The 230,686-nt window shown below is 39.8% G+C and carries 200 protein-coding genes and 1 pseudogene (2 of these 201 only partly in view); 77 read left to right on the top strand and 124 right to left on the bottom strand.

Features of this window, described 5'->3' with window-relative positions; all coding sequences use genetic code 11:
* A protein-coding gene (locus VOI17_RS05750) for an alanine/glycine:cation symporter family protein (protein WP_416376044.1) crosses the window boundary here: on the top strand, positions 1-826 show its 3' portion. It extends 587 nt beyond the left edge of the window; 826 of the gene's 1,413 nt are visible here — the last part of the coding sequence; its start codon lies beyond the left edge, outside the window; the stop codon is at positions 824-826.
* 74 nt (positions 827-900) lie between these two features.
* Here VOI17_RS05750 and recN read toward each other — a convergent pair whose 3' ends face one another.
* The 6 genes from recN to VOI17_RS05720 all read right to left on the bottom strand — a co-directional run bounded on the left by recN (position 901) and on the right by VOI17_RS05720 (position 7,482).
* A complete protein-coding gene (gene recN, locus VOI17_RS05745) occupies positions 901-2,550 on the bottom strand; it encodes a DNA repair protein RecN (protein WP_323756287.1) in 1,650 nt (549 codons plus the stop codon).
* A gap of 37 nt (positions 2,551-2,587) precedes the next feature.
* On the bottom strand, positions 2,588-3,505 hold the full coding sequence (locus VOI17_RS05740; RefSeq protein WP_323756286.1) for a DUF4835 family protein: 918 nt from the start codon (positions 3,503-3,505) through the stop codon (positions 2,588-2,590).
* The gene (gene coaBC, locus VOI17_RS05735; protein WP_323756285.1) at positions 3,477-4,682 is read right to left on the bottom strand and encodes a bifunctional phosphopantothenoylcysteine decarboxylase/phosphopantothenate--cysteine ligase CoaBC; all 1,206 of its coding nucleotides are present in this window, start codon (positions 4,680-4,682) and stop codon (positions 3,477-3,479) included. The genes VOI17_RS05740 and coaBC overlap by 29 nt, the downstream gene beginning before the upstream one ends.
* Positions 4,683-4,688: 6 nt before the next feature.
* Positions 4,689-5,012: a DNA-directed RNA polymerase subunit omega gene (locus tag VOI17_RS05730; protein WP_068417991.1), complete on the bottom strand. Its 324-nt coding sequence runs from the start codon at positions 5,010-5,012 to the stop codon at positions 4,689-4,691.
* Between the two features lie 2 nt (positions 5,013-5,014).
* Positions 5,015-5,845 (bottom strand): outer membrane protein assembly factor BamD, encoded by an 831-nt coding sequence (locus tag VOI17_RS05725; RefSeq protein ID WP_323756284.1) that lies wholly within the window; start codon positions 5,843-5,845, stop codon positions 5,015-5,017.
* Between the two features lie 107 nt (positions 5,846-5,952).
* On the bottom strand, positions 5,953-7,482 hold the full coding sequence (locus tag VOI17_RS05720) for an OstA-like protein (RefSeq protein WP_323756283.1): 1,530 nt from the start codon (positions 7,480-7,482) through the stop codon (positions 5,953-5,955).
* 44 nt (positions 7,483-7,526) lie between these two features.
* On the opposite strand from VOI17_RS05720, the gene tilS reads away from it, so the two are divergent.
* The 3 genes from tilS to mdh all read left to right on the top strand — a co-directional run bounded on the left by tilS (position 7,527) and on the right by mdh (position 10,394).
* Positions 7,527-8,843, top strand: coding sequence for a tRNA lysidine(34) synthetase TilS (gene tilS / locus VOI17_RS05715; RefSeq protein WP_323756282.1), 1,317 nt, complete (start codon positions 7,527-7,529; stop codon positions 8,841-8,843).
* 3 nt (positions 8,844-8,846) lie between these two features.
* The gene (locus tag VOI17_RS05710; RefSeq protein ID WP_323756281.1) at positions 8,847-9,395 is read left to right on the top strand and encodes a cyclic nucleotide-binding domain-containing protein; all 549 of its coding nucleotides are present in this window, start codon (positions 8,847-8,849) and stop codon (positions 9,393-9,395) included.
* Positions 9,396-9,464: 69 nt separating this feature from the next.
* The gene (gene mdh / locus VOI17_RS05705; protein ID WP_323756280.1) at positions 9,465-10,394 is read left to right on the top strand and encodes a malate dehydrogenase; all 930 of its coding nucleotides are present in this window, start codon (positions 9,465-9,467) and stop codon (positions 10,392-10,394) included.
* A 97-nt stretch (positions 10,395-10,491) separates the two neighbouring features.
* Here the strand turns inward: mdh and VOI17_RS05700 are convergent, their stop codons facing one another.
* The 4 genes from VOI17_RS05700 to typA all read right to left on the bottom strand — a co-directional run bounded on the left by VOI17_RS05700 (position 10,492) and on the right by typA (position 15,385).
* A complete protein-coding gene (locus VOI17_RS05700) occupies positions 10,492-10,893 on the bottom strand; it encodes a hypothetical protein (protein ID WP_323756279.1) in 402 nt (133 codons plus the stop codon).
* Positions 10,894-10,965: 72 nt separating this feature from the next.
* The gene (locus tag VOI17_RS05695) at positions 10,966-12,255 is read right to left on the bottom strand and encodes a serine hydrolase domain-containing protein (protein WP_323756278.1); all 1,290 of its coding nucleotides are present in this window, start codon (positions 12,253-12,255) and stop codon (positions 10,966-10,968) included.
* 117 nt (positions 12,256-12,372) lie between these two features.
* The gene (locus tag VOI17_RS05690; RefSeq protein WP_323756277.1) at positions 12,373-13,467 is read right to left on the bottom strand and encodes an ATP-dependent 6-phosphofructokinase; all 1,095 of its coding nucleotides are present in this window, start codon (positions 13,465-13,467) and stop codon (positions 12,373-12,375) included.
* A 115-nt stretch (positions 13,468-13,582) separates the two neighbouring features.
* Positions 13,583-15,385, bottom strand: a complete 1,803-nt coding sequence (gene typA, locus VOI17_RS05685; RefSeq protein WP_323756276.1) for a translational GTPase TypA — start codon at positions 15,383-15,385, stop codon at positions 13,583-13,585.
* A gap of 321 nt (positions 15,386-15,706) precedes the next feature.
* On the opposite strand from typA, the gene VOI17_RS05680 reads away from it, so the two are divergent.
* The gene (locus VOI17_RS05680; RefSeq protein WP_323756275.1) at positions 15,707-16,759 is read left to right on the top strand and encodes an AI-2E family transporter; all 1,053 of its coding nucleotides are present in this window, start codon (positions 15,707-15,709) and stop codon (positions 16,757-16,759) included.
* Between the two features lie 23 nt (positions 16,760-16,782).
* Here the strand turns inward: VOI17_RS05680 and VOI17_RS05675 are convergent, their stop codons facing one another.
* The 5 genes from VOI17_RS05675 to hrpB all read right to left on the bottom strand — a co-directional run bounded on the left by VOI17_RS05675 (position 16,783) and on the right by hrpB (position 23,765).
* A complete protein-coding gene (locus VOI17_RS05675; RefSeq protein ID WP_323756274.1) occupies positions 16,783-17,373 on the bottom strand; it encodes an SCO family protein in 591 nt (196 codons plus the stop codon).
* Positions 17,374-17,417: 44 nt separating this feature from the next.
* On the bottom strand, positions 17,418-18,203 hold the full coding sequence (locus tag VOI17_RS05670; protein WP_323756273.1) for a formylglycine-generating enzyme family protein: 786 nt from the start codon (positions 18,201-18,203) through the stop codon (positions 17,418-17,420).
* A 12-nt stretch (positions 18,204-18,215) separates the two neighbouring features.
* Entirely contained in the window at positions 18,216-19,682 is a 1,467-nt protein-coding gene (gene nirK, locus VOI17_RS05665) for a copper-containing nitrite reductase (protein ID WP_323756272.1), read from the bottom strand.
* A 190-nt stretch (positions 19,683-19,872) separates the two neighbouring features.
* Positions 19,873-21,144 carry an alginate export family protein gene (locus tag VOI17_RS05660; RefSeq protein WP_323756271.1) on the bottom strand — a complete coding sequence of 424 codons (1,272 nt, stop codon included), beginning with the start codon at positions 21,142-21,144 and terminating at the stop codon, positions 19,873-19,875.
* A 137-nt stretch (positions 21,145-21,281) separates the two neighbouring features.
* The gene (hrpB, locus tag VOI17_RS05655; RefSeq protein ID WP_323756270.1) at positions 21,282-23,765 is read right to left on the bottom strand and encodes an ATP-dependent helicase HrpB; all 2,484 of its coding nucleotides are present in this window, start codon (positions 23,763-23,765) and stop codon (positions 21,282-21,284) included.
* Between the two features lie 158 nt (positions 23,766-23,923).
* Between hrpB and VOI17_RS05650 the strand changes: the two genes are divergently transcribed.
* Positions 23,924-25,231 (top strand): M28 family metallopeptidase, encoded by a 1,308-nt coding sequence (locus VOI17_RS05650; protein ID WP_323756269.1) that lies wholly within the window; start codon positions 23,924-23,926, stop codon positions 25,229-25,231.
* Positions 25,232-25,465: 234 nt separating this feature from the next.
* On the opposite strand, the gene VOI17_RS05645 is transcribed toward VOI17_RS05650, so the two are convergent.
* The 5 genes from VOI17_RS05645 to mog form a co-directional block, all read right to left on the bottom strand.
* On the bottom strand, positions 25,466-26,200 hold the full coding sequence (locus VOI17_RS05645; RefSeq protein WP_323756268.1) for a YoaK family protein: 735 nt from the start codon (positions 26,198-26,200) through the stop codon (positions 25,466-25,468).
* 97 nt (positions 26,201-26,297) lie between these two features.
* The gene (gene dcd, locus VOI17_RS05640) at positions 26,298-26,825 is read right to left on the bottom strand and encodes a dCTP deaminase (RefSeq protein WP_068417952.1); all 528 of its coding nucleotides are present in this window, start codon (positions 26,823-26,825) and stop codon (positions 26,298-26,300) included.
* A gap of 4 nt (positions 26,826-26,829) precedes the next feature.
* Complete coding sequence (cysS, locus tag VOI17_RS05635) at positions 26,830-28,341, bottom strand: cysteine--tRNA ligase (RefSeq protein WP_323756267.1); 1,512 nt, start codon at positions 28,339-28,341, stop codon at positions 26,830-26,832.
* Complete coding sequence (gene folE, locus VOI17_RS05630; protein ID WP_323756266.1) at positions 28,338-29,030, bottom strand: GTP cyclohydrolase I FolE; 693 nt, start codon at positions 29,028-29,030, stop codon at positions 28,338-28,340. The genes cysS and folE overlap by 4 nt, the downstream gene beginning before the upstream one ends.
* A gap of 179 nt (positions 29,031-29,209) precedes the next feature.
* Complete coding sequence (mog, locus tag VOI17_RS05625) at positions 29,210-29,737, bottom strand: molybdopterin adenylyltransferase (protein WP_323756265.1); 528 nt, start codon at positions 29,735-29,737, stop codon at positions 29,210-29,212.
* Positions 29,738-29,818: 81 nt separating this feature from the next.
* On the opposite strand from mog, the gene VOI17_RS05620 reads away from it, so the two are divergent.
* Positions 29,819-30,952, top strand: a complete 1,134-nt coding sequence (locus VOI17_RS05620) for a DEAD/DEAH box helicase (protein WP_323756264.1) — start codon at positions 29,819-29,821, stop codon at positions 30,950-30,952.
* Position 30,953: 1 nt separating this feature from the next.
* Here the strand turns inward: VOI17_RS05620 and VOI17_RS05615 are convergent, their stop codons facing one another.
* The gene (locus tag VOI17_RS05615; protein ID WP_323756263.1) at positions 30,954-31,787 is read right to left on the bottom strand and encodes a hypothetical protein; all 834 of its coding nucleotides are present in this window, start codon (positions 31,785-31,787) and stop codon (positions 30,954-30,956) included.
* A gap of 148 nt (positions 31,788-31,935) precedes the next feature.
* Between VOI17_RS05615 and VOI17_RS05610 the strand changes: the two genes are divergently transcribed.
* Positions 31,936-32,523, top strand: a complete 588-nt coding sequence (locus VOI17_RS05610; protein ID WP_323756262.1) for a peptidylprolyl isomerase — start codon at positions 31,936-31,938, stop codon at positions 32,521-32,523.
* A 3-nt stretch (positions 32,524-32,526) separates the two neighbouring features.
* Here VOI17_RS05610 and VOI17_RS05605 read toward each other — a convergent pair whose 3' ends face one another.
* The 4 genes from VOI17_RS05605 to VOI17_RS05590 all read right to left on the bottom strand — a co-directional run bounded on the left by VOI17_RS05605 (position 32,527) and on the right by VOI17_RS05590 (position 37,261).
* Positions 32,527-33,012 (bottom strand): SRPBCC family protein, encoded by a 486-nt coding sequence (locus tag VOI17_RS05605; RefSeq protein WP_323756261.1) that lies wholly within the window; start codon positions 33,010-33,012, stop codon positions 32,527-32,529.
* Positions 33,013-33,064: 52 nt separating this feature from the next.
* Positions 33,065-34,243: an MFS transporter gene (locus VOI17_RS05600; protein ID WP_323756260.1), complete on the bottom strand. Its 1,179-nt coding sequence runs from the start codon at positions 34,241-34,243 to the stop codon at positions 33,065-33,067.
* A 61-nt stretch (positions 34,244-34,304) separates the two neighbouring features.
* Positions 34,305-35,021 (bottom strand): TlpA family protein disulfide reductase, encoded by a 717-nt coding sequence (locus VOI17_RS05595; protein ID WP_323756259.1) that lies wholly within the window; start codon positions 35,019-35,021, stop codon positions 34,305-34,307.
* A gap of 206 nt (positions 35,022-35,227) precedes the next feature.
* Positions 35,228-37,261 carry a M3 family metallopeptidase gene (locus VOI17_RS05590; RefSeq protein ID WP_323756258.1) on the bottom strand — a complete coding sequence of 678 codons (2,034 nt, stop codon included), beginning with the start codon at positions 37,259-37,261 and terminating at the stop codon, positions 35,228-35,230.
* Between the two features lie 443 nt (positions 37,262-37,704).
* On the opposite strand from VOI17_RS05590, the gene VOI17_RS05585 reads away from it, so the two are divergent.
* Entirely contained in the window at positions 37,705-40,800 is a 3,096-nt protein-coding gene (locus tag VOI17_RS05585; protein ID WP_323756257.1) for a T9SS type A sorting domain-containing protein, read from the top strand.
* 1 nt (position 40,801) lies between these two features.
* On the opposite strand, the gene VOI17_RS05580 is transcribed toward VOI17_RS05585, so the two are convergent.
* Together VOI17_RS05580 and trpS are read right to left on the bottom strand one after the other, a co-directional pair.
* Positions 40,802-41,344 (bottom strand): hypothetical protein, encoded by a 543-nt coding sequence (locus VOI17_RS05580; RefSeq protein WP_323756256.1) that lies wholly within the window; start codon positions 41,342-41,344, stop codon positions 40,802-40,804.
* 83 nt (positions 41,345-41,427) lie between these two features.
* On the bottom strand, positions 41,428-42,396 hold the full coding sequence (gene trpS / locus VOI17_RS05575) for a tryptophan--tRNA ligase (protein ID WP_323756255.1): 969 nt from the start codon (positions 42,394-42,396) through the stop codon (positions 41,428-41,430).
* A 112-nt stretch (positions 42,397-42,508) separates the two neighbouring features.
* On the opposite strand from trpS, the gene VOI17_RS05570 reads away from it, so the two are divergent.
* Positions 42,509-43,543: a DUF1573 domain-containing protein gene (locus VOI17_RS05570; RefSeq protein WP_323756254.1), complete on the top strand. Its 1,035-nt coding sequence runs from the start codon at positions 42,509-42,511 to the stop codon at positions 43,541-43,543.
* 5 nt (positions 43,544-43,548) lie between these two features.
* Here VOI17_RS05570 and VOI17_RS05565 read toward each other — a convergent pair whose 3' ends face one another.
* Positions 43,549-44,334, bottom strand: coding sequence for a hypothetical protein (locus VOI17_RS05565; protein WP_323756253.1), 786 nt, complete (start codon positions 44,332-44,334; stop codon positions 43,549-43,551).
* 121 nt (positions 44,335-44,455) lie between these two features.
* Here VOI17_RS05565 and ppk2 (VOI17_RS05560) point away from each other — a divergent pair, with 121 nt between their 5' ends.
* Together ppk2 (VOI17_RS05560) and ppk2 (VOI17_RS05555) are read left to right on the top strand one after the other, a co-directional pair.
* Positions 44,456-45,355 (top strand): polyphosphate kinase 2, encoded by a 900-nt coding sequence (ppk2, locus tag VOI17_RS05560; protein ID WP_323756252.1) that lies wholly within the window; start codon positions 44,456-44,458, stop codon positions 45,353-45,355.
* The gene (gene ppk2, locus VOI17_RS05555; RefSeq protein ID WP_323756251.1) at positions 45,355-46,137 is read left to right on the top strand and encodes a polyphosphate kinase 2; all 783 of its coding nucleotides are present in this window, start codon (positions 45,355-45,357) and stop codon (positions 46,135-46,137) included. Before ppk2 (VOI17_RS05560) ends, ppk2 (VOI17_RS05555) begins: the two co-directional genes overlap by 1 nt.
* Before the next feature lie 13 nt (positions 46,138-46,150).
* Here the strand turns inward: ppk2 (VOI17_RS05555) and VOI17_RS05550 are convergent, their stop codons facing one another.
* Both VOI17_RS05550 and VOI17_RS05545 read right to left on the bottom strand, forming a co-directional pair.
* Positions 46,151-47,347 carry a 6-bladed beta-propeller gene (locus tag VOI17_RS05550; RefSeq protein WP_323756250.1) on the bottom strand — a complete coding sequence of 399 codons (1,197 nt, stop codon included), beginning with the start codon at positions 47,345-47,347 and terminating at the stop codon, positions 46,151-46,153.
* Between the two features lie 49 nt (positions 47,348-47,396).
* The gene (locus VOI17_RS05545) at positions 47,397-48,593 is read right to left on the bottom strand and encodes a 6-bladed beta-propeller (RefSeq protein ID WP_323756249.1); all 1,197 of its coding nucleotides are present in this window, start codon (positions 48,591-48,593) and stop codon (positions 47,397-47,399) included.
* Positions 48,594-48,740: 147 nt separating this feature from the next.
* Here VOI17_RS05545 and VOI17_RS05540 point away from each other — a divergent pair, with 147 nt between their 5' ends.
* Positions 48,741-50,318 carry an NAD(P)/FAD-dependent oxidoreductase gene (locus VOI17_RS05540; RefSeq protein ID WP_323756248.1) on the top strand — a complete coding sequence of 526 codons (1,578 nt, stop codon included), beginning with the start codon at positions 48,741-48,743 and terminating at the stop codon, positions 50,316-50,318.
* 314 nt (positions 50,319-50,632) lie between these two features.
* On the opposite strand, the gene VOI17_RS05535 is transcribed toward VOI17_RS05540, so the two are convergent.
* The 4 genes from VOI17_RS05535 to VOI17_RS05520 all read right to left on the bottom strand — a co-directional run bounded on the left by VOI17_RS05535 (position 50,633) and on the right by VOI17_RS05520 (position 54,051).
* The gene (locus tag VOI17_RS05535; protein WP_323756247.1) at positions 50,633-51,292 is read right to left on the bottom strand and encodes a hypothetical protein; all 660 of its coding nucleotides are present in this window, start codon (positions 51,290-51,292) and stop codon (positions 50,633-50,635) included.
* A 4-nt stretch (positions 51,293-51,296) separates the two neighbouring features.
* Entirely contained in the window at positions 51,297-51,827 is a 531-nt protein-coding gene (locus VOI17_RS05530) for a sigma-70 family RNA polymerase sigma factor (RefSeq protein WP_323756246.1), read from the bottom strand.
* Positions 51,828-52,029: 202 nt separating this feature from the next.
* Complete coding sequence (locus tag VOI17_RS05525) at positions 52,030-52,728, bottom strand: aspartate/glutamate racemase family protein (protein WP_323756245.1); 699 nt, start codon at positions 52,726-52,728, stop codon at positions 52,030-52,032.
* 114 nt (positions 52,729-52,842) lie between these two features.
* On the bottom strand, positions 52,843-54,051 hold the full coding sequence (locus VOI17_RS05520; RefSeq protein WP_323756244.1) for a thioredoxin fold domain-containing protein: 1,209 nt from the start codon (positions 54,049-54,051) through the stop codon (positions 52,843-52,845).
* A 102-nt stretch (positions 54,052-54,153) separates the two neighbouring features.
* Between VOI17_RS05520 and VOI17_RS05515 the strand changes: the two genes are divergently transcribed.
* On the top strand, positions 54,154-54,519 hold the full coding sequence (locus VOI17_RS05515; protein WP_323756243.1) for a CoA-binding protein: 366 nt from the start codon (positions 54,154-54,156) through the stop codon (positions 54,517-54,519).
* Between the two features lie 104 nt (positions 54,520-54,623).
* Positions 54,624-56,579 (top strand): DNA topoisomerase (ATP-hydrolyzing) subunit B, encoded by a 1,956-nt coding sequence (gyrB, locus tag VOI17_RS05510; protein WP_323756242.1) that lies wholly within the window; start codon positions 54,624-54,626, stop codon positions 56,577-56,579.
* A 205-nt stretch (positions 56,580-56,784) separates the two neighbouring features.
* Here gyrB and mnmA read toward each other — a convergent pair whose 3' ends face one another.
* The 7 genes from mnmA to VOI17_RS05475 form a co-directional block, all read right to left on the bottom strand.
* Positions 56,785-57,987 (bottom strand): tRNA 2-thiouridine(34) synthase MnmA, encoded by a 1,203-nt coding sequence (mnmA, locus tag VOI17_RS05505; RefSeq protein WP_323756241.1) that lies wholly within the window; start codon positions 57,985-57,987, stop codon positions 56,785-56,787.
* A gap of 189 nt (positions 57,988-58,176) precedes the next feature.
* Positions 58,177-58,959 (bottom strand): GNAT family N-acetyltransferase, encoded by a 783-nt coding sequence (locus VOI17_RS05500; protein ID WP_323756240.1) that lies wholly within the window; start codon positions 58,957-58,959, stop codon positions 58,177-58,179.
* On the bottom strand, positions 58,956-59,498 hold the full coding sequence (locus tag VOI17_RS05495) for a TetR/AcrR family transcriptional regulator (RefSeq protein WP_323756239.1): 543 nt from the start codon (positions 59,496-59,498) through the stop codon (positions 58,956-58,958). The genes VOI17_RS05500 and VOI17_RS05495 overlap by 4 nt, the downstream gene beginning before the upstream one ends.
* Before the next feature lie 453 nt (positions 59,499-59,951).
* A complete protein-coding gene (locus VOI17_RS05490) occupies positions 59,952-60,419 on the bottom strand; it encodes an NUDIX hydrolase (protein ID WP_323756238.1) in 468 nt (155 codons plus the stop codon).
* Entirely contained in the window at positions 60,409-60,930 is a 522-nt protein-coding gene (locus VOI17_RS05485) for a hypothetical protein (RefSeq protein WP_323756237.1), read from the bottom strand. Before VOI17_RS05485 ends, VOI17_RS05490 begins: the two co-directional genes overlap by 11 nt.
* Positions 60,920-61,702 carry a 1-acyl-sn-glycerol-3-phosphate acyltransferase gene (locus VOI17_RS05480; RefSeq protein WP_323756236.1) on the bottom strand — a complete coding sequence of 261 codons (783 nt, stop codon included), beginning with the start codon at positions 61,700-61,702 and terminating at the stop codon, positions 60,920-60,922. Before VOI17_RS05480 ends, VOI17_RS05485 begins: the two co-directional genes overlap by 11 nt.
* On the bottom strand, positions 61,683-62,333 hold the full coding sequence (locus VOI17_RS05475; RefSeq protein WP_323756235.1) for a hypothetical protein: 651 nt from the start codon (positions 62,331-62,333) through the stop codon (positions 61,683-61,685). The genes VOI17_RS05480 and VOI17_RS05475 overlap by 20 nt, the downstream gene beginning before the upstream one ends.
* A gap of 321 nt (positions 62,334-62,654) precedes the next feature.
* Here VOI17_RS05475 and VOI17_RS05470 point away from each other — a divergent pair, with 321 nt between their 5' ends.
* Positions 62,655-64,316, top strand: coding sequence for a sodium/sugar symporter (locus VOI17_RS05470; protein WP_323756234.1), 1,662 nt, complete (start codon positions 62,655-62,657; stop codon positions 64,314-64,316).
* Positions 64,313-65,464, top strand: a complete 1,152-nt coding sequence (gene galK, locus VOI17_RS05465) for a galactokinase (RefSeq protein ID WP_323756233.1) — start codon at positions 64,313-64,315, stop codon at positions 65,462-65,464. The genes VOI17_RS05470 and galK overlap by 4 nt, the downstream gene beginning before the upstream one ends.
* A 17-nt stretch (positions 65,465-65,481) precedes the next feature.
* On the opposite strand, the gene VOI17_RS05460 is transcribed toward galK, so the two are convergent.
* The 3 genes from VOI17_RS05460 to VOI17_RS05450 form a co-directional block, all read right to left on the bottom strand.
* Positions 65,482-65,934 (bottom strand): polymer-forming cytoskeletal protein, encoded by a 453-nt coding sequence (locus VOI17_RS05460; RefSeq protein WP_323756232.1) that lies wholly within the window; start codon positions 65,932-65,934, stop codon positions 65,482-65,484.
* Positions 65,935-65,946: 12 nt separating this feature from the next.
* A complete protein-coding gene (locus VOI17_RS05455; RefSeq protein WP_068417881.1) occupies positions 65,947-67,002 on the bottom strand; it encodes a hypothetical protein in 1,056 nt (351 codons plus the stop codon).
* A gap of 110 nt (positions 67,003-67,112) precedes the next feature.
* The gene (locus tag VOI17_RS05450; protein ID WP_323756231.1) at positions 67,113-67,988 is read right to left on the bottom strand and encodes a hypothetical protein; all 876 of its coding nucleotides are present in this window, start codon (positions 67,986-67,988) and stop codon (positions 67,113-67,115) included.
* Positions 67,989-68,282: 294 nt separating this feature from the next.
* Here VOI17_RS05450 and VOI17_RS05445 point away from each other — a divergent pair, with 294 nt between their 5' ends.
* Genes VOI17_RS05445 through VOI17_RS05435 form a run of 3 tightly spaced genes read left to right on the top strand, consistent with a single transcriptional unit; the run spans position 68,283 to position 71,092 of the window.
* Positions 68,283-70,004 carry a GMC family oxidoreductase gene (locus VOI17_RS05445; protein ID WP_323756230.1) on the top strand — a complete coding sequence of 574 codons (1,722 nt, stop codon included), beginning with the start codon at positions 68,283-68,285 and terminating at the stop codon, positions 70,002-70,004.
* Positions 70,005-70,007: 3 nt separating this feature from the next.
* Positions 70,008-70,709, top strand: coding sequence for a gluconate 2-dehydrogenase subunit 3 family protein (locus VOI17_RS05440; protein ID WP_323756229.1), 702 nt, complete (start codon positions 70,008-70,010; stop codon positions 70,707-70,709).
* The gene (locus VOI17_RS05435) at positions 70,706-71,092 is read left to right on the top strand and encodes a rhodanese-like domain-containing protein (RefSeq protein ID WP_323756228.1); all 387 of its coding nucleotides are present in this window, start codon (positions 70,706-70,708) and stop codon (positions 71,090-71,092) included. The genes VOI17_RS05440 and VOI17_RS05435 overlap by 4 nt, the downstream gene beginning before the upstream one ends.
* 112 nt (positions 71,093-71,204) lie before the next feature.
* Here the strand turns inward: VOI17_RS05435 and VOI17_RS05430 are convergent, their stop codons facing one another.
* Genes VOI17_RS05430 through VOI17_RS05410 form a run of 5 tightly spaced genes read right to left on the bottom strand, consistent with a single transcriptional unit; the run spans position 71,205 to position 74,229 of the window.
* Positions 71,205-72,083, bottom strand: coding sequence for a helix-turn-helix domain-containing protein (locus VOI17_RS05430; protein ID WP_323756227.1), 879 nt, complete (start codon positions 72,081-72,083; stop codon positions 71,205-71,207).
* Position 72,084: 1 nt separating this feature from the next.
* Positions 72,085-72,690 (bottom strand): pyridoxamine 5'-phosphate oxidase family protein, encoded by a 606-nt coding sequence (locus tag VOI17_RS05425; protein ID WP_323756226.1) that lies wholly within the window; start codon positions 72,688-72,690, stop codon positions 72,085-72,087.
* A gap of 9 nt (positions 72,691-72,699) precedes the next feature.
* Positions 72,700-73,113 (bottom strand): nuclear transport factor 2 family protein, encoded by a 414-nt coding sequence (locus VOI17_RS05420; protein WP_323756225.1) that lies wholly within the window; start codon positions 73,111-73,113, stop codon positions 72,700-72,702.
* A 58-nt stretch (positions 73,114-73,171) separates the two neighbouring features.
* The gene (locus VOI17_RS05415; RefSeq protein WP_323756224.1) at positions 73,172-73,636 is read right to left on the bottom strand and encodes a YHS domain-containing (seleno)protein; all 465 of its coding nucleotides are present in this window, start codon (positions 73,634-73,636) and stop codon (positions 73,172-73,174) included.
* A 50-nt stretch (positions 73,637-73,686) separates the two neighbouring features.
* Positions 73,687-74,229: a carboxymuconolactone decarboxylase family protein gene (locus VOI17_RS05410; RefSeq protein ID WP_323756223.1), complete on the bottom strand. Its 543-nt coding sequence runs from the start codon at positions 74,227-74,229 to the stop codon at positions 73,687-73,689.
* 369 nt (positions 74,230-74,598) lie between these two features.
* On the opposite strand from VOI17_RS05410, the gene yaaA reads away from it, so the two are divergent.
* Both yaaA and arfB read left to right on the top strand, forming a co-directional pair.
* Complete coding sequence (gene yaaA / locus VOI17_RS05405; protein ID WP_323756222.1) at positions 74,599-75,363, top strand: peroxide stress protein YaaA; 765 nt, start codon at positions 74,599-74,601, stop codon at positions 75,361-75,363.
* A gap of 11 nt (positions 75,364-75,374) precedes the next feature.
* On the top strand, positions 75,375-75,794 hold the full coding sequence (gene arfB, locus VOI17_RS05400) for an alternative ribosome rescue aminoacyl-tRNA hydrolase ArfB (RefSeq protein WP_323756221.1): 420 nt from the start codon (positions 75,375-75,377) through the stop codon (positions 75,792-75,794).
* 53 nt (positions 75,795-75,847) lie between these two features.
* Here arfB and VOI17_RS05395 read toward each other — a convergent pair whose 3' ends face one another.
* Entirely contained in the window at positions 75,848-77,401 is a 1,554-nt protein-coding gene (locus tag VOI17_RS05395) for a M20/M25/M40 family metallo-hydrolase (protein ID WP_323756220.1), read from the bottom strand.
* Between the two features lie 106 nt (positions 77,402-77,507).
* Entirely contained in the window at positions 77,508-79,052 is a 1,545-nt protein-coding gene (locus VOI17_RS05390) for a hypothetical protein (protein ID WP_323756219.1), read from the bottom strand.
* A gap of 170 nt (positions 79,053-79,222) precedes the next feature.
* Between VOI17_RS05390 and VOI17_RS05385 the strand changes: the two genes are divergently transcribed.
* From VOI17_RS05385 to VOI17_RS05365, 5 genes are all read left to right on the top strand, one after another.
* Positions 79,223-80,386, top strand: a complete 1,164-nt coding sequence (locus VOI17_RS05385) for a 2-isopropylmalate synthase (protein WP_323756218.1) — start codon at positions 79,223-79,225, stop codon at positions 80,384-80,386.
* A 1-nt stretch (position 80,387) separates the two neighbouring features.
* On the top strand, positions 80,388-81,782 hold the full coding sequence (gene leuC / locus VOI17_RS05380) for a 3-isopropylmalate dehydratase large subunit (protein ID WP_323756217.1): 1,395 nt from the start codon (positions 80,388-80,390) through the stop codon (positions 81,780-81,782).
* A gap of 1 nt (position 81,783) precedes the next feature.
* The gene (leuD, locus tag VOI17_RS05375) at positions 81,784-82,371 is read left to right on the top strand and encodes a 3-isopropylmalate dehydratase small subunit (protein ID WP_323756216.1); all 588 of its coding nucleotides are present in this window, start codon (positions 81,784-81,786) and stop codon (positions 82,369-82,371) included.
* 5 nt (positions 82,372-82,376) lie between these two features.
* Positions 82,377-83,483 (top strand): 3-isopropylmalate dehydrogenase, encoded by a 1,107-nt coding sequence (leuB, locus tag VOI17_RS05370; RefSeq protein ID WP_323756215.1) that lies wholly within the window; start codon positions 82,377-82,379, stop codon positions 83,481-83,483.
* 206 nt (positions 83,484-83,689) lie between these two features.
* Positions 83,690-84,421 carry a YebC/PmpR family DNA-binding transcriptional regulator gene (locus tag VOI17_RS05365; RefSeq protein WP_068417852.1) on the top strand — a complete coding sequence of 244 codons (732 nt, stop codon included), beginning with the start codon at positions 83,690-83,692 and terminating at the stop codon, positions 84,419-84,421.
* A gap of 146 nt (positions 84,422-84,567) precedes the next feature.
* Here the strand turns inward: VOI17_RS05365 and VOI17_RS05360 are convergent, their stop codons facing one another.
* The gene (locus tag VOI17_RS05360) at positions 84,568-84,855 is read right to left on the bottom strand and encodes a hypothetical protein (RefSeq protein ID WP_323756214.1); all 288 of its coding nucleotides are present in this window, start codon (positions 84,853-84,855) and stop codon (positions 84,568-84,570) included.
* A 371-nt stretch (positions 84,856-85,226) separates the two neighbouring features.
* On the opposite strand from VOI17_RS05360, the gene VOI17_RS05355 reads away from it, so the two are divergent.
* From VOI17_RS05355 to VOI17_RS05340, 4 genes are all read left to right on the top strand, one after another.
* Positions 85,227-87,998 carry an alpha/beta hydrolase family protein gene (locus tag VOI17_RS05355; RefSeq protein WP_323756213.1) on the top strand — a complete coding sequence of 924 codons (2,772 nt, stop codon included), beginning with the start codon at positions 85,227-85,229 and terminating at the stop codon, positions 87,996-87,998.
* Between the two features lie 291 nt (positions 87,999-88,289).
* Positions 88,290-88,700, top strand: coding sequence for a hypothetical protein (locus tag VOI17_RS05350; protein ID WP_323756212.1), 411 nt, complete (start codon positions 88,290-88,292; stop codon positions 88,698-88,700).
* A 255-nt stretch (positions 88,701-88,955) separates the two neighbouring features.
* A complete protein-coding gene (locus VOI17_RS05345) occupies positions 88,956-90,716 on the top strand; it encodes a DEAD/DEAH box helicase (RefSeq protein WP_323756211.1) in 1,761 nt (586 codons plus the stop codon).
* A gap of 423 nt (positions 90,717-91,139) precedes the next feature.
* Entirely contained in the window at positions 91,140-91,334 is a 195-nt protein-coding gene (locus VOI17_RS05340) for a cold-shock protein (protein ID WP_053224098.1), read from the top strand.
* A 138-nt stretch (positions 91,335-91,472) separates the two neighbouring features.
* Here the strand turns inward: VOI17_RS05340 and VOI17_RS05335 are convergent, their stop codons facing one another.
* Positions 91,473-91,625 (bottom strand): hypothetical protein, encoded by a 153-nt coding sequence (locus tag VOI17_RS05335; protein ID WP_323756210.1) that lies wholly within the window; start codon positions 91,623-91,625, stop codon positions 91,473-91,475.
* A gap of 234 nt (positions 91,626-91,859) precedes the next feature.
* Here VOI17_RS05335 and VOI17_RS05330 point away from each other — a divergent pair, with 234 nt between their 5' ends.
* Positions 91,860-93,110, top strand: a complete 1,251-nt coding sequence (locus VOI17_RS05330; protein WP_323756209.1) for a DEAD/DEAH box helicase — start codon at positions 91,860-91,862, stop codon at positions 93,108-93,110.
* Between the two features lie 40 nt (positions 93,111-93,150).
* Positions 93,151-94,422: a DUF2130 domain-containing protein gene (locus VOI17_RS05325; RefSeq protein WP_323756208.1), complete on the top strand. Its 1,272-nt coding sequence runs from the start codon at positions 93,151-93,153 to the stop codon at positions 94,420-94,422.
* A 140-nt stretch (positions 94,423-94,562) separates the two neighbouring features.
* On the opposite strand, the gene VOI17_RS05320 is transcribed toward VOI17_RS05325, so the two are convergent.
* Positions 94,563-95,099, bottom strand: coding sequence for a YceI family protein (locus VOI17_RS05320; RefSeq protein ID WP_323756207.1), 537 nt, complete (start codon positions 95,097-95,099; stop codon positions 94,563-94,565).
* Positions 95,100-95,277: 178 nt separating this feature from the next.
* On the opposite strand from VOI17_RS05320, the gene VOI17_RS05315 reads away from it, so the two are divergent.
* The 7 genes from VOI17_RS05315 (at position 95,278) to VOI17_RS05285 (ending at position 106,576) form a co-directional block, all read left to right on the top strand.
* Positions 95,278-96,615: an SWIM zinc finger family protein gene (locus tag VOI17_RS05315; RefSeq protein WP_323756206.1), complete on the top strand. Its 1,338-nt coding sequence runs from the start codon at positions 95,278-95,280 to the stop codon at positions 96,613-96,615.
* An 8-nt stretch (positions 96,616-96,623) separates the two neighbouring features.
* The gene (locus tag VOI17_RS05310) at positions 96,624-99,551 is read left to right on the top strand and encodes a DUF6493 family protein (protein ID WP_323756205.1); all 2,928 of its coding nucleotides are present in this window, start codon (positions 96,624-96,626) and stop codon (positions 99,549-99,551) included.
* Between the two features lie 110 nt (positions 99,552-99,661).
* Entirely contained in the window at positions 99,662-102,709 is a 3,048-nt protein-coding gene (locus VOI17_RS05305) for a WD40/YVTN/BNR-like repeat-containing protein (RefSeq protein ID WP_323756204.1), read from the top strand.
* 94 nt (positions 102,710-102,803) lie between these two features.
* Entirely contained in the window at positions 102,804-103,940 is a 1,137-nt protein-coding gene (locus VOI17_RS05300; RefSeq protein ID WP_323756203.1) for a Re/Si-specific NAD(P)(+) transhydrogenase subunit alpha, read from the top strand.
* 3 nt (positions 103,941-103,943) lie between these two features.
* Positions 103,944-104,258, top strand: a complete 315-nt coding sequence (locus VOI17_RS05295; protein ID WP_323756202.1) for an NAD(P) transhydrogenase subunit alpha — start codon at positions 103,944-103,946, stop codon at positions 104,256-104,258.
* A gap of 9 nt (positions 104,259-104,267) precedes the next feature.
* A complete protein-coding gene (locus VOI17_RS05290) occupies positions 104,268-105,680 on the top strand; it encodes an NAD(P)(+) transhydrogenase (Re/Si-specific) subunit beta (protein WP_323756201.1) in 1,413 nt (470 codons plus the stop codon).
* A 14-nt stretch (positions 105,681-105,694) separates the two neighbouring features.
* A complete protein-coding gene (locus VOI17_RS05285) occupies positions 105,695-106,576 on the top strand; it encodes a zinc-dependent peptidase (RefSeq protein ID WP_323756200.1) in 882 nt (293 codons plus the stop codon).
* Between the two features lie 73 nt (positions 106,577-106,649).
* On the opposite strand, the gene VOI17_RS05280 is transcribed toward VOI17_RS05285, so the two are convergent.
* The 4 genes from VOI17_RS05280 to VOI17_RS05265 are packed head-to-tail and all read right to left on the bottom strand — an operon-like array spanning position 106,650 to position 113,607.
* Complete coding sequence (locus tag VOI17_RS05280; protein ID WP_323756199.1) at positions 106,650-109,757, bottom strand: type I restriction endonuclease subunit R; 3,108 nt, start codon at positions 109,755-109,757, stop codon at positions 106,650-106,652.
* Positions 109,754-110,947: an AAA family ATPase gene (locus VOI17_RS05275; RefSeq protein ID WP_323756198.1), complete on the bottom strand. Its 1,194-nt coding sequence runs from the start codon at positions 110,945-110,947 to the stop codon at positions 109,754-109,756. Before VOI17_RS05275 ends, VOI17_RS05280 begins: the two co-directional genes overlap by 4 nt.
* Positions 110,948-110,950: 3 nt before the next feature.
* Positions 110,951-112,063 carry a restriction endonuclease subunit S gene (locus VOI17_RS05270; RefSeq protein WP_323756197.1) on the bottom strand — a complete coding sequence of 371 codons (1,113 nt, stop codon included), beginning with the start codon at positions 112,061-112,063 and terminating at the stop codon, positions 110,951-110,953.
* The gene (locus VOI17_RS05265) at positions 112,060-113,607 is read right to left on the bottom strand and encodes a type I restriction-modification system subunit M (protein ID WP_323756196.1); all 1,548 of its coding nucleotides are present in this window, start codon (positions 113,605-113,607) and stop codon (positions 112,060-112,062) included. Before VOI17_RS05265 ends, VOI17_RS05270 begins: the two co-directional genes overlap by 4 nt.
* Positions 113,608-114,189: 582 nt before the next feature.
* Here VOI17_RS05265 and VOI17_RS05260 point away from each other — a divergent pair.
* The gene (locus tag VOI17_RS05260; protein WP_323756195.1) at positions 114,190-114,741 is read left to right on the top strand and encodes an REP-associated tyrosine transposase; all 552 of its coding nucleotides are present in this window, start codon (positions 114,190-114,192) and stop codon (positions 114,739-114,741) included.
* A gap of 192 nt (positions 114,742-114,933) precedes the next feature.
* Here VOI17_RS05260 and VOI17_RS05255 read toward each other — a convergent pair whose 3' ends face one another.
* From VOI17_RS05255 to VOI17_RS05245, 3 genes are read right to left on the bottom strand one after another with little or no spacing between them, the layout of a single operon-like run.
* Positions 114,934-115,362 (bottom strand): DUF1801 domain-containing protein, encoded by a 429-nt coding sequence (locus tag VOI17_RS05255; RefSeq protein ID WP_323756194.1) that lies wholly within the window; start codon positions 115,360-115,362, stop codon positions 114,934-114,936.
* Positions 115,355-115,828, bottom strand: a complete 474-nt coding sequence (locus tag VOI17_RS05250; protein ID WP_323756193.1) for a GyrI-like domain-containing protein — start codon at positions 115,826-115,828, stop codon at positions 115,355-115,357. Before VOI17_RS05250 ends, VOI17_RS05255 begins: the two co-directional genes overlap by 8 nt.
* A 56-nt stretch (positions 115,829-115,884) precedes the next feature.
* Positions 115,885-116,595, bottom strand: coding sequence for a YafY family protein (locus VOI17_RS05245; protein WP_323756192.1), 711 nt, complete (start codon positions 116,593-116,595; stop codon positions 115,885-115,887).
* A gap of 214 nt (positions 116,596-116,809) precedes the next feature.
* Between VOI17_RS05245 and VOI17_RS05240 the strand changes: the two genes are divergently transcribed.
* Positions 116,810-117,811 carry a hypothetical protein gene (locus tag VOI17_RS05240; protein ID WP_323756191.1) on the top strand — a complete coding sequence of 334 codons (1,002 nt, stop codon included), beginning with the start codon at positions 116,810-116,812 and terminating at the stop codon, positions 117,809-117,811.
* 225 nt (positions 117,812-118,036) lie between these two features.
* On the opposite strand, the gene VOI17_RS05235 is transcribed toward VOI17_RS05240, so the two are convergent.
* On the bottom strand, positions 118,037-118,930 hold the full coding sequence (locus VOI17_RS05235; protein WP_323756190.1) for a hypothetical protein: 894 nt from the start codon (positions 118,928-118,930) through the stop codon (positions 118,037-118,039).
* 84 nt (positions 118,931-119,014) lie between these two features.
* On the opposite strand from VOI17_RS05235, the gene VOI17_RS05230 reads away from it, so the two are divergent.
* From VOI17_RS05230 to VOI17_RS05215, 4 genes are all read left to right on the top strand, one after another.
* Entirely contained in the window at positions 119,015-119,425 is a 411-nt protein-coding gene (locus VOI17_RS05230; RefSeq protein WP_323756189.1) for a DUF2177 family protein, read from the top strand.
* Positions 119,410-120,180 (top strand): DUF1295 domain-containing protein, encoded by a 771-nt coding sequence (locus VOI17_RS05225; protein WP_323756188.1) that lies wholly within the window; start codon positions 119,410-119,412, stop codon positions 120,178-120,180. The genes VOI17_RS05230 and VOI17_RS05225 overlap by 16 nt, the downstream gene beginning before the upstream one ends.
* Positions 120,181-120,294: 114 nt before the next feature.
* On the top strand, positions 120,295-122,292 hold the full coding sequence (locus VOI17_RS05220) for a M1 family metallopeptidase (protein WP_323756187.1): 1,998 nt from the start codon (positions 120,295-120,297) through the stop codon (positions 122,290-122,292).
* Between the two features lie 160 nt (positions 122,293-122,452).
* Positions 122,453-122,812 (top strand): GIY-YIG nuclease family protein, encoded by a 360-nt coding sequence (locus tag VOI17_RS05215; protein WP_323756186.1) that lies wholly within the window; start codon positions 122,453-122,455, stop codon positions 122,810-122,812.
* Between the two features lie 270 nt (positions 122,813-123,082).
* On the opposite strand, the gene VOI17_RS05210 is transcribed toward VOI17_RS05215, so the two are convergent.
* Entirely contained in the window at positions 123,083-124,720 is a 1,638-nt protein-coding gene (locus VOI17_RS05210) for an ABC-F family ATP-binding cassette domain-containing protein (RefSeq protein ID WP_323756185.1), read from the bottom strand.
* A gap of 351 nt (positions 124,721-125,071) precedes the next feature.
* Here VOI17_RS05210 and VOI17_RS05205 point away from each other — a divergent pair, with 351 nt between their 5' ends.
* Complete coding sequence (locus VOI17_RS05205; protein WP_323756184.1) at positions 125,072-125,770, top strand: queuosine precursor transporter; 699 nt, start codon at positions 125,072-125,074, stop codon at positions 125,768-125,770.
* A 33-nt stretch (positions 125,771-125,803) separates the two neighbouring features.
* Here VOI17_RS05205 and VOI17_RS05200 read toward each other — a convergent pair whose 3' ends face one another.
* Together VOI17_RS05200 and VOI17_RS05195 are read right to left on the bottom strand one after the other, a co-directional pair.
* Positions 125,804-126,166 carry a response regulator gene (locus tag VOI17_RS05200; RefSeq protein WP_323756183.1) on the bottom strand — a complete coding sequence of 121 codons (363 nt, stop codon included), beginning with the start codon at positions 126,164-126,166 and terminating at the stop codon, positions 125,804-125,806.
* 174 nt (positions 126,167-126,340) lie between these two features.
* Positions 126,341-127,318, bottom strand: coding sequence for a zinc-dependent alcohol dehydrogenase family protein (locus VOI17_RS05195; protein WP_323756182.1), 978 nt, complete (start codon positions 127,316-127,318; stop codon positions 126,341-126,343).
* Between the two features lie 115 nt (positions 127,319-127,433).
* Between VOI17_RS05195 and VOI17_RS05190 the strand changes: the two genes are divergently transcribed.
* A complete protein-coding gene (locus VOI17_RS05190; protein WP_323756181.1) occupies positions 127,434-128,258 on the top strand; it encodes a glucose 1-dehydrogenase in 825 nt (274 codons plus the stop codon).
* 266 nt (positions 128,259-128,524) lie between these two features.
* Here VOI17_RS05190 and VOI17_RS05185 read toward each other — a convergent pair whose 3' ends face one another.
* Positions 128,525-129,715, bottom strand: a complete 1,191-nt coding sequence (locus VOI17_RS05185) for an aspartate aminotransferase family protein (protein ID WP_323756180.1) — start codon at positions 129,713-129,715, stop codon at positions 128,525-128,527.
* 131 nt (positions 129,716-129,846) lie between these two features.
* Between VOI17_RS05185 and VOI17_RS05180 the strand changes: the two genes are divergently transcribed.
* Positions 129,847-131,424, top strand: a complete 1,578-nt coding sequence (locus VOI17_RS05180; RefSeq protein ID WP_323756179.1) for an ArnT family glycosyltransferase — start codon at positions 129,847-129,849, stop codon at positions 131,422-131,424.
* 2 nt (positions 131,425-131,426) lie between these two features.
* Here VOI17_RS05180 and VOI17_RS05175 read toward each other — a convergent pair whose 3' ends face one another.
* From VOI17_RS05175 to VOI17_RS05165, 3 genes are all read right to left on the bottom strand, one after another.
* Positions 131,427-131,801 carry a response regulator gene (locus VOI17_RS05175; protein WP_323756178.1) on the bottom strand — a complete coding sequence of 125 codons (375 nt, stop codon included), beginning with the start codon at positions 131,799-131,801 and terminating at the stop codon, positions 131,427-131,429.
* A gap of 299 nt (positions 131,802-132,100) precedes the next feature.
* Positions 132,101-134,368 carry an aconitate hydratase gene (locus VOI17_RS05170; protein ID WP_323756177.1) on the bottom strand — a complete coding sequence of 756 codons (2,268 nt, stop codon included), beginning with the start codon at positions 134,366-134,368 and terminating at the stop codon, positions 132,101-132,103.
* Between the two features lie 143 nt (positions 134,369-134,511).
* Positions 134,512-135,861 (bottom strand): short-chain fatty acid transporter, encoded by a 1,350-nt coding sequence (locus VOI17_RS05165; RefSeq protein WP_323756176.1) that lies wholly within the window; start codon positions 135,859-135,861, stop codon positions 134,512-134,514.
* Between the two features lie 190 nt (positions 135,862-136,051).
* On the opposite strand from VOI17_RS05165, the gene VOI17_RS05160 reads away from it, so the two are divergent.
* Positions 136,052-136,438 carry a hypothetical protein gene (locus VOI17_RS05160; protein ID WP_323756175.1) on the top strand — a complete coding sequence of 129 codons (387 nt, stop codon included), beginning with the start codon at positions 136,052-136,054 and terminating at the stop codon, positions 136,436-136,438.
* A gap of 70 nt (positions 136,439-136,508) precedes the next feature.
* Here the strand turns inward: VOI17_RS05160 and VOI17_RS05155 are convergent, their stop codons facing one another.
* Together VOI17_RS05155 and VOI17_RS05150 are read right to left on the bottom strand one after the other, a co-directional pair.
* Positions 136,509-139,802, bottom strand: coding sequence for a VPS10 domain-containing protein (locus tag VOI17_RS05155; RefSeq protein WP_323756174.1), 3,294 nt, complete (start codon positions 139,800-139,802; stop codon positions 136,509-136,511).
* A gap of 114 nt (positions 139,803-139,916) precedes the next feature.
* Entirely contained in the window at positions 139,917-140,594 is a 678-nt protein-coding gene (locus VOI17_RS05150) for an outer membrane beta-barrel protein (RefSeq protein ID WP_323756173.1), read from the bottom strand.
* Between the two features lie 125 nt (positions 140,595-140,719).
* Between VOI17_RS05150 and VOI17_RS05145 the strand changes: the two genes are divergently transcribed.
* The gene (locus VOI17_RS05145) at positions 140,720-141,511 is read left to right on the top strand and encodes an XRE family transcriptional regulator (protein WP_323756172.1); all 792 of its coding nucleotides are present in this window, start codon (positions 140,720-140,722) and stop codon (positions 141,509-141,511) included.
* Between the two features lie 6 nt (positions 141,512-141,517).
* On the opposite strand, the gene VOI17_RS05140 is transcribed toward VOI17_RS05145, so the two are convergent.
* Positions 141,518-142,537: an AMP-binding protein gene (locus VOI17_RS05140; RefSeq protein ID WP_323756171.1), complete on the bottom strand. Its 1,020-nt coding sequence runs from the start codon at positions 142,535-142,537 to the stop codon at positions 141,518-141,520.
* Positions 142,538-142,604: 67 nt separating this feature from the next.
* Between VOI17_RS05140 and VOI17_RS05135 the strand changes: the two genes are divergently transcribed.
* Positions 142,605-143,729 carry a carboxypeptidase-like regulatory domain-containing protein gene (locus tag VOI17_RS05135; protein ID WP_323756170.1) on the top strand — a complete coding sequence of 375 codons (1,125 nt, stop codon included), beginning with the start codon at positions 142,605-142,607 and terminating at the stop codon, positions 143,727-143,729.
* A gap of 9 nt (positions 143,730-143,738) precedes the next feature.
* Here VOI17_RS05135 and menD read toward each other — a convergent pair whose 3' ends face one another.
* Genes menD through VOI17_RS05120 form a run of 3 tightly spaced genes read right to left on the bottom strand, consistent with a single transcriptional unit; the run spans position 143,739 to position 147,088 of the window.
* Positions 143,739-145,442, bottom strand: coding sequence for a 2-succinyl-5-enolpyruvyl-6-hydroxy-3-cyclohexene-1-carboxylic-acid synthase (gene menD / locus VOI17_RS05130; RefSeq protein WP_323756169.1), 1,704 nt, complete (start codon positions 145,440-145,442; stop codon positions 143,739-143,741).
* Complete coding sequence (locus VOI17_RS05125) at positions 145,439-146,665, bottom strand: chorismate-binding protein (protein ID WP_323756168.1); 1,227 nt, start codon at positions 146,663-146,665, stop codon at positions 145,439-145,441. The genes menD and VOI17_RS05125 overlap by 4 nt, the downstream gene beginning before the upstream one ends.
* 3 nt (positions 146,666-146,668) lie before the next feature.
* Positions 146,669-147,088: a hotdog fold thioesterase gene (locus VOI17_RS05120; RefSeq protein WP_323756167.1), complete on the bottom strand. Its 420-nt coding sequence runs from the start codon at positions 147,086-147,088 to the stop codon at positions 146,669-146,671.
* Between the two features lie 60 nt (positions 147,089-147,148).
* Between VOI17_RS05120 and VOI17_RS05115 the strand changes: the two genes are divergently transcribed.
* Positions 147,149-147,766, top strand: coding sequence for a histidine phosphatase family protein (locus VOI17_RS05115; RefSeq protein ID WP_323756166.1), 618 nt, complete (start codon positions 147,149-147,151; stop codon positions 147,764-147,766).
* On the opposite strand, the gene VOI17_RS05110 is transcribed toward VOI17_RS05115, so the two are convergent.
* The 3 genes from VOI17_RS05110 to VOI17_RS05100 are packed head-to-tail and all read right to left on the bottom strand — an operon-like array spanning position 147,744 to position 151,126.
* The gene (locus VOI17_RS05110) at positions 147,744-149,228 is read right to left on the bottom strand and encodes a tetratricopeptide repeat protein (RefSeq protein ID WP_323756165.1); all 1,485 of its coding nucleotides are present in this window, start codon (positions 149,226-149,228) and stop codon (positions 147,744-147,746) included. The two genes, VOI17_RS05115 and VOI17_RS05110, sit on opposite strands and share 23 nt — an antisense overlap.
* A gap of 10 nt (positions 149,229-149,238) precedes the next feature.
* A complete protein-coding gene (locus VOI17_RS05105; protein WP_323756164.1) occupies positions 149,239-150,018 on the bottom strand; it encodes a zinc ribbon domain-containing protein in 780 nt (259 codons plus the stop codon).
* Between the two features lie 10 nt (positions 150,019-150,028).
* A complete protein-coding gene (locus tag VOI17_RS05100; protein ID WP_323756163.1) occupies positions 150,029-151,126 on the bottom strand; it encodes a Nif3-like dinuclear metal center hexameric protein in 1,098 nt (365 codons plus the stop codon).
* Between the two features lie 41 nt (positions 151,127-151,167).
* On the opposite strand from VOI17_RS05100, the gene lpxK reads away from it, so the two are divergent.
* Positions 151,168-152,226, top strand: coding sequence for a tetraacyldisaccharide 4'-kinase (gene lpxK / locus VOI17_RS05095; RefSeq protein WP_323756162.1), 1,059 nt, complete (start codon positions 151,168-151,170; stop codon positions 152,224-152,226).
* A gap of 64 nt (positions 152,227-152,290) precedes the next feature.
* Positions 152,291-154,168, top strand: coding sequence for a putative porin (locus VOI17_RS05090; RefSeq protein WP_323756161.1), 1,878 nt, complete (start codon positions 152,291-152,293; stop codon positions 154,166-154,168).
* Positions 154,169-154,278: 110 nt separating this feature from the next.
* Here the strand turns inward: VOI17_RS05090 and VOI17_RS05085 are convergent, their stop codons facing one another.
* A complete protein-coding gene (locus VOI17_RS05085) occupies positions 154,279-155,181 on the bottom strand; it encodes a DUF3078 domain-containing protein (protein ID WP_323756160.1) in 903 nt (300 codons plus the stop codon).
* Between the two features lie 133 nt (positions 155,182-155,314).
* Between VOI17_RS05085 and VOI17_RS05080 the strand changes: the two are divergent.
* Positions 155,315-155,920: pseudogene (locus tag VOI17_RS05080) on the top strand (tRNA-(ms[2]io[6]A)-hydroxylase).
* Between the two features lie 36 nt (positions 155,921-155,956).
* Here VOI17_RS05080 and VOI17_RS05075 read toward each other — a convergent pair.
* On the bottom strand, positions 155,957-157,222 hold the full coding sequence (locus VOI17_RS05075) for an asparagine synthetase B (protein ID WP_323756159.1): 1,266 nt from the start codon (positions 157,220-157,222) through the stop codon (positions 155,957-155,959).
* A gap of 115 nt (positions 157,223-157,337) precedes the next feature.
* Between VOI17_RS05075 and VOI17_RS05070 the strand changes: the two genes are divergently transcribed.
* Both VOI17_RS05070 and VOI17_RS05065 read left to right on the top strand, forming a co-directional pair.
* Complete coding sequence (locus VOI17_RS05070; RefSeq protein ID WP_323756158.1) at positions 157,338-158,573, top strand: ABC transporter permease; 1,236 nt, start codon at positions 157,338-157,340, stop codon at positions 158,571-158,573.
* A gap of 72 nt (positions 158,574-158,645) precedes the next feature.
* Entirely contained in the window at positions 158,646-159,044 is a 399-nt protein-coding gene (locus VOI17_RS05065; protein WP_323756157.1) for a hypothetical protein, read from the top strand.
* Here VOI17_RS05065 and rsmG read toward each other — a convergent pair whose 3' ends face one another.
* From rsmG to VOI17_RS05050, 3 genes are read right to left on the bottom strand one after another with little or no spacing between them, the layout of a single operon-like run.
* Positions 159,045-159,674 (bottom strand): 16S rRNA (guanine(527)-N(7))-methyltransferase RsmG, encoded by a 630-nt coding sequence (rsmG, locus tag VOI17_RS05060; protein ID WP_323756156.1) that lies wholly within the window; start codon positions 159,672-159,674, stop codon positions 159,045-159,047.
* 25 nt (positions 159,675-159,699) lie between these two features.
* Complete coding sequence (locus VOI17_RS05055; RefSeq protein ID WP_068417682.1) at positions 159,700-160,308, bottom strand: RNA polymerase sigma factor; 609 nt, start codon at positions 160,306-160,308, stop codon at positions 159,700-159,702.
* Positions 160,299-161,408 carry a glycosyltransferase gene (locus VOI17_RS05050; RefSeq protein ID WP_323756155.1) on the bottom strand — a complete coding sequence of 370 codons (1,110 nt, stop codon included), beginning with the start codon at positions 161,406-161,408 and terminating at the stop codon, positions 160,299-160,301. The genes VOI17_RS05055 and VOI17_RS05050 overlap by 10 nt, the downstream gene beginning before the upstream one ends.
* 73 nt (positions 161,409-161,481) lie before the next feature.
* Between VOI17_RS05050 and tgt the strand changes: the two genes are divergently transcribed.
* From tgt to VOI17_RS05035, 3 genes are read left to right on the top strand one after another with little or no spacing between them, the layout of a single operon-like run.
* Entirely contained in the window at positions 161,482-162,612 is a 1,131-nt protein-coding gene (tgt, locus tag VOI17_RS05045; RefSeq protein WP_323756154.1) for a tRNA guanosine(34) transglycosylase Tgt, read from the top strand.
* Entirely contained in the window at positions 162,613-163,695 is a 1,083-nt protein-coding gene (locus VOI17_RS05040; RefSeq protein WP_323756153.1) for an LptF/LptG family permease, read from the top strand.
* Entirely contained in the window at positions 163,695-164,612 is a 918-nt protein-coding gene (locus tag VOI17_RS05035; protein WP_323756152.1) for a DMT family transporter, read from the top strand. Before VOI17_RS05040 ends, VOI17_RS05035 begins: the two co-directional genes overlap by 1 nt.
* A gap of 89 nt (positions 164,613-164,701) precedes the next feature.
* Here the strand turns inward: VOI17_RS05035 and VOI17_RS05030 are convergent, their stop codons facing one another.
* The 10 genes from VOI17_RS05030 to VOI17_RS04985 form a co-directional block, all read right to left on the bottom strand.
* Positions 164,702-165,910 carry a hypothetical protein gene (locus VOI17_RS05030; protein WP_323756151.1) on the bottom strand — a complete coding sequence of 403 codons (1,209 nt, stop codon included), beginning with the start codon at positions 165,908-165,910 and terminating at the stop codon, positions 164,702-164,704.
* A gap of 570 nt (positions 165,911-166,480) precedes the next feature.
* A complete protein-coding gene (locus VOI17_RS05025) occupies positions 166,481-166,831 on the bottom strand; it encodes a VOC family protein (RefSeq protein ID WP_323756150.1) in 351 nt (116 codons plus the stop codon).
* Between the two features lie 7 nt (positions 166,832-166,838).
* Positions 166,839-167,492, bottom strand: a complete 654-nt coding sequence (locus VOI17_RS05020; RefSeq protein ID WP_323756149.1) for a hypothetical protein — start codon at positions 167,490-167,492, stop codon at positions 166,839-166,841.
* Positions 167,493-167,562: 70 nt separating this feature from the next.
* On the bottom strand, positions 167,563-168,111 hold the full coding sequence (locus tag VOI17_RS05015; RefSeq protein WP_323756148.1) for a Crp/Fnr family transcriptional regulator: 549 nt from the start codon (positions 168,109-168,111) through the stop codon (positions 167,563-167,565).
* A 110-nt stretch (positions 168,112-168,221) separates the two neighbouring features.
* On the bottom strand, positions 168,222-168,779 hold the full coding sequence (locus VOI17_RS05010) for a molybdenum cofactor guanylyltransferase (protein ID WP_323756147.1): 558 nt from the start codon (positions 168,777-168,779) through the stop codon (positions 168,222-168,224).
* A gap of 13 nt (positions 168,780-168,792) precedes the next feature.
* Positions 168,793-171,585 (bottom strand): formate dehydrogenase subunit alpha, encoded by a 2,793-nt coding sequence (gene fdhF, locus VOI17_RS05005; RefSeq protein ID WP_323756146.1) that lies wholly within the window; start codon positions 171,583-171,585, stop codon positions 168,793-168,795.
* 11 nt (positions 171,586-171,596) lie between these two features.
* A complete protein-coding gene (locus VOI17_RS05000) occupies positions 171,597-173,246 on the bottom strand; it encodes an NADH-ubiquinone oxidoreductase-F iron-sulfur binding region domain-containing protein (RefSeq protein WP_323756145.1) in 1,650 nt (549 codons plus the stop codon).
* Between the two features lie 15 nt (positions 173,247-173,261).
* Positions 173,262-173,624 (bottom strand): DUF7009 family protein, encoded by a 363-nt coding sequence (locus tag VOI17_RS04995; protein WP_323756144.1) that lies wholly within the window; start codon positions 173,622-173,624, stop codon positions 173,262-173,264.
* Positions 173,621-174,463 (bottom strand): formate dehydrogenase accessory sulfurtransferase FdhD, encoded by an 843-nt coding sequence (gene fdhD / locus VOI17_RS04990; protein WP_323756143.1) that lies wholly within the window; start codon positions 174,461-174,463, stop codon positions 173,621-173,623. The genes VOI17_RS04995 and fdhD overlap by 4 nt, the downstream gene beginning before the upstream one ends.
* Before the next feature lie 12 nt (positions 174,464-174,475).
* Entirely contained in the window at positions 174,476-176,158 is a 1,683-nt protein-coding gene (locus tag VOI17_RS04985; protein WP_323756142.1) for a formate--tetrahydrofolate ligase, read from the bottom strand.
* A 400-nt stretch (positions 176,159-176,558) separates the two neighbouring features.
* Between VOI17_RS04985 and VOI17_RS04980 the strand changes: the two genes are divergently transcribed.
* Complete coding sequence (locus VOI17_RS04980) at positions 176,559-177,926, top strand: hypothetical protein (RefSeq protein ID WP_323756141.1); 1,368 nt, start codon at positions 176,559-176,561, stop codon at positions 177,924-177,926.
* A 165-nt stretch (positions 177,927-178,091) separates the two neighbouring features.
* Here the strand turns inward: VOI17_RS04980 and VOI17_RS04975 are convergent, their stop codons facing one another.
* The 8 genes from VOI17_RS04975 to VOI17_RS04940 form a co-directional block, all read right to left on the bottom strand.
* Positions 178,092-179,129, bottom strand: a complete 1,038-nt coding sequence (locus tag VOI17_RS04975; RefSeq protein WP_323756140.1) for a serine hydrolase domain-containing protein — start codon at positions 179,127-179,129, stop codon at positions 178,092-178,094.
* 61 nt (positions 179,130-179,190) lie between these two features.
* Entirely contained in the window at positions 179,191-179,625 is a 435-nt protein-coding gene (locus tag VOI17_RS04970; protein ID WP_323756139.1) for a lipocalin-like domain-containing protein, read from the bottom strand.
* Positions 179,626-180,091: 466 nt separating this feature from the next.
* Positions 180,092-180,304 (bottom strand): hypothetical protein, encoded by a 213-nt coding sequence (locus VOI17_RS04965; RefSeq protein ID WP_323756138.1) that lies wholly within the window; start codon positions 180,302-180,304, stop codon positions 180,092-180,094.
* Positions 180,294-181,133, bottom strand: a complete 840-nt coding sequence (locus VOI17_RS04960; RefSeq protein WP_323756137.1) for a class I SAM-dependent methyltransferase — start codon at positions 181,131-181,133, stop codon at positions 180,294-180,296. The genes VOI17_RS04965 and VOI17_RS04960 overlap by 11 nt, the downstream gene beginning before the upstream one ends.
* Before the next feature lie 675 nt (positions 181,134-181,808).
* Complete coding sequence (locus VOI17_RS04955; protein WP_323756136.1) at positions 181,809-182,261, bottom strand: SRPBCC family protein; 453 nt, start codon at positions 182,259-182,261, stop codon at positions 181,809-181,811.
* Complete coding sequence (locus VOI17_RS04950) at positions 182,258-182,605, bottom strand: metalloregulator ArsR/SmtB family transcription factor (RefSeq protein ID WP_323756350.1); 348 nt, start codon at positions 182,603-182,605, stop codon at positions 182,258-182,260. Before VOI17_RS04950 ends, VOI17_RS04955 begins: the two co-directional genes overlap by 4 nt.
* A 369-nt stretch (positions 182,606-182,974) precedes the next feature.
* Positions 182,975-186,256, bottom strand: a complete 3,282-nt coding sequence (locus tag VOI17_RS04945) for an ABC transporter permease/M1 family aminopeptidase (RefSeq protein ID WP_323756135.1) — start codon at positions 186,254-186,256, stop codon at positions 182,975-182,977.
* A gap of 2 nt (positions 186,257-186,258) precedes the next feature.
* Complete coding sequence (locus VOI17_RS04940) at positions 186,259-187,146, bottom strand: ABC transporter ATP-binding protein (protein ID WP_323756134.1); 888 nt, start codon at positions 187,144-187,146, stop codon at positions 186,259-186,261.
* A gap of 212 nt (positions 187,147-187,358) precedes the next feature.
* On the opposite strand from VOI17_RS04940, the gene VOI17_RS04935 reads away from it, so the two are divergent.
* Positions 187,359-188,150 (top strand): sensor histidine kinase, encoded by a 792-nt coding sequence (locus VOI17_RS04935; RefSeq protein ID WP_323756133.1) that lies wholly within the window; start codon positions 187,359-187,361, stop codon positions 188,148-188,150.
* Entirely contained in the window at positions 188,150-188,848 is a 699-nt protein-coding gene (locus VOI17_RS04930; RefSeq protein WP_323756132.1) for a response regulator transcription factor, read from the top strand. The genes VOI17_RS04935 and VOI17_RS04930 overlap by 1 nt, the downstream gene beginning before the upstream one ends.
* A 128-nt stretch (positions 188,849-188,976) precedes the next feature.
* Here VOI17_RS04930 and VOI17_RS04925 read toward each other — a convergent pair whose 3' ends face one another.
* From VOI17_RS04925 to VOI17_RS04885, 9 genes are all read right to left on the bottom strand, one after another.
* Positions 188,977-191,370 (bottom strand): ABC transporter permease, encoded by a 2,394-nt coding sequence (locus VOI17_RS04925; RefSeq protein WP_323756131.1) that lies wholly within the window; start codon positions 191,368-191,370, stop codon positions 188,977-188,979.
* Positions 191,371-191,500: 130 nt separating this feature from the next.
* Complete coding sequence (locus tag VOI17_RS04920) at positions 191,501-192,475, bottom strand: NAD(P)-dependent alcohol dehydrogenase (RefSeq protein WP_323756130.1); 975 nt, start codon at positions 192,473-192,475, stop codon at positions 191,501-191,503.
* Positions 192,472-192,834 carry a hypothetical protein gene (locus VOI17_RS04915; protein WP_323756129.1) on the bottom strand — a complete coding sequence of 121 codons (363 nt, stop codon included), beginning with the start codon at positions 192,832-192,834 and terminating at the stop codon, positions 192,472-192,474. The genes VOI17_RS04920 and VOI17_RS04915 overlap by 4 nt, the downstream gene beginning before the upstream one ends.
* A gap of 191 nt (positions 192,835-193,025) precedes the next feature.
* Positions 193,026-193,607, bottom strand: coding sequence for a Crp/Fnr family transcriptional regulator (locus VOI17_RS04910; RefSeq protein WP_157716263.1), 582 nt, complete (start codon positions 193,605-193,607; stop codon positions 193,026-193,028).
* A 352-nt stretch (positions 193,608-193,959) separates the two neighbouring features.
* Positions 193,960-194,247, bottom strand: coding sequence for a YdhR family protein (locus tag VOI17_RS04905; RefSeq protein WP_323756128.1), 288 nt, complete (start codon positions 194,245-194,247; stop codon positions 193,960-193,962).
* A 100-nt stretch (positions 194,248-194,347) separates the two neighbouring features.
* Entirely contained in the window at positions 194,348-195,277 is a 930-nt protein-coding gene (locus tag VOI17_RS04900; RefSeq protein ID WP_323756127.1) for a hypothetical protein, read from the bottom strand.
* 159 nt (positions 195,278-195,436) lie between these two features.
* A complete protein-coding gene (locus VOI17_RS04895) occupies positions 195,437-196,084 on the bottom strand; it encodes a class I SAM-dependent methyltransferase (protein ID WP_323756126.1) in 648 nt (215 codons plus the stop codon).
* Between the two features lie 74 nt (positions 196,085-196,158).
* Positions 196,159-197,175: an alpha/beta hydrolase gene (locus VOI17_RS04890; RefSeq protein WP_323756125.1), complete on the bottom strand. Its 1,017-nt coding sequence runs from the start codon at positions 197,173-197,175 to the stop codon at positions 196,159-196,161.
* A 674-nt stretch (positions 197,176-197,849) separates the two neighbouring features.
* Complete coding sequence (locus VOI17_RS04885) at positions 197,850-199,076, bottom strand: adenylate/guanylate cyclase domain-containing protein (protein ID WP_323756124.1); 1,227 nt, start codon at positions 199,074-199,076, stop codon at positions 197,850-197,852.
* 200 nt (positions 199,077-199,276) lie between these two features.
* On the opposite strand from VOI17_RS04885, the gene VOI17_RS04880 reads away from it, so the two are divergent.
* On the top strand, positions 199,277-199,438 hold the full coding sequence (locus VOI17_RS04880; protein WP_323756123.1) for a hypothetical protein: 162 nt from the start codon (positions 199,277-199,279) through the stop codon (positions 199,436-199,438).
* 409 nt (positions 199,439-199,847) lie between these two features.
* Here VOI17_RS04880 and VOI17_RS04875 read toward each other — a convergent pair whose 3' ends face one another.
* From VOI17_RS04875 to VOI17_RS04855, 5 genes are all read right to left on the bottom strand, one after another.
* The gene (locus VOI17_RS04875) at positions 199,848-200,360 is read right to left on the bottom strand and encodes a hypothetical protein (protein ID WP_323756122.1); all 513 of its coding nucleotides are present in this window, start codon (positions 200,358-200,360) and stop codon (positions 199,848-199,850) included.
* Positions 200,361-200,531: 171 nt separating this feature from the next.
* Positions 200,532-201,191 carry a hypothetical protein gene (locus VOI17_RS04870; protein WP_323756121.1) on the bottom strand — a complete coding sequence of 220 codons (660 nt, stop codon included), beginning with the start codon at positions 201,189-201,191 and terminating at the stop codon, positions 200,532-200,534.
* Between the two features lie 476 nt (positions 201,192-201,667).
* Positions 201,668-203,509: a Xaa-Pro dipeptidyl-peptidase gene (locus tag VOI17_RS04865; RefSeq protein WP_323756120.1), complete on the bottom strand. Its 1,842-nt coding sequence runs from the start codon at positions 203,507-203,509 to the stop codon at positions 201,668-201,670.
* 373 nt (positions 203,510-203,882) lie between these two features.
* Complete coding sequence (locus tag VOI17_RS04860) at positions 203,883-204,392, bottom strand: MepB family protein (protein WP_323756119.1); 510 nt, start codon at positions 204,390-204,392, stop codon at positions 203,883-203,885.
* A 192-nt stretch (positions 204,393-204,584) separates the two neighbouring features.
* Entirely contained in the window at positions 204,585-206,147 is a 1,563-nt protein-coding gene (locus tag VOI17_RS04855; protein WP_323756118.1) for a GmrSD restriction endonuclease domain-containing protein, read from the bottom strand.
* Between the two features lie 348 nt (positions 206,148-206,495).
* Between VOI17_RS04855 and VOI17_RS04850 the strand changes: the two genes are divergently transcribed.
* The gene (locus VOI17_RS04850) at positions 206,496-208,751 is read left to right on the top strand and encodes a Tex family protein (protein ID WP_323756117.1); all 2,256 of its coding nucleotides are present in this window, start codon (positions 206,496-206,498) and stop codon (positions 208,749-208,751) included.
* Between the two features lie 252 nt (positions 208,752-209,003).
* Here VOI17_RS04850 and VOI17_RS04845 read toward each other — a convergent pair whose 3' ends face one another.
* The 4 genes from VOI17_RS04845 to VOI17_RS04830 form a co-directional block, all read right to left on the bottom strand.
* Positions 209,004-209,984, bottom strand: coding sequence for a GSCFA domain-containing protein (locus tag VOI17_RS04845; RefSeq protein ID WP_323756116.1), 981 nt, complete (start codon positions 209,982-209,984; stop codon positions 209,004-209,006).
* Positions 209,985-210,108: 124 nt separating this feature from the next.
* Positions 210,109-210,615 (bottom strand): energy transducer TonB, encoded by a 507-nt coding sequence (locus tag VOI17_RS04840; RefSeq protein WP_323756115.1) that lies wholly within the window; start codon positions 210,613-210,615, stop codon positions 210,109-210,111.
* Positions 210,616-210,715: 100 nt separating this feature from the next.
* The gene (locus VOI17_RS04835; protein ID WP_323756114.1) at positions 210,716-212,278 is read right to left on the bottom strand and encodes an FMN-binding glutamate synthase family protein; all 1,563 of its coding nucleotides are present in this window, start codon (positions 212,276-212,278) and stop codon (positions 210,716-210,718) included.
* Positions 212,279-212,420: 142 nt separating this feature from the next.
* Positions 212,421-213,071 (bottom strand): head GIN domain-containing protein, encoded by a 651-nt coding sequence (locus tag VOI17_RS04830; protein ID WP_323756113.1) that lies wholly within the window; start codon positions 213,069-213,071, stop codon positions 212,421-212,423.
* A 191-nt stretch (positions 213,072-213,262) separates the two neighbouring features.
* On the opposite strand from VOI17_RS04830, the gene VOI17_RS04825 reads away from it, so the two are divergent.
* Genes VOI17_RS04825 through VOI17_RS04815 form a run of 3 tightly spaced genes read left to right on the top strand, consistent with a single transcriptional unit; the run spans position 213,263 to position 215,753 of the window.
* Positions 213,263-214,447, top strand: coding sequence for a folylpolyglutamate synthase/dihydrofolate synthase family protein (locus VOI17_RS04825; protein ID WP_323756112.1), 1,185 nt, complete (start codon positions 213,263-213,265; stop codon positions 214,445-214,447).
* A complete protein-coding gene (trmB, locus tag VOI17_RS04820) occupies positions 214,448-215,116 on the top strand; it encodes a tRNA (guanosine(46)-N7)-methyltransferase TrmB (RefSeq protein WP_323756111.1) in 669 nt (222 codons plus the stop codon).
* Positions 215,106-215,753, top strand: coding sequence for a phosphatase PAP2 family protein (locus tag VOI17_RS04815; protein ID WP_323756110.1), 648 nt, complete (start codon positions 215,106-215,108; stop codon positions 215,751-215,753). Before trmB ends, VOI17_RS04815 begins: the two co-directional genes overlap by 11 nt.
* A gap of 16 nt (positions 215,754-215,769) precedes the next feature.
* On the opposite strand, the gene VOI17_RS04810 is transcribed toward VOI17_RS04815, so the two are convergent.
* Positions 215,770-217,347 (bottom strand): glycosyltransferase family 39 protein, encoded by a 1,578-nt coding sequence (locus tag VOI17_RS04810; protein WP_323756109.1) that lies wholly within the window; start codon positions 217,345-217,347, stop codon positions 215,770-215,772.
* Positions 217,348-217,570: 223 nt separating this feature from the next.
* Between VOI17_RS04810 and VOI17_RS04805 the strand changes: the two genes are divergently transcribed.
* Both VOI17_RS04805 and VOI17_RS04800 read left to right on the top strand, forming a co-directional pair.
* On the top strand, positions 217,571-220,111 hold the full coding sequence (locus tag VOI17_RS04805; protein WP_323756108.1) for a PIG-L family deacetylase: 2,541 nt from the start codon (positions 217,571-217,573) through the stop codon (positions 220,109-220,111).
* A 136-nt stretch (positions 220,112-220,247) separates the two neighbouring features.
* Positions 220,248-221,969, top strand: a complete 1,722-nt coding sequence (locus tag VOI17_RS04800) for a sodium:solute symporter (RefSeq protein WP_323756107.1) — start codon at positions 220,248-220,250, stop codon at positions 221,967-221,969.
* On the opposite strand, the gene VOI17_RS04795 is transcribed toward VOI17_RS04800, so the two are convergent.
* The gene (locus VOI17_RS04795) at positions 221,941-222,780 is read right to left on the bottom strand and encodes a restriction endonuclease (RefSeq protein WP_323756106.1); all 840 of its coding nucleotides are present in this window, start codon (positions 222,778-222,780) and stop codon (positions 221,941-221,943) included. The genes VOI17_RS04800 and VOI17_RS04795 overlap by 29 nt on opposite strands.
* 47 nt (positions 222,781-222,827) lie before the next feature.
* On the opposite strand from VOI17_RS04795, the gene VOI17_RS04790 reads away from it, so the two are divergent.
* From VOI17_RS04790 to msrA, 6 genes are all read left to right on the top strand, one after another.
* Positions 222,828-224,204, top strand: a complete 1,377-nt coding sequence (locus VOI17_RS04790) for an exonuclease domain-containing protein (protein WP_323756105.1) — start codon at positions 222,828-222,830, stop codon at positions 224,202-224,204.
* Positions 224,205-224,412: 208 nt separating this feature from the next.
* Complete coding sequence (locus tag VOI17_RS04785; RefSeq protein ID WP_323756104.1) at positions 224,413-224,607, top strand: hypothetical protein; 195 nt, start codon at positions 224,413-224,415, stop codon at positions 224,605-224,607.
* A gap of 145 nt (positions 224,608-224,752) precedes the next feature.
* The gene (locus VOI17_RS04780; RefSeq protein WP_323756103.1) at positions 224,753-225,661 is read left to right on the top strand and encodes a methyltransferase domain-containing protein; all 909 of its coding nucleotides are present in this window, start codon (positions 224,753-224,755) and stop codon (positions 225,659-225,661) included.
* A gap of 77 nt (positions 225,662-225,738) precedes the next feature.
* Entirely contained in the window at positions 225,739-226,281 is a 543-nt protein-coding gene (gene msrB, locus VOI17_RS04775; protein WP_323756102.1) for a peptide-methionine (R)-S-oxide reductase MsrB, read from the top strand.
* A 62-nt stretch (positions 226,282-226,343) separates the two neighbouring features.
* Entirely contained in the window at positions 226,344-226,820 is a 477-nt protein-coding gene (locus VOI17_RS04770; protein ID WP_323756101.1) for a hypothetical protein, read from the top strand.
* Between the two features lie 51 nt (positions 226,821-226,871).
* On the top strand, positions 226,872-227,534 hold the full coding sequence (gene msrA / locus VOI17_RS04765; protein WP_323756100.1) for a peptide-methionine (S)-S-oxide reductase MsrA: 663 nt from the start codon (positions 226,872-226,874) through the stop codon (positions 227,532-227,534).
* 52 nt (positions 227,535-227,586) lie between these two features.
* Here msrA and VOI17_RS04760 read toward each other — a convergent pair whose 3' ends face one another.
* The 3 genes from VOI17_RS04760 to VOI17_RS04750 all read right to left on the bottom strand — a co-directional run.
* Positions 227,587-229,446, bottom strand: coding sequence for a cation:proton antiporter (locus tag VOI17_RS04760; RefSeq protein WP_323756099.1), 1,860 nt, complete (start codon positions 229,444-229,446; stop codon positions 227,587-227,589).
* Between the two features lie 140 nt (positions 229,447-229,586).
* Positions 229,587-230,087: a DUF6265 family protein gene (locus VOI17_RS04755; protein ID WP_323756098.1), complete on the bottom strand. Its 501-nt coding sequence runs from the start codon at positions 230,085-230,087 to the stop codon at positions 229,587-229,589.
* A 48-nt stretch (positions 230,088-230,135) separates the two neighbouring features.
* Positions 230,136-230,686 carry the final stretch of a DEAD/DEAH box helicase gene (locus tag VOI17_RS04750; protein WP_323756097.1) on the bottom strand. The gene runs 775 nt beyond the window's last position, so 551 of the gene's 1,326 nt are visible here — the last part of the coding sequence; its start codon lies off the right edge, out of view — the gene reads right to left on this strand; it ends in the stop codon at positions 230,136-230,138.

Genomic DNA, 230,686 nt, shown 5'->3' with positions numbered 1-230,686 from the left:
TGCATCATTTGTTACTGGGCTTATTTTAATGGTTTTGGTATCGATGGTGATCTTTGGTGGAATTAAAAGAATTAGTAGTGTAGCTGCCAAATTGGTGCCTTCAATGGTAGTTTTGTATTTCGGTTTAGTGGTTTATATCCTACTTCAAAATGTAGCAGGTATTCCTGATATTTTCGCTTCAATTTTCGAAGAGGCATTTTCGGGTAATGCCATTTTGGGTGGTGGCATCGGTGCGGTGATTATTATAGGCGCTAAAAGAGCTGCTTTTTCAAACGAAGCAGGCATTGGAACCGCGCCAATGGTACATGGCGACACAAAAACAGAGGAGCCTGTACGAGAAGGTCTTGTAGCCATGCTCGGGCCAGCGATTGATACACTTTTAGTCTGTACACTTACCGCATTGGTGATTTTAGGTACTGGAGTGCATCATGAATTTATTGGTGCGGCCGACACTGGTTTGCTTGGTGTTACCTTAACATTGAAGGCTTTTAATGCCGCTATCCCGGGAGTTGGAGGTTATTTATTAGGACTTTGTATCTTGGTATTTGCTGTGTCTAGCTTGCTTTCTTATTCTTATTATGGAGTGAAGAGTGTATCCTACTTGTTCGGAGCTAAAAAGGGAGAGCTCTACAATTATGTATACATCGGTACAATTATTCTTGGAGCCGTAGCCTCTTTGGGTTTTGTAGTGAATTTGATTGATGGTAGTTTTGCTTTGATGGCGATTCCTACCATGGTTTCAGCACTGATTCTAGCCCCTAAAGTAATGAAGGCTACAAAATCTTACTTTGCTCGCCATAAAGCAGGTGAGTTTAAGAAGAATTAGGGTTACAATAGAAAAATGAGAAAGTCGGTTTGGTTTCCAAATCGACTTTTTTTGTTTTTAGGAAAAAGGAAGATTTACTTCATTAGCTCTCTGGCGCTCTCTAATGAACTTTCAGAGAATTGCTTACCACCAATCATTTGCGCCAATTCAGACAGGCGTTCATCATGATTGAGCTTCCTAATGTTGCTTGCTGTCACGTCTTGCGCATTGTCTTTATATACATAGTAATGCGACTTCCCTCTTGCAGCAATTTGCGGTAGATGTGTAATGGTAATCACTTGATGGTTTTGTGCCATCTTGTTCATCATTTCGGCCATCTGAATGGATATTTCTCCTGAAATACCAGCGTCAATCTCATCAAATACGATCGTAGGCAAAGCCGTTTTGTCTGCGAGAATGTATTTCACGGCAAACATCAATCTAGAGAACTCACCACCAGAAGCCACTTGCTTTAGCGGCTGTGGTGCAATTCCTTTGTTAGCGGAGAAGAGTAAATTGATTTTATTAACTCCAGACTCAGAAGGTGTTTGCGTCTCGTGTTGAATGGCCAGTTTGGCGTGGGGCATTCCGAGGTCATCGAGTAGCACACCAATTTGCTTTTCGAAACCAGCAAATACTGTGGTTCTAGATAGGCTTAAGGCTTCGCCAGAAGTTTCAACCAACCCAAAAGCTTTATCGGCTTCCTTTTCAGCTGCTTCAATGGCTTCGTCCAAATTGCCCACCCTTAGCACTTTATTTCCCAGTTCCTCATAAATGGAAAGCAGGGAAGCAATATCAGAAACTTGATGTTTCTGCTGTAGCTTATAGATCAGACTTAGTCTTTCTTGTACCTCTTCGGCCCGTTTTGGCTCGTATTCGACTTGCTCTTCCTCACTTTCTAGTTCGGAAATAATATCTTTCAACTCAATCCAGCTGCTATTCAGTCGTTCGAAAAGGCTTTCGTATTCTTTCGCGAACTTATTGATTTGACCCAAAGCTGTTTTTGCCCCTTGCAGCATTTGATTGGCGTTAATCTCCGACTGATCTAGAGCACTTAAGGCTTCATTCAATTTGAATTTGATTTCTTCTGCATTCTCAAGCTTATTTAATTCTGCCTCTAACGTTTCTTGCTCATCTACTTGAAGCTGTGCTTTGTCCAATTCATCAAATAGAAACTGGTGGTAATCTGCCACTTTCCTTAACTCAGCAGACTCTGACTTAAGTTGCCTAAGGATCTCATGTTTTTCACGATAGTCGGAAAAGGCGTTACTATATTTTTGTAACAAGACCTTGTTTTGGGCAAAAGCATCAACCAAACTCAACTGATAGCTATTGGCGCCTAAAAGCAGATTGTCATGCTGCGAATGAATGTCCATGAGTCGTTTCCCCAGTAACTTAAGGAAGTCAAGATTGGTCAATCCATCATTTACAAAAGCTCTTGATTTACCACTGGTGCTAATTTCTCGCCTTATGATGCATTCTGGATCGTAATCCATGTCATTTTCTTCGAAGAGGTTTTTAAGCTGATAGGCAGAAATATCGAAGGCACCTTCAATAACGCATTTTTTGTCTTGGTCGAGTAGTGATTTGGTATCGGCACGATTACCAAGAAGTAATCCCAAAGCTCCTAAAATAATAGATTTTCCAGCGCCAGTTTCACCCGTAATGATATTCAGTTGAGCATCTGGGTTGATCTCTAGCTGTTGAATCAGTGCGTAATTTTCAATACTCAGGCGTTGAAGCATATCACAAATGTATCAATTACATGGACTTGTGACAATACTAGTTTTGAACGATTTTTTGGTATTTATTTCTTCGGGTAGGATCGAGTTTTAACAGCTCATTGTATACCTCTTTTCTGATGTTCGTTTGGCCTTCTGAAAAAATGCTTGTGATCTCTTCATTTTTAGTGTCTAAAAATGCGGTAATCAATATGGCGTTGGGAAGTATCTCGTTAACGGTTTGAATATTCTTTATCACTTGGCTGATGGTTTCCCTACAAGCTTTTGGGTCGTCTTTGAATTTATCTAAACCATTAATATGGTAATCGTAGAGCCCTTTTCTCACAGGTTCATATTGGCTATTGATGGCTAGATTTTCCACCAACCAATATCTGTTTCTTCTACTTTGAAATTGTCCCCAACCAGTGCCTCCATTATTTTGTGCATTGTTAACCACATTTAGGGCTGATCTGAAATAAGGCGTTCCACCTAAAGGACTAAAAGAATCGTAATCTAAACCAATAGCGATGTAGGCATAGAAACCTAACAGGGAAGAGATGTTATTAATAAACCTATTTTCACTAAAGTCCATGTTTTGTCCTTGGCTGAATTGAAACTCCCAATCTCGGTCGGCAAAATTTAAAAGTAGTGTTTCATAGGAAGCTCCATACACAGGTCTAATGATCTGGATTTGCGCATTTGCCTTAAACTGACCAATAGAAGGTTGGTCTTGAATATTGAGGATTAGATTGCCTTTGATTTTTTCGTTGGCTTGAAAGCTATCATCTGTCCAAGTCCTATCGTTGAAGAAACGCTGCATGGCTGTTTCCATTTCAGAAAAAATAGCCCTTTCAGTAGTTTGAACGTTCGATGCATTAACACTCACCGTAAAGTCAAGCTCTTGAGCGACCATGTGGAGTGGGAGTGTGGCTAAGAATAACCCTAAGAAACTAAGCTTCCAGTTTTTGAACGATAGCATTGATGATGTCTTTGGCAACTTCCCTTTTTGACTTTAACTCAAAATGCTGAATATTATTTTGATTGTCAATGATCGTAATCTTATTCGTGTCGTGACCAAACCCTGCACCCTTGTCGTTGAGAGAATTAAGTACTATGAGGTCGAAATTCTTGCTTTTTATTTTTTGTTGAGCATGTTCTATTTCAGCTTCAGTCTCTAGTGCAAAACCCACATTGAGCTGATTCTTTCTTTTAATAGCACCTATCGATTTGGCGATATCAGTAGTCTTCACCAATTCAATAGTCATTTCATCGCCTTTCTTCTTTATCTTTTGGTCTGCTACTATTTTGGGGGTGTAATCCGCCACAGCAGCGGCCATGATATTTATGTCCGTAGTTTGATTTGCAGTAGAGCAGGCATCATACATCTGATCACCAGATTTTACACGAATAAGCTTAATCTTCGCATGATCAATGGTGAGGTGTGTTGGTCCTGTAATTAATGTAACTTCTGCGCCTTGGTCGGCCGCTTCTTTCGCTAAAGCAAAGCCCATTTTTCCAGTAGAGTGATTGCCAATAAAGCGGACTGGATCAATTGCCTCATAGGTTGGTCCTGCCGTGATCATTACCTTTTTGCCTTTCAGTGTAGATTTCTTTGAAAAAAAATCTGAAAGATAAGCAATAAGATTTTCTGGTTCGGCCATTCTGCCTTGCCCTATAAGTCCGCTGGCCAATTCGCCATGTTCGGCTTCAATCAAATGATTTCCAAAAGAAATAAGCTTCTGAATGTTGCCCAATACCGATGGATGTTGGTACATATCCAAATCCATAGCTGGTGCAAAAAACACTGGGCATCTGGCTGAAAGGTAGGTGGCTAAAAGTAGGTTATCGCAAAGTCCATTGGCCATTTTACCAATGGTGTTGGCACTGGCAGGTGCCATAATTATGGCATCTGCCCAAAGCCCTAAATCAACGTGATTATTCCATTCGCCCGTTTTGTCTATTTGAAAATCAATTAGAACAGGGTTTTTGGAAAGGGTAGAAAGGGTTAGGGGGGTAATGAAATCAGTGGCAGCTTTGGTCATTATGACTTTAACTTCTGCTCCGTCTTTCACTAGTAACCTAACGAAAATAGCAGCCTTGTAAGCTGCTATACTTCCGGTTACTCCCAGAATAATTTTCTTACCCTTTAATAACATTGGGTATTATTTTGTTTCAGTAGCTTCTTCAGCTTCATTCATTCTCCAATAGATTTCGTCATTGGCGAACTCCTCTATGGCCATAGCAGTTGGCTTTGGCATTCTTTCATAGAACTTAGAGATTTCAATTTGCTCTCTGTTTTCAAAAATTTCTTCGAGATTATCTACGGTAGAAGCAAACTCTGAAAGCTTTCCGTTTAGCTCTTCTTTCATATCAGTTGCAATTTGCTTTGCTCTTTTAGAGATCACTGCAATTGATTTGTAAAGGTTACCAGTTGACTCACCTATCTTGTCTGTGTCTCTAGTAATGATTGATGCGCTTGCGGCCATAATTATTGCGTTTTATTAAGTTCTTTTAATTCTTTTAATGACTGGTTATACCAGCTTGATACTTTACTCATGTATTCGCTTTCAGGGTATCTTTCTGAAAACTCCTTGTAGAAGGCTACGGTTTTATTGTATCTCTCTTTTTTTCTAGACTGAATACTATTATCGGCCAGTTTAAATTCTGTTTCAACGGCCAAGTAAAGTAGTTCTTCGTTGAATTTTGAATCTGGAAAGTCATGCTTAAATGCCTCAATAGTAACGATGGCAGCTTCCAAATAGTTTTTATATGATAACCCAGTAGTGAGTTTATGATAAAGCTTGGCCTTTAAATAGGCTTTTGTTTCAAACCTCACTTGTAACTCGTCAATGATCGTGTTGGCTTCGTCATAATATTTTGAGGCCGGCCATCTGTTCAAGAAGTTCTGCATAGACACTACAGCCTCTTCTGAACTGGTTTGGTCTAAGTTTGCGTCTGGCGCATCTTTATACAGAGAATATGCTGACATGTACTCAGACTCTTCTGCATACTGGCTTCTTCCATAAGTCTGATAGAAAGTTTTGAATCGGAAAGAGGCCAGTTGATAAAGCCTTTGATAGTATAGACTGTAGGCCCAATAGAATTGAACTTTCTCTGCTTCAATATTACCTCGATAATAAGGAGATATTTTTTCGAAAAGTATTTGTGCCTTGCTGTATTTACCTTGTTCGTAAAAAGCAATGGCCCCTTTGTATAGTTCTTCGTAATCATCACTTTTTTCAAGCTTCGCCAATCGGTTGGCGCAACTTGATAAAGAAATCATTACTGCGAAAAGGGTTAGAAATACCGTTTTTTTCATAAGCCTGCAAAGTTATTAGTAAAGTCCGATAATTCCAATCTTATTGAACTCTCTTACTGGAGCAAATAAAACGAGTTTTTTGGCTTCTATTCAGCGATTAACCATTTTTAACGCTGTTTAATTTTTTCTCTTTGTACTAACTTCCGGTTCCCAGTGATGCCTTCAAGGGTAGGTTTTTGATCCAAGAGCCATTTAAAACCCTTGAGTCTACGGTCAGGTTGAACGATTTGAGGTCCAGGAATAAGCCTGCCGTCCACTTCGCGGTAAGTTCTTAGCTCAGTCACCACATTATTGTTGAAGTAGAGCGCCATGTTGGAACAACTCAGTTTGTTCATGGTTAAAGCTCCATTTTTATCGAAAGCGAAATAGATACTTTCTCCATTTCCAAAAACATCTGTTTTGCTAATGAGGCCTTCATTAAAGTCCACCACCATTTCTCTTCCTTTTACCTGATTGTAGTTTTCGGAAGAATCTTGTGAGATGACAAAGGAGTTTTGATTCAAAAACATTTTTGAGATCCGATTATTGGCCAATTGGATTTTAATAGAGTCAGCAGAAATTTGGCTGTCTGCATTCCAAATTAAAGGGGAGTTATACATGTAGATGGTCGAGTCCATCATATTATAAGAAAGTGAGTCGGCTGCGCCTTGAAAATCAGATTTGTACAACTGCACATTATGGAATGCTGTGAGGTATTTCTTGCCAATTTCTTCGTTCTGAACTGATTTGATAGTATCGCCTTTAATAAAAAGACTATCACCTTTCATCAATTTCTTTAAATAGGCATTGTCATAAATCAGTGCAGTGCTTTCAATTTTATTGTAACGTACATGATCACCATAGGCGGTCAGTGAATCGGAGAATGTTTCCATTTGTACATTCATGTCGCCTTGATAGTACTTTAGGCTATCATCTGCTATAAGCTTATCTCCATAGATACGATAATCTTCTGTTTTGATCCAGCCAAAATAAACTTCGCTGTATTTCTCTTGAGACTTGTAAAGAAAACCAACATTGGTAGAAAGCGAGTCACCATCCGCAGAAACGGCCAAGGTTCTTCCTTTGGTAATGGCAACTTTTTCAATTGTAGCATATTCTAATGAATCCGTATTGAGAAGAAAATCTGGATTGGTGAGTTCTACCGAGTCAAGGAAAAGAGTCGATTTGGTTTCTGAATAATAATAACCTCGTTTACTTGTCAATACATTTGTGCTGTCTACCAGTTTACCACCATTATAATAATAGCCTGTCTGCGTGCTTCGATCGTAATCCAGAAAGTCGGTGTACAGGTTTGTGCTATCGTCCTTTAGTACTACGTTTTTGCGCATTTTGGCTATTCCATTGCTTCCTGTGTACTCCATGTAATCTCCAGAAAGGTCTAAAGCGTCTACGGTGTCAATAATTCGGACATGACCATAGGCTACGGCTGTATTAGTTTTTGTGTAGAGATATGCTGAATCACAATAAATTATTGTACTGCCTTGTACCAATTTGACTGCGCTAATCAGTCTTTGAAGCGGTTCTCCGTTCTGAGTTCCTTGATATAGGTATCCAGCCGTATCGATTCGCACCCTCTTTTGGGCAGAGGCCCAAGTAGTGGTAATTAGAAATAAAAATAAAAATAAGGGTCTGATCATGTTTTCGAAAGTGCAAAATTATCGATTTATGCTAATTTTGATTCATGTTGAATAGGTTTTTGAGTTTTATCAAAAAGCATGCCCTCAATTTGGAGGGGAATAATTGGCTGTTGGCAGTGAGTGGGGGCATGGATTCTATGGCGCTTTTGAAACTTTGTCATCAGGCTGGTTTTAATATTTCCGTAGCGCATTGCAATTTCAATTTGAGGGGAGAAGAGTCTGATGCGGATGCTCAATTTGTGAAAGATACTTGCTTTAAGCTTCAAATACCCTATTTCGAAAAACACTTCGACACCAAGGGATATGCTTCAGTTCATGGGATTTCTACTCAAATGGCCGCGCGCGATTTACGCTACGGATGGTTCAATGAACTTTTGGATGAGCAGAATTTGGATCAATTGGCCGTGGCGCATCATGCCCAAGATAATTTAGAAACCGTGTTACTTAATTTAGCCAGAGGAACATCAATTTCTGGTTTAAGGGGAATGTTACCGAAGTCGGGGAGTATTATTCGTCCTCTTTTAGACTTTGAAAGAGAAGAAATCGAAAACTTTGCAAAGCAAGAAGGAATTGAATGGAGAGAGGACAGCTCAAATGCATCGGACAATTACAAACGCAATTATTTACGTCATCAGGTTATTCCGTTATTCACCCAATTGAACAAAGGTTTTTATGCTACTTTTAAAAGTACACTGGAAAAGAATTTAGAGGTTGAAAAGGTTTTCCAAGAGAAGATTAATGTGTTAAAGCCTTATATCGAAGAAGTAGCCAATGGCTACCGATTTTCAAAAGATCAAATCATTCACAGCGGGATTGGCGCTTTTCAACTTTCAGCGTTGTTAAAGCCCTTCGGTTTGAATTACGAGCAGAGCAAGGAACTTTTAGTGGCTTTAGCAGGAATTTCGGGAAAAACATTCAATACCAGTTCACACCAATTCCTAGTAGACAGGGAGTATGTCTTTATCACAGCACATCAAGCCAACGAATTTGAGCCCTTTTTAATTGAGGAAGGAGAGGAGCGGTTTATTCTTTCGGAACAGACATTTGAAATAGAGCGATTGGATGCCGATAGTGAGATGGACAGAAATCCCACAAATGCATTTCTAGACTGCGATAAACTGACTTTTCCTCTGGAGGTTAGGGCTTGGAAAGAGGGTGATTACTTTTTCCCTTTAGGAATGAAAGGCAAAAAAAAGCTGAGCGACTTTATGATTGACCAGAAAATTCCTCTAAACTTAAAAGACCAGATAAGAGTATTAACTTCTAAGGAAAGCATTGTTTGGGTGATTGGTTATAGAATTGACGACCGATTTAAAACCAGCGATCAAACTAAAGAAGTTTTAAGGATTAGCCGAAATTAGATAATGTATAACCCATTTAAGAAAACATATAGTCAGTCCGAAAAGGAGCAAATTAACTTTTTGAAAGGGGTGGGGCCTTTTAGAAAACTAACGGATGACCAGCTTTTTGCTTTTGTACCCTATTTGTATACTAGAAAATACAGAAAAAATGAGGCAGTTTTCTTTACCAAAGATCCTAGTCAGGCCGTGTATATTGTCAATCATGGAATAATTTCGCTGAGTTTAGAGCGCAATGGATCTTTTGAAGAATTGGATCAGGCAGGGAAAAAAGAATGTTTTGGAGATAACGCTTTCATTTTGGACAATCACCGATTGTATAGTGCGATTGTGTCCAGCGAGGATGCTGAGATCTTTGTTTTGCCCCAAGGTAATATTATGGATATTTTCGAATCCTATCCAGAAATTAAAGCGTCTGTGCTGGAATGTTTGATTGAGCGATACAATCATTACACAGAGAGCTTGTTTAAGGCATACAAAGAGTCCTTCGGGTTTTTTGAATTAAAACAAGCCTATTCCGATCATCACAATTCAGAAAGAAACCGTAGCCTCTAAGTTTCATTTAGAGGTTTCACTTGTTATCTTTGTTCATCGAATTAATTTAAATCAAATCCAGTATACCCTATGAAAGTTACAGTAGTCGGTGCCGGAAATGTAGGCGCAACCTGCGCAGACGTTTTGGCCTACAGAGAAATTGCCAACGAAGTGGTGCTTTTGGACATTAAAGAAGGTGTTGCAGAAGGAAAAGCATTAGATATTTGGCAAAAAGCTCCTATCAATCTTTATGACACAAGAACAGTTGGTTCTACCAACGATTATGCAAAAACAGCCGGTTCTGATGTTGTAGTTATCACTTCGGGTTTACCAAGAAAACCGGGTATGACCAGGGATGATTTAATTCAAACCAACGCTGGTATTGTTAAAAGTGTAACTGAAAATGTTGTAAAACATTCTCCAGATGCAATCATCATTATCGTTTCAAATCCTTTGGACGTAATGACTTACCAAGCGCACATTACTTCTAAATTTCCAAGAACTAGAGTAATGGGTATGGCTGGTATTTTAGATACAGCAAGATACAGAGCGTTTTTAGCCGAGGCTTTAAACGTATCTCCTAAAGACATTCAAGCAGTATTGATGGGCGGTCATGGCGACACTATGGTGCCACTTCCTCGCTATACTACTGTTGGCGGTATTCCCGTAACTGAGTTGATCGGTAAGGAAGAACTTGACGCTATTATCCAGAGAACTAAAACTGGTGGTGGAGAATTGGTGAAACTAATGGGTACTTCAGCTTGGTACGCACCAGGATCTGCGGCTGCTCAAATGGTGGAAGCAATTGTAAGAGATCAGAGAAGAGTATTCCCTGTTTGTATTCAATTAGATGGTGAATACGGAATCAAAGATTGCTACTTAGGAGTACCAGTTATTTTGGGTAAAAACGGTGTTGAGAAAGTAATTGAGCTTGATTTGAACGCTGAAGAAATGGCGCTTTTGAAAGTTTCAGAAGGACACGTAAAAGAAGTAATGACTGTATTGGATAACTTAGCTTAACCAATACTGATTTCTGATAAAACATAAATCCCGATTCGTAAGAGTCGGGATTTTTTTATTCTATCGAAGAAGTTCAAAATTGGTCAATTTGAGATTTTTAATTCTCCTGTTTGTTTTTTCTAATAAACTTTTTCGATCGAATTATGATGGCACCGTTTGTTGCAAGGGTGCTATATAAAGCCATTAAAGAGGAGTCTCCTTTTTGAAAGACTTCAATCGATCCAACCTGTCTTAATTTATAGTTATTAAGTTCTTCCTTTTTAACTATTTCACCATCCAAAATAATCATTGGGGAAGGGTTCGATGGAAACTGCGAAACACTACGAATAACCAATTTTGAGTTAGAAGTCATGTTAATCACATCAGTCGTAGAGTCATAATTATACTTAATCTCATGGATTATTAATGAGTCTATACGGTGATATAGATCAGACTTATGTTGTCCCAAAGCTCCAGATGAAAAAATGAGAGAGAGTATAATTATGTAAATCTGTTTCATTTACTTCTATGTAAGATTTTATTTAGAGAATGATAATTCATCAAGCCCAAATTTCACCTGAGTAACAATTATCTATTCTTCTAAAGCCTCATAAATGAGCTTGTACATGTCATTCCAGAAAGCATTGTCATTGAAGGGTACAATCTGCGTCATACCCACAAACACCATTTCTTCTTTAGGGTCAATAAAGAACTTGGTGTTGAAATATCCACTCCATTCGTAAGTGCCTGCCGATTTCGGACTTCTTTTATTTTCGCTATCCAAATACACTGTAAAGCCTAAACCGAAGGATTGTCCAGCATTGTTGTCTTTGTAATCGTTGATTACATTCGGCATTTGGTCACTCGACATTTCTGTCAGGGCTTCAGCGCCTAAAATATCTCCACCGCCCAAGGCTAGTGTATTGATAAATTTGGCGTAATCCATTGCGGTAGAAGTGAGTCCACCACCTCCTGAGAAAATGTTTCTCGGCCCTTCCATAGGGTAACTGGCTTGAGCAGATAAACCCAGTTCATCCATGGTGATGAGTTTTCCTTCTGCCTTGGTGTAAACGGGCACCAAACGCCCAAATTTCTCTTTCGGTAGGTAGAAGTAAGTATCAGTCATTCCAACCTTATCAAAAATATGCTGCTTAAAATACTCGTCTAAAGGTTGACCAGAAACGACTTCAATCACTCTCCCTAAAACATCCATGCTAAGCCCATAAGAGAACTTTGCGCCTGGTTGATGTGCCAAAGGTACTTTGGCCAGTTTGTCAATCCATTCTTCTGTGGTCCATGTAGGGTGAGAGAAGCCTACATTCATATTGTATTTTTCATACACAGCCATCAGCTTTCCAGGGTTGAAGCTGCCATAAACAATTCCTGAAGTATGTGTAAGTAGGTTGCGAATAGTGACTGGTTTTTCCACTGGTACCGTAGTGAAACTGGAATCGGAAGGCTCGAAAGTGTCGAGGACCACTTGATCTTTAAACGAAGGGATATATTTATACACAGGATCATCCAAGCCAATTTTCCCTTGCTCATAAAGCTGCATAATACTTACGGCAGTAATGGCCTTGGTCATTGAGGCAATTCTATAAATGTCATCGTTTTGGTATGCTTTCTCGTTTTTTGAAGTTCGATAACCAAAGCTTTTATTATACACCACTTGGCCGTCTTTTGCCAACAAAAACGTTCCTCCGGGCAGTTTCTTTTCATCAATGGCTTTCTTAATAAGTTGGTCAATTTCTGCCAGTTTTTCTGAGGAAACACCAACACTTTCAGTTTCAAAGCTTCCAGGAGAATGGACTTTTAGCTCAGTGCTTTTGGTACAGGAATAGATTGAAACACAAAGGAGGAGAAGTAAGGCTGTTTTTTTCATTGGTGTAATATTTGAGGAGAAGATAAGGACAATGGTTGGAAAGAGTTCTACCTCTTACCAATTTCCTAAGAAGGTCGTAGCTGTTAAATAGTGATAGCGCTGGTAGCGTGAGTTATGCTAGTCTCCAAAGGAAATCCCGACCCCTTTGGCTGCATGTACCAAATAGGAGAGCGGGTCTACGTTATTGTAGGCCTCGGTAGCGGCCTCTAATGACACTGAACTGATATCATTGTTTTTGAAGGTCACCATTCTACCGAATCCTCCGGCCAAAGCCATTTCCATCGCTTTCACCCCGTATTGTGTCGCCAAAACTCTGTCGAAGGCATTGGGTGTGCCGCCTCTTTGTAAATGGCCAAGTACCATTTCACGGACATCCGCTTTGCAACCGGCTTCTTTCAGTTGTTGGGTGAGTTGGAAGGCAACGCCTCCCAAACGGAGGTTTTGGTAGCCTGCCTCATTGCTTTTTCTAGCCGTAATGGTTCCGTCTTTAGGTTTGGCGCCTTCTGCAATAACGATGTTCACAAAGCCTCTACCATCTTTGTACCGCGATTCGACTCTTTCTTTGACTGCTTCAATATCATATGGGATTTCTGGAATAAGGCAGATTTCAGCCCCACCAGCTATGGCAGAATGAAGTGCTATCCAACCTGCACTTCGCCCCATTACTTCTAAAATGATCACTCTGTGATGGCTTTCTGCAGTGGAAACCAATTTATCTACTGCATCGGTAGCTTCTTGTACAGCGGTTTGAAAGCCGAAGGTGTAATCGGTAGCAGAGAGGTCGTTATCAATCGTTTTAGGAACGCCTACTACAGGCATACCTTTATCGAATAAAGCTTTGCTAATGCGTTGAGAACCATCGCCTCCAATACTGATCACGCAATCGAAGCCCAGTTCTTTGATCATTTTTACCATTTCATCCGAACGATCTATCGTTTCTACTTCTCCGTTTTCTTTGGTTACGGTGTAATGGAAAGGGTCGGATTTGGTGGTTGTGCCTATAATAGTTCCACCTTTTACGTGAATACCGGCCACGGTTTTGTTAGTGAGCCTGATGATTTCTTGCGGAGAGCGAAGCACACCATTGTAAGCTTCTATACTGCCGTATACTTCTACATCGCCTTCATGATCGGCTCTTTTCACGATTGCTCGGATGACGGCATTTAAACCAGGACAGTCGCCACCTCCAGTAAGTACAAGTATCTTTTTCATATGCGCTGTTTATTCTTTGGTACGAGACAAGCTTACTTTTTCTCTAGGGTGTAATAAACAAAAAAACTCCTGAAATTGATTTCAGGAGTTTTGAATTTTGGTGGTTAGAAAGGAATTAATCCTTTTTCGCCATTCTTAAACGAGTGCTCTCGTCTAGCCATATTTTTCTCATTCTTATCGACTGAGGAGTGATTTCTAAGTATTCATCCTTTTGGATGTACTCCATAGATTCTTCTAAAGAGAACCTACGCGGAGGAACAATTTTGGAGTTATCGTCAGAACCTGATGCACGCATGTTGGTCAGTTTCTTTCCTTTCTGAATGTTTACTACGATGTCATTTTCACGGCTATGCTCACCGATTACCTGACCTGTGTAAAGTTCTTCACCCGGAGCAACAAAGAATACGCCTCTGTCTTGTAGTTTATCAATTGAATAAGCGGTTCCAGGGCCATTTTCCATAGAGATCAATGATCCTACTGAACGTCCTTTGATTTCGCCTTTCAATGGTTGGTATTCTTTGAAACGGTGGTTCATAACGGCCTCACCAGCAGTAGCTGTAAGTACGTTGTTTCTTAAACCGATCAAACCTCTTGAAGGAATTTCGAACTCTAAATGTTGTTGGTCGCCTTTTGGCTCCATAATCTTAAGCTCACCTTTTCTTTGGGTAGCCAATTCAATTACTTTACCTGCAACGTTATCTGGTACATCTACTACCAATGTTTCAATTGGTTCGCATTTCTTACCATCAATTTCTTTATAAATTACCTGTGGCTGACCTACCATAAGCTCGTAACCTTCTCTACGCATGGTTTCGATCAATACAGAAAGGTGAAGAATACCACGGCCGAATACTAAGAACTTATCTTCAGAATCAGTTTCCTGAATTTTAAGTGCTAGGTTCTTTTCAATTTCTTTGTAAAGTCTTTCTCTCAAGTGTCTTGAAGTCACGAATTTACCTTCGGTACCAAAGCCAGGAGAGTTATTGATGGTGAACAACATGTTCATTGTTGGCTCATCAATTTTAAGTCTTTTTAGTGGTTGTGGGTTGTCAAAATCAGTAAGCGTATCACCAATTTCAAAACCTTCAAGTCCTACTACTGCGCAAAGGTCACCTGCTTTAACTTCAGTAACTTTTACTCTACCCAAGCCTTCAAAAACTTGTAGTTCTTTAATTCGAACTCTTTTTACAGTACCGTCAGCTTTGGTTAAGCCCATTGCTTTTCCTTCTTCAATTTTACCTTGGTATACTCTACCAATAGCAATTCTACCTACGAAAGAAGAATAGTCAAGAGAAGTCACTTGGAACTGAGGAATACCTTCTGGAGAAGGTGCTTCTGGAATTACCTCTACAATTTTATCTAAAAGTGCGAAGATGTTGTCTGTTGGCTTTTGCCAATCAGTGCTCATCCAACCATGTTTAGAAGAACCATAAATGGTATGGAAACCTAGTTGCTCTTCTGTAGCATCAAGGTTGAACATTAGGTCGAAGACCTGCTCATGAACTTCGTCAGGTCTACAGTTTTCTTTATCCACTTTGTTTACTACTACAATAGGAGTTAAACCAAGGTCTAAGGCTTTACCCAATACAAATCGAGTTTGGGGCATTGCACCTTCAAAAGCATCAACAAGCAAAAGAACGCCATCGGCCATTCTTAAAACACGTTCTACTTCACCGCCAAAATCTGCGTGACCAGGAGTGTCAATAATGTTGATCTTAACCCCCTTATAAACAACAGATACGTTTTTAGAAAGAATTGTAATTCCTCTTTCACGCTCTAAGTCGTTGTTATCCAGTATTAAGTCACCAGTTTCTTGATTCTCTCTGAAAATCTGAGAAGCGTGGATGATTTTATCTACCAAGGTTGTCTTACCGTGGTCAACGTGTGCGATAATCGCGATGTTTCTTATGCTTTGCATGACAGCTTAAAATTGAAGCCGCAAAGGTAGGGATTCCGATTTAATAATTATGTTTTCTTTATTAAATGAATATTAGCAAGTCGATTCATTGCTTAATAGGATGAATGGAGTGTGTTTAGACAACTGCTGGCTTTCAAAAACTTTAGTAAAATATGATTATTTACAATGTTTTAAGCGATATTTTAGAGTTCAAACTCTGTTTTAAGAGTCGCCAAAAATACCCAAGTGGGGATAAATTACTCCGTTGCAGAACTAATAAAATGTGTTTTTCAGAGAATTGAGTACTTTTGATTATGGCAAGATTTTAGAAATAATCCGACTATGAAGATCTCTCTACAAAAAACCGCCTATGCATTAATTGTCATTGTTCTTGGTGTACTTATTCTCAAACAAGGAGGATTCTTATTTATCCCTCTTGCTTTTTCATTTATTGGCGTTTCTTTCTACCTAAGGCCAGTACAATGGTTGGAGTCCAAAGGATTTAATTCCATCTTGTCGATTTTTATACCGCTGTTGATAGGGAGTATTATCGTTTTTTTTGTGGGGTATTTTATGACTTCTCAGATTGTACAAGTGGCGAAATCTATGGATTCTGATGTAAATATCGAAAATGCTTCAGAAAAAATTGCTGAATTTTTTAATGATAAAGTGCCACCAGGAATGATGTCAGTTGATGAGGAAGAGGTCTCTGAAAACATGAAGAACATGTTAGGTGATGTGGGAATGCCGCTGGTCGGAGGAACGTTTAAAGCTACGGGTTGGGTGGTGAGTAATGGTGTTTTAGCACTTGTTTTTACTTTTCTTATTTTACTTTACCGAAGAGGTATAGCTGATGTGATAACTCATTTAGGCAGTAAAACCAATGCCAAAGAGCATACTCAGTTACTATTGAGGTTAGCTAAAACAGGGCAACAGTATATGTCTGGTTTGGGCTTACTAATTGTTATTCTCACCACACTATATACTATCACTTTTTATGCATTTGGTCTGGAATATTCACTCGTATTTGCTTTTATAGCGGCTACGCTGGCCATCATTCCGTACATTGGGACAACACTTGGGGCTTCGTTACCAGTGATTTACGCTTATATTTCATATGATAACCATTATATCGCATTAGGCCTTATTGGGGCTATTATTCTCATTCAAAGTCTTGAGGGAAATTTCCTTACCCCCAAAATTGTAGGTGGAAGTATGAAGTTAAACCCAATGGCTTCACTTATGGCCTTGGTGATTGGTAATTATATTTGGGGACTTGCTGGGATGATTTTGTTTTTGCCTTTAGCCGCTATGGCACGCATTGTTATTAAAGAAATTGAACCCTTAAAGCCGTTGGCCGAATTGTCTGGCGATAAAATCACCAATACGGAATAATGAAAGTATGGATACCGTGATGTTTACTTTGCTAAGTCAATAATGGCCTGTATCGTTTCTCCATTGTTAACCCCCAGCCCTTCTTTTTGGTGAACCAACTCGCCCTCTTGATTGAAGACACTGATGATATTGGAGTGAGAAAAATCTATTGGAGAAATTTTCTTGTAGTTTACGGCCAATACCGCAGCAAACTCTCGAGTATCTTCTTCTGAACCTCTTAAGAAAAGCCATTGGTCTGAATCCATTTGATTTTCAATGGCGAACTCTTTGAGTCTTTCAGGGGTGTCGGTTTCTGGGTCGATGCTGACCAATACAAACTTCACATTATCCTTCTTGTTATTGGGTAGTTTAGACTCAATATCCCTCATGTCGGCTACCAGTCTTGGGCAGGCTACTTGGCAAGTAGTGTAAATCATTACCATCACCAAAACGTCACCTCTGAGGTCTTTTAGTTCAGTCTGTTCATTGTTTTGAGACGTCCAAACCGAAGGGAGGTTGTAGATGGACAGTTCAGAAATTTCTTTCCTCACTTCTGTTGTTTCTTGATTGTTTTGACTTCCGCAGGAAGACATTAGAATGGCAAAACTTATGGCAAATATGGAGAGCTTTTTCATAATGAAGGTTTTTAGTCTATGCTTACCGCTTCTATTAAAATAAGTTATTGATTTGTATTGACATCTTGAATACACCTAAAGCCAAGATTTTTAATCGAATAACGCGCCTTAATACTACCTCTGAAGGCGTATCTCATAAAGGCTGCGTAATTCATTAAGTCTGAAGCACCTACCGCAGCACTGCCGCAAAACAGGTCACTGTCTTTATCTACATCTTTCCTTGACTCGCCTGAAATTAGTACAGAGTTGAAGTCTAATGTCCATTCCCAAGCGGCACCATGCAAGTCGTATATTCCCCAGTAATTTTTGAAGGTGGAGCCGATAGGGTTTTTGATTGTATTGGAGGTCTCATACCAGCTCAAAATGTACTTATTGTAATTCTCCTTGGTTCTGGCATCCGCTGTGGTTTCATCGGCCATTGCGGCATATTCCCATTCATCCACCGTGGGAAGTCGTTTCCCCTGACATTCACAATAGCTTTTAGCAGCAAACCACGAAACGCTCGTAATAGGGGCATTGGGAAGGTAGTCTTTATTGAAAGTACTGTCATTTTCCCAGTCCGCTAAATAGCTTTTATCCGCAAAAAGCTTGAGCGCTTTACTTTTTCTCCACTTAGGGTGATCGATTACAAATTGGCGGTATTCAGCATTTGTAACCGGATATACATCCATTAAAAATGAATTCACTTTTACGGTAGCAGAATCGACTCCGTATAGGGGTATAAATTCACCACCTTTTACCAAAGCCATATTTTCTTGCTGCCCTAAAGCAGTGAGTGGAATAATTAGGCAAAGCCAAGTGGTCACTATCTTTCCGTAAAAGGAATTCATTTTGATCATCTTTTATTTAGCGTTTCTTCTACTTTTCACCATCGCACCAGTAACCTCTGATTTGTTGTTGCCCCAGCTGTTATAGACAAAAGTCAATACGCTGGCAATTTCATTGTCTGTTAAGGTTTGTTTGGTCATCACACTGTTATACTTTGTTCCGTTTACAGTAATCTCACCAGACTTTCCGTGCAATACAATATCGATTGACCTGTTAACATCTGCATTCAAATAATCTGATTTGGCCAACGGAGGGAAGATGGTCGGAATACCTTGACCTTCTGGTTGATGGCAAGCAAAACAGGTTTGTTGATAGACGGTTTTACCAAGGTTAAGCCTTTCTGCCAACGACAATTCTTGAGGAGCTTCTTCCTTGGCGGTAGCCGTAGATGGCATTGTCTGGATTCCACTACCTTCAGGTAAATAAATACCTTCCATTTGTGTTCCAGAATACACCTTCTCATCCTCTTCGCCTGAAACTTTTAGCATACCTAAAGCTCCTTTGTTGAATGCTCTGAAAATTGAGTGATCAACCAAAACGAGTGTACCAGGTACATCCACTTTAAATTCGACCATGGCAGCACCACCGGCTGGAATTAAAGTGGTCTGGACATTTTTGTTGATCAAAGCACCACCTTCAACAGCTACTTTGTCGAAAATTTCACCAATCACATGGAAAGAAGATACGAGGTTAGGACCTCCATTTCCTACAAAGAGCCTTACAGTTTCACCCACATTTGCAGTCAGTGCATTGTCGCCAGTAAGTCCATTTACTTTTCCGTTGAAAACCACATAATCCGCATCTTCATTTACTGCTTTTTGCATATCGAAGGCTTGCAAGCCACGCTCACCGTTGGCGCCTTTTGTATAGAAGTCGCCTTGCATTACATAATACTCTTTATCTACAGGAGGTAAACCACCTTCTGGCTCCACTAAGATTAGACCATACATTCCGTTTGCAATATGCATTCCCACAGGCGCTGTAGCACAGTGGTAAACATATAAACCCGGGTTTAAGGTTTTAAAAGAGAATGTTTTTTCGTGACCTGGGGCAACGAAAGAAGATTCTGCTCCGCCACCAGGGCCAGTTACGGCATGCAAATCAATGTTGTGAGGCAATTTGTTGTCTGGGTGGTTTGATAAGGTAAATTCAACCTCATCACCAACACGGGTTCTAATGAAGCTTCCTGGTACTGAACCACCGAATGTCCAGTATATGTATTTAACTCCATCGGTCATTGTGCCTTCTTGTTCAAGGATTTCCATATTCACAATTAGCTTTTTCGCTTTTCTATCGCCAATTGGCACTGGGACATGAGGTGGCGAGGTAAGGTCTGCAATGACTTGGCCTGTTACCAGCATGTCTTTGGAGTTTGTCGTTTTTTGCTTGTCATCTGAACAAGAAGAAAGGACCGCAAAAAAAACAGCCAATATCATGGCCTTTTTGATGTGTATAAAAGAGTGGTTAGTGGTGTTTTTCATAACGCTGAATTTAACGGTATAGAATTGACATATTTATTTATATAAAAGTAAAACACATACCTGTTCTACTATATGATTTAGGTCATGTTTTAGGGTGATTTATACCATATGATAGTGATGTAATTAACTGACTTTTAGGTGTATAAATTCAATTTTTACTTAAGTTAAGTAAGAAATGATATTTCTGCAATTATTGGCCAATCTCTGTATTTTTGAAAAGCGTAGGTGTGATGTCCAACATCACCCATGCCCAATTGTTCGCATTACTGTCAGAATTACCTTTTAAAATCTCCATACCATCAGAAGCGAAAAGTTGTGAGTAGCCCAATTTCAAGGATATGCTTTTTTGTACCGCATGAGAGAACACCAAGTCAACTTCGTTGCCCAATTGCTTTTTACTGCTACCTGCTATATCTGAAGCTGCTGAGAAATTATGTAGGGTAATTGATAGGCTGCTTTTTGTGTTCAATTTGGTGGTATTGGTAAGGTAAATATCGGTCAAGCCTGCGTTGGGGTAATGGTTGCCCACATAGAAATAGTCCATAAAGCCATTGAACTTATGGTTGGTGCCATACAGTGGGTTGAAGGCTTTGTTCTTTTGGTTATTCGGCACTCCATTATCATTGCCACTAATCAACTCACCTCCAAGTACTGTACTCCATGTGTCTGATAGTTTATAGTTTGCAGATAATGCCATTAAATAAGCACTTAAGCTAAGGTCTGCAGCGTCTTTTCCTCCTTGATAAAAGAGATTTGATGATAGCCCGAGTTTGTCTTTTTTGTAATTGGAGTGTAGTCCAATGGTTTGGCTGTATCGTACTTCGTTGTTTTGGCTGTTCGCGTTATCAATGTATTGTAAACCATTGTTCAGCATCAAAAAACTTGTTGAAAAATTAGACCAATCCTTGTGAAGCCAGAGGTACTGAAAGGTTTTGTAACTGCCTAAAATGTTATAGTCGTTTCCTGTGAGTTGCTCATTTACTTGATTGTACGCCAAGCCAACATCGAGTTTGAAACCCTCATTTTGCCATTTCAATTGCAAGGCATCATGGCTTCTTCCTTGGGTGGCCCAATCCACATTGCCAAAAATCCGGCTGTCGTCATATATAATTTCTTGACGACCAGCCTTAATCGCAAATGTTTCGGTCAAATGGATCTTTGCCCAAGCCTGATAAATCATGAGGCCATTTCTATCCGAGGTGTTTAATTGCGGAACATCGCCCCAAACGCTGATGTTTTGAAAGCTCAGTAATACATCGAGTTTTTCAGTCTTATAATCAACGTTCAAGCGGGTTCGCTGCCCAATAAATGCTGCTGGGTCTGTATTGTTTGGAAATAACGTTTTGTAACCGTGTCGGTATTCAAATCGACTTCTCAGCTGCGCGTCTACACTGATCTGTGCATGGAGGTTTGAAAAATAGAGTAAAAAAAACACTACGGATATTCCTTTCAGTATTCTCATGACATTTTGGTTTTATTGTCTGAGACAAAAGTTGGAGGAAAAGTCAATGTACACTATGATTTATATCAGCTGACGAGATGATATAGAAGGGTAGAATTAAGATGATTTTGAATTTATTCGAATTATAGGCTTGTTCCTTAATATTTCTTTTTCACCCCACTAATCGCAGGTTCATTCCATGGGTCATCGGGCCAAACGTGTTTTGGGTAACGCCTTTTGAGTTCTTTCTTCACTTCAAAATAAGCATCAGACCAAAAGCTTTTTAAATCGGAAGTGATTTGAACCGGCTTAAAACCAGGGGAGAGCAAGTGCAGCAAAATGGATTGTTTGCCTTCATTCACTTTTGGTGTTTCGGCCAAACCAAATACTTCCTGAATGCGAACGGCCAATACAGGTGGCTCAGCATTGTCGCGGTACATTAATTTGACTTTAGAGCCACTGGGTACGTTTATGTGCGTTGGAGCGTGTTTGTCTAAACTTTGCTGTTGTTCAAAAGTAAGGCTGTGTTGCAACACTTCCTTTAGGTTGATTTTCTTTAAATCTTCAGGTCTTTTTACATTGGTCAAGTACGGACTCAGCCATTCAGCATTGGTTTGTAAAAGACTCGATGTGCTCACCTCTGGCCATTGCTCTTGCGGATTCCACTTCCTCAAACTCAGAATTCTGTTTTGCCATTGCTGAACATCTTCGTTAAAATCTAGAAGTTGTTCACCTTCTTTTTTTAAGGCTTCGGAAATGGCAGCCAGCCTATGACTTTCGTCTGGCGAGGGCAGGGGCTTGCTTTGCAATACAATGCTGCCAATGCGTAAGTCTTTGGTGGCAATCAGTCCACCTTCACTGGTATCCCAAGTAATGACTTCCGTTTCTTTTACCAAAGGTGCCAAATCACGTGGATTCAAAGGCGAAGCCATAAAGATTTTCCCCATGCCTTCACGGGCATCAATATGGCAAATGGCCAACCAAGGCTCATCAGCCAAATCCTCACGGTGGCCTGCCATGGCATAGCGTCCGTTGGAAAGCTGGAATTGGGCATTGTTGCCAGGGCGTGCAAAAGCAATTCTTTCGGGGTAAGCGCGGGTAATGAGCACGCCTGTTTCAAAAGGATCAACACTGCTATTGTCAGATTCAATATTGAAAAGACTCCGATACTGCTCAGCAATTTTTTCAATCCGGCCCATTTTCCGATTGTCTCGATTTTCACGCCTGTGGACTCTGAGCGCCTCAATTCTGGTGTTGATGTCAATGCCTGCCTCTCGACCCAGCGGATCCCTTTCTTCTAATAAAGCCGCAATGTCAGTCGCTAACTCCAGTTGATCATCTTCTTCGGCCATCAGTAGCATGTGCGCAATTCGGGGATGGCAGGGTAGGCGAAGCATCTTCTTGCCATGCGCTGTGATTCTGCCGTTTTCCAAAGCTTCTAACTGATGCAATAAATCGGTGGCTTGAGCCAAAGGGCCTTTCGGAGGAGGAGTGAGCCATGTCATTTGCTGCACATCCGTTATGCCCCATTGCGACATGTCGAGCACCAAAGAGGCCAAGTCAGCCTCAAGAATTTCGGGGGTAATGTGCTCTGTTAATCGCTGTTGGGTTACCGTAGACCACATGCGATAACAGACCCCTGGGCTTAATCGCCCAGCCCTTCCTGCCCGTTGATCGGCTGAATCTCTTGAAATACGAACAGTTTCTAATCGAGACAAGCCAGAATTAGGGTCGAATTTAGAAGTGCGCCCAAAGCCGCTATCGACCACTACTTTGATGCCTTGAATGGTCAAGCTGGTTTCGGCAATGGAGGTAGCCAACACCACTTTTCTATTTCCATTTCTGTCGGGTAGAATGGCTGCGGCTTGTTGCCTTTGGGGTAGCGAACCGTAGAGCATATGGATAGAGAATCCTTGTAATTCTCTCCTTAAAATTTCGTTGGCGGTGTGAATTTCCCGCTGGCCGGGCAAGAAAACCAGAATGTCGCCTTCATTGGTTTTTGCTGCTTTGATTACGGTTCTGGAACAGAGTTCGGCCATTGAAAATTCATCAATGTCGTTTTCGTAAAGCACTTCAACAGGGTATTGCTTGCCTTTACTGACAATGGCAGGCGCTTTCAATAGCGAAGTTAATTGCGGCATGTTCAGCGTAGCCGACATGATCATAATCCTCAGATCGCTGCGCAAAACTTGTTGGGCTTCTCGGCAAAGCGCCAAGGCGACATCGGCATGGATACTGCGTTCGTGAAATTCATCGAAAATGACCAAGCCCACATTCTCCAAAGCATTATCACTTTGAATCATCCTGGTGAGAATTCCTTCTGTAAGTACTTCTATTTTGGTGTTTTCAGAAGTTCTGTTTTCAAATCGAATCCGAAAACCGACTGTTTGGCCAACAGGCTCTTCCAAAAAGTGAGAGAGGCGTTCAGCAATGGTTCTGGCGGCCAGTCTTCTTGGTTCTAGCATCAATATCTTCTTTCCTTCTAGCCAAGGCTCGTTTATTAAGGCGAGGGGAAGCAGTGTGCTTTTCCCAGCTCCTGGAGGGGCGTTTACGATCAGCGTATTTCCTTGGCTCAGGTGCAGGCGAACATCTTCAATGATTTCGGTAACGGGAAGCTGAACGGAATGCGGATTGAAAGACAAAGTCGGTTTTGTTTGGAAGTAATATGAGTAGGCAAAATTAAGCTGGTTTTGCTTAGCTTGAAACCGTTTAGGGTAAAAGCTTTGAATGACATCAGCGGTAGCGATAATTGATGAAAATTATCCTAAATTCACACCGTAAACAAATTGATAATTATACCATGAAAAAGCCAATTTTATCACTGCTCACATTTTTTATTGTTTCCTCGCTATGCATTACGAGTTGCCAAACTCCCTATGAGATTACTCAGGATGAGGTAACAAGAGTTGTCACCACCTTGGCTTCCGATGATATGGGAGGGCGAATGATATTTACTCCTGGTATTGAAAAAGCCTCTCAATTTATTCAGGGAGAATTTGAGAAAGCAGGTTTAGAGTATTTAGAAGGAATGACCAGCTACGATCAGCAGTTTGATATTTACTCGATTGCGCCAGAAAGCTTGTCTGCTTCCTTAAATGGGAAAGCTGTTGATGTAGCAGACTTGATAGCCATCTCCAATTCTGAAGGATTTGATTGGACAGATGTTGCCGACTTGACAGTGACAACTATTGGTGCGGATGATAATTTTCAAAGCGCGTATAACGAAATCAGAAGAGGAACGGGTAAGAACTTGGTGTTGGTGAATTCAGCCCACAAGGATTTATTCGCAAGATATAAAGGCTTTTCGTCACGTGGTAGTAGGGTGGTTGAATTAGACCCAGACAATGCTACGGTGATGGTAATCTCTGATTTGAAAACAGTAACGTCTATTGATATCGAAGTTCAAAATGCGGTAACTGCTCAAAGTCTTTCTAACGTAACAGGTAAGATTTCAGGTAATAGAGCCAACGAAATTGTTCTTTTTGGAGCGCATTATGATCACTTAGGTGTTCGCGAAGGAATGGAAGGCGATAACCTTTTCAACGGAGCAAATGACGATGCTTCTGGAACTACAGCGGTAATTGAATTGGCAAAATACTTTGCAGCATCGGGCAAGAAGCCAGAAAGAACCATCGTTTTTGTGGCCTTTACGGCTGAAGAAAGTGGCGGATACGGTTCAAGACATTTCTCTGAACAATTGAATCCAGATGAAATTGTAGCCATGTTCAATATTGAAATGATTGGAAAAGGAGCGAAAGAAGGACCAAACACCGCTTGGATTACTGGTTTTGAAAAGTCTAGCTTTGGCAAGTTATTGCAAGATGCGGTGGAAGGAACGGAATATACTTTCTACCCAGATCCTTACCCAACTCAGAACTTATTCTACAGATCTGACAATGCTACATTGGCGAGATTGGGCGTTCCTGCGCACTCTATCAGTACTACGCAAATCGATATTGATCAGGATTACCACAAAGCTACGGATGAAGTAAGCACATTGGATATGGCGCATATGACCAACACCATTAAGGCGATTGCTAAAGCTGCAGAAGGAATGATCTCTGGTGCACAAACACCAACACGAGTTGATCCAAGTGGTTTAAGATAAGCCGAAAGGAAATTCATAAAAAAGGCTCATTCGCAATTTTGGATGAGCCTTTTTTGGTTCTATACGCCTGAAAGTGTTCTTCACCAAGTACAGAACTATCGGTTGGAAACCGATTTGTAGTTCCTACTCGATACAATCGAGTAGGAGCTGGGTGCTTGCCTGCCTAGCGTCAAGCAGGCCTTTGGCGATTCCTATTCTGTTGTGCACTTAACGCGAATTAGAAGCATGTCTGTCTCATGCCATCTTTTTGTGGAGGTACTTCCGTTTGGCCAGTAAGAATCTGTGTCTCATATCATCGTAAATCAGTCCAGTTAATAGAATCAAGGCCGCAATGATGAGCACGTTCAGATGAATTTCCATATAGAGAAAGCCTCCAAAGATTCCCCCTAAAAAGAAAAAGGTGATGATGTAAATCCTCAATTTAATGGTGGAGACAACGCCTTTTCGTTTAACTGTTTTTTTGAGAAAAAGCAGCTGGGACAATTCGATGCCTAAATCGGTGAAAAGCCCTGTCAGGTGAGTGGTTCTTACCACGGCATTCGAAATTTTTGTCACGAATGAGTTCTGCACCCCCATAGCAAAAAGTAGCAGGCAGGCTATTGTATTTGGCGACTCCAATACTGATAAGTCATTGAATAAAACAACCAGCAGTAAAATTGCGGATTCAAGTAATGTAGGTAAAATGAAAATGTTGAGTTTCTTGGTCTTCATGGCCCATTCAATCAACAAGCTTGAAGTAAAAGAACCGAAGAGGAAGGAAACTGTATAAAGAAAGTAGGCGAGGCCTTTCCAGTATTCAAACTCAAGTATATCGTTGATGAAAAGCGCAAAGTGCCCTGTTACATTGGTGGTGAGCTGGTGTATGGCTAGAAAGCCAGCTAGGTTTACAATTCCAGCCACAAAGGAAAGTACGATCGCAATCCGTAAGTTATTCTTAAACGTTCTTCTTTTTCCTTGATGTCTAAACATAGGATTGAAACGGACTTAATGTAACCAGTACTTATTTCTATATACGCCTCGCTATTTATAAATTAGGGATTGGGATAATGAAGTTTAATAAAAAATATTAAGCCTTTCTTTCGAAATCCTTATAGAGTAAACTAGGCTGAATGCCTTGGTTGTTCTGGTACTTGCCTTCTTTGTACATGTCGTAATCTCCTTCAATGGTATGGTAGAAAATTTGACAAATTTCTACACCCGCATAGATTCTGATGGGCTGCACACAGAAAATTTCCAGGGTCCAGAAACCGTTGAAGCCTACATCGCCAAAGCCAGCAGTAACGTGTATAAACAAACCTAAGCGCCCGATAGAGGAGCGACCTTCCAGCATGGGTACAAACTTAGAAGTCTCAGTGTGCTCCACCGTACGGCCCAAGTAAAGCTTGTTAGTTTCTAAGAGTAATCCTTCTTCAGGAATGGTCAACTTTTCCGTTGGGTTCGGCTGCTTCATGTCCAATTCGGTATTCGAATAGGTGAGTAGCTCCTGATGCAACTTTAGGTTATAGCTATTTGGGTTGAGCTGAGATGGATTGAAAGGTTCAATATTGATGCCTTTGCCCATTTCTCTTTGAATTTCCCTTCCTGAAAGAATCATATGATTAGTCTATGGTAAAAGAGGTTTCTCCTCCTTTTTCGTCTTTTAATTGAATGCCCACATTTTTGAGGTCATCTCTAATTTTATCTGAAAGTGCATAGTCTTTAGAAAACTTTGCCTCTTTTCTTAAGTTGATCAAAACCTCCATTGCACCTTCTAAAACATTGTTTTGAGCCGCGTTTTCGGTTTCAGAAACCAAACCTAGCACATCGTTAATAATGGCCTTGAACTTCGTAGTCGCAAAGTCAAAAGCTGCTGCATCAATCTCTGCCAGTTCCGAAGGGTTTTGGTAGTAGGTGTTGACTTTAGAACTGATTTCAAACAAAGAAGCAATTGCTTTTGCTGAATTGAAGTCATCGCTCAAGTTTTGCATGGCTTGGTCGATAAAGCCTTTCAGCTCTTCCGATTTTTCTTGAGAAACCTTTCCGGTTCCAGCTGCCGGCAGTTTATCGATAAGTTGAACGCTGGCCATCAAACGTTTAAAACCTTTCTCTGCCGCTTGCAAGGCTTCGTTACTGAAGTCTAGCGTGCTTGCATAATGACTTTGTAGCATAAAGAAACGCACCGTCATAGGGCTATAACCACGTTCCAAAAGCTTGTGATTTCCTGTGACCAATTCTTCTGGAGTAAAACCATTGCCTTCGCTTTTGGCCATTTTACGACCATTCACCGTAAGCATATTGGCATGAATCCAATAATTGGCGCCTCCAGCATGGTGACAACCTTTGTTTTGGGCAATCTCGGCTTCGTGGTGAGGGAATTTCAAATCCATTCCTCCTCCGTGAATATCGAAGGACTGACCCAAGTATTTTGTACTCATGGCAGAGCATTCCAAATGCCAGCCAGGGAAACCTTCGCTCCAAGGTGATGGCCAGTGCATTAAGTGTCCCGCTTCGGCCTTTTTCCATAAAGCGAAATCCAATGGATCGGCTTTTTGATCTTGGCCTGCCAAGGTACGCGTGTTCGAAAGCATGTCGTCTACGTTTCTGCCCGAAAGCTCTCCGTACTGATGTGCTTCGTTGTATTTTCTTACATTGAAATAGACTGAACCATCTTTTTCATAGGCAAATCCATTTTCAATGATCTTCCTAATAAATTCAATTTGCTCTATTAAGTGGCCGGTGGCCGTAGGTTCAATTGAAGGCGCTTGAATATTGAAAAGCTGCATTACATCATGGAAGCCGTTGGTGTATTTCTGCACCACTTCCATCGGTTCAATTTCTTCTAAACGTGCTTTTTTAGCGATTTTATCTTCTCCTTCATCGGCATCGCCTACAAGGTGACCCACATCGGTGATGTTACGCACATAACGCACCTTAAAACCTAAAAACTTGAGGTACCTGAAAACAATATCGAAAGAAAGGAAGGTGCGAACATTACCCAAATGAACATCGCTATACACGGTGGGTCCACAGACATACATGCCCACACGGCTTTCTACAAGGGGTTTAAAAACCTCTTTTTGTTTGGTGAGAGAGTTGTATACTGAAATTGGGTATTGTTCAATCAGGCTCATTTAAGCTTGTCGTTCACGTAAGTTAAAAATTCTCTTCTGGTTTCTTCTTCCTTGAATTTACCACTGTATTCCACAGTAACCGTAGATGAAGATTGATCTGATACGCCTCTAGAACTTACACACATGTGCTCGGCATCAATATAAACAGCAACATCCTCGGTGTTCAAAGCGCGCTTCATCTCGTCAAGAATTTGCAAAGCCAAACGCTCTTGTACTTGTGGTCTTCTTGAGTAGTAATCCACAATTCTATTGATTTTAGAAAGGCCAATTACGTTTCCGTTGGGAATGTAGGCCACGTGGGCTTTACCAACAATAGGCAGAAAGTGATGCTCACAGTTAGAGTAAAGTGTGATGTTTTTTTCAACAAGCATTTCGCTGTATTCATACTTGTTTTGAAAAGTAGAAAGTGAAGGTTTATTTTCTGGCTTTAAGCCTTTGAAAAGCTCTTTTACGTATAGCTTGGCTACTCGTTTTGGCGTGCCGCTCAAACTATCGTCAGTTAAGTCTAAGCCCAAAGTGTGCATGATTTTTTCGAAGTGGCCCTGAATAATGGCGATTTTCTCTTCGTCTGATAAGTCAAAAGCGCCTTCGCGCATCGGTGTTTCAAGAGAGGACATCATGTGGTCATCACCCATCTCTTCAATTTGCTTCAACAAATCCTCTGAACTTTTACCGTTTTTATTTTTCATTAACTGGTTACCTAAAACAATGAATCGTTTATACTGCCCGTAAGCAGAAAAGTTGTGCAAAAGTACAATTAATTGACTGGCTTTTGAAACGGGATTTCAAAAATGATTAATGCCCAATACAGCCCATAAACATGGTATTGCCCCATGTAGTTCAAAAGCAGTTTACAATCGCTTTCAGATTACTGTTTTGGTCTGAAAACCGGCATTACTTCGGGCTTGGTTTCAATAAAGGGTCCACCAATTATATCGATACAATAAGGAATGGCAGGGAACACGGCATCGAGACATTCTCTGATGGACTTAGGCTTTCCAGGTAAATTCACCACCAATGATTTCCCTCTGATGCCTGCCGTTTGCCTTGATAAAATGGCTGTGGGTACAAATTTTAAGCTTTCTTGTCGCATTAGCTCTCCAAAGCCGGGCATCATTTTATGGCAGACCGACTCGGTGGCTTCTGGGGTTACATCGCGTAGGGCAGGGCCTGTTCCGCCTGTGGTGACAATTAAACAACAGCCCTCTTTATCGACCATTTGTTTGATGGTACTCTCTATTAAATGCTGCTCATCTGGAATAACATGGTATACAGGTTCCCACTTTGAAACAAGGTATTCATTGAGGGTTTCAATAATGGCAGGGCCAGAAAGATCTTCGTAAGTTCCTTTACTTGCGCGATCCGATACTGTGATTATTCCTATTTTAACTTCCATGCTCCTTGTTTTGATGCAAATAAGTCAGGTTGAAAGAAGAATCCAATGCTTTAATGCGAAGTATTCGTTCTACCTTTGCAATTGCAAAAAATAAAAGACACAGTGACTACATTTTCCGATCTCGGCATATCTAAAGATTTAACCAAAGGCTTAAGCGAAATGAATATTACTGAACCTTCTGAGGTTCAATCGCTTTCCATTCCAATTCTCCTTCAGCAGAACACCGATTTTATCGGCCAGGCACAAACTGGAACGGGTAAAACTGCAGCTTTTGGCTTGCCTTTGCTTCAGAAAATTGACACAAAGAAAGAAGCTATCCAAGGTTTGATTTTAGCACCAACGCGTGAATTGTGTCAACAAATCGCGAAACAACTCTTCAAATTCACCAAGTACACCGATAAGATTTTTATTGAAGCGGTTTATGGTGGTGCTGATATACAAGTTCAAATTCAGCGTTTGAAAAGGCCTACTCATATCGTTGTGGCGACTCCTGGTCGTTTAATGGATTTGATCAAAAGGGAAGTCATCGATATTTCTCAGGTGAAATATGTGGTCATGGACGAAGCCGATGAAATGTTAAGCATGGGCTTTAAGCCAGATATGTACAGTATTTTGGATTTTGTGCCTGCCGAACGTACGATTTGGTTATTCTCAGCGACCATGCCTGATGGCATTAGAGAGATCATTTCGAAATTCTTAAGACCTAATGCCCAGAAAATTGAGGTAGGCAGAAGTGCTGGCGTCAATGCGAACATCAGCCACGAATATGTGGTTTGTCACTCCAAAGATAAGGTGCAGGAAATCAATCATTTCTTATCGTATCACAAAGATGAACGCGGAATGATTTTCTGCCAGACTAAAAACGCAGCAAGGATTCTTACCAAGCAGTTATTGGCCAAGAATATTGCTGTCGATGTAATTGAAGGCGATATGGGACAACGCGACCGTGATAAGGTAATGCGTATGTTTAAAAGCCAGAAAATTGAGCTTTTAGTAGCTACCGATATTGCAGCCCGTGGTATTGATGTGAAAGGCTTAAGCTTTGTATTGCATTATCAACTGCCACAACAAATTGAATATTACACCCACCGTAGCGGAAGAACTGGCCGTGCCGGATTAAAAGGAACTTCAATCTTGTTTATTTCTGAAAAAGAGAAATCTAAGATTTACGAAATTGAAAAGGAACTGAAAATCAAAATCAAGGAGCTGAGCTAGTTCATTCTGCCATTAACTTTCTTAAAACACTGAAATCCTGAGTTTCTGACTTCAAGCCAGTCGCCATTACCTCATGGTAGTTGTTTTCAAATTGAACATTAATTATGTAAGTTTCTGCGCTGTGCAGTTGGCTGGCAATCCCGTGATAGATGTAAGCAGCGATTTGGTCATGTGATATTTGGAAGCTGTTAAAATATCCAGCGCTAAACAAACAAACTCTGATTGTATTAATCGGCTTTAGGTTTAAGCCGCTTGGGCTTTTGTCTAATGTGAAATTTTTGTTGTAGTTCATTACCGCACGAACGATGTTTTCCGCGGTGTCTTCAATGGCGTTCAGAAAATCGTTGGGTGTGCTGTACAAATCCGCTAGGGGAGGCACCACATAAATCATAGCATAATTAGCGTCTATTTGGTAAGGACGCAAATGATCTTTGAATACATCCACGAAAACAGTTCCGTCAAAATCGATGCAAGCCGTATCTACCGGTGGTTTTTGAATAAGTGCAAACTGTACCCCAAAATCACTATCAAAGTCATCGATATGGGTAGTCTCTTTGCCTTCAGCAAGGCGATGAAGGGTCTTATGGATTTTTTGATAAGGATGTTTTCCTACAAAATTTTGCTGCACACTGAGAATACCATAGAAGGCGCCAGTCATTCCTTCTTGACCCATTTCAAATAAGGAGCCTGTGTAAGAAGTGCCAGCATTTACGGAGCCCATGACCACTTCGGGTTGAAGCGGAGGCGTTTCGTAGAAAACTGCACAGAAATTGGAGTGCTTTGGGTTGAGTAATTCTGCCGTGATGTGGGTTCCAGGAAATTTATTGATGATCATGGTTCAGAAAGCTAGATATGGTTGATGATTGGTCTTTACAAACTACGAAAAATATTCGAAGAATCGATAGGGATATATTCCTGTCTACATTGTAATTCCTCCATTATGATGACACGCTCATTTTTTATACTTTCATGAAAAAAAGAGAATGAAAAACTTATTTGTGCTACTCATCATTGGCTTAATTTCAAGCTGTACACCAGAAGCCACTTACCCTGTGGGGCAAATTAAAACCGATAAGGGCGATATTCTGATATGGCTTTATGATGAAACCCCAAACCATAAAGAAGCTTTTATTGAGTTGGCCGAAGAAGGGTATTGGAACGACTATACTTTTAACCGTGTCATCGAAAACTTTGTGGCACAAGGTGGCTGCCCCGATACGCCCGAAGGATTTGCTTATTCCACCCACCTTTTGGAACCTGAGTTTGATCCCATTGCGAAGCATGTTTATGGTGCTTTTGGTGCGGGAAGAGATGGTAATCCTGGTAAAATTTCGGCTACCTGCCAGTTCTATATCGTTCAGAATGAGAAAGGCTTGCCGCGCTTAGACGGAGATTACACCATTTACGGGCAAGTGTTTAAGGGAATGGATGTCGTAGACCAAATCGTTAAGGTGGAAAAGGACTCTACCAATGCACCTTTAGTTCCTATCAAGTTGGATGTTAGCGTTGTGCAAATGACAGCCGCTCAAATTGAGACAGAGGGATATACCGTGCCGACTAAAGGCCAGTAATTTCTACTGCTTGGTAGGGAACATTTTCTCCAAGACTTTATAACGATGCGTAAAGATTTTCATGAGTTTTCCTTTCACTAAAAATGGGTGAACCATTCTTCCTAATATCCCAAAAGGAAGCTTATAAGATACTTTATCGATCATTCTTACTCCATTGAGAGAGGTCTCAAAAATATGCTCATGGTGCCACATGGCATAAGGGCCAAACCGCTGTTCGTCTACAAATGAATTGAGGTGGTCCACATGTGTTATTTCTGTCACCCAACTAGACTTTATACCCGGAAATGGAGAAACCTTATAGGTAATGATTTGACCAGCATACATACTCCCAGCTTCTCCAGAGGTGATTTTGAAGCCCATGTGCTTGGGTGTTATTTTCTCCAAGTTATTTGGGGAAGAAAAGAAAGCCCAGGCAGTTTTTAGATCAATAGGCAGTTCTTGTACAGTTTTGAGCGTGTAAATTCCTGAGTGACTTTTTAGCGATACCATTAATTGAAATTTTGGTATCAACTGTTTTTGGTAGCGAAGTGTTTTGAGCTTTTTAGATGTTTTTCTTCACCAACTTCCACGTATGGATTAAACCAAACAAAGGCCCAATGAACAAGGTGAATAGCAACCATTTTGTATCGATTACTGTGGCCAAATAACCTAAAAGTTGAATGCTGGGAATGGTCAGCAGAAAGCCTATACTCACCACAATGGTAATGGCAGTGCCGACAGATTCTTTCGGTGCAGTTTGGGCGGTTAGGGATGAAAATTGAGCAGAATCCCCAATGACAGCAAAGCCCCAAACGAGGAGCAAGGCTATAAAAACAGTTTCATTCAAACTGAAAATCAGTGGTGAAAGCAAACAAAGTATTCCAGAAATCAGTAAGAAGGTGAAGGCTACTTTTGCACTCCCTTTTTTTACAGAAACAAAGCCACCTAAAACACAACCAATGGCACCAACTGCCATGATAATAAAGGTGTATAAACTTGGATGAAGTGCTGTGCCTTGCGTTTCGTTATAATAGACCAATACCACAGGGAGAAACGCCCAAAAGGTATATAATTCCCACATATGACCAAAATAGCCAAAGGCAGCGGACCTAAATTCACGTACTTTAAACACTTCGAAAATCTTAGCGGGATTGAACTTTGCCCCCTTCCTGCGGTGAGGGCCTTCTCCCACAAAGAAGACAATTGCCAAACCACCAAGAATGGCCAATATGGAAGTGCCAATCAAAACGAATTTCCAAGAAAGGCTGCTGCCCGTATAATTCAATAAATGCGGAAAGGCCGAACCCAACACTAGAGCACCCACCAAATAGCCAAGTGCTTTACCCAATTTGCCCTCGAACCAATCAGAGGCGATCTTCATCCCTACAGGGTAAATTCCAGCAATGAAAATTCCAGTGAAGAAACGAGCGGAAAGAAGAACAAAATAAGTAGGGGGCAAGAATATCAAGGAGACATTGAGAGCGCTGCCCATAACCGTACAAAACAGAAATACCCAAGAAGGTTTAAAGCGATCAGCAATGGAAAGGAGGGCAAAAATAAAAGTACCAAAGATAAAGCCTAACTGCACGGATGATGTAACCGTGGCCAAAGCATCGGCAGGCAATTGCCATTCCAATTGAAGTTCTTTTAGAATGGCATTACCCGCAAACCAAAGCGATGTGCCTGCAAATTGGGCAAATACGATGGTGGGCAGTACCCGTTTTGGAACTTGTAAAGTCAAAATTAATGGAGTTCGGTTGGGCTAAAGTTACTCAGGATACCTAGAGTTACTAAAGCGCAGATTACATCTTCTCGATAATTTTCTGAATTAGCTCATTTGTGGTTTCGTAATCTGTACCACTTTCTTTGGCAAGGTCAATGGCCTCTTTGGCTTTTTTAAGCGCCTCTGTGTATTGGCCAGAAAGATATAACAGGGCAGCGTATGTATCGGTATTGTTATAGTTGGCATCCAAGCTGATAGATCGCTTCACAAACTCCATTGCTCTAGCCATTTCTTCGTCCGTTTCTGGAATAGGATTGTCTTCTGTTTGCTCTAAATAATAGTTCCAAGCGTAAGTATTAAGCCCTTCTGAGTCTTCCCAGATAAATTCTTTACCAAAGTAATCTATAAACATATGCGATCTTAAACTATAGCTGGCATCCATGTATTGAATATGGCCTTGTTCATCGAAGAAAAGAATTACAGGGGCTGTGGATGTAGTAAAATAGGTGTCGAATGAATTATTTAAATCCGAATCTAGATAGAGGTTGGTTACATTACTCCAATAACTCTTATGGTAATTATTGGCCTTCATGGCCTTCCAATCTTCGTCCACATTAAGGGCTAAAACCTGTACTTTACCTGATTTTGCTGCTGCCCCCATTGATTTTATGACGTCCATGCACGGAGTACACCATTCACCACTCCAGGTGATTAAAAAAGTAGGTTTAGCACCGCCTTCACCATCTGCAATTAGAGAAACCAGATCCGTGGTTTCGTCATTGTCGGCTCTTCTCATTGTGAAATTGACTTGAGCACAAACATATGAATACGACAATGTAAGACAGAGGAGCGTTGTGATTAGGCGTTGCATAAGGGCGATTTTAAGCTACCAAATTAGAAAAAAATCAATGATCTAAATCAAATGACTATCAGAAAAAAATAGACACCTGAAAATTCAGATGTCTATTTTTTGTTACCAATACAGTGCGGAAGAGATGGTCTTTATTTCAGTAATCCAGCCCTTCTTAATAGTGCTTTCACATCCGGCTCTTGTCCCCTAAACCTTTTGTATAAAGTCATTGGGTGTTCCGAACCTCCTTTGGATAGGATGTTGTCTTTGAACTTATCGGCCACCTCTTTATTGAAAATACCGTTCTCTTTGAAATACTCAAAGGCGTCAGCATCCAATACTTCTGCCCATTTATAGCTGTAGTAACCAGCAGAATAACCACCTTGAAAAATATGAGAGAAAGAACAACTCATGTTAGTGCCAGAGATAGGAGAGAGTACTTCTGTATTCTTCAGAATATCTCGTTCAAAATCAGAGACGCTAGTAATGCTAGAGTTGTCTTGTCCGTGCCAAGCCATATCGAGCTTGCCCAAACCTAACTGACGTAGGGTTTGATAACCTTCTAAGAAGTTGGCACTTTCCTTTATTTTCTCCACCAGTGACTCAGGAATGGTTTCTCCTGTTTCATAATGCTTCGCGAAAAGGTCTAAGCATTCCTTTTCGTAACACCAGTTTTCTAAAATTTGAGAAGGAAGTTCAACAAAATCCCAATATACACTTGGGCCTGATAGGCTTTCGTATTGAACATTGGAGAGTATTCCGTGTAAGGCATGACCGAATTCATGGAAAAGCGTGGTGACTTCATCAAAAGTGAGGAGCGAAGGTTTGCTTTTTCCTGGCTTGGTGAAATTACATACATTTGAAACCAACGGACGGTGATCGCCTTTTTTGTCTTTGTATTGGCCAGCGAAAAGGGTCATCCATGCACCAGCACGTTTTCCTGGTCGTGGAAAGAAGTCGGCATAGAAAATTGCCATGTGCTCACCCTTTTCGTTTTTCACTTCATAGGCGGTTACATCAGGATGGTACACTTCGATCTCATCATTCTTCTTGAATGTTAAGCCATAGAGTTTTTGGGCGGTTTGGAAAACACCATCGACTACATTTTCTAGCTTGAAATATGGTTTTAGCATTTCATCATCAATGCTGTATTTCTCCATTTTCAGTTTTTCAGAGTAATAACCGAAATCCCAACGTTCTAATTTGTCGATGCCGTCCAGTTTTTTAGCGAATGCTTCCACCTCTTTTACATCATTTTTAGCCGCGTCAATTCCGTGTTTCTGGATTTCATCTAAGAAATCAAGCACCTTTTTGGGCGACTCCGCCATGCGCTCTTCTAACACAAAGTCGGCATGGGTTTTATAACCTAAAAGCTGTGCACGATCATTTCTTAATTTAACAATTTCCTTAACTGTTTCTTGGTTGTCTAACTCATCTCCTTTGAAGGCTTTGGAAGAGAAGTCTATGCTGAGCTTTTTTCTCAATGCTCTGTTAGCAGCATAAGTCATAAATGGAATATAGCTTGGGTAATCTAAGGTAATCACCCATTTGCCTTCTTGGCCTTTGTCAATTGCATCTTGAGCCGCTTGTTCAATAGCGTAGTCAGGTAAACCTTTCAAGTCAGCTTCGTTTTCTATCACTAAAGCATATTTGTTGGTTTCAGCTAAAACATGTTCTCCAAACTGAAGGGATAATTTAGAAAGCTCCACATCAATGTTGCGGAGTTTTTGTTTTTGCTCATCGTTTAAAAGTGCTCCATTCCTTACAAAGCCCTTGTAAGTTTTATCAAGTAAGGTAATTTGCTCAGGACTGAGCTTAGAACGATCTGCGGTGTCATAAACAGATTTTACTTTTTTGAAGAGCGTTTCGTTTAGAAGAATATCATTTGAGAATTCGGTGAGTAAGGGAGACAAGTCCCTTGCAATTGCTTGCATCTCATCGCTTGTTTCAGCAGAGTTCAAATTAAAGAAGATAGAAGAGGCCCTGTCTAGTTGCTTTCCCGAGAACTCTAAGGCTTCTACCGTGTTCTTGAAATTAGGGGTTTCACTCAGTTTATTGATCGCATCAATTTCAACCTTTGCTTTATTAATCAACGTCTCAATGGCGGGCTGATAATGCTCGTTTTTGATTTGTGAAAAATATGGGGTTTGAAAAGGACTGTTGTTTTTTTCAATAAGGGGATTCATTTGAATTCTTTTTATCTGTTTGAACACTGCAATATTAACCAACTCAAAATAGAAGCTTTTCTAATTCCGTAAAAAGTTTTACAATGGTTTTGGAGAGTGAAATACTCTATTGTTTTAGAGGGGAGGTATAGTGTTTTGTTTATAGTTGCTGTCTTTTTTATTTAAAGAGATTGAATTTTGAGCCTATTGAAGATTTAGTATTTTATATAATATATTAATATATTGAAAAATAAAATATTATTAAATTAGTTAACTTGGTAGGGTGTAAATCAATACAAGAGTAATACCTTTGCTGCGCATAAGTAAAAAAAGCATTTAAGACAAGAAAATATCCTTGATAATTCAATCCGATTCCGAGGCATTTTCGTATATTAAATACTAAGACTAAAACTAATTGCTAATTGTCTCTAATGAGGTTTGTTACTTTCATCTGTACTCTTCTTATGATCCTCCATTTTTCTATGGATGCTCAATCAGTATTTGAAACTAGCAGTTCTGGTGATTGGAATAAGAATTCTACATGGAATTTGGTAAGCGGTTCGGGTAAAACCCCAGGTGCAGGAGATAATGCGATCATTCAGGCAGGTCATACCGTGACTGTCAAATTGAATGAAGACATTAACAATGTGACATTAAATGGAGGTACAATTTCTATTAACGATTTCAGATCATTAACAGTTAGTGGAAACGTAACAACAACTGCCAGTTCATCAATCCCAGGGTATAGTGAAAATCAAGTTTTTGTAGTCAATGGCACTTTAAACGTGAGTAGTGGCAGAACCCTTACGGTTGGGGCTATTAAATTTGAAATCCAAGGTGCTTCCACTATAAACGGAACTTTGGCCATTTCTGGATACGGAGCAAAACCGCGTGATTTCGGAAACATAACGATCAATTCCGGAGCAACAATGACTGTGGCGGGCGCAGACCTCTATACTTTTAATGGCAATATCACCAATAACGGCACTTTTACCGCCAATGACCAAACTGAATTTAGATTTGCCAAGAGTGGTGGCACCATAGGGGGGAGTAATGTTATGAGTATGTATAAAGTGGTCTTTAATTCGCCCGCTTCTTATACGAATAATGGAAAGCTTACGGTTAGAAACGATATGTCTGGCACTGGTAGCTTTACCAATGGTGCTGGAGGGGAATTAGAGTTGCAAAATACTGGCCCTTTTACCGTGAGTACATTCAGTGCTTCGGCTACAGGTAATACAGTTACCTATACGGGTTATGGCAGCCCAACTGCCTTTTCTGGTAATTATTATAACCTAGTGCTCAATAAATCTAGTGGTAGTTTAAATTTTGGGAGTAGCTTAACTGTATCAAACAATTTGACGGTGAAGTCTGGTATACTCCAAGTAAATGCAGTTACGCTCACCATAGGAAATAATTTGGTTTTAGAAGGAGGTGAGTTTACTCCAGATAATGGCTCTGCGGTGGTGAATATTGCAGGAAACGTCATAGGTACAGGAGGCCAGTATGACCATAACAATGGAGATGTAAATGTTACAGGCAATGTAAATATTTCGGGCACTGAATTTTTGTTCGATGGAGCTTCATCTACTTTAGATGCGGGTTCTTTCACCATGAATAATGCCGCCATAACCTTCAGCAGTGGTGCCATAACAACCACAGGTGGTTTTACCTTAAATGGAACTAGTAATTTAATTGTAAATAATGCCTCTGCAACATTGTCGGTTGGTGGCCTGTTTTCGTTGGTAAACGGCACTACCAATTTGAGTGCAGGAACTTTTTCTGCTGGATCTATTTCGGTGGCTGCTGGCAAGGAGCTTGTACTCGGGAATATTCCAACCACTGTTACAGGTACCACAACTGTAAACGGTACTATTACCTTTAATGCATCAGGAAGTGCTAAGAACTTCAATTCAATTCTGGTGAACTCTGGTGGTTCATGGGCAGTTACTCAGCCGAACAACTTCACAGTTTCAGGAAATATAACTAACAATGGGTCTTTTACTGACCCGGGTTATGGAACTAGTATTTATACACTCACAAACTCTTCGGGAACAATCGGTGGGTCTTCAGCTTTATCCATTCGAGATATTCTGATCAACAGCCCTGCCAGCTATACGAATACTGCAAACTTAACAGTGGCAGGTTCATTAAATGGAACCGGCACATTTATTAATGGTGCAACAGGTACGCTAAGATATCAAGGAGATAATAGTGGAGGATCAAACTTCACTATCTCAAACTTTACGGCTTCAGCTTCGGGAAATACTGTAGTTTATGGTGCTGCCTCTTCAAGTCAAAGATGGAAAACCACAACCAATGGTTATGATAACGTTACAATTAATTTTACTGGCACAGGGGATTACCAGCGCCTGCAATTGGTGAGTAATATAAGGGTAAATGGCACTTTGAATATTATTGCCGGAGATCCTCTACTTAATTCTTATAATTTGGAACTTGGTACAAGTGCTAGTATTACCGGAGGAAGTGCTACCGAATACATAAGACGAAACAGTACAGGAGTAGTAAGAAAATACTACTCGGGCACAGGTGGGTCGATATTTCTTCCTATTGGAGATGTTAATAATTATTCACCCATAACCGATTTCACGTTAAGCGGGGGTACAGTAGGTGGTGGTGCTTATATAGATTTTAGTGTAACTGACGCAGTACATCCTCAAATGAACGCCCCCAATAAAGCCTCTGGCGGAGATGATGCTGATACAGTAGCGACCGCTTATATCAGTAGGTACTGGACGGTGAGTGGAAGTGGTATTACAGGTCCATCTTTTAGTGCTACATATAAATATATAGATGATGACGTTACAGGCACAGAATCAAATATGGTGGCGGCCCTTCGTAGAACAAAAGAAGGGACAATGGGGCCAGTATTGGATTGGAAAAATGCAGGCACCGTAAACCCAAGCACGAACACTGTTTCAATGGACAGCGGAGATGGCTTTGGAGATATGTATGCCATGGATGATGAGCAGACTCGACTACCGATTGTCCTGCTATCCTTCACGACAGAAGTATCCAAATCAACTGTTCTCTTAAAATGGTCAACAGCCTCAGAATTAGATAATGATTTTTTCACCATTGAACGTTCACGCAACGGGGTTGACTTTGAACCTATTTTATATGTCCCAGGGAAGGGCACGAGTGAGGTCACTAATAATTATGTAACAGTAGATGGCTCTCCTATTTCGGGTAGAAGTTATTATCGTTTGAAACAAACTGATTTTAACGGCCAATTTGATTACTCAGAGATGAAAAGTGTGCTTTATAAAAGCGATAAAATAACTACGCCAAACTTTACAGTATACCCCAACTCTGTATTGGCAGGTCAAACCATAAACATAAGGCCAGAAGGGGAGTTTGTTGATGAAACCGCTATTATTCAACTCTTATCAATAGCTGGGCAACGTGTTCTTGAATATAACTTTCAACTCTCAAAAGAAGCATCATTTGAAATTCCTCAAGATGTTCAGGCAGGTTATTACGTTTTAAGTGTAACGGGTTCAAGCTTCAAAAAGTCATTTAAGATTATCATCAAATAGATTAATTCCCGAAGTTAGAATTACAACTGGTTATACTTTTAGCGCCATTTAGGTAGGCTTCATTTTGATCGGCATTAAGGCCAATATTTGTAGAACCTAGAATTTCATTCTCCAATGGTCCAGAAGTTTCGAAATGAATTTTAATACTGCCATCGAAATTTAAAAGGTTATTGTAATCAATGGTGATGTTGTTATCCAGCGTTTCCAAAATGGAAACACTTTTTCCCACTCCATTTACTTCTTTCAATGTGGTTAAATATGTGGCTACATCACCATTGTCACTAAGGCTACCGAAATGCAAATGCACTGGATGTTCAGCACCCGAAATCACATCGTTCAACGTGATTTCTAATTGTGCTCTTCCGTCATTTCGCTCTCTGATTTTTAAAGTACCAGAAGTCGTGTTGCCTTCTACAGAACCTGGGATTAAAGCCATTTCCATCTCATTTCCTGTAAATTCTGAAAGTTCGTTTCCAGAGTCGCTGCAAGCCGCAATGAAAAGTGCAGTGAACATAATTAAACTGGGTAGAAATACTTTTTTCATAGTCATTATATTTTTCAACCAACTAATACAACGGTCGGCCATTAGCTTTGGTCTTTAATTAAGCAATATTTTTAACGTTTGGTTCAAAAACCAATTGCTTTCTTGGCCCTTGCTAGCACTTCTTGTGCAATCACTCGTGCCTTTGCTTCACCTTCTTCAAGCTTTCTATTCAGTTCTTCAAGATTCGCCATATAGTAATTGAATATTTCTCTTTCCTTGGCGTATTTTTCCATTATCAACTCATAGAGCGCAAGTTTAGCATGTCCGTAGCCATAATTTCCACCTTCATAATTGGCTCTCATCTCTTGCGTTTGAGCTTCTGAAGCTATTAATGAATAGATGGCAAAGGTGTTGTCGGTATCAGGATCTTTAGGTGCCTCAAGTGGAGCGCTGTCCGTAACAATCTGCAGGATATTCTTCTTAAGCGGCTTATCGGCTTGAAAAATATCAATGGTATTGCGGTAAGATTTGCTCATTTTCTGGCCATCAGTTCCTGGAATCGTCATCACTTTCTCATTAATCTTGGCTTCAGGGATTTTGAATATTTCTCCGTACTGGTTATTGAAAGTATTGGCCATATCACGCGCCATTTCAAGGTGCTGTCTCTGGTCTTTTCCAACAGGAACAAAATCCGCATCGTAGAGCAAAATATCACAAGCCATTAATACGGGATAGGTAAATAGCCCTGCATTCACATCTGAAAGTCTATCAGATTTATCTTTAAATGAATGTGCATTCGCCAACATTGGGAATGGTGTCAAGCAACTGAGGTACCATGTTAACTCACAAACTTCAGGCACCCTAGATTGGCGGTAGAATGTGTTTTTATCCGTATCGAAACCAAAAGCCAACCAAGCGGCAGCTACTGCATTGGTGTTGTCTATTCTTGTTTTTGGGTCTTTTATAGTTGTAAGTGAATGTAAATCAGCTATAAAGAAGAAGGAATCGTTTTTAGGATCCTTGGATAATTCGATTGCAGGAACAATTGCACCCAATAAATTTCCTAAATGTGGTTTGCCTGAACTTTGTATACCCGTTAAGATTCTTGCCATGAATTTAATATTTGTCACAAATAAATGATTATTGACTGGTCGATTCAAGCATTGGCTTGTTATTTTTGCTCCTCAACATATATTAAAAACACATTCCTGTCGTCAATAGCTTATGAGTAAATTTTTCCGCCTCCTTTTTTTGTTTTGCATTCCTACCTTAGTTTTGGCTCAAAAGCCTGAGGTGATTGAGGTTGGGGTGATTGATGGCGAGGTAGGTACTTTCTACTTTAGTTTCCCATGGGAGAATACTTCTGAAGATACGGTTACAATTAGTTTTTGGTCTGGAGAAGAAAAGTTAAAGCTTGATAAAGAGACCATTAAAGTGGAACCTAAACAGACTGTTGCTGTCCCATTTAATATTGCTACTGGAGGGTATGTTGGAGGGTTTAGGATAGGGCTAAGGGTTTTAACTTCAACCGAAATTATTCTGAAGGAGTATATTGTGGAGGGTAGAATTCTTGCTCCAGTAATAGATGTATTCAAGGCCTATAGAAACGTTTTTTGGCCATTTCGATCAAAGTATCAAGTGGTCAATTTTAAATCTGGTTTTATGGGAGATGAACTGAATGCTGAAATGATCCTTTACAATTTTGGCGGGGCGTCATTGGATTTAAAGGGCGCTAATATTTCGGCATATTATGATGTAAAGTTTCAACCCACGGAAATTCCGCATAACAGTTTTACTAAAATGAGTATTGTTTTAAAAACGGATTCTTTACTTAGTCCTGGATTTGCAAAAGAAATTGTTCAAGTAAAGGATAAGAATGATTCACTGGTGTTCTCCATTCCAGTACAGTTTACGCTTGAACAGAAACCATCTCAAGTCAATGCTGACTCACCTTATTTGGCAATAAGTGATTTAGACTACGACTTCAAAATAATGTCTCCCAACACCAAAAAGTCAGTAACAATTACCCTTTCAAATAGAGGGAATGAGCTTTTGGACTTATACAAAATTGAAAGCAACTGCTCGTGTTTGCAGTATAATATTAATAAAGCAGCGATAGCATCAGGTGAATCCATAGAAATGGAAGTTACTTTTGACGCTACTGACAGATTAGGTTATGAAAGAAAAACCTTGGCCATTTTCAGCAACGATCCAAGAAAACCAACAGCGGTAATTACTTTTAGATCACATGTAAAATAGCCTGTTTATTCGATGATTTTGTTCATCAATTCAAGGAGTTTTTGATCATTCTTAATCGCGTCTTTTAGCGCGTTTATCAGGTATTCAGGTACTTTCTCTCCTTTTTTAAGCTTAGATGTTAGGTCGGATAACATTTCTGAAACTACGTTTTTGTCTTCCACTTGTTTTGAGGCTTTCAACAACTTATCAAAGTCCTTTAATAGGGCTTCCTTAGTTTCTGAAATTCTAGAAGCAGTGGAGTTATAATAAGATACATTTTCCTGCTGAGTCGAGTTTTTCAAGGCAATGCATCCATTATAATCCTCTACAATTTGATCTATATCACCTCTCTTAAGTTCTTTCTCTTCAATTTTATTCGAAACTTCTTTACAGTCCGATAAGTAATCTGTCATGAGATTTTTGAAGCCCATAATTCCTGGTAAGGCAAAGGCAGCTCCTCCGAATTTCTGTAATGCAGTCATGCCGAAATCATCCATTCTGTTGGAAGTAGAGTATTTATAAACACTTAGATAGTCCTCGCTAACCAGTAAAGCAAAACGATATTGCTCTCCAATTTTCATTGGTTTAATCAAACCAAATTCAGGCATTGAAATATTCTGAATATCAAATAACTTAACCGTTTCTTTATCTTTTCCATTTTTCACAACAGCATAAGGTATTCCGTCAGAATCGGATAGTAGCTGAACATCTCCAGTCATAGTTTCTCCTGAGCGTCTTGTGAGAATATCTTGGCCCATAGCCGTGATAGAAAAAAGTAGTAAAAGAGTGAAAATAAATAAGTATCGTTTCATATAGTTCTATTGAGTTTGCGAAGGTAGGGCATATTTTTTTTTAATTCCACAGAATTGGTACAGCTAAATGCAAAGAGTGCAACCATTTTTATTATTTTAACGCCAGAAACCAATTCGGATTATGAGCGAATTTTTAATAACAGATGATTCTGTTCAAAATAAGTTAACGAAAGACCAAATGCTTGACAATCGAGATTTCTCGAATATCAAGAATGGTGCCGATCTAGAGCGTTTACTTAAAGAAAAAGGGAGGGATTATTCAAAGGCGTTGTACAACCTTGAATATGAAGAGCAACTAGAAAAATTACAGGTAGAGTTGGTGAAGCTTCAACATTGGATAGCAGAAACCAATCAAAGAGTGGCTATAATTTTTGAAGGACGTGATGCGGCAGGAAAAGGTGGAACTATCAAGCGATTTACGGAACACCTCAATCCTCGATCCATGCGTGTAGTGGCTTTGAACAAGCCTACGGATATGGAAAAAGGGCAATGGTATTTCAGACGATATATTAAGGAACTTCCTTATGCTGGAGAAATGGTGTTTTTTGATCGTAGTTGGTATAATAGAGCGGTAGTGGAGCCTGTAATGGGGTTCTGTGACGAAGAACAATACCAGCGTTTTATGCGCCAAGTTCCGGAATTTGAGCACATGCTTTTTGAAGATGGTGTGCATATCATTAAGTTTTGGTTTTCTATTGGTAAGGATGAGCAAGTAAAACGCTTTAATGACAGGAGAGCGAACCCATTGAAGCATTGGAAATTAAGTCCTGTGGATGAGAAAGGGCAAGAAATGTGGCAAAAATACACTTATTATAAAGAGCAGATGTTTGCCCAAACGCATAACAGTTTTAGCCCATGGATAATCATTAAAACCAACACCAAGAAGCAAGCACGATTAGAAAGTATCAGACACGTACTTTCTAAGTTTGAATACCCAGGAAAAAAAGATGCCGACATCGTTGTGTTGCCCGATCCTAATGTAGTAATGAGATTTCACCGTTCAATTTATCACTTGCTGTAATGTCTGACTTAAAATACAATTTTACGGATAAGGAGCTGAAGCTGCTGAACAGCAACAAGGCCATCAAGCTGTTGTTGAAAGACAAGAGTAACGTGAACCCTGAAAAGGTGCTGCGCTATGTTAAGTATGAAAAGCGCCTTGAAGAATTTCAGGTAGAGCTTATTAAACTTCAACAATGGGCCATTAATGAAGGGAAGCGAATTTGCTTTGTGTTTGAAGGAAGAGATTCAGCCGGAAAGGGGGGGGCAATCAGAAGAGTAACCCACCATTTGAACCCAAGAAATTATAGGGTGGTGGCCTTGCCAAAGCCAACTGAAGAAGAACGCGGACAATGGTATTTTCAACGTTACATTACGCGTTTACCAAACCCAGGTGAAATCGTATTTTTTGACCGGAGTTGGTACAATAGGGCTGTGGTAGAACCTGTGAACGGCTTCTGTACCGATGAAGAATATGAACGATTTATGCGTGAGGTCAATAATTTTGAAACCATGCTGACTAATGACGGTATCATTCTGTTGAAGTTCTATTTTTCGATTACAAAAAAGGAGCAAGCTTCTAGGTTTAAAGACATTATGGAAAACCCATTGAAGCGTTGGAAAATGTCGCCAGTGGATGAAATGGCACAAGAGCTTTGGGATTCCTATACCAAGTATAGGGTGAGAATGTTTGCAGAGACCAATACGAAAAATAACCCTTGGATTGTGTTGAAAGCCAATAAAAAGACTTCGGCCAGAATTCAAGTGATCCGACACATTCTGGAAAAAGTGCCTTATAAGTAGCGGGTAATGCTCTTTAATTGAGGTGATATGAAATCATCACCAAAGGATTGTTTGTATCGAACTCATTGGTGAAATCCAAAAAGGCTTGTTCTTTTTCGTTGAACTGGCTTTTTTCTTTTTGCAATTTGGTGGCTCTTTCCAGAACATAATCGGAGTCAATGATCATAATGATATCATTATCATTGACAGTATGAGACCAGTAAAGAGGTAAACCTCCATCGACATCGTTTTCAGAGGTGGTTTTTAATACAGTTTTGACCTCATTTTTAGCGTCATAAATCAAACGGAAAATTCCATTATTATGAAATCCGGTAATTAGAAAATCAGCGTTCACATGTAGATTTGCCGAATGATAGGCTTTGTCTCGGTTGTTATTCAAGTAGTCAATGAAATCCATAATTGAAGCGTTCTGGCTAAATATTTCAGAGGGTAGTGCATTGGGTGAGAAATCGAAAATGAATTTGGGACTAAAGTTCCCATTCTGTTTTCTATAGATGGTATCATTAAAATTGGTGCCATAAAAAAAGTCGTTGTCAATTCCTTTTAGCATGTTTTTCTCTCTTGAGGAATTTAGTCTTCTTCCATTATGGATTTCGAGTACACATTCTGATTTTTTTGTCTCCAAATTATATTGTACCACTTCACAGGGTTTTCCGTTTTCCCCTAATTCGTTTGGGATTTTACCCGTTTGGAATAGATAATCATCATCTTTTTTTAATAACGCTTGAGCCACAAAAGGTAGCTTTTCACTTCTCTCAAAAGTGCCTTGATCATCGTAAAAAATTAGCTTTCCTCTAGTGTCCAGCACTTCAATTTTGCCTTTGTCTATTAAAAAGTCTTGAACTTCCAGGTATTGGTCGGGACCTTGTCCGGGTTTGGTAATGGCAAATTGAAAGTTGCCTTTTAAATCATAAACAGAGAGTGATTTGCCAGATGAGTAATCAAAAATATAAATCAATCCATCTTCAATTAGAACCTTATCAATTCTGTGAGCACGGTGATCTGGGTGGTCTTTCAGGGCGGTATAATTGATGTTATCAATTACATCAGATAGTTTGCTCACCTTAATATCAGCAACAGCAATCACCTCAACATCTTCCGAAGTAGATACGGAACTCTGTTTGCCAGAATTGGCGCCACAGGATGACGTCAGAAAAATAACTGTAATGATTAAACCTGAAATTAGAAGTGCTTCTTTGGTTGATTTCATAATTATGGAATAAATTAAGTGATTTATGAGTGCTAATCGTTCAGCTTCTTTACTTGAGGTGGTATGCAATCATTACCAAAGGATCGTCTGGATTAAACTCGTTAACGAAATCCAAAAAGGCCTGTTCTTTTTCATTAAACTGGCTTTTTCCTTCTTGCAACTCACTCGCCCATTCCAGAACGTATTCAGAGTCATAGATCATAATTATATCACGATTGTTCAATGCGTGAGCCCAGTAGAGAGGTAAGCCACTATCAACATCATTTTTAACTCTCCATTCTAAAACAGTTTTACTCCCTTTATTTTGATCATAAATCAAATGGTGACCTGTGTTATTAGAGAATCTAGTAATTAGGAAATCAGCGCTCACTTGTAGACTTGCGGAATGATAAGCTTTGTCCCGATTGTTATTCTGATAGTCAACGAATTCGCCAATTGAAACATTCGGGTCAAATATTTCAGAGGGTAATGCTTTGGGCGAGAAATCGAAAATAAATTTAGGACTAAAGTTCCCATCCTGTTTTCTATAGATCGTATCATTCCAATTGGTGCCATAAAAAAAATCATTGTCAACTCTTTTTAGCATGTTTTTTTCCCATGAGACACTTAATCTTCTGCCATTATTGATTTCGAGCCAACAGTCTGATTTTTTCGTCTCCAAATTATATTGAACCACTTCACAAGGCTTTCCATTTTTCCCGAGTTCATTCGGTTTTTTACCCGTTTGAAACAGGTAATCATTACCTATTTTCAAGAATGCTTGTGGAGAGAAAGGTAATTTTTCACTTCTCTCAAAAGTGCCTTTTTTGTCATAAAAAAGCAGTTTTCCTCTAATGTCTAGCACCTCAATTTTGCCCTGATTTACTAAAAAGTCATGAACTGCCGCGTATTCGTCTGGTCCTTGCCCCGGTTTGGTAATGGCAAATTGAAAGTTGCCTTTTAAATCATAAACAGAGAGTGATTTACCAGATGAGTAATCAAAGGTATAAAGTAATCCATCTTCAATTAAAACCTTATCAATTCTATGAATACGGTGATCTGGGTGGTCTTTTAGTGCGGTATAAGTGATGTTGTCAATCACATCAGATAGTTTACTCACCTTAATATCATCAATAGCAATAACCTCAACATCTTCTGAATTGGATATGGAGGTTTGATTTTCTGAATTAGACCCACAAGATGAAGTCAGAAAAATAATTATGATGATTAATCCTGAAACTAGAAGTGCTTCCTTGGCTGATTTCATAAATATAAACTTAACAAATATATTTTTGTGTTCTACCCAAATCAGTGTCGCTCGGCATGTTATGGGGCAATAGGTTTGTTGATGTTTTGAATCTAAATTTGCAAGTGATAAACGAACAATCATTTTTAGAGATAAATACTCTACGCTATGCAAAAGACCATAAAAACCACGCTTCGTCCCGAAGAAGCCTTCACCCCAGAACTATTTGAGGCCATCATTCTGAAAAGGGCCAATATTACCAACCCTAAAAGTGCTCAGGTGCGGGCTTTGAAACGCTCGATCGATGCACGCTCTCGCAATGTAAAGGTGAATATCGAAGCACAAGTCTTCATCAATGAAGAGCTTCCGCCTGTCATTTCCTATAAAAGAGATTATCCAGTAGTCACCAATGCCGAACCAGTTATTATTGTCGGTTTTGGACCTGCTGGAATGTTTGCCGCACTGCGTTTGATCGAATTGGGTTATAAGCCTATTATTATTGAACGAGGCAGCGATGTACAGAAAAGAAGACGAGACCTTGCTGCCATCAACAAAGAGCATGTAGTGAATCCTGAATCCAACTATTGTTTTGGAGAAGGAGGAGCAGGCACTTTTTCTGACGGTAAACTTTATACCCGTTCAAAAAAACGTGGAGACATTCTCAGAACCCTTGAAATTTTAGTAGCCCATGGCGCTTCCGAAGATATTTTGGTAGATGCACATCCGCATATTGGCACCAACAAGTTGCCGAAAGTGGTGCAAGAAGTCAGACAGAGTATTACGAATGCTGGTGGAGAAATTCACTTCGATACCAAAGTTGCTGATTTCATTATCAAGGAAAAAAGAATGACAGGAGTGGTTTTGGCAGACGGCTCTAAAGTAGAAGGCCTGGGTGTTATTCTAGCTACGGGTCATTCAGCAAGAGATATTTTTCATTTGTTGCAGAAGAACGAGGTGTTGATTGAAGCCAAGCCTTTCGCCTTGGGCGTAAGAATTGAGCATCCGCAATCGCTGATCGACAAGATTCAATACCATTGCGATACTGATAGGGGTGAGTTTTTGCCAGCGTCTTCTTACGCACTTGTTCATCAGACCTACCATGAGGGTAAACAAAGAGGTGTATTTAGCTTCTGTATGTGTCCAGGAGGTTTTATTGTGCCTGCGGCTACTGCTCCGGGTGAAATCGTAGTCAACGGAATGAGTCCTTCGAGAAGGGATTCAGCATTTGCGAATTCAGGCATTGTATCGGCTGTGGAGTTAGAAGATCTCACGGCCTATGCGCAGTTTGGCGCTTTGGCGGGAATGGAGTTCCAAAGAGAAATTGAACAACGTGCTTGCCAGATTGCTGGAGGCACTCAAGCGGCTCCTGCTCAACGCATGACGGATTTCGTTAACGGCAGAGTTTCACCTTCCTTAAACGACACTTCCTATCAGCCGGGATTAATGTCTGTAGAAATGCGTGAAGTATTGCCAGAGTCGATTCACTTGAGATTGAGAGATGCATTTAAAGGCTACGCCAAGAAAATGAAGGGCTATTACACTAACGAAGCTCAAATAGTAGGGGTAGAGAGTAGAACTTCTTCGCCTGTTAGAATTCCTCGTGATAATGACACTTTAGAGCATGTGGAAATCAAAGGCTTATTTCCTTGCGGGGAAGGGGCTGGTTTTGCTGGAGGTATTGTTTCAGCCGCCATGGATGGCGAGAAATGTGCTGAAAGCTTGATAGCTGGCTTGAAAATAAAATAAAGAACAGAGTCAGCAGAGGTGAATTTGAGGTTTGCTTAAATCCTCGTTGCAAACGAGTATTAGTTGGACAGAGTCCTTAATTATAGAGGGTCACAGGTTCTGCCAAAGGACAGATAAATCGGAGAACCTGCGACAGTGCTTGCTTGGCCGTCATCGCTATAGGCCCCGAGAAGTTTGGGGTTTTTCAGGAACATAGAAAGCGTTGACTTGTGTAATGAAGATTAGCTGATTTCGTAATTCATAGCCCACGGTTTAAACCGTGGGCTATTAGCGTGAATGGCTTTAGGTAATGGTTTTAACCATTTTGAAATCATTTAGCTCTTTATATTCTCCTTCTTATATTCTTCAATTTCTTCTAGAAAACCCATCGCATCAATTACGGAAGTCCATTCTGGATTTTTAAAGAGGATCTTGAACCATTTCTTATTTACGTTTTTGTAGTTGATGTTTCTATACAACCAAATTCCTAAATAAGTAAAGAACAGCACTGTGGGTACATGAATACCCCAAAATGTTTCGGGAGATGTCTCGATCCATTGGAATGAGATAAACCAAGTGGTAAACACGGGCATTTGCACAAACGATAAGCGAACAATCCAGAGGAACGAAGTCTGCATCTCATTAAGCTTTTGCTGAGCCTCCACTACTGTTTTACTATTGTTAGCTTCATCCATAAGCACCAAATGCTTAATGTAAGTGGCTATAGCAGTGACGGTTACTACCAAATGGATTCCAGCAGACACCACAAAGAAGATCTTTGAGAATTCAAGGGAATGATAGATCAAGAAGCCTACAAAGGCAACCCATAAAATCCCAAAAACGATGGCAAATATCTTCACATTTCTGGCCTTTTTTAAGGCTGAAGTTGCTTTTTGACGTTTTACCTCTTGTAGTAATTCAAAATTGATGGCCAGCGATTTCTCAAGTTTAGCGTCTTGAGCTTTCCATAAGTCCATAATGTCTTTCTCTTCCATCTTTCTAATTGTTGTGTTGTGAAAAACGAACGCGCAATTTTTCTCTGATTCGACTAATCTTAGTCGCGATATTAGATTCTGAAAGTCCCAGAATGTCAGCCATCTCTTTATGCGTTTTTTGTTCCAGATAAAGCAGCATCAGCGCCCTATCGAGCTCTTTTAATTCACTAATGAATTGCTGCAGTAGGTTTAAATTGGACTCTAATTCGGTGCCTGACTCTTCTTCCTTTAGGTTGAAAATACCCTCTGAAATGGAGGTTTGAGTAGCTTTTCTTTTGCTGTCCTTTCTGTAGAACGAAATGGCTACATTTAGCGCAATTCTGTAAATCCAGGTAGAAATTTTGAAACTGTCATCGTAGCGATCAAGGCTTTTCCATAGCTGAATGACGATTTCTTGCACAAGGTCTTTTCTGTCTTCCTCATCTTTGCAGTAGGCATTGGCCACTTTATAGATGATTCCCTTGTTGCTTTCAATCAGTAATTCAAATGTGTCTTTCTCGGTGGATGTCATTCTTAGTCTCGAAAGCGTTTTCAATTCGTTTACCCATTATTCGCAGGGACTTACAAAATATCACATTTTAAAATGAAAAATATTTAAGAGGGGGAAATCAACGCTTTTTCAGAAGAAGTAGGGTATAACCCTCCAAAAGTTGCGGATTCTATTTCATCAGTAATTAATGACCTGTCTGAACTATGAATGAGAACTTTTGGAGGGTTGGTTAACTAAGAGACTATAATCAGCCTCTTCCTAAAATGAAATCCACGGCAGCCTGAGAATGAATATGGGTAGTATTGAAAATGGGGACGTTCAGGTTGCTTTCAGAAATCATTAGGGGAAATTCTGTACAGCCTAGAATAACACCCTCAGCGCCCTGCGAAACCATTCTGTTGATGGTGTCCAATACATATTGCTTTGATGATTCCTCGATCTGACCGAATGTCAATTCTTTCTGAATAATCCGATGGAGCTCTTCAATCACCTCTGGCGCTTCAGGCACCAGTACTTCAATGCCAGACTGTCCAATTCTACTCGTAATAAAATCTGCCTCCATTGTGAACTTTGTTCCAATAAAACAAACTTTGTTGATGCCCTGTCTTTTGATGGCTTGAGCTGTGGCATCAGCAATGTGAAGCATAGGAATTTCAAGGGTTGCGCTTACCGTATTGAATACTTTGTGAGGCGTGTTTGCGCAACACATAAGCGCTTCTGCACCTGCGAGTTGAAGTCGTTTTCCTGCATCGATGATCATATCAGAGATTGCACCCCAATTCCCTTCTATTTGATAACGATGAATGAGAGACTGATTCAAGTTGAAAAGCAATAAAGGTGGGTTGGTGTTATCGCCAAAATGTTCGTTTACCGCCTGATTAATATCTCTGTAATATTCTACTGTGGAATGCCAAGAAGTTCCTCCGATTAAGCCTAGTGTTTTCATATTGTATAGTTGGGCAATTCAATAGTCGTAAAAATAGAGGAATAAGTTATTCCGTAGGTTCGGAGACTTCGGAATTTCAGTAACACAAGAGATAGGGAGTAGTTATGTTAGAACCTAATCCCCCTTCATGTGCTGAATCGCTAAGATAAGGCTGTCCGCCATTTCCCTTTGCTCGTCATTTTTGGCTAAAGTTTTGGCCTTTTCTAGCTGTTCAATGGCTACATCATAATCGCCCAACAATCCTTTGGAGTAACCTAATAGGGCTGCGGCTTCAAAATGCGTAGGATCTAATGCAGCCGCCTGGGTAAGCAGATTGGCTGCAAACTGTAGCATTGCAACATCCTCTTGTTCTTCGATAATTTCTAATCCGCTACTAAACAGAAAATCTACTCTTGAGTCTTCAGCCACCTGATTGTTCATATAGCTATTGACTTCGAATTGGTATTTCTCGTAATTCTTTCGCTCACCGAAATAAAGTTTTTTGGTAATGAAAGCCGCTTCAGGAACCTCTACTTCAGGAAGGAATTCAGGCAATACTTCACGGATCAACTGATACAGCAAGTTTTCATCCCCATATTTTATGGCCAGCTGAAGGTTGTCGTTATAAACCGTTTTAAAATAATCGTGGTATTCATCTAAACCATGTGCCTCAATAATTTCATCTTTGTTGGTTGTGATGTAACGATAAGGTGCAGAACTCAATTGGTTTTCAAACCTAGACACCAACCACAGGTTTTCTAAATTGTCCAAGTAGTCTACTAGTGTAAGTTGACTAATATAGTCTTTGGCCACTTCGGCTGCACGCTCGAAGTCTTTATTTTCAAGAATCCTGATCAAATCCAACTTCTCGTCATTGGTGGCGATTAAGTCGTTATACTTCTTTTCCAGAATGGGGAGTTGAGCAAAATCATCTACTGCCCTTTGTCCATAAGCCATTAATTGTGGAGCCGGAACAAAGCCCAAAATGGTATCGAAGATCTCTTGTTTTTCGGTTAGAAAGAGTAGAGTAGGTAAGCTAGATATCTTGAATACATAGGCCAATTGTGTTCCGTATTCAGACTCTGTGTCAAATTTTACGTTGATGAAATTAGTATTGAAATATTTGATTACCTGATCGTTAGTGTATACTTCTTCATCTAATTGATGACAGTAGGCACACCAGTCAGCATAGGCATCAACGAACAAAAGTTTGTTCTGTGCTTTGGCCATTTCAAGTACCTTTTGCCAGTCCTTTTCGTTCTTGATTTCATTGAACTGAAGTGGATCACTGGCCAAAGTGAGGGTAGAAATAAATAATGATATTACTAATAATGGAACTCTCATAAATCTTTTGGGTGTTCGGAAGCTAATAACGATTGTACTATACTCTCATTGCAAGTGCAAAGTTATTCATTTAGTTTCATGTCAATCGTTAATTATAGTTAAGTGAAAAGAACGGTAATCATAGGGAGTAATCCCAAAACGAACAATTACGCATTTATGGCAGCTGAAAGACTTCAAAGTCACGGCCATGAATTTATTCCTTTGGGTATTAGCGAGGGGCAAGTTTTAGGTAAAATCATACTGAATATGTATGATAAGCCCGAAATCAATGAGGTGGATACCATTACACTTTACATCAATCCACATCGACAAATTGAGTGGTACGATTATATCCTTTCTTTGAAGCCAAAGCGCATAATTTTCAATCCCGGAACTGAAAATCAGCAACTTAAAAAGCTGGCCGAAGCGCAAGGTATAATTTGTGAGGAAGCCTGCACTTTAGTGATGCTTTCGGTGGGCAATTTCTAAGTTATTTTGCCTATCTTCGTACGTTGTATGAGGACGGTCAATTATCCTTAAGATTTAATTCCTAAACCGACCGTAACCTCCTTTTTTAACAGTTTTTATTCACAATGAGCGAAGAGAAAAAGAATCAAGAATATTCAGCGGTTAATATCCAGGTTTTAGAGGGTTTAGAGGCGGTTAGAAAGCGGCCAGCCATGTATATTGGAGATATTGGGGTTAAAGGACTTCACCATATGATTTGGGAAGTGGTGGATAACTCCATTGATGAAGCCTTAGCAGGCCATTGCGATACCATTACGGTAACCATTGAAGAAGACAATTCAGTAATTGTAACAGATAACGGTAGGGGGATTCCTACCGACATGCACGAGAAAGAAGGAAGGTCTGCACTAGAAGTAGTAATGACCGTGCTTCACGCTGGTGGTAAGTTCGATAAAGATACTTACAAAGTGTCTGGTGGTCTTCACGGTGTAGGTGTATCCTGCGTTAATGCGCTTTCTTCAATGATGCTGGTGACCGTTGAACGTAACGGTTCAGAGTACCAACAAGAGTATTCATTAGGTATTCCTAAATACCCAGTAAAAGAAACTGGCAAGTCTGATCGAAATGGTACTACTGTTCACTTTAAGCCAGACGCTAGCATTTTTACAGTTTTAGAATATAAATATGAAACCGTTGCAGGTAGATTAAGAGAGCTTTCTTTCTTGAATGCTGGTATCACAATTACCTTAACTGATAAAAGAGAAAAGGACGATGAAGGAAACTTCATTGGAGAAGTTTTTCATTCTGAAGGTGGTTTAAAGGAGTTTGTTGAGTACCTAGATGCGACTCGTGAAAAGCTAATTGAAGAGCCTATTTACATTGAAAACATTAAAGGTGAAGTACCTGTTCAGGTAGCCATGAGTTACAATACTTCCTATGCTGAAAATGTGGTTTCCTATGTAAACAACATTAACACGATCGAAGGTGGAACTCACGTTTCTGGATTTAGAAGGGCTTTAACCCGAACCTTGAAATCTTATGCAGACAAATCTGGTTTGCTAGACAAGATCAAAATAGACATTACTGGAGACGACTTTAGAGAAGGGCTTACAGCCATTATTTCTGTAAAGGTACAAGAACCTCAGTTCGAAGGTCAAACGAAGACCAAGCTTGGTAACAATGACGTTATGGGTGCTGTGGAGTCTGCAGTTGGTGAAACACTTCAATATTACTTAGAAGAGAACCCAAGAGCGGCCAAGACGATTGTTCAGAAGGTTATACTTGCTGCTCAGGCGCGTCATGCGGCACGTAAGGCCCGTGAAATGGTACAAAGAAAGAATGTGCTTTCTGGTACTGGTCTTCCTGGTAAACTGGCCGATTGCTCTGAAAAAGATCCTGCACTTTGCGAATTGTACCTTGTAGAGGGAGATTCTGCAGGTGGTTCTGCCAAGCAGGGTAGAGACAGAAACTTCCAAGCGATTCTTCCATTGAGGGGTAAGATTCTTAATGTTGAAAAAGCACAGGAGCATAAGATTTATGACAATGAAGAGATCAAGAACATGATCACTGCATTGGGCGTTTCTTTTGGAACTGAAGAAGACGAAAAGGCTTTGAATATGACCAAGTTGCGTTATCATAAAGTGGTAATCATGACAGATGCGGATATTGACGGTAGTCACATTCGTACTTTGATTTTGACTTTCTTCTTTAGGTACATGAGACCGTTAATTGATGCTGGATACTTATACATTGCACTTCCTCCATTGTATTTGCTCAAAAAAGGCAAAGACCAGCGCTATTGCTGGGATGAGCAACAAAGGGCTCAGATTACCAAGGAGATGGCAGGCGAATCAGGCAAAGAAGATTCAGTAAACATCCAGCGTTACAAAGGTTTAGGAGAGATGAACCCAGAACAACTTTGGGAAACTACAATGGACCCAGAGTCTAGAAGTATGAAGCGTGTAACGATTGAGTCAGCCGTTGAGGCAGATCACTTGTTCTCGATGCTTATGGGCGATGAAGTGCCACCTCGTAGAGAGTTTATTGAGAAAAACGCGAAATACGCTAAGGTTGACGTTTAAGGCCTTATAGCTATGGATTAAAAAATCCCGTTGATCATCAAGGTCAACGGGATTTTTATTTTATATCATAACTAATTGTTAATCAGTATATTTAATGGTGATTACCTTAGCTAATTATTGATGAAATATGTGTGTTTTTATTCCCTGACTCCGAGAATCGGAGAAGGGTCTAATTTGCCAATAAAGACATTAGAAGCAAAGCAAACTACTGAATCTCACCAGAACCTATTAACTCATTCTTATCGTACCAAGCCACAAACTGCCCAGGAGCAATTCCTTTTTGGTACTCTTCAAAAATGATATAAAGGCCATCAGCTTCCATAAATAATTCGGCTTTCTCTAACGGTTGTCTGTATCGGATACGGCTATCGTAAACTCTAGATTCTCCTGCTTTTAAAGCCAAGTCCGGACGTACCCAATGCACTTGATCAGTTGGAACAAACAATCCCTTTCTCATTAAGCCAGGATGATTTTCTCCTTGTCCTGTATAGATGACATTTTCCTTGGTGTCTTTTTCAATCACAAAGAGTGGTTCCGGTTTCCCGCCTACAGCCAAGCCTTTGCGCTGACCTATGGTATAATAGTGAGCTCCGTTATGCTCACCTACGAGTTTACCGTCAGTAGGGACGTATTTATAAGGTTTTGTAAGGTGTTTGAGTTCTTCTATTTTTGTATCAAAATGAGACGGTTTTTTCTCAAGGAAGTCATTGAAATTAACTGAATCTGCATCTAATTCGCGTATTTCACCTTTTTTAGGGGCCAACTGTTGTTGTAGGAAGTCGGGTAGTCTCACCTTGCCTATAAAGCAAAGTCCTTGTGAATCTTTCTTGTCAGCCGTAATCAAATCAGCTTCTTTGGCAATGGTTCTTACTTCGGGTTTTTGCAAATGCCCAATAGGGAAAAGCGCTTTGGCCAACTGCTCTTGGCTCAGTTGACATAGGAAATAGGACTGGTCTTTATTCGCATCTGCACCAGCTAAAAGGCGATGAATCTCTTTTCCGTTTTCAATAATGGTTTCCTTTTGGCAGTAATGTCCAGTGGCCACATAATCCGCTTTAAGCTTCAATGCCGCTTTCAGAAAAATATCGAATTTGACTTCGCGGTTACAAAGAATATCAGGGTTAGGTGTGCGACCTCTTTCGTATTCGGCAAACATGTAATCAACAATACGCTCTTTGTATTGCTCGCTTAAATCTATTACATGGAAAGGAATACCGAGCTTTTCGGCTACGGCCAGGGCATCATTACTGTCTTCCACCCAAGGGCATTCTTCCGAAATAATCACAGAATCGTCTACCCAGTTGCGCATAAACATTCCGATTACCTCGTAACCTTTTTCTACTAACAGATGTGCTGTAACACTTGAATCTACACCGCCCGAAAGGCCTACCACTACTCTTTTTGCCATCAATTTGAATTCTGAATTAGGCTAACACCAATTCTGCAAAAATAGTTGATTTGAAAATTAAAAAGTAATGTTGGTTTGAGTGATTGCTTTATTATAAGTACAAAGCATGCTAAGAAATGCATTGTCCTTAAAGTCCGAAAGAATACTGTCTATACTGGAGGTAAGAGTAATAACTTTAAGTTCTCTTTTTTAAAAACTAATATCAAAAATGACATTGGTGCAATAGAACCCTGCCTTCTCTATGGCTTTTCTGGATGCAATATTATCTATTGTAGTGGAACAAATTGGCTTTCTTCCCGCTTCTAAAACCCGGTTTACTTGCATTTGCATTACTTGAGTAGCAATACCCTTTCCTTGATGATCTCTCCTCACTATAATTCCTAAATCGGCAATTTCTGGTTGAGAATCACTCATTCTACACTCACTTGTGGCAATGATCACGTCAGCTTCTTTGATGAAATAGATCTCCTTTCGGGTAACAAGATTTTCCGTGTAACCAAAGGTATCGTCCATACCTACTTGTTCTTTTAAGAATGTTTTTATATCGGGAATCTCTTCTTCTGAGGCCAATTCCAAATGTAAGGAAGCCACATTCTGCATGACATTATTGGTATGCTGATAACAAATGGTGTTGGGTTTGATCGAGTTTGAATGAAACAAGCAGGTGTTAAAAGCAAGAGGTGCACTGGAGCTTAATTTGGCTGAGCTGATGAGCCCTGATTCGATTAATGATGTGATGGCCTTATCCATTTGATGGGAATGCTCTTCCTCAAGATAAATTTGCAGCAAACTTCCACCATCCTCAATACAGCAATAGCCCATGGTTTCAGCATCATTTTCAATGATGTAATGCTGAGAGGAAGCAATGTATAGTAACTCCCACATGGCATCAATAGGTGCGGTCAGCTTTCTATATAATTTCAATCTTAAACTGTCGATTGTTTCTGTGCTATTGGTTTCTTTAAACTTCATTGTGCTATGTACTTTGTAATAATATGTGTTTTGATTTTTCTTAATGGGAAGTGATCATAAACCGCTAAGTAGTTTAATGCGATTCCATCCAGTTCTGCTATAAAAGCATGACTCTTGACCAGAGATGTATTAGGGTCAATTTGGTCGAATATATTCCGTACTGATTTCAATATGAAATCAGACCTTTCTTTAATTAAATCGCTTAATATGGCCCTAGTATTCGGCTGTACCATCATGTTTAGGTTGAACTGAAAGCGCATTTTATCGCTTTCCAGCTGTGCAAAGAATGACTCTAATAATGTCTGTAATTGCTCATGAGCTGTCAGATTCGATTGATCTAACTGATTCATTTCAATAATGAGCTCGGTGGTTTTTATAAATATCTCCCTGAGCAATCCATTCTTAGATTTGAAATGGTGAGAAATCAACCCTTTGGATACATTGGCCTTTTCACAGACGACCGAGAGGGGAGTATTCTCAAATCCTCTTTCCGAGAATAGTGCTGTGGCGATACGGATTAATTCCTCTCTTTTATCCATGAGATCATATTTTAACTGACTGAACGTGCGTTCAGTTTTGCAAACCTATGAATTTAATTTGGATAGACAAGAGGATAGGGTGTTTTGGATTTAAGGGTTGATAATCAAAAGAGTAGCGCAGCGCTTATATCTCGTCCTTACAGGACTTCTGTATAGAGGGGTTCCGTTTACGAAGGGTTTGCAGCCTTCGTTTTGATATTATGCCCTTTCAGGGCTGATTAATAAAGAGTTTTTTTTCCGAGCCTGAAAAGACAAAACATTCATGAACTGAAAGACCCATCGTGCCAAAAATGGCGATGTAATAAGTGAGTAGGTTTTTCATGATTTGGTTTGTGTGTGGTTGTACCGCTTGGTGTGCACGAGATTCGGAAATTTCAATTATAAACTATTTATATACTTAGCAATACTTGTTTAAGTATGAATCAATAGACCCATATAAATAAAAGATGTTATTCATGAGGGTGTATTGCGTAAATAATAAAGAAAAGCCAAATATGTTTTTCCATCCAATAGTTGGTCTTTTGAAAATTCGGAATCTAATTCCTTTAGTGAGAATAGTCTACAATTATTAGTAGTTTTACCTATAGGGTTTGAATTAAGGCTGAAATGATACACCGAAATAGTTTCATTAGAAGTTCCGATTGATGGAATAAACTCAATTAACTTTCGCCCCTGATCAACTTGAACTCCTGTTTCTTCTTGAATTTCTCTTTTTACTGCCTCATCGCCCGATTCATTAACCTCAATACTACCACCAGGAAATTCCCAAAAATTATCCTTAAATATTGGTCTCAACTGGTTTATTAATAGAAACTCTCCATTGTATGTACAAATCCCTATCACTGTATCCTTATGATCAAGATAACAAACCGATTCGCTAGGTTGCTTTAAAACTTTGAGTTTAAAATCTTTAGAGTTCATAGTCTAATATTATGGTGTTGAAATTAGAGATTAGTCTATTTAGACTGCTTTCATTTGTGATAGTTATAGAATTATTTTGTATTTTAGTAATCCCCCATCCGATCTGAATGGAGTCGTTAATAGTAAACTCTTTTAGTGAATAATTCCTGCCATATTTGTCTTCTCGCTTATGTCTTATATACCTTGTTTCTAAAGATGAACTGATAAATATACTTAAATCAATTCCGCATTTTTGTTTCAGTAAATGGAAAAGAGATATTGATCTACACCCTGAGTATGCTACTTTATTTCCTATAGTTAGTTCTTGTATCATTTTTATAATTCGCAAATCCAAGCCTGACTCTTTGTTAGAATTATAAAAGTCAGTTATTTTTTCACTAGAAACCTGTTTCAATTTCATAATTGTTTCAACTATCGAACCAAGCTCAATAATTTGATACCCCTTATCTTCCAGATGTCGACAAAGAGTGCTCTTTCCACTTCTATCTAAACCTGAAATATTAATCCTCATAACTTAATAGCTCTTTAATTTTTTCTTGCATAAAAGGTCTAATACTATGAACCTCATTTTTTAAATGGACAATAAATTTCCCCGTTGTGTGAAACACTTGAGTACAACAGATTAGATCGAGGTTTAGTTGTTTAGCTAGATTAAGGTAACCGTTTTTGAATGGCTCTAAAGAATAAATAGTCTCGTTGCTTCTTTTGCCAGAAGTACCTCCTTCTGGATATAAACATATTACTGATTTCATGTCATCATTAAGAGTCAATCGAACTTTTGAATGTAATTGACTATAGTTTCCATTAGTTTGTCTGTCAATCTGAATGAATCCCAAGTTTTTGAATACAGTAGAAGATGGGTATTGAAATTGTGTAAAAACTGGAACCAGTTCATTATCAAACATTTGTGTGTAGCTATAGGGACCAAGTAATATGAAATGAAAGGGGTCATTGTTGATTAGGTCATTGAAATTCTTGTTTAACTTAGTTAATTGGAATTTAAATAGTTTCGCAAGACCTATGTGATTAGAAATTATTAACTTCCTATTCTTATTTGGTTTACATTCATTTATTACGATTGGGGAGTAGAGTTGGGATAAACTTTCAAGGGACTTGTTAAATAATCGCTTCTGAGTGGCGGAATCTTCCATATCACATATTAAAAGAGAATCATTGAAGTAGTCAGTAATTATTTGCCTTGAGCCTTCTTGTAGTTTGGCATCAAGGTTGAAATAATTTCTTATTTTCCGCGAAATTGTTTCCTCACACTGCATTGCTTTCATTCCAGATTGTTTCAAAAACCCTGTTAAGGTGAGAATAGGTATTAGATCCGCTTAAAACTTTATACATAGTATTTTCTCTCCCATGGCTTGCAGTAGCCATATAATAATAATACGCATCGTGTTCCGTAAGGATAATTTTTCCTAAATGAGGCGTATTGAATCTTCTCAACTCGAAGTTTTCATGATTCGAAAAAACATGAGAGACGAAATCCACTACTGTATCAATTTGTTTTAGAAGGATTCCTTCTTTAAAAACAGAATCAAATTTCATCACTTCTTTTTCTCTTGAGAGTGCCCAATTGGTGCATTCGGAAGATACTTTTGTTGCAGGTAGTAAAAGTTGGACACTTTCCGTTTTCTTAGGGTTGCTTAACAGGCTGTCAAAAGTCTCTCTTTGAAGTTCATTTCCTCTACCCATATATAGCTTTACACTTTTTGCTTTATTCAATGATTGGATAACACTGTCTTGAGCATGTCTAGAGGAAGGATAGGTCGCAACAATATCAATGTCTATGAGCTTACCAAGTGCTCTGGTAAGAATTTTTCTTCCGGATTTTGATAAATAAGAAATTAGGACAATTAATATACTCCCTGTAAGTGTAGCCAAGACACCAATTATAAAATTACTCATATACTTTCTATAGTCGTTATTGAATTATATATAGGCAATCAGTGATTATGATATTCAAGTCTCACCTAAATTTATTAAAATTACTTTGAGCCCTCCAACCCGATCCATGCGGAAGTTGCCAAAAACTCCCGAAATAACCTACTCATTTATTATCATAGCATGATCAAATAGAGTAATTCATAATACTTAAGTGGACTGCCAGTACTGGAAATGTCTTCTCCAAAACAAGAAAATAAGTATATATTGTACTCTAGTCAAATGGTCAGCTATCTGCTTGAAACAAGCTTTTTGCGGCTTACAACTAAAACCTTATAAGATCTTATGTCAACCTTAGACTATGCTGTTTTTATTACCTACTGCCTTATTATTATAGGGGTGGGGCTTTACCTTTCCTTCAGAAATAAGAAAAAGGAAAAGACCTCTGAAGATTATTTTTTGGCAGGTAAGTCATTAACATGGTGGGCAATAGGTGCTTCGCTGATCGCTTCCAATATTTCGGCAGAGCAGTTTATCGGCATGTCGGGCTCAGGTTTTGCCTTGGGTATTGCCATTTCTTCTTACGAATGGATGGCCGCCATCACTCTGATTCTTGTGGGTAAATTCTTGCTTCCCATTTTCATCAAAAAACAGATTTATACCATGCCGCAGTTTCTAGAGCAGCGGTATAATAGTAATGTAAAAACCACCATGGCCATTTTTTGGATCGGTGTATATGTTTTCGTCAATCTTACTTCCGTGCTTTATTTGGGCTCTTTGGCCATAGAAACCGTGATGGGTGTAGAACGCATTTACGCCATTATTGGCTTGGCACTCTTCGCCATGATCTATTCCATTTACGGAGGCTTAACTGCTGTGGCTTGGACGGATGTGATTCAGGTGATCTTTCTGATTGCTGGTGGTTTGGCTACTACTTATTTGGCCTTAGATGCGGTAAGCGAGGGAGGTGGGCCCATTGCTGGTTTCCAAACTTTAATGGACGCTGTGCCGGATCATTTCGATTCGATTTTAGATAAAGGCCATCCCTTTTATGGAGACTTGCCCGGCTGGGGAGTAATTATTGGTGGAATGTGGATTGCTAATATTAGCTATTGGGGTTTGAACCAATACATTACACAGAGGGCCTTAGCAGCAAAATCGTTGAAAGAAGCCCAGAAGGGCGTTATGTTCGCGGGGTATTTGAAGTTGTTAATGCCGCTTATTGTGGTGCTTCCGGGCATTGCCGCTTATTATTTATTAATGAAGGAAGGAGCTGCAGATTTGGCTTCTATGAGCATGACCAATGATGTACTTGCTGGCTTACCCGATAGCAGTGTGACCAAATCGATGACCGATGCGGCTACCATGACGGTAAAGAGTGACAAGGCCTATCCTGTACTTTTGCAGTTTTTGCCTTCTGGCTTTAGAGGAATTGCCTTTGCGGCCTTGACAGCGGCCATTGTTTCTTCTTTGGCATCTATGGCCAATAGTACAGCCACCATTTTCACCATGGATATTTATAAGCCCTTGATGAATACTAAAGCTTCGGAAACGAGACTCGTCAATGTTGGAAGAATTACCGCATTAGTGGCCTTCGGTTTGGCCATCATTGTAGCACCTATGTTAGGCAAGTTAGATCAAGCTTTTCAATACATTCAAGAATACACAGGTTTTGTAACACCTGGAATTGTGGCCATTTTCATTCTAGGTATTTTCTGGAAGAAAACCACGCCAAAGGCTGCTTTAGTAGGAGGGATAAGCACATTTCTATTCTCAATTCTTTTTAAACAGTTTTTATCGGAAGTACCATTTTTAGATCGAATGGGTTATGTATTCCTGATTTGTACAGCTCTGATGGTGGCGGTTTCGCTGTTTGATGGCAAAGGCGTGGATGCTAAAAAGGCAATCATCATGAAGGATTTCGACTTTAAAACTTCACGTGGATTTAATGCTGGAGCCATTGCCTTATGTATCATTCTTACCGTGCTTTATATTCTGTTTCAATGAGCTTGAATACTTTAAAAAAGGAGTTTGAAACTCGGTTTTCTGGGCAACCGAGATACTTTAAGTCACCAGGCAGAATTAACTTGATTGGAGACCATACTGATTATAATGATGGTTTTGTTATGCCCGCGGCCATTAACCGCTATGCGCAAATGGCGGTTTCTTTTAACGAGACGGAAAGCCTGATTGTAAGGTCGATTGATTTGAGTGAAACGCTCAATATGAATTTGAACCAACTAGAGGCCAAGGGGCAGTCCAGTTGGGGGAATTACTTTATTGGGGTATTGGTCATATTTGGTGAACGGGGAGTTCCGTTAAAAGGAATTGACTGTGTTTTCACCAGCGATGTGCCTGTTGGAGCTGGACTCTCTTCTTCTGCAGCCATTGCCTGCTGCTTCGCTTTTGCTTTGAATGAAATGTTTGAAGCATGTTTTACTAAAAACGAATTAGTAGATATTGCTCAAGAAGCGGAACATCGTTTTGCGCAAGTCATGTGCGGAAATATGGACCAAACGGCCAGTCTATTCGGTAAAGCAGGGCAAGTATTTAAGTTTGATTGCCGAAGTCGAGAGAAGGCTTTTCATTCCCTAAACCTCAATGATTTCACTCTGTTGTTGGTGGATACGAAAGTAAAACACGCTTTGGCTGAAACGGCTTATAACCAAAGAAGGGAAGCCTGCGAAAGCGCAGTAAAGCTGATTCAAAGTAAATACCCATCAGTTAAAAGCTTAAGAGATGCTCAACTTGAAATGATTGCAGAAGTAGGGCTTTCAGGGAAATTGAAAGCACGTGCAGAATTCGTGATTGAAGAAAATGAAAGGGTGAATCAGGCCGAGATTTGTTTAGATCAGAATGATTTGACTGGGCTTGGTCAATTGATGTGGGCATCACACAAAGGTTTGAGTGAGAAGTACGATGTGAGTTGTCCAGAACTAGACTACATTATCGAGCGAAGCTATGGCTTGTCTTATATCAAAGGGGCAAGAATGATGGGAGGAGGCTTTGGAGGTTGCTGTATTGTTTTAATTCAATCGAATGCTGTCAATGATTTTAAGAGACTAATTGAAGCACCATTCAGCAAGGAGTTTAACAGCGCACTTGAGTTTTACCAATTTGAATTGGTAGATGGAACGGAAGAGGTGATTAATTGAAGTTATCAGTTGGTAACTTACCAAGCTACAGAGCCGTATTTTCCGTTTTTCTCTTCTTGAGGGCTAGCTGCATTTTTTGGCTTTTCCTGACTAGATCGAGAAGGGGATGAAGTGTTGAGTTCTGGGATATCTATGTCCTTACCGACATTCACCTTGCCGTTAAGTTCAGCACCCTTTTCAATGGACATTTCTAAGGCATATATTTTACCATAGATTTTAGCTCCTTTTGTAATGTGAAGTAAACCTTTGCACATAACATCACCATTGACAAAACCTTCAACAGTAATATCGATGCCTCTTAGGTTTCCTCCAATCTCACCGTTTATTCCGATGATAATTTTTTCATCAGAAAGTAAATCTCCAGTGATATTCCCATCCACACGTATGCTCTGACTCGATTTCAGATTGCCTGTAATAATTGAGCCTTGTTTAATTTGAGTAATATGTGTGGATGGAGTAATAACAGCCATTAGAGTTCTTTATTAATATTCAGAAGGAATTGAAGTTTCAGTTACAGTATTGTTGTCCTCAAAAATTGAGACTACGGTGGTAGCATTTCCAATATCCAAACCTACGGCTGTACTTTTTACACCTCCGTTCAGTTGGGCAGAGTTAATACAATATCCACGGCTTGCTAATGATTGTGGCTCGTGTGCAATTTCTAGATCTAATACATCACGGAATTCTTCCTTAAAGCAATCAACAAGGGCGGTGTATATTGCGCCACCCCCAGCTAAATACATGATCTGACTTGCTGTAAAGTCATTGTCATTGAAGGCTTTTCGCATGGCTGGCGATATTACATCTTCATAATATTGCTTTAGCACTCTATCGCGCATACTTCTGATGTCAATTCTTTTTCTATTCAAGAAAATCACTCCTTTTTGGAACGCAGCATCAATCTGATGTTCTGTTTTCAACTCTAGGTAATGCTCCTTTGATAGTTCTTTTTCCAACAAGTTTACTGCGTAACGTAGACCGTAAGTTGAAAGTGAAGTTCTTTGTACAATTCCACCTTCGGTACTCAATAATCCTTCAAGAGTTCCGTATCCTAAACTCATCATAAAGAAGTTTCCTTGGGCTTTGGTTTCGCCTTTTCGTAAAGCAATGGTACAACCTATTACCTCTGGAATTACCTGAGCACCAGCTACTTCAACTTGAATATTTTTCTTGATTCCACCACCGAAAGTTGCTGCGTCATACTCAACCGTATGCTGACCGTCAATTAACTGAGTGGCTTTTTCTTTATTCAATTGAAAAGTTGAAAAAGGGAATCCTGTGGTAATTGTAATTGGGTTTCCTAATTTTTGATTGGCAATAAGCAGTGCTGCTTTTAGAAGAAGTTGGTAATCCAATTCATCTGGTGCACTGTTAATATTTTTATGTGGAGAAACCCCTTCAGTAAGAGCAAGATTTCCGATTACATAACCTTCACCATTATGAAAAATTTTCAATCCATTGATCAGGTCGGGAGACACGTTTTTGAGGTCAGTATTATTCCCTTCAAAGACACTTGGGAAAGTATAAGTTTTGAACATAGTTAATGATTTGGTATGCAAATATTTTAGAGCGGTTTCAACAAAAGACAATTATACAATTTATCGCTTGAATCTCTGAAAAAAATTTTGATTTAAAAACAGATAATCTTCTATTGGTTAATGACTATCGCAATTTTTGTGTTATTTTCATTTACCGCCATCCTTGTAATTCCGGAGAATCCCATTGAACTAAAGTTGGTGACTTCATTCCATTCATTATGATATTTAGGGTTGAATGTGAGGATTTTTGATTCTGAACTGGTCACATATGTACCCTCTTTGGTAATGGTCCAATCACTTGAATTTTCAGGCTTCTTAACTATCAAATCATATTTTGAGGTGTTTGAGTTAAGCCGATAAATGTTTATGTCACCATTCTCTTCTGTTCTTTCAAAGGCAAAATCTACAGTTCCAGGAATCAATTTGAGCGTTCTTCCAATATTATCAGTGATTTTTTTCTCATCAGGCTTTTTTGTGTTGGCAGTTAACAAGGTAACTGGTGTGCCCAGAATAAACATGGCTACCTTTGAACCACTCCACGCATGATAGCCCACAGGAGCGATGTTTTCAAAAACGAGTTGTGGAGATTTTTTCGCATTCAATTGAAATAGCCAAAGCCTTTGGGTACCATCCTCTTCAACTCTTACTGCGGCAAATGATTCAGAACCAGGCACCATCGCTGCTGAGTACTCACTTTCTTTCGAGTTGGTAAGGTTTGTCTTTTTATTATTTGAAAGGTCTAACATGATGATGTCTGTTTGGCCATTGTCATAGGCTGTATACAGCAGGTGATCTTCTCCATAAAAGTAAGGCTGATTGTCGTAGCCCTTATGCTCTGTTACATTCTTGCCTTTTTCTATAGTTACCTTGCCCTTTTCTTCCTTAAGATTAAAGACAAAAATTTCTGTGTCGGGAGGTGGTGCTTGAGCATAGCTTACCATGGTATATAAACCAAAGGCTAGACAAACGAGGAATCGTTTTTTCATGAAGTGAGTACAAAATGTTTATCGAAAATATTAAAGTTTAGCGACAACGAAAAATTTAATTGAAGCTTTGGAGACGGTTTGCCATTAATCAGGTAAAAGGCCAGTGTCAAACTTGTCTGTATAAACACACATTTGGAGGTTGAAGCCTAATTTAGAATAAATATGATTTGTTGAAATCATTGAAAACCAGTGGCTTGTTGATTAAAGAAAATACCTTTCATAAAAACTTATTTGGTGAAAGGCCTTCGTTACAGTTGAATTCCTTAAATTTTAAGCTGAAATCAAGCTAACCATATGCAAGTTATAGAATCCTCAAAAGTTTATGATGTTGTCATTGTCGGCTCTGGAGCCGGAGGGGGGATGGCCACTAAAATATTATCTGAGGCGGGTTTCGATGTAGCAGTACTCGAAGCAGGCCCATTTTTTGACCCCGCACAAGACGAATATAGAACCCAATTACGATGGCCTTGGGAGTCACCTAGACGTGGTGCCAGTTCCGATAGAAGGTCCTTTGGAGATTTTGATGCCGCTTATGGTGGTTGGAATTTAGAAGGAGAGCCTTACACCGAAGCACCGGGAACTCGTTTCGCTTGGTTCCGCTCAAGAATGTTGGGCGGAAGAACCAACCACTGGGGTAGAATTTCGCTTCGCTTTGGGCCTTTAGATTTTAAGCGTAAAAGCGTGGATGGCTTAGGGGACAACTGGCCAATTGGCTATGATGATGTAAAGCCTTACTACGATAAAGTAGACAAACTCATCGGTGTCTTCGGGAGTAAAGAAAATATTCACAACGAACCTGACGGTTTCTTCTTACCTCCACCAAAACCGAGGCTTCACGAGCTATATTATATTAATGGGGCAAGAAAAGCTGGGATTCCCGTAATTCCTTCTAGACTTTCCATTCTGACCAAAAGAATTAACAACCAGAGAGGAAGTTGTTTCTATTGTGGTCAGTGTAACCGTGCATGCTCGGCTTATGCGGATTTCTCTTCTGGAACTTGCTTGATTTTTCCAGCCCAAAAGAATGGTGGTAAAATTGAGTTGATGACTAATTGTATGGTGCGCGAAGTAACCACGGACAAAGAGGGAAAAGCAACAGGTGTAAGTTATATTAACAAAATAGATAGAAAGGAATACCACCTTAGGGCTAAGATTGTTGTCATGGCAGCTTCGGCCTGTTCTACCGCTCGAATTCTATTGAATTCAAAAAGTAGTGTTCATCAAGATGGATTAGGAAACAGTAGTGGCTTGGTGGGTAAATACCTCCATGATTCTACTGGCGCTAGCCGTTCTGTATTCCTTCCAAAACTGATGGATCGTAAAATCTATAATGAAGATGGAGTAGGAGGAATGCACGTTTATACACCTTGGTGGCTAAACGATAAGAAACTTAAATTCCCAAGGGGTTATCATATTGAAGTTTGGGGTGGAATGGGAATGCCAAGCTATGGCTTTGGTTTCAACCCAAATAACTTGAATAAAATTATGGGAGGCGAAGTAGGAGGCTATGGAGAATCTCTCAGAGAAGATGTAAAGAAATATTACGGAGCGGTACTTGGCGTATCAGGTAGAGGTGAAAGTATTCCGCAGCGTGGTAATTACTGCGAAATCGATAATAATGTAGTTGATGAATGGGGAATCCCGGTGCTTAAGTTCAATTACCAGTGGACAGAGCATGAGATCAATCAGGCGGAGCACATGCAGGATACTTTTGAGCAAATTTTAGATGCTACGGGTGGTATTCTGTTAGGCGATAAGCCTGGAAAAGACAGGAACTTTGGATTGACTGCTCCGGGTGAGATAATCCATGAGGTGGGAACCACCAGAATGGGTAACGACAAGAAAGAGTCGGTGACCAATAAGTACAATCAGCTTCATGATTGCGCCAATGTGTTTATTATGGATGCAGGTCCATTTGTATCGCAAGCAGATAAAAACCCAACATGGACCATTTTGGCCTTGGCTTGGAGAGCTTCTGACTATTTAATTGAACAAGTAAAACAAAGAAATATTTAAGTCATGGATAGACGCGAATCATTAAAATCTTTATTGGTCGGTTCTGTAGCAGGAGGACTGCTCGTGACTGGTTGTGCGCCAGAAAGCACAGTTGAAATTCCCGAGAAACCGCAACTACCGGGTTACGGTAGAAATGAAAGGGAAAAGGAACATGATGAAGAAGTGCTTTCAGAAAGTTTTTTCAATGAGCATGAATTAGAAACCATTGCAGTCTTGTGCGACATCATTCTTCCAGCCAACGCTGAGTTTGGATCGGCAACCGATGCGGGTGTACCTGAGTTTATCGAGTTTATTGCCAAGGATATGCCCAACAACCAATTGCCTCTTCGTGGTGGCTTGGCTTGGTTAGACTCCCATTCCAATAAATTGTATGGAATGGAATTCAAAAAGCTAAATGAAGAACAACACAAAGCCATTTGCGATAGTATTGCTTATCCGGGTAAAACCGCACCTGAATTAAAGCATGGAGAAAGGTTCTTTACGAACATGAGAAATCTCACCATGACAGGATATTTTACTTCTGAAATAGGAGTAAAAGACTTGGGCTATAAAGGCAACATGCCAGGTGTTTGGGATGGTATTCCTGAAGATGTGTTGAAACAACAAGGCATGGCTTACGAAGAAGAATGGCTGGCCAAGTGTGTTGACCAAACCAAGCGTACAGATATTGCCACTTGGGATGATGACGGAAATTTACTGACATGATGAAAAGAACCATATTATTGATATTAGGAGTAGCATTTATCCCTTTAGGCTGTGCAGAAAATGTAGCCAAGCAAGTAGATGCCAATGAGTTTGAGGCCTTAATGGCAGATGATGCTTCCGTACAGGTTATTGATGTAAGAACGCCAGATGAATACGCGCAAGGCTTTATTAAGAATTCTACCTTGATGAATTTTAATGACCCTAGTTTTAAATCTCAACTGGAAAGTTTGAATAAGAACAAAGCTGTTGCTTTATACTGCCATTCAGGAGCTCGAAGCAATCAAGCCTTTGAAATGATGAAGGAAATGGGTTTCAAGAAAATCTACGAGCTTCAAGGTGGCATTGTCGCTTGGCAAGATGGAGGTAAGCAAATCCAACAATAACTGGAAAAAGAAAAAGCCCGAAAGGGCTTTTTCTTTTTCCAGTTATTCGGCCATTTTTTTTGAGAGGGTAAAGCTTCTTATGGAATGATATAAGCTCGTTATTGATTGTTGATTAAGCATTGCCACGGCCGAAACCCACGGTTTCTCTATAGAATTGAGGAGAGACCTCGGCATTGGTTTTGAAAAATCGACTGAAATAATGCTCGTCATCGTAGCCTAATTCATAGGCAATCTCTTTGATGGTTTTCTGCGTGAGGTACAATTCGCGCTTTGCTTCAATAATGATTCGTTCTGAGATTAATTCGGTAATGGTTTTGTTAAAATAATTCTTGGTGATTTTTGCCAAGGCTTTGGACGAAATATTAAGCATTTCGGCATACTCGCTTGCCGAATGCTTTTTCTTAAAGTCTTTTTCAATCGCATCCTTTAAGTTTTGAAGGATGAAAGGCTCTTTCATATCTGCAATTAATTCAACTGATTCTGGCTGTTGAAGGGTCTTTAAACGAGAAGATGTAATTAAAAATATCTTTAGGTAGGATATCAGGATTTCGTATTGAGCGAGTGCAGCATTTTTCATTTCGGCCTTCATTTGACCCAAGAGTAGGTTTAAAATATCTTTCGAGGATTCATCAATAAAGGTGAATGGCGGTTGATAAATATTATTGAAAAGTACACCATTGCAAGCTACCTCCGTTTGATGCTTATGAATGCAAAAGAAATCAGGGTGAAAGTATAAAGCCGTGCCTTTTATTTTAGCGCCTGAAAACATAAAAGGTTGATACGTGGAGAAAGCAAACAGGCTGTCCTTTCCAAAATCATATTCAGCAAAATCAGCCTTTACTTTTCCACTTCCCTCAGTAATCCAAATCAGCGAGTAATAGTTATTTCTCTGAATATGATCGAAGTAGCTTCCATTGTCAAATGTCAATAGTTTGAATGCCAGATTTCCATTTTGTGGGTTGACCAGCGTGAGCGATGTTTGTTTTTCCACTTTACTCTCCTTTAAGTTGTTTCAACTCCAATTCTAATTTCTTAATGTACTCTCGTTGGGGCGCCATAAGATTTTCGATCTCTTGATGACTAAATCTAACAGTGATGTGCTGAGGGCAGTTCCAGTCATAAGCTTCGATATGTAAAATCATTATGCGTTCTGGACTTGCATGATAGTCATCTAATGCAAGGAGCTTGAGCAATTCTGGTTGAGCTTTCAAGTCAACGACTTCCGTCTTGGCGTACATTTTTAATCGCCTTCGAGTGGCATAGTCCATTATAATCAGCGATACATTATGGTGGGTAGCCAAATTGCCAACGGTTATGAATTGTTTGTTGCCCGAAAAATCAAGAAAGCCAATCGTATTGGCGTCTATCACTTTAATGAACCCTTTTGGCCCGCCTCTATGCTGGATGTAAGGAAATCCATTTTCGCCAATACTGGCCATGTAAAAGCTATCACGTTGACCAATAAAGTCCACTTCATATGCCGAAAGCCCATCAACCATGGATTGTTTTTCCATTCGTTCATAGGCTTTACGGCTGCCATGTTTTTCCTGAAGTGACTTTACTTCATCGCTAAAGGCAAGGGACGCAAAATTCTTCATTCTAAAATATTACAGTTTTCTTTCAGCTTCTTGAATAGGCAAATCATTGATGCTTGCGTAGCGCTTTTTCATATGCCCGCTATCATCAAACTCCCAGAGTTCATTGCCATAGCTCCTAAACCATTGGCCAGATTCGTCTCTCCATTCGTATTCAAATCGTACTGCCATTCTGTTTTCACGAAAGCCCCACAATTCCTTTTTTAACTTGTAGTCTAATTCTTTTTGCCACTTGCGTGTCAGAAATGCTTTCACTTCTTCGCGTCCGTTAATAAAGTCGGTACGGTTTCTCCACTCCGTATCAACTGAGTAAGCCAAGCTTACCTTTTCAGGATCTTTTGTGTTCCAAGCATCTTCGGCAGCTTGTACTTTTTGTAAAGCAGTCTCCATTGTAAATGGAGGAAGGGGGTATCTTTTAGTTTCCATGATTTAAAAATTTAGGAAAGCCGAAACGAGAGCTTCGGCTTTCTAACCTTAAAGATTCTTATTTAAGTTTTGACCATTTACCAGGAAGCTGTTTCAGTAGCACAGACTCATTTTTATTCCATTCTGGAAGTGTATTGAGTGGTTTTCCATTCAGTTCTCCATTGAAGAAAAGGTAAATTTTCTCGTCAATCACTTTGAATGTTTCTGGATTTACGGGCACTTTGACTCCCTTTTCAGCAACACCCCAAGCACAATATCCATCACAAACAGGTAGATATTTTTCTGGATTGCTTTTGAAAAGTTCTTTGTGTTCGGCTGAAGCGAATTGATACTTCACCCCGTTGATTTCATGCGTAAATTCCTTTGAACCTTTAACTGCGGCATTGTCAGTGATATAAGAGACAAAGTCGTAACCGCCATTGGCAATTTTGTTTTTGTCCACTGGCTCAACATTCTGTGCCAAAATCAGGTTGCTCGAAAGGAAGAATGTAATTGTGAGGAGTAGGTTTAATAAATTTCTCATAACTGTATTTTTTAAAGACTTGATTTTTGAAACTAAGCTTATATTCTAGTCTATTGATTGACTTCAACCAGAGGGAAGTCAATGTTTGTATTGGCAGTGTTGTTGAAATAATTGGTGAGGATGTTCAAAGCAACATGACCTACAATTTCAGCTACTTCGGCATCCGTTACTCCAGCAGCTTTTACTGTTTCAACATCTGAGTCGCTCGCATGACCTCTTTTTTGTACTAAGGTTTGAGCGAATTTTAGAATGGCATTAATTTTTGGGTCTTTTGAATTGCCAAGGCGTGCCTCATTCATGGTTTCTGCGTCTATTTTGACAAGATTAGTTCCTAAAAAGGTATGTGCAGATAAGCAGTAATTGCACGCATTCGATTCGGCAACGATCAATGCGATGAGCTCACCAGTTTTTCCACCAAGTTTTCCACTACCTAAGGCTCCGCTAAAACTCAAATAACCTTCGAGTAAGGCAGGTGAATTACCCATGGTCCTCATCATGTTGGGGATGACTCCAAGCTTTGAATGGATGGCATTGAACATTTCTTTTGTTTTGCCTGAAACTTCATCAGGACTTAGCGCATTTAAACGTGTCATATTTTTATGTTTTAAATTTGTCGTTGTTGACATTACAAAAGTGAAACAACTGGCACGTTCTTAAAATGGATGATTAACGCAAGGTCATGGATAATTTTCCCTGAGGTTGGTTCGCTTACGACAATATGAAAGTCATTTTTTCCGATGAAGTCTTCTTTAGGAATGCAGATAACCTTACTTGAAACCATGAAATTCTGAAGTCTCGGAAACTCTGGGTGACTTATTAAATGATATTTAACTTAAGCTTTTTGTTAGTTCTATTGTCCATAATTAGAAACTAAAATTCTATCTACTCTAGAAACTTTCAATACTTTTCCCAAACAAGTCTAGCCCTCAAATAGTATGTTTGTGTAAAGCTTTATATCAACTATGTTATTTGTACTTTCTCCTGCTAAAACCCTCGATTTCGAAACGCCTTGCAATGCCGAAAAGTCATACCCTCGTTTTCAGAAAGAAACGTTGGAACTGATTGGTGTGCTTAAGAAAAAGAGTCCTGAAGAAATTCAGGAATTGATGGATATCAGTGAGAATTTGGCGGAACTGAATGTGGATCGCTACAATAAGTTTAGAAAATCAAAAGACTCTAAAGCGGCCAAACAAGCGGTTTATGCCTTTAAAGGTGATGTATACATTGGCCTTGAGGCCGAAGAACTTTCAAATGAAGATATTCTTTACGCCCAAGAACATTTACGCATCCTTTCTGGTCTTTATGGTTTGCTTAGGCCTTTGGACTTAATTCAGCCTTACCGATTGGAAATGGGCACCCGCTTGGCCTTTGACGATTATACTACTTTGTATAATTATTGGGCCGATACTATTGCTAATCAAGTCAATCGTGATTTGAAAAAGCAAGGTGATAAAGTGCTCATCAATTTGGCTTCACAAGAGTATTTCAAAGCCATCGACAGACCAGCACTCAAAGCCAAGGTGGTTAACGTTGAGTTTAAGGACTTTAAAAACGGTGAATACAAAATCATTTCTTTCTTTGCTAAAAAGGCGAGGGGCATGATGGCACAATACATCATCAAAAACCGAATTAACGAAGTGGAGCTTTTAAAAGGCTTTGACTACGAAGGTTACTATTTTGATGAGGCGGGTTCAGACGAAAAGAACTTGCTGTTTAAAAGGGATTAGTTTAATAGATAGTGAAAGACCCAAAAACCATAGCCTCCCGTGATTTTTTGCCTGAACTTCAGTTTCAGACATCGAGAAGCTCTGGGCCTGGCGGTCAGAATGTAAACAAACTTGAAACCCGGGTAACCTTGCGCTTCAATGTTGAAAACTCTTATGTTTTTTCTGAAGAGGAAAAGGAGCTTTTACTTCAAAAATGGGCAAAGCTATTCACCAATGAAGGGGATATTCTGATAAGTTCCGAAGCGCATAGAACCCAGCTGCGGAATAAAGATGAAGTAATTACCAAGTTCAGAAAGGCGGTAGAGCAGGCCTTTACCAAGCCTAAACTGCGCAGAAAAACCAAGCCTTCTAAAGGAGCTATTCAAAAACGGCTCACAAGCAAAAAAAATCAATCCGAAAAAAAGGATATGCGCAAGCCGCCTAAGTACTAAAAAAGGCCTCGATATATATCGAGGCCTTTCAATTTCTATAAACTTAGTGGGAATTATTCTCCTCCGCCTTTTCTAGTTGGGTTTCTTGGCGTTGGCCAAGACATTGGCTGACCGTTTCTTGGGTTAATAGGCAATACACTTTGATCTCTTGGGAAGAACTCAGCATCTTCAGAAGCCATGTAAGTCATGATAGCAGTAAGAATTGCATTGTTTCTGATATCTTCGAATACTAATTTGTCATAAGTATCCTTGTTCGTGTGCCAAGTGTAAGAGCCATAATCCCAGCTAGTAGAACTCAAGCTAAATCCAGGAGCACCAGCAGCTAAGAAAGAAGCGTAATCAGAACCACCACCACTAGGAGTACCAGGGAAAGTAGTGTTAATTTCTCTTCTAATTGCACTAGGTACTGGAGCTAACCATCTGTTAATGAATTCATATGCGTGTAGGAAACCTTGTCCGCTAATGTTTACAACTCTACCTGTACCGTTATCTTGGTTGAAAGAGGCTTGAAGCCCTTTGATGATTTCTGGGTGATCTTGAACAAATGAACTAGAACCATTCAAACCTTGCTCTTCGCTACCCCAATGGCCTACTAGGATTGTTCTTTTTGGGTTAGGGTAAATTTTCTTCAAAATTCTCATGGCTTCCATCATTACTAATGTACCACTTCCGTTGTCAGTTGCTCCAGTTCCACCATCCCATGAATCGAAGTGTGCCGAAAGCAATACATATTCGTTAGGTAATTCAGAACCTTTAATTTCTGCTACTGTATTGAAAGTTGGCACCATGCCTAAATCTTTACCTGTAGTTTTTACAGTGATTTTTGGAGTATCACCGTGCTCAACCATTCTGAAAAGTGTTCCGTAATCTTCTAACCCTATATCCACAGTAGGGATTGTCTTTGTCGCAGCACCAAAAATTTTGTTAGCACCAAAACCTCTTGACCAGTTAGAAATCAAAATACCAGCTGCACCAGCTTCTTCTAAAGCGGCAGGCAAGGTACGAGACGTTAAGCCTGTGTTTCTTATTCTTTGTGACCAAGCTCTTGATTCTTCAGCTCTGTCTTTCTTCATGTTTTCAATAGAAAGCTCGGTGCCGTTTTTCTCCCAGTTATAATCAGGACGACCAGTAAACTGTGCCAAATCAATCATTACGAACTTACCTTTGATGCCTTTTAACCAAGTTTTGAACTCAGCTTCGTTAGCCACATTAGGGATTGCTACTACATCGCCAGTTACATCTTTTCCATTAGTTGAAGGACTCCATGCCAATTGCATAGCTTCTAAAGTTTTTACACGAGGAGAAATCATGTCAACGTGAGTAATTCCACGTTCCCAGCCTTTCCATTCGCCCCATTTCTCATTGCGGGCATCAATACCCCAGCTTTTGTAGGTTGCTACAGCCCAATCGTTGGCTGAATTCATTTGCGGAGTACCCACCAAACGAGGTCCGTTTTTGTCTAATAGCTCATAAGCCAATCTCTCTAATTGAGAATTGTCATTGGCCTCGGCTACGATTTTGTCTACAATGGCTTTAGTATCCTGAGCATAAGTATTGATACTCAAGCAGAACGCCAAAATCATAAATAATTTAAGTGCTTTTTTCATCTTGATAAATTTGGATTGTGGTCGAAGATATTAATCTATGTTAAACAGTGGCTTACCGATGGTGTAATCCTTCGTTAAAATTAACCTTCTATTTCTGGGCATAAACCTATTTCAGCGACTTGAATTTTTCCTGCACCACCTCTTGCACAGGTCTGTTTTCGATTTTACTTTTGAGCCAGGAAAGTATGTCTAAATAAAGGAAAGGACGCCTTTCATAAAGATTACTGTTCAACGCTTCCAAGCGATTATACAAAAGCAGAAACTCTTGTTTCAGTTCATCTGGCTTAATCTTACCTGTTTTTCTTAAAAAGTTGAAAATCTCTTTTTGAACAGCCTGTTGATCGTTCATTTTTCCAATAAAATGGAACGTAGACTTAATTTGATATTCCAAATGAAAATCCTGCCCGTCCTCAAAGTGTGCAATCAGGTTAAGGATTCTAGCAAAACAATGAATGTCTTCTCTTAGACTAATGTCTTTAAAGTAGATGATCTTGTTGAGGTAGAATATGGCCTTTCGGTTATTTCCGCTACCAAAATAAAGGGTCGCGATTTTGTAATAGAAAAGCAGTACACGTTCTGGGTCAATTTTATCTTCGTATTCACTCAGTTTTTTCAAAAGCTTCGGCACTATGTGCGTTCCTTCCTCAAAATTGCCTTCCATAAAGGCTTTGTTGATTTTAGAAATCCACAAAAACTTAAAAATTAACACCTCGGTATTCAGATCTTTTACAATGTCTGTGTTTTTAGAAAGCTCTTCTACTTCGTTCAATACTTCACAAAAAGCAGAGTAATATTGAAGCTGGAAAAGGGCAGTAAGTAGATTGCTATAACTCTTAATAAACAAAACAGGCTGTTTGGTGGCCATGTCTTGGTTTTGCTTGAACAAGTCCACCAAAGCCTTGGCGTGTTTGTAGGAGTTAGGAAAATTTTGAACAATGTTATTGTACCAAATCTGACATTGGTGAAAATACATTTGCTCGTAGAAACTCAGGTTGGCTGCATCCAACACAGGGAAATTTGCCTTAAAGTAGGTAGTAACCTCAATGAAATCTTCCTCGTTTTTAGCATAGCCTTTCTGAAGGAAAAGGCTGTAAAGGTTCAGCGACAAATTAGACAACTGATGGGTAGAAACCAGTAAGTCCGAAGTTTCATTCACTTCATTGGTCAATTGCTCTGCTCGGGTTTCAATACTTCGGGTAATGTATTGTGACTCAATCATTTTTTCGAACTCCAGAATTTCGAGCACCAAGGCATGATGTTTCGTGTCTCTGGCTTGGTTTTTCGCCTTGTCGAGTAATTTTAAGGCCTGTTTGTAAAATCCTTTGTTGTATAAAAGTTTGGCGTGATCTAGACTTTCGCGTAGCTGCATGTCCATATGGTGGCCCAAATGAAATTGCTTTAAGCTAGCTAAAATCTGCTTAAAAAGGTTGGCCTTTTGGTTGGACAGTTGTTCCTTTTTAATGCTTTTCACTTTGTCCAAAATAAGTTTGTCATCATAGTGTTTGATGCCGTCCATCGCATCAAAAAGTTTGACAAACTTTACGTCTTCTGAATTGCCGCTACGGTTAACAAACATCCTAAAATGCCGCTTCTCTGATTTCGTCAGCGATTTTATCAGCTCAAATAATGAATCCTGCTTCGGGTTAGCCATTGTATTTTATTCTTCTTAATGGATTGATATACAGGGATATAAAAATATAGAGTTCACTATAAAAATAGTAGAAACCCTAGCATCAGTTTTGGCCTCGCAGTAGGCGCCCACTAATTTTAATTAAGAATAAAAATGTGTTAAAAGAATAAAGTACAGAGCCCAAATAAACGATGGATAGACAGAAAATACAAATCTTTGATACGACATTACGCGATGGCGAGCAGGTGCCTGGCTGTAAGTTGAATACCAAAGAGAAGCTGGAAGTAGCAGAAAGATTAGAAGCCCTAGGCGTAGATGTAATTGAAGCTGGCTTCCCCATATCAAGCCCAGGCGATTTCGAATCTGTAGATGCTATTTCAAGATTGGTTAAAAACGCCACGGTTTGTGCCTTGAGTAGGGCTGTGGAAAAAGACATTATAACTGCCGCAGAAGCAGTTAAACATGCCGTTAAACCGAGAATCCATACGGGGATTGGAACCTCCGAATCACACATCAAATACAAGCTCAATACCACTAGAGACAAAATTGTAGAACGCGCAGTAGCTGCAGTGTCTTTGGCCAAAAAGTATGTAGAAGATGTGGAGTTTTATGCAGAAGATGCAGGAAGAACCGACAATGAATTTTTAGCTTATGTATGCGAGCAAGCCATAAAAGCTGGCGCAACAGTGGTGAACATTCCAGACACTACGGGTTATTGTTTGCCAAGTGAGTATGGCGAGAAGATTGCCTACCTCAAGTTCAATGTGAGAGGCATCGAAAATGTGACCATTTCCACCCATTGCCATAATGATTTGGGGATGGCTACAGCCAACTCAATTGCAGGAGTGATCAATGGCGCAACACAAGTTGAGTGTACAATTAACGGTATTGGTGAAAGGGCAGGAAATACGGCTTTAGAGGAAGTAGTGATGGTTTTACAGCAACACCCTTACCTTAGGAAAACCACAGGAATTGACACCAAACAACTGACAGCATTGTCCAAATATGTATCTGAAACCATGCGTGTTCCAGTGCAACCCAACAAGGCAATTGTAGGCGCGAATGCTTTTGCACACTCTTCAGGAATTCACCAAGATGGTGTGATTAAGCGAAGAGATACTTATGAAATTATCAACCCAAAAGATGTTGGGGTTGACCATTCTTCTATCATTCTTACTGCCCGAAGTGGAAGGGCAGCTTTGGCTTATAGAATGAAGAATATTGGTTATGAACTGACGCGCGATGAACTGGATGTAGTTTACGCTAACTTCCTTCAGGTGGCAGACAGTAAAAAAGAGGTCTTCGATGAAGATTTACATGAATTGTCGGACTTAAAATACCAAATGGCGGTTTAGTATGGGAAAGACACTTTTTGACAAAGTTTGGGACGCCCATGTGGTGAAACAAATCGATGGTGGAATTGATGTATTGTACATCGATCGACACTTGATCCATGAGGTCACCAGCCCTCAAGCATTTTCGGAACTGGAAACAAGGAAGCTACCGCTTTTCCGCAAAGAGAAAATGGTGGCCACGCCAGACCATAATATCCCTACCAAGGACCAGCATTTACCAATCAAAGACACCCTTTCTAAGCATCAGGTAGATCGCTTACTTGAAAACTGCGCCAAATATGATGTAGAACTTTATGGTTTAGGGCATCCGTTTCAGGGCATTGTGCATGTAATCGGGCCAGAGTTGGGCATTACCCTGCCGGGAAGAACCATGGTCTGTGGCGATTCGCATACTTCGACCCACGGAGCTTTTGGAGCAATTGCTTTTGGCATTGGCACCAGCCAAGTTGCCCAGGTAATGGCGACACAGTGTTTGTTGCAGTCGAAACCCAAAACCATGCGAATCACCATTGAAGGAGCATTGAACAAAGGCGTTTTGGCCAAAGACATTATCCTCCACATTATTGCTGAATTGACAGCTGCTGGAGGTACAGGTTACTTTATTGAGTATGCAGGTGCTGCCATTCGTTCGCTTTCTATGGAAGCCCGAATGACCATTTGCAATATGAGTATTGAAATGGGAGCGAGGGGTGGAATGATCGCGCCTGACGAAACTACTTTCGATTACATTGAAGGAAGAGAATTTGCGCCTAAGGGTGAAGCACTTGAACAAGCGGTGGCTTATTGGAAAACCCTTCATTCGGATTCAGACGCTATTTTCGATCAAGAATACCATTTTGATGCAGCTGACATTGAGCCGATGATTACTTACGGTACCAATCCGGGCATGGGCATTAAAATCAAAGGCAACATTCCAGAGAAATTAGCGGCTTCCAGTCAAGACAGTTTCCGCAAATCTTTAGACTACATGGGTTTCCTTCCGGGCGAATCGCTGATGGGCAAAGAAATTAACCATGTGTTTATTGGCAGTTGTACCAATTCTAGAATCGAGGACTTAAGAATTGTGGCCGACTATGTGAAAGGCAAGAAAAAAGCAGCACACGTTCAGGCCATGATTGTTCCGGGCTCTAAACAAGTGGAAAAACAAGCCATTGCCGAAGGTTTGGATATCGTATTGAAAGAAGCAGGTTTTGAGCTTCGCGAACCGGGTTGCTCTGCCTGTTTGGGCATGAACGATGACAAGGTTCCTGCGGGCGCTTATTGTGTTTCCACTTCGAACCGAAACTTTGAAGGACGACAAGGCCCCGGTTCCAGAACCTTATTGGCAAGTCCGTTGGTGGCTGCGGTAACCGCGGTGCAAGGTAAAATTGTTGACATTACTGAATTCTTGAATTGAGATGGAGAAAGTTGTAAAAGTACTCAGTAGGGCGGTTCCATTGCCCAATGAAGATATCGATACGGATCAAATCATACCGGCCCGTTTTCTAAAAGCCACATCCCGAGAAGGTTTTGGAGAGAACCTTTTCAGGGATTGGCGATATAATGCCGACAATAGCCCCAAAGAAAGTTTTGTGCTGAATAATTCCACCTATGGGGGGAGTGTTCTCGTGGCAGGGAAAAACTTTGGTTGCGGTTCTTCTAGAGAACATGCGGCATGGGCGCTTTATGATTATGGTTTTAGAGTGGTGGTTTCAAGTTTTTTTGCCGATATTTTTAAAGGCAATGCACTGAATAACGGCTTGTTACCTGTTCAAGTGTCCGAACATTTCCTTCAGGAATTACTGGAAACCTTAAAATTGATACCCGATACTGAAGTAGAAGTGGATTTGGTAAATCAATCGATCACTTTCAATGGATTTGAAGAGTCGTTTGAAGTGAATTCATATAAAAAGGAATGCCTAATTAATGGCTATGACGACATTGATTATTTAGTAAGTATTAAGAACGAAATAGAAGCCTTCGAAAAGCAGGCAATAACAATATAATGGGAGTGAAGAAGAAAATAGGAGTGTTGCCGGGTGACGGCATAGGCCCAGAAGTGGTGGCAGAAGGAATCAAAGTGCTCGATGCTATTGCATCGCGTTTTGGTCACAAGTTTACTTATGAATACGCTTTGGTGGGCGCAGCTGCCATTGACGAAACAGGCAATCCGTTGCCCGATGAAACTTTAGCGGTTTGTAAGCGATCAGATGCCTTTTTGTTTGGTGCCATCGGTCATCCAAAATATGACAATGACCCTTCGGCCAAAGTAAGGCCAGAGCAGGGTTTGCTTAAGCTAAGAAAGGAACTTGGGCTTTTTGCAAATATCCGACCTGTAACGGCTTATGACAGCCTTTTGCACATGTCGCCACTGAAAGTAGACCGCATTATGGGGGTGGACTTTGTGGTGTACAGAGAACTGACTGGCGGGATTTATTTTGGCGAAAAAGGAAGAACAGAAGACACCGCTTACGACAACTGTACTTATTCTTATGCAGAAATTGAGCGTATCGCACATTTGGCGTTTAAGGCCGCCCAAAACCGGAAGAAGAAACTGACTTTGATTGACAAGGCCAACGTACTGGAAACTTCCCGCTTATGGAGAGAGAAAGTAACCGCCATGGCCAAGGAATATCCTGATGTAACGCTGGACTGCATGTTTGTGGACAATGCCGCCATGCAAATGATTCAGAACCCAAAGCAGTTTGATGTGGTACTCACCGAAAACATGTTTGGCGACATTATTTCTGATGAAGCCTCCGTTATTGGTGGTTCAATGGGCTTATTGCCCTCTGCTTCGGTAGGAAATAAAACAGCCATGTTCGAACCTATACATGGTTCATACCCACAGGCGACAGGCCAGAATATCGCCAACCCAATTGCGACCATTTTATCTGTAGCCATGCTGTTGGACCATCTGAATTTAATCGATGAAGCCATAGAAGTGAGGCAAGCGGTAAATGCTTCGCTGCGCAATGGAATGGTAACACAAGATCTATCAAAAGGCCAAGGCTTTGGCACCGACAGGGTGGGTGACTTTATTGTCAACCATATTTTAGACGGTGAAGCCTCTGGTTCTCAAAATAACATTCAGGTCGGTCTCAGCACGATCATCTGAGTTTGTTCAAATTAGTTTGTTAATTAGCGAAAGCCCAACTCCCAGGAGTTGGGCTTTTAGTTTATGCGCTATTTTCTTTCTCCTTAAAAAAAGCGCCCATCTGTAAAGCCTAATTCCCAAGTCTTCTTATTTTTGCGGTTGTTAAAACCTAGGGCAGCTTTTGATATCAATTTTTAGGCTTTGGGTGGAATTAAGCATTTGAAATTATGGGAAGAGCATTTGAATTTCGTAAGGGTAGAAAAATGAAGAGATGGGGCATGATGTCCCGCGTGTTTCCAAAACTAGCTAAAGCCATCACTATGGCCGCTAAAGAAGGCGGTGGCGACCCTCATATGAATTCCTCATTGCGTACGGCCATCCAGAATGCCAAGGCGCAAAACATGCCTAAAGACAACATCGATTCGGCCATCAAAAGGGCGACAAGCAAAGATGTTGAGGCTTATATAGAAATGAACTACGAAGGCAAAGGCCCTCATGGTGTTTTGGTTTTTGTAGAATGCGCTACCGATAATATGAACCGTACAGTAGCCAACGTAAAGTCATATTTCAATAAAGCGGGTGGGGCAGTAGTGCCTAATGGTTCTTTAGAATTTATGTTCCACAGAAAATCTGTATTCGAGTTTTTGAAAACTGATGACATGGATTTGGAAGAATTGGAATTCGAATTTATTGATGCAGGGCTCGAAGAAATTGAAGAATACCCAACGGAAGAAGACGAAGATCAAATGATGGTGGCCATTTATGGTGATTACACCAACTTTGGTCAGTTGCAAAAGGCTTTGGAAGAAAAAGGAATCGATATTAAAAGCGCCAGCTTAAAGCGTTTCCCAACCACTCCGGTAGAGTTTACCGAAGAGCAAATGGAAGAAATCGACAAGTTGATTGATAAGATTGACGAAGACGATGATGTTCAAGGGGTATATACCAATGTTGGTTAAGCCCAGAACCGTCATGCTGAGTTACCGATCCTAGAGAAAACGTTCCGAAGTCTCGGTAGCATTCGTCTGTTAACATACAAAAACTCCAACTACTGTAAAGTGGTTGGAGTTTTTGGTTTATATGCCTATTGTAATAGAAATGGTTTTTACGAAATGATAATATGGACTTGAGGCAAGTCGGTTTCACTATAACTGTTGATCTGGTACTCTATGGTGGAATTTGATAGAGGTACATAGCTCATGATTTGGCCTGCAGTTAAGTGCTTACTGATTTTTTCTACATTATTTTGAAAAATAACGAAGTGGGCGGTTCCAGTAGCTGATTGGGATAGTTTCATGCTGATACTTTTGAGACTATCGAATTTACCAGTAAATAGTGACCTCTCTGTTGAAGTATCCTTTGCCAATCGGGCATAAAGCTCAAGAATTCTCATAAAAATGTATTTAGTTGGTTTTCTAGTTTTAGGCTTTTCGGATTGCCTAGACCCTAACCTTGATCTATTCAGGCTCAATGTCTATTCAAATTTGAATGATTGTAATAGTGAATTGTTACCCTAAAAGGGTGGTTGTTACCCATACCTATAAAGAGGTATCGGAGAATTTGATACTGTCGCAGGTCCTACGATTCATCTGTCCTTTGGCAGAACCTGTGACTCACTATTGGACCGAGGACTCTGTCCGTATCATTTCATCCGTTTCCTAATTCCTTGACCAAATAGTATTTTTCTCTCCCCACTTCTCCACAGTCGGTTTACCATTTTCATAAATAGGTTGTAGATTGATGCATTCAAAAACACTCAAGATTATGCATCAATTTTTTCAAGCCCCATGGCCTAAATCACTCAAGTCTTTTTTGGTCCTTTTCGCCTTTGTTTTTGCCAATACAAGCATGGCGCAAAACGGACAGCTTAAACCACTTACCGTTGCCGATTATGGCCAATGGGAAAGCCTCGGTTTCAGCAGTACTTTTTCAGACGATGGCAACTGGTTCTTTTACGACATCAGAAGAAACAATGATAAGAATGAGGTCAGGCTTCATCATTTAACCGATAACGCATTAAAAGTGCTTCCCGAAGGAAGCAGAGCGCAGTTTTCGGCCAATAGCCAGTGGTTGGGCTATTTTATTAACCCCACAGCCGAAGCCCGCGAGAAAAGTAAAAAGCCTTTGCGCAGCCAATTCCGCTTATTGAGCTTAAATGGAGGCGACAGCCTTAGGGTAGAAGATGTGAACGCCTTTTCCTTTAGCGATGACAGCCAGTTTTTGGCGATGAAGCATTATACCGCTTCGGGCAAGAAGAGCGATGGCGCAGACTTGATTGTTAGAAACCTTAAAACGGGCAAAGTATTTAATTTCGGTAACGTGTCGGACTTTGCTTGGCAAGAAAACGGAAGCCTTTTGGCCATGACTATCGATGCCGATGGTAAAGCTGGAAATGGTGTTCAATTGTTCGATGCCAAAACCAAAATTTTACAAGTGTTGGACAGTAAAGAGGCCGTTTATACGGGCTTAAACTGGAGAGAAGAAAGCGATGATTTGGCTGTTTTCCGTTCTTTTAAAAACGAAGATTATGAAGACAGCACTCAGCATATTTTGGCTTGGCAAAAACTGACCACAAAAGCACCTGTGGCTTTGGTCTTCGATCAACAAAGCATAAGCGGTTTTCCTGCAGACAATCGGGTAGTAAATAATCGTTCGCTCACTTGGTCAAAAAATGGGCAATCTATTTTCTTCGAAATTAAAGCATGGGAGAAGAAACCTGTGAAGGCTGAGGCCAAAGAAGATGAAGAAAAGAAGGACAGTCAAGATTTAACAGATGAGGCGCCCGCCTTACAGATTTGGCACAGTACAGATGTGCAGGTAATTCCAGAACAAGAGCAATTGGCCAGAAGAAGGAGGGAAGACCAATACCTCTCGGTTTGGCATTTGTCCAATAATAAGTTCGTGCAACTCGCAAATGATTTGACGGAGTCGGTGCGGTTGCAAACGGATGCTACCATCCTGATTGGCTCTGATGCCACGCCTTATGAGAAAGAAGCCATGTTTGGTCGTGGAAATATAGACGCCTACACCGTGGACATCATGACCGGAGCGCGTGAGAAGATCCTGACCAAAGTCAATTACATCTATGCAGTGAGCGCTGATGCACAGTTTGTGCCTTATGTAGAAGGAAAGGATGTGTTTGTTTACAATATCAAAACCAAGTCGAAGAAAGTGCTTTCTGAAGGTTTGGATGCTTCATTTGTAAATCAAGATGACGATCATCCCACCCCAGACAAAAGGCCTTATGGTTTTGTGGCTTGGGAAAAGAAGGGTGCTTCATTCTTTGTGCATTCTAAATTCGATTTGTGGCAGCTCTATACCAATGGTTCAAAACCAAGAAAAATCACGGATGGAAAAGCCGAGCAAATGCGCTCTAGATATGCCTATATCGACTTTGAAGATTATATCGATGAAAAAGAAGCCATGTATGTGAGTCTTTTTGGTACATGGAGTAAAAAGTCGGGCTATGGCATGGTAACGCCAGGTAAAAACCCAAAACAACTCATTTGGCAAGATGCCCGTGTAGGGCGTTTGAACAAAGCCGAAAATGCGGAGCGTTATGCCTATACCATCGAAAGCTTTAGTGATTCCCCAGATTACTTTGTCGGTTCAGCTGCATTGACGGATGCCAAGCAGGTTTCAAATACCAATCCATTCCAAAGTGAATACCAGTGGGGAAGAAATGAATTGGTACAATACACCAATGCCAATGGGCAAGAACTTCAAGGTTCTCTTTTCTATCCTGCCAATTATGAGCCAGGCAAGAAATATCCAATGATCACTTACATCTATGAATTGCTTTCAGATGGGCTCCATTCTTATGTGGTGCCTTCTCAGCGCAGCTATTATAATAACAGCGTATTTACTCAAGAAGGCTATTTTGTGCTGATGCCCGATATCCTTTTCGATGCAGGCGACCCGGGTATTTCTTCTGTAAGAACGATGGAAGCTGCCGTGAAAACTGTGGTGGACATGGGGATAGTGGATGAAAAGAGAGTAGGCCTGATTGGTCATTCATGGGGCGGTTATCAAGCGGGTTATGCCGTTACCCAAACCGATATTTTTGCGGCCAGCGTAGCGGGGGCAGGGCTCACCAACCTGACCAGTATGTATGGCATGATTGCTTGGGCCTTTGGCGGAGCACCAGAAAATGAGCATTTCGAAGTAAGTCAAGAGCGAATGGAAGTAGCTCCTTATATGGATGTAAACCGTTATATCCGAAACTCTTCTGTTTTCAATGTAGAAAAACTGAATACGCCATTGCTCTTCGAAGTAGGAGATAACGACCAGAATGTAGATTGGCGACAAGGCATTGAGTATTATAATGCTGCGCGAAGGGCTGGAAAGCAATTTGTGTTGCTCGTATATGCGAATGAAGGTCATGGTTTGGGGCAGGACAAGAACAGGTCTGATTATCAGATGAGGATTCTGAAATGGTTTGGGCATTACCTCAAAGGCGAGCCAATTGAACCCTGGATTCAGCAAGGAATACCTTACGAAACCCAGATGAAAAACCTTAAGAACTGGAAAAAGTAAAACATTCAAAACCCTCCTTTAGAGGGTTTTTTCTTTTAGTCCCCTATGAATTGCTATGCGATTAAGTAATCAGTGAGATTGCTTCACGTCTACTCAACTGTCGCAGGTTCTCTGAACCTGTGACTTATTATGGGTTTGAGGACTCTGTCCGTATTGTTTGACCCTTTTTCGATCTTATGATTCTCTTTGCGCTCCTCAGCGCCCTTTGCGGTTAGATCCCCGTTTTCGTAGTTATTTTCATTTTGGCACGCTTTTGGAAAAGTACCCTTGTACAACCAAATAAAACTCAAAATGAAAAAAGCATTACTCGGTCTCAGCCTACTCTTACTAATGTCCAGTTGCGATGTTATTTATGTAGAAGAAGCTCCTATTGATTCAAGAAACCTTTTTACTGGTCGGTATGAGGTAGAAGAATACAGCGAAACTTATGATGAACTCACCCTATACGATATGCGCGTTTTAAAAGATGCCGACCCGTATAGTAGTGTGATCTACCTAAGAAATTTTTACGGAGCAGATATTGAAATATATGCCAATGTTTATGGTGACCAATTAAGAATCCCTCGTCAAACGGTGAACGGTTACCTCATTAAAGGTGTTGGACATATAGAGTATAGTGACATCGTGCTCACCTACTCTGTAGAAGACTTAAGAAGTAACAGCTACATTGATTTCTGTAATACTGTAGCCTATCAAAGATAAATTGTTGTTTTGAGATAGACCGGGGCCGGCTTTCCTTTTGGGAGTCGGCTCTTTTTTTGACTATACCTACAGATTTATCTCTGGATTCAGATTGCTAGTCCTTTGTAATTCAAGGCGTTCACGAAAATTAGTGGCCTGAAACCATGAAAAGGCCCTTTGTTAGATTCTTAATCGCCAACTACCAAATAACCAGCCAATCACACCGCTAATCCAAAATGATATAGTTACCTTTGCGGCTCATTTAACAAAGAATTATTGAATAATTTTAGCAAACTAGGACTTTCTCAATCCATAATTGAAGTTCTTGATCAACTGGGGTTCGATACTCCAACCCCTGTACAAGAAAAGTCGATACCAATGCTGTTGCAAAACGACCCAACAGACTTTATTGGATTGGCTCAGACGGGTACAGGTAAGACAGCTGCATTCGGACTTCCATTGATTGATTTGATCGATTTGGAAGATCCTACAACTCAAGCCATTGTAATGGCTCCAACACGTGAACTAGGGCAACAAACAGCGCAACAACTGGTAAGTTTTGCGAAAAATAATAGAGCCCTTAATATTGAAGTGGTTTATGGTGGTGCGCCCATCATGGGCCAAATTAAGGCGCTAAAGAGACCAACGCAAATTATTGTAGCAACACCGGGCCGATTGATCGATTTGATCAAAAGGAAAGCGGTGAAATTAGAGAATGTGAAATATGTCGTGCTCGATGAAGCAGATGAAATGCTCAACATGGGCTTTAAAGAAGACATAGATGAAATTCTTTCTTATACGCTAGAAGATAGAGTGACATGGCTTTTCTCGGCTACAATGCCGAAAGAGATCAGAAGAATTGTAAGCAAGTACATGGACAACCCATTGGAGGTTGCGGTAAACACAGAGCAAAAGAGTAATGTAGACATCTCACATAAATATGTGATTACAAAGGCGTCTAATAAATTGCCAGCTCTAAAGCGATTCTTAGACATTCAGCCGGACATGCGAGGCATTATGTTTTGTCGTACTAAACGCGAAACACAAGAGATTGCAGATGAATTAGGCCAAATGGGCTACGGAGTAGAGGCACTGCACGGTGACCTTTCTCAAGCACAAAGAGATGCGGTAATGAAACGTTTTAAAACACGTTCAATGCAATTGCTTATTGCTACTGATGTAGCGGCAAGAGGTATAGATGTGAACGATTTAACGCACGTGCTTCATCATTCTGTTCCAGATCAATTGGAAAGCTATACGCACCGAAGTGGTAGAACAGGTAGGGCAGGGAACAAAGGAACTTCATTGATTTTCATTAATCCAAGGGAGACCCGAAAAATCACTGACATCGAAAGAAGAATCAAAGTAAAATTTGAGAAGATCGAAGTACCTACTTTAGAGGCGATGAAGTCAAGCAGAATTAACAGCTGGGCGAATTTAATCATCAACACGAAAGTAGACGACCAAGCTGATAGTATTTTGGAATCGGTGAGTGAGCGTTTCAGTGATTTAACTAAAGAAGATATTCTTAGACGTTTGATCACAACTCAACTGGATCATGTAATGACACCAGATGAGGATTCTAACTTGAACGATACCCAAGGTGGTGGTTCTACTTCGAACCGTGAGAGAACTGGATTCAATCGTTACTTTATCAATGTAGGTTCTATCGATGGGATGACCAATGCTGATATTGTCCATTTCTTGGCCGATGAATCAGGAGTGGATAGGAAATACTTTGGTGATTTATCGCTTCAGAAGAACTGTTCATACTTCGATGTAGACAGCACACAAGACAAAGGTTTCGGTGAAAGCTTTGAAGGGAAAGAAGTGAATGGTAGAAGCATCCGTGTCAACAGAGATGATGACGGGAGACCAAGACAAAGAAGAGACTTCAGCAAAGGCGGAAGTGGTAGTGGAAGCTATGGTGGAGGCGGGAGCAGCTACGGTGGTGGAGGCGGAGGCCGCAGTAAACGTCCTGACCGCAGTAAGCGTCCTGACCGTGATAAAGGAAGACCAAAAAGAAGAAGATTGTAGTCTTCTACAACTAGATATTGAAAACCTGCCATTAAATGGCAGGTTTTTTTATGGTTTGCAAATTGTTTTTGTGGTGTTCAAATTCAAAAAGGCCTGTTAATCAGTGGATTCGAAAATTTAATTCACCGTTTAAACAAGCTTGAGCGAAATATTTGGCTATTTCTTTGCCGATTAATAAAAAAGATATAAAAGACCAACTAATTGCGTATCTTTGCCACTGTAAAAGTTAATAAGCCTCCTCGATTATCTCTTTGTTTACATCTAGATTAATTTAAATTCGGTTTTTTTACATCACAAATTAGACCTTTTCGGCTTACGGCCGTTATAAGATAAAAAATAGGATTTGGCCCTATAAAAACATGGATTTGAGTGCCACTTTAGTTTACACTAACTCAGACCCGCTTTAATAACAATGATTAATTAATAATGCAAGGAACAGTAAAATTTTTCAATGAAACCAAAGGTTTTGGATTCATTACTCCATCAGACTCAAGCAGCGACATTTTCGTACACGTTTCAGGTCTAGTTGACGAAATTCGTGAAAACGATAAAGTTGAATATGAAGTAGAAAGAGGCAAAAAAGGATTGAACGCAGTTAACGTAACTGTAATCGATTAATCTCTTTTATACCTAATTAAGAAAGACAAATTATATACTTAGAATGGTTTTGGTGTTAAGCCAAACCACTGAAAAGCCTCAGGGTAATTCAATCTCTAGTATGTGATTTGTTTTTTTATGCCCTTTAGTGGCTATTAACTAAGGCCTAATCTTATGATGACTGTTGAATAGCATAAGGATTACAATAAAGCCAATTCCCGTTAAGGCTGGGGGAAGCATTGAATTGATTACACCCAAGTAAATCATTATCAGGGCAATTACTGCGAGTACTATTTGTAAAGCTCTTTTCATTAGTCTGCATTTATGTATTACAATTTCTGTTGTAATCTTTCTTTCTCAATAACTAACCTCTCAGCCAATTTTAAGTTCCAAAAAGCTTTAATGATAAGATTTAAGCTAGGTTCATCTTCTGCTCAAGTTGGAGTATATTTTGCGTAAATTGCCGATTAAGTCAGAAGCCTTTCCAATAAGAGCTTTTCGTACCAAAACAAAGGGCAGTAAAACCCTTTGAGCAACAACATTTATATGAAATTCGAAGAATACCGCATTGCCGATGGCATTAAAACCAGTATTGAAAAGCTGGGTTATAAAAAACCAACCGATATTCAGTACAAATCTATTCCCCCAATCTTAAAGGGAGAAGATGTATTGGCCATTGCCCAGACAGGTACAGGGAAAACAGCGGCTTTTGCCATCCCAATTCTACATATTCTTCAGGAAAGGAAGCTGGGAAGTCGCCCGGATGGCGTAAAATGCTTGGTAATGGCGCCTACCCACGAGCTGGCCCTACAAATTGAGCAGACTTTCAAAACCTTAGGTAAGCATACCCGAGTGGTGACTTATTGTATTCACGGTGGGGTAGACCAAGAGCCACAGATCAAGCAATTGGAAAAAGGAGTAGATATATTGATTGCCACGCCAGGTAGAATGTTTGATTTGGTAAGTCAAGGGGCTTTAAATTTAAAGCGTGTTGAAATCTTGGTATTGGATGAAGCCGATCATATGCTCGATTTGGGCTTTATCAAAGACATTCGAGATTTGATGAAGCATTTGCCAAAGAAGCGTCAAACGCTCTTCTTCTCGGCTACCATTAATGAAGAAATTAAGGACTTAGCCTATTCACTGGTCACCCGCGCTATTCGAATTCAGATTTCACCAAAAGACCCCGTTGCCAAGAATATTGAGCACGCCATTGCCTTTATTGAAATGGACGATAAGCGTTTCTTTTTAGAGCGATTTATCAAACAACACGAAGACCAAAAGATTCTCGTTTTTGTGCGGACCAAGGTGAGGGCAGAAAGGGTGAAGAAAGCCATGGAGCGCGTGGATATTCTCTCCGATACTATCCATAGTGATAGAGAACAAAAGGAAAGAAAATCTGTGATGCAAGGCTTTAGGTCAGGTGACTTAAAGATACTGATTGCCACTGATGTAAGTGCTAGAGGAATTGATATTCCGAATGTAGAATATGTGATCAATTACGATATGCCAGAGACGGGTGAGAACTATGTTCACCGTGTGGGAAGAACGGGTCGTGGTTCGCAAAAAGGGCAGGCGCTTTCGTTTTGTGCCGAAGAAGAAAAACCAGTTTTGGCCGAAATTGAAGAGAACTTGGGCAAACCAATTCAGCGCATGGAAGTGACCAATGACGATTACCAATACACTTTGGATATATCGGATGCGAAGGCCAACAACTGGCAGCAGTTGATCAAGGATGCGGACAAAGAAAAGGCTGAATTTGAGGCCAAAAGATCGAAAAGAAGAAAGAAACGCTAATTGAACATTAGTACAACAGAATTGAAGAACGCTTAAGCTCATGCAGAACAAGAATCAGATCAAATGTCCTAATTGTGGTACCAGTATCGATGTGCAAGATATTCTCTCTCATCAGCTAGAAGATGAGATCAAGCAGAAGTATCAGGCACAGTTGGCGCAAGAAAAACAGCGGTATCAATCTGAAGTTGAAACGCTGAATAAGGCCAAAGATGAGTTTGAGCTGAAGAAGAAAGAAGCCAATGAGATGTTCAAAGAGCGCGTGGATAAGCAATTACGCGAAGACCGCAAGGTCATGGAGGAGAAGTTAAAGCAACAACTCAAAGCAGAGCAATCGGATCAATTTGACACTCTCCAAAAAGAACTGAATGAGAAATCAGAGCAGATTAAAGAGCTTAATCGCACAAAAGCAGAAATAGAGAAGCTAAAACGCGAGAAATCGGAACTGAAAGAAATCGCTGAAGCCGAAGCTCAAAAGAACCTCAATGCCACATTAATTTCTGAGAAAGAGAAAATCAGAAAGTCGGAGGAAGAGAAAAATGAAATGCGTTTCAAAGAAATGCAAAAGCAGCTGGAAGATCAAAAGAAGCTCACCGAAGAAATGAAGCGCAAGCAGGAGCAGGGCTCTATGCAGCTGCAAGGGGAGGTTCAAGAATTGGCCATTGAAGAATGGTTGATGGGGCAATTTCCTTTAGACACGATTGAAGAAATTAAGAAAGGCGCAAGGGGAGGCGATTGTATTCAAGTAGTGAATACCCGTGCTCATCAGAATTGCGGCACCATATATTACGAAAGTAAGCGTACCAAAGACTTTCAGCCCAGCTGGATTGAGAAATTCAAAGCCGATATCCGTGAAAGAGGCGCCAATATTGGCGTTCTAGTCACCGAGGTAATGCCATCCGATATGGATCGCATGGGCTTGAGAGACGGCATTTGGATTTGTAATTATGACGAGTTCAAAGGGCTTTGTGCCGTGATTCGCGAATCCATTGTGCAGCTGAGTATGGCGGTCAGCTCTCAGGAGAACAAAGGCGATAAAATGCACATGCTTTATGATTTCCTTACCAGCAATACCTTTCGCATGCAAGTAGAAGCCATTGTAGAAGGCTTTACGGCCATGAAAACCGGCTTGGACAGCGAGAAAAGAGCCATGCAAAGGATTTGGAAAGAGCGTGAAAAGCAAATCGACAAGGTGATTACCAACACGGTAGATATGTATGGTTCAATCAAAGGCATTGCGGGCAACGCCATTCAGTCGGTGAAGGCTTTAGAGTTACCAGGAGAAGGAGAAGACCAAGAACAACTGGAGCTATAAAGAATTAGTCTGTCTCGACCTAAATGGGATAGAGAAAATGAATTCTTGACGCAATGCGTCAAGAATTGAACATATTCCCATTAAAAAAGGCTACCTGATTACTCAAGTAGTCTTTTGCTTTATTACTGAAATGGTTTGAATTACCCTTTAGTCAACTGCACGTTCAAGTGAAGTTTAACGTTGTCGCCTACCACAACACCACCAGCTTCTGTCACCATGCTCCAGGTTAAGCCAAAATCTTTGCGGTTGATGTTTCCAGTAATCTCGAAACCAGCCTTGGTTTGTCCGTAACCGTCTACCATTACGCCACCGTGCTCTACTGATAATTCAACTTGCTTAGTGGTGTCTTTGATGGTCAAGTCACCTACTAATTTGTAATCATCACCTGATTTGTGCTTCAATACACCTTTAAAAGTCATGTTCTCATGATTTTCTGAATCGAAGAACTCAGCGCTTTTGAGGTGTGCGTCACGATCGGCTACATTGGTGTCAACGCTAGCCGTAGCAATGCTGAATGAAGCGTCCGCTCCGTTAAAATCGTCTCCTTCTGTTTCTAATCCGCCTTCAAAGCTTTTGAAAGCTCCTGTTACAGTTGAGATCACTAAATGTTTTACTTTGAATTGAACCTCACTGTGTGTAGGGTCAATTTTCCATGTGGTTTTTGTTAAAGTTTCCATATTCTTAATTGTTTTTATGTTCACGTTCAAGGGATAAACTACATGTATGTACATATAGTTCATTCATGCCTAAACTTTTATTGGGCTAACTTTTTTGCCAGCATTAGAAGAATATTTCTTTGGTGCAACTAGCTTCCTTCATATATTGAAAATATTTACAACCTTCCAATTAGATTCGATGAGTGAAGTATTGACCTATTCATATCGATATTCTTCTGAATTGAGAAAAGGAGCCAAAGAAGATGAGCTTTTTATGTCTCAATACAGTGAAGTCCAAAAGGGTAATCAGAGTTGCTTCTTTTGGGGGAAGCTTACAGAACCCTATACCTTATCTAGGTGTCTAATTACCTTAAACAACATTGTCCAATCGAGTTTTAATCTGTCACCCTTTGAACGCTCCTTAATGAAGGATCCAATAGTCACAGCTGGGAATGACACAATTCGATTTGAAGGTTTTTCTCACTGTGCAGGAGTATATGCAAGAGTAGATGTGCTTCCAGGCGGTCATGATGGAGAATTTTTGGAGAATGGCACAACGAATGTTGATTTCAATCAGCCTATGATTAATGCGCTCAGTGGGTTAAGGAAAGCAGATAATGTGGTTTTGTCTGTTGGTCAAAAATCTGTGGGTTTACACCAAAAAGGAGGTAGCGTTGTTGAGAGAAAAGTTCCACTGCCAGTAAAGTGGATTAAAGGTTTGACTACCGTACAAATATATATGGCTCAAGCCGAACAGGCTTATGTTTTGAGTAAAATGCAATGCCTTCATTTATTTAGAACTCTACCCAAAGGAACTGTTAAAACAGATTATTATTTAGTTGAACGTGGTGGTAAATTCTTGTTTTCACCTGTCAAGAGCAACTCTGCCATTTTGATTGGCGGAGTTCATCGATTACGACTGCTAGAACCTTTAATTCCATTGCTGGATCAAATGAAAGTTTATCCTCATAAGGAAATGCAGTCGACCACTTGGCAATTGTATTTTGGTAATTTGGTGTTTTCTTTCTCCATTTCAAGAGATCATTGGAGAGGGTTTTCAGGAGAAGGGGCGGCTTTAGAATCGTTGATCGAGGATGTGCCTGAAGACTTTATTGAGGCTATGGAGAAATTTAGTTACGCCAATCAATCCTTCAATGCAACACTTTTTTCAGTAGATCATGGTATCGACTTAAATAAAGTGGATAACCTAACAAGTAGGCTTTCAGCTATGGGGCTATTGGGTTTTGATTTGGATGGGAATGAGTTCTTTTACAGGCGTCTTCCTTATAAACTGAATAGAATTTTAAGTTTAAACCCTCGCTTGAAAGAGGCGATTAAACTATTGGAAAATAACAAAGTAGAAATAGTTTCCAATGATGGAAGTAGAGTGGAAGCCAAAGTGGTAGGCACTGGTGTTCATCATGTGGTAATTATCGAAGAGGCTTCAGCGCGATGTACTTGTACATGGTATGCGCAAAATCAAGGTGAAAGGGGGCCTTGTAAACATATTTTAGCAGTAAAAAAGAAGACTTTATAACAGTATATATGAGTGTCGTAGAGGAGTTTGACCAAATTGTTAAATATGAAAGAGAGCATGATTTAATCTCTTTTTTATCAAGCTTATCCAAGGAGAACAAAGTATCCATTGTCAATTCCAAAAAGGACTTTCAGCACTACTGGGAATATAGCTGGAAAGAAAGCACCCATGCTGGTCATGTGATTAGAAGCTCAGATGAGCCAAAAGGAACTGATAAACAAAAGGAAATTTTGGCTCTCGCCATGTTTGTTTGCGATAACCTCAAGGGTTTTACTAATGAATGGAGCAACTCAAGGTTTATTTCCAAATCAAATTTGGATAAAATTCTACCTTGGTATATTCCTTCTTGGTTCGATAAATTTATTAATGAGATCACAAGGGATGGTTGGACAGTTTACCAACTCGACTACTTTGATCTAGTTTATCTTGAATCAAAAGGGTATTGTAAGCTCAGTACGGAGATTATAGTTAACAAGATCCCACAGGCCATTTATTTACTAGACGAGCGTAAACGATATTACAAACCAGAACGACTTTTAGACTTACCAATTACATTAGAAAACCACATCTGGCTACTTTTTGAGAATGAATCTGGTATTCATTGGAGTGATACATATGTATCATATGAGAACCATAGTGAAGGGTACACATGGCAAAAGGCTTTTCAATTTTGTTTGGATAAGGGTAGAATCGATAGAAAGATGCTTTTGAAGTCTGCTTTGTTAGCGACCAATCGAAACTTCAATAAAAACAGTAGTGGATGGTTTGCGGGATTATTCATTTTTTTGAACCCTTCTAAAGAAGAACTATTTGAATTGAACCCTGAGTTACTTTCAGTTCTCAATTCACCACATAGTAAAGTTGTCAATATGGCTTTAAAGTTTGTAAAGCTAATAGTGGCTTCGCCAAATTATGACCATTTAGAATTCGTTGAGAATGCCTCTTTTTTACTGACATCTCAAACTAAATCGGTAGCAGCTTCAGTGATGATGATCTTTGATAAGATTGCTACTAAACGAGAGGATTTGAGAACTCGGGTGTGTCTAGCGAGTTGTCAAGTATTTATTCAGCAAGATCCAGATCTTCAACTGAGGGCTGCTAAACTGATTGACAAGCATGCATCTGAATGTTTTCAAAATATTCAAGAAGAGTTGGATATATATGGCAATGAATTGATGTTCGATGCCAAAAAGATATTAGAAAGGTTTGTGCGGGTTGCAGATCCAGAGCTAGATAGTTCAGAGGTCATTGATACTAATGCGTCAGGACAGCCTATCAATAGTTTGATATCAATACCTCATATTGATTCTTTTGAAGATTTGGTTTATTTGGCGAGCCAAGCCTTCGACAATAATGAGCCATTTCATTTTGATATGCTGCCAATGGCCCTCCTGAAGTTCAGGGAAGAGTCATTTATCCATAGTGAGTTGCTTGAGCCTGCATTTCAAAGGGCATTTAAGACACTGACCAACGATTGGAATTCAAGGATTGGTTTTCTTGATCATCTTTTGGCTGTGTTCTTCATTAATTTTGGTCAGATAGTACTTAAAGACACAAAGGGAAATAATGGCTCTTTAGCCCAGATGTACCTTAGTTATATTAAGAAGGACAAGCAGCTTGCGAGAGACTCTGAATGGTATAGCCCGCGAATTATTAATATTGGTGATTGGAATGCTTCTGATAACTCTCCGGCTTACTTTCTTTTTAAGAAAAAGCTTCAGTATGTTTTAAACAAGCTTGAAGTTAACGATTCGACACCTCTCCTAAGTACACCAACACATCTCCCTTGTTGGGTGGATCCAATGGTTTTAATTGATAGAATAAAATACTATCAAGAGAGAAGTATTAAGGTTGATGAGAATGATTTACAAATGGCTTTAGCGAGATGTTTATTAAGTGTTGAGAATGTTCAAGATTATGCCTTAAAGCAGCTGTCAGGTGAGATGCTAAGTTTGGTTTGTTATCTTTTTGGCGATGGCTTAGGAAACACCTCGAATTTAAATTACCCAAGGGCATGGCAAGTAGCTGCTCTCACAAGAAAGGGTGATGTTTCTATTGAGAACTTAGCGTTTTTCAGGACAGATTTAAAATATTATGTAGAATCGTATGAATGGCAGGTTAGGGTAACCAGCCAAAAAGGTCAGCAGTGGGATTCTAGCATTAGTAAAATGATGCCATATACTTATGACCAAAAGAATTTAAGGTTAAATCGATTTTACTACGAGGGAAGAAAAACCTGGAAGTCTATTCTATTAAATGCCACAAAGTTAAAATCGAGCACATTTGATGGCTATCCCTACTATACATGCTTTGAATTGAAACCTACTTGGATGTCTTCGGAGGCAAATGATGTCTTTAGACTTTTCTCAGCAATACCTAATAACCCTGAGCACTTTCTGATTTCACTTATGAGCAGACTTTACCGTTGGCCAACAATGTCAGGTGAAGGGGATAAACGTGTGGCTATTCGAACTCTTGAATTCGCTTTAAATACTATGGAATACTACCCTAAGGCATTTTATGACTTTCTGGGTATGTCTTTTCTTGCTAGTGATAAGACCGTTAGATCGATTGCTGGTGAGATATGGATTGTGGCCGTTAATAGGGGGCAGATAGACAATGTATGGATAGGTAAGGCAATTGCTAAAATGATGCATTTGGATTTTACACCCATGAAGCGTTTTTTAGATGAGGCCCAAACATTATATATCGTTTCTTCATCCCATAAAAATAAAATGAATGAACTTCTGGTGTCCTGTGTAAAAGAGTTACCAGATGATCCAATTAGAAATCTAAAGGCCTTATTGATGCTGTTAATTGAAACTGTTGAGCCTAATAGTAGCTTCTGTAAAGATGTTCAGATGATTAATAAACTTGAGGCCTGGAAAAAGGTAAAAAGTCTTTCTCCCACGATTAATAAAATTTTGATGTTATGACCCGTTTAAAGTTGCCCTTGCTTAGTTTAGGGTAACTGTCTCAATAAAACCCATTCCTTTAAAAAAAGCATTAACTTATTCTCATAATCAAGCATTAACCTTATAATACTATGCGTACACTTTTTGCATTTTCCCTGCTCTTTCTAAGTCAGTTAGCTTTTTCACAATCTGTTCCAAAGTCCGCTTATCAGGACATGGAGTACAGAATGATAGGCCCTTTTAGGGCGGGTCGAACGGTGGGCGCTGTCGGCATTCCCACACAACCCAATGTATTCTTTATTGGGGTCAACAATGGCGGGGTATGGAAAACCGATGATTATGGTCGCACGTGGAATCCTATTTTCGATGAAGCGCCTACAGGTTCTGTGGGGGATATTGCTGTTTCACCTTCTAACCCTAATGTGATTTATGTGGGCACAGGCGAAGGCCTTCACCGTCCGGATTTATCCGTGGGTGATGGTATGTTCAAATCTACCGATGGAGGAGAGTCATGGCAGTTTATGGGGCTGGGCGATATTCAGCAGATCGCACGAGTTATTGTGCATCCGACCAATCCAGATATCGTTTTTGTAGCGGGGCTTGGGCATCCTTATGGTGCCAATGAAATGCGTGGTGTGTTCCGTTCGAAAGATGGTGGTAAGAACTGGGAGAAAGTGCTCTATATCAATCATAACACAGGTTCGGTACAAGTAGAATTTGACCCGAGTAACCCGAATGTGCTGTTTGCCGATATGTGGGAGCATCAGGAAGGGCCATGGGAGAATGCTTCTTTTTCAGGGCCAAATAGTGGTTTGTACAAGTCTACGGACGGAGGTACTAGCTGGAAGAAAGTGGAAAAAGGTTTACCAACAGTGGAACAAGGCTTAGGCCGTATCGGAATCGGGATCTCTCCAAGCAATTCAAAACGCATTTATGCTACTGTAGATGCCCGTCAAAATGGAGGAGTCTACCGCAGTGATGATGGTGGAGAAAGCTGGTCGCTAATTGCGGAAGACAGAAGACTTTGGGGCAGGGGCAGCGATTTCGCTGAAATCCGCGTACACCCTAACAATCCAGATTTGGTCTATGTAGCCAATGTTGCTTCTTACCGTTCTGAAGATGGCGGTAAAACATGGATGTCCTTTAAAGGCGCTCCGGGCGGTGACGATTACCACAGAATTTGGATCAATCCACTTCAACCAGATATCATGCTGTTTGCTGCCGATCAAGGTGCCGTGGTGACTGTGAATGCAGGCAAAACCTGGAGTTCATGGTACAACCAACCTACCTCACAGCTGTATCATATCATTACAGACAATAACTTCCCTTACTGGGTCTATGGTGGTCAGCAGGAGAGTGGTGCCATTGGCGTGGCCAGCAGAGGCAATGGAGGGCAGATTTCTTTCCGAGATTTTATGGGAGTGGGTGCGGATGAATATGCTTATGTAGCCCCCGACCCGAAAGATTCCAATATCATTTATGGTGGAAGGGTGACCCGCTTCAATAAGAAAACTGGACAGAATCAGAATGTAGCACCTGAGGCCTTGCGCTCTGGTGATTTCCGTGGAGTGCGTACGATGCCCTTAATTTTCCATCCTGCCGATGATAATATGCTTTTGTTCGGCACCAACGTATTGTGGAAAACCATGAATGGAGGTCAAGACTGGGAAGTGATTAGTCCTGATTTGACACGCAAGCAACCTGAAGTACCTGCCAGTGTGGGTGATTTCAAGACTGAAAGCATGAATACCATGCCGCAACGTGCCATTATTTATGCCATTGGTCCTTCTCCTTTGGATAGAAATATCATTTGGGCTGGAACGGACGATGGTTTGGTACAACTGACCAGAGATGGGGGCAAAACTTGGAAGAATGTTACACCGCCTCAGCTTAAATCATGGGATAAAATCTCTCAATTGGATGCAGGCCATTTCGATAAAGGCACCGTGTACGTAGCGGTGAATTCAATCCGTAAGGACGATATGAGACCACATATTTATAAAACCCATGACTTTGGGGCCACATGGCAAGAGGTAGTGAAGGGCATGGAAATCAACGGACCTGTGAATGTGGTGCGTGAAGATTCCAAACAAAAAGGATTACTCTTTGCCGGAACGGAACGCGAAGTCTACTTCTCGATCAATGATGGCGCAGATTGGCAGTCCTTGAGGTTGAATATGCCCGCTTCTTCTATTCGTGATTTAGTAGTGCATGAGAGTGATTTAGTAATTGGAACCCACGGTCGTTCCATTTGGATTTTGGATGATGTAAGTCCGCTCAGAGGTTTGGCTGCTGGTTTAAAAAGCAGTGATCCTGTTCTTTTTGAGCCTTCTTTGGCCACAAGGGTACGTTTCAATATGTTCAGTGATACACCAATTCCGCCAGAAGAGCCGAATGGTCAAAATCCTTATGATGGAGTGGCAGTGGATTACTTATTGCCAAAGCAATACGGCACCGTGAAACTGGAGATTTTGAATGGAAAAGGAGAGGCCATACGCACTTATTCGAGCAATGATTTGCCTGAAGAAACCGACTCTACAGATTTGAGGCATCCTACCTATTGGCTTCGACCGCAGCAAAGTTTGGGTACTTCTGCTGGTCATCACCGTTTTATATGGGATTTGAAATACGATCCGCCAAGAGGTGCCAACCGTAGTTTCTCCATCACGGCAGTATACAAAAACACGCCAAGCGACCCTTCTGGGCCTTATGTGCATCCGGGGAAATATACCGTTCGATTGACAGTAGATGGCAAAACTTCGGAACAAAGTATTGATGTGAGGCTTGACCCTCGCACAGAGATCAGCGCTTCGGCACTTCAGCAACAGACAGATCTGTCATTACAGGTGTATAATAATTACAATCAAGTGCAGTCTATTATTGAAGCCATTGATCAGCAACTCAATGACCCGATAAGGAAATGGAAAAAAGGGGAGAAGGAGGCTTGGCAGAGCTTTAGGGGGAATGGAGCCGCCAATGCTGGCGATTTCATCTATGGTAGCATTCGTGCCAATACGCTGGACAGCGAGACTTTAGTAGGGCTTCAAAGCAAATTCCTTTATATGCTTTCTGTTTTACAAAGTGTAGAAGCCCAACCGACCAATGCCGTGGTGTCAGGAATAGAGCAACTAGAGCTGAGATTGAAAGAGATGCTTACCAAGTGGGAAACATTAAAGTAACTGATAACATAAATTATTGCTGACCATGATATTAATCATTTTTATAAGTCGGTAGAATCTATAACTTGTAGCAACAGAATCATTTAACTGCCTTATGACAATTGGTCTTTTAAAGGAGCCCGAAGGTGAAAACCGTGTAGCGCTGCTTCCAGAAAGTGTAAAAGCACTTATAGCACTCAAAGCAAATATTACAGTAGAATTAGGGGCGGGGGATCTCGCTTTTGCGACCCATGCCGATTACGAAACCATAGGAGCCAAAACAGCCGATCGAAAATCTGTTTTAGCCTGTGATGTTATTGTTGGTATCAATCCCCCTAATGATCATGAAATCAGTCAATTAAAACCAGAACAGGTTTTGCTCTGTGCTTTTCAGCCCATGACCAACCGTGCTTTGGTAGAAAAGCTGATGGACGGAGGAATTACTTCCTTCAGCATGGACAATATTCCACGAACCACTAGGGCGCAAGCAATGGACGTTTTGTCTTCCATGGCGACTGTTGCCGGCTATAAAGCGGTATTGATGGCCGCTACACATTCCCCTCGATTCTTCCCCATGTTTATGACAGCCGCAGGAAGTATTATTCCTTCCAAGGTGTTGGTGTTAGGCGCAGGCGTTGCTGGTTTACAAGCCATTGCCACCGCCCGAAGATTGGGCGCTGTGGTAGAGGCTTTTGATGTAAGGGCCGCTGCCGAAGAAGAAGTAAAAAGCTTGGGGGCCAAATTTGTAAAAGTAGAAGGCGCCAAAGATGAATCTACTGCTGGCGGTTATGCCGTGGAGCAATCCGAAGAATATAAAGCGAAACAAAGGGCTTTGGTGCAGGAACATGCGGCTAAGGCGAATATCATTATTACCACCGCCCAAATTCCAGGCAGAAAAGCACCAATTCTCATTACAGACGAAACCATTCAAAGAATGCCTAAAGGGTCTGTTATTGTTGATTTGGCCGCTTCAACGGGCGGTAATTGCGAAGGCACCGAAGACAATAAAATCATCCATAAACATGGGGTGTGCATTATCGGTGATTCCAATTTGGCCTCTACCTTACCGATGGACGCCAGCAAAATGTTTGGCAAGAATATGCTTAATTTCTTGAAACTGATCATCGATGGGGAGGGCAACCTGAACCTCAATTTCGAAGACGATATTGTAGCCAATACCTGCGTTACGCATGCCAAAGAAATCATGAGCGAACGCATTAAAAACATCCTTTTCCAACCTGAAAACGCATAAACTATGGAGAGTCTATTGACGCTTTTTTACGAAAACAGGGAGTTCATCTTCCTTATTTTGGTTTCTATCTTTCTGGGAATTGAAATTATCTCCAATGTGCCAGCCGTCCTGCACACGCCACTGATGTCTGGCGCCAATGCCATTCATGGCGTGGTGGTGATTGGCTCTATTATCATTATGCTAGAAGCTTCACCCGATAATTACTTCGCCTTGATCTTAGGCTTTATTGCCGTGGTATTGGGTACGCTCAATGTGGTTGGAGGCTTTGTGGTGACCAACAGGATGCTAGAGATGTTCAAAAAGAAGGAAAAGAAATAAGTGAGCGCTATGACAGAATTACTCGGAAACAGCATTCTTGAGATTTGCTATATTATTGCTTCGGTTACTTTTATCATGGGCCTCAAAATGCTCAGCAGCCCTGATAAGGCCAGGAAAGGAAACCTATATGCCGCTTATGGGATGGGTTTGGCCATTGTGGCCACCATTCTGTTTAAAGAAGAACTCAGCAGTGACAAAACCCTGAATTATGTATTGATTTTGGCTGGCCTCTTGTTCGGTACTTTGATTGGCAAACGCATGGCCATGAGAGTAAAAATGACTGCCATGCCGCAAATGGTGTCCTTTTTCAATGGAATGGGAGGCGCTTGTGCTGCCGTAATTTCCATTGTAGAGTTTGACCACCTGATGCATACTGGATCGGTAGATACAGGAATGATGATCGTCATCTTACTCGGTCTCATCATCGGTAGTGTTTCCTTTGCAGGAAGTATTATTGCCTATGGCAAGCTTGAAGGAAAGATTAACGACAAGGCTTTACCGGCCGGACAGATCATTAATATCGTATTGCTGTTGGGTATTTTAGGTTTGGCTGTATTTATGGCTACCTCTGGGGTTCCAAATCCTATGCATTTGTACCTGTTACTGGTATTATCACTTGCCTATGGTATTTTATTGGTAATGCCCATCGGTGGCGCAGATATGCCTGTGGTGATTTCCCTGCTGAACAGTTTTACGGGGATGGCTGCTGCTTTTGGAGGTTTCCTTTATGGCAACCAAGCCATGCTCACAGGCGGGATCTTAGTAGGTTCCGCAGGGACGATCCTTACTGTGTTGATGTGCAAGGCCATGAACCGTTCGCTGACCAATGTAATTATCGGTTCTTTTGGTGGAAATGCTGCCGCAGCGGGTATCGTGGGAGAACATGGTGGTACTATTAAAGAAATTTCAGCTTCTGATGCTGCTATTCTATTGGCCTATGCCACTCGGGTTTCTGTAGTGCCGGGCTATGGTTTGGCGGTGGCGCAAGCCCAACATACGGTGCATAACCTCGAAAAAATATTGGAAGCAAAAGGAGTGGAGTTCAGTTATGCGGTACATCCTGTGGCGGGTAGAATGCCGGGCCACATGAATGTGTTGCTGGCAGAAGCCGATGTGCCCTATCCTAAATTGCTAGAAATGGAAGAGGCCAATGAGCAAATGGCCAGTACCGATGTGGTATTGGTGATTGGTGCCAATGATGTGGTGAATCCTGCCGCAGAAAATGACCCTTCGAGCCCAATTTATGGAATGCCAATTATCAAGGTATTGGACGCCAAAAACGTGATTGTCATGAAACGAAGCATGGGCACAGGCTATGCAGGCATAGAAAACGAGCTTTTCTTTAATGACAAAACCCGAATGCTTTTTGGTGACGCAAAAGATTCATTGGAGAAACTGATTGCTGAGGTAAAGGATTTGTAATACTTTGCGCTCCTATGGTATTCAGTATTATCCTTGGCTTTATGGTGGTGTTTCTTTTGGCCTTAAAATTAGGGGGAAGAAAGAAAAAGAAGGTCTCTAAACTTTTAGCTACGCCTCCAAAATGGAAAGCCATTCTCACCGAGCATGTCCATTTTTACCGTAACCTCAATGCCCATCAGCAGCAGCAGTTTGAATCTGATGTGCAACGCTTTTTAGCAGATACACCCGTTACGGGAGTTCAAACCACGGTGGACTTAGTGGACAGACTTTTGGTGGCCAGCAGTGCCGTAATTCCCTTGTTTGGCTTTCCGGCTTGGAACTACAAATACTTAGATGAAGTGCTGCTCTACCCAGGCCCCTTCGACCTAGAATATAATACAGAAGGCACAAAAAGAAACATTACCGGCATGGTGGGCACAGGCGCCATGGAAGGCAAAATGATCCTCTCCAAACCTGCTTTGCATGCGGGTTTCGATATTACCAACGACAAGAAGAATGTAGGCATTCATGAGTTTGCACATTTATTCGATAAGGAAAATGGAGAAGTAGACGGCATTCCTCCAGGCTTTGAAGATAAAATTTACGCCTTGCCTTGGTTGGACTTTGTAAAAAAGAAAACAGACGAAATACTGGCCAGCCACTCCGATATTGACGGTTACGGCACCACCAACCGACAAGAGTTTTTTGCCGTAGCCAGCGAATACTTTTTTGAAAGACCCCATTTGCTCAAAGAGAAGCATCCTCAATTGTATGAAACCCTCAGCAAGGTGTTTCATCAAGATTTAACCGCTGTGATTGACAAAGATTCTTACTCCAAACCCAAAGCCATTGGCCGCAACTCACCTTGTCCCTGCGGCAGCGGAAAAAAGTACAAGCATTGCTGTGGAAAGGAGTGAGAATAGATACAATTGGTTTTAATGTCACGTAATAGATGACAGGTAGAGTACAGTTTTTATTTCTTTAAGCTTTTTATATTTGACCTCCTACACCCTTAAACTTCTCTACAAACGAAGAAATCTTTTGAAATACACTCTGCTTTTTTGTCAAATAGTGAGGATTTAAAGGACTCATTTTTGGTAAAAGCGCATTCAACTCTGTTCCGTTCTCACTGGCATATTCTCGCTTTAAAGAAGCTGAGATATATCGTTTTGCTTTTTCCTCGTTTAGACTTTCATCTGTGATTAATTCGGTAGCTTCTGTTTTTTGCTTGCCTTGGGCATATGCGAAGAATGAGTCTATAATATTCGCTTTGTCTTGAATGGAATCAAGGTCTGTCTCATTTATAAAATCAACTACTAAGCTTTCTTTTGCTCGATTTCCTATACTAGCGCGAATAATTCTACGAACTTCTTCTATCAAGGAGACTTTGTCTTTTGTCTTTTTGTTGTGCTCAAAAATCAATTCAAGGATATAATCAAGATTTATTTCTTGAGATTTGAGAAGGTCAACTTCAAAGACAACATCATCCCAATCAATTGTTGATTCTTCTGCTTCATTTCCACTTTTTTCTCTTCTCAACCAATCACGAATATCATTATAAGTTGACCGATAATCCTGAATTGTACGCTCAGCTGGCAATTCAATCTTTTGCATTGCAGCTAAATCGTCATCTGTTACAAAATGAGTTTCTTTAAACTCCTCTACTGCCTCTGAATCACTAATGTCAATTGTTTGTAGTGCTTTAAGATTGGTAAATTCATCGTAGTTCTGAAGTATGTTTTCAACACGCAAGTATTCTCCAAAGAGTTTCGTAAACTCTTTTTTATCTTTCTCTTTAACTATTTCGTCAGGGTTAGGGAATTTTTGATTTAATTCCTTTACGACCTCAATATAACCTCTACGAGCTTCTCCAGTTGCGATGTCAGTAAAGCCTTGAAGATATTCCTTATAGCTTTTCTCTAATACTACATCTTTAGTACTACTATCTCCAAAAAGAGTGATTGCATCAACAGTAGCTTTTTCTAAATCTCGGAAAGTAATAATGTTTCCAAAGGTTTTTGTAGCGTCATAAATACGATTTGTACGTGAAAAGGCTTGCATCAAACCATGATAGCGCAAGTTCTTATCAACAAATAAGGTATTCAGTGTAGGCGCATCAAAGCCTGTTAAGAACATGCCTACAACTATTATAAGGTCAACCTCCTTACTTTTTACTCGCTTGGCAAGGTCACGATAATAATTCTGGAACTCTTTACTTTCAATGCCATAACTGGTTTTGAACATGGCATTATAATCATTGATAGCTTTGGTTAAGAACTCCTTTGCGCTACTATCCATTGCTGAAGGCTCAAAAGTTTCATCGACTATCTCACCGATTGCATTTTGTTCTTCATTAGCTGCAAAGGAGAAGATCGTAGCTATTTTAAGAGGCTTATCACTTTCCTTTTGTAAAAGATTTAATTCATCATAATAACATTTTGCAGCATCAACACTGCTTACGGCAAACATGGCATTAAAACCAGTATTGACTCCTCGTGTTCGATGTGTTTTTTGTCTGAAATTTTGAAGAACATATTGAGAAATCTCTTTAATGCGAACAGGATGGAGTAGAGCTTTCTTATTTTCTGCTGCCGTTAACTTTTTCTCATCAACCTCTGTTTCTATCCCCTTAAATTGAGGTCGAACATCATTATAGTCTACTTTGAATTTCAGAACTTTTTCATCCCTAATTGCATCTGTAATAACATACGAGTGCAATTCACGACCAAATACACTTGCTGTTGTTTCTGCACCTAAGGCATTTTCAGGAAATATTGGTGTCCCAGTAAAGCCAAATTGATAATACTTTTTAAACTTCTTTTTTAGGTTCTTTTGAGCTTCACCAAACTGAGAACGATGGGCTTCATCAAAGATGAATAATACTTGCTTTTGATAGATGGATAAATCACTTTCACTTTTCATCAGATTATTCAGTTTCTGAATGGTTGTGACTATAATCTTATTATCTTCTTTGTCAATATTTCGTCTTAAACCTGCTGTACTGTCTGAACCATTCACACTGTCAGGTGAGAATCGTTGATATTCTTTCATCGTTTGGAAATCCAAATCCTTACGATCTACTACAAAGAACACTTTATCAATATAGTCAAGTTGTGTAGCGAGTCGTGCAGCTTTAAAACTAGTAAGGGTTTTTCCTGAACCTGTGGTATGCCAAATAAATCCACCACTCTCTGGTTTAGACCATTTTTTTGCTTCAAAAGAACTTTTAACCTTCCACAAGAGTCTTTCTGTTGCTGCAATTTGATACGGTCTCATGACAAGTAGTGTATCACTTACATCAAATACAGAATAGTTTAGAAGAACATTTAAGAGTGTTCGTTTTTCAAAAAATGTAATGGTGAAATCTTTTAAGTCTTTAATGAGAGAGTTATCAGCTTTTGCCCAGTTCATGGTAAAATCAAAGCTGTTTTTATCCCGTTTTACAGTGTTGGCGAAATAACGACTATCAGTACCGTTAGATATTACAAATACCTGCAAGTACTTAAAAAGTGAATTTTCACTATTAAAGCTTTCTTTGCTGTAACGATGCACTTGATTAAAAGCTTCGCGAATAGCAACTCCACGTTTTTTTAATTCCACTTGCACAAGCGGTAAGCCATTTACTAAAATGGTGACATCATAACGATTTGAATGCGTTCCTTTCTGTTCGAATTGTGAAATAACCTGAACTTTATTTTCACTAATATTCTTTTTGTTTACTAAGTAGATGTTTTGGATGTGTCCATCGTCAAAAACAAAATCATAAATATAATTGTCGTGTATTTTCCTTGTTTTTTCAGCTAGGTTGTCACTGGGTTTATCCAAATACTCCTCTACAAAACGAGTCCATTCACCATTCGTAAACTCCATCTTATTAAGAGCCTGTAGTTGTACTCTAACATTAGCCAACATCGCTTGAAGCGTATTAAGGTTAGTCGGGTTTTCATATCCTTGATTGACTAAGTCTTGGATAAGCTCTCGCTCAAGTGCGGATTCCGCCTGATAGCTTGCTGGTGCTTCATTTACCTCTGAGTACTTGGTGTATTTCTCAAGTACTATGAAATTGTTTGATTCCGCTATGGCTTTATATGTACTCATATATTTATTCTCGATGTGTCAATATTGAAATTGAAAGTTTCGATAATATCCTTTAGAATTCTTTTGAAAATACGCTTGTCACTTTCTTCAATTATTCCAGACTCTTCTCCTGAATGCTTTGAATGACTCGTTATATTTAATATGCGCTCCACATAAAGTGTTTCATCTCCAAGGGGTGTTTTTCTAATCAAATCTCCCCAGTATTCATAATTTAGAAAAGTGGATGTCTTTTCTAATACGTTACGAAGAAGATGGAAATGATATTTTTCAATATTCTCATTTATTGCAATATCTCTAAGAATTGAAAAAACATGTAAATGATAGGCGAAAGGCGAGTCATTATTATGATTAATTAATTCGAAACCCCCATCCTCTAGACTGCTTAGAATGTATTTTTTAAATTTTGGTTTTTTGAATTCATTATATAGGACATTAAAAAACAATGGATTATGCGTTGTAATGATAAACTTCAACTCAGACTGACTTGATTTAATTAGCTTAGCTATGTTCACAGCCAATTCAATTAAATGACTATCATCGAGCGAACTCACCGGATCGTCAATAAAAACATGTTCTAGATTATTGAATTTATCCGTAACACGATCATCTATATCTACTGTATTTAGCGCTTCAATTACTTGATCCAAAAGGCTGTAAAATACGCACCATATAAAATTACTTTCTTCGCCTTTAGAGATTTTTGCATTCGGAATATTATTATTACCACCACGATCTATAGAAAAAGTAACTTCTGAGTATGCTGGAATTGTAACATCTTCGCCTCTTTCATTCTTTGCAGTGTACTCTTCATTAAATGATGGTGTTAATTTATCACTTGTATAGTGCTGAAACTTTTCAACAATGTTTGGTTCTTGCCCCAAATCCTTTAAAACTAAGCTTGTGAAGTTATTTGGACGGATTATTAACTTTCTGTTTGTATCAGCATCTAAATCGTTATCCCAATAAAAGAGATCTTCTGTAAAAGCATTATAGTAAAGAGCCCTGATTTCTGTTTCCTCTTCTTTTGGAGCAATCAACTCTTTAAACTCACGTGATAAACGTGTTTTACCACTCCCATTAAATGCATAAATCAACTGAACTTTTACATCTGAATTTTGAGCATCTTTAGCTCTTATGATATTTTGAGCATCTCTTAGTGATTCTGCTATTTGTCTTAATGACTGACTCATTTTTTATTCTTCTAAATTATCCATTGGAAAGGTTAACAACATCTCTCGGTAATACTCATACTGCTTTTCTCTGAGTTCTATTTCCTTTGGAAGTCCTTCGCTTATGGAAGATGTTAGGGTGTCGAATTTGTCGAGGATGTTAACTATGCGTTTTTGTTCTTCCAGTGGAGGGATGGGTACTTTATAAATTTCAAAGTCAGATGCTCTAACATGCGGTACACCACTCCCTTTCTTCATTAAATGAATCTCTCTTTGATGTTTCTTTAAATAATAGAAAGCAAATTTTGTGTTTAAAATCGAATCGTTGGGATGGATACTAAAAGCATCCGTTAGATACAGCTCTTCATTCCAATAGTTTATTAACCCTGCATTTGCACCTGATCTAGCGACAACAATAAATTCACCATTTCTATTAAATTTATTATGAAAACATATTGGTTCAGGGGCATTCGCAACTACTGGAAATTTCCCAAATACAGCTTGCTTTTTTGTAAATGCTACACCACGTTTTATTTCCCCCACCTCCCCCAAGGTTTTCCATTCTACATCCTTATCTTCAAACCTCAACAAAGCTTCTCTGTAATAACTATACTGCTGTTTACGAGCTGTAAGCTCTGCTGTAAGCTCTGCTGTAAGCTCTGTAAACGAATCTAGAATGCCTGCAATTTCTTTTTGGATTTCTAGCTCAGGTATTGGAAATAGTTTCTTTGAGTAGTTACTAATCCATTGTCTTTTATGATCGCCCTCTACCAATCCGCTTGGTAAAGAGTTAAGCCAGTAGTATATATATTTTAATAAGATTTTACTCTCATCTTTTACCGTTATCATCTTCATGGCGGAAGACTTTGCTTTAAAGTCAAAATCAACCCATTTGTTGGCAGTTGTAAAATCATCAAAAATGATAACTGGTTTTTCAGAGGCCTTGTAAATCCCTTCCGTTTCGTCTGTGTAGCCTAGTACAAATGTTTTTCCAGCAGTTAATACGGGGGTATTAAAACTATCACTGTAATTTTTCGATTCTACAAGGTACTTCGTTGGCTGTTCGTAATTGGCGAAATCGCCTAGAGGAAGCCATTCAACTTTAGTTCCTTTTAATAACTGGTCTAAATAACTCATGCCTCAATCTCTTTAATAATAGCATCAATGTTAGCACGAAGCTTACCTATCCTCTCCACCGTTTTTGAAACTTCCTCGTTCAATTCAGCAATGTTTATCTTTTCTCGATTGTCCTTTACTTCCACGTAAGAACTTACAGAGAGATTGTAATCGTTTTCAGCAATTTTACTATTGTCGATAGATGTGACCACATTGGCTAATTCCTCTTTGCTATCAAACATTTCCATAACCTTCTCAATGTGTTTATCGGTCATCACATTATTGTTGGTTACTTTCTTGAAGAAATCTTCACCGCTTGCATCGATGAACTGTGTTTTTGTATCTGTTTTATGTTTTGAAAGTACCAGAAGGTTTACCGCTATGGATGTTCCATAGAAAAGGTTAGGAGCTAAGGAGATTACACTTTCTACATAGTTATTATCAACCAAGTATTTTCGAATCTTCTGTTCTGCACCACCACGGTAGAAGATACCTGGGAAACAGACAATGGCTGCCCGTCCTTTGCTGGATAAGTAACTCAGTGCATGCAGCACAAAAGCAAAATCGGCTTTTGACTTTGGAGCAAGAACGCCAGCAGGGGCAAAACGGTCATCATTAATCATGGTGGGGTCAGCATCACCAATCCACTTTACCGAATAAGGAGGGTTAGAAACAATCGCGTCAAATGGCTTTTCATCGCCTAATTGCGGGTTCCTAAGTGTGTCTCCTAATACGATATTGAACTTGTCGTAATTAATATTATGCAAAAACATATTCATACGAGCAAGATTGTAGGTCGTATGATTTACTTCTTGCCCAAAGAAACCTTCTTCAATGATGTGGTTGTCGAAATGTTTTTTGGCTTGTAAAAGCAAGGAACCTGAACCTGCTGCTGGGTCATAAATTTTATTTACTGTAGTCTGCCCATGCATTGCCAACTGTGCAATGAGCTTGGAAACGTGTACAGGTGTGAAGAATTCACCACCAGACTTTCCTGCATTGGCTGCATAATTGCCAATTAGAAATTCATAGGCATCACCAAAGAGTTCTATTTCGCTCTCTTCAAATTTTCCAAAATTCAGCTCTTCAACACCTTTAATAACAGATGCTAATCGGCTGTTCTTGTTATCTACAGTATTTCCAAGTCTTGAACTGGTCGTGTCAAAATCAGCGAACAATCCTTTTATATCCTGTTCAGATGGATAACCGTTTGCTGAACTTTCAATAGCGTCAAAAATAGCTTTTAAGTCAGTGTTAAGATTGGGGTTTGTATTCGCTGTTTTGGAAACATTTACGAATAGCTGGCTTGGGTAGATAAAATACCCTTTAGTCTTAACAGCATCATCTTTTATTTCTGAAGAAATTACATCATCCGATAAGGTTGCGTAATCCACACTATCATCTCCACCTTCGATATAATTGGTGAAATTTTCACTAATAAAGCGATAGAACAGTGTTCCTAGCACAAACTGTTTAAAGTCCCATCCATCTACAGAGCCACGCACATCGTTGGCTATTCTCCATATTTTAGCTTGTAATTCGGCACGTTGATTTGTACTTGTCATTTTGTTTTTTAAGTCGTTATTCCAATAATGGAACTTTGTTTTTCTGTTTCTCTTTTAATATTCGCGAACACTTCCCAATGGTAGATATTTGAACACAACGATATGTATGAGTCACAAAAGTGACGTATAGCCGTGAATATATTCATTTTTATGACGGGAATAAATGATATGTTATTTAGAAACGTCTGGCACTGGTCGTAGCGTCTCGCTGCGACCCTCTACTATCACCCCACTAGTCTTAGCGTCTCGCTAAGACTAAAAGACTAATTTTTCATGTGGTAGCAGTGGTTATGAAGATTGGAAATGGATAATTAAAATTTAGTATTTATGTTGGGTAGGGTCTCAGCGAGACGCTAAGACCAGAATCAGGGTAATTAAAATTTGAGTTTTGGCGAATATTGGAAATCAAAAAAAACGCCAGTAATTCAGAATACTGGCAAATATTGGAATTCTCGTAAGTATAGAGATCGCCCCACTGGTCATAGCGTCTCTGGCACTGGTCGTAGCGTCTCGCTGCGACCTTCTCCTTAAAATACAGCAAAACATTATATATCAATTAGTTGATAAATGTTAACTTGAGTTATGGGGAGAAAGTACGCCATTCGCAGTCAAGATGAGTTTTACTTTGTGACATTCACCGTGGTAAATTGGCTCGATGTCTTTATTAGGCAAGAGTATCGAAATATTCTAATTGATTCTATAAAGTATTGCCAGCAAGAGAAAGGACTTTTGGTGGGCGCATGGTGTATTATGACCAGTCATGTTCACTTAATTCTGGGCACAGAAGGAACTTTCAAACTGGAAGATATCATCAGAGATTTAAAAAGCTATACTTCCAGACATATTAGGAAGTATATGGAGAACAATCCTCAGGAGAGCAGAAGGGAATGGATGCTCTCGATGATGAAGAGGGCTGGGGAAAAGAAGCTAAATAATAAAGATTTTCAGTTTTGGCAACAGCATAATCATCCTATCGAGCTTTCTACTAAGGGAATAATGATTCAACGGCTTAATTATGTTCATTATAATCCAGTTGAAGCAGGATTTGTAGATCAGCCATCAGACTGGGTTTTTAGCAGCGCGAGGGATTATGAGGATCGAAAAGGCGTTCTTGAGATAAGCTTTTTGTATTAGAGAGTGTTGCAGTTGGTCGCAGCGAGACGCTACAACCAGGGTGAGTTTTTATGTTGGATAAGGTCTCAGCGAGACGCTAAGACCAGTTGGAGACGCTACAACCAGTGGGGTACTCTTTTGATAATTTCATCTAACATGGAGTTCTGTTTTTAATGTGTGCATTCATTAGCCACTGGTATTTTTGTTCATTTTTCAAATTCCCAAGGTAAGCTGTTCTTTTACATTGTGATAAATTAAAGCTGCTTTTATACATTCCTTTAATTCCAATACAGAGATTTTTTGGTTCAACTTAAAGACGATTGCTCGTTTTCCTTCATATTGAAATTTGTGGTCAAAAACTAACATGAAAGTATCAACCAATCTACTAGTGCATTGGAAATACAGTGCATATTGGTCAGGTGTATTTTCTTTCCAATCCATTCGCAAAGTACTGCCGTTTTTGGTAATAAAGCTTGGCTCTCCCCATTTCAAAGTTTCTTCCAAAACGTTTACACCTTCGGTTTCTTCTGCTGTTTCAATTACCAACGCTCTCAAAAATTGCATTTTATCCCGAACAAAGTCGGGATAATTCGCAAAAACTTCATTTACTCTTGGGTCTGTCTTTAAGGTTAGTTTACCCATTCGTTTCTTGTTTTATACCTACATAGAAATCTACTTCTGCATCAGACGGATTTTGTGCTTTTTCCCCGAAAATCTCAAAATCGGCATCATAGGTTCTGTCCAATTCCATTTCAAATATTTTTGACCAATGATTAACGATTAAGCCTTGCATCAAGTCTCCTTTAGTTGTTGTCTTGATGTAGGTTCCTCCACTAAATGATTTGCCGACCATTCCGCTGGGAATGTTGTCCAAATTTTCAACTTTGCAACCCAGAATTGCGGTATAGGGTTTTGTATGGTCAACTTCATAGTCCGTGTAAAGTGAATAAATTTCAGTATCAACTTTATTAGGGATTTTGGTAAGAATACTCTCGGACATAAACCTACCCCAGAGTTCGGCAATTTCTCTACTTGCCTGTCCGTTCTCGTTTGTTGTTCTTATCGAGATTCCGATAATGTTAAAGGGTTCAACTTTTACTGTTTGCATCTTTTTAAATTTTATGATTCGATACAAAAGTAGATTGACCTTATGCCATAGGTATGTCAGGGGTGTTTTTTATATTTTTCACTACATTTTTCCAGATACTGTTGCAAAGTCATTTTGTGAGGTTCAAAATGATCACTCAAGATTTCCACTTTTTGGATGCAATCAAGACGGAAGGCTCTAAAATCATTTCTTAATTTGCAAAAGGCAATAAGTACCCAATTGTCCTGTGTAGTGTAAAGTGCAAATGGTTCGATTTCTCTTTGACTTTGTTTGTTTTCCAATGACAGATAATCAATTTTTATCGTTTGATAATTTGATATAGTAGTCTGAAGTTGCATCAAAAAATTGCTTGTTTGTTCGTTCTCACGGTTATTGCGTACCTGTATTCTGTTGGTTAGCAGTTCCGTTTTTTCTTTTTGGTGGCTCTTTAAGACTGATTTGATTTTTGTTATGGCGCTTTCGTATTGTTCAGCTAAAGATTGGTCTTTGTTTTTTCTAATGAGTTGTTCTGCTGTTATTAAGGCGTTCGCCTCTTCTTGGGTAAACATTACGGGTGGAAGTTTGTAACCTTCCATAATGGAATAGCCTTTTCCTTCTTCTGTTACAATTGGAATTCCAGATTTCTCCAGCGTTCGGATGTCCCGATAAACCGTTCTGATACTAACATTATTTTTTTTGGAAATATCTTTAGCGGTTACAATTCGTTTCGATTGCAATTGGGTTAGAATTGCTGTCAATCGTGCAAGTCTGGGTTTTTCTTTGTCCATCAGTTTTTTCAGCTTGTGGCTAACGTAATGTATCCGTCACAAAAGTGACATAGAGCCGTGAATATATTCATTTTTATGACGTGTATAAATGATACCTCTGGTCTTAGCGTTTCGATACGACCAGAATGAGCCAATTTAAACCTACCGTTCAACAAGTGCGAATTGTGGATGTATGGAAATTGTTGTTTCTTCTGCACAGACTTTAGAATCAACCATGAAAAAACTACTAAGCATCTCACTAACCCTATGCCTATTCGGCTGTTTTTCTCCTCAAAATAAAACAGAAGAGACCAATGTAAATTCCTCACCCAAAGTAGAAACCGTAAAATGGCGTGCGGTAGATGGAATTGATATTGAAGCTTTCAATGCTGATTTAGAACCCGGTAAACTTACAGTGGATTTGGGGGTGTATTTTCCTTCCAACTTAGATACCGCTTTTAAGAAAGTAACGCTAGACAGATTGATGTACAGTGTTGAAGCGGCCAAAGAAATTTATGCCCCAACGGGGGTGCAAATCAACTTACTATGGGTGAAAACGGGTGATATTGATCCGCGCTACCTTTCCGTGCAAGCGAACAAAACTCCGGGCATTCCAAAAACCGAGTATGCCAATACCTATCAGCATATGCAGCGTCACCCCGCTGAGCTTACTCCAGAGACCGAAATGGCCTTTCGTACTTTTATTGAACCCAACCCAGACAACCACCGAACGATTTATATGACGGTTTTACAGGAAGTTTTTTATCCTTTTTTAGATGTTTCTGAAGGAAGAAATTGGATGATCAAATCGGTGAGAACAGGTGGGCTTTCGTTTCCGCCTTATTCTTACAGCACCAGTATTCCGAAAGATTTACGTGGCATTATTACCATTACCAATTTAGAGCGTGAGGACAGGCTGAGAGGCACTGTGGCGCATGAAATAGGGCATAAGGTGATTAACGTAAGTCATGAGTACAAGGACATTAACCCAGAAAACGAAGTATTTGCCGAAGGTGGTTTGATGGTCTATGGTGATGGCGAAGAAATCCCAAGTGGTGCCGAAGGTCGCTGGAATGTAGAACGCCTGTTGCTTTCTCCATTTTTGTATACCCTTCAAGCCGATGGATCTAAAAAATGGAACCCAGAATTCAAGGAAGGCGGCCATTATTATGATCCCATCTATGGCGATAAAGTAGTCAACTTTGCAGGCACTTCACCGATTAAGGGGGATTGGTGATAGATTCTTTACATCTAATGTAACTGGTGCTTGCCTGTGGCGAGTACCTATTTTTAATGCACTTGAAGTGTATTGAGCGAAGGACCAGTCCGCACTACATTACGAACTAGAGAAGCGGCAGCGGTTTCTATTTCTGCTGCCTTTGTTGGTGTTCTCCACCAACAAGCATTCAAAGTACAATTTCCTACACTAGTCGCAGCGAGACGCTACGACTAGGATAGTTTTTTACTGAAACAGTGATTTCCACAAATCAACAATAACCGTATTCGGTAACCAGGAAGTAATGTCTGTAAATGAGTTTTTAGTTTCAGTACCAGCTACTTTTCCAGTGCCTACTTCACCGAGAAAGGCCTTTTCGCTTAATGGCTTTAAGTTGCCGTTTTCATCAAGTCGGATAGGAATGATTTCGTCAAAGTATTTCAAAGTGAATGCTTCCGATTTAGCGAATTCATGTCCTTGACCGGGCTCTTCTGCAAAAATCCATTTGGCGCCAAACCTGCGGTTGACCGAGTAAATGCCTTTCACGATATTATTGCGATATGGATTATCAATTTCCCCTGTGAGGAAAACCCCTGGCACTGCCCGTGTCGCCTCAGAAGCCAATGCGGTGTAGTAAACGCCTCCTTTATTCACGATAAACGTAATTACCCTTTCTGGCTTCCAGCAGGCAAATTCATAGTTAAATTCGCCACCAGCCGACATGCCCCAAAGCGCAAAAGGAACCGTATTAAGTTCAGGATGGCCACTTTTTGTCGCTAATCGGCCCAGCACCTCTAGCATGGCCTGACCAGTTCCGTTTTTTACATCGGCATATTGCTCAATCGCCATATTTGGGCTGCGTTTGTCCTTAATGTCTGCCGCCAAAAGCACCATGTTATGCTTATTAGCCAAAGCTTGCCATTCCGGTTGGTTCACCATATCACGGCCATTGCCATTCGAGCCAGGAACCATCACGATCACGCCCCTTACTTTTTTAATGTCCTTGCCAATCCATAAGCGAAAAGCCGCCTTTTGGAAGTTGTTTCCATTCATTACACTGTCTTCAAGAATGGTTTGAGAAAATGCTATTGCGGGTAGCATGAATAGAGTGAGCAGGCTGAGTAAGAGTTTCTTTTTCATTTGTTAATAATAAGCATGTTATTCGAATAAGTATAGGCTGAAAACAATAATTAGACTGTTGCTGTTATTTCCGTAAATTGAGATATGTCTTTTATATTACTGCTGAAAAGTTACTTACTTACCACCATCGTATTTTTCGCCATCGACCTAGTTTGGTTGGGTGTTGTGGCTAAAAATCTATACAATAAGCATTTGGGAGGCTTACTGGCAGATCAAGTGAATTGGACAGCGGCCATAATTTTCTATCTGCTATTCATCGTAGGCATTTATATTTTCGCCATTGTTCCAGCGGTGAATAAAGAATCACTCAAATACGCCATTATGATGGGCGCACTTTTTGGGTTCTTCACTTACGCCACCTACGACCTGACCAATTTGGCTACATTGAAAGATTGGCCCATTAAAATCGTGTTCATCGATATTATTTGGGGCTCGGTACTCACTGCTGCGGTAAGTGCTTCCGGTTATGGAATTACACGATGGCTACAAGCGTGATTGACCTTCTTTCCAATATTTTCCTTTTAGCTTTTAGCTACGCGACCTTCTGGTTTATCGTTTCCCTGATCCTAAAACGCAACGATATTGCCGATGTGGCCTGGGGTTTGGGTTATGTGCTCTTATGCGTTTATCTTTATTTCAATACGGAACGAAGTGATTTAAGCACGCTGGTCTATGCCTTGGTTTGCATTTGGGGCATTCGTTTGACTGTTCATATCGGTTTACGAAACATGAAGAAGACAGAAGATTTTCGCTATCTAAAATGGAGGGAAGAGTGGGGGAAGACTTTTTATTGGCGTTCATTTTTGCAAGTGTACCTGTTGCAGGTCGTTATTTTATTGGTGATTAGCTCACCAGTCACTTTGGTGGCCTACTTTGGAGGGGAAATAAGTTGGGTCAGCTACATCGCACTTTCGTTTTGGTGCATTGGCTTTTTCTATCAGGCCGTGGCCGATGACCAACTCAAACAATTCAAGAAGAAACGCCAGAACAAAGACGAGATTCTCCAAACGGGTTTATGGAAGTACAGCCGTCACCCGAACTACTTTGGAGAAACAGTAATGTGGTGGTCTTTGGCGGTTATGGTATTGCCCATCAACTATGGTGGGCTAGCCTTTATCAGTCCTGTGTTTATTACTTTCCTATTATTGAAGGTTTCTGGTGTGCCCATGCTGGAAAAACGCTACGAGGGGAACGAGGTGTTTGATGCTTATAAGTCACAAACTCCTGCGGTGTTTCCAAGGTTTTGGTAGCCTTCAATCTCACTTTCTAACCACTAGAAAATATCAGTTTTTATCTGAGCGCACATAGCCTTATATTGTTTGATCAATTAATTCGTAAGCTCATTTTTTATAAAAACTCATACAATGATTAAACGCCTGTTTACCTTTCTAATGCTGGTCACCACCACGGTGGTGATGGCGCAGAATCCGCTTCCACTTAGGAAGTCGGTGGAGACTTCAAAGCGTGCTATCCGCATGGATGTGCCGCTTCCCAATCCCATTATGAATGCTTTCGAAGCGAAAACGAGAGATTTCACAGGGAAACCGGGGCCAAACTATTGGCAATTAGAAACTGATTATACGATCAAAGCCAGTTTAAACCCGCAAACCCAAACCATTTGGGGAAGCGAAACGATCAAAATCCATAACAACAGCAATCAGCCGATGGACAGAATTGTGCTGAGATTGGATCACAATATTTTCCGTGCCGATGTACCTAGAGGTTCTTCTGTTCCAGCTGAAACTACTGAGGGAATGGTCATTACACGTATGGTAGTGAATGGTGATGAAGTAGATTTAGGTGCCCGTTCTAGCTTTAGAAGAAGAGGTGGTAGTGGAGAGCAGAAATTACAAGCCACTGGCTTGCAACAAACGGTAGCTACGATTATGCTGGCAAAGCCAATTCCTGCGAAAAGCACAGGTACTTTAGAAATTGATTGGAATACAAAATTGCCAGGGGGCGAAAACGGTAGAGGACATAGAATGACCCAGCGTTGGGGATCTAATGTTTTTCAGCCTACACAGTGGTTTCCGCGTTTGGCCAAATTTGATGAAATGCGCGGTTGGGAAACTAATGTTTACTTAGGCCCAACTGAGTTCTTCAATAACTTCGGTCGTTTTGATGTAAGCATTGATGTACCTGCCGGTTGGATCGTAAGTGGAACAGGCGTTTTGCAAAATCCTGAAGAAGTGCTTTCGGCACAAACCAGAGAGCGTTTGACTAAAGTATTAGATTCTGATAATGAAATTGTAATTGTAGGCGAAGATGAAAGAGGTGCTGGAAAAGCAACTGCCGAAGGAGAGAGTTTGGTTTGGAGGTTTGTAGCCGATAAAGTGAATGATTTTGCTTGGGCAACATCACCCGACTTTATGTGGACCGCCACTAGGGCTACTATTCCTGAAAAAGGGCCGATTCCAATTCACATGGTATACTTGCCAGAAAGAGCAAGACTTTTCGCGCGAGCAGGAGAGATCACAAGACATGCGTTAGAGTTCTACTCTGATCTTTGGGCACCGTATCCTTTCCCTCAAATGACCATGCAAGATGGACCAAGTGCCGGAATGGAATACCCGATGGTAGTCAACTCAAATCAAGGAGCAGCCGATCATGAAGTGGCGCACCAATGGTGGCCAATGATGGTGGGCACCAACGAAACGCGTTATGGATGGATGGACGAAGGTTTTAACACCTATATGAACATTCTTTCTGCGGCAGACAGTAGAGGCGAACCAGCCAATTTGAATGGAAGAGGTGCGAGTTATGGCCGTAGAAGTGGAGATGACGATGAAGCCACAATGATGTGGTTGTCGAACTACGCTGGAGATGGTTATGGCTACCAAACTTACAGCAAAGCACCTTTGATGCTGGCCATGTTGGGCGGCATTGTTGGAGATGAAGCTGTAATTAATGCCATGAAGAAATATACTGAGACTTGGGCGTTCAAACACCCTTCGCCTTGGGATTATGTGTTCTTTATGAACAATGAATTAGATCAGAACCTTGAGTGGTTTTGGTACTATTGGTTATGGACTACCGAGTCAGTTGACGGTTCGATTCAAAATGTGAATCCAGGGTCTACAACGAAAGTGACGGTGCACCAAGCAGGTCAAATGCCTTCGCCAGTAGTACTTAAGGTTGAATTTGAAACCAGTGGTGCAGCGATCAAGTCAATGAGCAATGCGAAAATGATTGATGCCAATACAGCGATTGTTACTTGGCCAGCCAGTGTTTGGTTCAATGGTGATCGTACTTTCAATGCTGAGTTGAAGTTTGGAGGTAGAAAAATCAAGAAGATCACGCTTGACCCTGACGGTAGGTTCCCAGATAACAATGCTGCGGACAACGTTTGGGAGAATAAGTAAATAGTGTTTAGTGCGCAGTGCACAGTAGTAGTAAAAAGGCTTGCTAAGTAATTTAGCAAGCCTTTTTTGGGTTAATCCTGGTTCTAAAAAAGGGCGAGACATTGATGCTGCCCATTTTTTCGTCATTCTGAAATTTTAAGCCGATGATAATCGGGATAAAATGAAAGAATCCGTAAAATATTGCCTTGGAATAGTATCTCAATTGTCTGAAATTGATTTCATGGCATACGGAGGATCGGTATATATTCTGACAAACAAAAATAAGACAACACTTTACACTGGAGTAACCTCTGATTTAACATCTAGGCTAATACAACACCGAGATAAAACCTTTTACAATAGCTTTACAGCTAAATACAATCTGACTATTCTAGTTTATATGGAACACTTTTCTTCTATTGATGAGGCTATTGTTCGGGAAAAAACAATTAAAGGGAAAACTAGAATCAATAAAGAAAAGCTCATTAATTCGGTTAATCCAAATTGGGATGATTTATCAGAAGATGTATTGAATTGGTAAACTATGATTTTGTATTTCTCACGGAAATTCTATGACGAGGAAGACATCCCGAGACTTAGGAGTGTCTGTTCAGAACCTCAACGGCTAAGAACAGACGCTCCGAAGTCTCGGAGCCTTCGATTTTGACTTATTAAACTCAACCTATTTTTGAAGTTCAGAATGAGTCAAAATACTCAGCATGACGGTTAAGTGTACGGTGTTAAACGTTAAACACTAACGCGAAATCTCAGTTACACGGAGCACTATATACTGAGCACTAAACACCAAAAACTAACCTCTACGCTCCACTTCCTTCAAATTCTCCAGTTTCTTATTTCTCAAGAAGCCAGTCACATCTTCAAAGTGTTCTTTGATGCGTTGGTTTCCGAATTCGAATACCTTATTGGCCAAACCGTCTAAGAAATCACGGTCGTGAGAAACGAGGATTAAAGTGCCTTCGAATGCTTTAAGGGCATCTTTTAAAATGTCTTTGGTTCGAATGTCCAAGTGGTTGGTAGGTTCATCGAGAATCAAAACGTTTACTGGTTGAAGCAGCAATTTGATCATGGCCAAACGGGTACGTTCACCACCAGAAAGTACTTTCACTTTCTTTTCAATGGCATCGCCAGAGAACATAAAAGCACCAAGCATGTCTTTGATTTTAGTACGGACATCACCATGCGCAATTTCATCTATGGTTTGGAAAACAGTAAGGTTTTCATCCAAGAGCGAAGCTTGATTTTGGGCAAAGTAGCCAATCATGGAATTGTGTCCCATTTGTAAGCTGCCATCAAAATCAATTTCGCCCATCATGGCTTTTACAAAAGTGGATTTTCCTTCCCCGTTTTTACCAATAAAGGCTACTTTTTCGCCTCTAGCGATGGTGAGTGACACATCTTTGAAAACTGTATGGTCGCCATAGGTTTTGGTCATGCCGTCTGCAATTACAGGGTAATTACCAGAACGTGGAGCAGGAGGGAACTTCAGATTCAAAGAAGAAGAATCGACTTCATCCACTTCTACAATCTCCATTTTTTCGAGCATTTTCACTCTAGATTGAACTTGAAGAGTTTTAGAGTAAGTACCTTTAAAACGATCGATAAACTGCTGAATATCTGCCATTTGTTTGGCCTGATCATCAAACTGCTTTTGCTGCTGTTCGCGTCTTTCTTTGCGCAACTCTAGGTAATGAGTATAGTTGGTTTTGTAATCGTAAATACGACCACGGGTAATTTCTATGGTTCTGTTCGTGAGGTTGTCAACAAAGGCCTTATCGTGACTGATAACGATTACCGCTTTGGCGCTTGTTTTCAAGAAATCTTCTAACCATTGCACAGATTCAATATCGAGGTGGTTTGTTGGCTCATCGAGAAGAATGAGATCTGGCTTCTGCAAAAGAATTTTGGCCAATTCAATTCGCATTCTCCAGCCGCCACTGAATTCGCTGGTAGAACGGGTTAAGTCGGAACGAACAAAACCCAAGCCCATTAAGGTTTTCTCTACTTCCGCGTCAAAATTGATTTCTTCAATGCTGTAATACTTTTCGCTGAGTTCAGAAACTTGCTCGATAATCTTACTGTAAGCATCAGATTCATAATCGGTACGCGTTTCTAGCTGATGCGTAAAATCATCCATTTGCTTTTTCATGTCTATGATTTTTGAGAAGGCCTTAGAGGCTTCTTCAAAAACAGTACACTCATCTTTGGTAAGCAAATGCTGCGGTAAGTAAGCGACAATCGCATCTTTTGGAGCCGAAATCTTCCCTTGGGTAGGTTTACTTTGTCCAGCAATAATTTTTAGCAAAGTGGATTTTCCTGCACCGTTCTTTCCCATCAGGGCAATACGGTCATTGTCATTCACATTAAAGGTAACATTGCTAAATAGGGTGGTGCTACTAAACTCAACACCAACTGCATCTACTGAAATCATAGGGGATCAATTTGGCCGCAAAGATATGGATTTGAAGTGTTCAAGTGCTATTGTAAGAAAAGATATCTATGGGGATAACCTGTTAGAGACTGACTTGGTAGATAATTATTGTAGCGATATTTCAACCAGCCTCGTCTTTATTAAATGGATAATTCAGCGAACCAAATCAAGAATACCCGTTTTTGGGTATTTTTAATAGGTTATAAATTTTACTTTTGTATTCCTTATTACCAGAACGGCCAATAACTATTCATTACTTCATTGAGTTAGCAGAGACTAGCTGTATATAAATATGAATTTAGGGAAAGCCAGAATTGTTCAGGTTTTACCATTTCCTGGAGAGGTGTACTCATGAGCACAGATAATAAAAATCGAAAAAAGAAACCTGATCAACAAGGTGTGAAGTACTTGCATATTGTAAGTATGCTTTTTATTACATCACTTTTAGTCTCGAGCATACTATCGATTAAGGTAATCACTTTGGGCTTTTTAGACGCTCCAGCTGGCATTATTACCTTCCCAATTGCCTTTATTTCCGGGGATATTCTTACCGAGGTGTATGGCTTTAAAATCGCAAAGAGAGTCATTTGGGTGGGCCTTTTTTGTCAATTGCTTATGAGTGTTATGTTTTTGATTGGCGATGCCTTGCCTTATCCAGCCTATTGGAGCCTTCAAAGTGAGTTTTCGGCTATCGTTGGCTTTGTCCCAAGGGTTGTGGCGGGAGGTATGGTGGCTTATTTTATGGGGGAATACCTGAATGCTATGGTAATGTCTAAAATGAAAATATGGGATCAAGGAAAACGGTTTTGGCTTAGAGCGCTTAGTTCCTCACTTTTAGGGCAGGGGCTTAATTCAATAACATTTACTTTCATTGCCTTTTATGGTATTTATTCGGTTGATCAGCTATTGATATTGATCGGTTCGGGAGTGTTAACCAAAATGATCTACGAAATAATTGCACTACCACTCACCAGTTATATCACCAAGTGGCTAAAGCGAAATGAAGGAATGGACACCTATGATTATGATGTGGAGTATGGAATTGTATAGCTATTGAAAGGACAGCCTGAACAAAGTAGTCCACTAAAGTAGCAACTCTTTTATTCGAGGAATAACTTTTTCAAGGAGTTGAGCTTTATCAAAAACTTCGACATTCAAACTTTCGTTCAATTCGACTTTTTCTATTTCTACTCCAGTAATAATAATGAACTTGTCCGTTTTAAATTCTCCTGACTTACTCAGAATAGAAATCAATTCAGTACCAGATAGTGTTGGCATATTTTGATCTGATAAAATCAAATCATACTTTTTCTTTTCTATCAATAATAAAGCCTGATCACCGTCTTCGGCTTCATCAATTTCAATGTCGTCTACTAGCAGGGTCAAAAAATCAGCTGTCGTTCTGCGCATGTCGGCATGGTCATCAATGATCAGTACATTTTTCATAGGCATTTAATACATAAGATAATGTCAAACTCGTCTGAAGCGCAAGCTCTTAATGTTTAATATTAAGATAGTTGAGAATCAATAGAAGTTGAATCTATGACGAGAGTCAGTAATATATATTACCGTATAATTTTTGTAAAAGGATGTGTTATTGTTGCTTTATCCTCATCCAGCTTATTTGCTGAAGTCTAATAATATCTTCCCACTTCTCCCTGGGCCTTCCATATGCGCTATGGCTTTTAGAATTTCATCTATTGAATAGCTAGCTTCAATATCGGCTTTAAGGTCTTGTTTGGTTAGCTTGGTTAATACTTCAGGAATAATGGTTGAACGTTGTTCTCTGGTCAAGCTGGCCATCCATGTGCTGAGCCAAAAGCCTTTGATTGTTAAGTTCTTGAAGATTAAAAGCCCTGAATTCAATGGAATAGGTTGAAGGCTTAATAGTCCGTAAACAAACATTTTCCCATTGGCCTGCATAGCATTCAACACTTTGTCGGCAAGTGCTCCACCTACAGCGTCAAAGGCGGCTTTTACCATTACACCATCAGTTGCAGTTTTTACGGCCTTATAGATGTTTTCTGTTTTTTCGTTGATAATGGCTTTGGCACCCAAATCGAGTAAAGCTTGCTTTTGTTCATCGCTACGCACCGTTCCAATTACATTAATCCCGCGTTGCGAAGCCAATTGAATGACAAACTTGCTAAAAGCTGAATTGGCCGCGGTTAACATTACCCAGTCTCCTGCTTGTAAATCCGCTTCCATGAGCATACCATAGGCGGTAAAAGGATTCACAAATGCCTGACAAGCAACATCATCGCTCATGGCTTGAGGTTTTGGAATGGCAGTTTTCGCTGGAATACAAACATATTCTGCCCAAACGCCTGAACCTGTGAAAATCACGCCTGTGCCCAATGGCATTTCAACGCCAGCTCCACAAGCATCTACAGTTCCAGTGCCCTCAAAACCACCTATTTGTGGTAATTCGGGCCTAATGCCATACTTGCCTTGTATAAACATAATGTCGGCAGGGATAATATTTGCCTTGGTGACTTTTACCCGAATCTCACCTTCAGCTGGTGCTGGTTTAGGGAGTTCAACGACTTTGAGTACTTCGGTAGGTAGGCCTAGGGAGGTAAATTGGACTGCTTTCATAATTGAATTTGTTTGTTTGTATACCCCTCCGCTCTTCGAGCACCTCCCCAAGGGGAGGATATTGGCCTCGGCATGATATGGAGACTATTGGCGGAGAGTAATTTATTTACTCGTCATGCATAACAAATTAAATTATTTATCTTGGCTAAGCATAACAATAGCTGAAAAACCCATGCAGATATCTGAGAAATTTGAATTAAAAGGTAAGGTAGCCATTATCACTGGTGCCAGTAAGGGCATTGGGAAATACATTGCCATGGCTTTGGCACAACAAGGGGCAACGGTTGTGGTGTCTAGCAGAAAGTTAGAGGCCGTAACGGAAGTAGCTGAAGAATTTAAATCTAAAGGTTTGGAAGCAGTAGCTTTTCCATGTCATATGGGCGATGATGAACAAATCAAGGCTTTGGTCGACAGCACGATTAAAAACCTAGGGGGCATTGACATTATCGTGAATAATGCGGCTGCTAACCCAGTGTTTGGACCTGTTCAAGATGCCGGTGACGATGCTTTTGATAAAATTATGGCTGTGAATGTAAAAGGCCCGCTCAATTTGGCCAAATACGCCTATGAAAGTATGAAGAGTCGTGGTGGCGGTTCAGTAATCAATATTTCTAGTATCGAAGGAATTACGCCTGGACATGGTTTGGGGCTGTATTCCGTCAGTAAAGCGGCTTTGATTCAACTGACCAAGGTATTGGCCAGGGAATGGGGACGAGATAATATTCGTGCGAATGCGATTTGTCCAGGATTGATTGATACCAAGTTCAGCGAAGCCCTTACGAGCAATGAAAAGATTATGAAAGTGGTGATGATGAAACAAGCCTTGCCTATGCTCGCCCAACCAGAAGATATCGCAGGTTTAGCGTTATTCTTGGCTTCAGATGCCTCGAAGTTCGTTACGGGAGCTGTTATTTCAGCGGATGGGGGGTATACGGTGTAGTTAATTAGTATATTGGTTATTAGTTATAAGTGTTGAAACTCAATCAATTTAATGGATACTTTTCTTGCTGAACTTGTGCCTTTGATAGGTGGAATGGTAAGGTTCTTATTTTTGTCTCCATTTAAAAGGGAGTCTTTCAAATCATTTTATAATTCTGAAAGAAAGTATCACAGTTTATATAATTGGATTGTTGGGATACTTACTCTTGTAGCTATACTTCTGATAATTAAGTTGATTGTATAGTTGTCAATCCTCTTGGGTACTGCCTAAACCTCCTTCGTCACTTCAATTGCATTTTTGATAATCGCGCACCCCCTTTTGATGTCTACTTCTGAAATGGTGAGGGGCGGGGCTAAACGGAAGCTTTCGGGACAAGAGAGAAACCAAAAAGTGATCAATCCATCTTTCAAACATTGATTTACAATCCTGGCTACACGTTCTGCGCTTTTAAATTCAACTGCGAACATCAAACCGATTCTTCTGATTTCGATAATATCAGGGTGTCCAATCAGTGACTCAATCAGCTGACCTTTCTTTTCAACGCCTTCAATCAGGTTTTCATTTTCAATCACCTCAAGGTTGGCCACTGCTGCTGCACAGTTGACAGGGTGTCCGCCAAAAGTAGTGATATGGCCCAAAACAGGATTGAAGGTGAGTTGTTCCATATGGGCTTTGGAAGAAATAAAAGCCCCTATTGGCATCCCTCCGCCCATGGCTTTGGCAATCGTCAATATATCGGGAATCACATCAAACTGTTGGAAAGCAAAGAGGGAACCAGTACGTCCGTAACCCGTTTGTATTTCATCAAAAATCAGAAGCGCACCGGTTTCTGTGCATTTTTGGCGAAGTGCTTTTAAATAGGCCTTTGAAGGAATGCGTACTCCTGCATCACCTTGAATGGGCTCAATAATTACGCATGCTGTTTCTTTTGTAATGTGTTCTAAATCTTCAATATTATTGAATTCTATAAAGTACACATCGGGTAATAGAGGCCTGAAAGCGTATTTTTTCATTTCGTTACCCGAAACGCTCAGTGCGCCATGTGTGCCACCATGATACGATTTTTTGCAGGAAACAATTTGCGTTCTGCCTGTTACTCGCTTGGCTAATTTCAATGCGCCTTCATTGGCTTCGGCTCCAGAATTCACAAAATAGCTGGTGCTAAGTTGTTCGGGAAGGAGCGAGGCGAGCTTTTCAGCCAATCGATTTTGCGGACTTTGGATAAACTCACCATAGGCCATCACGTGCATGTATTTGTCCAGTTGGTCTTTGATCGCCTTCACCACATGTGGATGGCGGTGACCAATATTGGAGACGGCAATGCCAGAAATGAAATCGAGGTATTCTTTTCCTGCAGTATCGAAAATGCTGGTGCCTTCCGCACGTGCTACTTCAACCTTAAGCGGATAAGGGGTGGTTTGTGCTACGTGATCAAGGAATATGCGCTCAGAATCCATCTGCGAAAGTAAGCAGGAATCGCCTAAAGTAAAACAGTAGACTAGCGTATCCCTTTGTGGTAAATTCAAATTGATCAGCGGATTCTACTTCCGTTTTAACGGATTATCACATAAAGCACTAATTTTGGACAATGTTAATTAAAGAGGGTGATTTTAACCGCAATGAACGATGGATGCTGGCTGGTATGTTGGTGTTGTTGCTTTGTGCCCTATTTGTTAAACTTGGTATTTATCCGCTTTATTTAGAAGAACCTAGACGTGGTTTGATTGCCTTGGAAATGATGTTCCAAGATAACCTTTGGGTGCCAACCCAAACGGGAGATTTATATTATCGAAAACCACCATTTTACAATTGGCTGATCATCCTTTCCTATCAAATATTTGGGGGCTATTCTGAGTTTGCCACCCGTCTTGTTTCTGTGCTTTCAGCCTTGGTTACAGGGGTAGTAATTTACAGGTTCTTTAAATTTAGATTGGGAAAAAGACTGGCAGTTTACTCCGCTTTAAGCTATGTCGCCTGTGTAGATATACTCTTCTATTTCAGCATGATTGGGGAGATTGATTTGTTCTATGCCTTGGTTACTTTTCTGGTTTTTGTAGTGATTTATCATTTCGGAAAACTAGAACAGTATTGGCCATTGTTCTTATTCGCTTACTTGCTCACCGCCATTGGTTTCTTGACCAAAGGACTTACTTCATTGCCGTTTTTGGCGATATCCCTGTTGGTCTTCTTTATTTATGAGAAGAAGTTTAAGCTGCTGTTCTCTATTCAGCACATTGTATCAATTTTGGCCTTCTTTGCTGTATTAGCGAGTTATTTCTATGCCTATTCTCTTTACGAAGATCCAAGTGGTTGGTACACCACACTCTTTTCTGAATCAGCAGATAAGGCAGTTGGAGGTGGTTTTTCAGCTTTACTAAAACACATTGTCCTTTTTCCATTGACAACCATGGCGAATCTTTTGCCTGTTACCTTATTCATTCCAGTGCTCTTTATTAAGAAGGTTAGGCTAGCACTTATGTCGAATAGACTGATGGTGTTTTTAGCACTGTTATTTGTAGCCAATTTTGTGGTGTATTGGGTTTCGGCAGAAGCAAAATCGAGATATCTCTATCCTCTGTTTCCTGTTTTGATTGCTGTTTTGCTTTATGGCGTCCAGAAAACAGATGCAGATGGATTGAAAAAATATGGCAAGGTGATTACTGTATTTCTGCTTTCTATAGCCACTTTGACATTTCCGGCCATGCTTTTTGTGAAGGAACTCGAAGTGGTAGGCCACTTACTGTTGATTGCTATTGTTTTAGAGTTGTTGGTGATTACGCTTTGGTGGTTGTATGCTAAAAAGGGAATTGAAGCCTATATGATCATTCTTGCAGTGCTGTTGGTGCTGCGTTTGGGTTATTCGTTTACAGTGCCAGTAACCCGCCAAAAAACCACTGGAGCTGCAGAAGACAAAGCCTTAGGTATTAAAATTGCAGAAATTACTAAAGGAGCACCTTTATACCGATTGGGTGATGTACGAATGTCACTTACTATTGTTTATTACTTGGAAGCGGAGCGGGAAACCATTTTATACCAAACGGATGAACTGAAGGAGGGCTTTTATTTTGTGTATACCAATGATTTACCTGAAACGGGCTATTCATTGGTAGAAGAGTTTCACTACCACAATGAGCCCATCTATTTAATTAAAGTAAATAGAGATTAATATCAGGCGACCATTTTTTTCTCTTTCAGCATATTAATTTTCTCTTTCAGTACCATTGGGTCATAAGGCTTCAATAATACATCCATATTTGTGTTCTCCATACTGTCCATTCCCGTAAGGTAGATAACATGACTCTGACTACCATTGGTTTTGATTTTTTCTACCACCTCAATTCCAGACATGTCTGGTAACTGAATATCCATCAGAATTAACTCGTACTTTGTTTTTTCGGCCAAAAGCAGGGCATCTGTACCATTGCTAGAAATGTCGAAAACTAAATCCCATTTCTTAGCGAAAACTGAAAGTAGTTTTAGGTTCAAAGGGTTGTCGTCTACGATTAAAACTTTGAAAGCCGAATGTTTAGATAAAGTATTCATACACCAAACTTCCTAAAAAACTGAGTCCTATTCTGAGTGTTTCGATGAATGGTAGACATGTGTCGATGAAGGTATTGAATGTTCGGTTAAGGTTGAAAAGCTATTTGGGAGTACCGTTGTCAGTCAGGATGAAAAGGAGAATCCGTTTGTTATTCAGCAATCAACAAAAAGACATGTAAGCTCATGCATTAAACCCTCGTTGCAAACGAGGATTTGTGGGAGAACCTGTGACAGTGGTTATCACAAAAAAAGCCTGACTCTTGCGAATCAGGCTTTTCAATAATTCTAAATACTAGTCACTAGCCTTTCTTATTCTCTTCTTTAATCAAGTTAAGGGCAGAACCCGCTTTGAACCAGCCAATTTGGGCTTTGTTGTAAGTATGGTTGGCCACAATTACATCTTTAGAACCATCGGCATGTACAAACTCAATGTTCAATGGCTTGCCTTCAGTGAATTGGTCAAGGTCTAAGAAGTTGATGGTGTCATCTTCCTGTACTTTGTCGTAATCTGCTTCGTTCGCAAATGTCAAACCTAGCATCCCTTGCTTCTTCAAGTTGGTTTCGTGAATTCTAGCAAATGACTTCACCAAAACAGTAGTCACACCCAAGAACCTTGGCTCCATAGCTGCATGCTCACGAGAAGAGCCTTCGCCATAGTTATGGTCGCCCACAACAATAGAAGGAACGCCTGCCGCTTTGTATGCACGGGCTGTCGCTGGTACTGGACCATACTCGCCTGTCAATTGGTTTTTCACCAAGTTGGTAGACTCATTGTATGCGTTGATCGCGCCAATCAAACAGTTGTCAGAAATATTATCTAAGTGACCTCTGAACCTCAACCATGGACCTGCCATAGAAATATGGTCAGTAGTACACTTACCAAATGCTTTGATCAAAAGCTTAGCGCCTGTAATGTTCTTTCCATTCCAAGGAGTGAAAGGCTCAAGCAACTGTAAACGTTTGGAGTCTGGCTTAACTTTTACCTCTACACTTCCGCCATTTTCGGCTGGTGCTTGGTAACCGTTATCTTCAACCGCAAAACCTTTGGCTGGCAATTCAGAACCTACTGGCGGATCTAATTTTACTTGCTCACCGTTTTCGTTGGTTAGGGTGTCGGTTAATGGGTTGAAACCTAAGTTACCCGAAATAGCAATGGCCGCTACCATTTCTGGAGAAGTAACAAAAGCGTGGGTATTTGGGTTACCGTCTGCTCTTTTAGAGAAGTTACGGTTGAACGAGTGAACAATAGTGTTTACTCTTGTATTATTGCCTGCTCTTTCCCACTGACCAATACATGGCCCACAAGCGTTGGTAAAGATGGTGGCGTTTAAGTCTTCGAAAATACCTAAAAGACCGTCTCTTTCGGCTGTAAAGCGTACTTGTTCCGAACCTGGGTTAATTCCGAATTCTGATTTCGTTTTTAAATTCTTGTCAATGGCTTGTTGCGCGATAGAAGAAGCCCTTGATAAATCTTCATAAGAAGAGTTAGTACAAGAACCTATCAGTCCCCATTCTACGTCCATTGGCCAGCCGTTTTTCTCAGCCTCTTCTCTCATTTTAGAAACAGGAGTAGCTCTGTCTGGTGTAAATGGCCCGTTGATGTACGGCTCAAGCTCGTCTAAATTAATTTCGATGACTTGATCGAAATATTGTTCAGGGTTAGCGTAAACCTCGTCATCACCAGTAAGGTGTTCTTTGATTTCGTTGGCTAAATCAGCCACATCAGCTCTGTCTGTGGCTCTTAGGTAACGATCCATAGAATCGTCATAACCAAAAGTAGAAGTAGTAGCGCCAATTTCGGCACCCATGTTACAGATGGTTCCTTTACCTGTAGCCGACAATGAGATGGCACCTGAGCCGAAATATTCTACAATAGCACCTGTTCCACCTTTTACGGTAAGAATACCTGCTACTTTCAAGATTACATCTTTAGCGGAAGTCCAGCCATTTAGTTTACCTGTCAGTTTCACGCCAATTAGTTTAGGGAATTTAAGCTCCCAAGGCATACCTGCCATTACGTCTACAGCGTCAGCACCACCAACACCAATGGCTACCATACCTAATCCACCAGCGTTAACCGTATGCGAATCAGTACCAATCATCATTCCACCAGGGAAAGCATAATTTTCTAATACCACTTGGTGAATAATACCTGCACCTGGTTTCCAGAAACCGATGCCGTATTTGTTCGAAACTGACTCTAGGAAGTTGAAAACCTCACCAGAAGCAGTCAATGAATTTCTTAAATCATCCTTAGCACCTTCTTTGGCTAGGATAAGGTGATCGCAATGTACTGTGGAAGGAACTGCTGCGGTAGGCTTTCCAGCTTGCATAAACTGAAGTAAAGCCATTTGAGCCGTAGCGTCTTGCATGGCTACACGGTCTGGAGCAAAGTCTACATAAGACTTACCTCTTTCGAATGTTGAAGTGGCGTCTCCGTCCCAAAGGTGTGAGTAAAGAATTTTTTCTGATAGGGTTAGGGGTTTCCCAACTGCTTTTCGTGCGGCTGCAATACGTGAAGGGAACTTCGCGTAAACAGCTTTGATCATGTCTATGTCAAATGCCATAATGGATTTTTTGGGTTCTTGGGTATATAAAATTATAACTCGTCAAGGGTTGACAAAGTTATGACTTTTCGTAAATAATAAAATCAAGAGTTCAGACTAAAAAGCCTTAAAATTCAGTTTTACAATAGTTTTCGTGTTGAATATTAAAAGACCAACAGTGAAACAATAAAGATAACCATTCCTACCAGCATTATTAAGAAAGAATAGGGGAGAATGTCCTTTGCCTTAAGCTTGGTAATGCCCAATAGGGGGAGCGCCCAAAAAGGTTGCAGCATATTGGTCAGTTGGTCGCCATAAGAAAGCGCCATGATGGTTTTTGGCAATGAAGCGCCAAGGTTTCGGGCTGCTTCGGTAACAATTGGGCCTTGCACTACCCATTGTCCGCCACCGCTAGGAACAAAAATATTCACAATCGCTGCGCTAAAGAAAGTGAATATTGGCAATGTTGCCGCAGTAGAAATTTCCATGAAACCTTGTGAGAATAATGCGCCAAGGCCAGAATAGGTCATAATGCCCATAATGCCTGCATAAAGAGGAAATTGGATGATGATTCCAGCCGAACCTCCAATGGCTTCTTCTATGGCGGAAAGAAATTTGGCGAATGAACCATGAAGCAAGACTGCTAAACCGAAAAAGAAGAAGTTGATGTAGTTCAGGTCGATAAAGGACAAACCGACCAATGCTGGGCTAATCCACATTTTTCTGATGGCGATAAAACAAATCAGCCCACCTAAGGCAATTGCGGCAATTTTAGAATTGTCCATTCTTTCCGCTCCATGGCTTTTGTGACTTTCGTGATGTGTTTCTTTTCTAAATACTACATTGATTTCTGAGTCATGGCTTCTTTTACCTAACAGATAGAATACCGAAGGAATGATAATGAGGACTAGGACAAAGGTGATAATGTTGGACGTTGAAAGTATCGTTTGACCAATGCCTATTTGCCCAATTTCTTGAATCAAAAAGTGATTATTGCTGGCTACAGCCAAAGGGGCTGAACCCGAAAAACCACCATGAAAACACATCATACCGCTATAACCGGCTGCGCCTAGTAAAGGGTAATTCATTTTCCATCCGTTGGCTTTGGCCCTTTCTGCTACTTTTCTGGCGAAAATGGCCCCAAACACCAAGCACAGTCCCCAGTTGATCATACTCACCAAAATGGTAAGCAAACTAATGGTAAAGGCTGCTTTGGCTGATGTATTACAATAGACAGTAAAACGATCGATGATGTTATTGAAAAAGGGTGTCAGTGCCAAAGCATGGCCTAAAATCAGGATCAAAGCCATTTGCATGGTGAATTCTAACAGTTCCCAAAAACCAACTTCCCAATAGCCTAAAATAACCATGCTATAAGCCGAACCTGCATTCTCTGGCCTTTCTGTAAAGGCCAAAGCAAGTATAAAGGTGACTAAGGTTAGAATTACCGCAATTGAAAATGGTGAGGGGAGTATCTGACGAACAAAACGGAGATAGAGACTGTTTTTAGACATAGTTCAAAGCTAGCAAAATGATGAATGCTTTACGATTTCAGAATTGAGAATTTTTAGTCATCATTTCAAATGGTTAAATTTTCAGCCTTTTGAAGGTTGTTTTCACCCATAGGGTTAAAAATAAAGTCTTCGCTAACTATTGTATGATTTTACAACTCATAAAAGACTGATCGTGTCTAAGTTAATATTGATGAATAGACTCAGAAGATTGATATTAGCTATTTGCCTTGTTTCGGCAATCCTTTATTCCTGCGATAATTCAGATGACCGCTCAAGTGTATATTTGAATGTGAAGAACGAAACGTCTATTACCTTGGAATCAGTGACCATCTATCTGGGAGGGGTGGTACATAATTTTGGGGCAGTTAATTCTGGCCAAACCTCTGATGAGTTCTTGTTTAATGACACTTATGTGGCAGACTCAATCACATTTAAATATGGTTTAGACTTAACCATACTCAAGCCAAATAATGCGCTATTCCAGTGGATGGGAATGGAAGTTGGAGCTACTTATCGGTATAGTATTCAGCTAGATCAAAATAATCAACCCAAGTATAGTGTAAGCAAAGTAGATTGATGTTGAACTCAAATAAAAAGGCCACTCAGAATTTCTAAGTGGCCTTTTTTGTGATTAGTAATCTGTTTTTTTATTCAAAGTCCTTGAAGAAACTCAAGTCAGCTTTATCATAAGCAGCTTTAAATTTAGGCCAAGCAGTATTGAAAAACGCATTCGTTGTTTCTTCTGTAAGCTTTATCATTTGCTCTGCTTTTTTCACAGCAGTTCTTTCTGTTTCACCAGGTGCTCCCATACGAGAGTTATTGTATCTTCTGGCTTCCTGAATATAGTTGTTAGCAGTTGTGAAACGCTCTCTCACCACGGCTTGACCTCTTTCTCCAGGTAACCCGATAGTTAATTTTCTAACAGGCTCGAAACTCTCTTTTACTGCTTCAACAGCTTTTTTCAAGTCTTTCACTTTGTCAGCATCCACGTTTTTCATTTGCGCTTCGACTTTCTCAATGATCTCATTTGCCGTTCTAACACGATTGGTTATTTCAGCAAAAGACTGAGTCATTTTCAAAACTTGATCTTCGAAAGCCTTATTGGCTTGAAGCTCAGACATGCTGATTTCCATTCTTGGATCAAGGTGTACTTTCACCATTTTAGAAACCTGCTGATCGCCAAACTCCAAAACCACTTTGTAAGTACCCGGTAAGGCTGATCCAGCAGATTGCTCTCGGTCTTGGCCACCGCCTCCACCGAAACCGCCAAATCTACCGCCTCCTCCGCCAGAGAATTCAACTGGGTAAGGGTTTCTTCTGTCCAAGTTCCAAGATACAGTGTTGATTTCACCCTTCTTGATGTTAGTCGTTCTGGTGCGAACAGTGTCACCGTTAGCATTTAGAACAATCATTTTGACTTTAGTAGGTAGCTTCTTCGCAGGAGTTTCTGTTGTTTCTGCTGCTTTGTTGTTGCGATTCCTGCGCGATGATTTACTATCGTCTGCTACTTCTTCTTTTTTGGCATCATCTCTTACCCAGAACTTCACATTGGCAGTGCTTAAGTATTTGTTTTCACCTTCAAATGGACCTCCATCTGCTGCAAAACGCATCCCAGGAGGCTGACGGTAGGTCATTTGATAAGCATCAGCTACATCGAACATTACGATATCTGTATTTTTAACAGCTTCAATGCCTTTTGTAGCCATTTCTCTTAAAGGTCTCAAGTCATCTAAAATATAGAAAGCTCTACCGAAAGTACCGATCACTAAATCGTCTTCTCTTTCTTGCCAAGCCAAATCCATAGTAGAAGCATTTGGGTAACCGTGGTTCCACTTGTTCCAGTTTTGAGCTTTATCAAAACTCACATACATTCCGTTTTCAGTACCTAAGAAAATCAAATTAGGCTCTCTTTCATCCTGAAGAATAGAAAGTGTGTAACCGAATACATCGTTATCATCTACAATTCTTGTCCAAGTTTGGCCGTAGTCTGCAGTATGGTATGCATAAGCAGTGAAGTTATTTCTTCTGTAATCGTTAGCAATTACGAAGGCTTCACCAGCATTATGGTGAGATGCTTTGATTTGAGGAATCCAGCTACCAGCAGGTAAACCCGGAAGTTTTGCTGCAACGTTAGTCCAAGTTTTTCCTTTGTCTTTAGTTACCTGAACGTTTCCGTCATCAGTTCCAGCCCAGATTACATTTCTGTCGATTGGACTTGGAGCAATAGCAATTATTGTAGTATGGTTTTCAGCACCAGTGGCATCTAGTGTTAAACCTCCACTTTCGTTTTGCTTTTGTTTTTCAGGATCGTTAGTAGATAGATCTGGAGAAATGATTGTCCAATCATCACCTCTGTTTGTGCTGTAATGAACAAACTGAGAACCGAAATAAACCGCATTTGAATTGTGTGGGTCAACGGCTACTGGAGAGTTCCAGTTGAATCGTAAGTTGGTTGCAGTATCTGGTGCTGTTGGCTGAATTGTTTTGGTATAGCCACTTTCTTTATCATAACGAGTCACACTTCCTTGCTGAGACATAGTGTAACCATATCTTGAATCATCAGGGATTGGAGCAACGTCAAAACCGTCACCAAAGCTTAATTCTTGCCAGTCATGGTTTCTGATTCCAGCTCTGTTAAAAACATAAGCTGGTCCAACCCATGAACCGTTGTCTTGCATTCCACCATACACATTGTAAGGCATTTCATTATCTACATTTACATGGTAGAACTGTCCAACAGGAAGTTTTTCAGTAAATCTCCATGTTTTGGCCATGTCACGGGTGATGTTCAAACCACCATCGTTTCCATCAATCATGTAAGAAGGATCTTCAGGGTGAATCCACCAAGCATGGTGATCAGGGTGAACGCCAGAGTAAGGAATGATTTCTTCCCAAGATTTTCCGCCATCTTCAGACCTAGAAACTCTAGAGAAAAGGCTGTATACTCTGTTTTCGTTTTTTGTATCTACAAAGATGTCGGCATAATAGAATGGACGGTCACCAATGTTTTGTGTAGTTGCAGAAGCTGCTCTTAGCTCCCAGTTGATACCGCCATCTGTTGAACGATAAAGACCATTGGCCTTAGATTCTATCATGGCATAAACGTAATCTGGTCTGCTTCTCGAAATGGCTAAACCAATTCTACCGTAGTCCCCTTTTGGTAATCCTTTTTCTCCAGTAAGGTTTTTGAAAGTGTCACCACCATCATTAGTTACATAAAGTCCTGAACCTGGGCCTCCAGACTTAAAGAACCAAGGCCATCTTTTATGTTCCCACATGGCAACAAAAATCTTGTTTGGGTTAGAAGGGTCAGCAACCATATCGGCTACCCCAGTAAGGTTGTTTGTATAAAGGATTTTCTCCCAAGTCTTTCCACCGTCTTTGGTTCTGAAAAGACCTCTTTCTTCATGCTCTCCCCAAGGAGAACCGATTGCTCCAACATATACAATATCTGGATTATCTGGGTGGATGTAGATTCTATGGATGTTACGGGTTTTTTCAAGGCCCATCAAATCCCAAGTTTCACCACCATCGATAGAGCGGTAAACACCATATCCACCGCTAACAGAGTTACGCGGATTTCCTTCACCAGTACCTACCCAAATGATGTCTGGGTTTTTTTGGTAAATAGAAATAGCACCAATACCGAGTACTGCTTCATCGTCAAAAAGAGGCTCCCAGTTAAGGCCACCACCAGTTGAACGCCATAAACCACCAGAGGCGGCACCTGCATAAATAATCTCAGGGTTACTTTCTACTACATCGATGGCCGTGATTCTACCACTCATGGCAGCTGGCCCGATGCTCCTGGCTTTCATGTCTTTGAAAAGATCCATGTCTACTTTTTGACCAAAGGCCAAAGCAGAGAGTAGCATGAATGTTAAACCCAAAATCGATCTGATTTTTGAAGGTCTAAATAGCTTTAAATGCTGAATACTCATTAAGTTATTGATTTGATTGAAAATGAAATTTTAACAATTTAAACCAAGAAGTCATAAAGAGAAATTCAATTCGTAAGAACGCAAACAATGTTGTATGAATGGTCAGTACTTTATTTACCATTCGCTCATCAGAAGTTTAATACCAAAACCAAAATTTAGGTGGTCGAAGCGTGATTTTTTCACAGTAATATCATAGACTTCATCAGTTTTGTTGTAGCTAACGCTTTGAGGGGTAAGGTAATCGACACTGGAGGATTTAATGGTTTTTATATTGAAATCTAGGCTGAGGAATTCGTTGAGGAATATCTCCAAACCTCCGCCAAAACCATAACTCAAAGCGAAGTCATCTATATCTCTAACAGAATCCCATTCTTCTTTTAAAGGGCCATCTCTGAAATGAGCTGTCGTAGCGATGTAGCTAAAGCCACCAAAAAAGTCAGCATAAGGCTGAAAGTTCCCCGAGACAGGAGGCTTAACTCTTATCAAGCCAAGCATATAGGCCATTTCGTTATTTCTTCTGATCCTCACGTTACCTAAATCCTCACCATGCCAACCATCTCGAACTTCGGAACCGTAGCGAGTTACACCAAGCATACCGCCCAAGTGAATAGGAGAGCCATTGATTTGAAAGGCGATATCAGAACTGATACCTCCTCCCCAGATTCCAGGGGAGTCTTTTTTTAGTTCCCCCACGGGCACAAAGCCATTTAAACTTAGACCGAAAGTAGACTGGCCATTTGAGAACATCGGGAAAAGGAGAAGTAAGACAGGTATTAAAAAGTATTTTGACATGTTGTTGGTTATTTTGACTTTTGATTTTAAGCCAATAATGTGCCAAAAATTAAAATGGAGTGATACTAAAATATTTTGATAACAATCTAAAATAATTAGTATTTTTAGCTTTTAAAACCTTTGGCATGAGCATAGTTTCAGAAAACATTAAGCACCTGAGAAAACTTAAAAATTGGACGCAGGGTGATTTTGCAGAAAAAATTGACATCAAACGGTCACTTGTTGGTGCTTATGAAGAAGGTAGGGCAGACCCTCGACTGAATAACCTACTTAATATGTCGAAGGTGTTTAAGGTGCCAGTGGATTTTTTGATTTCGAAAGACCTTTCTAACCTTAGTGAAGAGCAAATTCTGAAACTAGCGGCTCCTCGAAAGCCATCTTCAAAAGTACTTTCCATAACGGTGGATACTAATAATGAAGAACAGATTGACCTTATTCCTCAAAAGGCTTCTGCTGGGTATTTGAATGGTTATGCCGACCCAGAGTATTTGGAAGAACTTCCAAAGTTTCAGTTGCCAAATTTACCAAAGTCGGGTACTTACAGGGCTTTTGAGATAACAGGAGACTCCATGCTTCCACTTAGGCCAGGCACCATTGTGATCGGTAAGTATTTGGAAGATGTGACTGATATTAAGAATGGTCGTTGCTATGTTATTCTGTCTAAAGAAGAAGGCGTGGTTTACAAACGCGTTTTTGATTACACTATGGAAAACGGGAAGTTGTTTTTAGTGTCCGATAATAAATCTTATTCGCCTTATGATATTCCAGTGGGTGATGTAATTGAAATTTGGGAAGCAAAAGCCTATTTGAGTATGGACTTGCCAGATTATTCAGACGACACCATGGACTTTGAGCAATTGAAAAGTATCGTTTTAGAGCTCCAGCAAGAGGTGATTAAACTCAAGGACCATAGTTGAATTAGCCTATTCTATTTTTAGCTGCTGAGAAAGGGCCATTCTATCTATTTTTCCTGAAGCTGTTCTAGGCAGTATGTCTATTAAATACAGCGCATGAGGTTTATGGTATTTGGCCAAAGATGATTCTATGACCGATTTCAACTCATCAATAGTGCCCTTGTCCTTATTGACGATTACCGCCACATAGGTTTCTCCAAGCTGCGGGTGACTTTTCTTTAAAAGAATTACTTGGGAATCTAATAGCTCACTTATTTGGTTTTCTAGTTGGTCCAAATGTATTTTGATACCCCCAGAATTGATTACAAAATCGGCCCTGCCAAACCACTTAAACTCCGACCCTTTGAGTTCTACCACATCATTGGTTTGAATCCATTCATTGAGCGTTACATCGGCTTTGATGCGTAAACAATCGCGCTCGTCTGTTTCAACCGAAACACCATCCAATACTTTGAAAAAATCACTTTTATTTGGGCCATTCATGGCTTTAAGTGCTATATGAGAAACCGTTTCTGTCATTCCATAAGTGCTGAAAACCTTTGTGGGCAGCAATTGGATTTCCTTTTCTAGTTGTGCGCTAATCGGGGCACCACCTACAATAATGGTTTCAATATTGTTCATTTGCTTTCTTCCCTTTTCAGCGGCCATCATGCATTCGAGCTGAAGCGGAACGAAGGCGGCAAAAGAGAACTTCGCATCGTTTTCTAAATGTTCCTCTGGGTTTGAGTTTGGGGGAACTAACGTAAGATTCCATTCAAGTTCCATAGCCCTTACTAACATCATTTTACCTCCGATGAATTCGGGGTTGATGCACAGTAAGGCTGAACCCCCTTTAACCAGATTTAATGCTTTTGCTGTTCTTCTGGCACTAGCGATCATTTGCGATCTAGAGATGTAAATGGTTTTGGGTTTTCCAGTTGAGCCAGACGTGTTTTGAGCAAAACTTTCCTTGCCAGTGCGCCATTCATTTATGAACTTAGCGGCTGAAATATAGGACTCATCATGGCTCGATTCTTGTGATAAAAGCAATTTTGAAAAACTATTTTTTGTCCCATTCCAAATCAAATTGCCACCCATAGGCCAATTTTAGTTCATTATGATTAGAGTTCAAACCTTAACGCTTGCCTTTCTTATTTTTCTGATATTTTCAGTTCTTGGACAAAGCTCTTCGCAGTTTGTCATTAAAGGTAATGTTTCGGACAATCAAACAGGGGAAACGCTGCCTTTTGCTGCTGTATTTTTGGCCAACACTACGGTTGGTACGGTAACGAATGATAAGGGAGACTTTGTGCTCCATGTACCAAAATCAGGCTCATATGATTTGATAATCAAGTTTGCAGGCTATAAGACCTTTATCAAGTCCATTCAATTTTTCGAAGCGCAAACCTTTGAGGTCAATGCAAAGCTGGAAGTAGAAACTAGACAAATGAGGGGGGTAACAGTAACGGCCAAAAAGGATGAAAAATGGAAGCGAAATCTTGAAGATTTCAAAAGAGGATTTTTAGGGACATCCCCTTTTGCTAGAGAATGTAAGATTCTTAATGAAGAAGTAATTGATTTCTATTTTGATGAAGAGAAAAACATTTTCGAAGCCTTCGCTAGTGAACCACTAATTATTGAAAATAGGGCGCTGGGGTATAGAATCAAGTATGTTTTGGAAGGCTATATGGTGTACTTCAATGAGAAGTATTCGTCCTATTGGGGTTACCCATCTTATGAAGAATTAAGAGGGAATAAAAAACCAAGGGCGAGATGGTTGAAGAATCGGGAAGTTGCTTATATGGGTTCTGTAGATCACTTTTTCAGTAGTTTATTCAATAATAACCTTAAGGAAGATGGTTATTTGGTTCAAATGGCCAGAGATGTTGATGGGAAAAGGTATTTGGATAGAAATGAACTGGATTTATACCAGTTTGTAAAACCGGGTTCAACAGCAAACTCTAAGCGCTTAGAGTTTCAGCATATTCTGTATGTCACCTATACCAAAGAGTTGATTCCACCAGAGTTAGGGACGGTGATAAATGTTTCTGATGTGCCTGTTTATGGGAATAAGCAGCGTTCTCAGTTTCACTTATTCGAAGGTAAAACCTTTATTGAATTTGAGAAAAATGGATATGTCTATAATCCGCTAGATTACATAGTTGCCGACTATTGGGGAGTTGAAAAGATGGGGGATTTAATGCCTATTGACTATATCAATACCCGTTCTGCAAATAAATAAGTTATTTTTTTAAGCCTTAAGGCTTTCTAAAATGGTTTGTTTATACTCAGAAAACACTTCTGTGTTTCGCTCTGAATTGGTTTGGATTTCTAGAATTTTAGCATTCTTTGATGCACTAAAAAATTCTTCTAAACAGCCTTTCAAATCTTTCTGATTCGAACAGCAATAGTATTCAAAGCCAAAGTCGTTCGCTGTATTCTCAGCATTTAGCTTTTGTTTGGTTTCGAAATATTCTTCTAGCTCAGGCTGACGTTTTGGGCCGTCAATCATTCTGAAAATTCCTCCTCCATGATTATTAAAAATAATGACACGCAGGTTTTTGAGGTTGTAATTATGCCAAAATGCATTTCGATCATAGAAGAAAGCCATATCGCCTGTAAACAATACGACAGGTGATTTTTGAGACAATGCTGCCCCAACAGCAGTACTATTACTACCATCAATTCCGCTTGTTCCTCGGTTAGCGAAAACCTCAATCTGCTTATGCTTTGGCGCACCAATAATATTGGCATAGCGAATGGCCATGCTGTTTGCGAAATGCAACTTGGATTTGTTCGGAACCATTTCAAGCACAGTATTGAATGCTTGAAATTCGCTAAATTTTTTCATTTTCATGAAATTAGCTTTTTTCTTTTCTACCGTTTGATTTGCCTGCTGCCACTGGTTTAAGTAGCTGAAACTTCCTTTTCCACCAACATGATGGATAAACTCTCCAAAGAAATCCTCGGGTTCAATTTTGATCCGTTCGGTCAAGTGTTGTAGACTGTCATTCAATTTTTCAGACGAAGAAATATGCCAATGTTCAGTAGGAGGATTGTTTCTTAAGTAAAGTTTTAGATTTTTCGAAATCAAAGACTTACCTACCGTAATCAGTAGGGTTGGCGCCAATTCCTTATGGGCTGTATTGAGTTGAGGGTTTAAAAAGGAATCTTGATTATAGATTACCCCAGGTAAATCATGCTGGTTAGAGATAACATCTGCAATAATCGGAATGCCAGCTTTTTCTGCAAAGCGATAAAGTGCCTTATGTAATGGTTTGGAGTATCCCATTTGACCAATCACAATGGCTTTTCTTATATGGTTTTGCCATTTGTTTCCTAAATCAATCCACTGAGTGCGATGCATTGATCCCTCAATTGGAGTGTTCTTAATAATACGCACTTCAGGGAAGCTAACTAGCTCATTTGGGTCAGGATAAAACGGCTCTCTTATCGGGACATTGATATGAACAGGGCCTTTTCTACTGATACTCGCGTTAATGGCTTCGTTGACAATTCTATTACAATGCCAATTAGCGTCATCATGATTTACTTCAACAGGAAAATCATAACTGGCTAAAACATGCTTTCCATAGATATTTGATTGCTGAATGGTTTGCCCGTCATACTGATTTGTCCATTCAGGAGGACGGTCTGCGGTAAGGATCAGCAAGGGGATTTCCTGATAAAAGGCCTCTGCAATGGCAGGAGCATAATTATAGGCAGCTGAACCGGAAGTGCAAATCAAGGCTACTGGTTTACCTTGTTGCTGCGCCATACCCATGGCGATAAAAGCAGCAGAGCGTTCATCAGGAATTATTTTAGTCTCAATTTCAGGGTAACGAACAAAAGCGAGCGTGATCGCAGCCGACCTTGAGCCCGGTGAAATTATAGCAGTTTCAATGCCGTGTGCAGCGCAAATTGTTGCGATATCGTAGATATGTTGAAGGATCAAGGTTCTGAATTCAAAATATTGAGTAAGGTATTGAATTTCATTTCTGTTTCTTCAAATTCTTTTTGAGCAACAGAGTCTTCGGTTACTCCAGCGCCAGCATATAAGATTGCTTTATTTTCTAACAACTGCATGCAGCGAAGGTTTACAAAAATAGAAGTTTGTTTTTCGGTTTGTACCGGGCCTAAGTAACCTGAATAAAAAGATCGATCAAAGCCTTCATGCTGCTGAATGAAGTTTAAGGAGGCTGCTTTTGGCATGCCCGCAATAGCGGAAGTAGGGTGCAATAATTCCAACATTACTGTACCTAATTCAGGAAAGTTTGTTTCCTTCATATTTACTTCAAACTCAGTTTTAAGGTGAAGCAAATTTCCGGCAATAACGGTTTTTGGGCCTTTCTCCTCATATTCCCTCAGCCTGATTTTCTTAAAGCAATTAATAATGTATCGGCTTACTAGGGCTTGCTCTTCAATTTCTTTTTGAGTCCAGGCTGTATCTGAAATAGGCTTGTCGATGTCCCTTTTTTGGGTTCCTGCTAAAGCCACGGTCTTAAACTGTGAATGGTTTACTTCCAAAAGCAGTTCTGGAGTAGCACCTAACCAAGTTCCAGTTTCAGACGTGGATACAATAGAAACAAATGCGTTTGCATAGGCATCGCATAATTGTAAGTACTTGGTGATTAAGTCAAAATTATCGTTGAGTGAAATAGTTTTTGACCTAGCGGGCACAACTTTCTGAAAATCGTTGTTTTTTATGGCATCTACTCCAAGCTGTACTAGGTCTTTATATTCAAGGTCCACCTCTGTTATGACTTGATCTTTAACATGGTAGTTGACTTTTTCTTTTGGCTTATTGAGTTGCTGTTTTATGCTCTCTAAAAATTCTGTCTGATGTGCATCCTCACTGCTAGTCAAATGCTCATGCTGGATGATTTCATCAAAATCAAAAGACACATGAAAATCGCTTTTAATGAATAGTGTAGCACCACTTTTAGGATCGAAAGGAGAGAAGATAAATCCTTTGTCAGAAGTTTCTAAATCGGGTCTTTCAACTTCTTTAACCTTACTGAAGGATACCGTCAGGTTAATTTTCCTTTGATGCGGTGATCGCCAAACGGCCAAAGGAAGCTCTAAATTTACGGCTGCCTGAAATATAGATCTTAGCGCATGAGTCTTTTCATATCCCGAAAAATCAAGGGATGATGTTGCTGATTGCTTTTGATTCATTTCCTATTTTTTATCCATCACCGCCATGGTGATTCTACTGATACAGACCAGGTCATCATTTTCATTGGTGATTTTGATCTCCCAAACCTGCGTCTTTCTTCCAATATGGTGAGGTTTTGCTATAGCATAAACCCAGCCTTCCTTTACGGATTTAATATGGTTTCCGTTGATTTCTAAACCTACACAATATTGTTTTTCTGGATCTACCACAGAATGAGCCGCAATGCTGCCCAAGGTTTCGGCCAAAGTCAAAGAAGCTCCACCGTGTAAGAGACCTAAAGGTTGCTTGGTTCGATGGTCTACCGGCATTTTGGCCCGCATAAAGTCAGCGCCTACTTCTGTTATTTCTATACCCAAATGTTCAACCATAGTGTTTTTACTAAACTGATTGACGGTCGAAATATTAACTCCGGGTTGAAACATGGTGGTTCTAAATTAGTTTTTAGATTTGTGCCTGAATTGGGCAAAAATAGAACAAAATTGATGATCAAAAAAATCTACCTCACGCGTCATGGACAGACAGATTTCAACAAACAAGGAATTGTTCAGGGAAGAGGGGTGGATTCTGACCTAAACGAAATGGGACGGGCTCAGGCTCAGGCTTTTCATGAAGCTTACAATCATATAGCTTTTGATAAGCTATACATCTCATCGCTTAAAAGAACAGCTCAGTCGATGGAAGGCTTTATTGAGCAGGGCTTGTCTTATGAAGCACTGCCTGAATTAGATGAGATCAGCTGGGGAATTCACGAGGGGGCAGAAGTAAACGAAGCGCAGCACGCCTATTACTTCGATATGATCAGCAGTTGGCAAAGGGGTGAAACACACAAAGCAATCGAAGGTGGAGAGAGTCCTGAAGGTTTAGCGCAAAGATTGCGTGTAGGCTTATCCTATATTATGGCCAAAGAAAACGAATCTAATGTTTTGATTTGCATGCACGGTCGGGCTATGCGCTTAATGCTCGCCACTATTTTCAATTATCCGATCAGCGGAATGGATTACTTTCTTCACAATAATTTGGGGCTGTACGAAATCACATTTACAGGAAATGCCTTTGTATTAGACAAGTACAACGAAGTTAGCCACCTGCGCCATCTATAGTCGATAATGCAATTTTAGCTTTACTATCTAGGCTGTTTTTGTATGGATGCTTTTTGAATTCTAATACCTTATTGAAGTATACTTTCGCTTGCTCGTCTTCTTTTTCTTCCATTTTAATGTAGCCCATTTGAAGAAAAGAGTTCGGTATAAAGTAAGACTCTGGTAGTATGTCCGCATTAGAAGTCACTTCATTATAAAGGCTCAATGCTTCGGTATAATTAGACTTTAGTTGCGCCAACCTTGCTTTTCTATAAGTAATTTCATGGACCTCCATGATGGTCAATTTCTCCAAATTCAATTTAGAAACTGCTCGATTGGCCAATGTATAGTAACCTCCATCAATGGCGTATCTTATCTGTAGTAATTTGAAATTGGGTAGAGTGTTTGCTTCTAAAATAGCGTCAGCATTTTTGTCTGCTTCTGAAGTAGCACCTTTGGTTTGCTTGGCCTCTTCCCAGTAGTTTTTGAAAGAAGCGTTTTTACCTAGAAAATATTCACACATGGCTACTTTCATTTTAGAATCCTTCAATTGGTTTCTGCCTTCAAACTGACTGATATACTCCAAATAATGTGTTTTCGCTTGATTGTACATCCCACCTTGAAAAAGCGCTTCGGCTAGCAAGTAGTCAAATAAAAGAGGAGCATTGGCCTCCGGTTTTTCTAGGGCTTGTTGAAGTAGTAAGGAAGCAGCCTGAGCATTGTGTGCCTTCATTAGAATTAGCGAAGTAATATATACTTCAGCCATCGTTTTTTGGTTTGAAGTATTGCTTATTAATCCCTCAAGGGCTTCATCATGTCGCTCCAAAAGATACGATTCAATCATGGAAGAAATGAGCGTAGCTTCAAGCGTGAATTGCGTGGGCTCTTTCGAGAGCGCTTTTAAGTGCGTTAAGCCACTCTCAACATCTCCCTCCAGACCCAATACATTTAATACCCATTGTTTGTTGTCGGGTACGGCTCCAAAAATGACCTGTAGCAAGCCCATTGTTTTAAAATTGAGCTTGAAACCCGGGTGTTTTTCAATGTTATCTTCTGTGATTCGGTAGGCATTTCTTAAACTCCATACGCCACTGAGGGTATTTCCGAACTTGAGCTTTACAAAGGCCCATTGCATTTTGATTTCGGCCTCAAAGAAATCAATATATGGAGAATCGGAAGAAGCGTTTTCTAGTTGTTCGAGCCTTATGTCTTCGTTCTTTTTAAGTAGGTCGTAACGTTCTTCGTTTTCGCTAAAAATCAGTTCTAGTACATCGTTAAGGTTGGCGATGTATAAATCGCCCATTGGAATTTCAGTGTTTTCTAAAGAGGAGAGGATGGATTTTGAGGCTTTGAAATCTAAATTCAAAGTAGTGTAGTAAGCCAAATCAAAATTAGTGGTTTGGCTTTGAGCAAAACTTACTTGTGATAAAAGAAAAAATGGATAGACGAAAACGCCTATCCATTTTTTTATATTTAGAAACATCAAAAACTAATTAAGCCTTTGTTGCAACTCTTCTGCTTCTTTTTGGCTTAGCTTCTTCTACAACGATTTCGTCTGTAACGTCAGCTAAGATTCTACCACAATGCTCGCAAACGATAATTTTTTTGCGCTCACGAATATCGGCTTGTCTTTGGGGAGGAACAACGTTGAAACAACCACCACAAGCGCCTCTATCGACAGGTACTACAGCCAGACCGTTTCTTGCGTTATCACGAAGCTTAACGTAAGAAACCAATAGTCTCTCTTCAATGTCCTTAATCGCTTTTGTTCTTGCGTTCATTAGCTTCTGCTCGTCATCATGACTTTCTTTAGTCAAAGTTTCGAGTTCGCCTTTTTTGCTGCTCAAGTCTTTAGCCCTTTCACCTAACTCTTCTTCAGTCTTGGATATTTCACCATTCTTGATTTCGATTTTAGCGAAAGCCTCTTTAATTCTCTTTTCAGAAATTTGAATTTCTAAATTCTGAAGTTCAATTTCTTTCGTAATGGCATCATACTCACGGTTGTTACGCACGTTCATTTGTTGCTCATTATATTTTTTGATTAAGGCCTCAGAATTTTTAATCTGAGTTTTATAATCAGCAATATTAGTCTCAAGATCTCCAGCTTCAGATTTGAATTTGTCAATTCTCGTCTGATATCCAGCGATCTCATCTTCTAAATCAGCTACTTCATCAGGTAGGGCACCTCTTACTTTTTTGATTTCATCCAGTTCAGAATCAATTCTCTGAAGGTTAGTAAGGGCGTCAAGTTTTTGTGCTACAGTCTTTTCCATTCACGTTTTTTTAGAAGTACAGTACGGGATTCGTATTCACCTCTGTCAAATAGGTTGCAATATTAGCAAATTTTTCTGTCAATAATGAATGCAAAAGCTCTTTTGTAAACTTTTCGCTTTCATAGTGCCCAATGTCTGCAATCATGGTTTTCCCTTCACCATCAAAGAATTCGTGATACTTGAAATCTCCGGTCACAAAAGCATCGGCATTTTTCGCCATGGCTGACGCTAATAGAAAGCTGCCTGCACCACCACAAAGTGCCACAGTTTTAATTGAATCCACATTTTTAGCGGTATACCGAATGGAACTCAGCTGCATCGATTGTTTTAGATGGTTCAGAAATTCATAGCTTGTCATCTCTTTTTCGAGTTGCCCAATCATTCCAGCGCCTACCTCTTGGTTCTCATTTTCTAATTGACTGATGTAATAAGCCACTTCTTCGTAAGGGTGTGTTTCTTTTAAGGTATGAATAACCTTTCCACTTAAATGATTTGGGTACATGATTTCAACCCTGTCTTCATTAACATGCTCTAGCTGATCTCTTTCACCAATTGCAGGGTTGGCCCTTTCATTGGGTTTAAAGCTGCCTGTTCCATTTAATTTGAAACTGCAATGGGAGTAATTGCCTATTTCTCCTGCACCAACAGCATGAAGCGCATTAAGGACTCTATTGGAGTCATCTTTTGGGATAAAAACTACCAGTTTCTCCAAAACCTGTTTTTTTGGAGCTAATATTCTAGTGTTGACCAGTCCAATTTGATTGGCTATCTTTTGATTTACACCTAAATAGACGTTGTCTAAATTGGTGTGAATGGCATATATGGCAATGTCGTTTTTAATGGCTTTAATTATGGTTCGCTCTACATAGTTTTTACCATTGAGCTTTTTAAGTCCTTTGAAAACAATAGGGTGGTGGGCAACAATGAGGTTGCACTTTTTAGCAATTGCATCATCTATTACAGATTCAATACAATCTAAACTCACCATGACTCCACTCACGTCCCAGTTTTTATCTCCAGTAATTAAACCTGAATTGTCATAAGACTCTTGATAAACTGGGGGCGCAAGTTTTTCAAGTACTTCAATGATTTCCTTGATTTTTACCATCTTTACAGCTTTTAAAATGCTAAGATAGAAACCTGAATAGAATGAAGCTCTTACGTTGGATATTATTTCCTGTTTCAGTCCTCTACGGTTCGCTGATGAGCTTCAGAAATCACCTGTACAATATAGGAAAGAAGCCCCAAGTTGAATTTGACCGCACCATAATTTCGGTTGGTAACCTTTCAATGGGAGGGACTGGAAAAACTCCAATGGTGGAATACTTAATTAGGCTACTTCAAAATAATTACCGTTTAGCGACCTTAAGCAGAGGTTATGGAAGAAAAACTAGCGGTTATCGAATGGCTACTGACACGGATACTGCTGAAACAATAGGGGATGAGCCTTGTCAATATTTCAGGAAATTTGGAACAAATATCTCAGTGTGCGTTGGGGAAGAACGGATTTTGGCCATTCCCTCTGCCATTATGGAGAAGGAAGATATTGATGTTTTTCTTTTGGACGATGCCTATCAACACAGAAAAGTGGCCAGGGATTTTAATATTCTGTTAAGTGATTTTAATCACCCTTTTTATGAAGATTATATTTTGCCCACTGGGGAGCTGCGCGAAAGCAGAAGAGGCGCAAAAAGAGCTGATTGCGTGATTATCACCAAAAGCCCAGAAGCGATTGACGAGCAGGAGAGAAGAGAAATCAAGGCAAATGTGAAACTATACTTGGGTGAGAAACCAGTGTTCTTCAGTCATATTGAATACGACTTTCCTGAACTGGTTTTTGAACATAAAACCACATCGTTACAGTATAAAGACAATATTGTCTTAATTACGGGCATTGCCGATAATAATGTTTTTAGGTCTGAAATGTCATCTAAATATAATGTTCAAAAGGAATTTATATTTGAAGACCACCATAATTTCACATCGAAAGATATAGATGGAATAGAAGGGTATTTGGCACAGCAGAAAACAGATTTACCAATAGTAACCACCGAGAAAGACATGGTACGACTTTTGTCGCTTGCCGATCATTCACTTTTTAAGAAGACGGCTGTGTTCTATATTCCGATTCGTTTTGTTTTAGAGGAAGAAGAGAAGTTTACCAGTCGGCTGTTTAATGTGCTGGAACAAAAGAAAAACCTCAATTGAATTGTTAATTTTGGGCGTGCTGAAGAGGGTATTATTTATTTCGTGTTTTTTAGTGTTGAGTTCTGTGGCTTTTTCTCAGGGCAACACCACATTTAGTGTCAATAGAGATTCTCTTAAAAGTCAGCGAGAGAATCGACTTTTAAAGGATACGGTTAAGAGCGTATATGGACCTTTAACCACCCGTTACACTTACGAAAAGAATTTCAAATTCAACAACCTCATTTTCAATTACCCAGATACTATTCCAGATAACCTGCATCGCTATACCGACATTGAAAAGTACGGTAATCTTGGACAAAATTTGGGGAATTTAGGTACGGCTTACAGAAACTTGTACTACGAACCTTCAATGACGATTGGAAGGCGGTCTGGCTATAATGCTTATGATGAGTTTTACGTGGGACCTGAGGATATTAAATATTTTGACACAAAGTCTCCATTCACAGAAATCAACGTGGTTTATGGTGGTGGCCGTAGGGGAGGAACCGACATTGTTTTTGCTCTGAATGATAGCGTTTACTTGAACCTCGGTTTTCAATATAAAAGTGTAAGGGCCGAAAAACAGGTGTCCTTTTTGAGCACAGGCGATTTTCAGTCGAAGGGCACCAACTATAATTTCTTTGGTTTTATTCGCCCCAAAAAACTACCCCGCTATTTGGCTTTGTTTAACGTAACCCAAATGAAATTTAGCGTTGATGAGCAGGGAGGGGTTCTCGACCCAGCAATCGACCCAGCTAATGATGAAGAAGGCGCAAAGGCTACTTATTTTAAATATAAAGATGCCAACGTAGTACTCGATGATGCAGAAAGCTACGATAAGCGGGGTGGAGTGCATATTTTTCAACAATACAATTTAGACTCTGGTTTTCAGGTGTATCATTCTGGTACTTTCTATAATCAGGTGGTGAGGTACACAGATGTCTATAATTTAGGAGGTTCAGATTCCCTAGTGTACAATTATGTAGGTCAAGGTTTGACCCAAGACTCCATCAAAGACAGAACCACTTACAATGAACTCTCCAATGAGTTTGGAATAAAAGGCTACACCAAGAGTTTCTCATATACCATTTTTTATCGCTCCCGCTACTTGAAGTATGACAACAGAATTTTGGGTGGAGAAGGAGCCGATTTAGAAAGCTATTTGGGTGGAACCTTAAGGCAGAAAATCACGCCTAAGATTTTCTTGAAGGCTTCGGGAGAGTATTTAATCGGAGGTGGCTTTTTTGTTGAAGGTGATTTTACGAGTAGTTTCTTCGATGCCAAAGTGTCTAAAGTTTCTAGTCAACCTTCTTATTTGTCTGAGCTCTATGCTGGCCAGCAGGGCTATTGGATTAACAGTTTTAAGAACGAGCAATCTGAGAACTTATATGGTGAGGTAAAAATTAACACTCCGGGTTTGAGTTTTAGACCATTACTAAGGCTCAATAGAATTGCCAATTACCTCTATTATGATCAAGATAAGCGTCCAAACCAAGCGAGCAGCGACATTGTGATTTTAGCACCGGGCTTCCATTTCGATTTTAAGTTAGCCCCAAAATGGAAATGGTCTAGTAGTTTTTATTACAATACGGTTTCTGGAGGTTCTTCAGACCTTTATCGCTTACCAGATATCTTGGCCAATGGCCAATTGGCTTATAAAAACGTGATTTTTGATGGTAAAATGATTATCCATACGGGTATAGATTTGCATTACCGTTCGGCATATTATGCCAATGCCTACAACCCAATTGTTCAGCAATACTATTTGCAAGATGACTTCGAAAATAATGCCTTTCTTAAGGCCGATTTATTCTTGAATTTCAAAGTAGAGAATTTTAATTTTTTCGTGAAGTCTGGTCATTTCAACCAAGGGATCACCGCTGAAGGTTATTTCTTAACTCCATACTATACAGGCGTAAAACGTACTTTAGACTTAGGCGTACGTTGGTCTTTCTACAATTAATTGGTTTGGCTATCAAGTAGGTAAACGAAAAAAGTCATTCTGAAAGCCGTATCAATTTCATTGACGAAGCATTCTAGAATGACTTTCTGCAATTGGATGAAAATTCTTTTTTAGTTGCCTGTGCTGAATAACTTGAAGTTAACGCCAAGGTTCAATACATGCTTAAATTGAATCTCTCTAGAAACATTTCCGTCCTCACCTTTGATTAAGATATCGTCATCATATATCAACTGTGTTCCAAAGGTAGCATTGAACCACTTGTTTACTTTCATTACTAAAAGCGTTTCCCAGTTGGTATCTACATTTCCAAAGCTGTCGTAAGCTGTAAAGAAGTTTAGGTTAGACTGGAAAGATATGTTTTCCATTATCTTCAAGTTTAAAGTTGTGAGCATGTTCGCACCGAACTCAGCCCTTACTTTGTCGCCTGGATCTACACCATAAGCACCAACCGCTGAAAGTTCATCATCCATTACAAAAGTGAATTTACCTGCAGCTGGAGAAAAGGAAACGGTGAGGATATCACCACTACTATATTCCATACCTAAGTTTACAGAAAGGTAGCCTGGTGCCATAAAATTGGAAATCTTCTCTGCGATTTGCTCTCCTGCATTTAAAGGGTCAGCAACATAATTACTACCCTCTAGCAGTTGAGTTCTTAGAATGCTTGAAACACTGTAACCAAATTTCTCATTGATTTTTCTTTTGTACTGGCTTAGTAGAATAATAGCATCATCTGTTTTTCTGAAGTCTCTGTCGCCTAGCTTGGCACCGCCTAGGGCAAAGTCAATTTGATTCTTCCAGGTAGAATGCGTTGCTTTCTTGATGGCTGCTGCGTTGAAGATTGTACCTAAAGAAACAGAGCTTTCACCCCCTCCGGCCCAATTCGATAGGCCCACGTTTGCGAACGTAAACCCTAAGGAGCCTTTTCTTTCCCATTTTACGGAGTCAGCCGTTTGCGCCTGAGCTGTATACGCCACTAAAAGGGTAAGGCAAATGAGTAATGTTTTCTTCATAATGTCAATGTTTGGAAATTGATATATTCAAATTGATTTTAAAAATGTGTTGCAATTTAGCAGGTTCAATAAAATCTAGCGGCATACTCGTTCTACTTTTTAATAATAGGGAGGAAGCGCGTAAGTTTGCAACATGAATGACGAGTTAAGTAATCATCTCTTAGGGCTACAATTACCGACCGACCCACGCTGGGCAAATATTGCTCAGATGAACATTGAGGAAATACTGGTAGATCATGCTTACTGTGAGCAGAAAGCTGCTTCTTCTTGCATTTCGTTGATTATTTTGTTTCCAGAAAAAACAGAAATGGTGGAAATGATTACGCCAGTTGTAGCCGAAGAATGGAATCATTTCGAAAGAGTTTTGGAACAACTCAAGTAAAGAGGGATGTCTTTCGGTAAAGCCCGAAAAGATGAATATGTTATTCAACTTCAGAAGGTAATCAAAAAAGGAGGAAACCGAGATCAGCAATTGGTAGAAAGACTATTGATGAATGCCTTAATTGAAGCCCGCAGTTGCGAGCGATTTAAAATTCTATCTCAGCACATTGAAGACCAAGAACTTAAGAATTTCTACTATGAACTTATGGTTTCTGAAGCAGGGCATTATAAGAATTTCATAAGTTTAGCTAAACATTATATGCCAGAAGATTACGTGATTAACCGTTGGAAAGAGTTCTTAATGGAAGAAGCAAAAATCATTAAGTCACTGGAAGTGAGGGGCGATAGAATGCACTAGAATAGTTTGAAGTACAAAGACTTCAACTTTTACAGTTTAAGTCTTCCTTTTCTTCTTTTTAGCTGCAGGAAACAGAATGTTATTCAGTATCAATCGGTAACCCGGAGAATTAGGGTAGAGGTTTAGATCGGTTGGCTCTTCGCCTACCCTGTGCTGATAATCCTCTGGATCGTGTCCACCATAAAAGGTCCAGAAACCATTTCCGAAAACACCATGGATATATTTAGCTTCCTCAGCCGCATCGTTTTGTCCCATTGTTACCACGTCAGGTTTGATTACTCTAGTTTTAAATGCAGTGGTTTGACCATAAAAGCCCTTAATTAAGCGGGTATGATTCTGGGTCAACATGGTTGGGATAGGGTCCCATTTGGCGGAAAATTCAAAGAGTTTGAAGAAATCATTTCCTTCATTTAAGGATCTTGAACGTCTAGCATCCGTATTATCTATATCTGAGAACTCATATTCAAGTGGGTCTTTTTTTAGTTTGAAATTTTCAAAAGCCAAGGTCTGCGAGAAATCAAATTGTGATTCGGCTGCGGGGTTGGCAGGATCGCCATCGTACATGGCTTCGATAAAGTCCAACCCGTTGGCTGCTAGGGCTATATCAAATGAATCTGTAGCGGAACACATGGCAAAAAGAAAGCCACCACCCGCAACGAATGTTCTTATTTTTTGCGCTATAGCCAGTTTTAGTTGTGACACTTTTGCGAAACCGTGCTTTCTGGCAGAAGCTTCATAGTCCCTTTGCTGTTGCTGGTACCAACTGTAAGGAGAGTAGCTCGCATAGAACTTGCCATATTGACCTGTGAAGTCTTCATGATGCAAATGAAGCCAATCATATTTAGTTAGTTCATCCGCCATTAATTCATCATCATAAACAACATCATAGGGGATTTCAGCATAAGTCAACGCTAATGTTACGGCATCATCCCATGGCATTTTAGTTTTAGGAGTGTAAACCGCAATTTTTGGTACCTTCTCCAATTTCATCATGTCCATGTTTGAAGACGGGGATGAAATCTGGCTTTCGTATTGAGCGGCCGTAGCATCTGAGATCACCTCATAGCTTACTCCACGGATGACTAATTCCTTCTCTATGTTGGCTGAAGAGGGTAATAAAAAACTTCCTCCCCTAAAATTTAACATCCAGTCGATTGTTACGTCTTTACTGAGAACCCAGTAAGCAATACCGTAGGCTTTTAGGTGATTTGATTGTGAAAGATCCATAGGGATCAATATTTTGGACGCGTAGCCAGAAAGGCTGAACGTAGCCAAAATCAATAAAACCAAAAGTCTTCTCATAGTGAACTGGATTATAAACCGTTTAACAGAACGATCGTTGAATTTATAAATTTGTTGGCAATATCTGACCAACGGTTGACTAAATTCGTAACAATCAAAAACTCATTTTATCTCAATGAATTTCAGAGAAAACGTCAGGGAAGGAATTAAGTCGATTAAATCGAACACCCTTAGAACCATTTTAACAGGTCTAATCATCGCCATTGGTATCACCTCTTTGGTGGGAATGCTTACTGCTGTAGATGGTATTCAAAGTGAAATAGAAGCTAGTATGTCGGGTTTAGGGGCCAATAGCTTCGATGTGGCAAGCCGTTCTTCTGGAAGAAGAAGTATGAACGGAGTTAGAGAAAAGTCTTATGCACCCATTAAATTCGATGAGGCTACCCGTTTCAAAGAAGATTTTAATTTCCCATCAACTGTAACTATTTATACACGAGCTTCTGGTTCTGCTGAAGTTAAATATGAGGAGAAGAAGACTAGTCCAAATACCAGTATTACTGGTGGGGACGAAAATTACTTTTCAATTAAAGATGTAAAAATAGAACGTGGCAGAAATTTCTCTGCATTAGAAATTGAATTCGGAAATTATGTATGTATTCTGGGTACAGAAATAGTCAATTCTCTTTTTGAGAAAAATGAAGACCCGCTGAATAAGACGGTTAAATTCTACGGGAATAACTATCGTGTGATTGGTGTTTTGGAAGAAAAAGGTGGTTTTGGAGGTGATACCGAGGAAGATCGGAACATCATTATACCACTTTTGAATGCAAAACGTCTTGATCGAAGTGGTAGAATGAGGTATAGCACTACTGTTATGATTCAAGACCCTGAACAAATTGATTATGCAATGGGAGAGGCTACGGGCTATATGCGTAAGATCAGAGGTGATAAATTAGGTGAGGAAAGCACTTTTGAAGTCGTTAGGTCAGACTCTGCTACTGAAGCTTTAGATAATATGACCAATGGGCTACGAGTTGGTGGTTTAGTGGTAGGTGCTGTTACATTGTTGGGTGCTGCTGTAGGGCTTATGAACATCATGATGGTGTCAGTGACGGAAAGAACAAGAGAGATTGGAATTAGGAAAGCCTTAGGCGCTACGCCAAGTAGAATTCGTCAACAATTTTTAATTGAAGCGATTGTGATTTGTCAGATGGGGGGTATTGCTGGAGCCTTAATGGGTATTGGAGTGGGTAATATACTCGCCACCGCACTTGGAGGAGCATTTATTATCCCTTGGCTATGGATTACTGTGGGCTTAGTGGTTTGTGTGTTTGTAGGTTTAGCGTCTGGTGTTATTCCAGCCACTAAAGCTTCCAAGCTAAACCCAATTGAAGCCTTAAGATTTGAATAGGCGGTTTATGCTGCTGATGAAAGAGCCTCGATTTATCGAGGCTTTTTTTATATTGAAGTAAAATTTGAAGCTATGAATTTTACTGAACCATCTCACAAGAAAATCTTAGGCATCCTTTTTATTGCCTTTAGTGCCCTAGGACTATTGGGCTTAGTATTCTATGATTTCTTTATTGATTTTATATTGAATATGGCCGCACTGGAAAATGACCCAATTCCAATGGAAGCAATGTGGATATTTGATTTTATTGATTCCATACTATGGGCAATCGCCATCCTTTTCCTTATTCCTAAAATCGTAATTGGCTTTGGCTTAGTAAATGGCCGTAAGTGGGCTATGATGCCCGCACTTGTTTATGGAATCATCGGGCTTATCAATTTTCCCTTTGGAACACTTGTAGGAGTGTACAGCATTATAATCTACACTGCTAAACCTAGTGAAGAGGAAGACTTCGACAGAAGAGCTAACTAATTACTGTCGGGGAACAAAAACCACTTTTTTGGTTTCGAAGAATTCTGGTTCAAAGAATTTTTCAAGGTTGTGAACGCGCACTTTAACCAACCTGGATTCTTTGATTTCGGTGGTCAAATCTCCTCCTTTTAGGTAAAGTAAACCGCTTTTGTAAGCTACTTCGGCAGTCGGCTTAAACTTATGTTTTACCCATGGGTAGAACTCTTTGAGTTGAGCCACTGCACGACTTACTATAAAGTCATACTTTCTATCCTTAATGGCTTCAGCACGAATTTGTTCAGCAACTACGTTTTTAAGGCCTAGTGCCTCACTAATATTTTTCACCACTACTATTTTCTTTCCAGTGGAATCCACCAAATGAAAATTGGATTCCGGAAACATAATGGCCAATGGAATTCCAGGAAAACCGCCTCCAGTCCCAACATCCAAAATATCGGTGTTTTCAGGAAACTTAAAAACTTTGGCTATGCCTAAAGAATGTAATACGTGACGCTCGTAAAGGTTTTCAATGTCCTTTCTCGAAACCACATTTACCTTTTCATTCCATTCAGTATACAAAGGTTTTAACTGAGCAAATTGAGCAATTTGCTTTTCTGTAAGGGCAGGGAAATGTTTTTTGATTAACTCCATTTGAGTGCGAATTAACAAAAAAGAATTAGATGTGTTCCTTTTTACCTTTCACAAGGTCATACATTAATTCACGGGCCCTATGCAATTGTGCCTTAACAGTGCCAAGAGGTGCATTTAATTCTTTTGCAATTTCGTCATAGCTTAGCTCATCAAAGTAACGAAGCTTTACCAATCGCTGATATTTGGCAGGAAGCTTAGTAACAAAGAGCTGAACCAATTCAATCTTTTGCGCTTTAATGGCTTCTTCTTGTGGGTTCAAGTTTCTGTCTTGAACATCGATATTCACTGACTCACCATTGTCGTCACTATAAGAAGTATTCAGACTCATGGTGTCGAGCCTTTTCTTGCGTATAAAGTCAATGGTATTGTTGGTGGCAATTCTAAACAGCCAAGTACTAAAGGTGAAGTCCTTTTTAAACTTATGAAGGTTTTTAAAAGCCTTAGCAAAGGCTTCAATGGTTAAATCCTCGGCATCATCAACATTCCGAATCATCTTCAAAATCATGTGGTAAACAGGTTTACGATAACGTTGTAATAACTCCGCAAACGCCTGTTGATCATGATTCTCAACGGCCAGGTCTATTAATTTAAAATCTTTGAGTGCTTTGTCAGAAAACTGCTTACCTAACTCCATTTAACCTTTTTTGCTATTAGCGCCACTAATCCCACCATTGGGTAATACAAATTTAAACACAGATCGAGGAATGGAAGTGACCAGTAGGCCATGTTCATTTTCAGCTTGCGACCTGAAAGGGTAAAGATAACATAAAATGACAAGCTCTTGATACCGATAATCACCAAAGTGAGACCAATATTAAAGCCTGCTAAAATTGCCCAAAACAGCATTATCCAACCTGTCAGCGAACTTAACGCAAAAAGACCCAATCTCGTTTGATCTTTTTCACGATAGTTTTTCCCAACAGACAAATGCCTGACTTTTTGGGTGAAGTATTCACTCCAAGTTGCCTTTGGAATAGAGGTGACGTGTGCATCTGGGTGAATACAGATTTCAGTGTTTATATCATTGGCGTGTGCATTCACAAAAAGGTCGTCATCGCCTCCAGTTTGAGATTCAAAACCTTGGAATGAGTTCTCTATAAAGACAGACTTACGATAGGCCAAGTTTCTGCCAACACCCATGTAAGGCTGTTTTTTGATTGCAAATGAAAGGTATTGTATGGCGGTGAGTAAAGTTTCGAATTGAATCATATGATTCAGAAAACCCTTTTTAGTTTCGTAGGGAGAAAAACCCAACACAAAGTCTGTATCCTCTTTAAAGCTGCCAGCCATTTTGCTGATCCATTGATCTGATTTAGGAATGCAATCAGCATCAGTAAGTAATATAATCTCATGCTGAGCAGCTTCAATACCTAATTGCAAAGCATTCTTTTTACCGTTCCAACCTTCTGGTAAATCATGAACATGAATGACGTTAAGCTTTTGATTCATTTGCTTGAGTGAGTTGAGCAAGCCTTCTGAGCCATCAGATGATCGATCATTAACAATAATAACTTCAAAAGACGAATAGTCTTGATTAACCAACTTGGTAATCAATACAGGTAGGAGTCTCACTTCATTTCTTGCCGCAACGACTATAGAAACGGGTAATTCAATTGCGGTTTTCTCATCCGAAACCACATGACTGAGTAATAGACTAAAATAGCCCCAATGATAGTACAGTTGAACAGCTGAAACTAGAATAAATAAGGACCAAAAGATAATTTCTAAACTCACAGAAAATGAAATGATGCCTGAATGAAATAAGAATAAATGATTCCTGCTATTTTTGTGCGATCAAAAATGAGGAATGAAGTTTAATTTAGCTGGAGTAGACAAACAATCTAAAGCCCGAGCGGGAGAGGTAATCACAGATCATGGTGTAATTGAAACACCTATTTTTATGCCTGTAGGTACTGCAGGGTCTGTTAAAGCGGTGCATCAACGCGAATTGAAAGATGATGTTCAGGCGCAAATTATTTTGGGGAATACTTATCATCTGTATTTAAGGCCAGGCTTAGAAGTAATTGAGGCTGCTGGTGGTTTGCACAAATTTAATGGTTGGGACAAACCTATTTTGACCGATAGCGGTGGTTATCAGGTCTATTCACTTTCGGGCACCAGAAAAATCAAAGAAGAAGGAGTAACCTTCAAATCTCATATTGATGGTTCTAAACATATCTTCAGTCCAGAAGCTGTAATGGATATTCAACGCACCATTGGAGCCGATATCATGATGGCCTTTGATGAGTGTACTCCATACCCATGCGACTACGAGTACGCTCGCAAGTCCATGGAAATGACACACCGTTGGCTTAAGCGCTGCTGCGATAGGTTTGATGCTACGGAAGGAAAGTATGGCTATAGCCAAACGCTTTTCCCGATTGTACAGGGCAGTACCTATAAAGATTTAAGAGTCAAGTCTGCTGAAACGATTGCTTCGTTTGAGCGAGAGGGAAATGCCATTGGGGGATTGTCTGTGGGTGAACCAGCAGAAATGATGTACGAACATACCGAGATTGTTTGTGATATTCTACCTAAAGACAAACCACGTTATTTGATGGGCGTGGGGACACCTGAAAATATTCTAGAAGGAATTGCCTTGGGCGTGGATATGTTTGATTGCGTAATGCCCACGAGAAATGCCCGTAACGGAATGCTGTTTACAAGCGAAGGCATTCTGAATATGCGCAACGAAAAGTGGAAAAACGACCATAGCCCGATTGACCCTAACTTAGGCGGATACAACAGTACATTTTATTCTAAAGCCTACTTAAGACACTTGATTACCAGTAAAGAAATTTTAGGGGCACAAATAGCCAGTATTCATAACTTAACTTTTTATTTATGGTTGGTTAAGGAAGCTCGAAAACAGATATTAGCAGGCACGTTTGTTGATTGGAAAAACAAAATGGTCAAAAAAGTGACACAACGCCTCTAAATGAAAATACTGGATAAGTACATATTAACGAAGTTCCTCACGACTTTCCTTTTTGTTGTAGGTATTTTAGTAGCCATTGTGCTCATCCTTACCTTTTCAGAAAGGAATGAAAACTTCATCAAAAATGAGGTGGGCACTTGGTTAATTATTAAGTACTTCCTTTTTTATGCGCCTTATATTGCCAATTTAATTACCCCTATTACTGTATTTATTGCAGCGGTATTTGTCACTTCCAAAATGGCCAGTCATACGGAGATTGTAGCCATTTTAGCTGGTGGGGTGAGCTATCCAAGAATGTTGAAGCCGTTTCTGATGGGGGCTGTAATCATAGCCGTCATTAGCTTTATTTTTACAGGGTGGATTATTCCAGAAGCCAATAAGTTTAGGGTGAAGTTTGAAAACCAATACTTTGCCGACAAACCTTTTGTTTATTCAGGTCAAGATGTCCATTTCAAAGTAAGCCCAACTACCTATGTCTATTTAAGGTCATACAACAACTACAGAAATACGGGAAGGGATTTTACGCTTGAAGAGATTGTAGACAAAGAGATGCTGTATAAGATCTCTGCCGCTGAGATTTTGTGGGATTCTACGTTAACCTCTTGGACTTTAAGAAACTGGAATCTACGGAAGTTTAATGAGTTGGATGAAGAATTTCAATACCAAAATGTGAATGATACACTCATCAAAATAAACATGAGTCCAGACGATTTTTCTAGTCAAACTGGACTGCAAGAAACCCTTACTATTCCCGAATTATATACGTATATAGACGATTTAAAGCTGAAAGGTGCTGATAATATTCCGATTTATCATATCGAAAAATTGACAAGGTTTATGTCTCCCTTTACCGCAATAATTCTGACTTTTATTGGCGTAATATTATCTTCAAGAAAGACCAGAGGAGGAGTAGGTTTTCAGATTGCTTTGGGCTTCTTCTTGGCTTTTATTTATATACTTTTGTTTATCGCTACAAAGAGTATTGCCGAGGCAGGCTCAATGGATGCGCTGCTTGCAGTTTGGATGCCCAATATTATTTTTACTATGCTCGGAATCTCTATCTACCGCTTTGTTCCTAAGTAATGGAAGCCTCTTCTAAGGACTTTTTAAAACTCCATTTTATCGTTTTTTTATGGGGTTTTACTGCGATTCTCGGCAATGAGATGACCATTCCTGCTACAGATGTAGTGATGTACCGTACGGCTTTGGCCAGTATTGTGCTGGCGGGCTTTATGTATTTTAAATCCAAGACATTTCAGGTAAGCAAGGAACATCTACTCCCAATGATTCTGATTGGGTTTGTCATTGCAATCCACTGGTTCTTATTCTTTGAATCGGCCAGGGTATCTAATGTATCGGTTTCTTTGGCAGGAATGGCCACCACCACGTTTTGGACCAGCCTCATTGAGCCATTGTTTAACAAAAGAAAAATTAGACTGTTCGAGGTGATTTTAGGCTTGGTGGTTATCAGCGGGCTTTATGTCATCTTTCGTTTCGAATTCAATAATGCACTGGGCTTAGGATTGGCCATGGCTGCTGCCTTTATGGCCGCACTTTTCTCGGTATTGAATGGTAAAATGACCCATAAGCTGTCTCAGTACACCATTACCTTTTACGAAATGGCTGCAGCAGCCATCGGTATTGCTATTTTTATTCCTTTCTATAAGCACTTCTTTTTAGCTGAATCTGCTACTTATGCGTTGCCAACAACAAGGGACTGGGGGCTACTATTGATTCTTTCGGTGGTGTGTACCGTCTACGCTTTTTCTTCCTCTGTGGAGCTCCAGAAACGAATTACGGCCTATGTGGTGAACCTCACTATTAATCTAGAACCAGTATATGGAATTATACTGGCCGTTATCATTTATGGTGAAAATGAAGAAATGAGTGGTGGATTTTATTATGGAACGCTTATTATCCTCACAGCTGTGTTGAGTTACCCTGTCATCAGGCGAAGCCAGCGCAGAGCTTTGGAACGAAAAAAGAAGCTTGGTTTATAATAAACCAAACTTAGAGCGTCAGTGAAAGAAGACTTTAGCGAATCTCCAAAAATGCTTATGGCCCATACAGTCTACTCATTTAGCAAATATTAGATGCTGTTTATTGTTTTAGTTCTAGTTGGTATACTTGTATCCCCCTCAAAGTATTCTACCAAGAAAACTCCTTTTTCTATTATAATTGGCAAATCTGATAATTTTCCTGATGTACTAAAGCTCTGGCTATGAGTATCAGAATCATATTTTTGTATCCACCAATTCTGCACTTTAGTTGGTTGATGACCGATGCAAAAGTCACATAGTCCACTTATTTTAGTGATTTTAACTCTTAATGACAAGCATTCATTCGGTAAAGTAGCTGCTAAACTATAAAAAGTTTTACTTTGAATCTCAGTTAAAGCTAAATTCAACACGTTGCTTCCCGAACTTCCATCCTCAGGGTAATTAATAAGAGATTCGTTAGATGGAAATGTAGTTTCTTGTAAAAAATTATTGACTATTGGTTCAAAATCGGGGACTGTAATATCGATTCCAAGATCAGAATATCTTGACTCTATATTGTTAGATATACGCTCGGCATTGAGTAACTGCGCGTGCGAGACTAAATCAGCACCTATTGATTCGTTATCTAAAGACCCATCCGTTTTAATGTCCGTTATAATATTGGCAAGCAACAGTGAGAATTCGCTTTCAGATCGATAACCTTGTAGTATTGAAGATATTGCGATAAGTATTGCATCTCCATCAGAATTACCAGAAATGTCTAGTTCTTCAGAATTTTCAATGTCATCTGATACGTTGAAAATGTTTAGAACTTCTTGTTGAGCTTGACTTTTTGCAGAGGTGAAACTCATCCCTTCTGATAGCAAAAATTCTACTCTAGCTTTTTCCAAATGAGTAATTACATTCAAGTTTTTAAAATCTGACTGTGAAATATCAGCAATACCATTTAAAGTTATTTGAGAACCAGACAATTCACCACAGACTTCATTAAAATAAAAGCCATCAACACGGAGTGTAACATAATTACTGGCAAGCTTAATATCATTTATTTGAAATAGCCCTGAGTTATCGGTAATCTGGGTGTTGAAATTTATTCCGGTTGGTGAAAATTTCTTGTCTAGTTCATAAATTGATATAGAAGATCCATTCAAAAAAGGCCCCTTTTGAGCTTTACCAGTCAAACTTGTTTCAATTTTGCCTGGGGTCGTTTCATCATCTTTTGAACATGATACAATAAATATCAACATTAATACTACTATTAATAAGTGATTTAAGTGTAGTTTAAATTTGCTATTCATGTATTAATTTAATATATATAATGCGTTGTTATTATAAATTGGTAGGAATAATTCTTTTATTAATCCATACTCATGGCTTGTATAAATTTACTAAAAAAATCTGATTTTCCAGTGCGCGCAAAATTATCTTAATGTTGAATTCTCAGTCATTCATAACTAAATTTATCCGTATTTTATTTCTTCGGGTTTGGAAATAATAACACGTAGATGATTGCAAATTAAAATCTGGTTCCAGTGAATATATTTTTGCTCACGCTACCCTCCGAAATAAAGGTTGTGTCTACTGCTGAACGTACTTAAAAATACAAAATAAGTGTGCATGGAACGTGCATGGTTAACTGTTAGCCAGGTTGTTGGTGAAGAACACCAACAAGAGTCAATTGTATGGTATAATACCGTCAACATTGTTTATTGTGAAAGAAATGTGCTCTGTTTTTTATTACGGAACGCTTATTATCCTCACAGCTGTGTTGAGTTACCCTGTCATCAGGCGAAGCCAGCGCAGAGCTTTGGAACGAAAAAAGAAGCTTGGTTTACAATAAGTTTCTTAATGTCCGTAGCTGTTCTTCTTTAAATTGACTGCCCAAAAGTCAGTAAGTTATTGTCTGGGTCAAGCAAGGCAAACTCCCTTTGCCCCCAAGGCAATGCCTTCAATGCTCCGTTTGGATGAATTTTGATTTTATTGTCAAGCATAGATGTATATAAATCATCAATGTCGTTGGTACGAATATATACTTGTCCATAATTTTCCTTTGGGTCAAGTTCCTTAAACTCAAAAAAATGAATTTCTATTTTATCTTTTTGAACCATTAAATACCCGTCATAATCTCCTATTTCTTGAAAACCTAACTGATCTATATAATAGTCTCTTGTGGCAGATTTATCGCGCATGGGTAATTTTGGATTTATGTTTGTCAGCATAATATTTTTAATTTGAGTGTCTTATTAATATCATTTTAGTTAATGGCAGCATAGCAAAAAACATCATTAATGAGCCTAATGCCATCCAGTTTTCAATTCCAGGGAATACTAAAATTAGGATGTTACCGAAGATAAAAAGCAGTGAAGTCCATTTGGCTGTAATATTCGCTTTGTAAAGAGATATGCCCAATAAAACGTTTCCAACAAATACTAAAATGCACAAAGCAAATGAAACTTTTAAAATGCTTGTCATAGCCACACTGCCAATGGGAGCTGAGAGATAAGCTCCTAATACGCCAATAAAATACACAGCCCCAATGATTGATAGTATTGCTCCAATAAAAGAAAGCCAAGGTGTTTTTTTATAGGTAGCATACATTAAGGTCAAGCCCAATGCAATGTAAACTGGCATTGAGGCATATATAAAGTAGTGAGGTAAAAGATAGTATCTAAACACCAAAGCAGGGTCCGTGTTGGCCGTTAGGTAAGCAGCACCGTTGGTAGGTTGATATGAAAAGTTGAAGGAAAAAAGCGAAGTGAAACTATCGTACGAAATACCCCAACCAATAAGTGTTAGCAAGGGTGCTAATATTAATGAGGTACTACCTAATACCTTGATACAGGTTTTGGCCTTTTGTAAAGAGCTTTGCTGCTTATCCATTTTTAGGTTTATTTACGCTACAAAATTGGTGATAAGCTGTTGAAGCACCACTTGATCGAAATCAGTAAATTCAGTATTGAGCTCTTACTCTACTTAAAGTTTCAGGGGCTATTTTCAGATAGGACGCTATCATTTTTATGGGGAATACCTGTGCTAATAGAGGTTTTACCTTTTTTATATAATCATACTTCTCACTTGGAGATAGTGAGTTGTCAAAAATATATGTTCTGCTCTGTGTTGGGTTTAAGATTTTACCGAATTGCAAAAAGGACTGTGCTTTTGAGCTCAAGAAATGAAAGTTTTCTAAACTCAACTCAATAACTTCAGCTTTGGAAAAGGTTTTAATTATTGTTTTAGATGGTGTTTGACCTAGTAGGCTTTCATGATTATACATCCATTCACCTTGAAGGTGCAGGTCAATAATGATTTCGGAAATATCCTTGTTCTGGTATTGAAAAAATGAACCCGATACTATGTAAAAAATAGACTTACAAACCTCACCCTCTTTCAATATGATTTCATTCTTCTCTAACACTTTTCGGCTCGTGAGTTTTTCAAATAACGCTGCATCAAAGTCTGAAAACTGTCCTATGTTATTTAAAATTTCTTGAACTGTCATTCTTAATAAACCTGTAAAATAATTCGTTCGGTGGACTTTGTGAATTCGTTCTAAATAGAAATAAGTTGTACGTACTCGAGTACGTAGCGATTAGGTTAACTAACTAATAATCATCCAATCATATCATCTGGTCTGTTAAAGTTATTGAATTGCTCAGGCGAATTCGTTGTGATCAATTTAGGCTGTTGTGCCACTATGAATTTAATCATCGCAAGGCGATTGTTTAATACGCTTGCTTCAAGGTTCGGTAATAGCTGAACAGGCCAAAAGGAGGGGAATGGCTGAATAGCGTCTTTATACTGATAACAAGTAATGGTCTTGAAATCCTTAGCAGCGCTGATTAAATCCAGGATATTGGCAGCACTTAGGTTAGGCATATCAACCGCTAAGACGATAAGATCTTCATGCAGTTTTTCTAATGCTGAAAGTATACCACCCATTGGGCCTTTGTCTGGGTATTGATCTTGAATGCAAGCATATTCATCCTGAAGCAGATCATATTGCTCAGCATTCACAGATAGGTAAATGTCATCGGTAATTCCTGAAAGATGATCAATGGCCTTTTCCAACAATGTCTGGCCATGCCACTGCACAAAGGCCTTATCACTGCCCATGCGGGTGCTTTGACCTCCCATCAGGATTAAGCCTTTGACTGATTTTTCCTCCATGGACTACCTGAAACTAGTCTTTTCTTTTGTCCAAAGGAGCCTTTTCCAGGCCTATACTTTGTGCGGCCTTCATTAGCTTATTCACGCCTTTAGACTTTCTAATTTTCACTGCTACTACCTTGTATTCAGGGCACTTGGCTTCTGAATCATGTATATCTGAGGTAATCAAATTCACCATAATCTCCGGGAAATGGAAAGTGGTGCTCATTACGCCTGGTTTTACTTCAGCAGTAATTCGTGCTTTAATATCCACTTTACCTCGTGCCGAAGTAACACAGACCATGTCACCATCGGCAATACCGTTGTCCGCGGCATCTTTGGCATTTATAAGTAATACATCTTCTTTCAAAATCTCGCCATTGCCAGTTCTGCGTGTCATCGCACCACAGTTGTAATGCTCTAATTCGCGGTTGGTGGTAATGATGTAAGGATACTCTGCTCCGTGCTCTACAATCTCTTCAGATTCTCTCCAATCGTAGTAAGTAAATAAGCCTCTACCTCTTTTGAAGGCATCGATATGGATGATTTCGGTACTTGAACCATCTTCTGGCACTGGCCATTGTTTACCATTTTTGGCGAGTTCTTCCCAAGTAATCCCCTTGAAGAAAGGAACGATTTGAGAGATTTCTTCCAGCATGGTATCTGGCGCATAATCTGCTTGATCGTAACCCATGCGTTGCATTACATCAACAATGATCTGACCATCGGCTTTGGTGCCAGGGATTGGTTCTACCACTTTATTCACCCGTTGTACTCTGCGCTCCCCATTGGTAAATGTCCCTGATTTTTCAAGGAAAGAAGCGCCCGGCAATACAACATCGGCCAGCATTGCGGTCTCTGTCATAAAGAGCTCTTGAACGATAAATAGGTCAAGACTCGTTAATGCCTTTTTGACTTTACTGGTGTTAGGATCGGTTTGCACCACATCTTCACCAATGATCCACATTACTTTCAGGTCTCCAGCAATGGCGGCATCGAACATCTCTGGAATCTTGTATCCAATCTGGGATGGAATTTTGTCCGTTTTGTAAAAATCGATGTAGCGCTGATTCATCATCGGGTCGGTGACATCGAGATAGCCAGCCCCTTGATGCGGTTGTGCACCCATATCTGCTGCACCTTGAACGTTATTTTGTCCACGCAATGGATTGACACCAACACCTCTTCGCCCAATATTTCCCGTAATCATGGCCAAGTCTGCAATTTGCTGCACAGTGAATGTGCCTTGAGAATGTTCGGTAACCCCCAAGCCATGGAATGACATGGCATTTGGAGCAGAAGCATAAGTGATGGCCGCTGCTCTAACTTCTTCGCGATTTACGCCCGTAATGGCCTCCATCGCGTTGATGTCTAATTTCTTAATATTCGCTACAAAATCATCGTAGCCTTCGGTGCGGTTTTCAATGAAAGTAAGATCAGCCAAACCTTCCTCAATGATGTAATAGAGCATCATGTTGAGCAATGCTACATTGGTTCCGGGTCTGAGTTGTAGGAAGTGATCGGCATATTTGGCCAATTCAATTTCTCTAGGGTCAATGACAATCAGCTTTGTGCCTTTCATGGCGGCTTGCTTCATTTTGGCTCCCGTTACTGGATGAGCTGCCGTTGGATTGGCACCGATGACCATCATACAGTCCGTGTATTTGATGTCGATGACAGAATTGGTGGCAGCACCAGTTCCGAATGAACGTTGCATCCCCAAGGCGGTAGGAGAGTGGCATACCCTGGCGCAACAGTCAATATTGTTCGTGCCAACAACGGCTCGAATGAACTTCTGCATCAGGTAATTTTCCTCATTGGTACACCTGGCAGACGAAATTCCAGCGATTGAATCTGGGCCATGTTCTTCTCGAATGGCCGTGATTTTGTCAACGATGTAGCTGTAGGCTTCATCCCAAGAAACATTCTCTAAAACCCCATTTTTTCTGACCATTGGAGAACGAAGTCGCTCTGGGTGATCATAGAATTTGAAGGCATAGCGCCCTTTCAGACAAGTATGGCCTTGATTTACTTCCGCATCGTAAGGTGCGGTAATGCTTAGAATTTCACCGCTTGCCGTGGCTACATCTAAATTACAGCCCACTCCGCAATAGGTGCAAACCGTTCTGGTAACTTCCTCTGGTTCATTGGTTTTGGAATCGAATACATCGCTGATGGCGCCCGTAGGGCAGGCTTGCGAACAAGCACCGCAGGACACGCAATCAGATTCCATAAAACCTTCATTCATGCCCATTACTATCTTACTATCGAAACCTCGGCCTTCCATGGTCAATACCATTTCGCCCTGAACTTCATCACATGCGCGCACACAACGGAAACAGTTGATACAAGCACTCAAATTGGCCCTCATATAAGGATGGGAAGTGTCTGTCGCTCGATCCAAGTGGTTTCTACCTGGGGCATAGCGCACTTGCTCCATTTTGACCCCCAGGTCATAAGCTACGCGCTTGAGCTCGTTGTTTTTTGGATTGTCGGATTCGAATTTCTCTTTGGGGTAGTCTGTCAACACAAGCTCTACGATATTCTTTCGTAGGCGCTCCATTTTCTCCGTGTGGGTGTAGATATATGAACCCTCCATTACTGGCGTATGGCAGGAAGCCTGTACACGAGTGGGCCCATTTTGTTCTCTGCCTACTTCTACGCTGCACACTCGGCAAGAGCCGAAAGGGTCTAAATTAGGCGCATCACAAAGGGTGGGGACAGGATTTGGGCCGAAATTTCTTCTTAACAACGAAAGAATGGTTTCACCACTTTCGAACGGAAATGGTTCGTTGTTGATATAGGCGATGTTTTTTGAATCACTCATATGTTTCGTGTTTATAGAAAGTAGTTCTTAAGTTCTTCTTTAAAATATTGAAGGGCATTTTTAATCCCTAACGGCAAACCGCCACCCAAGGCGCATAGAGAGCCTATTTCTAGGGTTTCCAACAGGTCATCTAATAGTTGACGATCCATTTTTTTGCCGTCTCTAGCATTGGCAATCATCTCTCTTCCTCTCACAGAACCGATACTGCAAGGGAAGCATTTCCCACAAGATTCATCAGCAGTAAACTCGAAGAGGTGTTCTAAGTACTCGATCATCGGGAATTTCTCTGGAATAGAAACAATTCCTGCATGTCCCAATAAGAACCCGCCATTGGCAAAACTCTCGAAGTCAATATTCAAATCATCAATCTTGTGAGTAGGCACAATTCCACCCAATGGGCCACCGACATGAACGGCTTTTACAGCTTCCTTAAAACCACCAGCTACATTGTAAACCAGATCTTTGAAGGAATGCCCCATTTCCACCTCATACATGCCGGGCTTATTGAAGAATGAATCAAGACAAACGAGTTTTGTGCCCGTTGATTTCTCAGTTCCTAGTTTTGCATACTGATCGCCACCATTTCTGATGATCCATGGCACAGCCGCCAAGGTTTCCACATTGTTGACAATGGTCGGCTTATTGAAAAGTCCTTTTTGTGCTGGGAAAGGTGGTCTCACCCTAACCTCAGGTCTTTGTCCTTCTAAAGAGGAGAGGAGGGCGGTTTCTTCACCGCAGATATAGGCGCCAGCGCCTTCAATTACTTTAAAGTGATAGCTAAAGTCTGAGCCTCCGATGTTAGCACCATGCATACCAATCGCTTCCAATTGCTTTACCGCTTCGGCACATGCCCGAACTGATTCAGGATATTCGCCACGGATATATACGGCTCCATGATCGGCACCTACGATATAACCAGCTGTCATCATGCCGAAAAGGACGAGCATAGGTTGTTGCTCCAAAAGGTAGCGGTCGGAATACGCACCGGGATCGCCTTCATCGGCATTGCAGACAATGAATTTCTGAGGATCGGGTTCATTTCTACAGGCATTGAGTTTGAAACTCATGGGGAAACCTGCGCCACCACGTCCACGGATATTGGAGGTTTTGATTTGCTCCAATGCCCATTCAGGGCCATTGGCTAATATTTTTGAAAACTCATCTTTGAATTGCTGAGCAGTCATGGCTTCTCCAGTCAATACTCGCTCGCTAGTAGCACCAACATTATAGTTGTCGGATAAGTCTTTGTCAGTTTTTTGAACAATGGCTTCTAATTGATCGATGGCATTGCCCGAATAATTAGTGCCGTTATAGTTGAAGGCGCTGTTTTCATGGCATCGGCCTAAACAGCACATATGACCCACATCAGCGTCTTTAAAGTGCTGAGAAAGCTTGACTTTTACTCGGTCTTGTGTACCGGCTACCAGACAAGCACTTCCATTACAAACATGGACTTTTACCCCTTCATGCTCCTTTTTCAAGAAGTCATAAAAGGAAGCGGTGCCATAAGTAATGGCTTCACCCATGAGGTACTTTTTGGCCAAGGCCTTCAGTTCTTCATTATCTGGCGCACCAGTCACTTTAGATTTCTCAACCAATTGCTCAAAGAGGTTATCTTCTAAACCTTTTCTACCGGATAATGCACTAAGATTTTCTGACATCTTACTTAATTACTGTTAATGACTTTCTTTCGGGTTTGGGAATAGATCGCTTTCATCTTCAGCTCTTTCCGTCAAACATTTAAAATCCTTTTCAACCAAAATACTCAATTTATCTCCATTTTCTAAGGTCAAATCTCCCTCGATTCCTACATGATCTGATGTAGCCCAGCCTCTGACTTCAGTTTCAGGGAGCGAAATGGTGATTAAATTGTCGCTGAATTTGCAACCTAATACAGTGGCTACGCTGAGCCGATAGTTCAAACTACTGCTGTTCGGGAAGTCCAAATGGCTGATGCAATCTATTCCTTCACCAAGCTGGTTCACTTCGGTTTGGGTGAGTCTGACTCGAATACTGTTGCCTTGAATTCTTAACTTCATACCATTACCCTTTCTTTTCCTGTATAAATATTGAATCGATCTGTTTTGAGAAATCCGACCAGTGTCATACCGAACTCTTCGGCTAGGTTTACCGCTAAACTTGAGGGGGCACCCACTGCCGCAATAATTTGAATACCAGCACGTAAGGCTTTCTGAACTAACTCAAAACTAATTCGCCCACTCAGGACTAAAATTGAATCTGAGAAGGGGAGACTCCCTTTAATAATCCCAGAACCTATGAGCTTGTCCACGGCATTATGCCTGCCGACATCTTCATGATGCACAATGAGTTCGCCATGCACATCAAAGAGACCAGCAGCATGAAGACCTCCTGTGTGTTTAAATACATTTTGAGAGGCTCTCAGCCGATCGGGCAGGCTAAATAGCACTTCCTTGCCTACCTGAATGGGCGTTGAAGACAGAGCTTTGCAGCTTACCTTAATGGCATCGATGGAGGCCTTTCCGCAAACGCCACAACTGGAAGTGGTGTAGAAGTTCCTTTTGAATTGCTCGTTGTCAATTTCCACGAATGGTTTTAATTCAACGCGCATCAGGTTCTCCGTGCCTTCGTTTCTGCCCAAGTCATCGCAATACTTGACACTGATCACTTCATCCATTGAATTGATAATTCCTTCGGTATAAAGAAAACCTAGACAAAGCGCTTCATCGTTGCCAGGTGTACGCATGGTGACCGACAAGCTGAATTGATGTCGATTATCCACAGGCCCATGTCCAAGACGGATTTCCAGTGGCTCTTCCGAAACCACCAAATCAGGTTTGGTTTCGGGAGCGTTTGGTCCGATACGAACTATTTCAACTGCTTGAACAGGAATGGCCATGCTTTGATTCTTTTAGGACAAGCCTGAAATCACACCATCATCATCAATAGACATGCCTTCTGAGGCAGGAATGGCAGGTAAGCCCGGCATGCGCATCATTTGTCCGAGAATTGGAATGATAAAGCCAGCACCTGCTGCAAATTCAAATTCCCTGACACCTACATCAAAATTGGTGGGTCGGCCGCGGAGGAATTCATTATCGCTTAATGACTTCTGCGTTTTGGCCATGCAAATTGGGAAATCTCCAAAGCCTAGCTTTTCCATTTTGTTCATCTGAAGTTCAGCTTTCTTTGAAAAGTCTACTTTGTCTGCCCCGTAAATTTCTTTGGCAATGGTTTCAATTTTCTCGCGAATAGGGGACTTCCAATTGTATAAAGGTTTGAAATCGCTCTCATCTGCTTCCACTATCTTAACTACTGACTTTGCAAGTTCGGTCATTCCAGCACCACCGTCTGCCCAGCCCTCAGCCAATACCGCCTGAACGCCCATTGCTTCGCACTTTTGCTGAATCAACTTTACTTCTTCATCGGTGTCGGAAGGGAAGGCGTTGATGGCCACCACCGGACTGATACCAAACTTCTTAATGTTTTCGATGTGTTTGCCCAAGTTGGCAAAACCCTTCTCCACTCGCTCTACTGATGGCGTATTGTATTCTTCTGCTTTGGCGCCTCCATGGTGTCTTAGAGCCCTAATCGTGGCGACAAGCACCACTGCCTTCGGTTTTAAACCTGCAGATACGCATTTGATATCTAAGAATTTCTCAGCGCCTAAATCTGCTCCGAAACCCGCTTCTGTTACCACATAATCAGCTAGGGAAAGCCCCATTTTAGTGGCAATGATGGTATTTGTGCCTTGTGCGATATTGGCAAAAGGCCCTCCATGTATAATGGCAGGATTGCCTTCTAGTGTTTGCACCAAGTTAGGTTGAATGGCATCTTTAAGCAAGATCGCCATGGCACTCTCAGCCTTCAGGTCTCTTGCAAAAATGGGCTGCTTATCGAAAGTGTAGCCGACAAAGATATTGCCTAGCCTGTGCTTCAGGTCAGCGAAATTCTCGGCCATACACAAAATAGCCATCACTTCAGAAGCAGGAGTGATGTTGAAGCCATCTTCTCTGGGAATACCATTGGCAGTGCCTCCCAAACCAATCGTGATTTGTCGTAGCGACCTATCATTCATGTCCATCACCCGTTTCCAAGCAATGGTTCTTGGATCAATATTAAGGTTATTGCTTCTGCTTTGAATGTTATTATCAATCAATGCCGAAAGCAGGTTGTTGGCTTTTTCAATGGCTGAAAAATCTCCGGTAAAATGAAGGTTGATGTCCTCCATAGGAATTACCTGTGAATAACCGCCACCTGCGGCACCGCCTTTAATACCAAATACAGGCCCTAATGAAGGTTCCCGAAGCACGACAATTGTTTTCTTTCCTATTTTATTGAGTCCTTCTGTGAGCCCAATTGAGGTGGTGGTTTTACCTTCTCCCGCAGGAGTTGGCGTCATGGCGGTCACAAGAATAAGGTTACTCTTCTCGATTTTAGCTTGGTCAATAAGTCTTAATGGAAGCTTCGCTTTGTATTTGCCGTAATGCTCCAGATCATCATCTGTGAGGCCTATTTTGGTGGCAATCGAGTTAATATGTTTGATGTCAGCGGCTTGGGCGATAGCAATATCGCTAAGGTGTTTTTTCTCCATAGGTTAATTTGTCATGGTTCAAAAGTCAATGGGGATTTGGGGATTGACTTGCAAACGTTTGCATAAAAGAATCCTAATTTAAGAATCACTATCGACTTATCAACTAATCTTTATTTTTTCGGCTTGTTGAGGGGGGCATTAGGTGGCTTGTTGGTGAAGAACACCAACAAGGGCGGAAAGACAGTGCTTTAAATCCTTTTATTTTTTTTACATAAAAAGAGAAGGCTACATGCCTGATTCAAGTAATTGGGTACCAAGGGATCGGGTATAATTATCATTGCTCTCACGTGTGAAATGTACATTGATTTCAAACAATGTAAGGAAAATACAGTATTAAGGTTGTTTACATGCACTTGACTTCTATTAAAATGAGATGATCAACGTGAGTTATCCCAAAAAAATGAAAAATATACTACTTTTATTAATTCTGGCATTTTTCCCCTTGACTACTCCTTTAGTTAGTCAAACATTAGTTGATAATTACAACCTTCCTAATAAACTCAGAGTGTTTATCGATGGTTGCGATGGGAGGGATGGAGGCTGTAATATGGATTTTATCAGAACGGAAATTACAGCGGTTGACTTCTACAGGGATAATCAAACGGCTGATGTCTTTCTATTGATTAACAATAATACATCTGGTGGCGGTGGAAGACAATATCAACTTTTGTTTATAGGTCAACAAAACATCCATGCGGGACGAAAAGACACCCTCTATGTAAATACCAAACAGACGGATACCGACTTTGAAGTGCGTGAAAAACTTACTCGGTTTATCAAATTAGGTTTAGCTCCGTTTGTTGCGAAAACCACAGCAGGAGAGGCGATTGAAATCAATATGAAGACTGACTCTGGCATTCGGGAAGATAGAATGCAGGAAAGCGTTGATCCTTGGGATTATTGGGTTTTTAATGTGGGTAGTAATGCGAACATTGAATTAGAAGAATTGAGCAGGCAAATCAATTATGGTGGAGACATCAATATTAACCGTATCACGGATGAATGGAAAATATCCCTATCCGGGAGAATAGATGAAAGGCTAAGAAGAACGATTCAAAAAGTACCAAGAGTTGATGAGAATGGCAATCCGGTTCTTGATGAAGTTGGTAACCAGATCATCGATGAATTTGAGAATAATTTTGATGTATCAGAATTTGGGTTTAGTCACCAGCTTGTGAAGTCTATTTCACCCCAATGGTCTTATGGATATGATATGGCAGGTCGTCAGAACACCCGGTTTAATTATCAGTTTCAGACCAGTTTTAGACCAGCTGTAGAGTTCAATATTTTCCCCGAATCAGAGCAGAATTCCAGATTTCTGAGATTGAACTATGGGATTGAAGTCAGAAATAATAGATATGTCGAAGAAACGATTTACGGTGTTCTTAAAGAAACCAGGGTCCTCCAAAGTTTGAGAGCCAGTCTTGGACTAAATCAAGTTTGGGGTAATCTCGAAGTGGGATATCGTCTGAGAAATTATCTAGATGATTTTAGTTCTTGGTCCACAGGTTTGAATATTAGTGCAGAATTCCGTGTCACTGGGAATTTTTCTTTCTTTATGAGGGCAGAAGGTAACTACGTTAAGGACCAGATTTACCTGGCATCAGGAGATTTCACCGAACAGGATATTTTGAGCGGGAGGGTAACCCTACCTTCAGCATATACCATCGATACCAGATTTGGGTTTAATTTTCGGTTTGGTTCTAATCTCAATAACTTCGTGAATCGAAGGTTTTTTGGAAGGGCCAATTTTGTTGGGAATGATTAATGAGTCATTCTAGGGATTATTGGAGGTTTTCCTGCCCTTAACTTTAGTTTACCGATTACAATCGACTGCTTAAAAGTCCTCGTTACAAACGAGGAATAGGTCGGGTTGGGTTTAGGTAGGTTGTTGGTGAAAACACCAAAAGGGTGGAAACCATGTGGTTACATTTTATGAGTCTTTTCTACGCCTCAGTATTTTTACAATCCGGCTGTATATAATGTCTGCTAGGTTCCAGTTGTACAATTTGGGGTCAGTGGTGTTTGTAAACTGAATCACCACTGTGTCGATGTCTTTGTGGTATTTGGCAATACTCTGATAGCCAGGCACCCATCCTTTATGCTCATACTCATAAATGGATGAATAGATGTCTTGTTCTCCTTCATCAAACAATGACCCATCGTTGAGTGCCCTAATAAAAATGCCCACATCCTCTGCCGAGGCCAACATTCCTTGTTTATCGGTCTTTAAATCATAGGGATGCCCGACATGATAACCACTCATTACATCGTCTATATTCACATCATCAACCGAAGCAAAAGTATGTGTCAGTTGAAGTCGGTTGAGGATTTCTTCCTGAATGAACTGAAAATGAGGGTAGCCCAGTACTTTATCCATGATTTGGGCAAGCAACAAATAATTCGTGTTGCTGTATTCGTAGTCTTTATCAGGTTTAAAATTGGCTGGCTTACCAAGCACTAATTCGAGGTTTTCTTTGCTGCTTTCTTTTGGGGTAGCCCAATAATCCGGAGTGTCTGTATAATTGGGAATGCCACTTCTGTGCTGCACCATCATCCTCAAAGTGATTTTGTCCACATTTTCGATGCCACCCATGAGTTCTGGAAGGTAGTCAGCTAGCGTTTTATCCAATGACAAACGTCCGTCAGCCACAAGTTTTGAGATGGACACTGCGGTATATAGCTTGCTCACACTGGCCAACTTGAATAAGGCGTGAGGGTTGGCCGGGATTTTTTTCTCTCTGTCATGCCAGCCAGCTGCGTAAAATGCTGGTGCTTTGCCTGCTTCGTCTATATAGACAATAATGCCTTCGAAATCATAATCAAGGGCTTCGTTTACTTGTTCTTGAACGGTATCTGGGACAGGTAGGATCCAAGCCCAAACCAAAATCCAGGGCACGAAAAACAAAGAGGCGATGCTGGCAGTAATCAGGGCTATTTTGAAAATTTGCTTGTTCTTTTTCTTCGTCATGCTATTTCAGGTTGGTTTTATTAAGGTGGATGTAAGGGTGAGTATTTGGTTTACCAGCTTTTTACAACTTTATCCAATCCAGTTCAACTAGTATTTCAAAATCGCCTTGCTTCATTATTGGGGTTTGGAATGATAAAGTTTTATCATTCAGTTGAAATGTCCTGAAGTGTTCTTTGTTTTTCCAATTAGGCAATAGAGAGGTGATTACATCAACATAGATTCTGTCGTTTTCTATTTTCCATTTCCCTGCATAGGACAGGTATGTTTCAAGCGCATTTATTTTTTCCTCCGCTGATGACATTTGCAGTGATTCGATCTCAAAGTTGATTCTGTTGTCTGTCATTATTGAAACAGACATAAATCCATCAGCACTAAAAATCAAAATTCCGATGGGTGCTTTTCCATAAGGGAAAATAGATTTGTTTACCGTTAAATTTTTCAATTCAAAATTATTCAGTTTCCAACTTCCGATTATTTGCTGTTGAGGAGTGCTCATTGATTCTGTTTTAAATTTGGCCAGAACGCCTATTTGACAAAAAGTGAGAGATGACTAGTCACATAAAAGAATGTCAAGCTCAATTTAAAGTTAAGCCTTTAGTAATAAATGTCTAAGAGTGATTGCCTTTTTCTAGCCTTTGGCGGCTAGGTGGCTTGTTGGTGAAAACACCAACAAGGGCGGAAAGGGGGTGTATTAATTGCAAAGATCTACAATTTACCGTCAACTGAGGTTGAGTTTGAAAAACGAAACCGTAAGAGTCTGTTTGTTCGAAGGAGAGGTGCTAACCATAGATAGCCCACACTAGTCTTAGCGTCTCGCTAAGACTAATAGACATAGCTGATAAGATTTTAAGTAGTGGTGATTATTTGGATTGAAAAGAGATAATTACAATTGAGTTTTTAATTTTAGGTGGGGTCTCAGCGAGACGCTAAGACCAGAGTGAGACAGTATTACTTAAACCTTGTCACCAGTTTTTACCCCTCTTATTCGCTCTTTTCATAATGCTATAATTACAAGCTCCGTTTTCGGTATATTCTATTTTATGCTCGGATAAAAGTTGTGCAATTATCTGTTGTGTTTCCTTTTCTGAGCGTCCAATTGTTTCTCCAAGGTCAATTTCATTGAGTTGACCATTGTTTTCTATCAGTGCTTTGTAGTACTTTTCTTTACTTTCCATAAGTAGATTTTTTTTGTATAGCGATCATCATATGAGGGCTAAAAGGTAAAAGGTAGCTGTCGTTTTCTGTGACGCTAATGAGTTCTAATAATGTTTTTTTTCGTTGGTCATTCAGCATACTCGTAAAGTAGGCTTTGTCCAACCAAGCCATGCCTTCCACTGCGTAAGTATTCAGATGGATTAATTCTTGGTCAATAAACTCGTTTTTGAGTTGTTCGGGTGTATGGTAATAGGCTTCGGCCAAAAGCCATGGGAAATCATCTGGTGGATTGTGTAGTCCTGATGTCAACTCTTCTTTACACATTTCAAAGAATGGGTTTTTATGAATCAAACCATTTAAAAGGCCAACCAGCGTTGAGGCCGTATAATTGATGGCAAAACCGAGTATGATTCCGTCATTTTTCAGTACTCGTTTTGCTTCACTAATGGTCAAATTTCTGTCTTCCTTTTTTTGTAGGTGATAAAGTGGTCCGTGTAGGATGATGAGGTCGGCAAAATTATTTTTAAATTTCAGTTTTCGAGACTCACCCCGTTGAACAGAAAACTTGTCTTTTGACCTGTTCGATCTACTTTGGGCTAATTTTATATGCTTAGCAACGGGCTCTACTAAATGAACTTGATGTCCTTTTTTGGCGAGCCATTCGGAGTACTTTCCTGTACCACCACCTACATCTATTATTGTTGAAGAGGGTGATGGGATGTATTTCTCTATAAGTGATTTTATTCTTTCAAATTCAAATACTCCCATGCCTTTATCGAGCCTGGTTTCTTCTGATGCTTTATTATAGAATGCTTCTATTTTTCTGCTTATTAGCTGTTTACTGTTCATTTCTAATGATTGTATAATCATCACTGTTGAAATGTAAGGCACATTGCAAAGTGATAAAGCAAGCGATTTGTAATCAATTGCTTCTGGTTGAAATTTGATGAGATAAGTGGATATGATTATCTGCGCAGTACGAAATCATGCGATTTCTATGCGTTGATTACTCGTTTTGTCGAGCTTGTCTTTTTGAGAAAGACACAGATAATATGTGGCATTAGTTAAACAGACCACAAAGGTAGAAATTCTATATTAACACAGTCCGTTTTGTGTTTTAATTTATCAGTGACGCGAAGTAATGGGGATAATTAGATCCTCGTTACAAACGAGGATTAGTGGGGCTTGTTGGTGAAGAACACCAACAAGGGCGGAAAAGGCTGTATTGAAGCGTTGAAGCGGTTGAAAAATGGAAATTAGCATGAATTCAGTCGCTCGGTTGTGCCGAGTGACGAGCTTAATAACGCGAACTAGTCTTAGCATCTCGCTAAGACTAAAATAAAAAGCTGATTAGATTCTATTTGTAGGGGTGGGCTTAAATCCTCCTTGCAAACGCAGATTAGTGGGTTAGATTGAAAGGGATAATTAAAATTCAGTTTTTAATATTGGATGGGGTCTCAGCGAGACGCTAAGACCAGGGTGAGGGAGACGTTAAGCCAGATTGAGTCTTTGATTTCAATTCTGTTAATTCAAAGCTTCTAAAACCTTTTCTAGTCTGTCCAAAGCTGAACCCCAACCATTATAGAACCCCATTTCTTCTTGTTGTTTACAATATTCAGCTGTGGCGTGAATAACATTAAAAGTAAACTTTGTTTTACCTCCATCTGCTTTAAAGTAGATTTGTAGCTCTACGTTTTCCGTCATAGGTTTAAAGTCTGCAGAAGAAACTATTTTCTTTAACACTTCAATTTCTTTATATGTCCCTTCCGATATAAATTCATTGCCGTCTGGCATTGGCATTGAATATTTCCATTTTCCGCCTACTTTAAAATCGTGTTGAATTACTTTAATAGCCATTCCATTGGGAGCCCACCATCTCAAAATGTGTTCAGGCTGTGTCCAAGCATCCCAAACTAATTGTACAGGTGCATCGAATGTTTTCTCTATTGTTAAAGTTCTGTTTGCTAAATCGCTCATTTTTTATCGTGTTGTATTTGATTAATATAGTTTTCAAAGGAGTCCAGTCTGTCTTCCCATAGTTTATTGTATTGTTTTATCCATAAAAAAGCGGGAACTAGTTTCTGTGGCTGGATTAAACATAAACGCTCTCTTCCAATTTGGTTGAAATCGATTATCCCACATTCGTTTAAAATTTTTAAATGTTTAGAAATTGCAGGTCTACTGATTTCAAACTTTTCTGCAACTTCATTTACACTTAAAGTTTCAGTAGCAAGCAATTCAATAATGTCTCGTCTTATTGGGTCTGCAATTGCTTGAAAAACATCTCTTCTCATGATAAGTGTAACTGTTTGGTTACAAATATAAGAGTAATCATTCGGTTACGCAAATAATTATCCCGGATATAGGGAGTGGGGGTTAGTGAATTAGCCATGTAGATTAGCTAACATATTGGTCTGTCCGTAAAAACTGTTAAAACGGTTGTAGTAGGTAGGGGAGCCCATAGCCTAGGGTTTAACCCCTGAGCTATGGGTATTAATGTTTGGAGCAATGGTTTTACCATTTTATAGGCTACTACACCATGACCATCCCTCAATAGCATTGACCGTTTTGTTTTACTTTTGCTATGCTTCTTTCTTCTCTTTGTTAACAAAAATGCTATCGTATTTATCTTCTTCAATAAGTAAGCATGCTGATTCTACATTAAGCCAACTAATTAGAAATTTAATTAATTATTCAGTTACAGACTCAAATAGCTCTTTTATGATATGCTGTTGGTCATCTGGTGTGACTTCTTTAAAATAGCTCAATAAGTCTTGACTTGTGGCATACCTATTTGTCTTTGTCTTGAGTCTGCCATTGGTAGAATTCCAGTCCTCTAAAAAGCGTTTTAAAGCTTTGTTGACTTGCTGCTCGCCTATTAATTTCTGAAATTCATATAGGTTGATAGCACCTTTGGCATAATAGACATAGTCTTGATTTTCTACTAATGCCAAGGATGGCTCCCCAAATACTTCTTTATCTTTTCCTTCTTTATAAGTCTCCCTCTGAATGTCTAAAAACTGAAGCAACTTCTCTTCGGAATATGTTTCTTTTAGCACCATCATGGCGGCATATTGTGAAAGTGTTTCTAATATAAAATTCCTTCCTTTTACATTTGCTGCCTCTACCTGCATGCCAAACCATTGGTGCGCAATTTCATGAGCGGTAACATAAAACGCCATGTCTACATCTTTTTCATCGTCTATGTCTAACACAAAACCTATAGATTCTGAAAATGGAATGGTGCCAGGGAACGACTGTGCAAACTGTGCGTAACGCGGAAACTCCATAATGCGCAGTTGCTCGTATTGATATGGACTGAAATTTTTACTGAAATAATCTAACGATGCATTCATAGAAGTCATCATTCTATCAATGTTATAACGATGCGCCTTATGATAATAAATTTCAAGATCAACAGGCTTTGCTAAAGCATCCTGACTAGAAACCCATGATCCTTTTTCTATTTCATATGTTGCTGAAACAATGGAGTAAAAATTGATCATTGGGATTTCCATTTTGTAATGGAAGTAGTTTCGATTATTCTCCGTCCATTGCCTCACTAAATTCCCTGGAACTAATGCCGTTTGATCTTTTGAAGTACCAATGGTCATTTCAAAATTAATACCATCGGAATCACCACCAGATCTCGCATTGGTGAGCTCCATTATATTGTCTTGCTCTGCCTTATTTAGTCGTATAGGTAAACCATAATCTTCACGCTCCTCTTGGTCGCTAAGTTCATATTTGCTATTATATCCTATAGTTGGTAAATCGGTATTACTAAAAAATGTACCGTTATAGTTTATATTTACATTAGAGTTTCCTGCTTCGAACCCTTCTGTGGTAAAGCGTTGCTCAAAGTACATTTTTATTGAGTCACCAGGTTTTAAAGATGTATTCAAATTGTAAATTGAATAATCGAATTTTTCGTATTGATTGTCAATGGTAAAGCCTCTTTCAAATGATACACTATCTAGCGCAACATTTCCCTCAAGAAGCTTTTGAATATGAATAGATTTTATGCTTTCTGTGGTGGTGTTTTTCAAAACATAATAGCCCTCTGCTGTATAATCTCGTGTTGCAGGATACAACTCTAATTGTACGTTAACATCTACTAATTTGGGCTGTGCTATATATTCAAATTGCTTTAGCTCCTTTTCATAGTCTACTCTAAACGCAACTGCCTTAGCATCTGTCCAGTAATCGTTTAAAATATTTGTGTTGTAAAAGATAATCCCTCCAACGATTACGAAAGTCAAAAGAACCATACCTGTAAGTTTAAAGAGGGGCTTGCTCAACTTGTGTTTACCTGCTCTTATTCGATTTAACAAATTGGTCTCAGTACCTCTGACCGATATTAAAGATGCCCCGATCAATAATAGTATTCCAAAGAGAAACCAATAAGATTTAATCAATAGATAGGGTTTTAAAAAGTGGCCATAACCATTCATATCTGAATAGCCTCCTAAAGCGCTTCCTCCAAAAAAGTATAAATCATGATCAAAGCCTAATAACCCCATAGCTATACTTGCTATGAAAAATATAATCACTAGCATTACACCCACAAACTTATGGTTAACAACGGATTGGATAAAAAATGCGATGAAAGTATATAAGGCGAGAGAGGGGAGAATCTCTAGAAAAAAGCCATTGAAATAGACTTGAAGTTCATAGTTATAATAACCACTTAAGGTTTGAAACAAAATCCCTGAAACAATCAATCCGAGTATTAAGACGACATAAATCAAGTTTAATCCAAGGTACTTACCAGTTAACTTGACAAAGTTTGACATTGGCGTTGCGTCATAAATTAAATCAAGTTTAACATTGCGCTCTTTCCATACCAATTCTCCCGAGTAAAACACCAAAACGATTATGAAGAAATAGATAGATGTCTCTTGAAGTTCTTCAACAATAAAATATGTTGCCGGGTAGCTATCTACACCATAGACGGTTCCGAGATTTACAGAATTAATAAGAATGATGATCATGCCGCAAATAACAATGCCCCAAAATGAAGCTTGCTTGCAAATACTCATGAAGTAAAACCAAGAGAACTCTTTTAACTGCGTTAACTTTGAAAGCATACCATATTGCTTTGCAGCATTTGGAATAACTACATCGTTACCGTTAGAAAACGGTGTATTGGCCAGTGATTGCTGTTTTTTTCTTTTCGGTCGAGGCTCTTTGACTACGTTGAAACTGAATTTCTTGAAACCATAAATCAAGGCTAATGTCCCTAAACCAATCCAAAATAGTTTGTTATACATCAATGCTCCTGTAAATGGAAGTTCCTGTGTGCTCTTTTCTAAGGGAGACCAAGATTCTGTGGCAAAAGTGGTGGTCGTTAGTGAAAAGGGATCTAGAATGGCTTGCCAAAATTTATTGTTGATGGCTTTGGTTAGCATAAAAACCACAAATACAATAATACCTTGTGTATAGACTACCACCAAGTTTCTGCTTAAAGCACCGGTAACGAAAAACAGAGAGGCTCCAAAAAATAAGGTGGGTAAGGTTACGATCAGAAAAGTCTTCAAATAAATAAAGGCATTAAACTCTAACAGATTATCTGGATTTGTCCATGGCATGAATTCGCCCAGCATCATGCCAAATAGAATACCGGAAAATGCAAAAAGTAATACCGTAAACGACCCTAGATACCGACCGAGTAAATAGTCTCTTTTCTTGATTGGCGTTGAAAAAACTAGCGACTCTATATTGTATTCAAAATCTCTCAACACAGAAACGCCCATAATCATTGAGGCCAAAATCATGAATATACCAGTAATGGCTCCCATGGCTTTTGCAATTACGAAAGGAGAATTTTTTTTCATAAGCCCCATTTCAGAGCCTTGAAAAATAAAGTCTACACCCACAATTGAAAAGAGAAATAGAAACAAGAAGAACACATAAGTGTCGGGCCTTCTGATGCGGTATTGTAGTTCGAATTTAAAAATATGATACCACATAACTAGTTAGATTTATGGTTAGCATTACTGAATATTTCCGAAAAGTATACGTCTTCTAATTCGGCATTAATGAGAGAAAAGCCATCGCCCGGATTCTGATCACTTAAGATGTGAATAGTAGGTTTTCCTAGGAACAACTTTTCGCTAATCACCTGATAATTCTCCTTATAGATGTTTAACTCGGCTTTTTCGATTGTTTTTTCATAGACTTTGTCTTTCAAACTCTCAAGTATTTGCAATGGCTGCCCTTTTAAGCAAACTTGGCCTTGATTAATAATTGCCATGTTTGTGCAGAGTTCCTTAACATCATCAACAATGTGCGTAGATAAAATAACCACGGTGTGCTCTCCTAACTCACTTAATACATTGTAAAATCGGTTTCGCTCTAAAGGGTCTAATCCTGCAGTGGGTTCATCTACAATAAGTAGCTTTGGATTGTTGAGTAGCGCTTGCGCAATACCAAAACGCTGCTTCATTCCACCAGAAAAACCTTTAAGATTTTGATGTCGCACTTCGTATAAATTGGTTTTATGTAAAAGTGCTTTTACTAATTCTTGGCGTTCATTTTTATGAGTGATTCCTTTAAGTACTGCGAAATGATTTAGTAATACCTCAGCAGATATTTTGGGGTACAAACCAAATTGTTGTGGTAAGTAACCCAGTACCTGTCGCAAGTCATTTTCTTGTTCCAATACATTTATCTTTCCAAGAAAAATAGACCCAGTATCTGCATTTTGTAGTGTTGCAATAGTTCTCATTAAAGTAGATTTTCCGGCTCCATTTGGGCCTAATAAGCCAAACATACCTGTTGGTATCTCTAATGATATATTTTGAAGTGCTTTGATGCCATTAGAGTAGGTCTTTGATAAATTGTTGATCCTAAGTTCCATACTGTTCGCTTTTTGATTGTTGATTTGAAGCAAACTTATAGTGGGGCTTTACAACTAAAAATATAAAGTGACACATCCCATGCTAGGAGGGATATACACCTTTCTGAAGGAAACAAAAGTACTTTATCACTACTCAAGAGTCATTCAACCCTTTGGGTCCATCGTTCATCAACTAATTTGTAGGAGGAATTTTGTTTAGTTAATCTTGACCTATGAAGATGAAAATATCTGATAAAGGATGGAAAATGATATCCAGGTTATTTCAAATATCACTGGCGATTATAGGTCTAGCAATTGTGATTTTTAATGACACATTTGGTAAGATAGAAGGGGGAGTGGAGTTTATCGTTCTTTACTTTTTGATTTTATTCATTACAATTGCGCATTGGATATTCAGGCAAGTCAAATCAATTATTAGATTAAAGAATGAAAAAGAAAGAACAGAGTTACTGCATCTAAAAAGTCAGGTCAATCCGCATTTCTTCTTCAATACACTCAACAATCTGTACGGATTAATGGACATAGATTCCCAAGCAAGGACAATGGTACTCAAGCTTTCGGATATGATGCGGTATAGCATTTATGAAGGACAAAAAGATTGGGTTACCCTCAAACAAGAATTAGATTACCTAAAAAACTATATTGAGCTTCAAGAAATCCGTTATCATAAAAAGTCTGATGTTCAGTTTAAATCTGAAATTGAGAATCCTAATGCGAAAATTATGCCTTTACTATTTATCATTTTAGTAGAGAATGCTTTTAAGCACGGTTTGGAAAACTTGGAAAAAGGAGCATTTATCCATATTGACTTAACGGAGGAAAATAATGAGGTGAATTTTATAATTGAGAATAATTTTGAACAACGACAAAGTCCCGATGAAGAAGGAATTGGTTTGAAAAACTTAAAGAGAAGATTAGAGCTAGCTTACCCAAAAAAGCATGCGCTTGCTTTTGACGTTGAAACCCATAATTATAAAGTTCAGTTATCTATAAAGCTAAAATAATGAGATATCTAATTATAGATGATGAACATATAGCTCACAAGATTATAATGGAGTACTGTGAGATGCTTCCGCATATGAAGCTGCAGAAAAACTGCTATAGCGCTTTGGAGGCGCTTGAGTACTTGAATACACATCAAGTTGACTTAATCTTTTTAGATATAAATATGCCCAAGTTAAAAGGGTTTGAATTTTTAAGGACCTTGTCATCACCTCCTAAAGTTATTGTCACCACCGCCTATAGTGAGTTCGCCATTGAAGGCTACGAATTAAACGTTGTAGATTACTTATTAAAACCCTTCAGTTTAGAGCGCTTTTTGAGTGCTATTAATAAAGTAACCTCTTCGGCCGTTGGCACAATTAGCAAGGAAACACAACCGCATACGAAGCTTGAAGGAAGGCATATTTTTTTAAAGCAAAATAATAGTCATGTGCAGGTAGCTATAGATTCCATCTTATTTATTGAAGCTTCTGGCAACTACACCAAAATTTTTACTCTTGATAACATCATCAGTATTCGAGAAAAAATATCGGATACGATACATTTACTTTCAGACAGTGATTTTCTTCAAGTTCATAAGTCATTTGCAGTGGCAAAAAAACATATAATCCGTGTAGAGGGTAATAGAATTTATATTCGAGATCATGCTGTACCTATCGGTAAACTGTATAAGGCAAATGTTATTGAATTATTGAAGTAAATCCTCGTTACAAACGATGATTAGTGGGTTTGCCTACATTATACGTTCTGACCTATTTGGGCCTGAGATTCTCAATAATCTGTGTATCCACCCAGAATAGATCTACATATTCATATTTGTTCGATTCCTTATTCACCCCTCAGCTTCTGTGCAGGGTTAATAGTAGCGGCTTTAAGAGTGTGATAACCAGTAGTAAGCACCGTTAATACAATAGTACCTACCAGTACAGTTGCAAATATTGTAAACCCAGGAGTTATATGGAATTGGAAACTTTCCAGCCAACTCATCATAGAAAAATAGCCCAAGACTGACGCTGGTATGGCGGCTATAATAATGAGAATCACAAAGTCTTTGACGAGTAGTTTAATCAGGCCTTGAGTATTAGCACCAAGCACTTTTCTAATGCTAATTTCCTTAGAACGCTGCTCAGCCGTGTAGGACGCTAAGCCCAATAATCCTAAACAAGCAATCAAGATGGTCATGCCAGAAAAGCCTAAAAATAGCTTACCACGTACTTCGTCAGCCTCGTAACTTTCCATGAATCGCTCGTTAACAAATACATATTCAAATGCTGTGGTTGGGTATGTTCTTTCCCATGCGGCCTCGATAAAGTCGATTGTAGCTGTGATATTTCCATTGATTTTAACAATGGCAGAACCATTTATAAGGCTTGGAATGAACATCAAGGGAGTGATTGGATCGTAAAGTGACTGTTGATGGAAATCTTTCACCACACCAACCACTAGAGCAGAGGGTATAGAATCATTTCCAAACAAATAAATTTTTTTACCGATGGGGTTTGTCCAATTCATTCTTCGTACCATGGCTTCATTTACCATTACGGCTTGAGAAGAATCAGAAGGATAATCCGATGAGAAGTTTCTCCCTTCAACCACATCAACACCTAGGGTAGAAAAGAAATCATAGTCAACCCAATAAAAGTTTATTCCACGGTTGTCCACTGGCCCTTCTTCAGTTTCGATTAGATGTACACTTTTAGAATAACCATTTCCGGGAGTTGAACTCGAAGATCCGGTTCCACTTATATTGGCATTTTGGACTAATTCATTTTTAAGCACATTCCATTTCTCTGCATCTGCGGTACTTCTAAAGTCGATTTGCATCATCTGCTCTTTGTCAAAACCTAAGTCTTTGTTCCTGATAAATTGCATTTGACTATAAATAACCAAAGTGCCAATGAGCATGAAGATGGAAATGGCAAACTGTATCGTTACCAAGGATTTTCTTAATAATTTGCTTCCAGATTTTCCTGCACCTCCTTTGAGCACAGCCGCTGGCTGAAAAGAAGACAAAAAGAAAGCAGGGTAACAGCCACCTAGAAACCCTGTAACAAATACAATACCTATGACAGCCAAGATCACATTCGTGTTTAGTAATCCCTCGATAGCCAAATGAGTACCCACAATACTGTTAATAGCAGGGACAACAGCAATTATAACAAGAACACTTAAGATGAGGGATATGAGCGTAAGTAGAATTGATTCAGTCAAAAATTGACCTATTAAACCACTTCTTTGGGCACCCATTACTTTTCTTAAACCCACTTCCATTGCTCGCTTGGTAGATCGTGCTGTGGCCAAGTTCATATAGTTGATGCTGGCAATAATGATAAGGAAAATTGCTATTGCAGTGAATATTTGCACATACTGAATGTCGCCAACAGGAACGGGTTCATTATCGAAATCTGAATTCAAATGGATACTTGTCAGCGGGACTGGTATCATCCTAGTTTTGATGTTAAGCGGATCAAAAATTGGATCTATGTATTTAGCAACTGTCAAATCAAGCTTGGCTTGCAACGCTTCCTGCGTTACACCTTCATTCACTAAAACATAAGAAAAAACACCCCACTGTCCCCAACTTGTATCTCCGTCTGGGAAGGCAGCCTTCCAAGAAATCAATGCCTCAGCAATAAGATGGGAAGCGTTAGACATGTCTTTATATACGCCTGTTACTTGCAAAGACATTTCCCTATTGACACCACTTTTAATGGTTTGACCAATTGGGTTTTCATTTTTGAATATTTTGGTGGCCATGGACTGATTGATGACAATGGAATTCGGAGCCTCCAGTGCCGTTTCAGGGTTTCCAGCTATAAATTCGTAATCAAATAATTCGAAAACCGTAGAGTCAGCAGCATAGACATTTTCTTGATAGTAGTCCACTTGATTGAAATCAAATCGCATTCCACCTTGGTCACTTAGGCCTTGCATTCGAGCGGCCTGTACTACCTCTGGATTTTCATTTTTAACCGTAAATGCAGCTCGACTTGTCATAGTTGCTGACTTGAATGAGTTATCAGGCGTAATAATGGCCGTTGAAAGCCGATAGATCCGATCACCCTTTGAATGCTGTTTATCGAAACTCGTTTCATGAAAAATGTACAGTAGAATGATAAGACTAGAGGCAACTCCAACGGTTAGCCCTATAATATTGAGGGCAGTATAGCCTGGTTGTCTCAGTAGACTTCTGAAAGCGACTTTTATATAATTTTTAAGCATGCGAGTTGTTGTTTTGTTTTATCCATTGTAAAAGACAAATTTTTAATTTGGCAGTGTTGGTAAATAGCCTTAAACTTTCTTTAACCAAGACAAGCCCTATTAGCTATATAAACTACTACCACACGTTTTATCAATTTACAGTAATTACCAAATTCCCTTTTTTATGTCCTTGGTCAGCATATTGATGTGCTTCCACGATCTGATCCAAATGGTAGCTTCTATCAATAACCGCTTTAAGTTGTCCTTCTTCTACAATTTCCTTCAAAATAGTAAGCACTTCTGAATTCTCTGGAGAGTTTTCACCCACAATAATTTTTTTGCTACTTGTTAAGGAGGTCCACAACATAGCAAGATTTTTTAAGGGTCTACCCACATTTAAATAAGTCCCTTTATAGTCCAGGGCCTTTTTACAAGTACTAAAGGGGAGTTTATCTACGGTAATAAATATGATATCGTACTTTTTTAATTGTTCAATATAGTCCTGTTTCGTATAATCAATCACTTCATCAGCCCCCAGACTTTTTACCAGACTCATATTAGCCGTGCTACAAATGGCGGTAACTTTTGCGCCAAAATATTTGGCCAATTGTACGGCATAGGTACCTACACTTCCCGAAGCTCCATAAATAAGCACTTTTTGACCTATATTAAGTTGAGCTATTGTTTTGAGATAATGAAATGCCGTTCGAGCACCGATAGGTATAGCCGCAGCTTCTTTAAAGCTAATATTAATTGGGATTAAAGCAATTGGTCCGTCTTCAGGTAAACATATGTATTCTGCATAAGCGCCAAATGTTTGTAGGGTAGCTGCGAAAACTTGATCTCCAACCTTAAATGACTTTACATCTTTACCAACAGATTCAATAACACCTGATAATTCCATTCCTAAAATAGACTTTCTAGGCTTTCTGAGCCCCAATAATAATCGAGCGGGGAGCCAAATAGAGGCTGGAAGATCGAAGCTCCTCACTTTGTAATCAGCAGCACTTACTGTGCTAGCATAAACTTTCACAAGTACTTCATTATCCTTTGGGATAGGCTTTTCTACTTCTTGAATTTGTAGTACTTCTGGTGGTCCATATTTTGTGCAAATTACAGCCTTCATGTTTTTTTGGTGGTTTCCTCTCTAATGTTTTTCAAATCAGCGGCTTGAGTATGAATGTCCTGTTTAAAGGCTGCAATACATGCTTTTGATGATGCCTTTATTTCTCCTTCAATCTTATATTCTGAGAAATTGGTTCCTTTGATATTTCGGGAATAGATAGTCCATTTTTCATCTTCACTATCTCGACTTGTTTTTATTTCCTTCCATTGAAAAGCACTCGATTCTTTAATATTCTTATTTCTTAATCGAACCGCATGGTGTGTTGAACAACTTGCAAATGTTAAGGAAGCTATTACCAGAATAGTAGTGTAAACCGAAAGTATTGATAGCTTGTGTAGGTAGATCTTAACTTTTCTCATACTTCATTGTCTTAATTCTGATGTTTATACAGCAAAATTAAGTGGTATGAATTTTTTGCACATTCACTTAAGTTAATGGGCATTGGTTATTCTCAATTTCACGCACGAGATTAGATTTCCGAATCAATGAAAAGGATATCTTTGATTATACCAAGAAGGCTTTCGAAAGTCAACCAAGGATCATTCGCGGACTACTTTTTCTGGTCTAAGATTCTTTTACGAATTCTACTTAATGATTGTGGTTTAATTCCAAGGTAACTAGCTACCTGGTGGTGGGGGACTCTCTCTAGGAGGTGAGATTTTGTTTCAAGTAAATTCAGGTACCTTTCTTCTGGTGACGAAGAAATAAAATGATTCCATTCCTCTTTTGATTTGTTTAACTTATCGATAGCAATTTCTTGAAATACATCATTAAGTCGAGGAAGTAAGGCACGTACCTCTTCTTCATAACTCTTATTACTAACGGTTAAAATACAATCCTCTGTACATTCCCAATAATATTTGGAGGGTTTACTGTCAATGGAATGAGGTGTAAATGTATCGCCTTCCATAAAGAAAGCCGTAGATTTTTCTTCTCCATCTTTTATTATATACTCTCTAACACAACCCTCAACTACCATGAAGCACTTTGTTGGAACTTGTCCTTCTCTTAACAATAGTGTCCCTTTTTTAAACTCATGTACAATAGTCTTTTCAACAAGGGTTTCTATTTCTTCTTTGTTCAGTATTTTGAATTTACTGATCATTGTTCTGATTTTTTCTTTTAAACCCACTCAATCATGTTTTTAATTACGCACAACATTGGCTAACGCTCACTTTAAAGTTAGTCGTTTAGAGATAATTATCTAATGGTGTTCGTGTTTTTCACTTCTAGGTGGCTGGTTGGTGAAAAAGAGGCTGACCGAGAATTAAAAATGAAGATCATGTCGCCAAATAAAATTTGGAGCTTCAACACCCAAGCCCCATCTATTCTGAAGCTTCGGAATAGATGGGGCTCAAGAGCTAATGCCAAATATCATTCTGATGTTTAATTTGACTAAAATATTCTCGGTCAGCCTCAAAAACACCAACAAGGGCGGAATTCCGCACGTAACAATTGAGTTCCGCTATTAGATACTGATTTTTTCATTTTCTTAATTGAAAAAGAATATCCATTATTTCAATAGTGGGAGCTTCATTAATCTCATAGGCTTCAGGAATACTTTTGGCTAAATCAGATTGTCGATAGGATTGCAGTGATTCTGGAGAATCCCAAACATAAATCCCTCCATATTCACCAGATTGATCAGTCTTCACATAGTATTTTTGAAGGAGCCCTGGGATAGCTTGAAACTGAGGTTCTCTTTCCTTTGCTCTTTTCATTAATTCTTCTTCAGGAAGATTGGATTTCAATTTTATCATTTGTAAGATCATGGTGTAGAATTTAATTGTTTGTAACGATTTGTGTATGAGTTGTGGCGAGTTTTTTCTCACGAACCTTTCGGTTTTGCGCTGACCATTGTTAGCAAATGTTTTATTCTATTTTTGTATTGAAGAGTATATCAGCGTTTACCCAATAAACTTCCCCTTTTTCAACACCTGCCCATCCCTTTTTTTCAGGGTTATTATATCTTCTGGAGTAGATGAAATATTTCCCGTCAGAAGACATATATGGACAATAATAGCGCCAGTTGCTTTCATATTTTAATGGTATTTCTTTCGGTTTTGTCCATTCACCATTATCATTAAACGTCATTTGAAATTTACCTTGTCCGTTAGTAATGGCATATCGTTCATCTGGTGAAACATAAGTTATTAGTTCCTTTTTCTCTGTCTTAGTGTCTATAATAACAGGTGTTTCAAATTTTTCATTTCCTAAATATTGTGCACGATATGTGTTCATTCCTCCTGTAGCACTTGGTCTATTTGAGCGGAAATATAAACTCCCATCCGCTGTAACAACAGGATATGTTTCTAAATATTCGGTGGAAACCAAAAAATCCACTTTGGAGGCTAATTCCCATTTACCGTCCAGTTTTTTACTTTCATAAATATCTGGTGGTATCGCGTAAAGTTCTTCTCGAGTAACATCATTTTTATAAAGCTCAGGGTCTACACCGAGAAAATACATTGTCTTTCCATCTTTGGTAATTGTGGGGTCACAAGCAACTGAAACTAAGACATTATCGTCATACATTTTAATGGGTTTAATATCAGACCACTTGCCATTAATTAATTCAGAATGGTGAATAACAAAGCTGTTGTCGACAACTCTTGAAAAGAACATTTCTGTATTGTCATAATTAAAAACCACATTAAGTTCGATACTGGCAGTATTAACAATTGATGGTGCAAATAACTTAGGAATTGTAGAAGGAGGTTCTTGATCGAAGTATGAAATAGTGTTGTTTTTACAACTAAGAAATGTTACTAAGATTAAGAAAATCGATAAAAATTTATTCATCTTGGTTTTATATGTTTGCTAACGTTATGTGACGCGCACTATGATTTGTGAGTTTTTAAGCCCATTTGAGCATACTCGCCCCGCTAGTCTTAGGTTTTCGCTAAGACCAGAACGAGCAAACTCAAATACCTTTCGGTGACTGATCTTTTGACAATTTTTTCATATCTCAACCGTCTTCTTTGATACCATAAAATAACTGGTAGCTCCTTTAAATATTTTTTCTGTGTGAATGGTATGAAAATTTCCATTAGCCATTAAATTATCTAATTCAGAACTTTTATGTCTTCTGATAGCTATGGGAATAATTCCGATTTTACACAATACCTGAACAAGTAGAATCTGAGTTCTAACTAAAAAAGACATTTTATCCCGTAAGCAAGGGGTTATAGATATAAATAAGCCGTCAGGTTTTAATAATTCATGTATTCTCTGCATAACAACCTGGGGGGTAGGAACAGTGTGCAACATGTTGAAAGCTAGAATTGTATCAAATGATTCCTTCCCGAAACGTTGATCAAAGATATCTGTTTGTTCGAAATTTACATTTTCAACTTTATTGAAGAATGCTTTCTTTTTTGCAATTTCAATCATTTTAGATGAGATATCTATAGAATGAATCTCTTTGACTTGATTGGCGAGTTCACAGGATGTTGTACCAGTGCCGCATCCATAGTCCAAAACAATATTACCGCTCTTAAGAAATTTTTTAGTTTTTTCCCTAGACTTAGTGTGAATGTATTCAAAACGCTCTTCTGTTTTATCATAATTTTTTGAAGCCATATCCCAGAATTCTTTCGATTTATTCATTCTTTGTGTCATTTTTATTTAGTCTAGCCAGTTTTTTTAATGCTGCTTTTGTATTGTTAGCGTCTATTTTAGTGTCAATCATTAATTAGTGATATGATTTGTGCGGTTGCGACTTGAGCTTCTTTTAATTTATTTAATAGAATCCAGACATGAAACATCTTAGGGTATTCAAAGTAATTTATAGAAACACCAGATGTCTCAGCATTCTCTTTTAATTTCCTAGCATCTGCTAAAAGTAAATCATGCGTTCCGACAAAAATTGAAAGTTGTGGTAAGTCTGCTAGGTCACCATAGATGGGGCTTACTTTATAATTATCTAGTTTCGTTTGACCTGCGTATCCTATCCCAGCCATTTGAAGCCCTTTTATGCCTAATATTTTATCCTTTTCATCAACGGCCAAAATACCTGGATTGCTCATGGATACATCTAACCATGGAGCGAGTAAGATTAATTGTGAAGGTTGATGCTTTTTCTCTTCGCGCAGAAACATTGAATACCCTAATGCCAAGCCTCCACCCGCTGATTCTCCCATCAGAATTATATTTTCCGGACTATGTCTTGCAATTAATTCTTCATAGATTTCACCTACGAATTCATACACCTGATCGCAAGTAGCGTCAGGCGCTAAGGGATAATCGGGCATAACTATAGTTGCATTCGTCTCCTTCATTAATGTTTCTGCAAACGACCAATTGTATTTGGAGATATTCCAATAGTATGCTCCGCCATGCAAATAAAGAATAACCTTTTCAGATGCTTTATTTCTTGGCTTCAAGGTCCAAGTCTGTCTTCTTTTTTTTGTAGTTTCAGTTACATCCAAATTCTTTTTTATTGATTTGGATAACTTGGCAGGCTTTTGATCTACATTATTCTTCCTGATTTTGTTCTCAATAATGTTTTTTGCGCCAAAAATGGCTGCTGCTTTTTGAATAAACTGAGATTTGAAACTTACTTTTTCAGAATGAATATAGATTTGAGAAGAATCTATCATTTGTTGTGCCCTTGCCTGATTGGAGGAACCTAGACTCATTGATAAAGTGATTAGTGATAAAATAAAAAATCGAATAATTTTCTGAATTACTTTTTTCATTCATACTTACAAAAGTAATAGGCATGAGTTTTTTAAACATTCACTAAAGTTAATGTGGACGTTATTTTTTCTGGTCTAATCATCTTTTTCGAATTCTACTCAAAGATTGTGGTTTCATGCCCAGATAACTGGAAATTTGATGATGAGGGATTAAACACTGGGCTATGGGAATGAATGTTTTGAGTAATGGTTTTAACCATTTTATAGGCTATTACACTCAGTCGCTCAGTTGTACCGAGTGAGGTCTGCTTAATAACACACTAGTCTTAGCGTCTCGCTAAGACTAAATGACCAAGCTGTTAGGTTTTATTAGAAAGAAGGGGGTGGGCTTAAATCCTCGTTGCAAACGAAGATTAGTGGGTTAGATTGAAAGGGATAATTAAAATTCAGTTTTTAATATTAGATGGGGTCTCAGCGAGACGCTAAGACCAGAGGGTGGCAATTTTCACCCTTAGGTGGCCTGTTGTGAAGAGTACCAATGAAATGCTAGGCCTATTAGTTAGAAACCGTTAAAACGGTTGAGATAGGTAGGGTAGAAGCCTCTTCCAACAAAATTGTGCAATCATTTAGAACTATTATTTCGCGATTCATTCTTATGAGTTATCTCAATCGAGTTTAATTATTGCCAATGCGTAACCCGAAGGGTATGCATAATGCACTATGTTAGCTACAGTTTATTTTACAAAATACATTTCCAATTCCCCTTTCCCCTTTGCAAAGATCTTTCCACGAGAAAGACATGCAAAGTCGTTTTTAATCAGTTCATAGGTGGATGAAGATATATTGATTTTACCTACCTCACCAGCGGATTCTATTCTACTGGCTGTATTTATCGTGTCTCCAAAAAGGTCATATGCAAACTTCTTTTTGCCTACAACACCTGCCACCACAGTTCCTGAATGGACCCCAACCCTCATTCTCCATTTTATTTCATGGCTTTTATTTCTCTCCTCAAGGTGGGATAGCATCATTTGTGCTGCTCTAATACAGTTTGCAGCTTGATTTGTCATTTCTTTTTCAAGGCCACATGCTGCCATATATGCATCACCAATTGTTTCAATCTTTTCAACTTCGGTTTCTTCCATTATTTGATCGAATCGACCAAAAATATCATTGAGTTCATCGACCAAAGTGATTGCCGATATAGATGCTACAAGCTCTGTAAAGCCTTCAAAGTCAGTAAATAGGATAGTGACATTTTTATGTCTTTTAGGAATTGTCTTACCACTTTCTTTTAAGTCCCTAATTATGTTTGCTGGTAGAATATTGTGCAGAAGATCATCTGATTTTTTCTGTTCAGCCATTAAGGATTCCTCTGATTTATCAATTAGAACAGACATACTCGATATGAGTATGAAGCAAATGAATCCAGTAATGCTAATATTCATTATTTGTGATATGTAAGGATCTATTCCGCCAAGATGGGCAGGTATGTTTGATTGAAAGATTACGGTAACAATCAATGTCAGGCAAGCTAGAATACTAAAGATATGAGCCATATACCTTGCCTTTCGGGGGAAAGTCATGTATGGCAGTATAATAATAAGAAAACAAACAACTGCAACGCCAGAAGAGTATCCCAACAAATAAAGAAACAAAAGAACGGATATATAAGATGCCAGAATAAGCCATATAGATGCCAGGACTCGCCACTCTTTCCTGTTGAATATTAACACCATTAGAAACATTAATCCCAACAAAGCATTGCTCCCGTAAATCACTATTGCGTCTGTAAGAAAAAATGCAATAAGCATCCAAATTGTATTATAAATTACTCCTAAAATGGATGCAATATTCGTTACGCGCAAATATCTGATTTCAGTGAATGAGGAGTTATAATTAGCACCAATGTCAACCATTCTTTGAAAGAATATAGATTTGTTTTTAACATAAGTTGACATAAGCTCTTCTCATTTTCTATCGATTATTAACTTCTTTTCTACCGTAGCTAACGGTCTGTGTATGGTGCGTAAACCGAAGGGTATGCATAACACACTTTGTGTGTGCCTTGAATGGTAAATATAGTTAATGGAGTGAAAGTCTCCTATACGACTGTCGAGAGGACTACTTCCTATTAGTCATAACGTCTCGCTAAGACTAAATGACCAAGCTGTTAGGTTTTATTAGAAAGAAGGGGTTGGGCTTAAATCCTCGTTATAAAGGAGGATTAGTGGGGATTCATTTTGGTTATAAATTCTATATGATTTCGAAGGTCCTTACGGTAAAATCTTCTAGAGAAAAGAAAGACGATTGTGAACAATAACCCCGAGAAAGGTAAAGTGAACCAAGCAACTTCTCTCCACCCTTCTGATAAGAATATATAAAGAAAAATCCCGATCCAGAGTACTGGAATGACTAGTGATGTTATGGGCGTTACAAAACGTAATTGAATTTGTCTATCGCTCATCTTGCCCATCATATTCAAATGAATGACTCTTCTCCATGCATCATTGACTATTGGATATATAATAAATTCTTGATCAGCTATATCCACCTTGCCATCAACAAATATTTTACTACCTGGGCTACTATTTGATGGGGCTTTGATTAGATATTGGTGGATTGAATTACAAAACTCTTCAGAGCTGAGGTTGCCCAGTTCCAATGTTTCCGTTTTAAGTGTTATCGAAGGTATCTTCAAATGATGGTTATGGGTTAGTGTAACAAGCGTTTTAATGCATTTTCACATTGTGTTGTGCGTTCGTTTTTTTTAGATCGTAAATGAGTTTTATAATGGTGTCCAGTTTCTTCCTGTCTATTGCTAACGCTAGACTAGTTGAACCACCGTCATTAAAGCTCATTTCAACAGTATTATAATGTCCTCCCATGTTACTTCCTCCATTGAAAAAGTCTACAAGTTCCCAACCGTCAGTGTGTATTCCACCGCATCGAATAGAGCTCAGTTCGGATATTTCGTATTTGTCAACGCGTGTGAATTGTTGAATTGCTGATCTTTTAATATGCAGTAAGAGTTCATTAGTCACTGCCAAGTCATCCTTTGGCTTAGCTATGAGATAGAAAATCACAAGTCCAGCTATAAGTAGGTTCAGGAATTGAAGTTCTTCACCCAATGGAATGAACAAGGCTCCACCACCAAGAAAAATCATTGCAAAGACCCTTCTTATCCAAGTCCAATCACGTTGGAAGTAGTTCGTTCGATATAAGAAGTTACTTTGATCTGGCATGGATGAATCCTAAGGTTATGTATACACCACTTTTGTGACGCTTATAACTCATGTAATTTATTAAAAATCCTTATATCATCTAAATGGTGCAGGCTATGAGGGTGTTCTGATGACTATATTGTTTTCCATCCTTAGGTGGCTTATTGGTGAAGAACACCAACAAGGGCGGAGTTATATTCTTTTTCTTTTGTTGTTGATTTGTTCTATGAATTGTGTCCTTCTAGTGCTCATCTCTTTTAGAATATAATCGATATCCCAATTGTTTGTATGTTCAAATCCGGTATGAGATTTGAAGAGTTCGCCTGATATCTCATTGTAAATCTCATTGCAAAGCAGAACCATCGTTCCCAAGTCTTTCATTACAGGAACTTTCTTTCCTGGAATTGGGTCATTATGAGCATAGGTTTGGTTTCTAGCGCTGATAGTTTTTTCGATCAGAATACTATGATAATCTAGTTTCTCCCTCGTTCTTCTGATCACTTCCCGAATGCTTTTTTCTGTAGTGTTAGCTTCAAAATATCTTTCAGGCTGAAGCTTGTTGAGCTCTTGAAAGAAGGTTTCGTTAAAATCCGTTGATTCAAGCTTATCGCACAGATAGAAAAAATTCCGTTTGTGTGTATTCTTCTTATTTGCAATCAACTTTGAAAGTTGAATTACTATGATAAAACGAAGTTGATACCAGTGATGCTGTATGAAACCATGCTTTTTTATCTTCTCCTCATGTTCATATTTATTTTCCGTTAGTCGTTTTGCATTATTGATTGAAATGTTCAAGTCGACAAGAACCTTCCATAAATCTTCAAGCCAATCTTTTATTTCAGAGGGATTCATCGAATGTAATTTTAGCGTATGGTTTATCATAGGGGATATCTTCTCCATTAGCTGAAAAATAACCAATTATTGTTGATTCTAGTATTTTGGTTCCTTTCACAAGTTGCTTGTTCTTGGATGATGGAAAGCAGGGACAAGTTGAGGAAATAAATGCTGACCTTCCGTTTACAAGGACTTTAGCGATTTTCACATTGTTCTGATGAAAGTCTCCAAATGTTGAGTCTATAAACTCTTCAAGTATCACTTCTTGCTGTTCGGAAATTGCTCCGTTGTTAAGTTGGAATTTGCAGGAAAATGGCATCTACGATAAATTCGGTTCTGTAGCACTTATAGCATATAACAATGGCTATTGCTCACTTTAAAGTTAATCGTTTAGTAATAAATAATGTGCTAATCTTCAACAAAAAAGCCCGTTCCTTCTATCAGAAGAAACGGGCTTTAATCCTTTTTACTCAATACTAATTACACCGTACTCACTACTTCTTCACCGCCTTTTCAAAAGCGGCTGTTCCGCCTACAATAGGAATGGAAATGCTAGTGCCATCTAAGTCAACGGTGAGTTCGGTGCCTGGTGCTGGCCAAAGTGTAAACTCACGGTCGGAAGACATAATCATTACGCCAATTTGCTGTCCAGCGGCAATGATCTGATCGTCTGGTTGCAACTCAAAAGACATTTCATAGAATTTGCCCGGTACCAAAGGCTCGCTTTCTCTTAATGATTTATAGTTCTGCGGATCGGCCCAACCACGGGTAATCAGGTTGTCGGTGATTTTAGAATTTCTACCTTCTGTCCATGGCAAGGAAACCAACCAAACCGAAAGGTTAGCGGCTGGTTTACTGCTCGCTAGTTTAATATTTACCTTCACGGTACCAGAAATATGCACTGGCGCGGTAAGTACTGGAGAAACGTAGAGCAATCTATGTTCGGTGACTTCGGCTTGCGCTAAAGTGGCGCCCGAGAAAGAATAATTATCTACCAAAGTCTCTTTACCTTGGTTAGCCGAACGTTTTGTGCTGATGCCACCTGCTTTCGGAGCACCTTTGGACAAGAAGAACTGCACAGGTTTGGCTTCTGGATTCGGGTAATCGGCATAAGCAGTGGGCTTGTCATTGGCATCGTTTTCTCTGACAATCCAAGCTTTCGCATCATTTTCCACTCCATTTTGAACGCCATGTAAATAGCGGGTAAACCAACGGTTCATCATGCTCATTGGGGGAGGCCCACCATGTCCGCCTTGGTGGTAATATATTTGAGTAGGAATGCCTTTTGCCTTGGCGGCTTCAGAAATACGTAAGCTATGCTCAGGCACTACATTCCAATCGTTAAAACCGTGCGACATTAAGAGTGCAGCCTTCATCGGCCCCATATCATTCAAGTAATCACGGCCTGCCCAAAAGTCATTGTAATCGCCCGTAATTCTGTCCATGCCGTTCTTCATTTCCGTGTCTCTTACGGTCTTATTGTTATAAGCACGTTTCGATTCATCACCGCTGTGTATAAAATCATAAAGCACATCAATATCTTCGCCTAAATAGCCTCCCGGAGATCTAATCAAACCATTTGATCTATAATAATGGTAGTAGGAGGTGTTCGGTGCAATAGGAATGATGGCTTCCAAACCTTCAACCCCCGTGGTAGCGGCAGCCAATGGCAATGTTCCATTGTAGGAAGTACCCGTCATGCCCACTTTTCCAGTGCTCCAAAATGCTTTTACTTCTTCATTTCCATCTGGGCTGGTGTAGCCTTTTGTTCTTCCGTTGAGCCAGTCGATCACCGCTTTGGGCGCTAATGATTCATTGTCGCCACCCACGGTAGGAGAGCCTTGAGAAAGGCCTGTGCCCGGAGAGGAAGAATGCACCACGATATAGCCGCGCGGCACCCATGTTTTGATCTGAGAATTTGAAATGATTGGTCGCTCGCCTCTGCGCGTTACCGTAGGGTTTACCCTCGCAGGTGGAGTGGCACCCAATTCGTGTTTCACGTTCCATAATACACCGTCAGCCAAAGAAGCGGTTCCTGCAAAATAAGGGCTCGATTCGTAGACAATCGGCAATTTCAAACCTTCGGTATCGGTTTGGAACGGACGGGTGACATCGACATGCATGCGGTCTGGTTTGCCATCTCCATCCGTGTCAAATTCTGTTTCAACCCAAAGGTCATGTCGAATCCATTTTTCAGGATCGTTGAAAGCGGGAACAATCTGTGCTTCGCCATTTTCGAATACAGGAACGGCCTTTTGTGCATTGGCCATTGGTAAAAAGCCTAAAAAGAGCAGCGCAAAGCAAGCTGCTACATTCAGTACCGATGATTTTTTCATAAACATTTCTTTAGTAGAATAGAATCAAATGCGCCCAATGTATTGGGACGATGACAGGAAGATAGATGAAGCCCGTCAATAAGACAAATCCATAGCCCTTATTTAGCCTCTATGAAGTATAGTAGATTTAGGTTTTTGAATATAGCTTTTTGGCGCGTTGTATACTCCACTAGTCTTAGCGTCTCGCTAAGACTAAAAGACAAAGCTTATTAGATTTTATTAGTAGGGGTGGGCTTAAATCCTCGTTGCAAACGAAGATTAGTGGGCGGTTACTTAGGTTGAAAGAGATAATAACAATCTATTTTTTAATATTAGGTGGGGTCTCAGCGAGACGCTAAGACCAGTGTGAGCCCTTATTTAGCTTCTATGAAGATTAGGTTGAGGCTTTTGAATACAGCTTTTTGGCGCGTTCCAAATCCGTTTTACCGCCCTTATCAATCAATAGGAAGTAATCCAATTGCCATTGCTGTGTTTTGAGGGCTTGTTTGCTCAAAGGTTTGTCCCATAAAGGGTATACCCGAATGGCCCTTTTCCCTTCTTTGGAAGGCGTAGTGAAAACGCCTTTTTCTAGCAATAGCTTTTTAGGGAAAACAAACTGCCCAATTTGATTTTCAGAACACACATTAACCACCACAAAATCAATCTGGTCCGAAGCATCAAAAGGCTGGATTGGGCCATTGTTCAGTCGTTTCCAAAGCGTAACAAACTGCCCAACTTTGGTAGGGGTGACCTTCGCGTTTCTACTCACAATCTGTAAGCCGTTAAGCTGGAATGTGCAAGCTCCGTATTCTTGACTTTCCTTTTCAAGGCCGAAATGGGTCAGTTCAAAACCCAATGGCTTGTAGATACGGTCTTTAATGATTTGGAGGTTTGGGTTGGGCATTTAACTGAATATTGACGTTGAACTTAGGGAATTAATAATATGGTTGCTTTCCAAAAATGCCCAAATCATTGTTTTAACGATCAGCTAAGCACAGTCGGCTCAGCCTTTCAAATATCTCAAATGTATCGGATTCAGACACTCTTTGCAAACAACTAAATAAGCCGATTGGGCTTAGCTTCTGTTACAAGGCGTTTAGTTTTTTACTGACTGGTTACAATAAGGATGTGTTAGTTGACAATTTTCAGAATTACCTGTACCATTTTCTCTTTGTCTTATTATATGGTCATAAGAAACTGATTTTTCAGGGTCAAGAAATCCTTTACAAATTGGACACTTTATTGCTGATTCAAGTGCTCTGTCTAAGAAGGTCTTGCTTTTTGTTTCATCATTAAACTGTGGTTCAGTGCTTGCAATATCACCAACGACTATTTTTCCATCTAATTCTGTAATCTCTACAATCTTAGAATCTGTTATTTCAATATCTTCACTAATTAGCTTAACAAGTTCATCGATTAGCTTTGCATAAATCAGATTCCTCTTCCTAGATATATGCTTTTGTAGAATTGTAGCAATTAAATCTTTACGTGAGATAAGAATTTTCTCCAACATTTCTCTGGAGGTAGTGAATTTAGAGAAAAAGCTTGAATCATTATTGACCAATTTTTTAGCTAAGAGTGTCGCCATTCCTAGAAACATAGCTCTGGAATGTCTTCCTGAAGGACCGTAAAAATAAACTGCGGGATGAAGCCCCAAACTCCCTCCATCGTTTCCAGAAATCCTACTTATTAATTTTAATGATCTCTTAAGAGAAGCAATAGTATGTTCTCCTGTTACATCATCATCTTGATCTGAAACTAATTTAGGAATTCCCTGTTGATTACGGTTGGATATTAACATCAAATCGATCAAAATCTGGATCGCGTCTCTAATTCCTTTAGATCCACCTAAGGGTAAATCAAGGGTTTTAATAGGTCTTCTTAATTCTGGTTCAAAAAGTATCTTATGAAACTTTTTCGAGTAGTCAACTATTTTTGTTTTATGCTCATCTTCGAAGTATGACCAGTAATTATGTCCTGTTCCTGCACGTATAACAGCTCTAGCAGAAATGGGGATTGGCTTATTTCTATTTTTGAGTAGAAGCTCTTCAATAGGATCCAAAGGAGTTCCTTGTGTATTAATTTTAAAGAATGAATGCTCTGCTTTATCAGCATCTCCTTTAACCCACTGAACTTGTATTCCTCGAGAAATTATTCTACTTATTCTTTTTCGTTCTATTGCTTCTAAATCTAGCTGTTCATTTTGTTGTTCTAAACGCTTGAAACTCCCGATATGCTTGTCTACCAGCTTTCTAGTTTTTTCAGCCATTCTTTGTTGATCAGGTGAAATAACCCGTCCAAAATATTCATAAGAAAGAGGACCATCACCATAATCATCTTCAATCCAAGCTTTAATTGCACTTAACCTGTGACCTCCATCGATTACAAAGAGGAAAGTTGGAGATTTCCATAGAATAACTGCAGGAATAAGATCCCCTGAAACGAAGCTTTCAAGTAGCGACACTACCTGACTTGGTGTCCAATGATTAGTTTCTCTCTGAAAATCAGGCTTTCTCAAATTAGGCCCAATTAGAGCTCCTCTCGATAAATCTCTCAAAGATAATTTATCAAAGCTATCAAAATGTTCTTCCTCTTCGGTGATACCAAAGTCCTCTCTTTTTATAAGAGCATCGAGATTTACTAAGTTAGATTTTGCCATGTTTTAAGTATGCCTTGTAACGTTATGTATCGCTCACTTTTATGAGCGTTATATCTCTAATGGTTTAATTAATATGAGCGTTAGCTGACGATAAACTGTTGGCTAACGCTCACTTTATAAATCTACACTTTGATATTTAGATTGTCTAATGGTGATTTTATTTTTTCAATCCTTTGTGAGTAATATGTGTATAAACTCTTTGGGGCTATACTTAAACTTTAAACCCTTAAACTCTAAACTTTGAACCCTTAAATTCTAAACTCTGAATTGTTTATATCTTTTCGGTTCAAACCCTTTCTCGCAATTCATCTTTGTTTAGTTTTGTTGCCTTTAAAACACGACCAGTACATGCAAGCACATTTTCAGCGAATCGCCAAAGAACTTTCAGTCAACCTAAAGCAAGTTGCCACTACGGTAGACCTTCTCGACCAAGGAGGAACAGTGCCTTTTATTGCCCGCTATAGAAAGGAATTAACAGGCAGTTTGGATGAAGTTCAAATTGCAGACATTCGTGATAGATTGTTGCAGCTGCGGGAACTGGACAAAAGGAAAGAGGCGGTTTTAAAGTCGTTAAAAGAGCAAGATAAACTCACAGACGAGCTTGATAAACAAGTAAACGAAGCCGAAACCATGGCACGTTTAGAAGATATTTACCTGCCTTATAAACCAAAGCGCAGAACGAAGGCCACGATAGCTCGCGAGAAAGGACTAGAGCCTTTGGCCAAGTTTATTTTTGAGCAAACCAATGCTGATCCCTACATCAAAGCCGCTGACTTTGTAGATGCTGAAAAGCAGGTAGAAGATATTGAGCAGGCCTTGCAAGGTGCTCGTGATATTATGGCCGAGTGGATGAATGAAGATCCAGAAGTGAGGGCCAAAATGCGTAGGTTTTTCCAAGAGAAAGCCGTTTTCAAAGCCCGTGTTTATCCGGGAAAGGAAGTTGAAGCACAGAAATACAGAGATTATTTTGAATGGGAAGAAGGCGTAGCGAAAGCACCTTCGCACCGTGTTTTGGCCATGCGCAGGGGCGAAAGCGAAATGTTCCTCATGTTGGACACAGTTCCGCCAGAAGACGATGCGATTGAGCTGTTGGATCGTCAACTGATCCAAGGCCACTCACAAAGTGCTGAGCAAGTGAAGCTGGCCATTAGAGATGGATATAAGCGTTTGCTTCAGCCGAGTATGGAAACGGAATTGCGCATGATTTCCAAGAAGAAAGCGGATGAAGAAGCCATTGATGTATTTGCCAAAAACATGAAAGAACTGTTGATGGCGGCTCCTTTGGGTAGTAAAAATGTAATTGCCATCGATCCGGGTTTTAGAACAGGCTGTAAATTGGTCTGTTTAGACAAACAAGGAAGTTTGCTTCATTTCGAAGCCATTTACCCCCACGAACCACAAAGACAAACCGCCAAGGCAGGTGCGACCATTAAGTATTTGGCAGAGAAATTCAATATTGAAGCGATTGCTATTGGCAACGGAACCGCTGGCCGTGAATCAGAGACTTTTGTAAATAGCTTAGGGCTTCCTAAATCCATTACCGTGGTGATGGTAAATGAAAGTGGCGCTTCTATTTATTCTGCCTCGCAAATCGCCAGAGATGAATTCCCGAATGAAGACATTACCGTGCGTGGAGCGGTATCCATTGGTCGTAGACTAATGGATCCTTTGGCTGAATTGGTGAAAATTGACCCGAAATCCATCGGAGTAGGGCAATACCAGCATGATGTAGACCAAGGCGCATTAAAGCATTCATTGGATGATGTGGTGATGAGTTGCGTGAATGCCGTGGGCGTGGAAGTCAATACGGCTTCTGAGCAACTGCTGACCTATGTGGCGGGTTTAGGGCCTCAGTTGGCCAAGAATATTGTAGAGTATAGAAATGAGCACGGCCCGTTTAAAGACAGAAAGTCGATTAAAAATGTAACCCGTTTGGGTGAAAAAGCCTTTGAGCAAGCGGCTGGTTTCTTGCGGATTCGCGGAGCAGTCAATCCATTGGACGAGAGTGCAGTACACCCTGAATCTTATGCCATTGTCAACCAAATGGCGAAGGATTTGAAATGCTCGGTTACCGACCTTATTCAGAAAGAGGAGCTGAGAAAGCAAATCGACCTCAAGAACTACATTACCGAACAAATTGGTTTACCCACCCTAAAGGACATTTTAAGCGAACTGGCCAAGCCGGGTCGTGACCCTAGAGAGCAATTCGAAGCCTTCAGTTTTATGGAGGGCGTCAATAGCATGGAAGACCTTAGGGCAGGCATGAAATTACCGGGCATTGTGACCAATGTGACCAATTTTGGTGCATTTGTAGATATTGGAGTGCATCAGGATGGCTTGGTGCACATCAGCCATTTGTCCGATACTTTTGTGAGCAACCCTGCCGACATCGTCAGTGTTCAGCAACGCGTAGAAGTTACGGTACTCGAAGTGGATGCCAGCCGAAAACGAATTTCGCTATCAATGAAAGGTGAAGCAAAACCTCAGGTCAAAAGAAGCGAAAAGCCTAAATCACAACCTCAACCAAAAGCCAAAGTTCAAAAAGAGTCAGAAGGAGATATGGCGAGTAAGTTGGCTGCGTTGAGGGGGAAGTTCGGTAGTTAGTTATGGGGTGTTAGTTATTGGTTATGCGGGGAGACAGTTGAGTTAGTTATTAGTTATTGGAAATTAGTTATGAGGGTAACAGTATATCAGAAATCAGTTATTAGTTAAATAGTTAATTAGGGAAATATGGGTAACGAAATCGGTAAAGAATATTGAAAAAAGCAGGTGTTGTTGGGAACTCAAATTGCTGAAAAAAGTTTGCCTTAACCCTTAACAATTAACCCTTAACAATTAACCCTTAACAATTAACCCTTAACCCTTAACCCTTAACTGACTACGAAGTTTCGTCAGCTCCTTATCCACCTTTACCTGCCCCTTAAGCTGCTCTAGCTTTTCAATGGTCTTTTGAAGAAATTTCTGATGTGCATCAGATTCGGGGTGAAATGCCTTGTGCTTCATGGCGCTACGGATTTCGTCCCAGCTTTTAATAAAGGCTTTCGTTTCTTTATCGAAGTAAACGTCCATAAACTTCCCCCAAATGTATTCTTGGGCCAAATCGTTGGGGTGCAGCATGTCCTTTTCATAAAAACGATAATCCCTCAAATCGTCCATTAGGAGTTCATAGGCAGGGAAATAATCCACATCATCGGCATAAGTACTGACTTGGTGGCATGCCATTCGGAGAATGCTTTTACTGACCATATTCAGTTCTAAAGTATCCTTAATATGCCGAACAGGGCTGACGGTGAGGATAAACTTCAATTCAGGATTTTGCGCTTGAAGCTGTTCTTTCAACAACATAAAAGCACTTGAAATTTCTTCAGAACTTAATAGCCTTTTATTGAACTGGGCAGCGGGAGTTTTATGGCAGTTGGCCACCAACATCTGCGTCTTTTTCTCTTCATAGACCCAAGCCGTACCTAAAGTGATGATGATCGTTGTTGGTTTGCCTAGTGCCTTGGTGAGTCGGTTGCGCTGCCGGTTAATGTGAGATTCCAGCTGTTGATGTGACTTCCCGTAAAGTTCAGAGTGCACCTTGTAGTTGAAATGAATGCCATCACGAACCAAGTAGCTGTCTTCTGGTAATCGGTCTTCATCAAGCGCCATTTCTATCAACTCAAAAATGGAGAGAGGATTGAAGATAGTGCCGAAAGGATTTTTTTGAATTCTGAATTTATGCTGAGAGAGTTTCTTCCCAATATTGTCTGCAAAGCAGGAACCTATTGAAATCAATGGGGTTGATAACTGAATTTTATTGGAAGAGGGTTTTGGGCTTAATTCGGTTCTGAACATGGCCAAAGATAACCAATGTAGAATTGGCTAAAAATAAAAAATGGAAGCCTGTATATCGGCTTCCATTTACTTGACCAAGAATTTTGACCTTGACCATTCACTCTTCTGACAGAAAGAGATGTTGTTATAAGCTTGAGAGTGCTTTTACGATTGCTTGTGATCCTTCGTCTACTTTAGTTTCACTTCCTGATAATTTGAAAGCTACTCGTAGACTCATTCTGGCATTCACTAGTCTGCCTCTTTGTTTTCCTGGGGTCCAATCTGGAGACGTTAGGAGCATGCGTACCGCTTCGGTATCGCAACCTGCTCCAATACCTCTCACCACTTTAATGTCTTCTAATTTCCCCTCTTTGGTCACTACAAAGGACACAAATACATTTCCTTCAATGCCTTCTTTTTTAGCTTGTTCAGGGTATTTAAGATTGGTTAAAAGATGCTTGGTATAGGCATCCGTTCCTCCAGGGAAAGTAGGGGGCTCCTCTACAATAAGAAAAACCTCATCCGAATTTTGTTCTCCAGCGATACCCACCACTTGGCCCACTTGGTCAATGGATTCAAGGCTGATATCTTCATCGGAACATGAGAACGCCACAAATAGCAGCGCAGCAAGTAATAATGTTGATTTTTTCATAGTAACTAAGTTTTATCCGAATTAAACTATTATAATAGTTAAACGCAAATAAACTCAGTTATTTTTGACGGAAGTTGTTGAGGAATAATCCGATAGGGGGTTATGCCTTACCATCTTGACCACCCAAATGTTCACATTCCATTAGATTTTCCATGCTGATAAAGTCTACGGGCACTTTTTCATAATTATAGATCTGGCGCAGGGTAGTGGTGTAGTTGTTATCACCCATACTCATATCTACATCAGTCATTTCCATTTGGCAAGGATGCTCATAACCACAGGCATGCGTAATTTCAAGGATTTCCTTCCTTAGCGTTTTAGCATAATTATAAAAGCGCTCTGATTTAATGGTGGGATCAATACCTGCTTGTAACCATTTTTTCTGGGTGGCCACACCAGCAGGGCAGGTATTGGTGTGGCATGACAAAGCTTGAATACAGCCAATGGAAAGCATGGCTTCTCTCGCTAGATTGATTAAGTCTGCACCCATACTGAAGGCCATTAATGCGCTGGAAGGGAAACCTAATTTACCCGAAGCAATAAATACTACTCGATCTGTCAAGTTCTTTCTTTTAAAGATTTGATACACCTGTGCAAAAGCAAAAACAAAAGGCAATGCTACGTGATTCGCAAAGGCTGGAGGGGCAGCCCCAGTTCCACCTTCACCACCATCTATGGTAATAAAATCAGGACCAATATTACGTTCTACCATTAAGTCGGTCAGTTCTTCCCACATGTCAAGTTTCCCTACCGCAGATTTAAAGCCAACAGGCAATCCTGTATTGTTGGCGATGTCTTCAATGAAATCCAGTAACTCTGGAATATTCGTAAAGGCCGTATGACTTGCTGGGGAAATCACATCCTGTCCCATCGGGACGTGTCTGATTTCGGAAATTTCTTTAGTGATTTTGGAAGCGGGCAAAACGCCTCCTTTCCCAGGCTTGGCACCTTGAGAAAGTTTCACTTCTATGGCCCTGATGTACTGATGGTCGTTCACCAACTTTACCATTTTGTCCATGTCGAAATTGCCTTCAGGGGTTCTAACACCGAAGTAACCAGTACCAAACTGGAAAACAATATCAGCCCCATGTTGGTGATGATACGAAAGAGAGCCTTCACCAGTATTATGATAACAGCCTGCTTTTTTAGCGCCTTTGTTCAATGACTCAATGGCTTTGGCAGATAAGGAACCAAAACTCATCGCTGAAATATTTACAATGGACTTAGGCCTAAATGGCCTTTTTCTCTTATTGTATAACCCCATTACTTTGGCACATGGAATTAAATCTATCTGAGTTTTGCTCGGGTGATTAGGCGGAGGATTATACGGAAGCATGGTTGGGTTAATAAACACAAAGCCAGGGGAGGCCTGATCTTGGTCTGAACCAAATCCCGTATAGTTGTTCTGCCTTTTTGAAGAGGCATAAACCCATGTGCGCTGACTTCTGTTAAAGGGAAGTTCCTCGCGGTTATTCGCCACTATATATTGTCGGAGCTCTGGGCCAATTTTTTCCAGCATATATCGAATATGTCCGATGATTGGAAAGTTATGCGTGATGGTGTGCTTTCGCTGAATAATATCCCTTAGGAAAAGGATGAATAAGAAAAACAAAACCCAGCCCCACCAAGGAACCGCTGCTAGAAACGATTGAATTGACTCCATAATCACAATTAAGTGGATTTTGATCAAAGTAGTATTTCTTTGCCAGCATTTAAATTTATAAGTAGGTCTTTTATTCAGGTGAAAGGGAATCTGGGTTTTTTGAGGATAAAAAAGAGGGGCTTCTTAATCCCCTCTGTAATGTTTAATAAGTACGGATAACTCTGCCTGAACCTGATATTTTAGAATCAACTAGCGGGTCTCCTTTATAATAGACATCGCCCGATCCAGAAATTCTGATGGCAAGGTTATCTATGGCCGTTACTTTAATCTTTCCAGAACCAGATAGGTTAACGTCAACTACTTTGGCATTTAGGCCATAAGAATTGATATCGCCTGAGCCCGAAATTGAAGCGGTCAATGAATCTACCGTTCCGCAAATGTCAATTTTGCCAGAGCCGCTGATTTTCAGATTCAAGTGGTCCAAATCCATACAGTTCTCACTATTAATGTCCCCTGATCCAGTCAAAGTAATGTTTTGGAAGTCAGGAGCCGAGATGTAAACTTTCAGTCTTCTGGCCTTTCTTATGTTGTGATTGCTTTTAATAATAAGCTCACCATTACTCACATAGGTATCTACTATGGCCATTAGATTTTCGTATGTTTCTATTCTCAACGTTTGCTCATCGTCTTGTAATAAGTAAACGTCAGCGTCAATTTGGAGCTTGACAGAGTGGAAATCATCCACCACGCGAGATTCGGTAATGATGAGGCCATTTCCTGTAATGTCATCTAGAGAACAACCCGACAGGGCTAAAATTGCAAAAGGCATTAAGAGTAAGTGTTGCTGTTTCATGTTTTTGAGTTTGTTGTTGTATCCTTATGACGGTTGATGTTAAGAACACACGTAGGGAGAGTCAATATTTTTTGTGGGAAATGAAATGATGCATTAAGCCGTTTGATTTTAGCGGCAAATAATGAGCGAAACACTATCTTCGCGCAGTGAACTATCAACAGACCCTCGACTATTTGTTTTCATCTTTACCCATGTATCAGAGGGTAGGGAACGTGGCTTTTAAGAAAGACCTCACCAATACTTTAAAACTTTGTGAGGCTGTTAACAACCCTCAGTATAAGTTTAAGTCTATTCATGTGGCTGGCACCAATGGTAAGGGAAGTTCTTCTCACATGTTGGCTTCTGTTTTTCAATCGGCTGGCTATAAGGTAGGGCTCTATACCAGTCCGCATCTCAAGAGTTTTACGGAAAGAATCAGAATCAACGGACTGCCAATTCCCGAGCAGAATGTGGTTGATTTTGTAGCAAGAATTCAACCTACCATAGACGAAATTCATCCTTCATTTTTCGAAATGACGGTGGCCATGGCTTTCGATTACTTTGCCGAAGCGCAAGTAGACATTGCCATTATCGAAGTAGGTTTGGGTGGAAGGTTGGACTCGACAAATATCATTACTCCAGAACTTTCATTAATCACCAACATTGGCTTCGATCACATGGATATGCTGGGCAATACCTTGCAAGAAATTGCCTTTGAGAAGGCTGGAGTTATAAAATCAAATATCCCTGTGGTGATAGGAGAGTCCCAAAATGAAACAAGTTCAGTTTTTACTGAGAAGGCCAAAGCAATGAATTCCGAGTTGATATTTGCTGATCAGGAGCCCTTGAATACAGCACATTACTCACTTGATTTGCCTGGAATCTACCAAGCCAAAAACATCAAAGGCGTACTGGCAGCTGTCAATGTGTTAAGAAATAAGGGCTGGAAGATTTCCGAAGAAGCCTTGAAGAATGGACTGGCCAATGTAAGAACTCAAACAGGGCTAAAGGGCAGGTGGCAAATTCTTGCTGAAGCGCCATTAACCGTTTGCGACACGGGGCACAATAAGGAAGCCTTTGACTATATCATTCCACAAATAGAATCTTATTCTTTTAAAAAACTCTATATGGTTTTGGGCTTTGTCAACGATAAAAAGCTTGACACCTTGATTCCACGTTTGCCTGCTCAGGCTGAATTCATTTTCTGCGAAGCCAAAGTTCCGAGGGCCATGAAGTTGGAACGAATTCAGGAATTGACAATGCCATTTCACCTAAAAGCAGACTTTGTACAGGACGTAAATGAAGCAATTGCTTTGGCCAAGTCAAAAGCCACGAAAAATGACATGATTTATATTGGAGGTAGTACCTTTGTGGTGGCCGAAATAGAAGCGTTATAAATGTCGAGACAAAAGCAGAAAAGGTTTGAAGAGTTAAAAGAGCGTGAGAATGTTCTAGAAGATTACAAGGCACTTTACACCCAACTAAGAGGAAACTGGAACAAGTTATACTTCAAAAATGAGCAGCCGATTACTATTGAAATGGGCTGCGGAAGAGGAGAATATACGACTGGTTTGGCCAGGGTTTATCCCAACAGAAATTTTGTGGGGGTTGATGTGAAAGGAGACCGATTGTGGGTGGGCAGCACTCAAGCGATAGAAGAAAACCTCACCAATGTGGGGTTTCTGAGGGCTCAAATTCAGAGCATTGAAAGCTTTTTTGCGCCAAACGAAGTAGAAACCATCTGGATTACTTTTCCTGATCCTTTCAGAAGAGATGGCGATGCCAAAAGAAGACTTACATCACCTCGTTACCTCGAGTATTACAAGGAATTACTTACGGAAAAGGGTCAAGTGTTCTTTAAAACAGACAATTCACCACTTTTTGATTATACGCTTGAGCTATTAAGTGAGCGAAATGATATCATTGATTTGGAATACACTCGTAATTTGTATGATTCAGAATACATGAATGATCATTACGGTATTAAAACTAAGTTTGAGGAGAAATTTTATGATCTTGGTGAAAATATTAAATACATGAAATTCAGATTCAACCATGGAAAATAGACCATTCATAGATAAAGGAATGCAGTGGTTGGTACTGGCTTATGTATTGGCTTTTAGTGTTTTAATGTTTTTAACCAACCATGGCGATTTTGTGCTGTGGCTAAATGACAGGCACACTACTTTTGGTGATTTCTTTTTTAGATATTGGACGCACGTAGGGGATGGGGTTTTACTGGGCATTGTGGCTTTGTATTTCCTATTGACAAACCTGTATCGGTTCTACTACATGCTGATTGCCATTGCGCTACAAACAGTCTTTGTTCATATTTTTAAGCAGTGGCTATTTGCGGGCGAACCAAGACCCAAAACCTTCTTTGCTGAGCAACTCGATCACCTCAATTTTGTAGATGGAGTGAACGTTCGTGGTTTTGATAGTTTTCCTTCTGGGCATACCGCTTCGGCTTTTACTTTGGCCTTTGTGCTGATTAGTATTTGCAAGAATAAAACTTTGAATGTATCGTTCTTTATAGCGGCTGTATTGGTCGGAATATCAAGGGTTTATATTCTCCAACATTTCCTTAGAGACATTTACATCGGAAGTGTTTTTGGAGTTTTGGCTGCACTCTTAGCATGGTACATTATGAAGCCTTATACCGATAGACCGAAGCTCCAAAACGGTTTATTGAAGAAGAAATAATTGAGTTGAACGCCTTTTAATCCATTCCCCACTTCATTACCAAAGTGGTGGGGTTTTCGAATAAATCTCTGGCTTTATCTTGAAATGCTAAACCTGGAATGCTTTCCAGTTCTTCTTGGAATTCAGTACGCGAAATCAAATAACCACTGGGCTGTGATTGCATGATTTGCTTGATGGTTTCCACATCATCATACATTGGTATTTCACGTTGCAGGGCAAAAACGAAAGCGGGGTTAAGTCGTTTGAAGGCTATAATTGTTTTACTCGTGTCCATTTCTGGCAAAGTCTGCTGAACGGGGTTCTGTCCGTCTACTTGTGGGAAAATTAAATGGAAGAAAAGCATAATGGTAACGCACCAAACGCTGATGTTCATCCACAATACACTTTCAATGTTCTTTCTAGCAATACCTTGTTTGAAAATGAAAATACCCACCACAGCAAGCGGAATGAAGTAAAACGCCAGATTCGTCAGTTCACTTAAGGACTTATCGCCCTTCAGCCCAAAATAAATACCAATAGGGAAACCAATCAACAGTATAGCATAGAAAAACAGGCCAATTCGATTTCCAAGTTTAGCAAACCATTGGTTATCGATTTTGGCAATGTAGGCGCCAATCAAAATAGCAATAAGGGGATAAGACGGAACCGTATAGTTGGGTAGTTTGGTGCTGCTAATGGCAAAAAACACAACAATCACTGAAGCAGAGATCAGCACATACATCATCGCGCTGTCTCTTCTTTCCCTCCATGCATTTTTGAACGACTGCACCGAAAAAGAGATAAAGGCCAACATGCCCAAACCAAAAACAAAGGCAAAGGTCAATAATGGACTTCCGCTATGGCCTTCCATTGAGTCGGAGAAACGGGAGAAATTGTGTTTAAAGAAAAACTCTTGGGTCCAGAGGCCATCCGTTTGAATATGCACGGCATAAAACCAAGGCACAGAAATCAATAGGGCAAGCAGTAAACCTCCAAAGGGCTGTAAGCGCCAAATCGTTTTCCATTTAAAGTCTTTTTGGGTGAAGAGGAAGATGAGAACAGCCAAGCCCGGTAATCCTATCGCTACTGGTCCTTTGGTGAGCACACCACAGCCAATGGCGAAGTAGAAAGAGAGCAACTGCCATTTATTATTGGTTTTATAAGCTTCGTAAAACGAATAAAATGCCCAAGTCATAAAGAACACCAAATAAGGGTCGGGCACCGACATATGGAATTGCAGTGCCAAATGAATCGAAGAAATAAGCACTAAGGCAGCGTTCAAACCTGCTTTTTTACCAAAGTGTTTTCTAGCAAATAGAAAGGTGATCATGATGGTGAGAACACCCATTAAGGAAGAAAAGAAGCGTGCACCAAACTCGGTTACTCCAAAAATAGCATAGCCCGCAGCCATAAAATAGTAATGAAGCGGTGGTTTGTCGGTACGCAATTGGTAGTTGTAATAGGGTACCACATAGTCGCCACTTTCAAACATTTCTCTTGCCGCTTCTGCGTTTTTGGCTTCATCTAATGCGTAAACATCCAAACCGCTAATATTGGCATAGCACACCGCAACGGCTAAAACGAGGATCAGTAAAAGTGACTTTTGCTTGCTCATGAACTGCTTGCAAAGCTAATTGATAATGGTCAAGAATTGGAATGAAATCTAAAAAGCTCTGAAAAGGAATATTCAAGGGTAGAATTGGAGAACAAGTCGTTTAGTTGACTTTTCTTTCTAAAATCGAAAAAATATGCCTCCATTAACAGAATTGCCACTCGGATAATCAATAGAACCTGATAACTTAGAACCCGTTACTAGCCCAATTACTCATTAAGACCAAATGACATACCTCTCTAAACTAATGCTTTTCTGCATTCTGCTTACTGCCTTTTCAACAGTAACCAAAGCGCAGGCACCCAAAAAACTGGATGCCGCTGAAATAAAACAAGCCCTGAATAAACTGGAAGTACTGGGTTCGGTGCTCTATTTAGCGGCTCATCCCGATGACGAAAATACACGTCTGATTGCCTACATGGCGAATGAAAAGAACATGCGGACTGCCTACTTGGCCATGACGCGTGGAGATGGTGGGCAAAACTTAATCGGTACCGAAATTCGTGAGTATTTGGGGATTATAAGAACTCAGGAGTTATTAGCTGCCAGAAGAAGAGATGGCGGAGAGCAATTTTTTACTCGCGCCAATGACTTTGGCTTTTCGAAAGACCCGAACGAAACATTGAATGTATGGGATAAAGATGATGCTTTGGCTGATGTGGTTTGGAACATCAGACGCTTTCGCCCAGATATTATCATCACCCGTTTTGATACCACTTTAGTGCCGAGCGGAAGTATGCACGGTCATCATACCGCTTCGGCCCGTTTGGCCATGCAGGCCTTTGATTTGGCCAATGACCCGACCAAATATCCTGAGCAATTAAAGTATGTTGAGCCTTGGCAACCAAAAACACTCTACTGGAACGGCTACAACTTTGGGGGTAGAAATGATGGGGAAGAATTTGACGGTACCCCTGGTTATATTACTGTTGATTTTGGAGCCTATAATCCACTTTTAGGGCTTTCTTATGACGAAATATCCTCTTTAGGCCGTAGCGAACATAAATCTCAAGGTTTTGGAAGTACAGGTAGAAGAGGCGAAAGCAAAGAAGTATTAATGTATTGGAAAGGCGAGAAGCCTAAATCTGATCTGTTCGAAGGTATTGATTCTTCATGGTCGAGGGTAAAAGGTGGAGCTGAAATTGGCGCTTTGCTCGCCAAAGCAAATAAGAATTATAACCTCAGCAATCCTTCTATAATCATTGACGACCTACTGCAAGCGCGTGAGAAATTGGTGAATATCGACAATGACTATTGGAAGAAGGTAAAGCTTGAAGAACTTGATTTGGTCATTAAATCCGTACTCGGCCTTTATTTAGAAGTGGTTGCCGATGAAGAAACCAAAGTAAGCGGGGAGAAGCTAAGAATTAGTGTTGAAGCCATTAATCGCTCTGATGTTAAAGTGTCACTCAATTCGATTGAATTTCCAGAATTGAACGAAAAAGCGGCAATAACACAGCCTTTGGCCAATAACCAATCTTTCAGAAAGAATTTAGAATTTACATTACCTGAACTCACCAACTCACAGCCTTATTGGCTGCGCGAAGATGGAACTATTGGAATGTATAGGGTAGATGATCAAGCATTGATTGGACTTGCTCAAAATCCAGATCTACTGAATGCGAGATTTAACTTAACAATTAATGAAAAGCCGTTTACTTACAGTTCATCAGTGGTTTATAAAGAGAATGATAGAGTAGATGGAGAAGTATACCGTCCATTTGTCATCACGCCACCAGTATTTGTTAATATTGCTGAAAGCGTATTGGTATTTGCCGACAATTCAACCAAAGAAGTGAATGTGGTGGTGAAGGCTGGTACTGACAATGTCTCGGGAAAAGTAAGCTTAGATTTACCTTCGGGCTGGAAATCGAGCCCTGAGCACTTTGATTACAACCTAAAAGGAAAGCAAGAAGAAGCCCGATTCAAGTTCCAGGTATTGCCTCCAACAACGCAGCAAGAAGGGCAGGTAACAGCCAAAGTAACTTACAATGGCAAATCATATCATCAAGGTTTGAAGACTATTGAGTACAAGCACATTCCTAAACAAACGATTTTCCCAGAAAGCACGGCAAAAGTGGTGCGTCTAAATTTGGAAAGAAAAGGGCAGTACGTGGGCTACATTATGGGATCGGGAGATGCTGTTCCAGAAAGCCTAACACAAATTGGATATACCGTATCCATTCTTGACCCGAACAGCGTGACGGCAGAAAGTTTAGCCGCTTTTGATGCCGTTATTATTGGTGTACGTGCTTATAACACCGTGGAAAGAATGCCATTTATTCAACCCGATTTAATGGAATATGTGAAACAGGGTGGAACTGTAATTGCGCAATACAACACCAGCATGAGGGATCAACCTGAGATTGGGCCTTATCCTTTTCAAATCTCAAGAGATAGAGTAACGGTTGAAGACGCTAAGGTGAGAATTTTAGCACCAGATCATCCATTGATCAATGGGCCGAATAAGATTACCGAAAAAGACTTTGAAGGTTGGGTGCAGGAGCGAGGGCTTTACTTCCCTAACCAATGGGATGAGAAATATACTGCCATTCTTTCCAGCAATGACCCCGGTGATAAACCAAATGATGGTGGTTTGATTGTAGGTCAATATGGAGAAGGTTATTTTGTCTATACTGGCTACTCTTGGTTTAGAGAATTGCCAGCTGGTGTAGCTGGAGCTTACCGAATTTTTAGTAATATGATTTCGCTTGGAAACGAGAAACCGAAGAATACCAAGCTGAATCAAATCGAAAAGAAACGCTAATGAGCGCGCAAACAGAACAAGAAGCGAGGGATGCTAAACCTCCATTTTTTAAGAAGTGGTCTGGAATGTACTGGTTACTGATGGGTACATTGGCTGTATTAATTCTTTTGTTTTATTGGTTTACAATCACATACGAATGAGTTGGATTGACTGGGTAGTGCTTTTCGGCACATTGATTTCTATAGTAGTCTATGGCGTTTGGAAAACCCGTGGCGATAAGGACATTGATAGCTATTTACGTGGCGGAGACGATGTGAAATGGTGGGCTATTGGCCTTTCAATTATGGCCACTCAAGCCAGTGCCATTACTTTTCTTTCTACTCCTGGCCAAGCTTATACCGAGGGTATGGGGTTCGTACAGTTCTATTTTGGCCTCCCAGTGGCCATGATTATCATTTCAGTATTCTTTTTACCCATTTATTATAAGCTTAAAGTTTATACTGCTTACGAATATCTCGAAACACGTTTCGATGTGAAGACCCGTATGCTCGCTGCCTTTATTTTCTTAGTGCAACGTGGCCTTGCAGCCGGAATAACAATTTATGCACCATCAATTATTCTTTCATCACTACTTGATTGGGACCTTAGAGCGACCAATATCATCATTGGTGTTCTGGTAATCATTTACACCGTATCTGGTGGAACCAAAGCTGTAACTCAAACCCAGAAAACGCAAATGGCGGTAATGATGGGCGGTATGATCCTAGCAGGTATTTTGGTGCTGAACGCATTGCCTTCAGGTGTAAATATGAATGATGCGCTCAGTGTGGCTGGTAAAATGGGCAAACTCAACGTGGTGGATTTTACATTTGACCTAAAAAATAAGTATAGTTTTTGGTCAGGAATGACTGGTGCGGTTTTTCTCTTTTTGTCTTATTTTGGAACAGATCAATCTCAAGTACAACGTTATTTATCTGGAAAAACCTTATCTGAGAGCCGCTTAGGTCTGATGATGAACGGCCTGCTAAAAGTGCCAATGCAGTTCATTATCCTCTTTATTGGAGTAATGGTGTTTGTGTTTTATCAATATAATCAACCCCCAATATTTTTTAATGAAACGCTGAAAGAGCAAGTTTACGAAACCGATAGGGCTGATGATTTCAGGGCTTATGAAGATGAATACTCGGAAATATTTGCAGAAAAACTAGCAGCGGTTGAGGGGCTCAATGAAGCAGTAAGAACAGGAGATGAGCTTACCATAGAACAGGCTAAGACAGAAGTGAATGCACTTCAAGCCAAATCTGATGAATTAAGGAGTAGGGCGATTACACTGGTTGGAGAGGCTGTTGAAGGATCGGAAACGAAGGATACGGATTATATTTTTATGGATTTCGTCCAGAAGAACATGCCTATTGGTATCGTAGGTTTACTATTTGCGGTGATCTTTTCAGCAGCGATGTCTTCTACATCGTCTGAATTGAATGCACTGGGGAGTACAACCACAATAGACTTTTATAAGCGAGGAGTAAAAAAGGATGGTGATGATAATCATTACCTGAGGTATTCAAAACTCTTTACCCTGGGTTGGGGAATACTCGCCATCATTGTGGCATCCACTTTATCTCTTTTTGATAACCTTATAGAGGCAGTTAATTTGATTGGTTCCCTGTTCTACCCAACAGTATTGGGAATCTTTATAGTGGCTTTCTTTTTCAAGAAAATACGTTCAAATGCGGTATTTATGGGAGCCATTCTCAGTCAGATAACAATAATTATCACTCACTACTTAAACACAATTGGTGAAGCAGGACCATTTACCATGGGCTTTTTATGGTACAATGCTTTCGGCTGTATTTTGGTAGTGCTGTTTAGTTATCTCTTTAATTTAGTTAAGCCAGAGAAGCCATTGGAAGCGTAAGTTCACGACATTCTTCCTGAACCTTTTTATGCTTTCTTTGATCGATAAGATGGAGTGCTTCGTCAGAGTCTAAAAGCTGTTGACAGAGCACTATGTCTTTATTGAGCAGTACTCGCTTTTCTGCTTTTGTGAGCGAAACCAAGCAACTGATAGGATAGAGACCGGAAATTTCAATCCTGTCCTTTAAACTTCCTTTGGAAGGGTAATTCCATGCCATAATTTTTAACCCGCTGCATTCTGCATATTGAATTGCGTCTGAAGTGAAATTCGTGTTGTCTACAATCCATCCAGTGAATTTTTTGTTAGGGAACTTGGGTTGATAATGAGCAATAAGGTCATTGACCCTTGAATGGACATAAAGCGCAATTTTCACATCCGATTTATAACCAGGATTGCTGTGGTATTTACATTCCATAAAATGAATTTCAGTATCGTTTTCGGCCCTCACATCCACTTCGTGGCTTACACATTTTCCATTTAAGATGACTCCTGACTGCACCTTATAGCCTTGATATTCAAATAAGTGAGCAATAAAAGCTTCGAATGGATAGCCTGAAGGCCCTAATTCAAGAATTGCTTTTTTAAGTTTATACCTACCAGCCAATGCGTTTGAAGATTTCCTTAGAATGCCATAAGCGCGTTTATAGATTTCTTTGGTGGAAATTCCTTCCACCAAACAACCGAGTACTTCTTTGGTGATTTTCTCAATGAGTTCGGGACTTGCGCCAGATTTAAACAATGAGTTTTCTAGTTTTTCTATTTCAAATGGAACGAGTTCGCCAGAGTATTTCTTAACAAGGATAGTATTCATTCAGTTAATGCTACGTAATGAAAATAAAACTTATGTAATTTGAAGTTGTGTACGCCATAGTCGACATTGAAACCACGGGCAGTTCTGCCAATTACGGAAAAATCACCGAAGTAGCCATTTTAATTCATGATGGACAACGGGTAGTGGACGAATATCAGACGCTTTTGAATCCCGAACGAGTGATTCCAATGAATATTACTGCGCTAACGGGCATCTCTAACGAAATGGTAAGGGATGAACCTCGTTTTTTTGAAGTGGCCAAAGAAATCTTTCAAATGTTGGAAGGGAACATCTTTGTGGCTCACAATGTCAATTTTGATTATTCTTTCCTTAAAAACGAATTCCAGCAGTTGGGTGGAACATTAAGCCTGAAGAAACTCTGCACAGTCCGTCTTTCTAGAAAGGTTTTTCCAGGCTTGAAGTCCTACAGTTTGGGTAACCTTTGCGATCATTTTGGAATTGCTAACCATGCGCGTCACAGGGCGATGGGCGATGCCAAAGCAACGGTTGAACTGCTGGACCTCATTATCGAGAATAACGAAGACCACATTGCTACCTTCTTAAAGAAAGATTCCAAAGAAGGATTTTTACCTCCTCATTTACCCAAGACCGTTTTTGATGCTTTACCAGAATTTACTGGGGTGTATTATTTTCATGATGCACATGGTGATGTTCTTTATGTGGGCAAGGCCAACAATATCAAGAAACGCGTAAAAGGCCATTTCTCCAATACCGATGTGGTATACAAACAAGGGTTAAAGGATAAACTCTATGATATCTCTTATGAGGAGTGTGGAGATGAAATGATTGCTTTCCTGTTTGAGTCTTCAGAAATCAAAAAACATTTCCCGATTTATAACAAGGCGCAGAAATTCACTAATGCCAAATATGGCCTTTACCATTACCAAGACGGTAAAGGCTTTGATCGTTTATCAATTGGTAAGAAAATGAAAGGCACTTTGCCGTTGATTGGCTTTACTTCTTTCGACCGGGCCCGTGATTACTTGATCGAACTGGTAAAGAAGTTTGAACTTGATCCAGAGTTATGCAGCCTACCTGCCTCTATGATGATGTATTTTGGATATACCATAAAAACAGGTGGGGAAGGAAGTGCAGAGCAACGTGAGAGATTCAAAAAAGCCATTCAAAGTATTAAAGAGAATTCTCAATCGTTTTGCCTGCTAGGGCAAGGTAGAACCAATGCTGAAAAATCTGTTGCCTTGGTAGAGAATGGAAAATACTTAGGTTTTGGCTTCTATGAAAACGATATAGCTTTCAATTCAATTGATGATGTGAAGAACATTATCACAAACTATCCCGATACGCCTGATATCCAACGTATAATCAATCAGTATTATGCCAAACGCAAAGTGATTCAATTTGCAACGCAAACCCAAGAACCAAATTATGGTCTGTTTGCTTAAGCGAATAGAGTTGAATACCTCTTTACTTATTATTTAGGCACAATTATAAAATTAAAATACCTATTTTAAGGTATTGGAAAAGGGACTTGTCAATATACCTTGGCTGAGCTTATAAGGTTAAAACATTTGCTTGTTTTATTGATAAGAAACTGAAACTATTTATGTTAATAATCGATTACACATATATAGAATTAACAAGAAAATGGCAATGAAAAAGACTAAAGAGATAAGAGGAAAATTATTGAAGTATGCCGAAGGTAAATTTCAAGAGTCTCAAGAAAAATCAGAACGAATTATCAAGTATGTGAATGATGTAAGTACAGTTAGTAAAGAACTCTTTTATTCAAGCGTTCTTTTAGCTGGTCATAAGTATATCAAGGTTGAACAAGAGGGAAAAGCTTAATAGGATTGATCTGTAAATTTACAGAACTCCTTAAGGGAATTGTAATTCTCGATATTTAGGTTTTTATGATCCGAAAATATTTAAAAACTATTTTTGACGATCTGGTAGGGCATTTGAATACGTTAGTGTATTAAAAATAAGTGCTGTGAACGGTAAATTATATATGGAAGGATTAATGGTGTGCCCATTTACAAAAAAGTCGCTACGACTGATGACTGAAAAGGAATTGATTTCTTTTAATGCTCAGATAAAGCACGGTGATTTATTCTTTTACCCTGGGGCACCTGTCAACATCGAATTAAAAGCTGCCTTGGTTACAGCGAACCAAACTTATGTTTACCCTATTATAGACAACATTAGGTACCTTCAGCGTAAAACAGCTATAGTATCCAAAAACCGAACTGACAACCACCTAAGAAGAGTGCCACAAGATGAAATCGATCTGTTCTACAAAACATATGGATTAGGTGTAGACAATTCCATTGAAAAATCATCAAAAAAACTCAATAGTAACCCCATAAGTCAAGAAAAAGTAACTCAGTTGGGCAGACTTCTCCCAAAAGGAGGTGAATGTTTTATGAGTGTTGTTACGCACGATGTGGACTCTATTCATAATCTTACTTATGGAAGATCATTTAAACACTATTTCCATATGGATTTTTCGTTGCCAAGGTTATTGGCAGTTAAAGACGAGCTTCCTAATGAAACCATTTTGGTTTTAGGCGATGTGGATCATTTACCTTTTAGCGATAGCGCTGTAGAAGCCCTCTTCTCATTTGACTATATAAATAACTACGACAAAGAGGTTCAGTCATTGGCATACGAAGAGCTGAAAAGATGCTTAAAGCCAGATGGAGTTTCGATTATGTTATACGATAACTCCAAACCAATGCATGCCAGTGGCCAACTTAAAGCGGATCAGAGATCGAAGAAAGCCTTGGGAGTTATTGCTCCATGGAAAAAAATAAAGCTACCGAACATCTTCTTTTATCCAATTAACAAAGAACATGAAACGCCCGATGGTATAGGCCTTTTGAGCCAAAGCATCGCTTAGTTGACAATTCATTTAATTGATTTCAATCCGTTCAAACCATTTCTACGTTTATTTGGTTAGACTAAAAAAAACGAGGCATGAAGACCAAAATAATATTAATTAGTGGTTTAGCTATTTTACTTGTGGCGAGTGTTATCACGCTCAGAGGCCAAGATGAACTATCTGGAGTAAATTTAGATCAAGACAAACCGAAATACGAAATACAGTTAACGGAGAAAGAGTGGAAAGAAAGGTTAAGCCCTTTACAATACTCCATACTAAGACAACAAGCAACAGAAACGATGTTCTCTGGCGAATATGATAAGTTCTATAAAAAAGGAACCTACTATTCTGCAGCCAGTTTGCAACCTGTTTTTAGCTCAGAGACCAAATATGATTCTAAATCAGGATGGCCAAGTTTTTGGAATCCAATTTCTGATGATGCAATCAAGTTAGTAAAGGATACGAGTGAAGGAATGGTGCGATGGGAAGTGGTAGACAGTAAAAGTGGATCACATTTAGGACATGTATTCGAAGATGGTCCAGCTCCAACTGGCTTACGCTACTGCTTGAATTCAGCGGCTTTAATCTTCGTTCCTGAAGGAGGAACACCTCCAAAGTTTAAAAAAGACAATAACTAGTTCACCAAGCGCGAATAATTATTTAACATTGGCCTGTATTAACAGGCCTTTTTATTTATATCATGAAAGAACCACAATCACTCAACTCAGTAGCTGAATTTCATAAAACATTTAAGCACCCAATTTTAGAAACTCCACAAATTCCATCTGAAGATAGATGTAAACTCCGAGTTTCTCTGATTGCTGAAGAGTTGAAAGAACTAGAAGAAGCTATTGCGGATAACGACCTAGTAGAAATAGCTGATGCCTTGTGTGACATCCAATATGTATTGTCTGGTGCCATTTTAGAGTTTGGAATGGGTAATAGCTTCAAAACTTTGTTTGACGAAGTTCAGCGCTCTAATATGAGCAAAACCTGCAAAACAATAGAGGAAGCTGAAGCCACCCAAAAACATTACATGGACAAGGATGGAACGGAAAGCTACATAGAAGAGTCGGACGGTCATTTTTTGGTGTACAGAACAGCGGATAATAAAACATTAAAATCAGTGAATTACTCTCCAGCTGACCTGAAGAGTATTTTGAACGACATTATTTAAAAACATATCCCTTGTGGATGGCGTTAGGGCATTAGATAAAATAAAAAGCAAATGCATATAGCTTATACATTGATTACCAGTTTATTCCTCAATTTTGGAGTTTCTTCTTGCACTGGCATGAGTTCAACAGAGTTGGTTAATGTGGCTACTGAAGTTCAGAAAGGCAATGAAATAGCCACTTTTGCAGGCGGCTGTTTCTGGTGTACAGAAGCCGTATTTGAAAGAGTGAATGGTGTGAAGAATGTGGTTTCAGGCTACACAGGAGGGAAAGAGAAGAATCCAACCTATGAAGATGTAAGTTATGGTAGATCGACTCATGCCGAAGCAATTCAAATCTATTACGACCCTAAAGTGATTTCCTATCAAGAGCTTTTAGAAATTTTCTTTTATACGCACGACCCAACTCAGGTAAACCGTCAAGGTCCAGATGTAGGAACACAGTATCGAACGGAAGTTTTCTATCATGATGATAATCAGAAGAAGTTGGCAACCGATTATATTTCAAAACTGAACCAGTCCGGAGATTATAACCGCCCAATTGCAACTAAAGTGACGGACTATACTGAATTTTGGCTTGCCGAGGATTATCACCAAAATTATTATGAACTCAACCCAGGGAATCCCTACATCATCAATGTTGCCATTCCAAAGGTGAACAAGTTAAAAAAACATTTCCCAAGCTACGTAAAGAAGAAATACGCTTCAGAAAAATAAAGTAACACTTCTTTAAGCTTAACACTATTCAATAGCACTCCCTAAAAGAGTGCTATTTTTCTAATATGTTCCTAAACTCGGCCAGGGCAGCATGGCTACCAATTACGGTCATGATATCACCCACTAGCAGATGCGTATTCCCGTGTGGGATAAAGACTTCTCCTGCTCGCTTTTGAATGACCAAAGAACCCGATGGAGGGAAGGGGACTTCCTTCACCAGCTTTCTATTGATATCGCTTCGGGTAATCTTGATTTCCTCTAAACGATAATCTCCAAAGCTTTCAGATAGTGAAGAAACCGAATCTGGACTGGCAATCATATTTTCAATATGGCTTGCTAGCACAATGTCATGATCAATGAACTTGATTTCTCCTTGGGGATCAATTAAATCGTGCGTAGCAGACTGTTTTCTAGTAATGATCTTACTGTGCTTCAGTTCGTTTTTGATGTAACGCGTAAGCTCCTGATTCAAATTATTGGATTCTGTAAGTACAATGACGAGGTCAGCGGTTCTGAGTTTTAATCCATCTACCACACTCGCACTTAGGTTTTCAATGAATTTATAGTTCAAGCTCTTTTTATCGAACTCAGGCAATATTTCCTTTTTCTGAATCAGCGTGATAAAAGACATGTCATGCATTTTAAGCCTTTCAGCCAAGTACAAACTCGCTTTGCTTCCGCCAAAAACATAGATGTTATGGTGCTCCTCTTTACTGTTATTAAAGATCTTGTAAATAGAAGGTGAAATAAGACTCACTAAAATAGCTGTGGTAACGATTCCCGCATTGTCTGCCGAGCTAATTACATTTAAGGAAAGGCCGATTTGGGCTGCAGCAATGGTTAAACCCATTCTAGCGGTAAGCAATACGCCTCCGGCCAATGCCTTCTTCAAGCCAAACACTTTAATCATAATTAAAGCGGGAATAAGCTGGGTAACAAAAAAGCCAACCATTAAGGTAAGAATAAATGGAATCGACTCTTGAAACTGTGTCAGTGCCGATAAATCTAAATTCACCCCAACCATAATAAAGAAGATGGGAATAAAGAAGCCATAGCTCATTCCGTCTAGTTTGAACAGCAATGCAGAACGTTCTTTGCTTACAAAAAGGCTCAACAAAGTGCCTGCGAAAAAAGCACCCATGGCCAACTCCGTGCCTATTAAGTGAGCAATCACCACAAAGAAAAGGAGCAATGCCACAGCACCTCTCACCCTGATCTGACTTGCCGCATGTTCTAATCTATATAGTAATTGCTGAAAGCTGCGCACTTTCATCATTCGGTTTCCAAGCCAATAAACGACAATAAATACAATGAAAATGATGGCGAAAAGAAGCAACTCTACTTGAAATCCTTTTTTAAGTACGCCTGAATAAATGGAGATCAATATGATACTCATCACCGTGGCAATGGCGCCTTCCATCAATAGGATTTGGCCAAACTTACGCTTCAATTCTCCTTCTGCTTTTAATATCGGAACCGTAATACTGAGTGCTACGGTAGGCAATAGGAACATGTAGAATACGATGTCCACCTCCATAAACTGGTTCATTAGCCAAGCAAAGGGCAGGGAAAGCAATAATGACCCAAAGTAAATAAAGAGCGCGACCAGCAAAGAGTTACTTACCAAATCAACAAACTTGATGCGGCCGCGAGGAAATGACGAAATAATTTTATTGACATCAATTTCCATTCCTGCCAAGAAAATAAGGAAAAGGAAACCCGTTTGCGCCAAAAAGCTGGTAATGGCAGTTTCTTCCACCCAACCTAATAAAAAAGGACCAACCAAAACCCCCATTATGATTTCGACAATCACGGAAGGTACTTTTGATATTTCTAGCCTAGAAAGCACCAAAGGCACTACCCAGGCAATAGACAGAATAATAAAGATTGGCCAGTATTCGAGGTTGTTCATAAAGGTCAAGATAGTTCGTAATTCTTCTAAAATAGGTAAAAATGAACTCCGAGACGACTTTAAATTTCAAAAAACGCTGAACTAGCCAGCGTGCTTTGATTTGAAAACAGTATTATAAAAGTTCAGGCAGAGCGCTGAACTTACTTATTATTGAATCTAAAATACTTGAATTCAACCTCTTCCGCTTCTCCTTCATCGCTAATCACGACATACATATGAATCTCATTTTCTGAAATTCGCTTGATGGTAAAACCATCAAAATAAACAGCATCCTTCTCCACTTTAACCAATGGAAACTCTTCCCGTTCGTTTTTCTCTTCCCAGCCCGTCAGGTCGCTGTTAAAATGCTTTAGGCGAAAGGACAGGGAGCCTTGCTCTTCCACAATTTGACAGATCTCGTAAAAGCTAGTTTTGCCCTCCGAAACCAGTTTGAAGGAACCCATCATAGAATCGCCTAAGGGGGGTGACCAGATTTCTTCTGTAATCCCACCAAAAGCTTCGCCACGCCAATGACCACTGATCCAAGCCACATCTGCCAAAGTTGCTTTGGGAGATTTGTTAGTACCAAGCTTTAAGGTGTTTTGACCAAAACTGACGAAAGAGAATAAAATGAATAGGAGAGATAGGCTTAGCTTTTTCATGTTTTATTGAATTGACGAACCAGAATGAAAATAGGAGACAAGGCCTTACTAAATTTCTGTAATCCTTACCTTCTTGTTCTTCAGTTTAGTGTTGTTTAAGCTCTTAATCAAGCGTTTAGCTTCTATGGCGGCTACCGCAACAAAAGCGCAATCGTTTTTAATCTCAATCATCCCCAGCTGATCTTTCTGCAATTGCCCTTGTTTAAAGAAGAGCCCAGCAATATCGCCCTTCGATATTTTGTCCTTTCTTCCACCCGAAATAAACAGAGTTTTCATCAGTGGTTTTGGCGCTGAAATTCCTTCCAACACATCGCGCACTCGGCCGCTTTTGGGCTTAAGGTCCGAAATGAAATCAGGCAATTCTTCTTTTTCCCATTGCAACACGTAAGCCGTGCCTTCTGAGTTCATTCTGGCCGTTCTTCCGTTTCTGTGGGTGAATTCTGGTCCAGAGTTAGGCAAGTGATAATGAATAATGAATTTCAATTCTGGAATATCAATACCCCTGGCGGCCAAATCGGTTGCTAATAGTAACTGATAGGTGCCATTTCGGAACTGAATGAGTGCCCTTTCACGGTCTATTTGCTCCATTCCGCCATAGA

It is taken from the genome of Roseivirga sp. (assembly GCF_034669765.1).
Classification (GTDB): Bacteria; Bacteroidota; Bacteroidia; order Cytophagales; family Cyclobacteriaceae; genus Roseivirga.
This window is presented reverse-complemented; position numbering and strand designations above follow the sequence as displayed.

Bases quoted from the DNA above. Each gene is read 5' to 3' on its own strand.
- recN (WP_323756287.1), bottom strand. From the start codon at position 2,550: ATGCTTCAACGCCTGAGTATTGAAAATTACGCACTGATTCAACAGCTA.
- VOI17_RS05740 (WP_323756286.1), bottom strand. From the start codon at position 3,505: ATGCTATCGTTCAAAAACTGGAAGCTTAGTTTCTTAGGGTTATTCTTA.
- coaBC (WP_323756285.1), bottom strand. From the start codon at position 4,682: ATGTTATTAAAGGGTAAGAAAATTATTCTGGGAGTAACCGGAAGTATA.
- VOI17_RS05730 (WP_068417991.1), bottom strand. From the start codon at position 5,012: ATGGCCGCAAGCGCATCAATCATTACTAGAGACACAGACAAGATAGGT.
- VOI17_RS05725 (WP_323756284.1), bottom strand. From the start codon at position 5,845: ATGAAAAAAACGGTATTTCTAACCCTTTTCGCAGTAATGATTTCTTTA.
- VOI17_RS05720 (WP_323756283.1), bottom strand. From the start codon at position 7,482: ATGATCAGACCCTTATTTTTATTTTTATTTCTAATTACCACTACTTGG.
- tilS (WP_323756282.1), top strand. From the start codon at position 7,527: ATGTTGAATAGGTTTTTGAGTTTTATCAAAAAGCATGCCCTCAATTTG.
- VOI17_RS05710 (WP_323756281.1), top strand. From the start codon at position 8,847: ATGTATAACCCATTTAAGAAAACATATAGTCAGTCCGAAAAGGAGCAA.
- mdh (WP_323756280.1), top strand. From the start codon at position 9,465: ATGAAAGTTACAGTAGTCGGTGCCGGAAATGTAGGCGCAACCTGCGCA.
- VOI17_RS05700 (WP_323756279.1), bottom strand. From the start codon at position 10,893: ATGAAACAGATTTACATAATTATACTCTCTCTCATTTTTTCATCTGGA.
- VOI17_RS05695 (WP_323756278.1), bottom strand. From the start codon at position 12,255: ATGAAAAAAACAGCCTTACTTCTCCTCCTTTGTGTTTCAATCTATTCC.
- VOI17_RS05690 (WP_323756277.1), bottom strand. From the start codon at position 13,467: ATGAAAAAGATACTTGTACTTACTGGAGGTGGCGACTGTCCTGGTTTA.
- typA (WP_323756276.1), bottom strand. From the start codon at position 15,385: ATGCAAAGCATAAGAAACATCGCGATTATCGCACACGTTGACCACGGT.
- VOI17_RS05680 (WP_323756275.1), top strand. From the start codon at position 15,707: ATGAAGATCTCTCTACAAAAAACCGCCTATGCATTAATTGTCATTGTT.
- VOI17_RS05675 (WP_323756274.1), bottom strand. From the start codon at position 17,373: ATGAAAAAGCTCTCCATATTTGCCATAAGTTTTGCCATTCTAATGTCT.
- VOI17_RS05670 (WP_323756273.1), bottom strand. From the start codon at position 18,203: ATGAATTCCTTTTACGGAAAGATAGTGACCACTTGGCTTTGCCTAATT.
- nirK (WP_323756272.1), bottom strand. From the start codon at position 19,682: ATGAAAAACACCACTAACCACTCTTTTATACACATCAAAAAGGCCATG.
- VOI17_RS05660 (WP_323756271.1), bottom strand. From the start codon at position 21,144: ATGAGAATACTGAAAGGAATATCCGTAGTGTTTTTTTTACTCTATTTT.
- VOI17_RS05650 (WP_323756269.1), top strand. From the start codon at position 23,924: ATGAAAAAGCCAATTTTATCACTGCTCACATTTTTTATTGTTTCCTCG.
- VOI17_RS05645 (WP_323756268.1), bottom strand. From the start codon at position 26,200: ATGTTTAGACATCAAGGAAAAAGAAGAACGTTTAAGAATAACTTACGG.
- dcd (WP_068417952.1), bottom strand. From the start codon at position 26,825: ATGATTCTTTCAGGAAGGGAAATTCAAAGAGAAATGGGCAAAGGCATC.
- cysS (WP_323756267.1), bottom strand. From the start codon at position 28,341: ATGAGCCTGATTGAACAATACCCAATTTCAGTATACAACTCTCTCACC.
- folE (WP_323756266.1), bottom strand. From the start codon at position 29,030: ATGAAAAATAAAAACGGTAAAAGTTCAGAGGATTTGTTGAAGCAAATT.
- mog (WP_323756265.1), bottom strand. From the start codon at position 29,737: ATGGAAGTTAAAATAGGAATAATCACAGTATCGGATCGCGCAAGTAAA.
- VOI17_RS05615 (WP_323756263.1), bottom strand. From the start codon at position 31,787: ATGATCATCAATAAATTTCCTGGAACCCACATCACGGCAGAATTACTC.
- VOI17_RS05610 (WP_323756262.1), top strand. From the start codon at position 31,936: ATGAAAAACTTATTTGTGCTACTCATCATTGGCTTAATTTCAAGCTGT.
- VOI17_RS05605 (WP_323756261.1), bottom strand. From the start codon at position 33,012: ATGGTATCGCTAAAAAGTCACTCAGGAATTTACACGCTCAAAACTGTA.
- VOI17_RS05595 (WP_323756259.1), bottom strand. From the start codon at position 35,021: ATGAGAAGAGCCGACAATGACGAAACCACGGATCTGGTTTCTCTAATT.
- VOI17_RS05590 (WP_323756258.1), bottom strand. From the start codon at position 37,261: ATGAATCCCCTTATTGAAAAAAACAACAGTCCTTTTCAAACCCCATAT.
- VOI17_RS05585 (WP_323756257.1), top strand. From the start codon at position 37,705: ATGATCCTCCATTTTTCTATGGATGCTCAATCAGTATTTGAAACTAGC.
- VOI17_RS05580 (WP_323756256.1), bottom strand. From the start codon at position 41,344: ATGAAAAAAGTATTTCTACCCAGTTTAATTATGTTCACTGCACTTTTC.
- trpS (WP_323756255.1), bottom strand. From the start codon at position 42,396: ATGGCAAGAATCTTAACGGGTATACAAAGTTCAGGCAAACCACATTTA.
- VOI17_RS05570 (WP_323756254.1), top strand. From the start codon at position 42,509: ATGAGTAAATTTTTCCGCCTCCTTTTTTTGTTTTGCATTCCTACCTTA.
- VOI17_RS05565 (WP_323756253.1), bottom strand. From the start codon at position 44,334: ATGAAACGATACTTATTTATTTTCACTCTTTTACTACTTTTTTCTATC.
- ppk2 (WP_323756252.1), top strand. From the start codon at position 44,456: ATGAGCGAATTTTTAATAACAGATGATTCTGTTCAAAATAAGTTAACG.
- ppk2 (WP_323756251.1), top strand. From the start codon at position 45,355: ATGTCTGACTTAAAATACAATTTTACGGATAAGGAGCTGAAGCTGCTG.
- VOI17_RS05550 (WP_323756250.1), bottom strand. From the start codon at position 47,347: ATGAAATCAACCAAAGAAGCACTTCTAATTTCAGGTTTAATCATTACA.
- VOI17_RS05545 (WP_323756249.1), bottom strand. From the start codon at position 48,593: ATGAAATCAGCCAAGGAAGCACTTCTAGTTTCAGGATTAATCATCATA.
- VOI17_RS05540 (WP_323756248.1), top strand. From the start codon at position 48,741: ATGCAAAAGACCATAAAAACCACGCTTCGTCCCGAAGAAGCCTTCACC.
- VOI17_RS05535 (WP_323756247.1), bottom strand. From the start codon at position 51,292: ATGGAAGAGAAAGACATTATGGACTTATGGAAAGCTCAAGACGCTAAA.
- VOI17_RS05525 (WP_323756245.1), bottom strand. From the start codon at position 52,728: ATGAAAACACTAGGCTTAATCGGAGGAACTTCTTGGCATTCCACAGTA.
- VOI17_RS05520 (WP_323756244.1), bottom strand. From the start codon at position 54,051: ATGAGAGTTCCATTATTAGTAATATCATTATTTATTTCTACCCTCACT.
- gyrB (WP_323756242.1), top strand. From the start codon at position 54,624: ATGAGCGAAGAGAAAAAGAATCAAGAATATTCAGCGGTTAATATCCAG.
- mnmA (WP_323756241.1), bottom strand. From the start codon at position 57,987: ATGGCAAAAAGAGTAGTGGTAGGCCTTTCGGGCGGTGTAGATTCAAGT.
- VOI17_RS05500 (WP_323756240.1), bottom strand. From the start codon at position 58,959: ATGAAGTTTAAAGAAACCAATAGCACAGAAACAATCGACAGTTTAAGA.
- VOI17_RS05495 (WP_323756239.1), bottom strand. From the start codon at position 59,498: ATGGATAAAAGAGAGGAATTAATCCGTATCGCCACAGCACTATTCTCG.
- VOI17_RS05490 (WP_323756238.1), bottom strand. From the start codon at position 60,419: ATGAACTCTAAAGATTTTAAACTCAAAGTTTTAAAGCAACCTAGCGAA.
- VOI17_RS05485 (WP_323756237.1), bottom strand. From the start codon at position 60,930: ATGAGGATTAATATTTCAGGTTTAGATAGAAGTGGAAAGAGCACTCTT.
- VOI17_RS05480 (WP_323756236.1), bottom strand. From the start codon at position 61,702: ATGAAAGCAATGCAGTGTGAGGAAACAATTTCGCGGAAAATAAGAAAT.
- VOI17_RS05475 (WP_323756235.1), bottom strand. From the start codon at position 62,333: ATGAGTAATTTTATAATTGGTGTCTTGGCTACACTTACAGGGAGTATA.
- VOI17_RS05470 (WP_323756234.1), top strand. From the start codon at position 62,655: ATGTCAACCTTAGACTATGCTGTTTTTATTACCTACTGCCTTATTATT.
- galK (WP_323756233.1), top strand. From the start codon at position 64,313: ATGAGCTTGAATACTTTAAAAAAGGAGTTTGAAACTCGGTTTTCTGGG.
- VOI17_RS05460 (WP_323756232.1), bottom strand. From the start codon at position 65,934: ATGGCTGTTATTACTCCATCCACACATATTACTCAAATTAAACAAGGC.
- VOI17_RS05455 (WP_068417881.1), bottom strand. From the start codon at position 67,002: ATGTTCAAAACTTATACTTTCCCAAGTGTCTTTGAAGGGAATAATACT.
- VOI17_RS05450 (WP_323756231.1), bottom strand. From the start codon at position 67,988: ATGAAAAAACGATTCCTCGTTTGTCTAGCCTTTGGTTTATATACCATG.
- VOI17_RS05445 (WP_323756230.1), top strand. From the start codon at position 68,283: ATGCAAGTTATAGAATCCTCAAAAGTTTATGATGTTGTCATTGTCGGC.
- VOI17_RS05440 (WP_323756229.1), top strand. From the start codon at position 70,008: ATGGATAGACGCGAATCATTAAAATCTTTATTGGTCGGTTCTGTAGCA.
- VOI17_RS05435 (WP_323756228.1), top strand. From the start codon at position 70,706: ATGATGAAAAGAACCATATTATTGATATTAGGAGTAGCATTTATCCCT.
- VOI17_RS05425 (WP_323756226.1), bottom strand. From the start codon at position 72,690: ATGAAGAATTTTGCGTCCCTTGCCTTTAGCGATGAAGTAAAGTCACTT.
- VOI17_RS05420 (WP_323756225.1), bottom strand. From the start codon at position 73,113: ATGGAAACTAAAAGATACCCCCTTCCTCCATTTACAATGGAGACTGCT.
- VOI17_RS05415 (WP_323756224.1), bottom strand. From the start codon at position 73,636: ATGAGAAATTTATTAAACCTACTCCTCACAATTACATTCTTCCTTTCG.
- VOI17_RS05410 (WP_323756223.1), bottom strand. From the start codon at position 74,229: ATGACACGTTTAAATGCGCTAAGTCCTGATGAAGTTTCAGGCAAAACA.
- yaaA (WP_323756222.1), top strand. From the start codon at position 74,599: ATGTTATTTGTACTTTCTCCTGCTAAAACCCTCGATTTCGAAACGCCT.
- VOI17_RS05395 (WP_323756220.1), bottom strand. From the start codon at position 77,401: ATGAAAAAAGCACTTAAATTATTTATGATTTTGGCGTTCTGCTTGAGT.
- VOI17_RS05390 (WP_323756219.1), bottom strand. From the start codon at position 79,052: ATGGCTAACCCGAAGCAGGATTCATTATTTGAGCTGATAAAATCGCTG.
- VOI17_RS05385 (WP_323756218.1), top strand. From the start codon at position 79,223: ATGGATAGACAGAAAATACAAATCTTTGATACGACATTACGCGATGGC.
- leuC (WP_323756217.1), top strand. From the start codon at position 80,388: ATGGGAAAGACACTTTTTGACAAAGTTTGGGACGCCCATGTGGTGAAA.
- leuD (WP_323756216.1), top strand. From the start codon at position 81,784: ATGGAGAAAGTTGTAAAAGTACTCAGTAGGGCGGTTCCATTGCCCAAT.
- VOI17_RS05365 (WP_068417852.1), top strand. From the start codon at position 83,690: ATGGGAAGAGCATTTGAATTTCGTAAGGGTAGAAAAATGAAGAGATGG.
- VOI17_RS05360 (WP_323756214.1), bottom strand. From the start codon at position 84,855: ATGAGAATTCTTGAGCTTTATGCCCGATTGGCAAAGGATACTTCAACA.
- VOI17_RS05355 (WP_323756213.1), top strand. From the start codon at position 85,227: ATGCATCAATTTTTTCAAGCCCCATGGCCTAAATCACTCAAGTCTTTT.
- VOI17_RS05350 (WP_323756212.1), top strand. From the start codon at position 88,290: ATGAAAAAAGCATTACTCGGTCTCAGCCTACTCTTACTAATGTCCAGT.
- VOI17_RS05335 (WP_323756210.1), bottom strand. From the start codon at position 91,625: ATGAAAAGAGCTTTACAAATAGTACTCGCAGTAATTGCCCTGATAATG.
- VOI17_RS05330 (WP_323756209.1), top strand. From the start codon at position 91,860: ATGAAATTCGAAGAATACCGCATTGCCGATGGCATTAAAACCAGTATT.
- VOI17_RS05325 (WP_323756208.1), top strand. From the start codon at position 93,151: ATGCAGAACAAGAATCAGATCAAATGTCCTAATTGTGGTACCAGTATC.
- VOI17_RS05320 (WP_323756207.1), bottom strand. From the start codon at position 95,099: ATGGAAACTTTAACAAAAACCACATGGAAAATTGACCCTACACACAGT.
- VOI17_RS05315 (WP_323756206.1), top strand. From the start codon at position 95,278: ATGAGTGAAGTATTGACCTATTCATATCGATATTCTTCTGAATTGAGA.
- VOI17_RS05310 (WP_323756205.1), top strand. From the start codon at position 96,624: ATGAGTGTCGTAGAGGAGTTTGACCAAATTGTTAAATATGAAAGAGAG.
- VOI17_RS05305 (WP_323756204.1), top strand. From the start codon at position 99,662: ATGCGTACACTTTTTGCATTTTCCCTGCTCTTTCTAAGTCAGTTAGCT.
- VOI17_RS05300 (WP_323756203.1), top strand. From the start codon at position 102,804: ATGACAATTGGTCTTTTAAAGGAGCCCGAAGGTGAAAACCGTGTAGCG.
- VOI17_RS05295 (WP_323756202.1), top strand. From the start codon at position 103,944: ATGGAGAGTCTATTGACGCTTTTTTACGAAAACAGGGAGTTCATCTTC.
- VOI17_RS05290 (WP_323756201.1), top strand. From the start codon at position 104,268: ATGACAGAATTACTCGGAAACAGCATTCTTGAGATTTGCTATATTATT.
- VOI17_RS05285 (WP_323756200.1), top strand. From the start codon at position 105,695: ATGGTATTCAGTATTATCCTTGGCTTTATGGTGGTGTTTCTTTTGGCC.
- VOI17_RS05280 (WP_323756199.1), bottom strand. From the start codon at position 109,757: ATGAGTACATATAAAGCCATAGCGGAATCAAACAATTTCATAGTACTT.
- VOI17_RS05275 (WP_323756198.1), bottom strand. From the start codon at position 110,947: ATGAGTCAGTCATTAAGACAAATAGCAGAATCACTAAGAGATGCTCAA.
- VOI17_RS05270 (WP_323756197.1), bottom strand. From the start codon at position 112,063: ATGAGTTATTTAGACCAGTTATTAAAAGGAACTAAAGTTGAATGGCTT.
- VOI17_RS05265 (WP_323756196.1), bottom strand. From the start codon at position 113,607: ATGACAAGTACAAATCAACGTGCCGAATTACAAGCTAAAATATGGAGA.
- VOI17_RS05260 (WP_323756195.1), top strand. From the start codon at position 114,190: ATGGGGAGAAAGTACGCCATTCGCAGTCAAGATGAGTTTTACTTTGTG.
- VOI17_RS05255 (WP_323756194.1), bottom strand. From the start codon at position 115,362: ATGGGTAAACTAACCTTAAAGACAGACCCAAGAGTAAATGAAGTTTTT.
- VOI17_RS05250 (WP_323756193.1), bottom strand. From the start codon at position 115,828: ATGCAAACAGTAAAAGTTGAACCCTTTAACATTATCGGAATCTCGATA.
- VOI17_RS05245 (WP_323756192.1), bottom strand. From the start codon at position 116,595: ATGGACAAAGAAAAACCCAGACTTGCACGATTGACAGCAATTCTAACC.
- VOI17_RS05240 (WP_323756191.1), top strand. From the start codon at position 116,810: ATGAAAAAACTACTAAGCATCTCACTAACCCTATGCCTATTCGGCTGT.
- VOI17_RS05235 (WP_323756190.1), bottom strand. From the start codon at position 118,930: ATGAAAAAGAAACTCTTACTCAGCCTGCTCACTCTATTCATGCTACCC.
- VOI17_RS05230 (WP_323756189.1), top strand. From the start codon at position 119,015: ATGTCTTTTATATTACTGCTGAAAAGTTACTTACTTACCACCATCGTA.
- VOI17_RS05225 (WP_323756188.1), top strand. From the start codon at position 119,410: ATGGCTACAAGCGTGATTGACCTTCTTTCCAATATTTTCCTTTTAGCT.
- VOI17_RS05220 (WP_323756187.1), top strand. From the start codon at position 120,295: ATGATTAAACGCCTGTTTACCTTTCTAATGCTGGTCACCACCACGGTG.
- VOI17_RS05215 (WP_323756186.1), top strand. From the start codon at position 122,453: ATGAAAGAATCCGTAAAATATTGCCTTGGAATAGTATCTCAATTGTCT.
- VOI17_RS05210 (WP_323756185.1), bottom strand. From the start codon at position 124,720: ATGATTTCAGTAGATGCAGTTGGTGTTGAGTTTAGTAGCACCACCCTA.
- VOI17_RS05205 (WP_323756184.1), top strand. From the start codon at position 125,072: ATGAGCACAGATAATAAAAATCGAAAAAAGAAACCTGATCAACAAGGT.
- VOI17_RS05200 (WP_323756183.1), bottom strand. From the start codon at position 126,166: ATGAAAAATGTACTGATCATTGATGACCATGCCGACATGCGCAGAACG.
- VOI17_RS05195 (WP_323756182.1), bottom strand. From the start codon at position 127,318: ATGAAAGCAGTCCAATTTACCTCCCTAGGCCTACCTACCGAAGTACTC.
- VOI17_RS05190 (WP_323756181.1), top strand. From the start codon at position 127,434: ATGCATAACAAATTAAATTATTTATCTTGGCTAAGCATAACAATAGCT.
- VOI17_RS05185 (WP_323756180.1), bottom strand. From the start codon at position 129,715: ATGGATTCTGAGCGCATATTCCTTGATCACGTAGCACAAACCACCCCT.
- VOI17_RS05180 (WP_323756179.1), top strand. From the start codon at position 129,847: ATGTTAATTAAAGAGGGTGATTTTAACCGCAATGAACGATGGATGCTG.
- VOI17_RS05175 (WP_323756178.1), bottom strand. From the start codon at position 131,801: ATGAATACTTTATCTAAACATTCGGCTTTCAAAGTTTTAATCGTAGAC.
- VOI17_RS05170 (WP_323756177.1), bottom strand. From the start codon at position 134,368: ATGGCATTTGACATAGACATGATCAAAGCTGTTTACGCGAAGTTCCCT.
- VOI17_RS05165 (WP_323756176.1), bottom strand. From the start codon at position 135,861: ATGTCTAAAAACAGTCTCTATCTCCGTTTTGTTCGTCAGATACTCCCC.
- VOI17_RS05160 (WP_323756175.1), top strand. From the start codon at position 136,052: ATGAATAGACTCAGAAGATTGATATTAGCTATTTGCCTTGTTTCGGCA.
- VOI17_RS05155 (WP_323756174.1), bottom strand. From the start codon at position 139,802: ATGAGTATTCAGCATTTAAAGCTATTTAGACCTTCAAAAATCAGATCG.
- VOI17_RS05150 (WP_323756173.1), bottom strand. From the start codon at position 140,594: ATGTCAAAATACTTTTTAATACCTGTCTTACTTCTCCTTTTCCCGATG.
- VOI17_RS05145 (WP_323756172.1), top strand. From the start codon at position 140,720: ATGAGCATAGTTTCAGAAAACATTAAGCACCTGAGAAAACTTAAAAAT.
- VOI17_RS05135 (WP_323756170.1), top strand. From the start codon at position 142,605: ATGATTAGAGTTCAAACCTTAACGCTTGCCTTTCTTATTTTTCTGATA.
- VOI17_RS05125 (WP_323756168.1), bottom strand. From the start codon at position 146,665: ATGAATCAAAAGCAATCAGCAACATCATCCCTTGATTTTTCGGGATAT.
- VOI17_RS05120 (WP_323756167.1), bottom strand. From the start codon at position 147,088: ATGTTTCAACCCGGAGTTAATATTTCGACCGTCAATCAGTTTAGTAAA.
- VOI17_RS05115 (WP_323756166.1), top strand. From the start codon at position 147,149: ATGATCAAAAAAATCTACCTCACGCGTCATGGACAGACAGATTTCAAC.
- VOI17_RS05110 (WP_323756165.1), bottom strand. From the start codon at position 149,228: ATGTTTCTAAATATAAAAAAATGGATAGGCGTTTTCGTCTATCCATTT.
- VOI17_RS05105 (WP_323756164.1), bottom strand. From the start codon at position 150,018: ATGGAAAAGACTGTAGCACAAAAACTTGACGCCCTTACTAACCTTCAG.
- VOI17_RS05100 (WP_323756163.1), bottom strand. From the start codon at position 151,126: ATGGTAAAAATCAAGGAAATCATTGAAGTACTTGAAAAACTTGCGCCC.
- lpxK (WP_323756162.1), top strand. From the start codon at position 151,168: ATGAAGCTCTTACGTTGGATATTATTTCCTGTTTCAGTCCTCTACGGT.
- VOI17_RS05085 (WP_323756160.1), bottom strand. From the start codon at position 155,181: ATGAAGAAAACATTACTCATTTGCCTTACCCTTTTAGTGGCGTATACA.
- VOI17_RS05075 (WP_323756159.1), bottom strand. From the start codon at position 157,222: ATGAGAAGACTTTTGGTTTTATTGATTTTGGCTACGTTCAGCCTTTCT.
- VOI17_RS05070 (WP_323756158.1), top strand. From the start codon at position 157,338: ATGAATTTCAGAGAAAACGTCAGGGAAGGAATTAAGTCGATTAAATCG.
- VOI17_RS05065 (WP_323756157.1), top strand. From the start codon at position 158,646: ATGAATTTTACTGAACCATCTCACAAGAAAATCTTAGGCATCCTTTTT.
- rsmG (WP_323756156.1), bottom strand. From the start codon at position 159,674: ATGGAGTTAATCAAAAAACATTTCCCTGCCCTTACAGAAAAGCAAATT.
- VOI17_RS05055 (WP_068417682.1), bottom strand. From the start codon at position 160,308: ATGGAGTTAGGTAAGCAGTTTTCTGACAAAGCACTCAAAGATTTTAAA.
- tgt (WP_323756154.1), top strand. From the start codon at position 161,482: ATGAAGTTTAATTTAGCTGGAGTAGACAAACAATCTAAAGCCCGAGCG.
- VOI17_RS05040 (WP_323756153.1), top strand. From the start codon at position 162,613: ATGAAAATACTGGATAAGTACATATTAACGAAGTTCCTCACGACTTTC.
- VOI17_RS05035 (WP_323756152.1), top strand. From the start codon at position 163,695: ATGGAAGCCTCTTCTAAGGACTTTTTAAAACTCCATTTTATCGTTTTT.
- VOI17_RS05030 (WP_323756151.1), bottom strand. From the start codon at position 165,910: ATGAATAGCAAATTTAAACTACACTTAAATCACTTATTAATAGTAGTA.
- VOI17_RS05025 (WP_323756150.1), bottom strand. From the start codon at position 166,831: ATGCTGACAAACATAAATCCAAAATTACCCATGCGCGATAAATCTGCC.
- VOI17_RS05020 (WP_323756149.1), bottom strand. From the start codon at position 167,492: ATGGATAAGCAGCAAAGCTCTTTACAAAAGGCCAAAACCTGTATCAAG.
- VOI17_RS05015 (WP_323756148.1), bottom strand. From the start codon at position 168,111: ATGACAGTTCAAGAAATTTTAAATAACATAGGACAGTTTTCAGACTTT.
- VOI17_RS05010 (WP_323756147.1), bottom strand. From the start codon at position 168,779: ATGGAGGAAAAATCAGTCAAAGGCTTAATCCTGATGGGAGGTCAAAGC.
- fdhF (WP_323756146.1), bottom strand. From the start codon at position 171,585: ATGAGTGATTCAAAAAACATCGCCTATATCAACAACGAACCATTTCCG.
- VOI17_RS05000 (WP_323756145.1), bottom strand. From the start codon at position 173,246: ATGTCAGAAAATCTTAGTGCATTATCCGGTAGAAAAGGTTTAGAAGAT.
- VOI17_RS04995 (WP_323756144.1), bottom strand. From the start codon at position 173,624: ATGAAGTTAAGAATTCAAGGCAACAGTATTCGAGTCAGACTCACCCAA.
- fdhD (WP_323756143.1), bottom strand. From the start codon at position 174,463: ATGGCCATTCCTGTTCAAGCAGTTGAAATAGTTCGTATCGGACCAAAC.
- VOI17_RS04985 (WP_323756142.1), bottom strand. From the start codon at position 176,158: ATGGAGAAAAAACACCTTAGCGATATTGCTATCGCCCAAGCCGCTGAC.
- VOI17_RS04980 (WP_323756141.1), top strand. From the start codon at position 176,559: ATGAAAAATATACTACTTTTATTAATTCTGGCATTTTTCCCCTTGACT.
- VOI17_RS04975 (WP_323756140.1), bottom strand. From the start codon at position 179,129: ATGACGAAGAAAAAGAACAAGCAAATTTTCAAAATAGCCCTGATTACT.
- VOI17_RS04970 (WP_323756139.1), bottom strand. From the start codon at position 179,625: ATGAGCACTCCTCAACAGCAAATAATCGGAAGTTGGAAACTGAATAAT.
- VOI17_RS04965 (WP_323756138.1), bottom strand. From the start codon at position 180,304: ATGGAAAGTAAAGAAAAGTACTACAAAGCACTGATAGAAAACAATGGT.
- VOI17_RS04960 (WP_323756137.1), bottom strand. From the start codon at position 181,133: ATGAACAGTAAACAGCTAATAAGCAGAAAAATAGAAGCATTCTATAAT.
- VOI17_RS04955 (WP_323756136.1), bottom strand. From the start codon at position 182,261: ATGAGCGATTTAGCAAACAGAACTTTAACAATAGAGAAAACATTCGAT.
- VOI17_RS04945 (WP_323756135.1), bottom strand. From the start codon at position 186,256: ATGTGGTATCATATTTTTAAATTCGAACTACAATACCGCATCAGAAGG.
- VOI17_RS04940 (WP_323756134.1), bottom strand. From the start codon at position 187,146: ATGGAACTTAGGATCAACAATTTATCAAAGACCTACTCTAATGGCATC.
- VOI17_RS04935 (WP_323756133.1), top strand. From the start codon at position 187,359: ATGAAGATGAAAATATCTGATAAAGGATGGAAAATGATATCCAGGTTA.
- VOI17_RS04930 (WP_323756132.1), top strand. From the start codon at position 188,150: ATGAGATATCTAATTATAGATGATGAACATATAGCTCACAAGATTATA.
- VOI17_RS04925 (WP_323756131.1), bottom strand. From the start codon at position 191,370: ATGCTTAAAAATTATATAAAAGTCGCTTTCAGAAGTCTACTGAGACAA.
- VOI17_RS04920 (WP_323756130.1), bottom strand. From the start codon at position 192,475: ATGAAGGCTGTAATTTGCACAAAATATGGACCACCAGAAGTACTACAA.
- VOI17_RS04915 (WP_323756129.1), bottom strand. From the start codon at position 192,834: ATGAGAAAAGTTAAGATCTACCTACACAAGCTATCAATACTTTCGGTT.
- VOI17_RS04905 (WP_323756128.1), bottom strand. From the start codon at position 194,247: ATGATCTTACAAATGATAAAATTGAAATCCAATCTTCCTGAAGAAGAA.
- VOI17_RS04900 (WP_323756127.1), bottom strand. From the start codon at position 195,277: ATGAATAAATTTTTATCGATTTTCTTAATCTTAGTAACATTTCTTAGT.
- VOI17_RS04895 (WP_323756126.1), bottom strand. From the start codon at position 196,084: ATGAATAAATCGAAAGAATTCTGGGATATGGCTTCAAAAAATTATGAT.
- VOI17_RS04890 (WP_323756125.1), bottom strand. From the start codon at position 197,175: ATGAAAAAAGTAATTCAGAAAATTATTCGATTTTTTATTTTATCACTA.
- VOI17_RS04885 (WP_323756124.1), bottom strand. From the start codon at position 199,076: ATGTCAACTTATGTTAAAAACAAATCTATATTCTTTCAAAGAATGGTT.
- VOI17_RS04880 (WP_323756123.1), top strand. From the start codon at position 199,277: ATGACCAAGCTGTTAGGTTTTATTAGAAAGAAGGGGTTGGGCTTAAAT.
- VOI17_RS04875 (WP_323756122.1), bottom strand. From the start codon at position 200,360: ATGCCAGATCAAAGTAACTTCTTATATCGAACGAACTACTTCCAACGT.
- VOI17_RS04870 (WP_323756121.1), bottom strand. From the start codon at position 201,191: ATGAATCCCTCTGAAATAAAAGATTGGCTTGAAGATTTATGGAAGGTT.
- VOI17_RS04865 (WP_323756120.1), bottom strand. From the start codon at position 203,509: ATGAAAAAATCATCGGTACTGAATGTAGCAGCTTGCTTTGCGCTGCTC.
- VOI17_RS04860 (WP_323756119.1), bottom strand. From the start codon at position 204,392: ATGCCCAACCCAAACCTCCAAATCATTAAAGACCGTATCTACAAGCCA.
- VOI17_RS04855 (WP_323756118.1), bottom strand. From the start codon at position 206,147: ATGGCAAAATCTAACTTAGTAAATCTCGATGCTCTTATAAAAAGAGAG.
- VOI17_RS04850 (WP_323756117.1), top strand. From the start codon at position 206,496: ATGCAAGCACATTTTCAGCGAATCGCCAAAGAACTTTCAGTCAACCTA.
- VOI17_RS04845 (WP_323756116.1), bottom strand. From the start codon at position 209,984: ATGTTCAGAACCGAATTAAGCCCAAAACCCTCTTCCAATAAAATTCAG.
- VOI17_RS04840 (WP_323756115.1), bottom strand. From the start codon at position 210,615: ATGAAAAAATCAACATTATTACTTGCTGCGCTGCTATTTGTGGCGTTC.
- VOI17_RS04835 (WP_323756114.1), bottom strand. From the start codon at position 212,278: ATGGAGTCAATTCAATCGTTTCTAGCAGCGGTTCCTTGGTGGGGCTGG.
- VOI17_RS04830 (WP_323756113.1), bottom strand. From the start codon at position 213,071: ATGAAACAGCAACACTTACTCTTAATGCCTTTTGCAATTTTAGCCCTG.
- VOI17_RS04825 (WP_323756112.1), top strand. From the start codon at position 213,263: ATGTATCAGAGGGTAGGGAACGTGGCTTTTAAGAAAGACCTCACCAAT.
- trmB (WP_323756111.1), top strand. From the start codon at position 214,448: ATGTCGAGACAAAAGCAGAAAAGGTTTGAAGAGTTAAAAGAGCGTGAG.
- VOI17_RS04815 (WP_323756110.1), top strand. From the start codon at position 215,106: ATGGAAAATAGACCATTCATAGATAAAGGAATGCAGTGGTTGGTACTG.
- VOI17_RS04810 (WP_323756109.1), bottom strand. From the start codon at position 217,347: ATGAGCAAGCAAAAGTCACTTTTACTGATCCTCGTTTTAGCCGTTGCG.
- VOI17_RS04805 (WP_323756108.1), top strand. From the start codon at position 217,571: ATGACATACCTCTCTAAACTAATGCTTTTCTGCATTCTGCTTACTGCC.
- VOI17_RS04800 (WP_323756107.1), top strand. From the start codon at position 220,248: ATGAGTTGGATTGACTGGGTAGTGCTTTTCGGCACATTGATTTCTATA.
- VOI17_RS04795 (WP_323756106.1), bottom strand. From the start codon at position 222,780: ATGAATACTATCCTTGTTAAGAAATACTCTGGCGAACTCGTTCCATTT.
- VOI17_RS04785 (WP_323756104.1), top strand. From the start codon at position 224,413: ATGAAAAAGACTAAAGAGATAAGAGGAAAATTATTGAAGTATGCCGAA.
- msrB (WP_323756102.1), top strand. From the start codon at position 225,739: ATGAAGACCAAAATAATATTAATTAGTGGTTTAGCTATTTTACTTGTG.
- VOI17_RS04770 (WP_323756101.1), top strand. From the start codon at position 226,344: ATGAAAGAACCACAATCACTCAACTCAGTAGCTGAATTTCATAAAACA.
- msrA (WP_323756100.1), top strand. From the start codon at position 226,872: ATGCATATAGCTTATACATTGATTACCAGTTTATTCCTCAATTTTGGA.
- VOI17_RS04760 (WP_323756099.1), bottom strand. From the start codon at position 229,446: ATGAACAACCTCGAATACTGGCCAATCTTTATTATTCTGTCTATTGCC.
- VOI17_RS04755 (WP_323756098.1), bottom strand. From the start codon at position 230,087: ATGAAAAAGCTAAGCCTATCTCTCCTATTCATTTTATTCTCTTTCGTC.